The organism is Actinomadura decatromicini, from assembly GCF_008121305.1.
Classification (GTDB): Bacteria; Actinomycetota; Actinomycetes; order Streptosporangiales; family Streptosporangiaceae; genus Spirillospora; species Spirillospora syzygii.
In genome coordinates, this window is record NZ_VSRQ01000004.1 from 171,313 (window position 1) to 395,428 (window position 224,116).

The 224,116-nt window shown below is 74.0% G+C and carries 213 protein-coding genes, 2 pseudogenes and 3 riboswitches (2 of these 218 running past the window's edge); of the genes and pseudogenes, 69 read left to right on the forward strand and 146 right to left on the reverse strand.

Translation table 11 applies throughout. The features are described from left to right. From FXF68_RS19245 to FXF68_RS19320, 16 genes are all read right to left on the reverse strand, one after another. A protein-coding gene (locus FXF68_RS19245) for a hypothetical protein (RefSeq protein WP_148761173.1) crosses the window boundary here: on the reverse strand, nt 1-577 show its start. The gene continues 698 nt to the left of window position 1, outside the view; only the first 577 of its 1,275 coding nucleotides appear in the window; its start codon is at nt 575-577; its stop codon lies beyond the left edge, outside the window. 129 nt (nt 578-706) lie between these two features. Further along, the gene (locus FXF68_RS19250; RefSeq protein ID WP_148353210.1) at nt 707-1,633 is read right to left on the reverse strand and encodes a DivIVA domain-containing protein; all 927 of its coding nucleotides are present in this window, start codon (nt 1,631-1,633) and stop codon (nt 707-709) included. Nucleotides 1,634-1,682: 49 nt separating this feature from the next. Next, entirely contained in the window at nt 1,683-1,967 is a 285-nt protein-coding gene (locus tag FXF68_RS19255) for a YggT family protein (protein ID WP_148761175.1), read from the reverse strand. A 21-nt stretch (nt 1,968-1,988) separates the two neighbouring features. Next, nucleotides 1,989-2,525 (reverse strand): cell division protein SepF, encoded by a 537-nt coding sequence (locus FXF68_RS19260; protein ID WP_067885219.1) that lies wholly within the window; start codon nt 2,523-2,525, stop codon nt 1,989-1,991. 104 nt (nt 2,526-2,629) lie between these two features. Continuing rightward, nucleotides 2,630-3,355 carry a YggS family pyridoxal phosphate-dependent enzyme gene (locus FXF68_RS19265; protein WP_148761177.1) on the reverse strand — a complete coding sequence of 242 codons (726 nt, stop codon included), beginning with the start codon at nt 3,353-3,355 and terminating at the stop codon, nt 2,630-2,632. Next, nucleotides 3,352-4,074 carry a peptidoglycan editing factor PgeF gene (gene pgeF, locus FXF68_RS19270; protein WP_148761180.1) on the reverse strand — a complete coding sequence of 241 codons (723 nt, stop codon included), beginning with the start codon at nt 4,072-4,074 and terminating at the stop codon, nt 3,352-3,354. The genes FXF68_RS19265 and pgeF overlap by 4 nt, the downstream gene beginning before the upstream one ends. Further along, complete coding sequence (gene ftsZ, locus FXF68_RS19275) at nt 4,071-5,546, reverse strand: cell division protein FtsZ (RefSeq protein WP_148761182.1); 1,476 nt, start codon at nt 5,544-5,546, stop codon at nt 4,071-4,073. Before ftsZ ends, pgeF begins: the two co-directional genes overlap by 4 nt. A gap of 518 nt (nt 5,547-6,064) precedes the next feature. Further along, entirely contained in the window at nt 6,065-6,802 is a 738-nt protein-coding gene (locus FXF68_RS19280) for a cell division protein FtsQ/DivIB (RefSeq protein WP_148761184.1), read from the reverse strand. Nucleotides 6,803-6,887: 85 nt separating this feature from the next. Continuing rightward, a complete protein-coding gene (gene murC / locus FXF68_RS19285) occupies nt 6,888-8,372 on the reverse strand; it encodes a UDP-N-acetylmuramate--L-alanine ligase (protein ID WP_148761186.1) in 1,485 nt (494 codons plus the stop codon). After that, nucleotides 8,369-9,463: an undecaprenyldiphospho-muramoylpentapeptide beta-N-acetylglucosaminyltransferase gene (murG, locus tag FXF68_RS19290; protein ID WP_148761188.1), complete on the reverse strand. Its 1,095-nt coding sequence runs from the start codon at nt 9,461-9,463 to the stop codon at nt 8,369-8,371. The genes murC and murG overlap by 4 nt, the downstream gene beginning before the upstream one ends. 39 nt (nt 9,464-9,502) lie before the next feature. Continuing rightward, entirely contained in the window at nt 9,503-10,756 is a 1,254-nt protein-coding gene (ftsW, locus tag FXF68_RS19295; RefSeq protein ID WP_148353201.1) for a putative lipid II flippase FtsW, read from the reverse strand. A 2-nt stretch (nt 10,757-10,758) separates the two neighbouring features. Next, the gene (murD, locus tag FXF68_RS19300; RefSeq protein WP_148761190.1) at nt 10,759-12,345 is read right to left on the reverse strand and encodes a UDP-N-acetylmuramoyl-L-alanine--D-glutamate ligase; all 1,587 of its coding nucleotides are present in this window, start codon (nt 12,343-12,345) and stop codon (nt 10,759-10,761) included. Further along, entirely contained in the window at nt 12,327-13,388 is a 1,062-nt protein-coding gene (mraY, locus tag FXF68_RS19305; protein ID WP_067885203.1) for a phospho-N-acetylmuramoyl-pentapeptide-transferase, read from the reverse strand. The genes murD and mraY overlap by 19 nt, the downstream gene beginning before the upstream one ends. 151 nt (nt 13,389-13,539) lie before the next feature. Further along, entirely contained in the window at nt 13,540-14,922 is a 1,383-nt protein-coding gene (locus FXF68_RS19310; protein WP_148761192.1) for a UDP-N-acetylmuramoyl-tripeptide--D-alanyl-D-alanine ligase, read from the reverse strand. Beyond that, complete coding sequence (locus FXF68_RS19315; RefSeq protein ID WP_148761194.1) at nt 14,919-16,466, reverse strand: UDP-N-acetylmuramoyl-L-alanyl-D-glutamate--2,6-diaminopimelate ligase; 1,548 nt, start codon at nt 16,464-16,466, stop codon at nt 14,919-14,921. The genes FXF68_RS19310 and FXF68_RS19315 overlap by 4 nt, the downstream gene beginning before the upstream one ends. An 84-nt stretch (nt 16,467-16,550) precedes the next feature. Next, nucleotides 16,551-18,407 (reverse strand): peptidoglycan D,D-transpeptidase FtsI family protein, encoded by a 1,857-nt coding sequence (locus FXF68_RS19320; RefSeq protein ID WP_148762327.1) that lies wholly within the window; start codon nt 18,405-18,407, stop codon nt 16,551-16,553. Between FXF68_RS19320 and FXF68_RS44785 the strand changes: the two are divergent. Beyond that, nucleotides 18,406-18,621, forward strand: a pseudogene (locus FXF68_RS44785) (pentapeptide repeat-containing protein); the annotation flags it as partial. The gene FXF68_RS19320 and the pseudogene FXF68_RS44785 sit on opposite strands and share 2 nt — an antisense overlap. A 213-nt stretch (nt 18,622-18,834) precedes the next feature. Here FXF68_RS44785 and ftsL read toward each other — a convergent pair. The 3 genes from ftsL to mraZ all read right to left on the reverse strand — a co-directional run bounded on the left by ftsL (nt 18,835) and on the right by mraZ (nt 21,278). After that, nucleotides 18,835-19,524: a cell division protein FtsL gene (gene ftsL, locus FXF68_RS19325; RefSeq protein ID WP_148761196.1), complete on the reverse strand. Its 690-nt coding sequence runs from the start codon at nt 19,522-19,524 to the stop codon at nt 18,835-18,837. A gap of 72 nt (nt 19,525-19,596) precedes the next feature. Continuing rightward, nucleotides 19,597-20,592, reverse strand: coding sequence for a 16S rRNA (cytosine(1402)-N(4))-methyltransferase RsmH (rsmH, locus tag FXF68_RS19330; RefSeq protein ID WP_148761198.1), 996 nt, complete (start codon nt 20,590-20,592; stop codon nt 19,597-19,599). Nucleotides 20,593-20,846: 254 nt separating this feature from the next. Continuing rightward, nucleotides 20,847-21,278 (reverse strand): division/cell wall cluster transcriptional repressor MraZ, encoded by a 432-nt coding sequence (gene mraZ, locus FXF68_RS19335; protein ID WP_067885190.1) that lies wholly within the window; start codon nt 21,276-21,278, stop codon nt 20,847-20,849. Nucleotides 21,279-21,752: 474 nt separating this feature from the next. On the opposite strand from mraZ, the gene FXF68_RS19340 reads away from it, so the two are divergent. Genes FXF68_RS19340 through FXF68_RS19350 form a run of 3 tightly spaced genes read left to right on the forward strand, consistent with a single transcriptional unit; the run spans nt 21,753 to nt 26,545 of the window. Next, nucleotides 21,753-22,799 carry an AAA family ATPase gene (locus tag FXF68_RS19340; RefSeq protein WP_246178807.1) on the forward strand — a complete coding sequence of 349 codons (1,047 nt, stop codon included), beginning with the start codon at nt 21,753-21,755 and terminating at the stop codon, nt 22,797-22,799. 3 nt (nt 22,800-22,802) lie between these two features. After that, complete coding sequence (locus FXF68_RS19345; RefSeq protein ID WP_148761200.1) at nt 22,803-24,092, forward strand: DUF58 domain-containing protein; 1,290 nt, start codon at nt 22,803-22,805, stop codon at nt 24,090-24,092. Continuing rightward, the gene (locus FXF68_RS19350) at nt 24,089-26,545 is read left to right on the forward strand and encodes a transglutaminase TgpA family protein (RefSeq protein ID WP_246178808.1); all 2,457 of its coding nucleotides are present in this window, start codon (nt 24,089-24,091) and stop codon (nt 26,543-26,545) included. The genes FXF68_RS19345 and FXF68_RS19350 overlap by 4 nt, the downstream gene beginning before the upstream one ends. Before the next feature lie 142 nt (nt 26,546-26,687). Here FXF68_RS19350 and FXF68_RS19355 read toward each other — a convergent pair whose 3' ends face one another. From FXF68_RS19355 to FXF68_RS19390, 8 genes are all read right to left on the reverse strand, one after another. Continuing rightward, nucleotides 26,688-27,098: a DUF3040 domain-containing protein gene (locus FXF68_RS19355; RefSeq protein WP_148761202.1), complete on the reverse strand. Its 411-nt coding sequence runs from the start codon at nt 27,096-27,098 to the stop codon at nt 26,688-26,690. 147 nt (nt 27,099-27,245) lie between these two features. Then, entirely contained in the window at nt 27,246-28,511 is a 1,266-nt protein-coding gene (locus FXF68_RS19360) for a DNA polymerase IV (protein ID WP_148761204.1), read from the reverse strand. Between the two features lie 4 nt (nt 28,512-28,515). After that, nucleotides 28,516-29,301 (reverse strand): methyltransferase domain-containing protein, encoded by a 786-nt coding sequence (locus tag FXF68_RS19365; protein ID WP_148761206.1) that lies wholly within the window; start codon nt 29,299-29,301, stop codon nt 28,516-28,518. Nucleotides 29,302-29,406: 105 nt separating this feature from the next. Next, a complete protein-coding gene (nusB, locus tag FXF68_RS19370; protein ID WP_148761208.1) occupies nt 29,407-29,823 on the reverse strand; it encodes a transcription antitermination factor NusB in 417 nt (138 codons plus the stop codon). Beyond that, nucleotides 29,823-30,380, reverse strand: coding sequence for an elongation factor P (efp, locus tag FXF68_RS19375; protein ID WP_067885176.1), 558 nt, complete (start codon nt 30,378-30,380; stop codon nt 29,823-29,825). The genes nusB and efp overlap by 1 nt, the downstream gene beginning before the upstream one ends. Nucleotides 30,381-30,412: 32 nt before the next feature. Next, nucleotides 30,413-31,489, reverse strand: coding sequence for a M24 family metallopeptidase (locus tag FXF68_RS19380; RefSeq protein ID WP_148761210.1), 1,077 nt, complete (start codon nt 31,487-31,489; stop codon nt 30,413-30,415). 61 nt (nt 31,490-31,550) lie between these two features. After that, nucleotides 31,551-32,597 (reverse strand): LLM class F420-dependent oxidoreductase, encoded by a 1,047-nt coding sequence (locus FXF68_RS19385; RefSeq protein ID WP_148761212.1) that lies wholly within the window; start codon nt 32,595-32,597, stop codon nt 31,551-31,553. Nucleotides 32,598-32,696: 99 nt separating this feature from the next. Next, complete coding sequence (locus FXF68_RS19390) at nt 32,697-33,362, reverse strand: enoyl-CoA hydratase-related protein (protein WP_148762333.1); 666 nt, start codon at nt 33,360-33,362, stop codon at nt 32,697-32,699. A gap of 156 nt (nt 33,363-33,518) precedes the next feature. Between FXF68_RS19390 and FXF68_RS19395 the strand changes: the two genes are divergently transcribed. Continuing rightward, nucleotides 33,519-34,094, forward strand: coding sequence for a TetR/AcrR family transcriptional regulator (locus FXF68_RS19395; RefSeq protein ID WP_148761214.1), 576 nt, complete (start codon nt 33,519-33,521; stop codon nt 34,092-34,094). Here FXF68_RS19395 and aroQ read toward each other — a convergent pair. Genes aroQ through aroC form a run of 4 tightly spaced genes read right to left on the reverse strand, consistent with a single transcriptional unit; the run spans nt 34,091 to nt 37,325 of the window. Next, nucleotides 34,091-34,537, reverse strand: coding sequence for a type II 3-dehydroquinate dehydratase (aroQ, locus tag FXF68_RS19400; protein WP_148761216.1), 447 nt, complete (start codon nt 34,535-34,537; stop codon nt 34,091-34,093). The two genes, FXF68_RS19395 and aroQ, sit on opposite strands and share 4 nt — an antisense overlap. Next, nucleotides 34,534-35,607: a 3-dehydroquinate synthase gene (gene aroB, locus FXF68_RS19405; RefSeq protein ID WP_148761218.1), complete on the reverse strand. Its 1,074-nt coding sequence runs from the start codon at nt 35,605-35,607 to the stop codon at nt 34,534-34,536. The genes aroQ and aroB overlap by 4 nt, the downstream gene beginning before the upstream one ends. Continuing rightward, complete coding sequence (locus FXF68_RS19410; protein WP_148761220.1) at nt 35,604-36,113, reverse strand: shikimate kinase; 510 nt, start codon at nt 36,111-36,113, stop codon at nt 35,604-35,606. Before FXF68_RS19410 ends, aroB begins: the two co-directional genes overlap by 4 nt. A gap of 33 nt (nt 36,114-36,146) precedes the next feature. Beyond that, the gene (aroC, locus tag FXF68_RS19415) at nt 36,147-37,325 is read right to left on the reverse strand and encodes a chorismate synthase (RefSeq protein WP_148761222.1); all 1,179 of its coding nucleotides are present in this window, start codon (nt 37,323-37,325) and stop codon (nt 36,147-36,149) included. Nucleotides 37,326-37,446: 121 nt separating this feature from the next. Here aroC and FXF68_RS19420 point away from each other — a divergent pair, with 121 nt between their 5' ends. Further along, the gene (locus FXF68_RS19420) at nt 37,447-38,538 is read left to right on the forward strand and encodes a DUF2332 domain-containing protein (RefSeq protein WP_148761224.1); all 1,092 of its coding nucleotides are present in this window, start codon (nt 37,447-37,449) and stop codon (nt 38,536-38,538) included. A gap of 75 nt (nt 38,539-38,613) precedes the next feature. Here the strand turns inward: FXF68_RS19420 and FXF68_RS19425 are convergent, their stop codons facing one another. The 6 genes from FXF68_RS19425 to FXF68_RS19450 all read right to left on the reverse strand — a co-directional run bounded on the left by FXF68_RS19425 (nt 38,614) and on the right by FXF68_RS19450 (nt 44,347). After that, nucleotides 38,614-39,309: an SseB family protein gene (locus FXF68_RS19425; RefSeq protein WP_148761226.1), complete on the reverse strand. Its 696-nt coding sequence runs from the start codon at nt 39,307-39,309 to the stop codon at nt 38,614-38,616. A 67-nt stretch (nt 39,310-39,376) separates the two neighbouring features. After that, complete coding sequence (bar, locus tag FXF68_RS19430) at nt 39,377-40,483, reverse strand: barbiturase (protein ID WP_148761228.1); 1,107 nt, start codon at nt 40,481-40,483, stop codon at nt 39,377-39,379. Between the two features lie 47 nt (nt 40,484-40,530). After that, nucleotides 40,531-41,694, reverse strand: coding sequence for a pyridoxal phosphate-dependent aminotransferase (locus FXF68_RS19435; RefSeq protein WP_148761230.1), 1,164 nt, complete (start codon nt 41,692-41,694; stop codon nt 40,531-40,533). Nucleotides 41,695-41,716: 22 nt separating this feature from the next. Then, on the reverse strand, nt 41,717-42,322 hold the full coding sequence (locus FXF68_RS19440) for a response regulator transcription factor (protein ID WP_148761232.1): 606 nt from the start codon (nt 42,320-42,322) through the stop codon (nt 41,717-41,719). Next, nucleotides 42,319-43,587, reverse strand: a complete 1,269-nt coding sequence (locus FXF68_RS19445) for a sensor histidine kinase (protein ID WP_148761233.1) — start codon at nt 43,585-43,587, stop codon at nt 42,319-42,321. The genes FXF68_RS19440 and FXF68_RS19445 overlap by 4 nt, the downstream gene beginning before the upstream one ends. A 106-nt stretch (nt 43,588-43,693) precedes the next feature. Next, nucleotides 43,694-44,347 carry an NAD(P)-dependent oxidoreductase gene (locus tag FXF68_RS19450; protein ID WP_148761235.1) on the reverse strand — a complete coding sequence of 218 codons (654 nt, stop codon included), beginning with the start codon at nt 44,345-44,347 and terminating at the stop codon, nt 43,694-43,696. 90 nt (nt 44,348-44,437) lie between these two features. Between FXF68_RS19450 and FXF68_RS19455 the strand changes: the two genes are divergently transcribed. Then, nucleotides 44,438-45,013, forward strand: coding sequence for a TetR/AcrR family transcriptional regulator (locus FXF68_RS19455; protein WP_148761237.1), 576 nt, complete (start codon nt 44,438-44,440; stop codon nt 45,011-45,013). Here the strand turns inward: FXF68_RS19455 and FXF68_RS19460 are convergent. Together FXF68_RS19460 and FXF68_RS19465 are read right to left on the reverse strand one after the other, a co-directional pair. Continuing rightward, nucleotides 45,010-46,428: an acyl-CoA synthetase gene (locus FXF68_RS19460; RefSeq protein WP_148761239.1), complete on the reverse strand. Its 1,419-nt coding sequence runs from the start codon at nt 46,426-46,428 to the stop codon at nt 45,010-45,012. The genes FXF68_RS19455 and FXF68_RS19460 overlap by 4 nt on opposite strands. Beyond that, nucleotides 46,425-47,597: a CaiB/BaiF CoA transferase family protein gene (locus tag FXF68_RS19465; RefSeq protein ID WP_148761241.1), complete on the reverse strand. Its 1,173-nt coding sequence runs from the start codon at nt 47,595-47,597 to the stop codon at nt 46,425-46,427. The genes FXF68_RS19460 and FXF68_RS19465 overlap by 4 nt, the downstream gene beginning before the upstream one ends. A gap of 44 nt (nt 47,598-47,641) precedes the next feature. Here FXF68_RS19465 and FXF68_RS19470 point away from each other — a divergent pair, with 44 nt between their 5' ends. Genes FXF68_RS19470 through FXF68_RS19485 form a run of 4 tightly spaced genes read left to right on the forward strand, consistent with a single transcriptional unit; the run spans nt 47,642 to nt 50,566 of the window. Further along, a complete protein-coding gene (locus FXF68_RS19470; RefSeq protein ID WP_246178809.1) occupies nt 47,642-48,325 on the forward strand; it encodes a uridine kinase family protein in 684 nt (227 codons plus the stop codon). Nucleotides 48,326-48,383: 58 nt separating this feature from the next. Continuing rightward, nucleotides 48,384-49,106: a helix-turn-helix domain-containing protein gene (locus FXF68_RS19475; RefSeq protein ID WP_148761255.1), complete on the forward strand. Its 723-nt coding sequence runs from the start codon at nt 48,384-48,386 to the stop codon at nt 49,104-49,106. Between the two features lie 58 nt (nt 49,107-49,164). Continuing rightward, nucleotides 49,165-50,001 (forward strand): alpha/beta fold hydrolase, encoded by an 837-nt coding sequence (locus FXF68_RS19480; RefSeq protein ID WP_148761257.1) that lies wholly within the window; start codon nt 49,165-49,167, stop codon nt 49,999-50,001. Between the two features lies 1 nt (nt 50,002). Then, nucleotides 50,003-50,566 carry a dihydrofolate reductase family protein gene (locus FXF68_RS19485; RefSeq protein ID WP_148761259.1) on the forward strand — a complete coding sequence of 188 codons (564 nt, stop codon included), beginning with the start codon at nt 50,003-50,005 and terminating at the stop codon, nt 50,564-50,566. Here the strand turns inward: FXF68_RS19485 and FXF68_RS19490 are convergent. Together FXF68_RS19490 and FXF68_RS19495 are read right to left on the reverse strand one after the other, a co-directional pair. Then, complete coding sequence (locus FXF68_RS19490; RefSeq protein WP_148761261.1) at nt 50,541-52,409, reverse strand: hydantoinase B/oxoprolinase family protein; 1,869 nt, start codon at nt 52,407-52,409, stop codon at nt 50,541-50,543. The genes FXF68_RS19485 and FXF68_RS19490 overlap by 26 nt on opposite strands. Further along, nucleotides 52,406-54,439: a hydantoinase/oxoprolinase family protein gene (locus tag FXF68_RS19495; protein WP_148761263.1), complete on the reverse strand. Its 2,034-nt coding sequence runs from the start codon at nt 54,437-54,439 to the stop codon at nt 52,406-52,408. Before FXF68_RS19495 ends, FXF68_RS19490 begins: the two co-directional genes overlap by 4 nt. Before the next feature lie 134 nt (nt 54,440-54,573). Here FXF68_RS19495 and FXF68_RS19500 point away from each other — a divergent pair, with 134 nt between their 5' ends. After that, entirely contained in the window at nt 54,574-54,948 is a 375-nt protein-coding gene (locus FXF68_RS19500; protein WP_148761265.1) for an FKBP-type peptidyl-prolyl cis-trans isomerase, read from the forward strand. Here the strand turns inward: FXF68_RS19500 and FXF68_RS19505 are convergent. Further along, entirely contained in the window at nt 54,914-55,615 is a 702-nt protein-coding gene (locus tag FXF68_RS19505) for an SRPBCC family protein (protein WP_148761267.1), read from the reverse strand. The two genes, FXF68_RS19500 and FXF68_RS19505, sit on opposite strands and share 35 nt — an antisense overlap. 227 nt (nt 55,616-55,842) lie before the next feature. On the opposite strand from FXF68_RS19505, the gene FXF68_RS19510 reads away from it, so the two are divergent. Next, nucleotides 55,843-56,685 carry a polysaccharide deacetylase family protein gene (locus tag FXF68_RS19510; protein WP_148761269.1) on the forward strand — a complete coding sequence of 281 codons (843 nt, stop codon included), beginning with the start codon at nt 55,843-55,845 and terminating at the stop codon, nt 56,683-56,685. A 152-nt stretch (nt 56,686-56,837) separates the two neighbouring features. Here FXF68_RS19510 and cutA read toward each other — a convergent pair whose 3' ends face one another. From cutA to FXF68_RS19535, 5 genes are all read right to left on the reverse strand, one after another. Further along, complete coding sequence (gene cutA / locus FXF68_RS19515; RefSeq protein WP_148761271.1) at nt 56,838-59,252, reverse strand: aerobic carbon-monoxide dehydrogenase large subunit; 2,415 nt, start codon at nt 59,250-59,252, stop codon at nt 56,838-56,840. Nucleotides 59,253-59,256: 4 nt separating this feature from the next. Continuing rightward, nucleotides 59,257-59,754, reverse strand: a complete 498-nt coding sequence (locus FXF68_RS19520) for a (2Fe-2S)-binding protein (RefSeq protein WP_148761273.1) — start codon at nt 59,752-59,754, stop codon at nt 59,257-59,259. Continuing rightward, entirely contained in the window at nt 59,754-60,617 is an 864-nt protein-coding gene (locus tag FXF68_RS19525) for an FAD binding domain-containing protein (protein WP_148761275.1), read from the reverse strand. The genes FXF68_RS19520 and FXF68_RS19525 overlap by 1 nt, the downstream gene beginning before the upstream one ends. A 12-nt stretch (nt 60,618-60,629) precedes the next feature. After that, nucleotides 60,630-62,087, reverse strand: coding sequence for a uracil-xanthine permease family protein (locus tag FXF68_RS19530; RefSeq protein WP_148761277.1), 1,458 nt, complete (start codon nt 62,085-62,087; stop codon nt 60,630-60,632). A 215-nt stretch (nt 62,088-62,302) separates the two neighbouring features. Beyond that, nucleotides 62,303-64,069, reverse strand: coding sequence for a PucR family transcriptional regulator (locus FXF68_RS19535; protein ID WP_148761280.1), 1,767 nt, complete (start codon nt 64,067-64,069; stop codon nt 62,303-62,305). 212 nt (nt 64,070-64,281) lie between these two features. On the opposite strand from FXF68_RS19535, the gene FXF68_RS19540 reads away from it, so the two are divergent. The 5 genes from FXF68_RS19540 (at nt 64,282) to FXF68_RS19560 (ending at nt 70,449) form a co-directional block, all read left to right on the forward strand. Next, nucleotides 64,282-65,325, forward strand: coding sequence for an oxamate carbamoyltransferase subunit AllH family protein (locus tag FXF68_RS19540; RefSeq protein WP_246178810.1), 1,044 nt, complete (start codon nt 64,282-64,284; stop codon nt 65,323-65,325). After that, on the forward strand, nt 65,322-66,770 hold the full coding sequence (locus tag FXF68_RS19545; RefSeq protein ID WP_148761284.1) for an AllF/FdrA family protein: 1,449 nt from the start codon (nt 65,322-65,324) through the stop codon (nt 66,768-66,770). Before FXF68_RS19540 ends, FXF68_RS19545 begins: the two co-directional genes overlap by 4 nt. Further along, nucleotides 66,767-68,179, forward strand: a complete 1,413-nt coding sequence (locus FXF68_RS19550; RefSeq protein WP_148761286.1) for a YlbE family protein — start codon at nt 66,767-66,769, stop codon at nt 68,177-68,179. Before FXF68_RS19545 ends, FXF68_RS19550 begins: the two co-directional genes overlap by 4 nt. A gap of 83 nt (nt 68,180-68,262) precedes the next feature. Continuing rightward, nucleotides 68,263-69,168 (forward strand): aldose 1-epimerase family protein, encoded by a 906-nt coding sequence (locus FXF68_RS19555; protein WP_148761288.1) that lies wholly within the window; start codon nt 68,263-68,265, stop codon nt 69,166-69,168. Between the two features lie 63 nt (nt 69,169-69,231). Continuing rightward, nucleotides 69,232-70,449, forward strand: a complete 1,218-nt coding sequence (locus FXF68_RS19560; RefSeq protein ID WP_148761290.1) for a DUF6986 family protein — start codon at nt 69,232-69,234, stop codon at nt 70,447-70,449. Here FXF68_RS19560 and FXF68_RS19565 read toward each other — a convergent pair. Beyond that, nucleotides 70,446-71,312, reverse strand: a complete 867-nt coding sequence (locus FXF68_RS19565) for a nitroreductase/quinone reductase family protein (protein ID WP_148761292.1) — start codon at nt 71,310-71,312, stop codon at nt 70,446-70,448. The genes FXF68_RS19560 and FXF68_RS19565 overlap by 4 nt on opposite strands. Nucleotides 71,313-71,401: 89 nt before the next feature. Between FXF68_RS19565 and FXF68_RS19570 the strand changes: the two genes are divergently transcribed. Next, on the forward strand, nt 71,402-71,890 hold the full coding sequence (locus FXF68_RS19570) for a MarR family winged helix-turn-helix transcriptional regulator (RefSeq protein WP_148761294.1): 489 nt from the start codon (nt 71,402-71,404) through the stop codon (nt 71,888-71,890). Here FXF68_RS19570 and FXF68_RS19575 read toward each other — a convergent pair. From FXF68_RS19575 to FXF68_RS19590, 4 genes are read right to left on the reverse strand one after another with little or no spacing between them, the layout of a single operon-like run. Then, nucleotides 71,862-72,470 (reverse strand): nucleotidyltransferase family protein, encoded by a 609-nt coding sequence (locus FXF68_RS19575; protein WP_148761295.1) that lies wholly within the window; start codon nt 72,468-72,470, stop codon nt 71,862-71,864. The two genes, FXF68_RS19570 and FXF68_RS19575, sit on opposite strands and share 29 nt — an antisense overlap. A 19-nt stretch (nt 72,471-72,489) precedes the next feature. Next, on the reverse strand, nt 72,490-73,614 hold the full coding sequence (locus tag FXF68_RS19580) for an XdhC family protein (RefSeq protein WP_148761296.1): 1,125 nt from the start codon (nt 73,612-73,614) through the stop codon (nt 72,490-72,492). Continuing rightward, nucleotides 73,607-74,737 carry a vWA domain-containing protein gene (locus tag FXF68_RS19585; protein ID WP_148761298.1) on the reverse strand — a complete coding sequence of 377 codons (1,131 nt, stop codon included), beginning with the start codon at nt 74,735-74,737 and terminating at the stop codon, nt 73,607-73,609. The genes FXF68_RS19580 and FXF68_RS19585 overlap by 8 nt, the downstream gene beginning before the upstream one ends. Nucleotides 74,738-74,742: 5 nt before the next feature. Continuing rightward, nucleotides 74,743-75,645, reverse strand: a complete 903-nt coding sequence (locus FXF68_RS19590; protein WP_187438015.1) for an AAA family ATPase — start codon at nt 75,643-75,645, stop codon at nt 74,743-74,745. Between the two features lie 143 nt (nt 75,646-75,788). Here FXF68_RS19590 and FXF68_RS19595 point away from each other — a divergent pair, with 143 nt between their 5' ends. The 3 genes from FXF68_RS19595 to FXF68_RS19605 are packed head-to-tail and all read left to right on the forward strand — an operon-like array spanning nt 75,789 to nt 79,169. Next, on the forward strand, nt 75,789-77,111 hold the full coding sequence (locus tag FXF68_RS19595) for a sulfite oxidase (RefSeq protein WP_148761301.1): 1,323 nt from the start codon (nt 75,789-75,791) through the stop codon (nt 77,109-77,111). A gap of 22 nt (nt 77,112-77,133) precedes the next feature. Then, a complete protein-coding gene (locus FXF68_RS19600; protein ID WP_148761303.1) occupies nt 77,134-78,534 on the forward strand; it encodes a selenium-binding family protein in 1,401 nt (466 codons plus the stop codon). Continuing rightward, nucleotides 78,531-79,169 carry a hypothetical protein gene (locus tag FXF68_RS19605; protein ID WP_148761305.1) on the forward strand — a complete coding sequence of 213 codons (639 nt, stop codon included), beginning with the start codon at nt 78,531-78,533 and terminating at the stop codon, nt 79,167-79,169. Before FXF68_RS19600 ends, FXF68_RS19605 begins: the two co-directional genes overlap by 4 nt. Before the next feature lie 13 nt (nt 79,170-79,182). Here the strand turns inward: FXF68_RS19605 and FXF68_RS19610 are convergent, their stop codons facing one another. The 14 genes from FXF68_RS19610 to FXF68_RS19675 form a co-directional block, all read right to left on the reverse strand. Then, entirely contained in the window at nt 79,183-79,647 is a 465-nt protein-coding gene (locus FXF68_RS19610) for a PH domain-containing protein (protein ID WP_246178811.1), read from the reverse strand. A gap of 11 nt (nt 79,648-79,658) precedes the next feature. Then, nucleotides 79,659-80,534 carry an ATP phosphoribosyltransferase gene (hisG, locus tag FXF68_RS19615; RefSeq protein WP_148761307.1) on the reverse strand — a complete coding sequence of 292 codons (876 nt, stop codon included), beginning with the start codon at nt 80,532-80,534 and terminating at the stop codon, nt 79,659-79,661. Between the two features lie 81 nt (nt 80,535-80,615). Beyond that, entirely contained in the window at nt 80,616-81,122 is a 507-nt protein-coding gene (gene ribH, locus FXF68_RS19620; RefSeq protein WP_148761309.1) for a 6,7-dimethyl-8-ribityllumazine synthase, read from the reverse strand. After that, a complete protein-coding gene (locus tag FXF68_RS19625; protein WP_148761311.1) occupies nt 81,119-82,378 on the reverse strand; it encodes a bifunctional 3,4-dihydroxy-2-butanone-4-phosphate synthase/GTP cyclohydrolase II in 1,260 nt (419 codons plus the stop codon). The genes ribH and FXF68_RS19625 overlap by 4 nt, the downstream gene beginning before the upstream one ends. Then, the gene (gene pnuC, locus FXF68_RS19630) at nt 82,375-83,016 is read right to left on the reverse strand and encodes a nicotinamide riboside transporter PnuC (RefSeq protein WP_148761313.1); all 642 of its coding nucleotides are present in this window, start codon (nt 83,014-83,016) and stop codon (nt 82,375-82,377) included. The genes FXF68_RS19625 and pnuC overlap by 4 nt, the downstream gene beginning before the upstream one ends. After that, the gene (locus FXF68_RS19635; protein ID WP_148761315.1) at nt 83,013-83,606 is read right to left on the reverse strand and encodes a riboflavin synthase; all 594 of its coding nucleotides are present in this window, start codon (nt 83,604-83,606) and stop codon (nt 83,013-83,015) included. Before FXF68_RS19635 ends, pnuC begins: the two co-directional genes overlap by 4 nt. Before the next feature lie 73 nt (nt 83,607-83,679). Beyond that, a riboswitch (FMN riboswitch) is annotated at nt 83,680-83,810 on the reverse strand. Between the two features lie 81 nt (nt 83,811-83,891). Beyond that, nucleotides 83,892-84,539 carry an HAD-IA family hydrolase gene (locus FXF68_RS19640; RefSeq protein ID WP_148761317.1) on the reverse strand — a complete coding sequence of 216 codons (648 nt, stop codon included), beginning with the start codon at nt 84,537-84,539 and terminating at the stop codon, nt 83,892-83,894. Further along, a complete protein-coding gene (gene rpe, locus FXF68_RS19645; protein WP_148761319.1) occupies nt 84,536-85,213 on the reverse strand; it encodes a ribulose-phosphate 3-epimerase in 678 nt (225 codons plus the stop codon). The genes FXF68_RS19640 and rpe overlap by 4 nt, the downstream gene beginning before the upstream one ends. Nucleotides 85,214-85,225: 12 nt before the next feature. Next, a complete protein-coding gene (locus FXF68_RS19650) occupies nt 85,226-86,173 on the reverse strand; it encodes a phosphatase PAP2 family protein (protein WP_148761321.1) in 948 nt (315 codons plus the stop codon). A gap of 13 nt (nt 86,174-86,186) precedes the next feature. After that, nucleotides 86,187-87,593, reverse strand: a complete 1,407-nt coding sequence (locus FXF68_RS19655; RefSeq protein ID WP_148761323.1) for an RsmB/NOP family class I SAM-dependent RNA methyltransferase — start codon at nt 87,591-87,593, stop codon at nt 86,187-86,189. After that, on the reverse strand, nt 87,593-88,519 hold the full coding sequence (fmt, locus tag FXF68_RS19660; protein ID WP_148761325.1) for a methionyl-tRNA formyltransferase: 927 nt from the start codon (nt 88,517-88,519) through the stop codon (nt 87,593-87,595). Before fmt ends, FXF68_RS19655 begins: the two co-directional genes overlap by 1 nt. Next, entirely contained in the window at nt 88,520-89,065 is a 546-nt protein-coding gene (gene def, locus FXF68_RS19665; protein WP_148761327.1) for a peptide deformylase, read from the reverse strand. Between the two features lie 137 nt (nt 89,066-89,202). Then, on the reverse strand, nt 89,203-91,011 hold the full coding sequence (locus FXF68_RS19670) for a hypothetical protein (protein WP_148761329.1): 1,809 nt from the start codon (nt 91,009-91,011) through the stop codon (nt 89,203-89,205). 16 nt (nt 91,012-91,027) lie between these two features. Further along, nucleotides 91,028-93,112: a primosomal protein N' gene (locus tag FXF68_RS19675; protein ID WP_148761331.1), complete on the reverse strand. Its 2,085-nt coding sequence runs from the start codon at nt 93,110-93,112 to the stop codon at nt 91,028-91,030. 134 nt (nt 93,113-93,246) lie between these two features. Between FXF68_RS19675 and FXF68_RS19680 the strand changes: the two genes are divergently transcribed. Next, nucleotides 93,247-94,935 carry an MFS transporter gene (locus FXF68_RS19680; protein WP_246178812.1) on the forward strand — a complete coding sequence of 563 codons (1,689 nt, stop codon included), beginning with the start codon at nt 93,247-93,249 and terminating at the stop codon, nt 94,933-94,935. A 108-nt stretch (nt 94,936-95,043) separates the two neighbouring features. Here FXF68_RS19680 and metK read toward each other — a convergent pair whose 3' ends face one another. The 13 genes and pseudogenes from metK to pyrR form a co-directional block, all read right to left on the reverse strand. After that, complete coding sequence (gene metK / locus FXF68_RS19685) at nt 95,044-96,237, reverse strand: methionine adenosyltransferase (RefSeq protein WP_148761333.1); 1,194 nt, start codon at nt 96,235-96,237, stop codon at nt 95,044-95,046. A 202-nt stretch (nt 96,238-96,439) separates the two neighbouring features. Next, nucleotides 96,440-97,660 carry a bifunctional phosphopantothenoylcysteine decarboxylase/phosphopantothenate--cysteine ligase CoaBC gene (gene coaBC, locus FXF68_RS19690; protein WP_148761335.1) on the reverse strand — a complete coding sequence of 407 codons (1,221 nt, stop codon included), beginning with the start codon at nt 97,658-97,660 and terminating at the stop codon, nt 96,440-96,442. A 59-nt stretch (nt 97,661-97,719) separates the two neighbouring features. After that, the gene (gene rpoZ / locus FXF68_RS19695) at nt 97,720-97,974 is read right to left on the reverse strand and encodes a DNA-directed RNA polymerase subunit omega (RefSeq protein WP_067885052.1); all 255 of its coding nucleotides are present in this window, start codon (nt 97,972-97,974) and stop codon (nt 97,720-97,722) included. A gap of 38 nt (nt 97,975-98,012) precedes the next feature. Next, nucleotides 98,013-98,600: a guanylate kinase gene (gmk, locus tag FXF68_RS19700; RefSeq protein WP_148761337.1), complete on the reverse strand. Its 588-nt coding sequence runs from the start codon at nt 98,598-98,600 to the stop codon at nt 98,013-98,015. Nucleotides 98,601-98,694: 94 nt separating this feature from the next. Further along, nucleotides 98,695-99,021 carry an integration host factor, actinobacterial type gene (gene mihF, locus FXF68_RS19710; protein WP_067463056.1) on the reverse strand — a complete coding sequence of 109 codons (327 nt, stop codon included), beginning with the start codon at nt 99,019-99,021 and terminating at the stop codon, nt 98,695-98,697. 752 nt (nt 99,022-99,773) lie between these two features. Beyond that, a complete protein-coding gene (gene pyrF, locus FXF68_RS19715) occupies nt 99,774-100,463 on the reverse strand; it encodes an orotidine-5'-phosphate decarboxylase (RefSeq protein ID WP_148761339.1) in 690 nt (229 codons plus the stop codon). Further along, on the reverse strand, nt 100,460-101,440 hold the full coding sequence (locus FXF68_RS19720; protein ID WP_148761341.1) for a dihydroorotate dehydrogenase: 981 nt from the start codon (nt 101,438-101,440) through the stop codon (nt 100,460-100,462). The genes pyrF and FXF68_RS19720 overlap by 4 nt, the downstream gene beginning before the upstream one ends. Continuing rightward, on the reverse strand, nt 101,437-102,324 hold the full coding sequence (locus FXF68_RS19725) for an iron-sulfur cluster-binding protein (RefSeq protein WP_148761343.1): 888 nt from the start codon (nt 102,322-102,324) through the stop codon (nt 101,437-101,439). The genes FXF68_RS19720 and FXF68_RS19725 overlap by 4 nt, the downstream gene beginning before the upstream one ends. 158 nt (nt 102,325-102,482) lie before the next feature. Then, a pseudogene (gene carB / locus FXF68_RS19730) lies at nt 102,483-105,794 on the reverse strand (carbamoyl-phosphate synthase large subunit); the annotation flags it as partial. After that, nucleotides 105,794-106,912: a glutamine-hydrolyzing carbamoyl-phosphate synthase small subunit gene (gene carA, locus FXF68_RS19735; protein ID WP_148761346.1), complete on the reverse strand. Its 1,119-nt coding sequence runs from the start codon at nt 106,910-106,912 to the stop codon at nt 105,794-105,796. The pseudogene carB and the gene carA, both read right to left, overlap by 1 nt. After that, on the reverse strand, nt 106,909-108,198 hold the full coding sequence (locus FXF68_RS19740) for a dihydroorotase (protein ID WP_148761348.1): 1,290 nt from the start codon (nt 108,196-108,198) through the stop codon (nt 106,909-106,911). Before FXF68_RS19740 ends, carA begins: the two co-directional genes overlap by 4 nt. Further along, nucleotides 108,195-109,136, reverse strand: a complete 942-nt coding sequence (locus FXF68_RS19745; protein ID WP_148761350.1) for an aspartate carbamoyltransferase catalytic subunit — start codon at nt 109,134-109,136, stop codon at nt 108,195-108,197. Before FXF68_RS19745 ends, FXF68_RS19740 begins: the two co-directional genes overlap by 4 nt. Then, nucleotides 109,133-109,741, reverse strand: a complete 609-nt coding sequence (pyrR, locus tag FXF68_RS19750) for a bifunctional pyr operon transcriptional regulator/uracil phosphoribosyltransferase PyrR (RefSeq protein ID WP_148762339.1) — start codon at nt 109,739-109,741, stop codon at nt 109,133-109,135. The genes FXF68_RS19745 and pyrR overlap by 4 nt, the downstream gene beginning before the upstream one ends. Before the next feature lie 433 nt (nt 109,742-110,174). On the opposite strand from pyrR, the gene bldD reads away from it, so the two are divergent. Beyond that, nucleotides 110,175-110,669, forward strand: a complete 495-nt coding sequence (gene bldD / locus FXF68_RS19755; RefSeq protein ID WP_021597992.1) for a transcriptional regulator BldD — start codon at nt 110,175-110,177, stop codon at nt 110,667-110,669. A 226-nt stretch (nt 110,670-110,895) separates the two neighbouring features. Here bldD and FXF68_RS19760 read toward each other — a convergent pair whose 3' ends face one another. The 5 genes from FXF68_RS19760 to FXF68_RS19780 all read right to left on the reverse strand — a co-directional run bounded on the left by FXF68_RS19760 (nt 110,896) and on the right by FXF68_RS19780 (nt 116,507). Beyond that, nucleotides 110,896-112,089 carry a CoA transferase gene (locus FXF68_RS19760; protein ID WP_148761352.1) on the reverse strand — a complete coding sequence of 398 codons (1,194 nt, stop codon included), beginning with the start codon at nt 112,087-112,089 and terminating at the stop codon, nt 110,896-110,898. After that, complete coding sequence (locus FXF68_RS19765) at nt 112,086-113,171, reverse strand: Zn-dependent alcohol dehydrogenase (RefSeq protein WP_148761354.1); 1,086 nt, start codon at nt 113,169-113,171, stop codon at nt 112,086-112,088. Before FXF68_RS19765 ends, FXF68_RS19760 begins: the two co-directional genes overlap by 4 nt. A 22-nt stretch (nt 113,172-113,193) precedes the next feature. Next, nucleotides 113,194-114,612 (reverse strand): aldehyde dehydrogenase family protein, encoded by a 1,419-nt coding sequence (locus FXF68_RS19770; protein WP_148761356.1) that lies wholly within the window; start codon nt 114,610-114,612, stop codon nt 113,194-113,196. Nucleotides 114,613-114,933: 321 nt separating this feature from the next. Next, nucleotides 114,934-115,449, reverse strand: coding sequence for an SAV_6107 family HEPN domain-containing protein (locus FXF68_RS19775; RefSeq protein WP_148761358.1), 516 nt, complete (start codon nt 115,447-115,449; stop codon nt 114,934-114,936). Nucleotides 115,450-115,712: 263 nt separating this feature from the next. Then, entirely contained in the window at nt 115,713-116,507 is a 795-nt protein-coding gene (locus FXF68_RS19780; protein ID WP_148761360.1) for a L,D-transpeptidase family protein, read from the reverse strand. 23 nt (nt 116,508-116,530) lie between these two features. Here FXF68_RS19780 and FXF68_RS19785 point away from each other — a divergent pair, with 23 nt between their 5' ends. The 5 genes from FXF68_RS19785 to FXF68_RS19805 are packed head-to-tail and all read left to right on the forward strand — an operon-like array spanning nt 116,531 to nt 119,259. Next, on the forward strand, nt 116,531-116,995 hold the full coding sequence (locus FXF68_RS19785; protein ID WP_148761362.1) for a YbaK/EbsC family protein: 465 nt from the start codon (nt 116,531-116,533) through the stop codon (nt 116,993-116,995). A gap of 14 nt (nt 116,996-117,009) precedes the next feature. After that, nucleotides 117,010-117,360 carry an ArsC/Spx/MgsR family protein gene (locus FXF68_RS19790; protein ID WP_148761364.1) on the forward strand — a complete coding sequence of 117 codons (351 nt, stop codon included), beginning with the start codon at nt 117,010-117,012 and terminating at the stop codon, nt 117,358-117,360. Between the two features lie 57 nt (nt 117,361-117,417). Next, nucleotides 117,418-118,275, forward strand: coding sequence for a hypothetical protein (locus FXF68_RS19795; protein ID WP_148761366.1), 858 nt, complete (start codon nt 117,418-117,420; stop codon nt 118,273-118,275). A 38-nt stretch (nt 118,276-118,313) separates the two neighbouring features. After that, a complete protein-coding gene (locus FXF68_RS19800; protein WP_148761367.1) occupies nt 118,314-118,646 on the forward strand; it encodes a hypothetical protein in 333 nt (110 codons plus the stop codon). A gap of 10 nt (nt 118,647-118,656) precedes the next feature. Further along, nucleotides 118,657-119,259, forward strand: coding sequence for a GNAT family N-acetyltransferase (locus FXF68_RS19805; protein ID WP_148761370.1), 603 nt, complete (start codon nt 118,657-118,659; stop codon nt 119,257-119,259). Here the strand turns inward: FXF68_RS19805 and metF are convergent. Further along, nucleotides 119,196-120,131 carry a methylenetetrahydrofolate reductase [NAD(P)H] gene (gene metF / locus FXF68_RS19810; RefSeq protein ID WP_148761372.1) on the reverse strand — a complete coding sequence of 312 codons (936 nt, stop codon included), beginning with the start codon at nt 120,129-120,131 and terminating at the stop codon, nt 119,196-119,198. The genes FXF68_RS19805 and metF overlap by 64 nt on opposite strands. 160 nt (nt 120,132-120,291) lie before the next feature. Between metF and FXF68_RS19815 the strand changes: the two genes are divergently transcribed. Both FXF68_RS19815 and FXF68_RS19820 read left to right on the forward strand, forming a co-directional pair. Then, entirely contained in the window at nt 120,292-121,344 is a 1,053-nt protein-coding gene (locus FXF68_RS19815) for a polyprenyl synthetase family protein (RefSeq protein ID WP_148761374.1), read from the forward strand. Nucleotides 121,345-121,445: 101 nt separating this feature from the next. Beyond that, a complete protein-coding gene (locus tag FXF68_RS19820; RefSeq protein ID WP_148761376.1) occupies nt 121,446-122,213 on the forward strand; it encodes a protein kinase domain-containing protein in 768 nt (255 codons plus the stop codon). A 25-nt stretch (nt 122,214-122,238) separates the two neighbouring features. On the opposite strand, the gene FXF68_RS42455 is transcribed toward FXF68_RS19820, so the two are convergent. From FXF68_RS42455 to FXF68_RS19835, 4 genes are all read right to left on the reverse strand, one after another. Next, a complete protein-coding gene (locus tag FXF68_RS42455) occupies nt 122,239-122,400 on the reverse strand; it encodes a hypothetical protein (protein ID WP_169809194.1) in 162 nt (53 codons plus the stop codon). 64 nt (nt 122,401-122,464) lie between these two features. Beyond that, nucleotides 122,465-123,133 (reverse strand): thiamine phosphate synthase, encoded by a 669-nt coding sequence (gene thiE, locus FXF68_RS19825; RefSeq protein ID WP_148761378.1) that lies wholly within the window; start codon nt 123,131-123,133, stop codon nt 122,465-122,467. Nucleotides 123,134-123,249: 116 nt separating this feature from the next. Continuing rightward, nucleotides 123,250-123,624: an Rv2175c family DNA-binding protein gene (locus FXF68_RS19830; RefSeq protein ID WP_067885292.1), complete on the reverse strand. Its 375-nt coding sequence runs from the start codon at nt 123,622-123,624 to the stop codon at nt 123,250-123,252. A gap of 105 nt (nt 123,625-123,729) precedes the next feature. Continuing rightward, nucleotides 123,730-124,941 carry an NAD(P)/FAD-dependent oxidoreductase gene (locus tag FXF68_RS19835; protein WP_148761380.1) on the reverse strand — a complete coding sequence of 404 codons (1,212 nt, stop codon included), beginning with the start codon at nt 124,939-124,941 and terminating at the stop codon, nt 123,730-123,732. 92 nt (nt 124,942-125,033) lie between these two features. Beyond that, nucleotides 125,034-125,148, forward strand: a riboswitch (TPP riboswitch). On the opposite strand from FXF68_RS19835, the gene thiO reads away from it, so the two are divergent. The 6 genes from thiO to FXF68_RS19865 all read left to right on the forward strand — a co-directional run bounded on the left by thiO (nt 125,138) and on the right by FXF68_RS19865 (nt 131,323). Next, nucleotides 125,138-126,265 (forward strand): glycine oxidase ThiO, encoded by a 1,128-nt coding sequence (gene thiO / locus FXF68_RS19840; RefSeq protein ID WP_148761382.1) that lies wholly within the window; start codon nt 125,138-125,140, stop codon nt 126,263-126,265. (Overlaps the previous riboswitch by 11 nt.) Then, a complete protein-coding gene (gene thiS, locus FXF68_RS19845) occupies nt 126,262-126,462 on the forward strand; it encodes a sulfur carrier protein ThiS (RefSeq protein ID WP_148761384.1) in 201 nt (66 codons plus the stop codon). Before thiO ends, thiS begins: the two co-directional genes overlap by 4 nt. 102 nt (nt 126,463-126,564) lie before the next feature. After that, nucleotides 126,565-127,344, forward strand: a complete 780-nt coding sequence (locus tag FXF68_RS19850; RefSeq protein WP_281292221.1) for a thiazole synthase — start codon at nt 126,565-126,567, stop codon at nt 127,342-127,344. Between the two features lie 149 nt (nt 127,345-127,493). After that, nucleotides 127,494-128,462 (forward strand): DMT family transporter, encoded by a 969-nt coding sequence (locus tag FXF68_RS19855; protein WP_148761388.1) that lies wholly within the window; start codon nt 127,494-127,496, stop codon nt 128,460-128,462. 36 nt (nt 128,463-128,498) lie between these two features. After that, nucleotides 128,499-130,439, forward strand: a complete 1,941-nt coding sequence (pknB, locus tag FXF68_RS19860) for a Stk1 family PASTA domain-containing Ser/Thr kinase (protein ID WP_148761390.1) — start codon at nt 128,499-128,501, stop codon at nt 130,437-130,439. Between the two features lie 20 nt (nt 130,440-130,459). Next, nucleotides 130,460-131,323 (forward strand): deoxyribonuclease IV, encoded by an 864-nt coding sequence (locus tag FXF68_RS19865; RefSeq protein WP_148761392.1) that lies wholly within the window; start codon nt 130,460-130,462, stop codon nt 131,321-131,323. A gap of 469 nt (nt 131,324-131,792) precedes the next feature. Here the strand turns inward: FXF68_RS19865 and FXF68_RS19870 are convergent, their stop codons facing one another. From FXF68_RS19870 to FXF68_RS19890, 5 genes are all read right to left on the reverse strand, one after another. Further along, nucleotides 131,793-133,508 carry a sodium:solute symporter family transporter gene (locus FXF68_RS19870; RefSeq protein ID WP_222870013.1) on the reverse strand — a complete coding sequence of 572 codons (1,716 nt, stop codon included), beginning with the start codon at nt 133,506-133,508 and terminating at the stop codon, nt 131,793-131,795. Further along, nucleotides 133,505-134,065 carry a hypothetical protein gene (locus tag FXF68_RS19875; RefSeq protein ID WP_148761394.1) on the reverse strand — a complete coding sequence of 187 codons (561 nt, stop codon included), beginning with the start codon at nt 134,063-134,065 and terminating at the stop codon, nt 133,505-133,507. Before FXF68_RS19875 ends, FXF68_RS19870 begins: the two co-directional genes overlap by 4 nt. After that, nucleotides 134,062-134,868, reverse strand: a complete 807-nt coding sequence (locus FXF68_RS19880) for a LytR/AlgR family response regulator transcription factor (RefSeq protein WP_148761396.1) — start codon at nt 134,866-134,868, stop codon at nt 134,062-134,064. The genes FXF68_RS19875 and FXF68_RS19880 overlap by 4 nt, the downstream gene beginning before the upstream one ends. A 75-nt stretch (nt 134,869-134,943) precedes the next feature. Further along, nucleotides 134,944-136,431 (reverse strand): histidine kinase, encoded by a 1,488-nt coding sequence (locus FXF68_RS19885; RefSeq protein ID WP_148761398.1) that lies wholly within the window; start codon nt 136,429-136,431, stop codon nt 134,944-134,946. A 109-nt stretch (nt 136,432-136,540) separates the two neighbouring features. After that, nucleotides 136,541-137,164, reverse strand: coding sequence for a sulfite oxidase-like oxidoreductase (locus FXF68_RS19890; RefSeq protein ID WP_148761400.1), 624 nt, complete (start codon nt 137,162-137,164; stop codon nt 136,541-136,543). 282 nt (nt 137,165-137,446) lie between these two features. On the opposite strand from FXF68_RS19890, the gene aroF reads away from it, so the two are divergent. From aroF to FXF68_RS19905, 3 genes are all read left to right on the forward strand, one after another. After that, nucleotides 137,447-138,493, forward strand: coding sequence for a 3-deoxy-7-phosphoheptulonate synthase (gene aroF / locus FXF68_RS19895; protein ID WP_148761402.1), 1,047 nt, complete (start codon nt 137,447-137,449; stop codon nt 138,491-138,493). A 203-nt stretch (nt 138,494-138,696) separates the two neighbouring features. Beyond that, on the forward strand, nt 138,697-139,692 hold the full coding sequence (locus tag FXF68_RS19900) for an EamA family transporter (RefSeq protein WP_148761404.1): 996 nt from the start codon (nt 138,697-138,699) through the stop codon (nt 139,690-139,692). A 40-nt stretch (nt 139,693-139,732) separates the two neighbouring features. After that, nucleotides 139,733-140,632, forward strand: a complete 900-nt coding sequence (locus FXF68_RS19905) for a DUF5954 family protein (protein ID WP_148761406.1) — start codon at nt 139,733-139,735, stop codon at nt 140,630-140,632. Between the two features lie 13 nt (nt 140,633-140,645). Here the strand turns inward: FXF68_RS19905 and thiI are convergent, their stop codons facing one another. The 5 genes from thiI to FXF68_RS19930 form a co-directional block, all read right to left on the reverse strand. Further along, a complete protein-coding gene (gene thiI, locus FXF68_RS19910; RefSeq protein WP_148761408.1) occupies nt 140,646-141,872 on the reverse strand; it encodes a tRNA uracil 4-sulfurtransferase ThiI in 1,227 nt (408 codons plus the stop codon). A gap of 113 nt (nt 141,873-141,985) precedes the next feature. Beyond that, nucleotides 141,986-143,011: a 6-phosphofructokinase gene (locus tag FXF68_RS19915; protein ID WP_148761410.1), complete on the reverse strand. Its 1,026-nt coding sequence runs from the start codon at nt 143,009-143,011 to the stop codon at nt 141,986-141,988. A 105-nt stretch (nt 143,012-143,116) separates the two neighbouring features. Then, nucleotides 143,117-143,788 (reverse strand): response regulator, encoded by a 672-nt coding sequence (locus FXF68_RS19920; RefSeq protein WP_222870031.1) that lies wholly within the window; start codon nt 143,786-143,788, stop codon nt 143,117-143,119. 187 nt (nt 143,789-143,975) lie between these two features. Then, a complete protein-coding gene (macS, locus tag FXF68_RS19925; RefSeq protein WP_148761414.1) occupies nt 143,976-145,145 on the reverse strand; it encodes a MacS family sensor histidine kinase in 1,170 nt (389 codons plus the stop codon). Between the two features lie 36 nt (nt 145,146-145,181). Next, a complete protein-coding gene (locus tag FXF68_RS19930) occupies nt 145,182-145,916 on the reverse strand; it encodes a lysophospholipid acyltransferase family protein (RefSeq protein ID WP_148761416.1) in 735 nt (244 codons plus the stop codon). 340 nt (nt 145,917-146,256) lie between these two features. Here FXF68_RS19930 and FXF68_RS19935 point away from each other — a divergent pair, with 340 nt between their 5' ends. After that, the gene (locus FXF68_RS19935) at nt 146,257-147,093 is read left to right on the forward strand and encodes a hypothetical protein (protein ID WP_148761418.1); all 837 of its coding nucleotides are present in this window, start codon (nt 146,257-146,259) and stop codon (nt 147,091-147,093) included. On the opposite strand, the gene FXF68_RS19940 is transcribed toward FXF68_RS19935, so the two are convergent. The 6 genes from FXF68_RS19940 to FXF68_RS19965 form a co-directional block, all read right to left on the reverse strand. Continuing rightward, nucleotides 147,090-147,794 carry an endonuclease/exonuclease/phosphatase family protein gene (locus FXF68_RS19940; protein WP_148761420.1) on the reverse strand — a complete coding sequence of 235 codons (705 nt, stop codon included), beginning with the start codon at nt 147,792-147,794 and terminating at the stop codon, nt 147,090-147,092. The two genes, FXF68_RS19935 and FXF68_RS19940, sit on opposite strands and share 4 nt — an antisense overlap. Before the next feature lie 17 nt (nt 147,795-147,811). Beyond that, nucleotides 147,812-148,780 carry an ROK family glucokinase gene (locus FXF68_RS19945; RefSeq protein WP_148761422.1) on the reverse strand — a complete coding sequence of 323 codons (969 nt, stop codon included), beginning with the start codon at nt 148,778-148,780 and terminating at the stop codon, nt 147,812-147,814. A gap of 46 nt (nt 148,781-148,826) precedes the next feature. After that, nucleotides 148,827-149,159, reverse strand: coding sequence for a hypothetical protein (locus tag FXF68_RS19950; protein ID WP_148761424.1), 333 nt, complete (start codon nt 149,157-149,159; stop codon nt 148,827-148,829). A 53-nt stretch (nt 149,160-149,212) separates the two neighbouring features. After that, on the reverse strand, nt 149,213-149,647 hold the full coding sequence (locus FXF68_RS19955) for an SRPBCC family protein (protein ID WP_148761426.1): 435 nt from the start codon (nt 149,645-149,647) through the stop codon (nt 149,213-149,215). A gap of 60 nt (nt 149,648-149,707) precedes the next feature. Next, a complete protein-coding gene (locus FXF68_RS19960; protein ID WP_148761428.1) occupies nt 149,708-150,475 on the reverse strand; it encodes a metallophosphoesterase family protein in 768 nt (255 codons plus the stop codon). Nucleotides 150,476-150,581: 106 nt separating this feature from the next. Further along, the gene (locus FXF68_RS19965) at nt 150,582-151,277 is read right to left on the reverse strand and encodes a copper homeostasis protein CutC (protein WP_148761430.1); all 696 of its coding nucleotides are present in this window, start codon (nt 151,275-151,277) and stop codon (nt 150,582-150,584) included. Between the two features lie 152 nt (nt 151,278-151,429). Here FXF68_RS19965 and FXF68_RS19970 point away from each other — a divergent pair, with 152 nt between their 5' ends. Then, the gene (locus tag FXF68_RS19970; RefSeq protein WP_148761432.1) at nt 151,430-153,220 is read left to right on the forward strand and encodes an AMP-dependent synthetase/ligase; all 1,791 of its coding nucleotides are present in this window, start codon (nt 151,430-151,432) and stop codon (nt 153,218-153,220) included. Nucleotides 153,221-153,250: 30 nt separating this feature from the next. Here FXF68_RS19970 and FXF68_RS19975 read toward each other — a convergent pair whose 3' ends face one another. From FXF68_RS19975 to FXF68_RS20005, 7 genes are all read right to left on the reverse strand, one after another. Continuing rightward, nucleotides 153,251-153,925 (reverse strand): NAD(P)H-binding protein, encoded by a 675-nt coding sequence (locus FXF68_RS19975; RefSeq protein WP_148761434.1) that lies wholly within the window; start codon nt 153,923-153,925, stop codon nt 153,251-153,253. Nucleotides 153,926-154,059: 134 nt separating this feature from the next. Further along, nucleotides 154,060-155,253, reverse strand: a complete 1,194-nt coding sequence (locus FXF68_RS19980) for a DUF1996 domain-containing protein (RefSeq protein ID WP_148761436.1) — start codon at nt 155,251-155,253, stop codon at nt 154,060-154,062. A gap of 35 nt (nt 155,254-155,288) precedes the next feature. Next, nucleotides 155,289-155,924: a DUF4142 domain-containing protein gene (locus FXF68_RS19985; protein WP_246178814.1), complete on the reverse strand. Its 636-nt coding sequence runs from the start codon at nt 155,922-155,924 to the stop codon at nt 155,289-155,291. A gap of 105 nt (nt 155,925-156,029) precedes the next feature. Further along, nucleotides 156,030-157,520 carry an NADH-quinone oxidoreductase subunit NuoF family protein gene (locus FXF68_RS19990; RefSeq protein WP_148761438.1) on the reverse strand — a complete coding sequence of 497 codons (1,491 nt, stop codon included), beginning with the start codon at nt 157,518-157,520 and terminating at the stop codon, nt 156,030-156,032. Then, nucleotides 157,517-158,371: a ferric reductase-like transmembrane domain-containing protein gene (locus tag FXF68_RS19995; RefSeq protein WP_148761440.1), complete on the reverse strand. Its 855-nt coding sequence runs from the start codon at nt 158,369-158,371 to the stop codon at nt 157,517-157,519. Before FXF68_RS19995 ends, FXF68_RS19990 begins: the two co-directional genes overlap by 4 nt. Before the next feature lie 16 nt (nt 158,372-158,387). Then, nucleotides 158,388-160,262 carry a hypothetical protein gene (locus FXF68_RS20000; protein ID WP_148761442.1) on the reverse strand — a complete coding sequence of 625 codons (1,875 nt, stop codon included), beginning with the start codon at nt 160,260-160,262 and terminating at the stop codon, nt 158,388-158,390. A gap of 349 nt (nt 160,263-160,611) precedes the next feature. Continuing rightward, entirely contained in the window at nt 160,612-162,153 is a 1,542-nt protein-coding gene (locus FXF68_RS20005; protein ID WP_187438017.1) for a penicillin-binding transpeptidase domain-containing protein, read from the reverse strand. Nucleotides 162,154-162,317: 164 nt separating this feature from the next. Between FXF68_RS20005 and FXF68_RS20010 the strand changes: the two genes are divergently transcribed. Further along, nucleotides 162,318-162,926 (forward strand): YciI family protein, encoded by a 609-nt coding sequence (locus tag FXF68_RS20010; RefSeq protein WP_148761446.1) that lies wholly within the window; start codon nt 162,318-162,320, stop codon nt 162,924-162,926. Between the two features lie 18 nt (nt 162,927-162,944). Here FXF68_RS20010 and FXF68_RS20015 read toward each other — a convergent pair whose 3' ends face one another. From FXF68_RS20015 to ctaE, 5 genes are all read right to left on the reverse strand, one after another. After that, on the reverse strand, nt 162,945-164,066 hold the full coding sequence (locus tag FXF68_RS20015) for a glycosyltransferase family 4 protein (RefSeq protein ID WP_148761448.1): 1,122 nt from the start codon (nt 164,064-164,066) through the stop codon (nt 162,945-162,947). 82 nt (nt 164,067-164,148) lie between these two features. Beyond that, the gene (gene qcrB / locus FXF68_RS20020; RefSeq protein WP_148761451.1) at nt 164,149-165,777 is read right to left on the reverse strand and encodes a cytochrome bc1 complex cytochrome b subunit; all 1,629 of its coding nucleotides are present in this window, start codon (nt 165,775-165,777) and stop codon (nt 164,149-164,151) included. Continuing rightward, entirely contained in the window at nt 165,774-166,889 is a 1,116-nt protein-coding gene (gene qcrA / locus FXF68_RS20025) for a cytochrome bc1 complex Rieske iron-sulfur subunit (RefSeq protein ID WP_148761452.1), read from the reverse strand. The genes qcrB and qcrA overlap by 4 nt, the downstream gene beginning before the upstream one ends. Continuing rightward, nucleotides 166,886-167,797, reverse strand: a complete 912-nt coding sequence (gene qcrC / locus FXF68_RS20030) for a cytochrome bc1 complex diheme cytochrome c subunit (RefSeq protein WP_148761454.1) — start codon at nt 167,795-167,797, stop codon at nt 166,886-166,888. Before qcrC ends, qcrA begins: the two co-directional genes overlap by 4 nt. Nucleotides 167,798-167,848: 51 nt before the next feature. Further along, nucleotides 167,849-168,535, reverse strand: a complete 687-nt coding sequence (ctaE, locus tag FXF68_RS20035) for an aa3-type cytochrome oxidase subunit III (RefSeq protein WP_483902915.1) — start codon at nt 168,533-168,535, stop codon at nt 167,849-167,851. Between the two features lie 63 nt (nt 168,536-168,598). On the opposite strand from ctaE, the gene FXF68_RS20040 reads away from it, so the two are divergent. Together FXF68_RS20040 and trpD are read left to right on the forward strand one after the other, a co-directional pair. Next, nucleotides 168,599-169,024, forward strand: coding sequence for a response regulator transcription factor (locus FXF68_RS20040; RefSeq protein ID WP_148761456.1), 426 nt, complete (start codon nt 168,599-168,601; stop codon nt 169,022-169,024). Between the two features lie 23 nt (nt 169,025-169,047). Then, nucleotides 169,048-170,097 carry an anthranilate phosphoribosyltransferase gene (gene trpD, locus FXF68_RS20045; RefSeq protein WP_148761458.1) on the forward strand — a complete coding sequence of 350 codons (1,050 nt, stop codon included), beginning with the start codon at nt 169,048-169,050 and terminating at the stop codon, nt 170,095-170,097. 1 nt (nt 170,098) lies between these two features. Here the strand turns inward: trpD and FXF68_RS20050 are convergent, their stop codons facing one another. From FXF68_RS20050 to FXF68_RS20065, 4 genes are read right to left on the reverse strand one after another with little or no spacing between them, the layout of a single operon-like run. Further along, nucleotides 170,099-170,908, reverse strand: coding sequence for an ABC transporter permease (locus FXF68_RS20050; protein WP_148761460.1), 810 nt, complete (start codon nt 170,906-170,908; stop codon nt 170,099-170,101). Nucleotides 170,909-170,925: 17 nt separating this feature from the next. Continuing rightward, a complete protein-coding gene (locus FXF68_RS20055) occupies nt 170,926-171,831 on the reverse strand; it encodes an ABC transporter permease (protein ID WP_222870015.1) in 906 nt (301 codons plus the stop codon). Then, entirely contained in the window at nt 171,810-173,018 is a 1,209-nt protein-coding gene (locus FXF68_RS20060) for an ABC transporter substrate-binding protein (RefSeq protein ID WP_148761464.1), read from the reverse strand. The genes FXF68_RS20055 and FXF68_RS20060 overlap by 22 nt, the downstream gene beginning before the upstream one ends. A gap of 45 nt (nt 173,019-173,063) precedes the next feature. Further along, nucleotides 173,064-174,089, reverse strand: a complete 1,026-nt coding sequence (locus FXF68_RS20065; RefSeq protein ID WP_148761466.1) for an ABC transporter ATP-binding protein — start codon at nt 174,087-174,089, stop codon at nt 173,064-173,066. Between the two features lie 81 nt (nt 174,090-174,170). Between FXF68_RS20065 and FXF68_RS20070 the strand changes: the two genes are divergently transcribed. Together FXF68_RS20070 and FXF68_RS20075 are read left to right on the forward strand one after the other, a co-directional pair. Next, nucleotides 174,171-174,878 carry a FadR/GntR family transcriptional regulator gene (locus FXF68_RS20070; RefSeq protein ID WP_246178815.1) on the forward strand — a complete coding sequence of 236 codons (708 nt, stop codon included), beginning with the start codon at nt 174,171-174,173 and terminating at the stop codon, nt 174,876-174,878. Between the two features lie 17 nt (nt 174,879-174,895). Further along, complete coding sequence (locus FXF68_RS20075) at nt 174,896-175,612, forward strand: cache domain-containing protein (RefSeq protein WP_148761468.1); 717 nt, start codon at nt 174,896-174,898, stop codon at nt 175,610-175,612. 1 nt (nt 175,613) lies between these two features. On the opposite strand, the gene FXF68_RS20080 is transcribed toward FXF68_RS20075, so the two are convergent. The 3 genes from FXF68_RS20080 to FXF68_RS20090 all read right to left on the reverse strand — a co-directional run bounded on the left by FXF68_RS20080 (nt 175,614) and on the right by FXF68_RS20090 (nt 178,622). Beyond that, nucleotides 175,614-175,901, reverse strand: coding sequence for an Lrp/AsnC family transcriptional regulator (locus FXF68_RS20080; protein WP_067884916.1), 288 nt, complete (start codon nt 175,899-175,901; stop codon nt 175,614-175,616). Between the two features lie 39 nt (nt 175,902-175,940). Beyond that, nucleotides 175,941-176,690: a rhomboid family intramembrane serine protease gene (locus FXF68_RS20085; RefSeq protein WP_148761470.1), complete on the reverse strand. Its 750-nt coding sequence runs from the start codon at nt 176,688-176,690 to the stop codon at nt 175,941-175,943. Between the two features lie 138 nt (nt 176,691-176,828). After that, nucleotides 176,829-178,622 carry a DEDD exonuclease domain-containing protein gene (locus FXF68_RS20090; RefSeq protein WP_148761472.1) on the reverse strand — a complete coding sequence of 598 codons (1,794 nt, stop codon included), beginning with the start codon at nt 178,620-178,622 and terminating at the stop codon, nt 176,829-176,831. A 247-nt stretch (nt 178,623-178,869) separates the two neighbouring features. Between FXF68_RS20090 and FXF68_RS20095 the strand changes: the two genes are divergently transcribed. From FXF68_RS20095 to FXF68_RS20115, 5 genes are all read left to right on the forward strand, one after another. Continuing rightward, on the forward strand, nt 178,870-180,258 hold the full coding sequence (locus tag FXF68_RS20095) for an NYN domain-containing protein (RefSeq protein ID WP_148761474.1): 1,389 nt from the start codon (nt 178,870-178,872) through the stop codon (nt 180,256-180,258). 323 nt (nt 180,259-180,581) lie between these two features. After that, nucleotides 180,582-181,520, forward strand: a complete 939-nt coding sequence (locus FXF68_RS20100; RefSeq protein ID WP_246178816.1) for a C40 family peptidase — start codon at nt 180,582-180,584, stop codon at nt 181,518-181,520. Nucleotides 181,521-181,996: 476 nt separating this feature from the next. Beyond that, a riboswitch (cyclic di-AMP (ydaO/yuaA leader) is annotated at nt 181,997-182,194 on the forward strand. A 213-nt stretch (nt 182,195-182,407) separates the two neighbouring features. Next, nucleotides 182,408-183,250: a CHAP domain-containing protein gene (locus tag FXF68_RS20105; protein ID WP_246178817.1), complete on the forward strand. Its 843-nt coding sequence runs from the start codon at nt 182,408-182,410 to the stop codon at nt 183,248-183,250. A 39-nt stretch (nt 183,251-183,289) separates the two neighbouring features. Beyond that, on the forward strand, nt 183,290-184,561 hold the full coding sequence (locus FXF68_RS20110) for a hypothetical protein (RefSeq protein WP_148761476.1): 1,272 nt from the start codon (nt 183,290-183,292) through the stop codon (nt 184,559-184,561). Further along, nucleotides 184,558-185,958 (forward strand): M48 family metallopeptidase, encoded by a 1,401-nt coding sequence (locus FXF68_RS20115; RefSeq protein ID WP_148761478.1) that lies wholly within the window; start codon nt 184,558-184,560, stop codon nt 185,956-185,958. Before FXF68_RS20110 ends, FXF68_RS20115 begins: the two co-directional genes overlap by 4 nt. A gap of 51 nt (nt 185,959-186,009) precedes the next feature. Here the strand turns inward: FXF68_RS20115 and FXF68_RS20120 are convergent, their stop codons facing one another. From FXF68_RS20120 to ctaC, 4 genes are all read right to left on the reverse strand, one after another. After that, nucleotides 186,010-187,317, reverse strand: a complete 1,308-nt coding sequence (locus FXF68_RS20120) for a L,D-transpeptidase (RefSeq protein WP_246178818.1) — start codon at nt 187,315-187,317, stop codon at nt 186,010-186,012. Nucleotides 187,318-187,534: 217 nt separating this feature from the next. After that, nucleotides 187,535-187,945 (reverse strand): cytochrome c oxidase subunit 4, encoded by a 411-nt coding sequence (locus tag FXF68_RS20125; RefSeq protein WP_067884903.1) that lies wholly within the window; start codon nt 187,943-187,945, stop codon nt 187,535-187,537. Nucleotides 187,946-187,948: 3 nt separating this feature from the next. Then, on the reverse strand, nt 187,949-189,616 hold the full coding sequence (gene ctaD / locus FXF68_RS20130; RefSeq protein ID WP_148761480.1) for an aa3-type cytochrome oxidase subunit I: 1,668 nt from the start codon (nt 189,614-189,616) through the stop codon (nt 187,949-187,951). Then, nucleotides 189,613-190,386, reverse strand: a complete 774-nt coding sequence (gene ctaC / locus FXF68_RS20135) for an aa3-type cytochrome oxidase subunit II (protein ID WP_246178819.1) — start codon at nt 190,384-190,386, stop codon at nt 189,613-189,615. The genes ctaD and ctaC overlap by 4 nt, the downstream gene beginning before the upstream one ends. 181 nt (nt 190,387-190,567) lie before the next feature. On the opposite strand from ctaC, the gene FXF68_RS20140 reads away from it, so the two are divergent. Together FXF68_RS20140 and FXF68_RS20145 are read left to right on the forward strand one after the other, a co-directional pair. Continuing rightward, complete coding sequence (locus FXF68_RS20140) at nt 190,568-191,860, forward strand: cysteine desulfurase family protein (protein ID WP_148761484.1); 1,293 nt, start codon at nt 190,568-190,570, stop codon at nt 191,858-191,860. Further along, entirely contained in the window at nt 191,857-192,165 is a 309-nt protein-coding gene (locus FXF68_RS20145) for a sulfurtransferase TusA family protein (protein WP_148761487.1), read from the forward strand. The genes FXF68_RS20140 and FXF68_RS20145 overlap by 4 nt, the downstream gene beginning before the upstream one ends. Nucleotides 192,166-192,220: 55 nt before the next feature. On the opposite strand, the gene FXF68_RS20150 is transcribed toward FXF68_RS20145, so the two are convergent. Together FXF68_RS20150 and FXF68_RS20155 are read right to left on the reverse strand one after the other, a co-directional pair. Beyond that, nucleotides 192,221-193,207 carry a carbohydrate kinase family protein gene (locus tag FXF68_RS20150; protein WP_148761489.1) on the reverse strand — a complete coding sequence of 329 codons (987 nt, stop codon included), beginning with the start codon at nt 193,205-193,207 and terminating at the stop codon, nt 192,221-192,223. A gap of 145 nt (nt 193,208-193,352) precedes the next feature. Then, a complete protein-coding gene (locus tag FXF68_RS20155; RefSeq protein WP_148353050.1) occupies nt 193,353-193,715 on the reverse strand; it encodes a HesB/IscA family protein in 363 nt (120 codons plus the stop codon). A 239-nt stretch (nt 193,716-193,954) separates the two neighbouring features. On the opposite strand from FXF68_RS20155, the gene nadA reads away from it, so the two are divergent. Then, on the forward strand, nt 193,955-195,109 hold the full coding sequence (gene nadA, locus FXF68_RS20160; protein WP_148761491.1) for a quinolinate synthase NadA: 1,155 nt from the start codon (nt 193,955-193,957) through the stop codon (nt 195,107-195,109). A gap of 10 nt (nt 195,110-195,119) precedes the next feature. On the opposite strand, the gene pspAB (FXF68_RS20165) is transcribed toward nadA, so the two are convergent. The 6 genes from pspAB (FXF68_RS20165) to FXF68_RS20190 all read right to left on the reverse strand — a co-directional run bounded on the left by pspAB (FXF68_RS20165) (nt 195,120) and on the right by FXF68_RS20190 (nt 199,376). Next, on the reverse strand, nt 195,120-195,716 hold the full coding sequence (gene pspAB / locus FXF68_RS20165; protein WP_148761493.1) for a PspA-associated protein PspAB: 597 nt from the start codon (nt 195,714-195,716) through the stop codon (nt 195,120-195,122). A gap of 1 nt (nt 195,717) precedes the next feature. Continuing rightward, nucleotides 195,718-196,611 (reverse strand): M48 family metalloprotease, encoded by an 894-nt coding sequence (locus FXF68_RS20170; RefSeq protein ID WP_148761495.1) that lies wholly within the window; start codon nt 196,609-196,611, stop codon nt 195,718-195,720. 68 nt (nt 196,612-196,679) lie between these two features. Beyond that, complete coding sequence (gene pspAB, locus FXF68_RS20175) at nt 196,680-197,249, reverse strand: PspA-associated protein PspAB (RefSeq protein ID WP_148761497.1); 570 nt, start codon at nt 197,247-197,249, stop codon at nt 196,680-196,682. Nucleotides 197,250-197,252: 3 nt separating this feature from the next. Beyond that, nucleotides 197,253-198,170 carry a zinc metalloprotease HtpX gene (htpX, locus tag FXF68_RS20180; RefSeq protein WP_067884886.1) on the reverse strand — a complete coding sequence of 306 codons (918 nt, stop codon included), beginning with the start codon at nt 198,168-198,170 and terminating at the stop codon, nt 197,253-197,255. Between the two features lie 124 nt (nt 198,171-198,294). Then, nucleotides 198,295-198,573 (reverse strand): PspA-associated protein PspAA, encoded by a 279-nt coding sequence (gene pspAA / locus FXF68_RS20185; RefSeq protein WP_148761499.1) that lies wholly within the window; start codon nt 198,571-198,573, stop codon nt 198,295-198,297. Beyond that, nucleotides 198,570-199,376, reverse strand: a complete 807-nt coding sequence (locus FXF68_RS20190; RefSeq protein WP_246178820.1) for a PspA/IM30 family protein — start codon at nt 199,374-199,376, stop codon at nt 198,570-198,572. Before FXF68_RS20190 ends, pspAA begins: the two co-directional genes overlap by 4 nt. A 132-nt stretch (nt 199,377-199,508) precedes the next feature. On the opposite strand from FXF68_RS20190, the gene FXF68_RS20195 reads away from it, so the two are divergent. Further along, nucleotides 199,509-200,087 (forward strand): DUF3043 domain-containing protein, encoded by a 579-nt coding sequence (locus FXF68_RS20195; RefSeq protein ID WP_148761501.1) that lies wholly within the window; start codon nt 199,509-199,511, stop codon nt 200,085-200,087. A 90-nt stretch (nt 200,088-200,177) separates the two neighbouring features. Continuing rightward, nucleotides 200,178-201,179, forward strand: a complete 1,002-nt coding sequence (locus FXF68_RS20200; RefSeq protein WP_148761503.1) for an aldo/keto reductase family protein — start codon at nt 200,178-200,180, stop codon at nt 201,177-201,179. Between the two features lie 73 nt (nt 201,180-201,252). Here FXF68_RS20200 and FXF68_RS20205 read toward each other — a convergent pair whose 3' ends face one another. Then, the gene (locus FXF68_RS20205; protein WP_148353041.1) at nt 201,253-201,450 is read right to left on the reverse strand and encodes a hypothetical protein; all 198 of its coding nucleotides are present in this window, start codon (nt 201,448-201,450) and stop codon (nt 201,253-201,255) included. Nucleotides 201,451-201,505: 55 nt separating this feature from the next. Continuing rightward, nucleotides 201,506-202,369 carry a DsbA family protein gene (locus tag FXF68_RS20210; RefSeq protein WP_148761505.1) on the reverse strand — a complete coding sequence of 288 codons (864 nt, stop codon included), beginning with the start codon at nt 202,367-202,369 and terminating at the stop codon, nt 201,506-201,508. Nucleotides 202,370-202,434: 65 nt separating this feature from the next. On the opposite strand from FXF68_RS20210, the gene FXF68_RS20215 reads away from it, so the two are divergent. After that, nucleotides 202,435-203,379 (forward strand): bifunctional adenosylcobinamide kinase/adenosylcobinamide-phosphate guanylyltransferase, encoded by a 945-nt coding sequence (locus FXF68_RS20215; protein ID WP_148761507.1) that lies wholly within the window; start codon nt 202,435-202,437, stop codon nt 203,377-203,379. After that, on the forward strand, nt 203,376-204,158 hold the full coding sequence (locus tag FXF68_RS20220; RefSeq protein WP_148761509.1) for an adenosylcobinamide-GDP ribazoletransferase: 783 nt from the start codon (nt 203,376-203,378) through the stop codon (nt 204,156-204,158). The genes FXF68_RS20215 and FXF68_RS20220 overlap by 4 nt, the downstream gene beginning before the upstream one ends. On the opposite strand, the gene FXF68_RS20225 is transcribed toward FXF68_RS20220, so the two are convergent. From FXF68_RS20225 to FXF68_RS20250, 6 genes are all read right to left on the reverse strand, one after another. After that, nucleotides 204,147-206,876, reverse strand: coding sequence for a fumarate reductase/succinate dehydrogenase flavoprotein subunit (locus FXF68_RS20225; RefSeq protein ID WP_148761511.1), 2,730 nt, complete (start codon nt 206,874-206,876; stop codon nt 204,147-204,149). The genes FXF68_RS20220 and FXF68_RS20225 overlap by 12 nt on opposite strands. 76 nt (nt 206,877-206,952) lie before the next feature. After that, nucleotides 206,953-207,726: an ABC transporter ATP-binding protein gene (locus FXF68_RS20230; protein ID WP_148761513.1), complete on the reverse strand. Its 774-nt coding sequence runs from the start codon at nt 207,724-207,726 to the stop codon at nt 206,953-206,955. Continuing rightward, nucleotides 207,723-208,532, reverse strand: coding sequence for an ABC transporter permease (locus FXF68_RS20235; protein WP_148761515.1), 810 nt, complete (start codon nt 208,530-208,532; stop codon nt 207,723-207,725). Before FXF68_RS20235 ends, FXF68_RS20230 begins: the two co-directional genes overlap by 4 nt. Further along, nucleotides 208,529-209,941, reverse strand: a complete 1,413-nt coding sequence (locus FXF68_RS20240) for an ABC transporter substrate-binding protein (RefSeq protein ID WP_187438018.1) — start codon at nt 209,939-209,941, stop codon at nt 208,529-208,531. The genes FXF68_RS20235 and FXF68_RS20240 overlap by 4 nt, the downstream gene beginning before the upstream one ends. Nucleotides 209,942-209,999: 58 nt before the next feature. Next, entirely contained in the window at nt 210,000-210,227 is a 228-nt protein-coding gene (locus tag FXF68_RS20245; protein ID WP_131763497.1) for a 4Fe-4S dicluster domain-containing protein, read from the reverse strand. A gap of 39 nt (nt 210,228-210,266) precedes the next feature. Then, nucleotides 210,267-211,034 carry a GntR family transcriptional regulator gene (locus FXF68_RS20250; protein ID WP_148353033.1) on the reverse strand — a complete coding sequence of 256 codons (768 nt, stop codon included), beginning with the start codon at nt 211,032-211,034 and terminating at the stop codon, nt 210,267-210,269. A 201-nt stretch (nt 211,035-211,235) separates the two neighbouring features. Between FXF68_RS20250 and FXF68_RS20255 the strand changes: the two genes are divergently transcribed. The 6 genes from FXF68_RS20255 to lipB all read left to right on the forward strand — a co-directional run bounded on the left by FXF68_RS20255 (nt 211,236) and on the right by lipB (nt 218,549). Next, nucleotides 211,236-212,780, forward strand: coding sequence for a leucyl aminopeptidase (locus tag FXF68_RS20255; protein ID WP_148761519.1), 1,545 nt, complete (start codon nt 211,236-211,238; stop codon nt 212,778-212,780). A 142-nt stretch (nt 212,781-212,922) separates the two neighbouring features. Continuing rightward, nucleotides 212,923-214,365, forward strand: a complete 1,443-nt coding sequence (gene lpdA / locus FXF68_RS20260; protein ID WP_148761521.1) for a dihydrolipoyl dehydrogenase — start codon at nt 212,923-212,925, stop codon at nt 214,363-214,365. A 35-nt stretch (nt 214,366-214,400) separates the two neighbouring features. Further along, entirely contained in the window at nt 214,401-215,951 is a 1,551-nt protein-coding gene (sucB, locus tag FXF68_RS20265) for a 2-oxoglutarate dehydrogenase, E2 component, dihydrolipoamide succinyltransferase (RefSeq protein WP_148761523.1), read from the forward strand. Between the two features lie 117 nt (nt 215,952-216,068). Then, entirely contained in the window at nt 216,069-216,956 is an 888-nt protein-coding gene (locus tag FXF68_RS20270; RefSeq protein WP_148761525.1) for a TIGR01777 family oxidoreductase, read from the forward strand. A gap of 85 nt (nt 216,957-217,041) precedes the next feature. Beyond that, nucleotides 217,042-217,779, forward strand: coding sequence for a Type 1 glutamine amidotransferase-like domain-containing protein (locus FXF68_RS20275; protein WP_148761527.1), 738 nt, complete (start codon nt 217,042-217,044; stop codon nt 217,777-217,779). Nucleotides 217,780-217,841: 62 nt separating this feature from the next. Then, a complete protein-coding gene (gene lipB / locus FXF68_RS20280) occupies nt 217,842-218,549 on the forward strand; it encodes a lipoyl(octanoyl) transferase LipB (RefSeq protein WP_246178821.1) in 708 nt (235 codons plus the stop codon). 45 nt (nt 218,550-218,594) lie between these two features. On the opposite strand, the gene FXF68_RS20285 is transcribed toward lipB, so the two are convergent. Beyond that, nucleotides 218,595-219,107, reverse strand: a complete 513-nt coding sequence (locus tag FXF68_RS20285) for a YfbM family protein (protein WP_148761529.1) — start codon at nt 219,105-219,107, stop codon at nt 218,595-218,597. A gap of 271 nt (nt 219,108-219,378) precedes the next feature. Here FXF68_RS20285 and lipA point away from each other — a divergent pair, with 271 nt between their 5' ends. Together lipA and FXF68_RS20295 are read left to right on the forward strand one after the other, a co-directional pair. Then, on the forward strand, nt 219,379-220,305 hold the full coding sequence (lipA, locus tag FXF68_RS20290) for a lipoyl synthase (protein ID WP_148761531.1): 927 nt from the start codon (nt 219,379-219,381) through the stop codon (nt 220,303-220,305). A gap of 57 nt (nt 220,306-220,362) precedes the next feature. Beyond that, complete coding sequence (locus FXF68_RS20295; protein ID WP_148761533.1) at nt 220,363-221,058, forward strand: DUF4191 domain-containing protein; 696 nt, start codon at nt 220,363-220,365, stop codon at nt 221,056-221,058. Between the two features lie 141 nt (nt 221,059-221,199). Here FXF68_RS20295 and FXF68_RS20300 read toward each other — a convergent pair whose 3' ends face one another. After that, nucleotides 221,200-221,673, reverse strand: a complete 474-nt coding sequence (locus FXF68_RS20300; RefSeq protein ID WP_148761535.1) for an RDD family protein — start codon at nt 221,671-221,673, stop codon at nt 221,200-221,202. Between the two features lie 175 nt (nt 221,674-221,848). On the opposite strand from FXF68_RS20300, the gene glnA reads away from it, so the two are divergent. Then, the gene (gene glnA / locus FXF68_RS20305; RefSeq protein WP_148761537.1) at nt 221,849-223,273 is read left to right on the forward strand and encodes a type I glutamate--ammonia ligase; all 1,425 of its coding nucleotides are present in this window, start codon (nt 221,849-221,851) and stop codon (nt 223,271-223,273) included. Between the two features lie 769 nt (nt 223,274-224,042). Beyond that, a protein-coding gene (locus FXF68_RS44510; protein WP_281292222.1) for a hypothetical protein crosses the window boundary here: on the forward strand, nt 224,043-224,116 show its 5' portion. 52 nt of this gene lie beyond the right edge of the window; only the first 74 of its 126 coding nucleotides appear in the window; it begins with the start codon at nt 224,043-224,045; its stop codon lies off the right edge, out of view.

The following is a 224,116-nucleotide window of genomic DNA, read 5'->3' on the forward strand; positions in this document are numbered from 1 at the left end:
CGTCCGAAGACGCGGGTGCCGACGCCGCGGCGCGCGCCGCCAATGCGGTGTCGGGCAGGCAGGCGGTACAGGGGCTGAACCCCTCCTCCTTGGCCTCGGCGTAGGTGAGCTCCTCGGTCTCGCGTCCGGCGAGCTGGCGGCAGGTGTCGAGGTGGTAGCGCTTGCGCCCGCGTACGACGAACACCAGCGCGTCGTCGGGGACGTCGGCCGGCGGGGCGGGGATCTCCACCGCGTCGTCCGGGTCGGCCGCCGGGCCCCTGGCGTCGGGGACGCCCCGCGCGTTCGCCGCCGCGGCGGGCGGCACGGCCTTCCCGCCCTTGGCCCGCTTGGGCTTGTCGGCCTTGCGCGCCTTGCGGGAGGGCTGCGTGACCGCGCCCGTCCCGAAGAGCTCCTTGCGCCGCAGGAACACCCCGATGGTCAGGCACAGCGCGGACACGATGCTCACGGCGATCGATATGTAGATCACCACGAGCGCGTCGAGCCCGAACACCTGTGCGCTGTCTCCGTTGCCCGCGACGATCCCCGCCACCAGCAGGGCGATCGCCACGACCACTAGGACGCCACTCAGGATGATCACAGGGTCTCTCCCACTCGTTCAGGCCGCCCGGCCGCCCAGCCGACCGGCCCCGGCCGCCTTCCCGCGCCGCGCGGACGGCGGGCACGCCGTCCGCGGCGATCGGGACACACTACCGTCCGGACGCGGGCGTCAGCGCCTCTCGTGCGGCGGGTTGTCACCGCCGCCGCTGTGGAAGGCGCCGGTGGCCGAGTGCTGCACCTGCTGGGCGGCGTGCTCGGCCGGCGGCGGGAACGCGCCGGGCGCGGACGGGGCCGCCGCGCCCGCCGTGGCGGGACGGTTCTCGCCGTGCGGGAGGGCCTGCGGGCCGGTCTGCGGGGCGGTCTGCTGCGCCGGGGCGGGGGCCGCGCCGGGGACGGCGGCGAACGCGCCCGTCTCGGTGCTGCCCGCCTCCAGGTCGCGGAGCTGGCCCTCCAGGTAGACCTTCAGGCGGCTGCGGTACTCGCGCTCGAACGCGCGCAGGTTGTCGACCTCGCGTTCGAGCTCCTCGCGCTGCTGCACGAGCGAGCCCATCACCTGGCGGTGCCGCTCCTGCGCGTCGCGGTCGAGGGCCTCGGCGCGGGACCGGGCCTCGCTGACGATCTGGTCGGCCTGCCGGCGGGCCTTGCCGAGGATCTCCTCGGCCTCGCGGCGGGCGCGGCCGAGCGTCTCGTCGGCCTCCCGGCGGGCGTCCGCGATCGCCTGGTCGGCGGTCTGCTGCGCGAGCGCGAGGACGCGGGCCGCGGTGTCCATGTTGTCCTCGCCGGTGGGCGCGGAGGCCATGCCGAGGCCGCCGAGCACGGGCTCCGGCTCGGGCTGCGGCTGCGGCTCGGGGCGCGGCGGCTCGGGGATCTTCTGGACGTCCGGCTTCGGCTCGACGATCGGGGCGGCCATGGCGGGAACCTTGCCGCGCAGGCACTCGGCGAGCTTGGCCCGCAGTTCCTCGTTCTCCTGGATGAGGCGGTCCAGCTCGGCCTCGACCTCGTCGAGGAAGGCGTCCACCTCCTCCTCGTCGTACCCCGGCCTCAGTCGGGTGGTACTGAACTGCTTGTTCCGCACGTCGGCGGGTGTCAGCGGCATGTTCGTCTCCTTGGCGCGCTTGGAGTCTGTCCGGAAGGACGGTATCCGATCAGAGCCTCTGCACGAAGATGATCAAGACCCAGACCACAAGGATGAGCACGGTGAAGCTGAGGTCCAGCGCCACGTTACCCAGTCGTATGGGCGGGATGAAGCGCCTGAGGAATTTAAGCGGCGGATCGGTGACCGTATATGTCGCTTCCGCGATCACCAGCACCACGCCGCTCGGCTTCCACTGCCGGGCGAACGACTGCAGGACCTCCAGGATCAACCTCCCGATGAGGAACAGGAGGAAGAAGTACAGGATCACCTGCAGCACGGTTCCAACGATGTTCACGGGTACTCTCGCATGTGGCTCTCAGCTCTGGTTGAAGAACCCTCGTTCCGCCATCCGGGCCTTGTCCTCCGCGGTCACCTCCACGTTCGCGGGCGACAGCAGGAACACCTTGTTCGTAACACGCTCGATGCTCCCATGGAGCCCGAACACGAGACCCGCCGCGAAGTCGACCAGACGCTTGGCGTCGCTGTCGACCATCTCGGTCAGGTTCATGATCACGGGCGTGCCCTCCCGGAAGTGCTCGCCGATGGTCCTCGCCTCGTTGTAGGTCCTTGGATGCAGCGTAGTGATGCGCGCAAGGTCGGTGGTACCGGACTCGTACAGCGCGACGGAGCGTCGCTCGATGGTGGACGTGGAGTGATGGTCGCGATCGCGGTCCGCGGTCTCGTCCGCTCGGGTAAGCTGACCGCCGGATTCGTCCTCGCGACGACGGCCCTGACCGGTGTCGGGCTCTTCGTCGTAGACCTCGTACTCGTCGTAGTCGCCGTACTTCTCGTCGTACCGGTCGTCCTCCACAAGGCCGAGGTACACCGCCATCTTGCGCATCGCGCTGGCCATACGCCCCTCCAGGTCCTGTGGTGGCGGCTTCGGGCGCGTCCGGCGCCGCCGGTGGACTGTCCGTCGTGGCGGCCCGCGTCAGGGCAGGTACCACTCGGGGGACATTACCTGACGATTGCCCGTCGGCCGCCGAGCAACGCCGTACCGACCCGCAGGTGTGTCGCGCCGCACGCGATCGCCTGTTCCAGATCGCCGCTCATACCCGCAGAGACGATCCGGGCGTCCGGATGGTTCCGCCGGATCTCCGCCGCGACCTCGGCGAGCCGGGTGAAGGCGGGCCGCGGGTCGGCGCCGAGCGGGGCGACGGCCATCACGCCGCCGAGTTCCAGCGCGTCCGCGGCCGCGATCTCGTCGGCGAGGCCGGGCGCCGCGTCCGGCGCGGCGCCGCCGCGGCCCTCCGCCGCCTCGGCCGGATCGAGCGAGACCTGCACGAGGCACCGGATGGCGCGCCCGTCGCGGGCGGCGGCGTCGGACAGGGCGCGGACGAGCCTGGAGCGGTCCACCGAGTGGACCACGTCGGCGTACCCGGCGACGGCGCGCGCCTTGTTCGTCTGGAGCCGTCCGACGAAATGCCAGGTGAGCGGGAGGTCGGCGCATTCGGCGGCCTTCGGGCGGGCCTCCTGGTCGCGGTTCTCGCCGACCTCCGTCACGCCGAGCGCGGCGAGCAGCCGCACGTCGGACGCCGGGAACGTCTTGGTGACCGCGATCAGCGTGAGCTCGGCGGCGTCGCGGCCGGCAGCGGCGCAGGCGGCGCCGATCCGGGCGCGGAGGGCGGCGAGGGCGTCCGCCAGCTCCGCCCGGCGCTCGTCCGGGGTGCGGGGAGCGGTCATCCGTTGAGCCAGACGAATCCGGCGAAGCGGCCGGTGCGGCCCTCGCGACGGTAGGAGAAGAGGCCCCGGTCCTCGATGGTGCAGCGCGGGTCGACGCGCACCTCGGCCACGCCCCCGGCGGTGAGCTGCTCGGCGACGCCCGCGCGGATGTCGAGGCCCGGCGTGCCCTTGGACGTCGTCGAGTACGCGGCGGGGACGGCGGCGGCGACCTCGTCCCGCATCCCGGCGGGCACCTCGTAGCAGGCGCCGCACGCGGCGGGGCCGATCGCGGCGATGGTCCGCGCGGGGTCGGCGCCGTGCTCGACCATGGCCTTGAGCAGGGCGGGGACGACCCCGGCCGCCGTTCCAGGGCGGCCGGAGTGCGCGGCGCCGACGACCCCGGCGGCGGGGTCGGCGAGCAGGACGGGCGCGCAGTCGGCGACGAGGACGGCGAGGACGAGCCCCGGCACGGTCGTCACGACGGCGTCGACGGGGCCCGGAAGGTCGGGGGACGTCGCGAACGCGACGTCGGTGCCGTGCACCTGCCGCATGAAGACGGTGCGCAGGGGGTCGGCGCCGAGCAGCGCGGCGGCGCGGCGCCGGTTCTCCCGGACGGCCGCGGGGTCGTCGCCGACCGCGCCGCCCAGGTTGAGCGAGTCGTAGGGGGCGGTGCTCACGCCGCCGGCGCGGCCGGTGAAGGCGGCGCCGGCGCCGTCGCCCAGGGCGACGGCGGTGATCACTTCAGGAAGTCGGGGACGTCGAGGTCGTCGTCCTCGTCGAACACCACGGGACGGCGGCGCTGCCCGGAGGCGGCGGGCCCGCCGTCGTTCTCGCCCGCGTGCACGCGGGACGGGGACTGCTCGGACGCGGCGCGCGGCGCGGGGGCGCGCGAGCCGGAGTCGCCGCCGGGACCGGCGGAGTCGCCGGACGGGCCGGGCTGCGGCCCCGCGCCCTCCGGACGTGCGGATTCGTCGCGCCCGGCGGGCCGGTCGCCCTTGCCGTGCGCGGGGCCCGGCGCGGACGGCGGCGGCGCGCTCTCGGGACGCGGCGGCGGCGCGGGCGCGGTGGGCTGCGGCGCCGCGGCGGCCTGCGCGACCGACTGGTGCGGCGGCTGCTGCGAGACGGTCTGGTGCGCGCCGGAGTCGGACCGCCCGACCCGGCTCGGGATCGGGTTGGACGGCGCGCCCGTCCCGGCGGACGACGGCGCCGGGCGCGGTGGCGGCGGCAGCCGCTTGGCCTCCGGTTCGGGGGTGGGCTTGGCGGGGCGCCCCTCGTCGAACCCGGCCGCGATCACGGTGACCCGGACCTCGTCGCCGAGCGCGTCGTCGATGACCGCGCCGAAGATGATGTTGGCGTCCGGCGCCGCCGCGTTCGAGACGAGCTGCGCGGCCTCGTTGATCTCGAACAGGCCGAGGTCGGAGCCGCCGGAGATGGACAGCAGCACGCCGTGCGCGCCGTCGATGCTCGCCTCCAGCAGCGGGCTGGAGATCGCCATCTCGGCGGCGGCGACCGAGCGGTCGTCGCCGCGCGCGGAGCCGATGCCCATGAGGGCCGATCCGGCGCCGGACATGACGGACTTGACGTCGGCGAAGTCGAGGTTGATCAGGCCCGGCGTGGTGATCAGGTCGGTAATGCCCTGGACACCGGAGAGGAGCACCTGGTCGGCGGCCTTGAAGGCGTCCAGCACGCTGACCTGCCGGTCGGAGATCGACAGCAGCCGGTCGTTCGGGATGACGATGAGGGTGTCGACCTCGTCGCGCAGGGTCTCTATGCCGGCCTCGGCCTGCATGGCGCGGCGCTTGCCCTCGAAGCTGAACGGGCGGGTGACCACGCCGATCGTGAGGGCGCCGAGCGAGCGCGCGATGTTGGCGACCACGGGCGCGCCGCCGGTGCCGGTGCCGCCGCCCTCCCCCGCGGTGACGAAGACCATGTCGGCGCCCTTGAGCACCTCTTCGATCTCCTCGCGGTGGTCTTCGGCGGCCTTGCGGCCGACGTCGGGGTTCGCCCCCGCGCCGAGGCCGCGGGTGAGCTCGCGGCCCACGTCCAGTTTCACGTCGGCGTCACTCATCAGCAGCGCCTGGGCGTCCGTGTTGATCGCGATGAACTCGACGCCCTTGAGTCCCTCTTCGATCATCCGGTTGACGGCGTTGACGCCGCCGCCGCCGATGCCGACGACCTTGATGACCGCGAGGTAATTCTGCGGTGCTGCCACGACGAGGGGCCTTTCCGCTCTCTCCGACCGCCCTGCCCGGTCTGCCGACCGTGCCGCCGCGGTGTTTCCTGACCTGTGTGCACTTCTGGGCCGCGCCCGGAGCGTGACCCGGTCGCGACGACCGGTCCCTCCCCGAACCCTCACCCTCAACTTGAGGCTTACAGTTATGTCAACCTGAGGACTGATACGGACAGTAGGGCGGCCTTACCGCCAGGGTCAACTAACCTCCCCCGAACTCCACCGGCGTGTCGCACTGGACACGGGTTTGCCCTGGTTGTCGAACCCTGCCCGGGCGTTCCCGCACCGATCACGCCGCCGTCGCCTCCCCTCGTCCGCACCCTGCCAGCATCTCGTACGCGCCGGCCCGCCCGATCGGGGCCGTCGTTCCAGCGTGCCCCATCGGCCGCCCGGAATCGCCCCGACACACGGGACGGGACCCGAGGCGATCCGCGGGCCGCCGCCGGCGACGACGCGGCGCGTCCGGACGGCCGCCCACCGCGTCCCGCCGCGGCGTCCCGTCACCGCGTCTTGAGGATCTCGGGTGAGCTGACGTCCACCGTGCGGACGGCACGTCCCGCCGCGGTGCGCCACAGGGCGTCCAGCAGCCGGATCTTCTCTTCTGCCCGTTCCGCGCCGCCCCACACCACCGTCTGGCCGCCCGCCATCGTCAGCGTGACCGCGTCCGGGCCGGTCGCGGCGACCTCGCCGAGCCGCTCCCGCACGCGTTCCGGCAGGTCGGACAGTACGCTGAGGGCCGCGAGCGTCGCCCGGTCGGACGGTCCGGGCGACGCGACGGCCAGCACCGGAAGCCCGGACACCCGCGACTCGTCGTCGGCCACGACGACGCCGTGCCGGTCGATCCGGTAGTAGCGGCCGCCGCGCTCGTACACGGCGACGGGCACCCGTTCGCGGACGACGATGCGGACCGTCCCCGGCCACTGCCGCCGCACGTCCGCCGACTCGACCTCGCGGAGCCGCTCGACGCGCTCCGCGACCGCGCCGGTCTTGAGCCGCGCCATCGGCGTGCCGAGGTCGATCCCGGCCGCGCCGACGATCCGGTCGCGGGACGCGAGATGCTCCCCCGTCACCTCGACGTGCCGGACCACCAGCAGCCGCGAGCCGAGCAGCACCCACGCCACGAGGCCGAGCGCGCCGAGCACCAGCAGCGTGACGAAGATCGCCTTCCACCGGTTCGGGCGGGGGCGCCCGGCCGCCGGGGCGGCGGCGCCCGGTCGGCTCGTCCCGGTTTCGGTCATGGCCTCAGCTTGGCAGCCCCGCCGCCGGACGCCGCCGACCGCGCGAGACCCGGCGTGTCCCCCGGGTCAGGCGTTCGCGAGCCGGTCAGGCGTTCGCGAGCCGGTCGAGGATGAGCGGGCCGAGCTGCGTCACGTCCCCGGCGCCGAGCGTGATGACGACGTCGCCCGGCCGGGCGAGGGACGCGGCGACGGCCGGGACCTCGTCGCGGACCGGCGCGTACACCGCGCGGGTTCCGCCCGGGACGGCGTCGGCGACGAGCGCGCCGGTCACGCCGGGCTCCGGGTCCTCGCGGGCGCCGTACACGTCGAGGACGACGGCGGTGTCCGCGAGCCCGAGCGCCGCGCCGAACTCGGCGGCGAAGAAGCGGGTGCGGCTGTACAAGTGGGGCTGGAACACCGCGACGAGGCGGCCGCCGCCGTCCTTCCCGCGCAGGTAGTCGCGGGTGGCCTCCAGGTCGGCGGTCAGCTCGGTCGGGTGGTGGGCGTAGCTGTCGAAGACCTCGACGCCGCCCGCCTCGCCCTTGCGCTCCAGCCGCCGCATCGACCCGGTGAAGGACGCGAGGCCCGCGCGGACCGCGTCGAAGCCGTGGCCGAGCAGCCGCGCGACCGCGACGGCGGCGGTGGCGTTGTGGGCGTAGTGCCGTCCGGGGACCTCCAGGCGCACCTCGCCGAGGCCCTCGATCTCGAAGCGCGAGCCGAGGCCGCGCGGGGTGAACCCGGTGATCCGCAGGTCGGCGTCGGCCGCCTCGCCGTAGGTCAGCACGGTCAGGCCGCGCTCGCGGGCGGCGGCGGCGAGTTCGCGGGCGACGGGGTCGTCGGCCCCGGCCACCAGCGCGCCGCCCGGGACGACGCGCCCCACGAACGCCGCGAAGTTCTCCTTGACCTGCTCGAACGCGCCGTAGTTGTCGAGGTGGTCGGCCTCCACGTTGGTGACCACCGCGATCCGCGGGGAGTACCGCAGGAACGAGCCGTCGCTCTCGTCGGCCTCGGCGACGAACACGTCGTCGGAGCCCTCGTCGGCGCCGAGGCCGGTGGTGACGAGCTGCCCGCCGATGCAGTAGGACGGGTCGGCGCCCGCGTGCTGGAGCGCGACGGTGAGCATCGACGTCGTGGTCGTCTTGCCGTGGGTGCCCGCCACCGTCACCGCGCGCCGCCCGGCCATCAGCGCGGCCAGCGCCTCGGAACGGTGCAAAACGCGAAGCCCCCGCTCCCGCGCGGCGACCAGCTCCGGGTTCGAGTCGCGGATCGCGGTGGACACGACGACCGTGTCGGCGTCGCCGACGTGCGCGGCGTCGTGCCCGACGAAGACCTTCGCGCCGAGCTCGGCGAGCTGGGCGAGCAGCTCCGAGTCACGGGCGTCGCTGCCGGACACGGCGATGCCGCGGCGCAGCATGATCCGGGCGATCCCGGACATCCCCGCGCCCCCGATCGCGATGAAGTGGACCCGGCCGAGCTCGCCGGCGGGCACCGCGTCGCGGGGATCGGCGTCGCGGGGATCGGCGTCGCGGGGATCGGCGTCGCGGGGATCGGCGTCGCGGGGATCGGCGTCGCGGGGATCGATCAGGCTCATCGGGCGGCGCCCGCCGCGTGGACGACGTCGTACACCATCCGGGCGAGCGCGACGTCGGCGTCCCGGCGGCCCATCCGCCCGGCGGCCTCGGACATGGCCGCGACCCGGCCCGGGTCGGCGAGCACGGGCAGCAGGTTCCGCGCGATCCAGTCGGGCGACAGGTCGGCGTTGTCGACGAGCATCCCGCCGCCGCCCGCGACGATCGGCTCGGCGTTCAGCCGCTGCTCGCCGTTCCCGATCGGCAGCGGCACGTACACCGCGGGCAGCGCGACCGCGGCCAGCTCCGCGCAGGTCATCGCGCCCGCGCGGCACATGGCCATGTCGGCGGCGGCGTAGGCGAGGTCCATCCGGTCGCAGTACGGGATCGTGACGTACTGCGGGCCGCCGGACGCGGGCTCGGGCTCCTCGGTGTTCTTCGGCCCGACGATGTGCAGCACCTGGATGCCCGCCTGCCGGAAGTACGGCGCGGCGGCCACCGCGGCCTGGTTCAGCGACCGGGCGCCCTGCGAGCCGCCGAAGATCAGCAGGGTGGGCAGGTCGGGCAGCAGGCCGAAGTAGGACCGCGCCTTGTCGCCCGTCGCGAGCCGGTCGAGCGTGGCGATGTCGCGGCGCAGCGGGATGCCGACGAAGGTCGCGTTCGGCAGCGGGGAGTCGGCGTGCGAGACCGCGACGTGCTCGGTGAACCGGGCGCCGAGCTTGTTGGCGAGGCCCGGCTTCGGGTTCGCCTCGTGGACGATGATCGGCACCTTGCGCTTGCGCGCGGCGAGGTACCCGGGGGTCGCGACGTAGCCGCCGAACCCAACCAGCACGTCCGCCCGCGCCTGGTCGAGGACGGCCGCCGCCGCGTTGATCGCCCCGCGCAGCCGGCCGGGGACCGACAGCAGTTGCGGGGTCAGCGTGCGGGGCAGCGGCACCGGCGGGATGAGCGCGAGCTCGTAGCCCCGCTGCGGGACGAGCCGGGTCTCCAGCCCCCGTTCCGTGCCGAGGCAGACGATCCCGACGTTCGGGTCGTTGCGCCGCAGCGCGTCCGCGAGGGCCAGGGCGGGCTCGATGTGTCCGGCGGTGCCGCCGCCGGCCAGGACAACCCTCATGCTCGTTGACAACTCCTCAGCGTGTTCAGAAGGGGGGATTCAGCGCCGTGCCAGACCCAGCCAGCTTAGAGCCCTCACGACCGGTCCGGGGCCCCGTGCGGAGAGTGCCTGCCGCGCGCCGGGCTCGCGCTTCGCGAACGCGAGCAGCATCCCGAGCGCGAACAGGCTCGGGATGAGCGCCGAGCCGCCGTAGGACACGAGCGGGAGCGGGATCCCCGTGATGGGCAGCACGCCGATGACGGCGCCGATGTTCACGACCGCCTGCACGACCAGCCAGGCGGTGGCCCCGGCGGCGGCGAGGCGGGTGAACGGGTCCTTCACCCGGCGGGCGATCCGCAGGCCCGCGTAGGCGAGCAGGCCGAACAGGCCGAGGACGACGAGCGTCCCGACCAGGCCGAACTCCTCCCCGACGATGGCGAAGATGAAGTCGGTCTCGGCGTGCGGGAGGAAGTCCCACTTGGCGCGGCCCTCGCCGAGGCCCGTCCCGAACAGGCCGCCGGACGCGACCGCGTACAGCCCCTGCGTGCCCTGGTAGTTGGTCGTGAGCTGGTTCCCGGACGGGTCGAGGAACCCGGTGAGGCGCTGCATCCGGTACGGCTCGACGACGATGAGGATCGACACGAGCAGGCACACCAGCCCGGCGATGCCGACGAACAGGCGTCCCGGCGCGCCGACGACCCACAGCAGGCCGAGGAAGATGGTGAGCAGGACGAGGGTCGTCCCGAGGTCGCTGCCCAGCATCACCAGCAGGACCAGCGCGCCCGCGCCCGGCATCAGCGGGACGAGCAGCGGCCGCCACTCGGTGAGCTGCCCGAGCCGCTCCTTGCGGGCGAGCAGGTCGGCGCCCCACAGCACGAGCGCGAGCTTCGCCAGCTCCGACGGCTGGATCTGCACCGGGCCGAGGTCGACCCAGCGGGTCGCGCCGCCCGCGCTGCGCCCGAGCCCGGGGATCAGGACGAGCCCCAGCGCGACGACCGACAGCAGCAGCAGCGGGTAGGCCAGCGCGCGGAACGTCTTCACCGGCAGCCGGGACGCGACCCACATCGCGGGCAGCCCGATCGCCATCCACACGGCCTGCTTCTGGAACAGCGTGTACGCCGACCCGGTCTCCTGGAGCTGCTTGACGCTCGACGCCGACAGCACCATCGTCAGCCCCAGCGCGAGCAGCATCACCGAGCAGCCCAGCACCAGGTAGTAGGACGTGAGGGGACGGTCGAGCAGCCCGACGGCGGCGACCACCTGCTCCCGCGGCCCCGGACGTCCGCCGCTCCCCTCCCCGGTCGCGGCGGCCACGGCTAGTCCGCGTCCCGCGCCGCCGCGGCGCCGCCCGGCCCCGGCCGCACCGGGCCGCCGGCCGCGCGGCGCGCGTCGGCGAGCCGCCCGACGGCCGCGATGAACGCGTCGCCGCGCGCCGGGTAGTCGGTGAACATGTCGAAGGACGCCCCGACGGGCGCGAGCAGCACGGTGTCCCCGGGGCGGGCGAGCCCGGAGGCTTCGGTCACGACGCGGTCCATCGCCCCAGTGTCGGTGTCGGGGACGTCCACGACCGGGACATCCGGGGCGTGTCGCGCGAGAGCCTCGGCGAGCCGGTGCCGGTCGCGCCCCATCAGCACGGCGCCGCGCAGCCGCCCGGCGCACGAGCGGACGAGGTCGTCGACGTCCAGGCCCTTGAGCAGGCCGCCCGCGATCCACACGACGTTGCGGTAGGCGGCGAGGGACGCGGCGGCCGCGTGCGGCTGCGTCGCCTTGGAGTCGTTGACGTAGGCGACGCCCGCGACGTCCGCGACGTGCTGGATGCGGTGCGGGTCGGGGACGAACGCGCGCAGCCCGTCCCGGACCGCGTCGGCCGGCACCCCGAACGCGCGGGCGAGCGCGGCGGCGGCGAGCGCGTTCGCGACGTTGTGCGGCGCGAACGGGCGGACGTCGCCGAGCGCGGCCACCTCCACGGCCTGGGTGCCCGGGTCGCCGGTGAAGGCGCGGTCGACCAGCAGCTCCTCGACGACGCCGAACTCGCCGGGACGCGGCACCCGCAGGGTGAAGCCGACCCGCCGCGCCACGCCCTCGGCGCGCTCGGCGAGCGCCGTGGACGTGTCGTCGTCGGCGTTGAACACGGCGACGCAGCCCTCCGCGAAGATCGTGGACTTGGCGGCGACGTAGGCCTCCATCGAGCCGTGCCAGTCGAGGTGGTCGGGCGCGACGTTCAGCACCGCGGCGGCGAACGGGCGGATCGAGCTCGACCAGTGCAGCTGGTAGCTCGACAGCTCCACGGCGAGGACGTCGTACGGCTCGGAGACGGCCTCCACGATCGGCGTCCCGACGTTGCCGACCGCGAGGGCCTTGTACCCGGCGGCGGTGAGCATGGACGCGAGCATCCGGACGACGGTGGTCTTGCCGTCCGTCCCGGTGATGGCGAGCCAAGGCGCGGGCCCATCCCCTCCGGGGGGACGACCCCCCGGACCCCCCGGGCCGCCGTCGGCGGTGATCCTCGCTCCGCTGCGGTCACCGCCGTCGGGCCGCAGCCGCCACGCAAGCTCGACCTCGCCGATGATCTCGATCCCGGCGGCCGCGGCGGCGGCGAGCAGCGGGGTGTCGGGACGCCAGCCCGGCGACGTCACCACCAGCTCGGTGCCCGCGGGCAGGGTGTCGCCGTCGCCGAGCCGCACGTCGACCCCGAGGGCCTCCAGCTCGGCGGTGCGGCCGCGCTGCGCCGCGTCGTCGCGGGCGTCCACGGCGGTGACGCGGGCGCCGTGCGCGGCGAGCACGCGGGCGGCGGCCCGGCCGGACACGCCGAGCCCGGCGACGCAGACGGCGCGGCCCGCGAAGGCGCTCCCGGCGGACGCGCCGCCGGCGGAAGGGCGGTCGGTCACTTCTTCGGCATCCATTCCAGGTAGAACAGGCCGATGCCGATCGCGACGAACAGCGCGGACATCAGCCAGAAGCGCACCACGATCGTCGTCTCGGCCCAGCCGGACAGCTCGAAGTGGTGCTGCAGCGGGGCCATCTTGAACACGCGTTTCTTGGTCAGCTTGAACCCGCCGACCTGGATGATCACCGACAGCGTGATCATCACGATCAGCCCGCACAGGATGGCGAGCAAGAACTGCGTCCGGGTGAGGATCGCGAGGCCGACCAGGACGCCGCCGAGGGCCAGCGAGCCGGTGTCGCCCATGAAGATCTTCGCGGGCGGCGCGTTCCACCACAGGAAGCCGAACACGCCGCCGAGCACGCCCGCGGCGACGACCGCGAGGTCGAGGGGGTCGCGGACGCTGTAGCAGTTCGGCGCGAGGGCGAAGTCGGTGCAGCTGTTACGGAGCTGCCAGTTCCCGATGATGACGTAGGCGGCGAGCACCATCCCGGCCGGGCCCGCGGCGAGGCCGTCCAGCCCGTCGGTGAGGTTCACGCCGTTGGACATGGCCGCGATGAGCAGCAGCGCCCACACCACGAACAGGTACGGGCCGATCGAGGGGCCGAAGTCGCGCAGGAAGGACAGGTGGGGGTCGGCGGGGGTGATGTCGTAGCCGTTCGGGAAGTTCAGCGAGCCGACCGCGAACACCACCCCGACGAGGATGATGCCGATCATCTTGGCGCCGCTGCGCAGGCCGAGGCTGCGCTGCTTGAACACCTTGATGTAGTCGTCCACGAACCCGACGAGGCCGAGGCCGGTCATCAGGAACAGGACGAGGACGCCGGAGATCGTCGGCTCGGTCCCGGTGAACAGGTGCGCGGCGGCGTACCCGACGAGCGAGCCGACGATGAAGACCGTCCCGCCCATCGTGGGGGTGCCGCGCTTGTTGAGGTGCGCCTCCGGGCCCTCGTCGCGGATCATCTGCCCGTAGCCGAGCCGCTGGACGATCCGGATCCACACCGGCGTCCCGACCATCACGAAGATCAGCGCGACCCCTGCCGCGATGATGATGTTGGTCATCGGGCGCCGCCCTTCTGGGGGACGACCCCCAGACCCCCGGGCCGGGGGCCCGACGATCCTCGCTTCGCTGCGGTCATCGGGCTGTCCTTCTCTGGGGGACGCCCCCCAGACCCCCGAGACCGGCCGCCCGACGATCCTCGCTTCGCTGCGGTCATCGGGCGCCCTCCGCGAGGATCGCTTCGGCGACCCGTTCCAGTCCGGCCACCCGGGAGCCCTTGACCAGCACGACGTCCGGCGGCGCGAGCCGCCCGCCGATCGCGGTCACCGCCGCGCCGACGTCATCCACCTGCACGCACTCTCCCGTCCATGACCCCACCCGCGCCGCTCCGTCCGCGATCGGCGCGGCGTTCGCGCCGACGACGACGAGCCCGGCGAGCCCGCACCGCGCGGCGTGCTCACCGATCTTGGCATGCTCGGCCGGGGACGAGTCTCCCAGTTCGGCCATCTCGCCCAGGACGGCGAACGCGCGGCGGCCCCGGGCCATGTGCGCGAGGACGTCCAGCGCGGCGCGCGTCGAGTCGGGGTTCGCGTTGTAGGCGTCGTTCACCACGGTCACCCCGTCGGCCCGCTCGGTGACCTCCATCCGCCACCGGCTCACCGGCACGGCCTCCGCGAGGCCCGCGGCGATCTCCGCCGTGCCCATCCCGGTCGCGCGCGCGGCGGCCGCCGCGGCGAGCGCGTTCGGGACGGCGTGCGCGCCGTGCAGCCGCAGCGCCACCGGCGCGGACCCCTCCGGCGTGACCAGCGTGAACCGGGGCCGGCCCTGGTCGTCGAGGCTCTCGTCCTCCGCGCGGACGGTCGCGTCCGCCGACCGGCCGAACGTGACGACCGTCCCGGCGGTGCGGGACGCCATCGCGGCGACCAGGGGGTCGTCGGCGTTGAGCACGGCGGTGCCGCCCGGCGGCAGCGCCTCGACGATCTCGCCCTTGGCGCGGGCGATGTTCTCCCGGCCGCCGAACTCGCCGACGTGCGCGGTGCCGACGTTCAGCACCACCGCCACGTCCGGCCGCGCGATCCCGGTCAGGTAGGCGATGTGACCGATCCCACGCGCGCCCATCTCCAGGACGAGGCGCCGCGTCTCCGCGTCGGCGCGCAGCACGGTCAGCGGCAGCCCGATCTCGTTGTTGAACGACCCGGGCGGGAAGATCGTCGGCCCGGCCCGCTCCGCGAGCAGCCCGATGAGGTCCTTCGTGGACGTCTTGCCCGCCGACCCGGTGACCGCGACGACGGTCACGTCGGGCAGCCGGTCGAGGACGCCGCGGGCGAGCCGCCCGAGCGCCTCCTGGACGTCGTCGACGACCACGCACGGCCCGTCCACCGGGCGCTGCGCGAGCACCGCCGCCGCACCGGCGGCGAACGCGGCGGGCGCGAAGTCGTGCCCGTCCGCGCGCTCGCCCTTCAGCGCGACGAACAGCGCCCCCGGCCCGGCCGCGCGGGAGTCGATCACCACGGGACCGCGCACGACGGCGTCCGGGGGCCCGTGGCGCCCGCCCCCCGTGATCTCCGCGATCGCCGACAGCGGAAGTGGGATCACGCCTGCGTCCCGTCCCCTCTTGTCCCTCTCGGATGGCGGCTCGAACGGCGGCGGAGCGCATCCCGGACGACCTCGCGGTCGTCGAACGGGTGCACCACGCCCGCGACGTTCTGGCCCTGCTCGTGCCCCTTGCCCGCGACGACGAGAACGTCGCCGCGGCGCGCCCGGGCCACGGCCAGCTCGATCGCGGCGGCGCGGTCCGGCTCGACCACGATGTGCGCGCGGTCGGACCGCGGCACCTTGAGCCCGCCCTCGACCATAGCGGCGAGGATGGCGAGCGGGTCCTCCGACCTCGGGTTGTCGCTCGTGAAGTACGCCCTGTCAGCGAGCAGCGCCGCGGCCTCCCCCATCAGGGGGCGCTTGCCCCGGTCGCGGTCGCCGCCGCAGCCGAGCACGACGGTCAGCTCGCCCTCGGTGACGGGGCGCAGCGCGTTCAGCACGGCCTCGACGGCGCCCGGTTTGTGCGAGTAGTCGACGAGGGTGACGAACTCCTGGCCCTCGTCCACCCGCTCCAGCCGTCCCGGCACGCCCGGCAGGGACGCGACCCCGCGGACGGCGGTCTGCAGCGGGATGCCCGCCTCCACCAGCGCCACGATCGCGGCGAGCGCGTTCGCGACGTTGAACGGCCCGGCGAGCCCGACCGCCCCGTCCGCCTCGATGCCGCCGGGGCCGACGACGCGGAACACGCTGCCGTCCGCGCCGACCCGGACGTCCTCGGCGCGCCAGTCGGCCGCCGGGTCGCCGGACGCGGAGAACGTCGTCGTCGGCACGGTCGCGATCTCCAGCAGCTCGCGGCCGTGGTGGTCGTCGAGGTTCACGACGCCGACGCGCGAGTACTCCGGCGTGAACAGCTTCGCCTTCGCGTGGAAGTAGTGCTGCATCGTCGGGTGGTAGTCGAGGTGGTCCTGCGAGAGGTTCGTGAACACCGCGACCTCGTAGGTGGCTCCGCCGACCCGCCCCTGCGCCAGCGCGTGGCTGGACACCTCCATCGCGGCCGCGCCGACGCCCCGCTCCCGCATCATCGCGAGCAGCGCGTGCAGGTCGGTCGCCTCCGGCGTGGTCAGCGCGCTCGGCACCCGGTCGCCGCCGACGCGGATCTCGACGCCGCCGACCAGGCCCGTCTCGATCCCGGCGGCGCGCAGGCCCGCCTCCAGCAGGAAGACGGTGGTGGTCTTGCCGCTCGTCCCGGTGACGCCGATCAGCGTGAGGTCGTGTCCCGGCTCCCCGTACACCCAGGACGCGGCGGCGCCGAGCCGGGCCCGGACGTCCGCCACCGCCAGCACCGGCAGCCCGGTCGCCGCGGCCCGGTCGTAGCCGTCCGGGTCGGTGAGGACCGCGACCGCGCCCGCCTCCGCCGCCTGCGCCGCGAACTGGGCGCCGTGCGCGCGGGCGCCGGGCAGCGCCGCGTACACGTCGCCGGGGCGCACCGCCCGCGAGTCGTGGGTGATGCCCGTCGCGGACACGTCGTCCCAGCCGTCCGGCTCGATCCCGAGGAGCGCCGCGAGCCCGGTCAGCGGACGGGCCGGATTGGTGGTGGGACGCATGACGTCACTTTCGGTACGAGCGGAACGGGACGGTTTATGCACGGGTCGTGGTGGGCTCACAGGCGAGGAGAGTACTCGCTGCGGTCAGTCTCGGGCGTAGATCTCGACGGTAGGCGGCCTGCTCCCCGTCGGCGGGATCCGCTGGGACTGAAGCGCGAAGCTCATCACGTCCTTGAAGACGGGGGCCGCCGCATCGCCACCATAGTGGCTGCCCCGTTTCGGGTTCTGCAGGACGACCTGCACGACCAGGCGCGGATCGTCCGCCGGGGCGAACCCGGCGAAGGACGCGGTGTAGCCGCCGCCCTTGTAGCAGCCGCAGCGCGGGTTGACGATCTGGGCGGTGCCGGTCTTGCCCGCGACGCGGTAGCCCTCGATCTGCGCCTTCGGCGCGGTGCCCTCGACGGTCGGGACGCCCTCCAGCATGTCGCTGATCTGCCGGGCCGTCCGCGCGCTGATCACCTGGGCGCGGCGCGGCGCGGGCGCCGGGGTGAACCGGTCGTCGTCGCCCACGGTGCCCTCGACGAGGGTGGGCGCGACGCGGACGCCGCCGTTCGCGATCGTCGCGTACACGCTCGCCATCTGCACGGCGTTCACCGACATCGACTGCCCGAACGCGATCGGGTAGCGGTCGACGCCGGACCACTTCGCGGGCGCGCTCAGCAGGCCGGGCGTCTCCCCCGGCAGCGGCAGGCCGGTCTTCTGCCCGAACCCGAAGTCGCGCATCGTCTGGTAGAGCCGCTGCGCGGAGATGCTCTCGCTGGCGAGGATGGTGCCGACGTTGCTGGACTTGGCGAGCACCCCCGCGAACGTCAGCCGCTCCGGCGCGTGGCGGTGCGAGTCGTTGAACACGCGGTCGTACTTGCTGATCCGGTCGGGGACGGTGTAAGGCGTGTGCGGCGTGACGCCGCCGTGCTCCATGACGGCGGCGGCCGTGACGACCTTGCCGGTGCTGCCCGGCTCGTACGCCTCCTGCACCAGCGGGCTGCCCCACAGCCGCCGGTCGGACCGGCCGTAGCTGTTCGGGTCGAAGCCGGGCGCGGACGCCATGGCGAGGAGCCGCCCGGTGCGCGGGTCCATGACGACGACGCTGCCGCTCTGCGACCGCGTCGCCCGCACCTGCTTCTCGATCGCCTGCTGCGCCATGAACTGGAGGTCGCGCTGCAGGGTGAGCCGCACGCCGTGGCCGGGCTTGGACGGGACCTTCTGGTCCTCCCCCATCGGGATGTGCTGACCCTCCGGGCTGATCTCGACCCGCTGCCAGCCCCCGCGCCCGGCGAGCACGCCGTTCAGCGAGCTCTCCAGCCCGGCGGCGCCGTTCCCCGTGTCGTTCACGAAACCTATGACGCCCGCGGCCAGTGAATCGTTGGGGTATTCGCGGCGGTATTCCAGGCGCGTCCCGATACCGGGCAGGTCCCACGAGATGATCAGCCGGGCCTGGTCGGGCCGGACGCCGTGCGCCACGTACACGAACCGGGTGCGCGGCTTGCTGATCTGCTTCAGCACGGTCGCCGGGTTCAGCCCGAGCGTCGGCGCCAGCGCGTTGACGACCTGCTGCCGCCGCTCCGGCTTGATGAGGGTCGGGTCGGCGGTGATCGCCCGCGCCTCCACCGTCATGGCGAGGGGGTGGCCCTGCGCGTCGGTGATGTCGCCGCGGACGGCGGGCAGCTCGATCCGCTGGAGCCGCGTCAGCATCGCCTGCGCGGTGTACTTGCCGGACTCGATCGTCTGGAGCTGGACGAGCCGTCCCGCGAACAGCGACAGCACGAACGCGATGACGAGCAGGCCGACGTTCAGCCGCTTGAGCGGGTCGCGCCGGTGGAAGGGGACGCGGGGCTTCGGGGGGCGGCTCGGGGGCCGCCGTCCCGCTCCCGGACGCGGACCGCGCGGCCCGCCGCCCCCGCCCTTCGGCCGCGCGGGGGCGGCGCGCACCGTCCCGCCCATGCCGGACGCGGCCGCCTTCCGCTGCGGCGCCTTCTTGTCCCGCCCGGTCTGCGCGCTCTTACGCGCCGCCACCTTCTGCTTTTGCGCAGCGTCCTTCCGCGGAGTCTCTTTCCGCGCCGTTTCCTTCCGCGCTGTTTCCTTCCGCGGCGTCTCTTTCCGCGCGGTCTCATTGCGGGCGGTGTCCTTGCGCGTCGTCTCCTTGCGCGGCGCGTCCTTGCGGGGCCTTTCCTTGGGGGGCGTGTCCTTGCGCGGCGCGTCCTTGCGGGGCACGGGGATCATGCCGCTGCGCGCGGGACGGCGAGCGGCGCTGCCCTTCGCGCCCGGCCGTCCCGCGCCGTCCGAGCCGCGTCCGCGGCCGGGCGGAGGCCCGGGGGTCCCGCGTCCCGGCCGTTTTGTCACCGTGCCCCCCGCTCCTCGCCGCGCCCGCTCACGGCGCTCCGGTTCCGGCCCCGGCGAGCACGGACGGCGGCACGCCGTCGCCCGGCACCACGGTCCCGGGCACGCCGACGACGCCCGCCGCGCCCGCCGCCGCGGCGGCCTCGCGCGGGACGGGCTGGATCGTGCCGCCCCCCGCCCGCCCGGTGTCGGGGTTGAAGAAGGCCATCCCGCCGGGCTGCTTCATGCCGAGCGCCTTCGCCTTGTTCGACAGCCCCTCCGGCGAGCCGCCGCGGGCGATGTCCGCCTCGTACGCCTGCCGCTGCTGTTCGAGCTGCTTGTTGCTCTGCTGGAGCCGCGACAGCGTGAACGCGTCCTTCGCGAGGACGGTGTTCAGCAGCAGCAGGCTGACCAGGGCGCCGCCGAGCAGCCCGACGATGAGCAGCACGAACGGCGCGCGCGGCGCGGCCCGCCGCGCCGCCGCCGGCCGCGCCGCTCCCGTGGCCGGGGCCCGCTTCGCCGCGGGCTTGGTAGCGGGCTTGGTCGTGGTCTTGGGACCGGTCTTGGCGGCGGGTTTGGTCGTCGTCTTCGCGGGCTTGGTCGTGGCGGGCTTGGTCGTCGTGCCGGGCGTGGTCGTGGGGGCGCCGGCGGCGGCCCGGTTCCGCACGGCCGCGGGCTCGGCGGCCGTCCGCCGGACCCGCTTCGCCTTGCCCTTCGCGGGCCGCGTACTAATCGTCGTCATGTCGCCGTGCCTTTCTGGGGGCGACCCCCAGGCCCCCGGGGCGGGGCCCCGAAGCTCCTCGCTTCGCTGCGGTCATCGGGCCTCCCGGACGCGCTCGGCAGCGCGGAGCCGCACTGATCCGGCCCGTGGGTTGGTCGTGGTCTCCTCGTCGGACGGCAGTTCCGCCCCGCGTGTCAGAAGCCGGAACCTCGGTTCGTGTTCGGGCAGCGGGACGGGCAGGTCCGGCGGGGTGGTGTCGGCCGCCTGGGCGGCGAGGACGCGCTTGGTGAGGCGGTCCTCCAGGGAGTGGTAGCTGAGCACGGCGACCCGGCCGCCGACCGGGAGCGCGTCCAGCGCGGCGGGCAGCGCCCGGCTCCAGATCTCCAGCTCGCCGTTCACCTCGATGCGCAGCGCCTGGAACGTGCGCTTGGCCGGGTTGCCGCCGGTGCGGCGGGTCGCGGCCGGGATGGACGTGCGCACCAGGTCGGCGAGCCGCCGGGTGGACTCCAGCGGCGCCCGCTCGCGCTCGCGGACGATCGCCGCCGCGATGCGCTGGGCGAAGCGCTCCTCGCCGTACTCGCGCAGGATGCGGGCGAGCTCCGCGGGCGGGTACCCGTTGACGACCTCCGCCGCGGTGAGCCGCTGGGTGCGGTCCATCCGCATGTCGAGGGGCGCGTCGTAGGAGTAGGCGAAGCCCCGCTCGCCCTCGTCGAGCTGCGGGGAGGAGACGCCGAGGTCGAACAGGACGGCGTCCACCGCGGGGACGCCGAGCCGGCGGAGCACCGCCGGGATCTCGTCGTAGACGGCGTGCTCGAGCGTGACGCGGTCGCCGAACGGGGCGAGCCGCCGGGCCGATCGCTCCAGCGCCGTGGTGTCGCGGTCGAGGCCGATGAGCCGGAGCCGCGGGACCTCCCGCAGCATGGCCTCGGCGTGGCCGCCCATGCCGAGCGTGGCGTCGAGGTACACGGGGTCGCGGCCGGTGACGGCGAGCGCCGCGGGGGCGAGGATCGCGAGGACGCGGTCGAGCATGACCGGCACGTGGCCGCTCGCGGGCCCCCGGTTCTCGGGCGCGTGGTCTCCCACGTCCATGGTTCACCCCCAGTGCTGTTGCCACCTAGCTCGCGGACTGCGTGGCATCGCCGGCCGGACGACCGATTCCGAACCCCCCGGCGGCGGCCTCGCCCGGCCAGGTCCCCATCCGCTGCCCTGGAGGAAGTTTCACCGCGACGTTGCGCGGGGGTCGCCGCCTGGCGCCGGGGAAGCTGCGCCAGATGGCTAGGAGAGCGGCTGGAGACCTGGCCGAACGTGGGCCATTGCCGGTCATCGGACCGACGAGTCGTGTCTCAGAGGATCCCTGGCAACACCTCCTCCGAGACGTCGGAGAACGTCTCCTCCTCCTGCTCCAGGTAGGTCTCCCAGGCCTGGGCGTCCCAGATCTCCAAGCGCGTGTTGGCTCCGATGACGGCGCAGTCGCGGGTGAGCCCCGCGTACTTGCGCAGCGGCGGCGGGATCGTGACGCGGCCCTGTTTGTCGGGCACCTCGTCGGACGCGCTGGCGAAGAAGACCCGGCTGTAGCTCCGCACGGCCTTCTCGGTGACCGGTGCCGCACGCAGAGCCTCGGTAATCCGCTGGAACTCCGCCATGGGGAAGACGTACAGGCAGCGTTCCTGGCCCTTCGTGATCACCAATCCCCCCGACAGCTCCTCGCGGTACTTCGCCGGCAGGAACAGTCGTCCCTTGTCGTCGAGACGCGGTGAATGGGTGCCGAGGAACACCGGCCCCACCTCCCGCGCCGCATGGGTCGCTACCGCGCCCCACGGCGCCCCACTCTACTCCACTCTTCCCCACCGTCAACAAGAAAAACACGTTCCAGAGGCCGATTCTGCCGACGAATCCCCAGCTCAGAGGGGGTGGTGCCGGGTGGGGGCGCGGTGCGCGCCGTCCGCGCGCCGCGATCCGGGAAAACGGCCAGAAATGGTTCATCCGCCGTTCGCGCGGGGACCGGAACGGGGCCCGCGGCGGGAGCGCGCGAAGAGAACGTGGAGCGAAGTGGAGGGTTCACGAGGTTCGGCGGCCGATCCCGTGGAGCACAATGGGCTCGCGTTCACCATGAACATCGCGACGGGGCCGCCGACGACGTACTGTCGGTTGGACGAGCGCACGGAGCGCCGCACCGGCCGTGGGGCGGCCGGCCTTCGATTCGGGGGCCTTCGAGCAGACGTCCCGGCCGGACGGTTGAGGAGGGTTTGGTGGCAGTAGGCACGCACGGCGAGTCGTTCATGGAGACCGACCCCCCGTCCTCCCGCACTGCCAGGCGGGGCGGTCCGCCGCCCGCGGCGTCGGGGCCCGGCCTGGACGGCCTCGTCCAGGTCGCGAACAAGATCCGGGACGCGGTCGAGTCGGTGATCGAGGGCAAGCCCGCGGTCGTGCGGCTCGCGCTGACGGTGCTGCTGGCCGAGGGGCACCTGCTGATCGAGGACGTCCCCGGCGTCGGCAAGACGATGCTCGCCAAGGCGCTCGCGCGCTCGGTCGACTGCTCGGTGCGGCGCGTGCAGTTCACGCCCGACCTGCTGCCCAGCGACATCACCGGGGTCAGCGCCTACAACCAGGAGATGCGCGAGTTCGAGTTCAAGCCGGGCCCGGTGTTCGCCAACATCGTGGTCGGGGACGAGATCAACCGCGCGTCCCCGAAGACGCAGTCGGCGCTGCTGGAGTGCATGGAGGAGCGCCAGGTCACGGTGGACGGCACCACCTACGAGCTGGAGCCGCCGTTCATGGTGATCTCCACCCAGAACCCGGTCGAGATGGAGGGCACCTACCCGCTGCCGGAGGCGCAGCGCGACCGGTTCACCGCCCGCATCTCGATGGGCTACCCCGACCCGGCCGCCGAGATGGAGATGCTCGACACGCACGGGCAGGCGTCCCCGCTCGACCGGCTCAGCCCGGTGGCGCACGCGTCCGACGTCCGCGACCTGATCGAGGTGGTGCGCAGGCAGCACGTCTCGCAGGCCGTGCGGCAGTACGCGATCGACCTGGTCGGCGCCACCCGCGGGCATCCGGAGCTGCGGCTCGGCGCGTCGCCGCGGGCGACGCTGCACCTCGTGCGGGCCGCGCGGGCGTACGCGGCGCTCGACGACCGCGACTACGTCGTCCCCGACGACGTGCAGGACCTCGCCGTCCCCGTCCTCGCGCACCGGCTGCTGCCGACCGCGGAGGCGCAGGTCGACCGGCGCCGTCCCGAGCAGGTCGTGACCGACCTCGTGAAGCGCCTGCCGGTTCCGTCCCCTGGGAAGTGAGCGTTGAGACGAGCGCTGGGCGGCCTCACCACCCGCGGCCGGTCCTTCGTCGCGGCGGGCGCGACCGCCATCGTGTGCGCGTTCGTCCTCGGCGAGCGCGACCTGCTGCGCGCGGGCGTGCTGGTGCTGGCGCTCCCGCTGCTGTGCACGCTCGCCGTGTCGCGGACGCGGTACCGGCTGGCGTGCGCGCGGCGGCTCGACCCGCCGCGGCTGCCGGTCGGCCGCGAGTCCCGCGTCGACCTGCGGCTGGAGAACGTGTCCCGGCTGCCGAGCGGGCTGCTCATGGTGGAGGACCGGGTGCCCTACGCGCTCGGCGGGCGGGCCCGGTTCGTCCTCGACCGGATCGAGCCGCACGGCCGGCGTGAGCTCGGCTACCGCATCCGCTCCGACGTGCGCGGGCGCTACCGCGTCGGGCCGCTGACCGTCCGGCTCGCCGACCCGTTCGGGATGGTGGAGCTGGTCCGGTCGTTCAGCCTGTCCGACACGCTGACGGTGACGCCGGCGATCGTCGCGCTTCCCGCCGGGCGGCTGTCCGGCGCGTGGACGGGCGGCGGCGACAGCATCGCCCGCGCCGTGTCCGCCGCGGGCGAGGACGACGTGACCCCGCGCGAGTACCGGCACGGCGACGACCTGCGCCGCGTCCACTGGCGGTCGACGGCGCGGCACGGCGAGCTGATGGTCCGGCGGGAGGAGCAGCACTTCCAGAGCAGCGGGACGCTGTTCCTCGACACCCGCCGCAGCGCGCACTGGGGCGACGGGCAGGGCGGGTCGTTCGAGCAGGCGGTGTCGGCGACCGCGTCGGTCGGGGTGCACCTCGTCCGGACGGGGATGAACCTGCGCTACGTCACCGACATGGGCGAGGCGCTCCCGGCCACGCCGTCGGAGGGCGCGTTCGAGGGCCTGCTGCTGGACGCCCTCGCGGTGGCCCGGCGGTCGTCGTCGCGGTCGCTGTCGGCGGGCGTCACCGCGCTGCGCGCCGGGGCGGGCGGGGCGCGCGAGGGCGACGGGCTGGTCGTCGCGGTGTTCGGCGTCCTGTCCCGGGACGAGGCGCGGGCGGTCGCGGCGACGCGGCGCGGCGCCGGGACGTGCGTCGCCGTCCTCGTCGAGGGCCGGCAGGCGCGGGGCGCCGCGCCCGGCACCGGGACCGGCGACGAGCCGTCCGCGGAGTCGGCGGCGGGGCTGCTGCGCGCGGGCGGCTGGCGGGTGGTGACGGTCCGGACGGCGGCGGAGCTGGCCGGGGCGTGGGGACGGGCCGGACGGACCGGCGAGGACTTCGTCAAGGGCGGCGCATGAGATTCCGGATCACGGTGATGGCGGGCGTCGCGACGCTCGCCGGCTCCCTCGGCCTCTACCCGCTGTTCGAGCGGAGCGGCTGGTTCTGGGCCGGGTTCGGCGCGGTGCTCGCGGTCGGCGGCGCCGGGCTGCTGGCCCGGCGGCTGCGCCTGCCCGCCCTGGTCAACCTGCTGTTCGGGCTGGTCGGGCTGCTGCTCTATCTGAACCTCGCGTACGCGCCGGGCGAGTCGTGGTTCGTGCTGCCGTCGCCCGCGTCGGTGCGGCACCTCGTCGACCTCGGCGAGAACGGCTGGCTCGCGGCGAACCGGTACGCGGCGCCCGTCCCGCTGCTGCCCGGCATCGAGCTGCTGGTCGCGGCCGGGGTCGGGCTGGTCGCCGTGCTGGTCGACCTGCTCGCGGTGCGGCTGCGCCGCGCCGCGCCCGCCGGGCTGCCGCTGCTCGCGATGTACAGCGTGCCCGCCGCGGTCCGCGAGGACGGCGTGAACTGGCTGGCGTTCGGCGCGGGCGCGTTCGGCTTCCTCGCCCTGCTGATGGCGGACGCCCGCGAGCAGGTCGGCGGCTGGGGGCGCATGGTCACCTCCTACCACCGCCAGCGCGAGGTGCCGCTCGCGGGCGCGGCGCCGCCGGAGGAGCCGCCGGTCCGGCCGGACGCGGCGGCGCTCGCCGCGACCGGCCGCCGGATCGCGCTCGGCGCGGTCGCCGTGGCGGTGCTCGTGCCCGCGGCCGTGCCGGGGCTCCAGCCGCGCGGGATGCTCGGCATGGGCGGCGGCCCGGGCGGCGGCACGCAGACGGTCACCACGCCCGACCCGCTGGTCAGCCTGAAACGGGAGCTGACCCGGCTGGACGACTCGATCGTCCTCACCTATAAGACCGACGACCCGGACGGCCCCGACTATCTCCGCCTCTACGCCCTCGACAAGTTCGACGGCGACCGGTGGACCTACAGCCCCCTGCAGAGCAGCGCGAAGGACCGGCTCGACGGCAAGGACCTCCCCGCCCCGCCCGGGCTGTCGGTCGCGTCCGTGCGCGAGGTGACGACCAGGGTGCACGTGCGGTCCGCGGTGAAGGACATGACGTTCCTGCCGGTGCCGTACGCGCCGTCCCGCGTGTCGGTCAAAGGAGACTGGCGGGTGCACGGCCCGTCGCTGATGCTGTACTCGCTGCGCGACTCCGCGGGCGGCCGCGACTACACCGTGCGCAGCCTGCGGGCGCGGCCGACGTCCGCGCAGCTCGCCGCCGCGGGCACCTACCCGGCCGAGGTCGTCGCGCACTACACCGCGGTGCCGCGGAACGTCCCGCCGCAGGTGAGGCAGCTCGCGCAGCAGATCACCGCCGGGTCGTCGTCGGCGCTGGCGCAGGCGGTGCGGCTGCAGCGCTGGTTCACCCAGACCGGCGGGTTCAGCTACGACCTGAAGGCGCCCGCGCCGCAGCGCGGCGGCGACCTCGCCGACTTCCTGCTGCACAGCAGGCGCGGCTACTGCGAGCAGTTCGCCGCGTCGATGGCGCTGATGGCGCGGATCCTCGGCATCCCGTCCCGGGTCGCGATGGGCTACACGCCGGGCAGCGAGGTCCGGCCGGGCGAGTGGGTCGTCCGGTCGCGGGACGCGCACGCCTGGCCCGAGCTGTACTTCGAGGGCTCCGGATGGGTGCGGTTCGAGCCGACCCCGGCGGGCGCGGCGGGGCAGGGCACCGCGGTCGCGCCCGGCTACAGCCTCCCGGCGGTCAGCGCCGGCGGCGGGTCGGAGAGCAGCACCGCAGAGACGCCGGACACCTCGTCCCCGACCGACACCGACTCGCCGTCACCGTCACCGTCCGCACGGCACCGCAACGACGAGGGCGGCGAGGAGGCCGCAGCCGGACAGGACGGCGAGAAGGGCGGGTTCACCGCCGCGCCCTGGGTCGCGGGGACGGTGCTGGTCCTGCTCCTGCTGGCCGTCCCGATGGGGCTGCGGATGTTCACGCGCCGCCGCCGCTGGGCCGCGCTGACGTCGCCGCCGAAGCCGAGCCCCAGGGCGCCCGCCCGGGCGGCGGCGCCGGACCCGGCGGCGGGGGCGGCGCACGCGGCATGGCGGGAGATGCGCGCCGACGCTCTCGACCACGGGCTCGAATGGCGGGCGAGCGACTCGCCGCGCGCCACCGCGCGGCGGCTCGGCGAGCTGCTGGAGCTGGACGCGGCGGGCGCGCAGGCCCTCACCCGCATCGCCCGCGCCGAGGAGCTGGCCCGGTACTCGCTGTCGCGTCCCGCCGAGCCGCCGGAGCGGCTGCGCGCGGACGTCCGCACGGTCCGCGAGGCGTTCGCCGCGTCGGTCGGCCGCCGCGCCCGCTGGCGGGCCCGGCTGCTGCCGCCGTCGACGATGACGCAGACCGGGACGGCGCTGCGGACGGCGGGCAACCGGGTGCTGGACGTCACCGCCCGTCTCAACGACCTGCCCGCCCGCCTCCGCCGCCGGTAGCGCGGGGCCCGGGAAAGAAGCGGGAAAGAGCGGGAAAGAGTTCGTCCCGGCCCGCGCGGTGCGATCCGCGTACGGCCGGGACGGGAGAATGCCGTGGCCCCGTCGGCTCCGGGCTGTCGCCTCGGTGGTCTGCCGGCTTCGGTCAGTCGCCTTCGGTGCGGCGCCGCCAGCGCTCTTCCATGCGCTCCATGAATCCGGCCTTGGCGGGCCTGGACGACCGTCCGCCGCCGCCTCCCCCTCCGCCTCGGGCGGCGGGCTCGGTGCCGATTCCGGTCATCCGCTTCCAGCTCGTCAGCGCCCAGACGCAGCAGGCGACCATGAGCAGGAAGCCGGTCACGCTGACCGCGATGGTGACGGACCCCTGGTTGATCACGAGGCCGGCCATCAGGGCGCCGACGCCGACGACGAAGCCGAAGGCCGCCTTGACGATCCGCCGCTTGTAGTGGACCTGCGGGTTCGTCGAGCGGACCGCGTGAGCGAACTTGGGATCCTCGGCGTACAAGGCCGATTCGATCTGTTCGAGCATGCGCTGCTCGTGCTCAGAGAGCGGCACGGCACCTCCCAACGACAGCCCCGCGACGGGGTCTCCGATGCAGGACGCGAACGTCAACGGTGATATGCCCAGAATACGAGCACTGTCGAGCGTACGAAAGCGAACGGCCCGTCGAGGGCCCCGCGCCGGTCACCCCACAGCCATCTTTCATCGCGTCCCGTCCCTGCCGTCACGTCCGTCACCGGGCTCCGCGCGCCGGACCAGCGCGGCGGGGCGGACCGCGCCGCTGCCGAACCGGTGCGCGACCTGGTCCATGGCTCGCTCGGCCTCACGCCAGCCGTGTTCGGGCTCGTCAAAGGTGAGCTGACGGGGGGCCTCGCCGGCGGGGCGGAGGTTCTCGACCCGCACCCCGACCAACCTCAGTCGTACCCGTTCCAGGCCCGCCCCCTCATAGAGCTCGCGGGCTGTGACATAGATCACACGGGCGAGATCGGTGGGCTCGGCGAGCGTCCGCGCGCGGGTGATCGTCTTGAAGCTGGCCATCCGCAGTTTGACGCTGACCGTGCGGCCCGCGTTCCCGCCGGCGCGGAGCCGCGCGCCGACCTTCTCCGAGAGGCGCAGCAGCTCCCGGCGGATGACCTCCGGGTCGTCGACGTCGGTGTCGAACGTCTCCTCGGCGCCGATGCTCTTGTCGGGGGTGTGCGGGACGACCTCGCGCGGGTCGCGTCCCCACGCCAGCTCGTGCAGGTGCGCGCCGAGCGCGTTGCCCAGCTCCCGCTGCAACGTGGCGGGCGGGACCTCGGCGAGCTGGCCGACCGTCCGCAGGCCGAGCCGGGTGAGCGTCTGCTCCGTCCGCTCCCCCACGCCCCACAGCGCCGCGACGGGCAGCGGGTGCAGGAACCCGACGACGCCGTCCGCCGGGACGACGAGCAGCCCGTCCGGCTTGCACCGCGTGGACGCCAGCTTCGCGACGAACTTGGTGCTCGCGACGCCGACCGAGCAGGTGATGCCCTGCTGGTCGCGGACCTGCTCGCGGATCAGCCGGGCGATCTCGGCGGGCCGGCCGAGCCGCCGCCCGGCGCCCGCGACGTCGAGGAACGCCTCGTCCAGCGAAAGCCCCTCGACCAGCGGCGTGACCGACCGGAAGATCTCGAACACGGCCGCGGAGACCCGCGAGTACTTGCCGTGGCTCACCGGCAGGACCACCGCTTGCGGGCAGAGCCGCCGCGCCCGCGTCATCGGCATCGCCGAGTGCACGCCGAACGTCCGCGCCTCGTAGGACGCCGCCGACACCACACCGCGCGGCCCGGCCCCGCCGACGATGACGGGACGCCCGCGCAGCTCGGGACGCTCCAGCAGCTCGACGCTGACGAAGAAGGCGTCCATGTCGACGTGCAGGATGTGGCAGCCGGTGTCGTCGGCGGGCGGGCCGGGCTGCGGCCCCGGCCGGTGAAGCTGCTGCTTGCGGCTCACGGCGTCATTCTGCTGGCTTGTCGGCCACAAGATGGAGCTGGGTGGCGAGGTCGCGCAAGACGGGGTGGACGGCCGCGGCCGACTCCAGCGCGATCAGCGCCTCGGCCGAGCCGGCGTCGCCGTCCAGCATGCCGCTCGGCACCAGGTCGGCGAAGATCCGCACGCCGTGCAGCTCGGCGACCCGCAGGCCCGCGCCGCGCACCAGCTCCGACAGCGTCTCCCTGGTGAAGCGGCGGGGCATTCGGTCGCCGTCGCCCCAGCGCCCGGCCGGGTCGGCCAGGACCCGGCGGGCGTCGTCGAAGTGCCCGGCGAGGGCGCGGTGCAGCACGGCGGCGACCTGCCCGGCGACCAGCACGCTGACCGACCCGCCCGGACGGACGGTCGAGGTCAGCGCGGCCATCGCGGCGCTCGGATCGTCGACGTACTCGAGGACGCTGTGGCACAGCACGAGGTCGGCGGCGTCCGGGCCGAGGAGGTCGGGCAGGTCGACGGCGTCGCCCTGCACCGCGCGGACCCGCACCCCCGACTCGGCGGCGCGGCGCTCCAGCGCGGCGAGCGCGTCGGGGTTGGCGTCGACGACGGTGACCCGGTGCCCGAGCTCGGCGAGCGGGACGGCGAACCCGCCGGTGCCGCCGCCGACGTCGACGACCTCGCCGGGACCGTCCTCGGGGGCGATCCGGTCGAGGACGGTGCGCAGGGCGTCCCACAGCACGGCGCTCCGCACCCGGCTGCCGCCGCGCGCACGTTTCTGCTGCCGGCCGCTCACGGCCACTCCCCTGACGTCGCTCATCCCGGCCCAGCCTAGCCGCCCGCGCCGCCCGGCCGGGTCGCGGGCGACCGCGCCGTTATCCGACCGCGCCGTTACCGGACCGCCGCCGTCACCAGACCACGGCGGTCACAGCGTGAGGGACGGCTTGAGCCGCTGGAGGCGCGACAGCAGGCCGTTGACGAACCGCGGGGACTCGTCGGTGGACAGCTCGGTCGCGAGGCCGACCGCCTCGCTGATCGCGACGGCGTCCGGGACGTCGTCCACCCAGAGCAGCTCGTAGGCGCCCATCCGCAGGACGTTGCGGTCGACGGCGGGCATCCGCTCCAGCGTCCAGCCGGTCGCGTACTCGGCAATCAGCCCGTCGATGCGGTCGCGGTTCTCCTGGACGCCCTCGATCAGCCGGACCGCGTGCGGGTACTCGGCGAGCTCGTCCTGGTTCGGACGGCCCCGCGCGGCGAGCACCGCGGTCGGCTCCTCCTCCCGCAGCTCGGCCGCGAACAGGATGTCGAGCGCGAGTTTCCGTGCCTTGGTCCGCGCGGCCATCAGCCGCGGCCGAGGTACTCACCGGAGCGAGTGTCGACCTTGACCTTCTCGCCGGTGGTGATGAACAGCGGCACCTGGATCTGCGCGCCGGTCTCCAGCGTCGCGGGCTTGCTGCCGCCGGTGGAGCGGTCGCCCTGCAGCCCCGGCTCGGTCTGCGTGATCTCCAGGACGACGGCCGCGGGCAGCTCGATGTAGAGCGGGTTCTCGTTGTTGAAGGCGATCGTGGCGTTCTGCTCGGGGAGCAGGTAGTTCGCCGCGTCGCCGACGACGGTCGCGGGGATGTGCGGCTGGTCGTAGGTCTCGGTGTCCATGAAGACGAAGTCCTCGCCCTCGCGGTAGAGGTACTGCATCTCCCGCTTGTCCACGCTGGCCACGTCGACCTTGGTGCCGGCGTTGAAGGTCTTGTCGACGACCTTGCCGGACAGGACGTTCTTGAGCTTGGTGCGGACGAACGCGCCGCCCTTGCCTGGCTTGACGTGCTGGAACTCCAGGACGGTCCACAGCTGGCCGTCCAGGTTCAGCGTCATGCCGTTCTTCAGGTCGTTCGTCGTCGCCACTGCGCTGTTCTCCCGGTCGCGGATCCGCGCGCCTAGAGGACGAGCAGATCCTTGGTGGTCGTGGTGAGGAGCTCCGGGCCGTCCGCGCGGACAACGATCGTGTCCTCGATGCGGACCCCGCCCCGGCCCGGGAGGTAGACCCCCGGCTCCGCGGTGATCGGAACCCGGTCCATCAGCTTACCGGTCCCGTCGTACCCGAGGAGCGGAGCCTCGTGGATCTCCAGGCCGACGCCGTGCCCGAGCCCGTGGGTGAACTCGTCGCCGTGCCCGGCGTCCTTGACGACGTCGCGGGCGGCGGCGTCGACGGCCTTCGTCTCCGCGCCGGGGACGGCCGCGGCGATCCCGGCGAGCTGCGCCCGCAGGACGAGGTCGTACACGTCGCGCTGCCATCCGGCGGGCTCGCCGATGGCGACGGTGCGGGTCATGTCGGCGTGGTAGCCGCCGTACCGGGCGCCGAAGTCCATGGTGACGAGGTCGCCGGTCTCCAGCTCGCGCCCGCCGGGGCGGTGGTGCGGGACAGCGCCGTTCGGCCCGGACGCGACGATCGATTCGAACGCGGGCCCCTCGGCGCCGAAGTCCACCATCGCGCGCTCCAGCGCGATCGCGACGGCCCGCTCGGTGACCCCGGCGCGGATCTCCGGCAGGACGGCCTCGAACGCGCGATCGGTGACGGCGCACGCCTCCCGCAGCAGCCCGATCTCCTCCTCGTCCTTGACGCGGCGGAGCTCCTCGACGAGGTGCCCGAGCGGGACGAGCGGGACGTCGGCGTGCCCGGTCAGCGCGGTGTGCCGCTCGACGGTGAGGTCGTGGGCCTCGAAGCCGAGCGGGCCGAGGCCCCGCTCGGCGGCCCGCGCGGTCAGCACCTCCGCGACGTGCCGGTCGACGACGAGCGGCACGTCGGGGCAGACCCGCTCGGCCGTCCCGGCGTAGCGCGCGTCGGTGGCGAGGACGGCCTCGCCGTCGGCCGGGACGAGCAGCGCCGCCCGGGAGCTGGCGAGCCCGGTCAGGTAGCGGACGTTGACGAGCCTGGTCACGAGCAGGGCGCCGGCGCCCTGCTCGGCGGCGAGCGCGGCGAGCCGGCGGCGCCGCGCGAGGTGCGTCTCCCCCATGCCCAGGACTTTAGATCATCGTCCGGGCGGCGGGGAGGGCGGGCGCGGCGCCGTCCACCGGTCAGGCTTCGGCGGCCATCTCCTTGACCTTCTCGATCAGGGCGAGGCGGCTCTTGTGGTCGCCCGCGACCGGGGTCACGTTGAGCGTCGTCACGCCGGACTCGCGCATCGCTGCGAGCCGTTCCCGGACGTGCCCCTCCGGGCCGATCAGCGACATCTTCTCCAGCAGCTCGTACGGCACCTTGGCGGCGGCCTCGTCCTTCTTGCCGTCGAGGTAGAGGTCCTGGATCTCCTCGGCCTCCTTCTCGAAGCCGTACCGGCGGGCGAGGTCGTTGTAGAAGTTCTTGCCCTTGGCGCCCATGCCGCCGATGTAGAGCGCGGCCATGGGGCGTCCGAACTCCAGGAAGCCCTGCACGTCGTCGCCGATCGCGAGCGCGGCCTGGCCGACGACGTCCAGCTCGCCGAGCGCCGGGTCGCGCTTCGCGCGGCCCGCGGCGAGGGACGCGCCCCACACGTCGGCGGCCTTCTCCGGCAGGTAGAAGATCGGCTCCCAGGCGTCGGCGATCTCGGCGGTCAGCTCGACGTTCTTCGGGCCGATCGCGGCGACCATGATCGGGATGTCCGGGCGGACCGGATGGTTGATGATCTTCAGGGCCTTGCCGAGGCCGGTGCCCTCCCCGGCGGGCAGCGGCAGCTTGTAGTGCTTCCCGTCGTGTTCGAGCCGCTCCCGCCGCCACACCTTGCGGCAGATCTCGATGATCTCGCGGGTGCGGCCGAGCGGCGCGGTGTACGGGACGCCGTGGAAGCCCTCGATGACCTGCGGGCCGGACGCGCCGATGCCGAGCGTGAACCGCCCGTCCGAGACGTAGTCGAGCCCGGCGGCGGTCTGCGCCATCGCGGTCGGCGTCCGCGAGTAGATGTTCAGGATCCCGGACGCGATCTCCACACGCTCGGTCTTGGCGGCGATGTAGCCGAGCTGGCTCACCGCGTCGAAGCTGTACGCCTCCGCGACGTAGACGATGTCGAGCCCGGCCTTCTCGTAGTCGGCCAGCTCCTCGACGGTCTCCTTGAAACCGCCGGAGTAGCTGAGCGCCATCCCGATGCGCATCGGCGTCCCTCCCTAACCGAATCCGATTCCAGGCGACGGTAACCTACGCGGGCCGCGCCGCCCGGCGGCAGGGTCAGCCGAGCGGGTCAGCCGAGCGGGTCAGCCGAGCGGGGGGCCGTTCAGCGCGGCGAGGGCCGGGCCGTACATGCCGGTGCGGATCTCGCCGACGACCGCGCCGTTCTTGGCGGCGAGGGACGCGGCCAGCTCCACGGCGGCCGGGAGCACGTCGGCCTCGGCGGCGGTCCGCTGGACGATCCCCGCCGCCCGCGCCTCGTCCGCCGTGTACCGGCGTCCGGTGATCATCGCCTCGTGCGCCGTCGCGGCGGACAGCCGGGCCCTGATCAGCGCGCTCATCCCCGGCGTGAAGCTCATCCCGAGGTCGACCTCGGGGAGGCAGAAGTAGCCGCGGTCGGTCCGCATGACGGCGAAGTCGTGGGCGAGGGCGAGCATCGCGCCGCCCGCGAACGCGTGCCCGTTGACCGCCGCGACCGTGGGCATCGGCAGCGTCAGGAGCCGCGCGTACAGGGCGTGGACGCGGCTGAGGTAGGGCTCGAACTCGTCCCGGTGGGCGCCGAGCCAGTCCAGGTCGAGGCCGTTGGAGTAGAACTTGCCGGTCCCGGCGGTGACGAGCGCGCCGGGGCCGTCGTTCTTCGCGACGGTGTCGAGCGCGTCCTCGACGGCGCCGAGGAAGTCCGGCCCGAAGCGGTTCTCGCCCGCGTCGAACCGCAGGACGTACACGTCTCCGTCGCGCTGGAGGTCGATCACGAGGCTCTCCTTCGTCCGTGCCCGCCCCGACCCTACTCGCGGGTAGCGGACGGTGCCCAGCAGGGCCTCGGCATGACGTCCGTCATATCCGGCGATCGCTATGACGTCCGTCATGGGCAACGCGCAGACCATATGATGAATGTCATAATCGGGGCCATGGGCAGGGACAGCCGGGAACGCATGGTCCGCAGCGCCGCCTACCTGTTCCGCGAGCGCGGCTACAGCGGCACCGGGTTCCGCGACGTCATCGCGCACAGCGGCGCACCGCGCGGGTCGATCTACCACCACTTCCCGGACGGCAAGGCGCAGCTCGCGGAGGAGGCCGTCCGGTACGCGGGCGACTTCCTCAACGCGGGCATCCTCGCGGCCACCGAGGGCGGCGACGCCGCGTCCGCCGTGGACGCGTTCGTCGGCTGGTGGCGGCAGGTGCTGATCAAGAGCGGGTTCCGCGCGGGCTGCCCCGTCGTCGCCGTGACCGTCGAGTGCCACGACGACGCGCCGCAGCTCGCCGCCGCGGCGGCGGCCGCGTTCGGACGCTGGGAGGACACCCTCGCCACCGGGCTCGGCAACGCGGGCGTCCCGGACGACCGCGCCGCCCGCCTGGCCCGGCTGATCGTCGCCGCCGTCGAGGGCGCGACGATCCTGTGCCGCGCCCACCGCGACGTCGCCCCGCTGGACGACGTCGTCGCCGAGCTCAAGGACATGGCGCGCCGCGCCGCCGAGGAGACCTAGGCGGCGTTCTCGGCGACCAGCTCCGCGACGGCCTGCAGGGCGAGGACGTAGGACATCGTCCCGAACCCGGCGATCGTCCCGGTCGCGACGCCCGCGACGACGGACGTGTGCCGGAACTCCTCGCGCGTCGCCGGGTTGGTGATGTGCACCTCCACCAGCGGGGCCGTGAGCTGGGCGAGGGCGTCCCGCAGCGCGTAGGAGTAGTGGGTGAACGCGGCCGGGTTCAGCACGACCGGGATGCGCCCGTCCGCGGCCTCGTGCACCCAGCGCAGCATCTCGGCCTCGTCGTCGGTCTGCCTGACCTCGACGTTCAGGTCGAGGCGGCGGCCCGCGTCCCGGCACAGCGCGGCCAGCTCGTCGAAGGTCGTCGTCCCGTACTTGTCCGGCTCGCGGATCCCGAGGCGCCGCAGGTTGGGCCCGTTCAACACGAAGACCCGCGTCATCGGGAGACCTCCCTATAGGCCGCAGCGAGGAGTTCCTCGTCAGGGCCTTCCAGGCGGCCGGGCTCGGCGACGCCGTCCAGCACCACGAACCGCAGGGTCGTGCCGCGGGCCTTCTTGTCGACGGTCATCGTGGCGCGCAGGCCCGCCCAGTCGGCGGCGTAGGAGACGGGCAGCCCGACGGAGGCGAGGACGTCGCGGTGCCGCCGGACCACGTCCTCGGGCAGCCGTCCGGCGAGCCGGGCCAGCTCGGCGGCGTACACCATGCCGATGGCGACGGCGTGGCCGTGCCGGAACCGGTACTCCTCGGCCTTCTCGATCGCGTGCGCGAGCGTGTGCCCGTAGTTCAGGATCTCCCGGAGCCCGCTCTCCTTCAGATCCGCCGACACCACGTCGGCCTTGACCTTGACGGCGCGTTCGACCAGCTCGCGGGTGTGCGGGCCGTCCGGGGAGGCGGCGCCCTTCGGGTCGTCCTCGACGAGGTCGAGGATGGCCGGGTCCGCGATGAACCCGGCCTTGATGATCTCCGCGAGGCCGCTGACGTAGTCCTCGCGCGGCATCGTCATCAGCGTCGTCAGGTCGCACAGGACGCCCGCGGGCGGGTGGAACGCGCCCACGAGGTTCTTGCCCTCCGGCACGTTGATCCCGGTCTTGCCGCCGACCGCCGCGTCGACCATGCCGAGCAGCGTCGTCGGGACGAGCACCGCCCGCACCCCGCGCAGCCACGACGCCGCCGCGAACCCGGCGAGGTCGGTGGTGGCGCCGCCGCCGACGCCGACGACGACGTCCGTCCTGGTCATGCCGAGCCGGGCGAACGACGACCACAGCCCGGCGAGGACGCCGACCTCCTTCGCGGCCTCGCCGTCCGGGACAGGCAGCGCGTGCACCGCGTACCCGGCCTGTTCGAGCACCCGGCAGACGGGACGCGCGATCTGCGGCAGCCCCTCGGCGTGGACGACCGCCACGGCCCGCGCCCGGTCGCCGACCAGGCCGGGCAGCTCGCCGAGGACGCCCGTCCCGATCACGACGTCGTACGGCTCGGGGCCGCCCACGTGGACCCGCGACCGTGTCACGCCGTGCCCTCCAGGGCCTTCGCGATCTCCTCGACGATCTCGGCGGGCTCGCGCCCGTCGGTGTCGACCTCGATCGTGCCGAGCCGCTCGTAGATCGGGAGGCGCTCCTCCAGCAGCTTGCGCATCTGGCTGCGCGGGTTCAGCACGAGCAGCGGCCGCGCCGACGCGAGCCCCACCCGCTTGATCGCCTCGGCCAGCCCGACCCGCAGGTACACGACGGTCTGCCCGGCGAGCAGCTCCTGCGTCTCCGCCGCCAGCACCGCGCCGCCGCCGAGCGCGACGACGCCCGCGTGCTCGGCGAGCGCCGCCGCGACGGCCGCGGCCTCAAGCTCGCGGAACCGCTCCTCGCCGTCGTCGATGAAGATCTCGCCGATCGGCTTGCCCGCGGTCCGCTCGACGTCGGCGTCGGTGTCGCGCAGCGGGACGCCGAGCCGGTCCGCGAGCGCGCCGCCGATCGTGGTCTTGCCCGAGCCGGGCGGCCCGATGATCACTGCCTTCGGTCGCATGGGTCAGCGCGTCCCGTCCAGTTGGTCGTCAGCTCACTTGATGGTCAGCGAGGACAGGTATCCCCGCAGGTTGCGGGCGGTCTCCTCGGCGGAGTCGCCGCCGAACTTCTCCAGCGCCGCGTCGGCGAGGACGAGCGCGACCATCGCCTCGGCGACCACCCCGGCCGCGGGCACGGCGGTGACGTCGCTGCGCTGGTTGATCGCCTTTGCGGGCTCGCCGGTCTTCACGTCGACGGTGTCGAGGCGCCGCGGCACCGTCGAGATCGGCTTCATCGCGGCGCGGACGCGCAGCGGCTCGCCGGTCGTCATGCCGCCCTCGACGCCGCCCGCGCGGTTCGTGCGGCGGCGGATGCCGTCCGGGGTGGCGTCGATCTCGTCGTGCGCGCGGGACCCGGGGCGCCGCGCGGTGGTGAACCCGTCGCCGAGCTCCACGCCCTTGATCGCCTGGACGCCCATCAGCGCCCCGGCGAGCCGGGCGTCGAGCCGCCGGTCCCAGTGGACGTGGCTGCCGAGGCCGGGCGGCAGCCCGTAGGCGAGCACCTCCACGACGCCGCCGAGCGTGTCGCCCGCCCGCTTCATCTCGTCGACGTGCGCGACCATCCGCGCGGACGCCTCCGCGTCGAAGCAGCGCACCGGGCTCTCGTCGACCAGCGCGAGGTCGCCGGGCTCGGGCAGGGCGTCCGCGGGCGCCTCGACCTCGCCGAGCGCGATCACGTGGCTGAGGACGTCCACGCCGAGCGCCTGCTTGAGGAACGCCTTGGCGACCGTCCCGAGCGCGACCCGCGCGGCGGTCTCCCGCGCGCTCGCCCGCTCCAGCACCGGACGCGCGTCGTCGAACCCGTACTTCTGCATGCCGACGAGGTCGGCGTGGCCGGGGCGCGGCTGGGACAGCGGCGCGTTGCGCGCCTGCGCCTCCAGGACCGCGGCGTCGACGGGGTCGGCGGCCATGACCGTCTCCCACTTCGGCCACTCGGTGTTGCCGACCTCGATCGCGACGGGACCGCCGAGCGTCCTCCCGTGCCGGACGCCGCCGACGATCGTGACCTCGTCCCGCTCGAACTTCATCCGGGCGCCCCGCCCGTGCCCGAGCCGCCGGCGGCGCAGCTCCTCGGCGATGTCCGCCGAGGTCACGCGCACGCCGGCCGGAACCCCCTCCACGATCGCGGTGAGGGCCGGGCCGTGGGACTCTCCAGCGGTCAACCAGCGCAGCATGCCCCCGATCCTATTGAGTCCCACCGGGCGCCCGTGACGGCGTCCACCATCTGAGAGGCTCGCCGGGGGACGCGCCACGACTGCCGGGGTCTGGGGGTCGTCCTCGGAAAGGTGGGTCGCGATGACGGGGGCGCTGCGAAGGACACTGCTCGCGCAGGCGGAGGCGTGCGCCGAGCTGGGTTCGCCGATGTACGCGGAGCTGCTCACGCGGGCGGCGGACGATCCGGGCACGGCGGTCGCGGACGTGCTCGGCGACCGGACGGGCCCCGGGTTCGTCCTCGGGATGCTCGGGACGGTGCACCGCCTCGTCCTGGAGGGGCGTGCGCCCGACCTGGCCGCGCACTACCCGACGGCGGGCGGGACGAAGGACCCGCTCGCCGCCTGGCCCGCCTTCCGCGACGCGCTGGCCGAGCACGCCCCGGAGGTCCGCGCCGGGCTCGCCGACCCGCCGCAGACCAACGAGGTCGGCCGGGCCGCCCCGCTGGTCGGCGGCCTCCTCACGGTCGCCGCCGCCACCGGCCTCCCGGTCAGGCTCCTCGAACTCGGCGCGAGCGCAGGCCTCAACCTCCGCGCCGACCACTTCCGGATCACGTACGAGGGCGGCGCGTACGGCCCGGTTTCCGGAGCGGAGCGCCGGCGCAGTGGAGGCAACCGCCCTCCGGTCGTCCCTCCAGAAGACGCCGCGCCGGAAACGGGGGTCGTTCTGGCGGATGCTTGGCGGGGGCTTCCTCGGGTGGACGCGCGGCTCGTGATCGTGGAGCGGCGCGGCTGCGACCTCAACCCGCTGGACCCGGCGTCGCCGGAGGCGCGGCGGCGGCTCCTGTCGTACGTCTGGCCCGACCAGGCGGCACGGGTCGCGCGGCTGCGCGCGGCGTTCGCGGTGGCGGAGCGGGTCCCGGCGACGGTCGTGCGGGCGGGCGCCGCCGAGTTCCTGGACGGCGTCGCGCCCCGCGAGGGCGTGGCGACGGTCGTCTGGCACTCGACGATGCAGGCGTACCTGTCGCCGGACGAGTCCGCCCGCGTGCACGCCCGGCTGGAGCAGGCCGGGGCGGCGGCCACCGCCGACGCGCCGTTCGCGCACCTGTCGTTCGAGGGGCCGGACGCGTCCCGGCTCGACGCGGCGCACGTCCTGACCCTGCGGCTGTGGCCGGACGGCGGACCGGTGATCCTCGCCGAGGGGCCCTCGCACGGCCTCCCGACGACCTGGCGCTAGCCGGCCTCCCGCCGGTCGCGGACCGGCGCGGCCATGGCGCGGACGGCGGCGAGGAACCCGAGGGGCGAGCGGGTCTCAACCGCGGCGGACGACGCTCAGCTCGACGCCGCCGACGATGTGGCCGCGCAGCAGCTCGGCCAGCCGGTCGGACACCCGCTGCACGGTGCGGCGCTCGTCGTGCCCCTCGACCACCGCGAACCGGACGGCCAGCTCGGTCGAGGTGCCCTCGGTGACGCGGACCCCGCTGACCGCCTGGTCGGAGCCGAACGCGGCGTCGACGGCGGCGAGGACGTCCGGGTCCTCGTGCGGGGGCGGGACGGGACGCCCCTCGGCGAGCAGGTGCAGCCGCAGCCCGTCCACGGCGAACGGGACGGGCCCGGCGACGTCCACGACCAGGGCGTCGGCGCCCTCGTCCAGGGCGGCGCGGCAGGCGTCCCCGGCGCGCACCGCGACCGGCCTGGCGTCCGCCCGCCACGCCCGCATCGTCTCCGTGCAGGTGAACCCGAGGACGCCGCGCCGCCCGTCGTCGCCCGTCAGGGTGGGCACCGCCATGTCGCTCGACTTCTCGCGCCGCAGCCCGCCCGGCGCCTCCTCGGACTCGGTGAGGACGGCGACGACGGGCACGAGCAGCCGCGCGTTCCGCAGCCGCCGCAGCACCGTGTGCGCGCCGACGCGCCCGGCGGCGTACCCGGCGAGCGCCTCGCACAGCCGGGGGTCGGCGCTTCCGTCGTCGCCGGGGAACTGCGGTTCGGGAATCGTCAGTCCGGACACGCCAGGAAGGCTATATCCTCGGGCGAGCACGGTGGGCGACTATTCGGATACTATCCGTGCCCACGGGTCAGCCGAGGTCCGCGATCGCCGCGACGGTGCCGCCGCCGGACGGCCCCTGGTGCACGGCCGCGACCGACACGAACACGGCCGGGTCGCCGGTCACGGACGCCGCGACGCCGCCGACGCACGCCTTGATCTGCCGGTGCCAGTGCACGTCGGAGTCGTCCAGCATGATGTTGCGGCGGCCCCGGACCGAGCCGCTCGGGTCGGCCTCGCACTTGATGAACACGTTGACGAGCCGGTCGCCGAGGTCGGACGGGTGCGGACGCTCCGGCAGGTCGACGCCCGCCGACCTGACCGCGTCCCAGATGCCGTCGGCGTCGAGCGCGTCCTTCATCACACCGTGCCCGGCGCGGTACCGGCCGCCGATGCCGCGCACGTTCCCGACGACGACGATCTGCGCCCGGTCCAGCTCCACGCCGGACGAGCACGACGCCACCGACGAGAACAGCGACAGATCCTTGTGGATCTGCTCCGCGGACGGCGGCTCGATCTCCCCGAGCGCGACGGCGATGCCGAGCGCGGTGGTGGAGTTGGAGATGTCCATGGACTTGAGGGTGTCCTCGGTGACGACGCCGTGCCCGCGCGACTTGGCGTCGTTGATGGTGTCGAGGGTGAGCAGCGGCGTCTTGGTCTGCACGTAGTGGACGTCCGCCGGGTCGTCGATGCCCGCGGCCTTCATCGCGTCCCGGACCCCGGCCGCGACCGTCTCCACCATCGCGGGGCGTCCGATGTCCTCGGGGCGGATGACGTCGCTCATCGCGACTCCGACCGACAGGCGCGGCTCGTCCGAGCGCGGCGCGGACGCCGGGTCGACGGTGGCGAACACGGTGGCGTGCGGGCTGAGGACGCCGTCCGTGCCGCCCGACCACACCAGCGGGACGCGCGCGACCTCGTCGGGCGTCCGCGTCCCCTTGGCGACCAGCACCTCGCGGAACGCGCGGTCGGCCAGCAGCCGCGTGTAGTCGTTCACGCCGCCGTTGCCCTCGGTCTTGCCGACCACGGCGAGGACCCGGTCGGCGTCCAGGACGCCGTCGTCTATCAGCCGGGCCAGCCCGGACGCGTCGGTCACGCTCTCGATGGGGACCTTGCGGACTTCGATCGGATCCGGCACGGCACGCTCCTCAACCGCTGTTCGTCATCCCTATCCCGGCTCGCGGGTCAGCGCAGCCGGGCGAGGCGCTCGACGGCCTCGTCGATCACCTCGTCCCGCTTGCAGAACGCGAAGCGGACGAAGTGCGCCCCCGCCTCCGCGTCGTCGTAGAACACCTGGGTGGGGACGGCGACGACGCCCGCCTTCGCGGGGAGCGCGCGGGCCAGCTCCATGCCGTCGGTGAAGCCCAGCGGCCGGATGTCGGCCTGGACGAAGTACGTCCCCTGCGGCCGGTAGGTGACGAACCCGGCCGCCTCCAGCCCGGCGATCAGCCGGTCGCGCTTGCCCTGCAGCCCCTTGCGCAGCTCCTCGACCCACTGGGTCTCGCCGCCGAGCGCGTACGCGGCGGCCCGCTGGTAGGGGGCGCTGGCCGTGAAGGTGAGGAACTGCTTCACCGTCTGGACGGCCCGCACGTACGGCGCGGGCGCGGTCACCCATCCCGTCTTCCAGCCGGTGGCGGAGAACGTCTTGCCCGCGGACGACACGGACACCGTCCGCTCGCGCATCCCGTCGAGCGTCGCGAGCGGGACGTGCTCGGCGTCGTCGAACGTCAGGTACTCGTACACCTCGTCGGTGACCGCGACGAGGTCGTGCTCGCGGCAGACGTCCGCGATGACCTCGAGCTCCGCGCGGGTGAACACGGTGCCGGACGGGTTGTGCGGCGAGTTCACCAGGATCGCCCTGGTGGCCGGTCCGACGGCGGCGCGCAGCTCGTCGGGGTCGAAGGTGAAGCGCCCGTCCACCGGGCGGAGCGTGACGGCCCTGCGCCGCGCCCCGGCGAGCGCGATCACGGCGGCGTAGGAGTCGTAGTAGGGCTCGAACACGACGACCTCGTCGCCGGGCCCGGCGAGCGCCAGCACCGCCGAGGCGATCCCCTCGGTCGCGCCGACGGTCACGAACACCTCGGCGGCGGGGTCGTAGGACAGCCCGTACCGGTCGAGCCGCTGCGCGGCGACCGCCTCCCGAAGTTCCGGCAGTCCGGGGCCGGGCGGGTACTGGTTCAGGCCGGACCGGATCGCGTCGACCGCGACGTCCAGCATGGCCTGCGGGCCGTCCGTGTCCGGGAAGCCCTGGCCCAAGTTGATCGATTCCGTCGAGACCGCCAGCGCGGACATCTCCGCGAAGATCGTCTCGCCGAATCCCTGCATGCGCGCTACGAGAGGCTCACCCACGCCGACCAGAGTAGCGGCGGGGTCAGATCCAGCCCATGTCGTGGGCGGCGCGGGCGGCGGCGACGCGGGTCGGGGCGCCGAGCTTGGCCATGGCGGTGGACAGGTAGTTGCGGACGGTCCCCTCCGACAGGTGCAGCAGCGCGGCGATGCGGGCCGTCCCGGCGCCCGTGCCGGTGAGCCGCAGGACCTCGCGCTCGCGCTCGGAGAGCGGGTTGTCGCCCGCGGCCATCGCGCCCGCGGCGAGGTCGGCGTCCAGGTAGCGGCCGCCGCCGTGGACCCTGCGGATCGCGGCGGCCAGCTCCTGCGTCGGGGCGTCCTTCGCGACGAAGCCGCGGACCCCGGCGGCCATCGCGCGGCGCAGGTAGCCGGGACGGCCGAAGCTGGTCAGGATGCAGACCGCGCAGCGCGCCCCGGACGCGGCGAGGTCCTCGGCGACGGCGAGCCCGTCCGCGCCGGGCATCTCGATGTCGAGGACGGCGACGTCCGGGTCGTGCGCGGCGACGGCGGCGGCGACCTCGTCCCCGCGTCCGACCTCGGCGACGACCTCCAGGTCGGGTTCGAGGCCGAGCAGCGCGGCGACGGCGCCCCGGATGAGGTGCTCGTCGTCGGCCAGCAGGACGCGGATCACGCGGTCCTCCCGGCGGCGGGCTCGGGCACGCGTCCGGCGGCGCCGTCGTCGGGGACGGGAAGCGGGACGACGGCGCGCAGCAGGAACCCGTCGCGGCCGTCCGGGCCCGCGGCGACCTCGCCGCCGAGCACGGCGAGCCGCTCCGCCAGCCCGGTGAGGCCCGAGCCGGGCGTCCCGTCCGCGGCGCGGACGCCGTCGTTGCGCATCTCCAGCGCGACGGACCCGCCGCAGGAGCTGAGCGTGAGGACGCACCGCCGCGCCTCGCTGTGCTTGATCACGTTGGTGGCGCCCTCCCGGACCACCCAGGCCAGCACCGTCCGGACCTCCGGCGGCAGCCCGGCGGCGTCCTCGGACGCGGCGCGCCCCGCGAGGCCCTCGACCGTGCAGCGGATCCCGGCGGCGTCCAGCACGGCCCGGACGCCCGCCAGCTCGGCGTCCAGCTCGACGGCGCGGTACCCGTGGACGGCGGCCCGCACCTCGCGGAGCGCCTCCCGGGCGGCGCGCCGCACGTCGGCCATCTCCGCGCCCGCCCGCTCCGGGTCGGCGGCCGCGAGCCGCATCGCGAGCTCGCTCTTCACCGCGATCAGCGACAGGCTGTGGCCGAGGAGGTCGTGCAGGTCGCGGGAGAACCGGAGCCGCTCCTCGGTGACGGCGAGGCGGGCGAGCGCGTCGCGGGCGTCGTGGGTCTCCTGGTGCAGGTCCCACATGCGGCGCTGGTACCGGTTGACGAACGCGACGATCCCGCAGACCCCGCTGTAGATCACGGTCGTGAGCGGCAGGATCGCGTACCAGGGGGCGTCGCCGTCCGGGTAGAGGCGGCCGGAGGCGACGGCGGCGACCGCGCCGCAGACCGCCCCGGTGGCGACGCACAGGACGGCGATCCGCCGCCGGCTCATCGGGGACAGCACCACCGCCGACAGCCAGAACACCGGGCCCACGCTGAACAGCGGGTGGGCGAGGAGCAGCAGGCTCATCGCTGCCGCGACGGCGCCGCTGAGGACGAGGTCGCGCCGGGACGCGCCGTCGCCGAGGCCCGCCCGGACGAGCCGCGCGTAGCACCAGCAGAGCAGCCCGAGGCCCGCGGCCCCGACCGGGACGAGGGGCGCGGCGAGGTTCCCGTCCCTGTAGGCGATCTCCAGTCCGGCCAGGCTCGGCGCGACGAACCCGAGCGCGGCGAGCAGGAACGACCGGTACGTCACCCGCCGGTAGCGCTCCAGCCGCCGGGTGGCGCGCTCTTCGAGGTCGGCCGTGGTCGCGACCGTCATGTCCTGGCACCTCTCATGCCCCCATCCTCGCGAGCCGCGCGGGCGTCCGGTAGGGGCGGGTGTCAGCGGATCGGCGTGACAGCTGTCATACGCCCGGCCACCCGGCTCAGCCCGCGACGCTGACGACGTGCCCGGCGGCGTCCGGGTCGGCGGCGAGGTCGATCAGCGCGGCGGCGAGGTCGGCGCGCGCGATCGACAGGCCGCCGAGGACGTTGCGGTCGACGGCGCTGCGGTAACGGCCCTTCCCGGCCCCGTCGGTGAGCCTCGGCGGGCGGACGATCGTCCAGGCGAGCCCGGAGGCGCGGACGGCCTCCTCGGCGGCGCGCATGTCGTCGAACGCGTGCCGCAGGATCCGCTGCAGGACGAGCGGCTTCGCGACGAACCGGGTCAGCGGGTCGTCGCCCGGCCCGGCGTGCAGCCCGGCGGCGCTGGTCAGCAGGAACCGCTCGGTGCCCGTCGCGCGCATGGCGGCGAGGACGGCGCGGGTGCTGTCCGCGCAGACGGTGGTCGGGCGGCGTCCCTCGCGGGAGCCGATCGCGGTGATGACGGCGTCGCGGCCCTTGACCGTCCCCTCGATCGCGGCCGGGTCCATGACGTCGGCCTGGACGACGGCGAGGCCCCGGTTCGCGCCGTCCCCCAGGTCGGCGGGCAGCGCGGCCGGGTCGCGGACGACGGCGGTCACCTCGTGCCCGGCCGCCAGCGCGCGCCGGACGGCGTGCACGCCGGTCCGCCCGCTGGCGCCGAAGATCGTGAGCTTCATCGGAGGTCTTCCCTTCCCGAAGCGGGTGAGTGAATACTTACTAACCTCTAGAGTGGTAAGCGTTCACTCACCTGTCAAGGGGGCGGTCCATTGAGCGCGCGGGAGCGGATCCTGGACGCGGCGGCCGACATCATGCGGCGGCACGGCGTCGCCCGCGCCACCACGAAGGAGATCGCGAAGGCCGCGGGCTACTCGGAGGCGCTGCTCTACAAGCACTTCCGCGACAAGGAGGAGCTGATGCTGCGCGTCCTGCGTGAGCGGATGCCCGCCTTCGTGTCCAAGGGCGTCCCGGGCGAGGGCACCGTTGAGGAGAACCTCGTGGCGGTGGTGCTGGGCGGCGTGTACTTCTACCAGCAGAGCTTCCCGATGATGGCGTCGATGGCGGCGCAGCCGCGGCTGATGGCGGCGTCCCGGGAGGCGCTGCGCAAGTACGACGCGGGCCCGCACGAGCCGGTCGCCGCGCTGACCCGCTACCTGGACGCCGAGCGCGACCTCGGGCGGATCGCCGCCGCCGCGGACACGCGGGCGGTGGCGGCCCTGCTCATGGGCGCGTGCTTCCAGCAGGGGTTCCTGCGCTACTACTCGGTGGGCGCGGACGGCCCGCCCCCGCCGGAGCCGGACGCCCGCGACCTGGTCCGCCCGGTGCTGGCGGAGCTGCTCCCCTAGGGCGTGATCTCGGTGAGGCGGGTCTTCACGACCTTGCCCATCGCGTTGCGCGGCAGCGCCTCGACCAGGTGCACCACGCGCGGGCGCTTGTGGACCGACAGCCGTCCGGCGACGAAGTCGGTCAGCTCGCGCGCCGCGACGCCGTCCGCCACCACGTACGCGGTGACCTGCTCGCCGAGGTCGTCGTGCGGGGTGCCGACGACGGCCGCCTCCCGCACGCCGGGATGCGCGAGCAGCGCGTTCTCGATCTCGCCCGCGCCGATGCGGTAGCCGCCGCTCTTGATCAGGTCGGTGGACGCGCGGCCGACGATGCGGTGCCAGCCGTCCGGGCCCACGGCGGCGATGTCGCCGGTGCGGAACCAGCCGTCCTCGGTGAACGACTTCGCGGTCGCGTCGGGGCGGTTCAGGTACCCCTTGAACAGCAGCGGCGCGCGGACGTGCAGTTCCCCCGGCGTCTCGCCGTCGAGCGGGACCGGGGAGCCGTCCTCGGCGGCGAGCCGCGTCTCGACGCCGGGCAGGGGCGTGCCGACGTGGCCGGGACGCCGGTCGCCGTCGGCGCGCGCGCTGACCGTGATGAGGGTCTCCGTCATCCCGTAGCGCTCGACCGGGCGGTGCCCGGTCAGCTCCGCGAGCCGCTCGAAGACCGGGACGGGGAGCGGCGCGCTGCCCGAGACGAGCAGCCGGGCGGCGCGCAGGGCCCGCGCGGCGGACGGGTCGGCCGCCGTCCGCGACCAGACCGTGGGGACGCCGAAGAACAGGCTGCCGCCGTCGTCCCCGGCCGCCGCCGCGTACAGCTCCGGCCTCGGCCGCCCCGTGTGGACGAGCCGCGACCCGACGCGCAGCGCCCCGAGCACGCCGAGGACGAGCCCGTGCACGTGGAACAGCGGCAGCCCGTGGACGAGCACGTCGTCCGGCGTCCAGGCCCAGGCGCCCGCGAGCCCGTCCAGCCCGGCGGCGATCGCGCTCCGCGAGATCAGCACGCCCTTCGGGGCGCCGGTCGTCCCGCTGGTGTAGAGGATCAGCGCGGTCGCGTCGGCGGGGACGTCGGCCGCCGTCCCGCCGCCGCCGCGCGGCAGGGCGTCGACCGGGACCAGCGGCGGTTCGCCCTCGGCCCGCTCGGCGCCGGAGGCGGCGAGGAGCAGGCTCGCGGCGGAGTCGCCGAGGATGTGCGCGCGCTCGGCGGGCCCGGAGTCCGGCGGGACCGGGACGACGGGGACGCCCGCGAGCACCCCGCCGACGACCGCGACGACCGTCTCCGGCGACGCCGTGGCGTGCACGGCGACGGCGTCCGCGCCGCGGATCTCGGCGGCGACGGCCGACGCCCGGTCGAACAGCTCGTCGCGCGGCAGCTCGCGTCCGGCGACGCGCACCGGCCCGCCGCCCGCGTCCCCCGGGGTGCCGAGCAGGTCCATCATTCGCCCCTCTCCCGTTCGTTCGTGTCCTGTTCGTCCAGCCAGGCCAGGACGGCGTCGGTGTGCTCGCCGAGCAGCGGCGGCGCGGTGTGCCCGCGCGGCGGCGCGCCGTCGAACCGCAGCGGCGGGCCGGGCAGCTCGATCCGGCCGAGCTGCGGATGGTCGACCTCGACGACGAGGCCCTGCGAGCGCGTCTGCGGCGACTCGTACACCTCGTCGATCGTCCGGATCGCCCCGGCCGGGACGCCCGCCTCGGCGAACCGTTCGAGCCAGGCGTCGCGGGTGCCGCCCGCCAGGGCGCGCTCGATGTCGGCGGTCAGCTCGGCGCGCCCGGCCGTCCGGTCGGGGACGGTCGCGTAGCGCGGGTCGCCGGGGTCGAGCCCGACGAGCGGCGCGAACCTGCGCCAGAGCCCCTGGTTGGCGACGCCGATCTGGATCTGGCCGTCGGCGCAGCGGAACGTCCCGTACGGGGCGAGGGACGGATGGTCGTTGCCCACCGACTCGGGGACCTCGCCCGCGACCGTCCAGCGCGTCCCCTGGAACATGTGGGCGCCGACGACCGACGCCAGCAGCGACGTGCGGACGACCGCGCCGCGCCCGGTCCGGGTCCGCTCGTAGAGCGCGGCGAGCACCCCGGCGACGCCGTTGCCCGCCGCGAGCACGTCGGCGACCGACAGCCCGACCTTGCTCGGCGTGCCGGGCGGCCCGGTCACGCTCATGACGCCCGCCTCGCCCTGCATGATCGCGTCGTAGCCGGGGCGTCCGCCGTCCGGCCCGTCGTGCCCGAACCCGGTGATGGACAGCACGACGAGCCGCGGGTTCAGCCCGTGCAGCCGCTCCATCGGGAAGCCGAGCCGGTCGAGCACGCCCGGCCGGAAGTTCTCCACCAGCACGTCCGCGTGCCGGACGAGCCGCGCGAGCACGTCGCGCCCGCCGTCCGACTTCAGGTCGAGGACGATCGACTCCTTGTTCCGGTTGATCGACAGGTAGTACGTGCTGACCCGCGCGTCGCCCGCGAACGGCGGGCCCCAGCCGCGCGTCTCGTCGCCGCCGTCCGGCTGCTCGACCTTGATCACCCGGGCGCCGAGGTCGGCGAGCGCCATGGTGGCCTGCGGTCCGGCGACGACGCGGCTGAGGTCGACGACCACGACGCCGTCGAGCGGTCCGGGCAAGGGCGTCCTCCTTCGGGGGTCCGGCACCTGGAAGTATGCCGTCCGTGCCGGACGACGCGCCGAACCGCCCCGCGACGAGCTACGCCGCGCTCGCCGCGCGGCTGCTCGCGCTGCCGCCGTCCATCGGCCCGTCGCGCCTGGTCGCGGTGGACGGCCCGAGCGGCGCGGGCAAGTCCACCTTCACCGACCGTCTGGCAGAGGTCCTGGTCGGCGCCGGAGGCGCTCCGGAGGGCGTGGCGGGGCATCCCCCCTCAGAAGGCACTGTCGGCGCGCCGGTGGTGCGCTCGGACGACTTCCGCGTCCCGTGGGACGCCGACCCGCTGACCTGGTGGGAGCCGCTGCGGCGCGCCGTCCTGGACCCGGTGGGCGCGGGACGGCCCGGCACGCTGCGCCGCTACGACTGGCGGCGCGACGCCTACGGCCCGGCGGAGGAGGTCCCGGCCGCGCCCGTCCTGCTCGTGGAGGGCGTCGGAGCGGCGTGGGCGGGGTCGCCCGCCGCGTTCCGGATCTGGATCGACGCGCCGCTCGACCTGCGCCGGGCCCGCGCCGCCGACCGCGACGGCCCGGAGTACGCGGACGCCTGGGACCGCTGGTCCGCCCGCGAGACCGCGTTCTTCGCCGCGGACGGCACCCGCGCCCGCGCCGACCTCCACGTGGACGGCGCGCACCTCGGCCAGGACCGCTTCCGGACGGCGCCCCGCGAGGACGGCCCCGGCTCGCGTCCCTGAGAAGCGTCCGACCTGCTGGATAGCATCGGGAGTCCGGGCACCGGAGGGGAGGCGCCGCATGCCGATCGAGAGCGAGCACCGCGCGTCCGACTCGCCGTACGTCGCGCGGGTCTGGCGCGGCCGCGCCTCCGGGACGGGCAGCCTGACCTCGGTCGCGACGTCGAACTGGGAGCTCGTCTTCTGGACCGTCGACGGCGCCGTGCACGCCGCCGTCCGGGGGCCGGAGACGACCGCGTCGACCGCCGCGCTGGGCGGCGAGTCCGAGTCGTTCGGGATCACGTTCGCGCACGGCGCGTCGATGCCGCACCTGCCCCTCGCGCGGCTGGTCGACGGCATGGTGGAGAGCCCGCACGCCGACGCGCGCCGCTTCGTCCTGCTCGGCGAGGAGTGGGAGGTCCCGGGCTTCGACACGGCGGAGGACTTCGTCGGACGCCTCGTGCGCGCGGGCGCGCTGACCCGCGACCCGCTCGTGGACGAGGTCGTGTGGGGAGGCATCGCCAGGGTCGGGTCGCGGTCGGTGCAGCGGCGCGTCGTCACCGCGACGGGCCTGACCCAGGGCGCGATCCGGCAGATCGACCGCGCGCGGCACGCCGCCGTGCTGCTGGAGGAGGGCGTCCCGTCCCTGGACGTCGTGCACCGGCTCGGCTACTACGACCAGCCGCACATGGCGAGGTCGTTGAAGCGCTTCATCGGACGGACGGCGACCTGCCTCCAGCGCGGCGCGGACGCCGAAGCGCCGATGTCGCTTCTGTACAAGCTCCAGGACGAGGAGCGTTTCTAGGGTGGGGCCCGCCGCGCAGAACACGCGGCGAAATCCCACACCAGAAAGGGACGACCCGATGTCCGAGGGCACTGCCGCCTCCACCGAAGGCACCGTCACTTCCGCCGACGGCACGACCATCGCCTACACCGCGTGGGGCGAGGGCGACCCGATCGTCATCGTCGACGGCGCGACCGCGCACCGCGCCACGACCCCGGAGAACGCCCAGACCGCTGAACTGCTGGCGGCCGAGTTCCGCGTGATCAACTATGACCGGCGCGGGCGCGGCGGGAGCGGCGACACCGCGCCCTACGCCGTCGAGCGCGAGTTCGAGGACCTCGCCGCGATCATCGAGGGCGCGGGCGGCGGGCGCCCGGCGACGGTGTTCGGCTGGTCGTCCGGCGGGTTCCTCGCCCTCAACGCGGCGCAGGCCGGGGTCCCGGTCGCGCGGCTCGCGCTGTTCGAGCCGCCCGCCGTCGTCGACGACAGCCGTCCGCCGCTCCCCTCCGACTACGTCGAGCGGCTGGACGCCGCCGTTGCCGAGGGACGTCCCGGCGACGCGGTGGCGCTGTTCATGACCGCCGCCGCGATGATGCCCGAGGAGGCCGTCGAGGGGATGCGCGGCTCCGACTTCTGGCCCGCGCTGGAGGCGGTCGCCCCGACGATCGCCTACGACGGGCGCAACGTCGGGGACGCCATGTCCGGCAGGCCGCTGCGCGCCGACCGGTGGGACAAGGTCCGCGTGCCCGTTCTCGTCCTCCACGGCACGGACACGTGGCCCGCCCTCGCCGCCGGGGCGAAGGCGGTGGCCGACCACCTCCCGACCGCGACGCTGAAGGCGATCCCGGGCGAGAACCACGGCACCACGGCGCCCGCCCTCGCGCCCGTGCTGGCCGCCTTCGCGAAGGGCGCCTGACATGGGACGCATCGTCGTGACCGAGTTCATCTCCCTGGACGGCGTCGTCCAGTCCCCCGGCGGCGAGGACTTCAAGTACCCGAACTGGAGCTTCGACTTCGACCGGGGCCCGGAGGGCGAGCAGTTCAAGACCGACGAGGCGCTCGGATCGGCCGCGCTGCTGCTGGGCCGCGTCACCTACGAGGGGTTCGCGGCCGCGTGGCCGCAGTACGAGGGCGAACTCGCCGACAAGTACAACGAGATGCCGAAGTACGTCGTCTCCGGCACGCTCAAGGACCCCGAGTGGAACAACACGACGGTTCTCTCCGGCGGCCTCGCCGAGGAGGTCGCCCGCCTCAAGCGGGACGTGGACGGCGAGATCTCAGTGGCGGGCAGCATCCGGCTCGTCAAGGGGCTGCTCACGCTCGACCTGGTCGACGAGATCCACCTCATGTGGTTCCCCGTGATCCTCGGGCACGGCCTCAAGCTCTGGACGGAGACGCCCGACAAGAGCACGTGGACGCTCACCGAGTCGACGCGGTACGGGAAGGACGCCCTCGTCACGATCCATCGCCGGGCGCGGTGACATCGCCGGGCTCGCTGACATCGCCGGGCGCGACGACATCGACGTCGGCCGACGCGGCCCCGCCGGACAGCCTCGGGTAGCCGGGGCCCCGGTCGAAGAAGGGGGCGGGGCCGCGCTCGGCCCGCAGCCGGGTACGGAGGGCCGCCGTGGCGTCGCCGTCCACCCGCCCGCCGGACGCCAGGACGACGCCGTAGTCGTCGCGGGCGCCCGCGACCGACACCTTCCCGTCGCGGACGTCGTCCGCCACCCGCGCCGGGTCGCGGTCCAGGGGATCGCCCCAGCCGCCTCCCCCGGTCGTCCTGACGCGGATCACCTGACCGGCGCGGACGGGCTGGTCGTCGACGAGGCCGTCCATCTCCTCGCCGTCGATGTCGACGCGGAACGGGCGCCCGGCCCGGCCTCCGTTGACGCCCCAGCACGACAGGATCGACCGGTCGGCGATCGACATGTAGTGCGCGTCGCGCAGCATCCGGATGTGCTTGTCGTAGCCGAGCCCGCCCCGGAACTCCCCCGGCCCGCCCGAGTCGACGGCGAGGCCGAGCCGCTCCACGACGAACGGCCAGCGCGCCTCGGCGAACTCGGCGGGGATGTTGCGGGAGTCGGGGACGACGTGGATCGTGTCCTCGCCGTCCGCGTAGTAGCGGCCCCCGGAGCCGCCGCCGAGCACCTCGCGCATCAGGTAGGGGCCGCGGTCGTCCTCGCCGTAGACGCCGGTGTAGCGGATCGTCTCCTGGTCGGCGGGCATCCGCCCGCCGGTGGCCTTGGCGAGCACGCCCGCGAGGACGCCGAGCAGCCGCAGGATCACGAACGTCCGCGCGTTCGTCGGCGCCGGGAACACCGGGGTGAGCAGCGTGCCCTTCTCCGGGAACCGCATCTCGACGAGCGGCACGACGCCCTCGTTGACGTCCAGCTCGGCGGCCCGCTCGGGCGTGTCGGCGAGGTTCCGCAGAACGGGTGCCAGCCACTTCTTCAGGAATACCCCGTCCGCGTAGTCGCCCGCGTGGTTGATCGGCCCCTTGGCCTGCGGGGACGTGCCGGTGAAGTCGATGACGAGCGGGACGTCCGCCGCCTTGTCCACGGTCAGCGTGATCCGCTGCGCGTGCAGCCGGGGCGGGTCGACGCCGTCGTGCTCGGCGTAGTCCTCCCAGGCGAACACGCCGTCCGGGATCTTGGCGAGCAGCTCGCGGCGGAACGTCGCGGTCGTCCGGTCGATGATCGCGTCGAAGCACGCCTCGACGTCGGCGCGGCCGTAGCGGCCGAACAGCTCGCCGAGGCGGCGGGCGCCCATCAGGCAGGCGGAGCACTCGGCGTCCAGGTCCCCGGCGAGCGAGTCGGGCATCCGCGAGTTGCGGGTCATGATCGTCAGCGCCGCGCGGTTCGGGACGCCCTCGTCCCACAGCTTGATCGGCGGGACCATCAGGCCCTCCTCGAACGCGCTGCGGGCATGGCTCGGCATCGACCCCGGGACCGCGCCGCCGATGTCGTCGTGGTGCCCGAACGCCTGCACGAACGCGACGACCTCCCCGCCGTGGAACACCGGGACGGTGACGCACAGGTCGGGCAGGTGCCCGATGCCGCCCTCCGACAGGTACACGTCGTTGTGGAAGAACACGTCGCCGGGACGCATCTCCTCCAGCGGGAAGTCGCGGACGACGGGCTGGACGAGCGCGGAGTAGGAGCGCCCGGTCAGCTTGCGGAGCCGCCGGTCGTGGATGCCCGCGCGGAAGTCGTGCGCGTCCCGGATCATCGGCGACCGGGCCGTCCGCGCGATGGCCGTCTCGACCTCCCGCTCCACGGACGCCAGCGTGCCCTCGACGATCTCCAGCAGGATCGGGTCGATCATCGCGTCACCACCAGGTTGCCGTGGCCGTCGAGCTCCGCCGTGAAGCCGGGGTGCAGCGGCAGCGTCGAGCCGAACTCCTCGATGACGGCCGGGCCGGTCACGGCGTCGCCGGGGGCGAGCTTCTCGCGGCGGTAGACGGGCGCCTCCGTCCAGTCGTCGAAGTGGACGCGGCGCGCTCCGGTCAGCGCGCGCGACGGGTCGCCGTCGCCCGGCGGGCGTTCCGCGAGGCGCGGCCGGTCGATCGGGCCGATTCCGGAGACGCGCAGGTTGACCCACTCGACCGGATGCCGCGGATCGTCGCGGTGGCAGTAGCCGTAGAGGGCCTCGTGCGCGTCGTGGAACCGGCGGACGACCTCGGCGCGGAACGCCCCGTCCGGCGGGCCCGCCGGGGCCGCGACCCGCACCTCGAACGCCTGCCCGTAGTAGCGCAGGTCGGCGGAGCGGGCGAAGCGCCGCCGGTCCGGCGGAAAGCCCTCGCGGGCGAGCGCCTCGGCCGCCTCCGCTTCGAGCTCCGCGTAGATCGCGGCGGGCAGGGCCGGGTCGAGCTCGGCGTCGCGGACGACGCGCGTCCGCACGCAGTCGTTCCTCACGTCCACGGTGAGCAGCCCGAACGCCGACAGGTTCCCGGGGTTCTCCGGGACGACCGCGACCGGCAGCCCGAGCACGTCGAGCAGCCGGCACACGAGCAGCGGCCCGGACCCGCCGAACGCGACGAGCGGGTAGTCGCGGACGTCCAGGCCCCGCTTCACCGTGATCCGCCGGATCGCGTTGGCCTGGTTCCACGCGGAGATCTCCAGGATCCCGGCGGCGGCGCGCTCGACCGTCAGCCCGAGATCGCCGGCGAGGGCGGCGAGCCCGGCGCGGGCGGCGGCCACGTCGAGCGGGACCTCGCCGCCGAGCAGGTGCGGCGGGATGCGGCCGAGGACGGCGTGCGCGTCCGTCACCGTCGCCTCCGTCCCGCCGCGCCCGTAGCAGAGCGGGCCCGGGTCCGCGCCCGCGCTGCGCGGGCCCACCTTCAGCGCGCCGTCCGGCGACCGCCACGCGACCGACCCGCCGCCCGCCCCGACCGTCACGATGTCGATCATCGGGATCTTGACGGGATGGCGGCCGATCGACCCCTCCGTGGTGAGGGTCGGCTCGCCGTCCAGGACGACCGCGACGTCGGTGGACGTCCCGCCGCCGTCCAGCGTCACGACCGAGCCGCGCCCGGCGCGCGAGGCGACGTGGGCGGCGCCGAGCGCGCCCGCCGCCGGGCCGGACAGCACCGTCGTGATCGGCTGCCGGGCGACCTCCTCCGCCGACAGCACGCCGCCGTTGCTCTTCATCACGAGCAGGCGCGCCGCCGCGCGCTCCGCGATCCGCGCGAGGTAGCCGTTCATCGCGGGCTTGACGGCGGCGTCCACCAGCGTCGTCACCGACCGCTCGTACTCGCGGTACTCGCGCAGCACCTCGCACGACAGCGACACGACCGCGTCCGGGTGCTCGCGGGCGAGGACGTCCCGCATCGCCAGCTCGTGCGACGGGTCGGCGTAGGAGTGCAGGAAGCACACCCCGATCGCGCGGATCCCCGCGTCGCGGAAGAAGCGGGCCGCGGCGACCGCCGAGTCCTCGTCGAACGGGCGCAGCTCGGCGCCGGTGTGGTCGAGCCGCCCGCCGACCGTCCGCACCCGGTGCGCCGGGACGATCCGCGGCGGCTTCACCCAGAAGTAGCTGTTGCCGTACCCGTCCGGGACGCTCTGCCGCGCGATCTCCAGAATCGACCCGAAGCCCTCGGTCGTGACGAACCCGAGGTCGTCGACGCGGTCCTCAAGCAGCCGGTTCGTCGCGACCGTCGTGCCGTGGCAAAGGGCCGCGACGTCGTCCGGGCCGGCGCCGAGCAGGGCCAGGATCTTCGTCACACCGGCCGCGAAACCGGCGGCCGGGTCGGCGGGCGTCGACGGGGTCTTCGTGGTGACGAGCGCGCCGTCCGCGTCCAGCGCCACGACGTCGGTGAACGTGCCGCCCGTGTCGATCCCGATCCGCAGCCTCATGGACACGGGTCTACCGGACGCCGCCCACCTGCGGAACCGTCGCAACCTGCCAACGCGCCCGGCGTACTTTCGTGCGCGGCCGCTGGGGCTAGGCTGAGCACTTCCCAATCCGACCCGAACGCTGGAGCCCGTCCATGGCGCTGGAACGCCCCGAGATCGACTTCCCCGAGGGACAGCCCCCCTCGAACCTCGACATCACCGACATCACCAAGGGCGACGGGCCCGAGGCGACCAAGGGCGCGAACGTCTCGATGCACTACGTCGGCGTGTCCTGGTCGACCGGCGAGGAGTTCGACGCGTCCTGGAACCGCGGCTCGACGTTCGACTTCCCGCTCGGCGGCGGCCGCGTCATCAAGGGCTGGGACATGGGCATCGTCGGCATGAAGGTCGGCGGGCGGCGCAAGCTCGTCATCCCGCCGCACCTCGCCTACGGCGACCGCAGCCCGAGCCCGGCGATCAAGCCCGGCGAGACGCTCATCTTCGTCGTGGACCTCGTCGCGGTGAACTGAGCCTCGGTGAACTGCGTCGCGGTGAACTGACCGCGCGGCGGCCGAGCAGGTAGCCGAGCGCCACGCCGGCGAGCGCGACCGCGCCGCCCGTCCCGAACGCGACCGCCATCGGCCACGCCGGAGCGACCCGCTCCGGCGTGGCCGATGCGCGTCCGGCGTACACCGGACCTGGTTCCGCCCGCTCGGGAGCGGCGGACACGGGTTCGGGCGGGGCGGCGTTTTCGGGCGGGGCGGCGATGTCGCGTTCGACGGCGGCGAAGAACTCGCCCGCCGTCCGCTTCGCGACGGTGCCGAGCATCCGCTGGCCGACGCCGCCGACCATCCCGCCGACGACCGCGTCCGCGTCGTAGTCGATCCGGGTCGCGGCGTCGCCGTCGCCGGAGAGCCGGACGCGGACCGTCGCGTCCACCGTCCCCGGCGCGCCCTGCCCCCGCGCGCGCAGGACGAACGAGCGCGGCGGGTCCGGGTCGGCGAGTTCGACGCGGCCCGCGTAGGTGCCGCGGATCGAGGCGACGCCCGCCGAGACGGTCATGCGGTAGGCGCCGGGGCCGGTCTCCTCCAGGGACCGGCAGCCGGGGATCGTCCGCGCCAGGACGGCCGGGTCCTGGAGCGCGTCCCAGACTCGGGCGAGCGGCGCGGCGACGGTGGCACTGCCGGTGAGCTGCATGTCCCGACTGTAGGGAACGGCGGTGCGGGGCCGAACGGCAACATCTGCCGAGTACACGCCGAGGATTGGGCAGATGCGCTCGCTTTCGTGCGGGAAATGGTCAGATATGTCGGGCGAGTCGCGCCGTCCCGCGAACCCTCCCGGTGAACGGCGCGTCAACCGATGACGACCCCTCTGAACGACGGAACGACCGAACGAACCCCTCGACCGAACGGAGCACGCGGCCGATGCCCGGGAAAGCGCCCCTGATCACCATCATCGCCGCCGCGCTCGTCGGCGTGGTCGCGGGCGGCTGGCCCATCGTCACCGCGCAGGCGGGGAGCTCGGGGCCGTCGACGAGGACGCGGCTCGCGTCCGTCCTCGATGACCAGCAGTGGGCGACGCCGAAGCCCGGCTCGTGGACGATGCCGAAGCCGTCCAGCGACGGCCTCCCCCCGGTCATCGACCACATCGAGACGCAGGAGCGCGTCGTCTTCCTCACCATCGACGACGGCTACGAGTACGACTCGCAGTTCGTGAACCTGGTGCGCACGCAGAAGGTCCCCATCATGACCTTCCTGACCTCGACGTACATCAAGGGGCAGGGGCAGTACTTCTGGGCGATGCGCAACGCCGGGTCGGCCATGGAGAACCACACCGTCAGCCACCCGAACATGCCCACGCTCAGCCCGGAGGCGCAGAAGAAGCAGATCTGCGACGCGTCCGACGAGATCGCGAAGCAGTACGGGCGGCGCCCCGAGGTTTTCCGGCCGCCGTTCGGCGCCTTCAACCCGACGACCCGGCAGGTCGCCAAGGAGTGCGGCATCAAGTCGATCCTGATCTGGTCGGCGGAGTTCTACAACGGGACGTCCGGACCGGGCGTCGGGTTCAACGGCTTCGCGCGCGGCGACGGCGGCAAGGGGTTCAAGCCCGGCGACATCATCCTCATGCACTACCGCAAGGGCCTCGCGGGGGAGCTGGAGATGATCCTCGGCTGGATCAAGCAGGCCGGGTTCCGTCCGGCGGCCGTGCAGAACTACCTGCCGAAGTCGCTCGGCGGCAACGCCCCGGAGACGCCCGCGCACGGCTGAACGGGCGGGGCAGGTGACCGAAAACCGACCTTCCCGGAGGAATCCCGGTTAGCGCGGACCCCCTCGGCGGCCTTGACTAGGGTCAACACGCTGGCGGGGTTGAGGTCCCCCGCAAACCCGAGCCGACCCCGCCAGCCTCTCCCCACCGCCCCTCACCTCACCCGGGCGCCTTCGCGGACGCGGAGCGACGGGTCGCCGGCCGCCCGCAGCCGCAGCGTGTGGAGGTCGTCCGGGGAGATCGGCATCGCGTCCACGCGGACGCCCTCCGCGTCCTCCACCGCCGACGCGATCACCGCCGACACCGGGATGACGCCCGCCTCCCCCGCCCCCTTGATTCCGAGCGGGTTCAGCGGCGACGGCGTCTCCAGGTGCCCCGTCTCGATCCGCGGGACCTCCGTCGCGTACGGCATGAGGAAGTCCATGAACGAGGCGTTGAGGAGCTGGCCGGACTCGTCGTAGGCCATCCGCTCGTACAGCGCGCCGCCGACGCCCTGCGCGACGCCGCCGTGGATCTGCCCCTCCACGACCATCGGGTTGATGAGCCGCCCGCAGTCGTGCACGACCGCGTACCGCAGGATCGCGATCTCCGCCGTGTCCGGGTCGACCTCCACGATCGCGGCGTGCGCGCCGGACGCGAACGTCGACCGGACGGGCGAGTAGTACTCGCGTCCCTCCAGGCCCGGCTCGTCCCCGGACGGGACGGGCGGCTCGGTCGCCGGGCGCCCCACCGCGAACTGCGTCGCCGCCGCGGCCTCCTCGTCGAACGCGTACCGCAGCGGGTTGGACAGCACCGCCACCGTCCGCAGCGGGACGGACGCCGACATGTCGCCCCGCACGTGCACGACCCCGTCGGTGACGTCGAGGTCGCGCGGGTCGGCCTCCAGCGCGTCCGCCGCGATCCGCAGCGCCTTCTCGCGCACCTTCCGGCAGGCCAGCGCGATCGCGTTGCCGCTCATCACGGCGGCGCGGGACGCGAACGTCCCGACCGCGTACCCGAACCGGCGCGTGTCGCCCGTCGTGACGTGGACGTCCGTCAGCGGGACGCCCAGCTCGGCGGCGGCGATCTGCGCGAACGCCGTCTCGTGGCCCTGGCCCTGCGAGGTCAGCCCGGTCGAGACGTGCACCCGCCCGGCCGTGTCGATCTCGACGTGCCCGCCCTCGTACGGGCCGACGCCGGTGCCCTCCACGTACAGGCCGAGGCCGATGCCGAGCCGCCGTCCCCGGGCCGCGGCGGCGGCGCGCTCGGCGGCGAAGCCGTCCCAGCCGATCAGCTCGCGCGCCTTGCGGAGCAGCTCCGGGTAGTCGCCCGAGTCGTAGATGAGCGGGCGCCCGTCCTGGAAGAGGAGGCCCTGGTCGTAGGGGAACTCGTCGGGCTGGATGAGGTTCGCGGCGCGGACGTCGGCGCGGTCGAGGCCGAGGCGGCGGGCGATGCGGTCCATCGTCCGCTCCATGCAGTAGACGCCCTGGGGGCGTCCCGCGCCCCGGTACGGCGTGACGATCAGCGTGTTCGTGTAGAGGCTCGTCACCTCCGCCCGGTACGCGCCGATCTTGTAGGGGCCGAGGAGCTGGGTGGACGTGACGATCGGGATGATGATCCCGTACGGGGTGTACGCGCCGTGGTCGTGCAGGATCCTCACGTCGAGGCCGAGGACGCGGCCCGCGTCGTCGAACCCGACCCGCACGTCCTGGACCTGGCCGCGCTCGTGCGCGGCGGACACGAAGTGCTCGCGGCGGTCCTCGGTCCACTTGAGCTCGCGGCCGAGCAGCCGCGCCGCCCACGGGACGAGCACCTCCTCCGGCCACGGGTGGACGATCTTCACGCCGAACCCGCCGCCGACGTCCGGCGCGACGACCTCGACCTTGCCGTTCGGCAGCCCGAGCCGCGCCGCGATCGCCGCCCGCACGCTGGTCGACGTCTGCGTGGACGAGTACACGCGCAGCGACCCGTCGTCGGCGTCCCAGCGCGCGTAGACGCCGCGCCCCTCCAGCGGCGTGGACGCGCTCCGCTCGATCGACAGCCGGAACTCCAGCGCGTGCGGCGCGGCGTCGATCGCGGCGGCCGCGTCCCCGGTCTCCTGGACGAGCACCGCCCCGACGTTGCCCGGCACGTCGTCGTGGACGAGGCGCTCGGCCCGCGCCGCCGCCTCGATCCCGACGACGGGCGGCAGCGGCTCGTACTCGACGACGACGCGCTCGGCGGCGTCCTCGGCGAGGTAGCGGTCGCGGGCGACGACCATCGCGACGGGCTCGCCGACGTGCCGGACGACGTCCCGCGCCAGCGGGTGCCCGGTCCGGCCGTGCGTCAGCGCCGGATGCGGGATGAGCAGCGGCAACGGGTCGCCGACCCGGTCCGGAAGGTCTTCCCACGTGTAGATGGCGACGAGCCCCTCGACGTCGAGGGCGCCGGACACGTCGATGTCGGTGATCCGGGCGTGCGCGTGCGGCGACCGGACGAACGCGGCGGCGAGCGCGTCCCGGCCGAGGTCGTCGAGGAAGCGGCCCCGGCCGGTGAGGAACCGGCCGTCCTCGCGGCGCCGGACCGGCTCGCCGAACACGCGCGTCCCCATCCGGTCACTCCCCTGGTTCGGCCGACTCGCTGAGCAGGTCGGCGGCGCGGTGCACCGACGTCACGATGTTCTGGTACCCGGTGCAGCGGCACAGGTTCCCGGAGATCCCTTCGAGCACCTGGTCGCGGGACGGCCGCGGGTTGTCCCGCAGCAGCGCCGTGACCGTGCAGAGGAACCCCGGCGTGCAGAACCCGCACTGGAGGCCGTGGCACTCGCGGAACGCGCGCTGCACCGGGGACGGCGTGCCGTCCGGCGCGGCGAGGCCCTCGACGGTGGTGACCTCGTGCCCGGCGGCGGTGACGGCGAACATCAGGCAGGAGCGCACCGGGTCGCCGTCCAGCAGGACGGTGCAGCATCCGCACACGCCGTGCTCGCAGCCGACGTGCGTGCCGGTCAGCCCGAGGTCGTGCCGGAGGAAGTCCGACAGGAGCCGCCGGGCCGGGACGCTCGCCGTCCGGGGTGTCCCGTTGACGGTCAGCTCGACCTCGAACCGCTCCTCCATCACTCCCCCGCCCTCCGCCGCGCCTCGGCGGTCGCCGCCGCGCAGGCGCGCTCGGTGAGCACGCCGGTCAGGTGCCGCCGGTAGACGGCGCCCGCGTGGATGTCGGACTCGGGGTCGACGCGCTCGCGGACGTGCGCGGCAGCGGCGGCCCAGTCGCCGCGCGGGCCTGCGGGCCCGGCCAGGTCGAGCACGAGCGGTGTCGCGGACACGCCCAGGTATCCGGCGCGGGCCGCGGAGACGCGCAGGTCCTCGTCGAGGGTGACGACGGCGGCGACGCCCGCGAGCGCGTAGTCGCCGTGCCGCCGCGCCGTCTCGGCGAACGCGGTCCCGGTGCGGGGCGGCAGGGCGGGGAAGAACGCGGAGACGGCCAGCTCGCCGGGTTCGAGCGACGACTCCAGCGGCCCGGCGAACAGCTCCGCCGCCGGGACCGTGCGCCGCCCCCGGGTGGACGCGGCCTCGACCGTCCCGTCGAGGACGGCCAGCACGGCGGGCAGCTCGGCGGCCGGGTCGGCGTGCGCGAGGCTCCCGACGACCGTGCCCCGGTTGCGGATCACCGGGTGCGCGACGTGCCGGAGCGCCTGCCCGAGCAGCGGCTGCACGGCCGCCGCCCGCGCCGACCGCTCGACCCGCGCGTGCCGGGCGAGCGCGCCGACGCGGACGCCGTCAGGTCCGGCGCGCAGCGTGTCGAGCTCGGCGATCCGGTTGACGTCGACCAGGTCGGACGGCGCGGCGAGCCGCATGTTCAGCAGCGGGACGAGGCTCTGCCCGCCCGCGAGCACCTTCCCGGACGGCGCCGCGGCGAGCGCGGCGAGCGCCTCGGCCACGGTGCGCGGGGCGTGGTAGCCGAACGGCGGCGGCTTCATCGCGTCCTCCCGTCAGCCCGCGCCGGTCTCGGGCGCGCCCGAGGGGCGGACCGGTCCACCGATCTCCCGCTCGCCGGGCGCGATGACGCCGCCGCCCGCGCCGTCCGGCCCGCGGACCGCGTTCAGCACGTGGTACCCGAGAAGGACGGCGATGGTGCCGAGCGCGATGCCCTGCAGCGGGAAATCGTCGGTGATCTTCAGGGTGACGTCCCCGATCGCGAGGATGATCCCGGCCGCGACCGGGACGAGGTTGACCGGGTCGGCGAAGTCGACCCGGTTCTCGATCCAGATCTTCGCGCCGAGCAGCCCGATCATCCCGTACAGGACGACGGTGATCCCGCCGAGCACCCCGCCCGGCGTCGCCGCGACGAGCGCGCCGAACTTCGGGCACAGCCCGAACAGGATCGCGACGACGGCGGCGACCAGGTAGGCGGCCGTGGAGTAGATCCGGGTGGCGGCCATGACGCCGATGTTCTCGGCGTAGGTGGTGGTGGGCGAGCCGCCGACGGCGGCGGCGAGCGCGGTGCCGACGCCGTCCGCGGCGACGGCGCGGCCGAGGACGGGGTCGAGGTCCGCGCCGGTCATCGCGGCGACCGCCTTCACGTGCCCGGTGTTCTCCGCGATCAGCGCGATGACCGGGGGCAGCGCGAGCAGGATCGCCGAGGTCTTGAAGTCGGGCGCGTGCAGGCTCGGGAACCCGAACCAGTCGGCGGCCTTCACGCCGTCGACGTTGATGCGGTCGTGCGGGAACGCCGTCGCGACGCAGTACGGGCCCTCGGCCTGGCAGGCCTTGCCGGACGCGTCCAGCAGGTTCTGCCCCGGCAGCACGGAGGTGATCTTGCCCGCCGTGCTGTCGAGGAGCCACGAGAGCAGGTAGCCGAAGACCAGGGCGAGCAAGACCGCGATCCGGGCCCAGAAGCCGCGCAGCAGCACCGCGCAGAACACGGCGAACCCGAGCGTCGCGAGCGCGACCCACTGGTCCTGCGGCCAGTACACGTTCGCGACGACCGGCGCCAGGTTGAAGCCGATCAGCATCACGACCGCGCCGGTCACGACCGGCGGGAACACCCGGTGGACGACGTCCCCGCCCGCGAAGTGGATCAGCACGCCGACCAGCGCGAGCACGACGCCCGCGACGAGGATCGCGCCGGTCACGGTGGCGCTGTCGCCGCCCGCCGCGCGGATCGCCGCGACCGCGCCGACGAACGACGCGCTCGTCCCGAGGTAGCTCGGCACCCGGCCGCCGACGATCAGCAGGAACAGCAGCGTCGCGACCCCGGACATCATGATCGCGAGGTTCGGGTCGAGGCCCATCACGACCGGGAACACGAAGGTCGCGCCGAACATCGCCACCACGTGCTGCGCGCCGATGCCCGCGGTGCGCGGCCACGACAGCCGCTCGTCCGGCCGCACCACCTCGCCCGGCGGCGGGGTGCGCCCGTCGCCGTGCAGCTTCCAGCCGATCATCATCGGGCCCTCCCGCCCAGCCGCCCTGCTCACCCGGCCCGCCCCACCCGGCGCGGGCCTGCGGGCAAGGTAGATCTACCCAGGTGGACGGGCATCGGCGACTGTTGCCAAAGCCCGCCGCCCGGATTGGGAGGACCGGCCCGTGTGAGACGCGGGAGGCGCGACCGGCGCGCCACCCTGGGAGCGTCGCGACGATGACACTACCCTCGGTACCACCCTCAGATACCGCGCATGCGCAGCACGTGAAGGGCGAGGGTGAGGTTGAGCCGGAGATGCGCGTCCTCGGTGAACGCGCCGAGCATCCGTTCCAGCTTCCCGATGCGGTAGCGGAGCGTGTTGTAGTGGAAGTGGAGCCTGCGGGCCGTCTCGGCGACGTTGAGGTTGGTCTCCAGCAGCACCTGGAGGGTGCGGCGCAGGTCGACCAGCTCCGGCTCGTCGTCGGCGGCGAGGTCGCCGAGCGTCTCCCGGACGAAGGCGTGCAGCTCCTCCGGGTCGGACACGAGGCTCAGCAGCCGGTACACGCCGAGCTGGTCGAAGTGCGCCCGCGCGCCGGTGCCGTTGAGCTGCCGGCCGACCCGCACGGCCTTCACGGCCTGCTCGTACGCCTCGGGGAGCGCGGCCGGGGACGTCACCGTCCGGCTGACGCCGGTGGAGAACGTCCGCCGCACCGGCAGGTGCTCGGCGAAGATCGACGACGCCTCCTTCAGCATCGCCTGCACCGGCCCCGCGGTCAGCTCGGCGGGATCGTCGCCCTCCGCGCCGACCACCGCGACGACCTCGTGCGCGAAGCTCGCGACGGCCGCGCCCCGGTCGTGCCGGCGGACGGCCGTCGTCCAGGCGGCGGCGAGCCGCTCCTGCGCGGAGCGCTCCTCGGCGCCGCGCCCGCCGCGCGCCGCCGCGTCGGCGTCGGGCGGCTTCGCGCGGCCCTTCGCGTCCGGCTCGGCGGCCGGGCCGCCGCCGCGCGGGCGGCCGTCCAGCTCGGCGACGATCACCATCACGGGACGGTCGAGGTCCCAGCCGAACCCGTCGCAGTGCGCGACGACGCGGTCGTCGTCGCCCGCCCGCCCGGCGAGGATGTCGCGCAGGAAGTCGGCGCGGTACTTGCTCTCGACGGCCGCGACGGCCTGCTGCTTCGTCACCACGAGAGCGGCGACGGTCGCCGCCCGCTCCAGGATGCCGAGGTCGGAGCCGCGCAGCGTGCCGCCGGGGCTGAACGCGATGATCCGGCCGTGGTCGAAGCCGCCCGCCATCACGGGCACGACCAGGTGGTCGCCGGTGCCGTGCGCGCCGATGATGCCGCAGCCGCCGCGGCCGCACGCTGCGTGCCGCCCGGCGTCGAACGCGCGCATCGCCTGGACGTGCTCGTCCGGGCCCGCGCCCGCGAGGACGCGCTGCTCGCCGTCCAGGACGACGACGGCGACGTCGAGGAGGGTCGCGACCTCGTCCACGACCTCCTGGAGCCCGCCGCCGCACAGGACGATCTGCACCAGCGCGCGGTGCACCTCCTCCGTGCGGGCGAGCACGGACGCCTGCCGGTTCAGGATGTCGGTCAGGACCTGGTTCAGGATGTCGTCGAAGCCGACGTCGTTCGGGAGCAGGATCAGGGGGAAGCCGCGGCGGTCGGCCTGCGCGATCATCTCGGCGGGGAGCGAGTCGAGGTAGCGGCCGAGCTTGATGGCGAGGGCCGCGAGCCCGCGCTCGTCCAGGTCGGCGACCAGGTTGTCGAGCGACTGGGGGGTGTTGCGGAGGGGGTAGCCGGTCGTCAGGAGCAGTTCGTTCGGCTTCACCCACGACAGGATGTCGGGGACCTCCATCACGTTGAGCCGCTGGACGACGCGCTCCAGCCCGGCCCGGCCGGCGATGAGGCGGGCGCCGTTCAGGGTGCTGACGCCGAGGACCTCCCCGACCGAGAGGCCGTAGGTCAGTGTTCCGGTGCTTGCGAGCCTGAGGGCCGGTGGGCCCGGGTCCGCGGTTGTGTAACTCATGCCAGGGGTCACCTCGCCTTTTGGTGCGTACATCGCCCGTTTTGGCGTGATCGCTACCGGTTCCTGATCAACAGTGACAACAAAGACGAACGATGACAACCAGTCTTGGCAGCTTTCCCCATACGTCCGGTGCGAGGGCCGTTCTAACGTCTCCGCAGAGGCCGGGCCGCCCGTGCGCCGGACGGCAGCCGACACCGGTCTCGGGAGGATCCGTGACTGCCGTCGTCCGCGACCCGATCCCGCTCCCGGTCCGTTCCGGGGGGCGCGGGGGGACGTCCCCGCACCAGAGTCCGGCCAGGTCAGGCGGTGGGCGGCCGCCTGCGGCGGGGGCCGCGAGCCTCGCGCTGCGCCCGCTGCTCGACCCGCCGCGCCGCGCCGCGCGGGTCATCGCCGTGTTCCCGTCCGCGCTGTACGTGGAGATGCGGGGCGGGCCCGAGCCGCGCGTGCTCGCCGTCGTCGCGTCGGACGCGCACCGCCTCCCGAACTCGGTGGTCGTCGCCGCGACGCGCCGCGAGCAGCCGTTCCGGTCGGTCCGGGAGGGCGCCGACGCGTGGGTGGGCGACGGGCGGGTGGAGGCCGGTCCGCTGCACGTCCGGGTCCGCCGCTGGTGGGACCCGGCGCCGGTGCTCGGGACCATGCGGCCCGCCGCGCTCGGGCACGGCGTCCGGACGCTGGAGGCCGCGTTCGCCGCCGCGGGCATGACCGGCGGCGGCCTCTCCGGCCATCCCGACCCGGACGTCCTCGCCGCGTGCTGCGCCGCGGGCGACCTCGCGGGCGCGGTGGAGGCGGCGGAGCGGATCGTCGGCCTCGGCCCCGGCCTCACCCCGAGCGGCGACGACATCCTCTGCGGCCTGCTCGTGTCGCTGCGCCTGGTCGGCGGCGCCGTCAGACATGGCAGGACGGGCCTCGGGTGGGGGGACGACCCCTCACACTCCCCGGTTCGCTCCGCTCATAAGGCGGTGTGGCTGGCCGACTGGCTCGGCGCGGCCGTCACCGCCGACGCGGGCACCCGCACGACCGCGCTCGCCGCGACGCTGCTGCACTGCGCGGCGGCGGGCGGCGCGGGCGCGGAGGTCGCGGCGGTGCTGCGCTGCGTCGCCGGGCACGAGCCGCCGGGGGCGGCCGTCCGGCGGCTGCTCGCGGTCGGGCACACGTCCGGCACGGACCTCGCGCACGGCGTCCTCGCAGGCTGCCGCGCCGCCCTGGCTCTCGTCTCCCCTGTGGTGGTGCAGGACGCCCCCAGGGTGACTGCATGAGCGACGACTGGGTCGAGGTCCGGCGGGGGAGCTACCACGACTCGGTGACGCTGATGCGGGTGAGCCGGACGCTGTCCGAGCGGCCGGATGTGGCCGCCGCGATGGTCGCGATGGGCACCGGGCTCAACCGGGAGATGTTCGGCCGGATGGGCTTCGACGTCCCGGACGAGGCGGGCCCCGACGACCTGGTGGTGGCCGTCCGCGTGACGGGCGGCGACGCGGCCGGGGCGCGCGAGGCGCTGGACGGCCTGCTGCGCGCGGCGCACGCGGCCCCCGCCGCGCCCGGGGCGGCGACCCCGCCCCGGACGACCGGCGCCGCCGCCGCCCGCGCGGACGCGACCGTCGCGCTGCTGTCGGTGCCGGGGCCGCACGTGTTCCCCGAGGCCATGGACGCGCTCGACGCGGGCCTCAACGTGATGATCTTCAGTGACAACGTGCCGCTCGCGCAGGAGATCGCGCTCAAGGAGGCGGCGGCCCGGCGCGGTCTGATCGTGATGGGCCCGGACTGCGGGACGGCGGTGATCGGCGGCGCGGGCCTCGGCTTCGCGAACGCGGTGCGCCCCGGCCCGGTCGGGGTCGTCGCCGCGTCCGGGACGGGCGCGCAGCAGCTCATGTGCCTGCTCGACGCGGCCGGCGTCGGCGTGAGCCACGTGCTCGGCGTCGGCGGCCGGGACCTGTCGCCGGAGGTGAGCGGGCGGTCCGCGCTGGCGGCGCTCGCGGCGCTCGACGCCGACCCCGGCACCGAGCTGATCGTCCTCGTGTCCAAGCCGCCCGCCCCGCAGGTCGCGGACCTGATCCGAGAGGCGGCGCGGCGGCTCGACACGCCGGTGTCGTTCGCGCTGCCCGTCCCCGGCGAGGACGACCTGACCCGCGCGGCGGAGAAGGTGCTGAAGGCGCTCGGCCGGAAGGTCCCCGAGTGGCCGCGCTGGCTCGGGGCCCGGCGCCCGAGGCCCGCGCGGGGACGGGCGCTGCGCGGCCTGTTCGCGGGCGGGACGCTCCGCGACGAGGCGGAGGCGATCGCCCGGGACGCCCTCGGCTGGGACCTCGCGTCCCGCGGCCACCGGTTCACCGACTTCGGCGACGACGCGTTCACCCGCGGCCGCGCCCACCCGATGATCGACCCGTCGCTGCGGCTCGCGGCCGTGCGGGAGGAGGCGGCCGACGCCGAGGTCGGCGTCCTGCTGCTGGACGTGGTGCTCGGCCACGGCGCCGAGCCCGACCCGGCCGCCGCGCTCGCCCCGGTCGTCGCGGCGGCGGTCGCGGACCGTGCCGACCTGGCCTTCGTGGTGTCGCTGTGCGGGACGCCCGCCGACCCGCAGGGCCGCGACCGGCAGGCGGCGGCGCTGTGCGAGGCGGGCGCGGACGTGTTCGCCTCCAACGCCGGGGCCGCCCGGCACGCCCTCGCCCTGCTCGACGGCGCGCCGGTGGAGGGGAGGGCCGGATGACCGACCAGCGGCACAGGCTGGGCGGCCTGCTCACCCGCGACCCGGCGGTGGTGACCGCCGGGGTGGAGGTGCTCGCGGACGCCCTCTCCGACCAGGCCGTCCCGGTGGAGCGGGTCGACTGGCGCCCGCCGCCCGCCGGGACGGAGGCCGCGCTCGCCGCGGTGCTCGGCGACCCCCGGCACGCCGACGCCAACGCCCGCGCGGTGGAGCGGATGGTGACGGCCCGCCCGCACCTCGTGGACGTCCGCCCGGCGCGGGACGTCCTCGGCCTCGACACCGGCACGTTCCTGCACGCGGGCCCGCCGCTGGAGTGGGAGCGGGCGTCCGGCCCGATGCGCGGCGCGCTGATCGGCGCGATGCTGCTCGAAGGCATCGCCGAGACGCCGCGCGGAGCGGAGCGCGAGCTCGGGCGCGGCGCGGCCGTGCTGGAGCCGTGCCACCGGCACGCGGCGGTGGGGCCGATGGCGGGGGTGGTCAGCCCGTCCATGTGGATGCTGGTGGTCGAGGACGCCGAGCACGGCGGCACCGCGTACTGCTCGCTGAACGAGGGCCTCGGCAAGGTCCTGCGGTACGGGGCGTTCGGCCCCGAGGTGATCGAGCGGCTGACCTGGATGGGCGAGGTGCTCGGCCCGGCGCTCCGGGCGGCGGTCCGGCGGCGCGGCCCGCTCGACCTGATGTCCGTCGCCGCGCAGGCCCTCCAGATGGGCGACGAGCTGCACAACCGGAACCGCGCGGCGACCTCTCTGCTGCTGCGTGAGCTGGCGCCCGCGCTGCTCGCCGCCGAGGACGTCCCGCGCGCCCGCGCCGCCGAGGCGCTCGGGTTCGCGGCGGGCAACGACCACTTCTTCCTGAACGCGGGCATGGCGGCGGCGAAGGCGTGCGCGGACGCGGCCCGGAACGTGCCCGGCTCCAGCCTCGTCGTGGCGATGGCGCGGAACGGGACCGACTTCGGCGTCCAGGTGTCCGGGACGGGCGACCGCTGGTTCACCGGCCCGGCGGGCGTCCCGGACGGCCTCTACCTCGGCGGCTACGGCCCGGACGACGCCAACCCCGACATCGGCGACTCGGCGATCACCGAGACGGCCGGGATGGGCGGGTTCGCGCTGGCCGCCGCGCCCGCGATCGTCCGGTTCGTCGGCGGCGAGGTGCCGGACGCGCTCGCCGCCACCCAGCGGATGTACGAGATCACCCTCGCCGAGCACCCGGTGCTGCAGATCCCGCTGCTGTCGTTCCGCGGCACCCCGGTGGGCGTGGACGTGACGCGCGTCGTCCGCACCGGGATCCTGCCCGTCATCGACACCGGCATCGCGGGACGCGAGCCCGGCACGGGCCAGGTCGGCGCCGGTCTGGTCGAACCTCCGGCGAACGTGTTCACCGACGCCCTGCACGCGCTGGCGGAGACCGCGTAACCGCGTTTTCCCCGGGTAGCGCCCCCATCATGAGCGGAGCGAACCGGGGGGTGTGGGGGGTCGTCCCCCCACAAGAGCAGGGCATGAGCGGAGCGATCACCGGGGAGCAGTTCGCGCTGAGCGCGGGGCCGTACCAGGCCGTCGTGACCGAGGCGGGCGCGGCGCTGCGGGAGCTGACGTACGAGGGGCGGCCGGTGGTTCTGCCGCACGGCGCGGACGAGCCCGCCCCGGCCGCGTACGGACAGCTCCTGATCCCGTGGCCGAATCGGGTGGACCGGGGCAGGTACAAGTTCGCGGGCGAGGCGCACCAGCTCGACGTGTCCGAGCCGGAGCGGGACTGCGCGCTGCACGGGCTCGTCCGCTGGGCGCCGTGGCGGGCGGCGGAGCACGAGCCGGGCCGGGTGCGGCTCGCGTACCGGCTGCTCGGGGCGGCCGGGTACCCGTTCCGGCTGGACCTGGAGGCGGAGTACGCGCTGGACGCGGCGGACGGCCTGGCCGTCCGGGTCACCGCCCGCAACACCGGCCCGGTGACCGCGCCGTACGGGCACGGCGCGCACCCGTACCTCACGGTCGGCGAGCCGATCGACGAGTGCGCGGTGACGCTCCGCGCCGACCGGTACCTCCCGGTGGACGACCGGAAGCTTCCGTCCGGGCCGTCCGAGGACGTCACCGGCACCTTCTACGACCTGCGCACCGGTCCGCTGCTCGACGGCCGCCGGATCGACAACGCGTACACCGAGCTGAACCGCGACGGCGAGGGCCGCGCGTGGGTGGTCCTGTCCGGCGGCGGGCGGACGGCCCGGCTCTGGGCCGACGAGGCGCATCCCTGGATCGAGGTCTACACCGGCGACGACGCCCCCGACCCGCGGCACGGCCTCGGCGTCGAGCCGATGACGTGCCCGCCGAACGCGTTCGCGACCGGCGAGGGCGTGCGGAGCCTCCGGCCGGGCGACGAGTTCACCGGCGCCTGGGGGATCCAGGCCGCCTAGGACGGGCGGGGAGGCGCGCCGAACAGGTTCCCTAGCAGGCACGGGGTGGGGGATCATATCGGGGTGAACTTCAGCGTCTCCTCGTTCGACGACCTGTCCGCGCGCATCGCCGCCGTCCGCGACGAGCACGGCGAGCGCTTCCCCGGCGGCGCCGAGGGACGGCAGCCGGTGCACACGGTGTACGTCCCGGCCGACCGGTTCTCCCGGTCGACGCCCGCCGACTTCGGCGCGGAGGCGCTGCGGCTGCTGAACACCCACACGCCGGGCGCGGGGTCGTTCGGCGCGGCGTTCGGGCTGGACCCGGAGATCGCCGGGCCGGTCCGCGAGCGGGTCGCGGCGAAGCTCGCGTCCGAGCCGGTCGAGGACGTGCGGATCGACTTCGAGGACGGCTACGGCGTCCGCGCCGACGCCGAGGAGGACGGCCACGTCGCGCAGGTCGTCGAGGCCGTCGCCGCCGCGTACCAGGTGAAGGGCCTTCCCCACTACTGGGGCGTGCGGGTCAAGTCGTTCGCGGACGGCGGCCACGAGCGCGCGATGCGGACGCTCGACGGCTTCCTCACCGCGCTGCGCGACCGGCTCGGGCGGCTGCCCGGCGGGTTCACGATCACGTTCCCGAAGGTGGTCGCGGCCGAGCACGTCGCGCTGTTCACCGAGTACCTCGACCGGCTGGAGACCGCGCTCGGGCTGCCGTCCGGGATCCTGCGGTTCGAGATCCAGGTCGAGACGCCGCAGGCGCTGTTCGACGGCGACGGCCGCGTCGCCCTGCGCGCCATCGCCGAGTCCGCCGCGGGCCGCCTCACCGCCGCGCACTTCGGCGTGTTCGACTACACGGCCGCGCTCGGGCTGCCGCCGCACGAGCAGCGGCTCGACCACCCGGCCTGCGACTTCGCCCGGCACGTCATGCAGGTGTCGTTCGCGGGCACCGGCGTCCGGCTGTCGGACGGCTCCACCAACGTCATCCCGCGCAACGACGGCCCCGACGAGGTCAACGCGGCCTGGGCGACGCACGCCGCGCACGTCAGGCACTCGCTGCGGCACGGCTTCTACCAGGGCTGGGACCTGCATCCCGCGCACCTGCCGAGCCGGTACGCCGCCGTGTACGCGTTCCACCTGTCCGGGGTGGACGACGTGATCGGACGGGTCCGGGCGTGGCACGAGCAGGCGGCGGGCGGCGCGGGCGGCGTCCTGGACGAGCCCGCCACCATCCGGGCGCTGACGTCCCGGCTCCGCCGCGCGGTCGACTGCGGCGCGCTGGACGAGAGCGTCCTGCCCGCGACCTAACCGTCCGCGGGGCCGTTCCCGGAGCCGTCCGCGGGGCCGTTCCCGGGGCCGTGGCCCGGCCGCCAGCGCGGGCCGACCGCGTTGAGCAGGGCGCGGAGCTGCTCCTCCTCGTACGCGAAGTGCGCGTCCAGCTCGTCCGCCATGCGGTCCAGCTCCGCCCCGACGTGGGCGAGGTCGCGCGAGGCCGGGTCGGCGATGAGTTTCTCCAGCCTGCGCCGGTTCTCGGTCACGGCGACGTGCTCGCGCCGCAGCCTGCCGAGCACGGGCGCGAGGCCGGGGAACTCGCGCTCCAGCCGGGGGAACGCGCGCCCCTCCTCGTTGTCGTGATGCCGCCCGAGGACGTCGCACACCGAGACGCAGTGCTCCCTCAGCTGGGCGGCGAGGTCGGGCGCCGCCCCGCGCCGGAAGCCCCGGACGCCGGCGCGGAGCGCGGCGAGGTCCGCGCGGAGGCCGTCATGGATCTTCACCAGCTCGTCGCCGAGGGCCCACGCGCGCCCGTCGAGGAACCCGCGATGGATCTCCACGACCGGGATGACGCGGTCGGTCATCCGCTGGTACTCGGCGTACGCAGGGTGGCGGGCGGACTGGCGGGCGAACAGCTCGTCCCGCTCTGCTCCCTCGACGGGGAACGCGACGCCGTCGAAGGTCTCGCCGCCGGACTGCCCGTCCATCTCCACGACCACGCGCGGGTCGGCGCGCACGTTGCGGTACCAGTCGGGGTCGTGCGGGCTCCCCGCGTTGGACGCGAAGACGTGCAGGCGGTCCCCGTCCGCCAGGTACGCGAGCTCCGTGCGGTGCCGCCGTCCGCTCCTGCGGCCGGTGCTGACGAGGACGAGCAGGTCCGACTCGCCGGACTCGGTCATGCGCGGTCTCCTATCCTGGACGCGATCGGATCACTTTGCTTTGCGAGCAAAGCCTTTAGTAAAACAAAGCTATTTGGGACGCGGAGCGCATGTCAACCGAGGAGAGCGCCGGACCGGACGCCGGACTTGACGTCGACGACGGCATCCGCACGATGCTGCTGCTGATGCCGCGCCTGGTGTCGGCCGCCAAGCGGATCAGGGTCCCGGCTGAGCTGTCGTCCTTCGACCTCGCGCCGCGCCACCTGTCGCTGCTCGCCTACCTGCTGTTCGACGGCCCGATGACCGTGAACGCGCTGGCCGGACGGCTGGAGGTGGCGCCCGCGACGGTGTCCCTGATGGTCGGCGACCTCAGCCGCCAGGGCATCCTGGAGCGCCACGAGGACCCGGCCGACCGGCGCCGCACGATCGTCAGCGTCGCCGCCGGGCACCTGCCCGCGATCAACGGGTGGCTCGGTCAGGGCGCCGGGGCCTGGCGCACCGCCCTGGAGCCGCTGACCCCGGCGCAGCGGAAGACGTTCGTCGACACGCTGCTCGCCTACGAGCGCGCCGTCACCGCCGCCCGTTCGGGCGGCGGGTGAACGCGGCGTCGAAGGCGGCGAGGTCCTCGGGCGTGTCGATGTCGTCGGGCGCGGCGACGTCGTCGCACGGGACGGCCGTGACCAGCTCCGGGTGCGCGCGCAGGAAGCCCCGCGCCCCGACGTCCCCGACCGCCGCCTCCGCCACCGGCCCGAAGTGCTCGGCCGCCAGCACGACGGGGTTGCGCGGCGCTCCGCCGTAGGACGCGACCGCGATCGACGCGCCCGCCGCGCGCGCCGCGAGCAGCCGCCGCACCGCCTCGGCGGTGACGAGGGGCTGGTCGACCAGCGCGATCGCGACGGCGGGGCAGCCCGGCGGCAGCGCGGCGAGCCCGGCGCGCAGCGAGGAGCCCATGCCGTCCCGCCAGTCCGCGTTCGGGACGACGACCGCGCCGATCACCTCGATCGGCTCCGCCCCGGTCACCACGAGGACCGGGGAGCAGCCCGCGTCCCGCAGCATCCGGACGCCGCGGTCGACGAGCCGCTCGCCGTCCAGTTCGAGCGTGGCCTTGGGACGTCCGAGCCGGCTGCCCTCGCCCGCCGCGAGCAGCAGGCCCGCCGGGGAGTCCGTGCGCACCGTCATCCCCGCGAGGGTAGTCCCCTCAGGGAGCGTCGGCGTGGATGCGGCCGCTGGTGTCGGTGAGCGGGCGTCCCGAGCCGCCCCAGCGGAGCTGGACGAGCTCCGCCGCGATCGACACGGCGGTCTCCTCCGGCGTCCGGGCGCCGAGGTCCAGCCCGATCGGCGAGCGCAGCCGGGACAGCTCCGCCTCGGACAGCCCCGCCTCGCGGAGCCGGGCGAGCCGGTCGTCGTGGGTGCGCCGCGACCCCATCGCGCCGACGTATCCGGCGCCGGTGCGGAGCGCCACCTCCAGCAGCGGGACGTCGAACTTCGGGTCGTGGGTCAGGACGCAGATCGCCGTCCGCTCGTCGACGCCGCCGCCCGTCTCCTCCAGGAACTTGTGCGGCCACTTGACCACGACCTCGTCGGCGTCCGGGAACCGCTTCGGCGTCGCGAACACCGGGCGCGCGTCGCACACCGTCACGTGGTAGCCGAGGAACTTGCCGATCCGGGCGACGGCGGCGGCGAAGTCGATCGCGCCGAACACGAGCAGCCGGGGCGGCGGGGCGAACGAGTGGACGAAGACGGTCAGCTCGTCCAGCCGCCGCTCCCCCTCCCGGCCGTAGTGCCGCTGGCCGGTGAGGCCCTGGGCGAGCATGCCGCGCGCGTCGTCGTCGACGGCGGCGTCGAGCCGGGCGGCGTGCGGCTCGCCGGGCGCGAGCGACCCGGACGCGCGGTCGGCCCAGACCACCCGGCGGGCGCCGACCGTGCCCGGCCCGGCGACGACGGTCGCGACGGCGACCGGCTCGTGCGCGGCGATCGCGGCGGCGACCTCGGCGAACTCCGGGAACGTCGCGGGGCCGACCGGCTCGACCAGCACGTCGAGGATGCCGCCGCAGGTCAGGCCGACGGCGAACGCGTCGTCGTCGCTCACCCCGTACCGCTGGACGACCGGCCGCCCGCTCGCCAGCACCTCCTGCGCCAGGTCGTAGACGGCGCCCTCCACGCAGCCGCCGGACACGCTGCCCGCCACCTCGCCGCCCGGCGACACCGCCATCGCCGCGCCCGGCGGGCGCGGCGCGCTGCGGAAGGTGTTCACGACGGTCGCGAGCCCGAACGTCTCCCCCGCCGCGTACCAGGCGGCGATGTCGTCCAGCACGTCACGCATCTGCGCTCCTCCCCTTCCGGGCGCCGCGGCCGCCGGCGACGATGCGGGCCAGTTCCTCCAGCGCGGCGAGGCTGTGCCCGGACGTGAAATCGTCCACGTGCGGCAGCGCCGCCGCCATGCCCGCCGTGAGCGGCTCGTAACCGGGCCGCGCCTTGTGCGGGTTCGCCCACACCACCCGGTGCGCGAGCCGCCGCAGCCGGGCCGTCTGCTCGCCGAGCAGGGCCGCGTCGCCGCGCTCCCAGCCGTCCGAGGCGATCACGACGACCGCGCCGCGGGCGAGGCCGCGCTGCCCGAACCGGTCGAGGAACTCCTTCAGCTCCTCGCCGAGCCGGGTGCCGCCGCTCCAGTCCGGGACGGCCGCCGACGCCGCCGCCATCGCCGCGTCCGGGTCGCGGTGCCGCAGCTCGCGGGTCAGCCGGGTCAGCCGCGTGCCGACGCTGAACACCTCCACGCCGCGCCCGCCGGAGCGGGCGGCGGCGTGCGCGAACCGCAACAGCGCGTCGGCGTAGGGGCTCATCGAGCCGCTGACGTCGACGATCAGCACGACGCGGCGCGGGCGCGTGCGGTGCGCGCGGCGCCGCAGCAGGGACGTCTCGCCGCCGCGCCGCAGCGTCTCCCGGACGGTCCGGGCCGGGTCGAGCCGTCCGGTGGACGCGGGCGCGAACCGGCGGGACCTGCGGCGCTCGGCGCCCGCGTCCAGCACCGCGATCAGCCGCGCGACCTCGGCGCGCTCGGCCGCCGTCAGCCGCGCGACGTCGCGGTCGCGGAGGACCTCCACCGTGCTGGCGGTGGCCGCCCTGACCTCGCCGTCGCCGTCCCCGCCGGCCTCCGCGCCGGGGTCGGGCAGCGCCGTCCGCCGGACGACCACGGGCGGCGGGCGCCTTCCCGGCCGGACGGTCGCGCCGGAGAAGTAGGCGGCGAAGCAGCGGTCGTAGCGGGCGAGGTCGTCGGGGTCGGCGCACAGCGTCAGCCGCCCGGCCCAGTACACGTCGTTCGGGTCGAGGACGTCGAGGTGGTCGAGCGCGGCCAGCATCGCCTGGACCCGCTCGGGATCGGCGGCGCCGCCCGCGGCGCGGACCGTCCGGGCGAACCCGACCATCGTCTCGGTGACGTCCCGCCGCATCGGGCTCACCCGCCGCCGAGCAGCGCGTCGAGGCCGCCGCCGAGCACGCGCTGCTGGTCCTCGCGGTACTTGAGCACGGCGCCGAGCGTCACGGCGGCGGACGCCGGGTCGAGTTCGCGGACGCCGAGCGCGACGAGCGCCTCCGTCCAGTCGAGGGTCTCGGCGACGCCGGGCGGCTTCAGCAGGCCGGCCTCGCGCATCCGCTGCGCGGCGCGGGCGACCTGCCCGGCGAGCCGCTCCGCCGCGCCGGGCAGCCGCCGCCTGATGATCGCGACCTCGCGGTCGAACGACGGGTGCTCCAGCCAGTGGTACAGGCAGCGGCGCTTCAGCGCGTCATGGACCTCGCGGGTCCGGTTGGACGTGACCACCACGACCGGCGGGCGCTCGGCCCGGATCGTGCCCAGCTCGGGGACGGTGATCGTGAAGTCGCTCAGCACTTCGAGCAGGAACGCCTCGAACTCGTCGTCGGCGCGGTCCAGCTCGTCGACGAGCAGGACGCTCGGCGACGTCTCCAGCGCCTGGAGCAGCGGGCGGGCCAGCAGGAACCGGCGGTCGTACAGCTCGCCCTCCAGCCGCGCCACGTCGGCGACGCCCGCGGCCTCGGCGGCGCGCAGGTGCAGGAGCTGGCGGGGGAAGTCCCAGTCGTAGAGGGCCTGGGAGGCGTCGAGACCCTCGTAGCACTGCAGCCGGATCAGCGGTGCGCCGAGCCCGCGCGCGAGTGTTTTGGCCAGTTCGGTCTTGCCGACCCCGGCCTCGCCCTCCAGGAAGAGCGGACGCCCCATGCGCAGGGCGAGGAAGCACGCCGTGGCGAGCCCGTCGTCGCACAGGTAGGCGTGCCTGTCGAGCAGTCCCGCGAGCGCCGCGGGCGATCCGGCCGGGTCCGCGGCCGGTGGCGCCGTCTCCCCCACGGCTCTCAGGCTACTCAGCCCGGCATGGCACGGAAACGCCGCCGGGCCTTGCGTTTTCGCGGCCGGTTCCCTCCTCCGGCAAAAGCATGGCAAAGAAGTAGGGAAAGTTGACTTTACCCGTCGCGACGCAGAGCATTGGAGCCATGCGAACCGGTGACGGGAACGATCCCGACCTGACCGACGAGGCGACCTACGAGCGGGTGCGCGACCCGTCCCGGCGCGGGCTGCTGCGCCTGTCGGCGGGCGCCGGACTGACCGCGGGGCTCGGCGGGGCCCTGCCCGCCGCGCTGCGTCCCGCCGCGGCGGCGGCCGCCCCGGTCGCGGCCCCTTTCACGACCCCGTTCACAGCGCCGTTCGCGACGGCGGCCGCGACCGGGATCGTCAAGCCGCTGCCGCCGGAGCTGTTCATCGAGCACGGGACGAACGCCGAGACCCGCTGGGAGGCCATGCGCGGGATCGGCGACCTCACGCCCGTCGACCGCTTCTTCGTCCGCAACCACGTGTCCACGCCGCTGATCGACGCGCGGACGTGGCGGCTGAAACTGTGGGGCACCGGACTGGCCGGATCGCCGGGCGAGGACCGTCCGCTTGAGTTCACCTACGACGACCTCCTCGGATTCCCCTCCGAGACCATCACGTCGTTCATCGAATGTACGGGCAACGGGCGCGGCTTCTACACGTCCCAGCAGGGGCAGCAGGTCACCGGGACGCCGTGGAAGCTCGGCGCGGTGGGCGTCGCCCGGTGGCGCGGCGTCCGGCTGTCGGCGGTGCTGAGGCGCGCAGGTATCACCCGCGCGGCCGTGGACATCATGCCCCGCGGGTTGGACGCTGACTACGTGGACAAGGGCGAGAACCTCGGCCGCGTGCGGCGCCCCCTTCCCGTCGCGAAGGCGATGAAGGACGTGCTGCTCGCCTACGAGATGAACGGCGCCCCGCTGCCGCCCGACCACGGCCACCCCGTCCGCCTGGTGGTGCCGTCGTGGGTGGGCATCGCGTCCATCAAGTGGCTCGGCGACATCCAGGTGTCGGACGAACCGCTCTACTCGCCGTGGAACACGCGCTACTACCGGCTGTTCGGCCCGACCTACCCCGAGGGCGGGACGGCTCCGCTGACCCGCATGAACGTCAAGTCCGCGTTCGAGCTGCCCTGGGACGCGACGCTCCAGGCGGCGCGCCGGCACGTCCTGCACGGCCGGTCCTGGTCGGGCAACGGCCGGGTGCGGCGGGTGGACGTCAGCGACGACGGCGGCCGGACGTGGCGCCCCGCGCGGGCCCGCGACCGGCACCCGAACCCGCGCGGCTGGGTCCGCTGGGAGTACCCGTGGCATCCGCGGCGCCCCGGGCGGTACGAGCTGCTCGCGCGGGCCACCGACGAGACCGGCGCGGCGCAGCCCGCGACCGCCCCCTTCAACACGCTCGGCTACCTGTTCGGCGCCGTCGTACGGCACCCGGTCACGCTCATCTGAAACCCCGTCTGGAAGGACCCCAATGGCACTGTGGAAGCCGGACCCGACCTTCTACGCCTCGCCGCGCGACGCCGCGTCCGCGCCCGCCGAGAAGCTGGCGTACGTCGCCGCCTTCGACCGGGCGGCCGAGAAACCGGACGCGATCGCCGTGCTGGACGTCGATCCGGGCTCCGGCTCCTACGGCTCCGTCGTGGGCTGGACCGACCTGCCCTACCTCGGTGACGAGCTGCACCACTTCGGCTGGAACGCGTGCAGCAGCGCGCTCTGCCCGGGCTCGCCGCACCCGCACGTGGAGCGGCGGTACCTGATCGTCCCGGGGCTGCGGTCGTCCAGGGTGTACGTGATCGACACGAAGGACGACCCCGCCGCGCCCACGATCGTCAAGATCCTGGAACCGGACGAGCTGGCCAAGCGCGCCGGGTACTCGCGCCCGCACACCGTCCACTGCGGGCCCGAGGGCCTGTACCTGACGGCGCTCGGCGGCGCGAACGGCGAGGAGGGGCCGGGCGGCATCGCCCTCCTCGACCACTCCTCGTTCGAGGTGCTCGGGCGCTGGGAGGTCGACCGCGGCCCGCAGTACTACGCCTACGACGCCTGGTGGCACATCGCGCACGACGTGCTCGTGTCGTCGGAGTGGGGCACGCCGTCGATGGTCGAGGACGGCGTCGTCGGCGAGCTGCTGCTCGGCCGCAAGTACGGGCACTCGCTGAACTTCTTCGACCTGCGCAAGCGCAAGCACGTCCAGACCGTGGACCTCGGCGACGAGCACCAGATGGTCCTCGAACTCCGCCCGGCGCACGACCCGACCAAGCAGTACGGGTTCGTGGGCGTGGTCGTCAGCGTCGAGGACCTGTCGGCCTCGGTGTGGGTGTGGCACCGCGACGGCGACGCCTGGGCGGCGAAGAAGGTCATCACCATCCCGGCCGAGCCCGCCGACGCCGCCGACCTGCCGCCGGTGATCCAGCCGTTCGGGGCGGTGCCGCCGCTCGTCACCGACATCGACCTGTCCGTGGACGACCAGTGGCTGTACGTCTCCTGCTGGGGCACGGGCGAGCTGAAGCGCTACGACGTCAGCGACCCGTTCAACCCCGTCGAGGCGGGCTCGGTGCGGATCGGCGGCATCGTGAACCGCACGCCGCACCCGGCCGCGCCCGATCAGCGCCTCGCCGGAGGCCCGCAGATGGTCGAGGTCAGCCGCGACGGCAAGCGCGTCTACGTCACCAACTCGCTGTACGGCTCCTGGGACGACCAGTTCTACCCGGACGGCGTCGGCGCGTGGATGGCGAAGCTCGACTCCACGGCCGAGGGGTTCGCGTTCGACGAGCGGTTCTTCCCCAACGGGGACGACTTCCGGGGCCTGCGCCCGCACCAGACGAGGTTGCAGGGCGGGGACGCGTCCTCGGACTCGTACTGCTACCCGTGACCGACGGATCGCTCGCCGCCCTCGTGGCGCTCGGCGCGTTCCACGGGCTGAACCCCGCCATGGGCTGGCTGTTCGCGGTGGCCCGCGGCTTCCAGGAGCGGAGCCGCTCGCTCGTCCTGCAGTCGCTTCCCGCGATCGCCGCGGGCCACGCCGCGTCCGTCGGGGCAGTCGCCGTCCTCATCGCGCTGACCAGCTCGGTCGTCGCGACGCAGGGCGTCGCGATCGGCGGCGGCGCGGTCCTCGTCGGGTTCGGCCTGTGGCGGCTGCTGTCCAAGCGCCACTTCCGCTGGGTCGGCATGCGGATCTCGCTGTGGCAGCTCGCCGGATGGTCGTTCCTGATGTCGTCGGTGCACGGCGCCGGGCTGATGCTGCTGCCCGTGCTCGCCTCGACGGGGACGGCCCCGGCGGGCCACGACCACGGGCTGGCGGCGTCGTCCGGCAGCGCGCTGTCCACCGGGGTGTTCGTCACCGCCGTGCACACCCTGGCGATGTTCACCGTCGCGGGCGTCATCGCCGTCGTCGTCTACGAGGTCGTCGGGCTGGCGATCCTGCGCCGGGCCTGGTTCAACCTCGACCGGCTGTGGGCCGCCGCCCTCATCACCGCCGGGACCGTCACGCTCCTGACCGCCCTCTGAGGGTTTGGACGGGTCAGGCCGGGTCGGGCGCCTCGCCGCGGGCGTGCAGGAGGGCGCGCAGCTCGGCGAGCTGGCGGGCGGCGAGGGTCTTCTCGGCGCCGTTGATGCCCATCGCGCCGAGGGACGTGCCGTCCGCCAGGTCGAGCGTCGGCCACGGGTCGCCGACGGTCATGGTCACGCCGAGCACCTCGGCCCATTCGAGGCGGCGGGTGCGGAACGCGTTCACCACCGTCAGGCCCGCCTCGTCGGCCGCGACCCGGCACCGGGCGAGCATGTGCAGCACCCACCCGATCAGCACCCCGAACCCGACCATCAGGACCCGGTCGAACAGCTTGAACTGCGGCGCCACCAGCACGGCGAGCGCGATCATGCCCAGCATGATCACGCCCGCCGTGAGGTAGGCGACGAGCCGCGTGGTGCGGGGCCGCCAGACGGCCGGCAGCGCCGGCGGCCCGCTCGACGATCTCTGTTCGGTCAACGCGCCCCGGCTCAGTCGACGATCTTGGCGATGGGGATCTCGAGGATGTCGTGCGCGCCCGCCGCCTTCAGCGCCGGGATCAGCGTGTTGACGCCGCGCTTGGCGACCACGGACTCCACCGCGTTCGACTCCCCGCCCGCCAGTGACGTCACCGTCGGCGACGACATCGACGGCATGATGTCCAGCACGTTCTTCAGGTCGGCCTGGGCGACGTTCAGCTTCAGCAGGACGTTGCCCCGCGCGCGGATCACGCCCTGCAGCAGGAGGGCGATGTCCTCCATCGCGGCGCGCTTCTCGGTGTCCTCGTACGCCTCGCGGTTGGCGACCAGCTCGGTGTAGCTCGTCAGGAGCGTGTCGAGGATGCGCAGGCCGTTCTTGCGCAGCGACGAGCCCGTCTCGGTGAGGTCGACGATCGCGTCGACGATGTCGGGCACCTTCGCCTCGGTCGCGCCGTAGGACGGGACGACCGTCGCCTTCACGCCGTGCTGCTCGAGGAACCGCTTCGTCATCGCCGGGAACTCGGTGGAGATCCGCACGCCCTCCGGCAGGTCGGACACCCGCTGCCAGGGCGCGCCGTCCGGCACCGCCATGATCACGCGGACCGGGTTGGACGTCGCCTTGGAGTACTTGAGCTCGCCGAGGCTCACCACGTCCGAGTCGGTCTCGGTGATCCAGTCGCGGCCGGTGATGCCGAGGTCGAACAGGCCCTGTTCGAGGTAGGTCGGGATCTCCTGCGGGCGCAGCACCCGGACGCGGTCGATCCGCGGGTCGTCGATGGACGCGCGGTAGTCGCGGTCCGACGCCCGCTGGACGGTGAGGTCCGCCGCGTCGAACAACTGCATGGTCGCCTTCTCCAGCGACCCCTTGGGCAGGACGAGTGACAGCACGGAAACGCCTTTCGATGAGGATTGGTACGGGATTCCATCCGGAGGAACCGGAGCATCAGGTAGAGCCAGGGCTCTGGACCCCTACATATGCTCCAGGCCGTGCCCGGCGTGACCGTGATGCCGCAGACCTCGCAGGGTCAGTGCCGTGTCGAGTGCGGCCACAGTCGCCTCCCATCCCTTGTCCTCGGAGCTGCCCGGCAGCCCGCTGCGTTCGATCGCCTGTTCAATGGTGTCACATGTGAGGACCCCGTTGCCCACCGGAGTCGACTCGTCCAGCGCGATGCGCGTCACGCCCGAGGTGACGGAGTCGCACACGTAGTCGAAATGGGCGGTCGCCCCCCGGATCACGGCGCCGAGGCAGACGACCGCGTCAAGATCGCGGGCGAGCTGCTGGGCCACCACGGGCAGCTCCAGGGCGCCCGCGACGCGGGCGACGACCGGCTGGTCGACGCCGCACGCCTTCGCCGCCGCCACGGACCGCTCCAGCAACACGTCGGTGATCTTCCCGTGCCAGCGGGTGCAGACGATCCCGAGCGTGACGCCGGACGCGTCGACCGTGGTGTCCTCGGGGCGTCCCGCGCCGCTCATGAGAGTCCCTCGATCTGGTGTCCGAGACGGTCGCGCTTGACCGTCAGGTAGCGCCGGTTGTGCTCGGTGACGACGACGGGCATGGCCTCGCGTCCGCGCACCTCCAGGCCGAACCCGTCCAGGCCCCGGAGCTTCTCGGGGTTGTTGGTGAGCACCCGGATGGAGCGTACGCCGAGCTCACGCAGCATATGCGCGGCGTTGGAGTACTCGCGCGCGTCGGCGGGGAGCCCGAGCTCCAGGTTGGCGTCGACGGTGTCGGACCCGTTGTCCTGGAGGGCGTACGCCTGGAGCTTGGCGAGCAGGCCGATGCCGCGTCCCTCGTGCCCGCGCAGGTACAGGACGATCCCGCGTCCCTCTTCGGCGATGCGTTCCATGGCGGCGTCGAGCTGGGTGCCGCAGTCGCAGCGCTCGGAGTGGAGCACGTCCCCGGTGAGGCACTCGGAGTGAGCGCGGACCAGGACGTTCTCGCCGTCGCCGACGTCCCCGAGGACGAGCGCGACGTGCTCGCCGCCGTCGACCGCGCTGGAGAACCCGACCGCGCGCCACATCCCGTACCGGTTCGGCAGGCGCGTCTCGACGACGCGGGTGACCATCGGCTCCGTGCGCCTGCGGTACTCGGCGAGCTGCTCGATGGAGATGAGCTTGAGCCGGTGCTCCTTGGCGAAGACCTGGAGTTCGGGGAGGCGCGCCATGGTGCCGTCCTCGTTGACCACCTCGGCGAGGACGCCCGCCGGGGCGAGCCCGGCGAGCCGGGCGAGGTCGACGGCCGCCTCGGTGTGCCCCCGGCGGCGCAGCACCCCGCCCTCGTGGTAGCGGAGCGGGAAGATGTGCCCCGGCCGGACGAGGTCGCGCGGCTCGGACGCGGAGTCGCACAAGGTGCGGATCGTCCGGGCCCGGTCGGCGGCGGAGATGCCGGTGGTGACGCCGAGCCGGGCGTCCACGCTGACCGTGTACGCGGTGCGCATGCGCTCGCCGTTCTGCGCCGTCATCAGCGGGATCTGCAGCCGGTCGAGGTCGGCGCCCTCCATGGGGACGCAGATCACGCCGCTCGTGTAGCGGATCGTGAACGTCAGCAGTTCGGGGGTCGCCTTCGCGGCGGCGAAGATGATGTCGCCCTCGTTCTCGCGGTCCTCGTCGTCCACGACCACGACGGGCCTGCCCGCCGCGATGTCGGCGACCGCCGACTCGATGGAGTCGAAGATCCCCGTGTCGGGGACCCCCGTGTCGAGGATCCCCGTGTCGTCGCCGCCGTTCATGCGGTCACCGCCTTCTGCCTTGGGCCGTGCGAGCCCCGGGCCTCCCGGAGCCAGTTCCTGAACCCGGCCATCACCATCACGAAGAAGATCCCGTAGACCGCGCCGGAGACGTACAGCCCCGACTTGAGCGCCAGCGGCACCCCGACCAGGTCGACGAGGACCCAGACCACCCAGAAGTCGACCAGCGCGCGGCTCTGCGCGAACGTCGCGACCGCGCTGCCGACGAAGATGTAGGCGTTCGCCCACGGCGACCACGCGACCTTGAGCCATTCCAGGTGGATGAACAGCTCGGCCACCGCGGCCGTGCCGACCAGCAGCGCCCCCACGAGCACGGCGCGTTCCTTGGGCGTCGCCTGCCGGACGACCAGCCCGTGGGCCTGCCGCCGTCCGCGGGTCCACATGACCCACCCGTACAGGGCGAGGCCGCAGAACAGCACCTGTTTGAGCGCGTTTCCCGGGACGTGCGCGTGCAGCGACGCGGCGAGCAGGAGGAGGGCGCCCGCGAACTGGACGGGCCACGTCCACAGCGTCTTGCGCATCGCGAGCCAGACGACGGCGAGCGAGAGGATGTTCCCGACGAGGTCCGTCCAGAGGACGTGCTCGCCGAAGACCTCGAACCCGGCGCCGAGCCAGTTCACGACCGATCACCCAGCATGCGTTCGACGTACTTGGCGACGACGTCCACTTCGAGGTTCACGGGGTCGCCCGGCTGCTTGAGGCCGAGCGTGGTGAGCGCGAGCGTCGTCGGGATGAGCGCGACGCTGAACCGGTCCGCCCCGGCCTCCACCACGGTGAGGCTGACGCCGTCCACGGTGATCGAGCCCTTGTCGACCAGGTAGCGGCTCAGCTCCGGGGGCATCGACACGGTGACGACGTCCCACCGCTCCCCCGGCTCCCGGGACACGATGCGGCCGACGCCGTCGACATGGCCCTGGACGAGGTGCCCGCCGAGGCGGTCGGAGAGCCGCACGGGACGTTCGAGGTTCACCTTCGCCCCGGGTTCCAGCGCGCCGAGGCTCGACTTGTCGAGGGTCTCCTTGATGACGTCGGCGGCGAAGACCTCGCCCTTGACTTCGACGACGGTGAGACAGACGCCGTTGACGGCGATCGACGCGCCGTGCACTGCGTCCTGGACGACGAGCGGGCCGCGGACCGCGAGCCTGACCGAGTCGCCCGCGGTCTCGATCGCCACGATCTCGCCGAGCTCCTCGACGATGCCGGTGAACATCTCCCGGGCCTCCTATCCAAGGCTCCGGGGAACGCACAAATGCACCGACACCACGCCCCTGGCCAGGGACGTGCCGCGCGCTGCCTCCCATCCGGACTTTGACCGTCGGTCCCGGAGTTCCACCGGGTCAACCGGCCGATGGAATCGGCCGGGTCGCGGACTATCACCGCCGGTTCGGAATTTCACCGACCCCGGAGCACGCTTTCATGCTTGCCAACCAGTGTGCCATGCGATGCATTCCCGCCCGGTGTGACCATCGCCACGAAACGTGGCGGGGCGTCCGCTCTATGCCGGTTCCGCCGGGACGACGCGCAGGCCGGACGGGGTGGCGGTCACGCGGGTGAGGTCGTCCACGATGTGGTGGGCGGCGGTCAAGACCTCGCGGGGGTGGCTGGTGAGGACCGCGACGACCGTGGCACCGGCGGCGCGGCCGGCGGCCACACCCGCGGGGGCGTCCTCGATCACGATGCAGGCGGACGGGTCGACGCCCAGGTGCCGCGCGGCCTGGAGGTATCCGGACGGGTCCGGTTTCCCTGCCAGGACGTCCTCGGCGGTCACCACCACCTGCGGGAGGGGCACCCCGGCCACACCCGAGCGCACTTTCAGTTGGGCCCTGTCCATGGACGTGACGAACGCGTAGGGCAGCCCGTTCATGTTCGCCAGGAGGTCGACGGCTCCCGGCAGGGCGGTGATGCCTTCGCTGCCCTTCGCCTCCAGTTCCTCCAGGCGGGCGGTGGCGTCGGCGACCTGGCCGGCCGGGAGGAAGTCGGCCACGCGGTCGGCGGTGCGGCGGCCGTGGGCGTCGGAGAGGAACTCGTCCGGGTCGATGCCGTACTCGGCGCCCCATTCCCGGGCCGCGCGTTCGATGAGGGGCGTGGAGTCGACGAGGGTGCCGTCCACGTCGAACAGGACGGCGGCGCAGGAGAGGATCACCAGCCCGCCTTCGCGGTCGCGTCCTCGGCCTGGCCGCGCAGGCGGCGGACGGCCTCGGCCGGGTCGTCCGCGCCGTAGACGGCGCTGCCCGCGACGAACACGTCCGCGCCCGCCTCGGCGCACCGCTCGATCGTCTCGGCGCTGACGCCGCCGTCCACCTGGAGCCAGACGGGGAGGTCGCGGCCCTTGATCAGCTCGCGGGCGCGGCGGACCTTCGGGAGGACGACGTCCAGGAACCTCTGCCCGCCGAACCCCGGCTCGACGGTCATGAGGAGCAGCATGTCGATCTCGCCGAGGAGGTCGGCGAAGCCGTCCACGGGGGTGGCCGGGTTGACGCCGAGGCCCGCGCGCGCGCCGGCGGCGCGGATGGCGCGCAGGGTGCGGATCGGGGCCTTCGCCGCCTCGGCGTGGATGGTGACGCTCTTCGCCCCGGCCTCGGCGTACTCGGGGGCCCAGCGGTCCGGGTCCTCGATCATCAGATGGCAGTCGAGCGGCAGCGGGCTGTGCTTCAGCAGCGCCTGGACGACGGGCAGCCCCAGGGTGAGGTTCGGGACGAAGTGGTTGTCCATGACGTCGACGTGGACCCAGTCGGCGGAGTCGGCGACGCGCTCGACGTCCTCGGCCAGTCGGGCGAAGTCGGCGGACAGGATGCTGGGTGCGATCTGAGGTGCCATGATGCCCCGAGTCTATTGGGGCCTATCGGCGCGTTCCTCCCGCCCTTCGCCCGGCCGCGTGAGCGCGGGGGCGGACCTGGAGGCCAGTCCCAGCCGGACGAACGCCTCCGGCGCCCCTGCCGTGACCCAGAGTCCGAGCACCGCCTGGACGATGAACGCCTGGACGAGGTGGGTCCCGCCGAACAGGCTCACGATGGCGGCCCCGGCGACGCCCACGGGAACGCGCGCGAACCGTCGCCACAGGTCTCCGCCGGGGTCGAACCAGCCTCGGGCGGCGAGCAGGGAGAGTCCTGCCAGGACGCCGAAGAGGCCGCCCGCGGCCTTGGCCGATTCGACCAGGTCGAGGGGTTCGATGTGGCCTCCGGCCGCGTGGATGGCATGGACCCAGGCGCCCGGCCAGTGCCAGCCCTGGAGCGGCCGCAGCGCGCCCCAGGCCGCTGCCAGCAGCACCAGCGAGATCGCCAGGGCGAGCATGGCCTGCACGGCGAGATGACGCCGCGTCCACCACGGGACGACGATCGGCTCCAATCCCAGTGCGGCCACCAGGATGGCGATACCGATGGCCCATCCGCCGAGGACCTGCCCGACCGAGTGGACCCCGAGGTAGACCCGCGACACCCCGACCAGGAAGACGATGGCGGCCGCACCCGTCCAGACGTACCAGCGCCGGGTCTGGACGGCGAAGAAGCCCCAGAACACGGGTGCGTTCTGGGAGTGGCCGGACGGCATCCCGAACGACGACAGGGACTCCCTGCCCTTGACCGAGGGGTCCGTCCAGTAGGGGCGCGGGTCGTGGAAGACGAGTTTGAGCAGCCCGTTGAGGAATCCGCCGAACAGCAAGATGACCGCGACCCGCGCCGCGAGGCGCGGGGCCACGCACCAGAAGAGGACCACCAGCACCGGGAGGTAGAACGCCGCACTGCCCAGGAACGACATGAAATGCATGAAGTCGGTCAGCACGGATCCCCCGGAGTCAGGTGCGACGTAGGAGCGCCAGGAACATCGCGTCAGTTCCGTGGCGGTGCGGCCAGAACTGCGCGTACGGGCCGTCGCCCAGGCCGGTGAGGTCCGGGGCGATGGACGTCAGCACGGCCGGTGCGTCCAGCCGCTCGACGTCGTCGCGGTCGCGGAGGACGTCGTCCACCACGACGCGGGTCTCGGCCAGGTGGGGCGAACAGGTGACGTAGGCGACGACGCCGCCGGGACGCACGGCCTCAAGGGCGGCGCCGAGCAGCCCGCGTTGCAGGACGCCGAGTTCGGCGATCGCCTCCGGGCCGCGCCGCCAGCGCGCCTCCGGGCGGCGGCGGAGCGCGCCGAGCCCGGTGCAGGGCGCGTCGATCATGACCCGGTCGAACGACGCGGGCCGCCAGGCGGGCGCGGTCCCGTCGGCCGCGACCACCCCGGCGCGGTCGTCGACGGCGCGCCGGACGAGCCCCGCGCGGTGCGGCTGGACGTCGGCCGCCAGCAGCCGCGCGTCGCGCCGCGTCGCGAGGGCCGAGAGCAGCCCGGCCTTGCCGCCCGGCCCGGCGCAGAGATCGGCCCAGCGGGCGTCGGGTCCGTCCAGGGGCGCCTCGGTGAGGGCCAGAGCGACCATCTGGCTGGCCTCGTCCTGGACGGCGGCGCGTCCGTCGCGGACGGCGGCGATCCCGGCCGGGTCGCCCTCGCGCAGGAGGGCGGCGTAGGGCGAGTACTGGGCGGGCTCCGCGCCCGCGTCGCGCAGCTCTTCGACGGTGGCCCGCCCGGGACGCGCGACCAGGGTGACGCGCGGACGGGCGTTGTCGGCGGCCAGCAGCTCGTCGATCTCGCCTTCGCCGACCGCGTCCCGCAGGGCGGAGACGATCCACTTCGGATGGCTGTGCCGGATGGACAGGCGGGACGTCGGGTCGGCGTCGGCGGGCGCGACGATCTCCAGCCAGGAGTCCATGTCGCGGGTGGCGACCTTGCGGAGCACCGCGTTGGCGAACTTGGCCTGGCCCGGTCCGGAGACGGAGCGGGCCAGCTCGACCGCCGTCCCCACCGCGGCGTGCGGCGGGATGCGGGTGCCGAGGAGCTGGTGCGCGCCGAGGCGGAGGACGTCCAGGAGCGGGGCGTCGATGCGGCGCAGCTCGCGGTCGCTGCACAGGGCGAGCACCGCGTCGTAGGTGCCGCGGCCGCGCAGCGTGCCGTAGGTGAGCTCGGTGGCGAGGGCGGCGTCGCGTCCGGTCAGGTTCCGGTCGCGCAGCCGCGCGGGCAGCAGGAGGTTGGCGTAGGCGTCGCGGGTCTCGACGGCGCGGATCACGTCGAACGCGGTGCGGCGGACGAGGTCCTGCGGGCGCCCGGTCTTGCGGGGGCCGCCCGGCCTGCGGTTCTGGGTGTGTCGGCGGTTCCGGCTGGGCGGCATCAGTGCAGCGCGTCCTTGCCGATGAGGTTGACGCCGCGGATCCAGTCGGCGGCGGCCATGCTGCGCTTGCCCTGCGGCTGGACCTCGCCGAGCGCGACGGGATGCGTGGCCGTGCCTACCAGCACCTCGTTCTTGCCTGGGAGCAGCGCCCCCGGCGACAGGGTTTCGGCGTCCGGCACCGGTCGGACCGGTCCCAGCTTGACGCGGGTGTCACGGAAGTTGGTCCACGCGCCCGGCGCGGGCGTGCAGGCCCGGACGAGGCGGTCGATGTGCAGGGCGGGACTGTTCCAGTCGACGTGCCCGTCCTCCGGCGTCAGCTTGGCCGCGTGGGACACGCCCTCCGTCGGCTGGGGACGCGGTTCCAGGACGCCCGCCTCGATCCCGTTCATCGTGTCGAGCAGCAGGCTCGCCCCGGCCTCGGCCAGGCGGCCCAGCAGCTCGCCCGTGGTGTCGGTCGGTTTGATCGGCTCGGTGAGGACGCCGTAGACCGGGCCCGTGTCGAGCCCCTCCTCGATCTGGAAGGTGGCCGCGCCGGTGACGTCGTCGCCGTGCAGGATCGCGCGCTGCACGGGGGCGGCGCCGCGCCAGGCGGGCAGCAGCGAGAAGTGGAGGTTCACCCAGCCGTGCCGGGGGATGTCGAGCGCCTCGCGGGGCAGCAGGGCCCCGTAGGCGACGACCGGGCAGCAGTCGGGAGCGATCTCGCGGAGCCGGTCGAGGAACTCCGGGTCGCGCGCCTTGGCGGGCTTGAGCACCTCGACGCCCGCCTCGGCGGCCAGGGACGCGACCGGGCTGGCGCTGAGACGGCGCCCACGGCCCGCGCGGCCGTCCGGGCGGGTCACGACCGCCGCCACCTCGTGCGAGGACTCCAGGAGCGCTCTGAGGGCCGGGAGGGCGGTCTCGGGCGTGCCCGCGAAGACGAGGCGCATCTAGATCGCCTTCCCGAAGGTGCGGTGCGGCGACTCCTTGACGACCGGCGTCGTGTCGCCGAACCACTCGGCCTGCCGGATCGCCTTCATGGCGGCCTTGCGCTGCTCCGGGTCCATCCGGTCGATGAAGATGACGCCGTCGAGGTGGTCGGTCTCGTGCTGGACGCACCGGGCCAGCAGGTGCGTGCCCTCCAGCGTGATCGGCTCGCCGTGCATGTTGAAGCCCTTCGCCACGGCGCGGACGGCCCGCGCGGTGGGGAACGACAGGCCCGGCAGGGACAGGCAGCCCTCGTCGTCGGTCTCCTGCTCGTCCGACAGGTCCAGGGTGGGGTTGACCACGTGCCCCAGCCGGTCGTCGACGTAGTAGGTGAACACCCGCAGGCCCACGCCGAGCTGCGGTGCGGCCAGGCCGACCCCGGGAGCGTCGATCATCGTGTCGGTGAGGTCCTTGACGAGCTGGCGCAGCTCCTTGTCGAAGTCCTTCACCGGCTCCGCGGGCGTGCGCAGCACGGGGTCGCCGAAGAGGCGGATGGGCTTGACGGCCAACGAGGACTCCGTTTCGTACGAGGTTTCCTGAGGGTTCGTTTCCTGAGGGGTTCCCGGACGGTCTCCAGGGGACGGGACGATCCCTCCAGTTTACGGAGACGTCCCAGAAAGCTTGACACTCCGCGAACCGGGATGCATCACACTCCGCGGCGCGCCGTCTGATGCGCGGACCGCGCCTTGTAGGCGGCGGTGCGCGCGGCCTTGGCGGTCGCCCTGTCCGGATGGTGCGCGCCTAGAGCCTCAAGCACATCGGCCACGCCGGGATGGTCGGTGCGCCACAGCTCGTCGACCATCTCCTCCATCTCCGCTCCCGGCGGCGCGTCGGCGAGGGCGGCCTCCACCGCCTCGTCCGGTTCGGCGGTCTCCAGCATCCCGGCGACGGTGTCGACGAACACCCAGAGGTACTCCTCCCGGGCGAGCTCCCGCCCGGACGGGTCGCCGGTGGCGTTCAGCCAGAGCGCCGCGTAGGGCGAGACGAGCGGATGCTCCTGCGCGGACCGGACGACCGGGGCCGCCTCCGGGCCGATGCGGTGCAGGACGGCGGCGGCGAGGTTGCGCGCGCCGGGCCCGCCGGTCCGCATGACGTCCAGGAGGTCGGCGGCGGCGTCCTTCGGGTCGTGCCGGGACAGCCAGCCGTCGATCTCCTCGTCGGCGGCGTCCGGCCGGTACCAGGTGAGCCCGGCGATGAGGTCGGACGCGCGGGCCTTGGCCAGCTCGCCGATGACGGGGGCGGTGAACCCGTCCGCCAGCAGGAGTTCGCGCACCGCCCACACGCCGAGCGGCGTCAGGGCCCGGCCCTCTCCGGCCTCCTCGACCACGCCCCATTCCCCGAGCGTGGCCAGTTCGAGGTGGAAGGCGTCCGTCACCAGGGCGGTCATGGCCTCCGAGTCGCCCAGGTCGTACGCCTCGTCGACGTGTTCGAGCAGAGCGTCGACGAGCGTCTCGGGGGCGGTCGGGTCCTCCTGCTCGTACAGGTGGATGAGCACGCCGGTCATCTCGTTCTGGACGAGTTCCACCGCGTCCAGGCCGTCCGCGTAGTCGTGCCCTGGGACGACCAGCGCCTCGAACAGGGGCAGCCAGGCGGCGAGGAGGGTCGAGTCGTCGCCGGAGCGGAGACCGTCCAAGGACGGCCCTGGGGCGGCCCTGCCCTGCTCCGCGGCGATGACCTTCGCCTCGACGGCGGCCCACCAGAGCCTTTCCAGCTCGCCCGCGTCCTCAAGCCCGCCGTGGCGGCGCGGGGTCCGCAGGCCCACGGCGACGGCGGCGGCGTCGGCGTCGGACTCCGTGAGCGTGTCGTGCTCGGTGAGGGCTCGCTCGCCCGTCCATTCGGCCAGGGCGAGGACGTTCTCGGTCAGCCGCGAGTGGCGCACGGCCTCGGCCAGGTCCGCCACGGGCGCGAGCCGGACGGGCGGGACGACCAGTTCTTCCGCCTGCCGGAGATACCCCTCCGTGCGGGCGTAGCGCTCCTCCTCCGGCAGGGCCTCGAACTCGCGAACCCATGCGTCGACCGCGTCCTGGTCGTCGAGGGAGACGCCGTCCGCCTGCATCAGCCCGCCGATGACCTCCGCGGCCGCCTGGCGCTCCTCTGAGTCGACCTCCGCGACGAGGTCGGCGAACTCGGGGCCGGTACGGTCGAGCTCCGCCTTCAGGGCGGCGGCGTCCTCCGCGGTGACGGCCCCGGTGTCGTCGAGGTAGGCGACGATCCGGCGGAGCGCCTCCAGGACCGTGGGGACGTCCTCGCGGCCGGCCACCACCGACTCGGGGAACACGCCGAGCAGAAGCTCGCGCAGGTGCTCGGGGGTCAGCGCCTCCGGGCCCGGCAGGCCCATCTCGTCCCGCACGAGTTCCAGCAGGATGCGGGTCCCCTGCTCGTCCAGCGCCTCGTCGCGCTCGTCCGCCCATCGCCGCAGGTCGCCCGCGATGGTCTCCACCCAGTTGTCGGCCACGCGAGAACCCTATTGGTCAGATCAACTCCAGGGGGTCGATCTGGACTCGTACCGTCTCCGCCGCCTTCCGCGCGCTGCGAACGCCCTGCGCCTCCTTCAGGGCGCGCGCGAGAGCGGGCCCGGTCGCGCGCGGAACGCGGATCAGCGCGCGCTCCTTCTCAGGCGCGCCGCCCCCGGCCTGCGGCGCCGACGGAACGGGCACCGGCCCCAGCACCTCCGCGCCGTCGGGCAGCCTCGCGAGGGCCAGGAGTTCGCGTATGGCGGACGGCGTCGCGGTCAGCGAGGCCATCCGCGCGGCGGGCGGGAACCCCACCTGCCTGCGCTCGTCCAACTCCCGCTCCGCGTAGGTCACCGGATCCCACCGGACGAGGGCCTGCACGGTGGGCAGCGACCCCTCCGCCGCCACCACCACCGGCCCCTGCGGACGGACGAGCGACGCCGCGTTCATCCACCGCCGCAGCGTCTCCTCCCCCGCGCGCAGATCCGGGCGCCCGAGCAGGACCCACCCGTCGAGGAGCAGCGCCGCGCTGTACCCGCCTTCGGCGGGCGGCTCCGCGCCTGGCGTCGACACCACGAGAGCCCGTTCCGGACCCACCCGCTCAAGGATCGACTCCCGTCCGGACGTGCGCACCGGCACGCCCGGGAACGCCCTGCCCAGTTCCTCGGCCGTCCGCTTGGCGCCGACCACCACGGCCCGCAACTGGAAGAACCCGCACTCGGGGCAGTGCCAGTCGCCCGCGATCCGCCCGCACCAGCGGCAGTGCGGGGCCGCGTGGGACGACGTCAGCGCCAGGGGCCCCTGGCATGCCACGCATTGCGCGTGCGTACGGCAGCGTCCGCACGCGACGCCCGGGACGTACCCGCGCCTGGGAACCTGGACGAGGACGGGCCCCTCCTCCAGCGCCCCCCTGGCCGCCTCGAACGCGACGTTGGGCAGGCGAGCCGTACGGGCGGCGGCGTCCCTCGCGAGCTGGGCGTCCTCCCCCACGTACCGGACGCGGGGCATGGCCGTGCGGATACGCGTCCTGTCCGCGCTCAGCGCGTGCGCCCATCCGGACTCGACGAGCAGGGTGGCGTCCGTGGTCCGGGTGAAGCCGCCTATGAGCGCCCCCGCGGCGGCCCGGTGCGCACGCAGGGCCAGGACGTCGCGCGGGTGCGGATACGGGGCGTGCGGCTCGGCGTGGACGTCGTCGCCGTCGTCCCACAGCACGACGAGCCCGAGATCGGCGACGGGCGCGAACATCGCGGCGCGCGTCCCGACCACCGCCCGCGCCGTGCCGCGCAGGACGGCGAGCCACCTCCGGTACCGCTCAGCGGGCCCCAGCTCGGCCGTGAGCGCCACGTGGCGGCCCTCCCCCATCTCGGCCCGCAGGGCGGCGTCGACGCGCGCCACGTCGCGTCCGTCCGCGACGACGACCAGCGCGCCGCGCCCCCCGCGCAGGGTCGTCGCGACGGCCCGCGCCACGGCGGCCGTCCAGTCCGGGCCGGGCAGGGCCGTCCAGACGGCGCGCGGCGCCCTGCCCTCGGCCAGGGCGCCGAGGAACGACGCTCCTGCCGGATATTCGCGCCACACGCCGATGTCGTCGTCTCCGGGTGGCTCGACCCCATCCCCCTCAGGCTCGGCCGCGGTCTCCGCCTCGACCCGCGCGTGCCTCGGCGGGACGGCCAGCCGGAGCACGTCGGCGAACGTCCCCGCGTACCGGTCGGCCACCTCCCGGACCAGCGCCGCCACCTCCGGCGTCAGGACGGGCTCGGACGACGTCACCCGCTCCAGGAACAGCAGCTTGCCGTCGTGGTCGCTCTCGGCCGCCCGCTCCAGGACGAACCCGTCCACGAGCTGCCCCGCGAACCGGACCCGCACCCGGCACCCCGGGACGACCTTGGCGTCCATCTCGGCGGGCACCAGGTAGTCGAACGGACGGTCCAGGTGCGGGAGGGACATGTCGACCGCGATCCGCGCGACCGGCGACTCCTCGGCGGGACGCCGCGCCCCCTTCTTCGGCGGCCGGCCCTTCGCCGCCGCGCGCGGCTTCGCGGAGGGCGCGCCCGGCAGCTCGTCCAGCCCCGGGATCAGGTCCGTTCCGCCGCCGTCCTTGGTCACGCCCCCGTCCTACCAGATCAACCCGACAGTCGACCGCGCGCGCTAGTGTTGGTCCGATCAACAGGGCGCGCGTCCCGTTGGCCCATTGCCCGATCCCCTTCGCGCCCGCTCCGTCCCACGAGCCCGTGCAGGCGATGACCACAGCTCATACTCCAGACACCGCGCGCACTCAGGAGCGGACGGACGCCCAGGCCAAGCGGGGGCGGCCCCGCTCCTCCCCGCCGTTCTCCTGGAGGAACTGGCGGAAGTGGGCCAATCCGCGCCACCCCGTGGTGGCGGCCACGGTGGCCGCGGGCGTGCTGCACCTGGTGTGGGCGCTCTACCTCGCGACCGAGGGCGGCGACCTCGCCGCGCAGGCCGCCTGGACGGACTTCGCCTGGGAGCACCCCACCTCGGCCTACAGCTTCGCCTGGTACGGGGGGATGCACCCCGCGTCCTACAGCGTCATGTCGCCGTACCTCATGGCCGTGTTCGGGATACGCACGGTCGCCGTCGTCTGCGGCACGCTCTCCGCCGCGCTGACCGGGGCCCTGCTCAAGCGGTTCCGTGCGCCCGTCGCGCTGCCCGCGTCCCTGTGGGCGGCGTTCGCGCTCTCCTGCAACTCCGCGTCCGGACGGGTCACGTTCGGCCTCGGCCTGACGTTCGCGCTGATGGCGACGATCATGGCTTTCACCCCGCGCGGCACGCCCGCCCTGCGCGCGGCGGGGATGGTCGGCCTCGGCCTGCTCGCCACGCTCGCCAGCCCGGTCGCGGGCCTGTTCCTGATGGTGCTCGCCGCCGCGCTGTTCCTCACCGGGCGCCGCCGCGCCGGGATCTGCATCGCCGCCGGGCCGCCCATCGTCGTCGGGACGACGAGCCTGCTGTTCCCGTTCAGCGGCGTCCAGCCGATCTCGCTGACCGCGATCGTCCTGCCGTGCCTCGCCAGCGTGGTGGCCATGCTGCTCTGCGCGCCGAAGGAATGGCGGCTCGTCCGCGTCGGCGCCGGGGTCTACCTGGCGGGCATCGCGCTGACCTGGCTGATCCCGTCACCGGTCGGCAGCAACGTCGAGCGCCTCTCGCTGCTGTTCGGCGGGATGTTCCTGCTGTCCGCCGTCGCGCGCGCGCAGGGACTGATCCGCATCGGCGTGCTGTCGCTGGCGTTCATCGTCACCGCGTCCTGGCAGGTCGTGAAACCGGTCGACGACCTGATCCACACCGAGCCCGCGGCCACCGCGGCCCGGCACGGCAGCGGCCTGTCCACCGAACTGGTCGCGCTCGGCGCCGGCGACTCGCGCATCGAGGTCGTCCCGCTGCGCTCCCACTGGGAGGCGTCCGGCCTGGGACGCGACTTCATCCTCGCCCGCGGCTGGAACCGCCAGGTCGACGCCGAACGCCACGAGCTCTTCTACGAGGAGGGCGCGCTGACGGCCGAGTCCTACCGCCAGTGGCTGGACAAGTGGGCCGTGCAGTACGTCGTCCTGCCCGAGCAGGAGGTCGACTGGTCCGCCCGGGACGAGGCCGCCCTCGTGGAGAAGGGCCAGCCGTACCTGACGGAGATCTGGAGGGACGAGCACTGGCGGCTGTTCCGCGTCCTGCGCGCGACCCCGCTTGTGGACTCCCCCGCGTCCGTCGCCAAGCTGAACGCGGGCAAGCTCGTCGTGGACATGCCGTCCAGCGGGTCCGTCCTCATGCGGGTCTCCTGGTCGCCGTGGCTCAGGGTCACGGGCGGCGAGGCGTGCCTGGAGCGCGCGGGCGACTTCGTCCGGCTGAAGGCCGACCGCCCCGGCCGCTACACGATCGCGGCCCGCTACGCCCTCCACCGCGGCAACCACTGCGAGCCCTGACCGGCCCAACCGCACGACCGGACCCACGCGCACGACCGGACCCACCCACGCACGCGAAGGGCCCCGGGGACTCGGTCCCCGGGGCCCTTCGGCGATGCGTTCAGGCCGTCACAGGCCCGCGGCGGAGGCGAGGGCCTTGGCGCGGTCCGTCGACTCCCACGAGAAGTCGGGCTCGGCGCGGCCGAAGTGCCCGTACGCGGCGGTCTGCTGGTAGATCGGGCGGAGCAGGTCGAGGTCGCGGACGATCGCGGCCGGACGCAGGTCGAACACGTCCGCGATGGCCTTCTCGATCTTCTCCGGGGCGACGTTCTCGGTGCCGAACGTCTCCACGAACACGCCCACCGGGTGGGCCTTGCCGATCGCGTAGGCGACCTGGACCTCGGCGCGCCGGGCGAGCTGCGCGGCGACGATGTTCTTCGCGACCCACCGCATCGCGTACGCGGCGGACCGGTCGACCTTGGACGGGTCCTTGCCGGAGAACGCGCCGCCGCCGTGCCGCGCCATCCCGCCGTAGGTGTCGACGATGATCTTGCGGCCGGTGAGCCCGGCGTCGCCCATCGGCCCGCCGATCTCGAACCGGCCGGTCGGGTTGACGAGCAGCCGGTAGCCCTCGGTGTCGAGGTCGAACTCGCCGAGCACCGGGTCGACGACGTGCTCCTTGACGTCCGGGGTCAGCAGCTCGCGGAGGTCGATGTCCGGGGCGTGCTGGCTGGACACGACGACGGTGTCGAGGCGGACGCCGCGGTCGCCGTCGTACTCGATCGTGACCTGCGTCTTGCCGTCCGGCCGCAGGTAGGGGACGTCGCCGCTCTTGCGCACCGCCGACAGCCGCTGGGCGAGCCGGTGCGCCAGCGTGATCGGCAGCGGCATCAGCTCGGGCGTCTCGTCGGTGGCGTAGCCGAACATCAGGCCCTGGTCGCCCGCGCCCTGCCGGTCGAGGTCGTCGACGCCCTCGCCCTCGCGGGTCTCGTAGGCGTCGTCGACGCCCTGCGCGATGTCGGGCGACTGCGCGCCGATGGACACCGACACGCCGCAGGAGTGCCCGTCGAAGCCCTTCTTGGACGAGTCGTAGCCGATCTCCAGGATCTTCTCCCGGATCACGCCCGGGATGTCCACATAGGTCTCGGTGGTGACCTCACCGGCCACATGCACCTGACCGGTCGTGATCATCGTCTCGACGGCGACCCGGCTCTTCGGGTCGTCCTTGAGCATCGAGTCGAGGATCGCGTCGCTGATCTGGTCCGCGATCTTGTCCGGGTGTCCTTCGGTGACGGACTCGGAGGTGAACAGGCGGCGTGACACGTACGCGCACTCCTTGCAGCGGCTGCTGACTGACGTCGCAGGACGGATACTTGTTCGAGTTTCGGCCCGGAGACGCCCCCGCGCCGGTCTTCCCCACGCATGCTAGGGCCGCAAGTCTAGCGGGATCATCCCCGGCCGCAGGCATGACCGGCCTCTTCCCCGGAACCGGCGGCCCTCCCGGCGCCCGCCCGCCAGCCGATGATCAGTCGCGCGGCGGGGCCGGCAGGCGTTCGGCGACGAGATCCCAGACGGCGTCGGCCAGCGCCTCCTTCGCGCCCCGCGGAACATCGGTCCGCGAGCCGTCCGCGCCGAGGACCACCGCCGCGTTGTCGGGCCGCCCGAAGGTCAGGTCCTCGCCGACCTGGTTGACGACGAGCAGGTCGCTGCCCTTGCGGGCGAGCTTGGCGCGGCCGTTCGCGAGCACGTCGTCGGTCTCGGCCGCGAACCCGACGACCACCTGCCCGGGGCGCCGCTCCCGGCCCAGCTCGGCGAGGATGTCGGGGTTCTTGACGAGCCGGATCGGCTCCGGCTCCGCGCCGTCCGTCTTCTTGATCTTCGAGCCCCGGTACCCGGCCGGGCGGAAGTCGGCGACGGCCGCCGCCATCACGACCGCGTCGGCGTCCGCCGCGGCCTCCAGCACCGCCGCGCGCATCTCCTCCGCCGAGGTCACGGCCGCGACGTCCGCCCCGGCCGGGTCCGGCAGGGCGACGTTGGCGGCGACGAGCGTGACGCGGGCGCCGCGGGCCACCGCCGTCCGGGCGAGGGCGTACCCCTGGAGGCCGGACGACCGGTTCCCGATGAACCGGACGGGGTCGATCGCCTCCCGGGTGCCGCCCGCCGAGACGACGACGTGCCGTCCGGCGAGGTCGCGGGGCGCGGCGCCGCGGGCGAGGACGCGCCGGGCGACCTCGAACAGCTCCGCCGGGTCGGGCAGCCGGCCGGGGCCGGTGTCCCTGCCGGTGAGGCGGCCGGACGCGGGCTCGACCACGACCGCGCCGCGGGCCCGGAGCGTCGCCACGTTCTCCCGGGTCGCCGGGTGCTCCCACATCTCGGTGTGCATCGCGGGCGCGAACACGACCGGGCACCGCGCGGTGAGCAGGGTGTTGGTGAGCAGGTCGTCCGCCAGCCCGTGCGCCGCGCGGGCGAGCAGGTCGGCGGTCGCCGGGGCGACGAACACGAGGTCGGCGCTCTGCCCCAGCCGGACGTGCGGAACGTCGGCGACGCCGTCCCACACCCGCGCCGAGACGGGGTTGCCGGACAGGGCCGCCCAGGTGGGCTCGCCGACGAAGCGGAGCGCGTCCTCGGTGGGGACGACGGTGACGTCGTGCCCCGACTCGGTGAGCCGCCGGAGCAGCTCGCACACCTTGTACGCGGCGATACCGGCGCTCACGCCGAGGACGACGCGCGGCTTACGGGAGGTCATGCCGACACTGTTCCACCAGGCGTCGCGCGCGCACGCGCCGGGGTCGCCCGGGCCGGTGCTCAGCCCTCGATGGGCTCGGCGTTCAGGAGGCCCTCGCGCGTCTCGCGCAGCGCGATCGACAGCGGCTTCTCCTGGACCTGGGTCTCGACGAGCGGGCCGACGTACTCGAGCAGGCCCTCGCCCAGCTGGGCGTAGTAGGCGTTGATCTGCCGGGCGCGCTTGGCCGCGATGCTCACGAGACCGTACTTGGTGTCGACGACCTCAAGGAGCTCGTCGACCGACGGGTTGGTGATGCCCTCACTGCTGGTTGCCACTCGGTGGCCTTCCGATAGGTCTCGCCGAGGGATCTCGGCTATTGGACAGCCATCAAGGTTAGCAGCTCGTCGCACACGTCCCGCACGGACGTGTTGACCAGCGTGACGTCGAACTCCTTCTCGGCGGCCAGCTCGACGCGGGCCGCGTCCAGCCGCCGCTCGATGACGTCGGGGGGCTCGGTGCCGCGCCCGGTGAGGCGGCGGACGAGCTCCTCCCAGCTCGGCGGGGCGAGGAAGACGAGCCGCGCCTCGGGCATCGTGCCGCGGATCTGCCGGGCGCCCTGGAGGTCGATCTCCAGGAGCACGGGTTCACCGCGGCCGAGCCGCTCCTCGACGGGCCGGCGCGGGGTCCCGTAGCGGTTCCCCGCGAACTCGGCCCATTCGAGGAGCTCGCCTCCGGCGACGAGCCGGTCGAAACCGGCGTCGTCGACGAAGTGGTACTGCACACCCTCGGTCTCACCCGGGCGGGGGGCCCGGGTTGTCACCGAGACCGACAGCCACACCCGGGGGTGTGAGCGCCGGATCTCGGCGACGACCGTGCTCTTGCCGACGCCCGACGGTCCGGACAGGACCGTCAGCCGTCGTGCGAGCGGGCCTTGGGCGCTGGAGCCTTCCGGCGCGGCCATGGGCGCGCCGGAGTCGGGCGGGATGGAGCCGGGCTCGGGTCGACCCGAGCCGGCCGCGGCGGCCTGGCCGCCGCGCCCGCCCGTGAGTCGCGCGTCAGCGGTTCGCACTTCCGCCGAACTCACGCTCCAGGGATGCGCGCTGGTTGGCGCCGAGGCCCCGCACACGGCGGGACTCGGCGATGCCCAGACGCTCCATGATCTGCTTCGCACGGACCTTGCCCACACCGGGCAGCGATTCAAGGAGGGCCGACACCTTCATCTTTCCGATGACGTCGTCGGCCTGTCCCTCTTTGAGAACCTCGGCGAGCGAGGTTCCCCCGTGCTTGAGCTTGTTCTTAACCTCGGCCCGCTCCTTGCGAGCCTTGGCAGCCTTCTCCAAGGCTGCGGCGCGCTGTTCGGGGGTTAGGGGCGGAAGAGCCACGCCGGGTCACCTCAGGTTTCCACTCGACGGAGTCGGACGGGTTGGGAAACTAGCGAGTTCACCACCCATAAGGCAACGTGAAGTGCCGTTTAGCCCGCCACAAATTCATGAAAATCACTCCCTGGAGTGTCCTCAATACCGAGTGTACACATCTCGGCCGTCGCGGCGGCCCATCCCCCCGCCTTGCTGGGACTTTCGCATGATCGTGAAAATCCCCCCTATCTAACCCCATATGCGGCACTGGCTACCCTTCGCCCGTTACGCTTCGCGCCCGGCGGGGGCCGTTCCGCCGCGATCCCGCCGGTTCGCCCGACCGGCCCGGGGCGCGGCCCCGGGGCGGGCCTGTGAGGTCTCCCACAACTGATCCCGACCGAGTGACGCTCGTCACGCCGTGCCGTTCCGCACGTCGCGACGCACCCTCAACTGTCATCCTCGACAACACGCCACCCGCCAAGATCGACTCCCACCCCGGAGGCCACCGCCGCCGCAGCAGCTCCCCCGCCCGCGCGCAGGGCACCACACGAACGCGGAACGAACGGCGTCCCGCCGGCCGGCGTCCCCGGCGCGAATCGCCGCACCGCGTGAACGACTTCACCGTTCGGTGCGTAAGTCAATGCGGATGAGTCAGATCTCCGCGCGATCTCGGTATTCGCATGCGACTAAAACCACAATGGGCGGTCCGACGTGTCTCGGAACGCCCCCGTGAAAAGGGTGTCCACTGCGTTAATTGGGCCGCCGGGTTCGGCGACGGGCTACACCTTCCGGAGCCTGGCGGCGATGGCGGCGGCGGCCGCCCCCGGGTCCGGCGCGCCGGTGATCGGACGGCCGATGACGAGCAGGTCCGCGCCCGCGGCCAGGGCGGCCTCGGGGGTGGCGACCCGGGCCTGGTCCTGGGTCGCGGACCCCGCCGGGCGCACGCCCGGGGTGATGAGCGCGATGTCAGGGCCGACCTCCGCGCGGACGGCCGCGGCCTCCCGCGGCGAGCAGACCAGCGCCCGCGCGCCCGCCCCGACGGCGAGGGCGGCGAGCCGCCGGACGGCGTCCGGCGCCGGCCCGGCGAGGCCGAGCGCGGCGAGGTCGGCGTCGCCCAGCGAGGTCAGCACGGTCACCGCGGCGATCTTCGTGGCCGGGACCGCCGCCACCGCCTCGCGGATCATGGCGGGGCCCCCGGCGGCGTGCACGGTCAGGTAGTCGGGCTTCAGCCGGGCGACGGCGCGCGCGGCACCCCGCACGGTCGCGGGGATGTCGTGCAGCTTCAGGTCGAGGAAGACCTGGACGCGGCTCGCGCCCCGGACGCTCGCGACGACGTCCGGCCCGTACCGCAGGTACAGCTCCAGGCCGACCTTGACGGTGCTGACGTGCGGCGTGACCAGGGTGGCCCAGCGGGCGGCCGTCTCCAGGTCGGGGGCGTCCAGCGCGACGGCGATGGGAGCTGCGGTCACGTTCTCTCCTTCTCGGGCTCCTGGGGGCGCACCTGGGGCGGGACGTACCCGGCGGGCTTGTGCGCGAGGCCCACGGCGTCGGCGAGGCGGTCGATGCGGCGGGCGGCGAGGGCCTCGTCCAGCTCGCGCAGGACGCGCGGGACGGCCCCCGGGTCGTGGAACAGGGCCGTGCCGACGGCGACCGCGGACGCCCCGGCCAGGACGAACTCCAGCGCGTCCAGGCCGGTGGCGATGCCGCCGACGCCGATGATGGGCGTCCGCGGCAGCGCGGCGTGCACCTGGTAGACGCAGCGGACGGCGAGCGGCCGCACGGCGGGCCCGGACAGCCCGCCCGACACCCCGGTGAGGGCCGGCCGCAGCGTGTCGGTGTCGATCGCCATGGCCTCCATGGTGTTGATCAGGGTGAGGCCGTCCGCGCCCGCGTCGACGCAGGCCAGCGCGATGGTGACGATGTCGGTGACGTCCGGGGCGAGCTTGGCGAAGACCGGGACGCCGGGCCGGGCGTGGTCGCGGACGGCCCGCACCACCGACGCGGCGGCGGACGGGTGCCAGGCGAACATGCGGCCGCGGTCCTCGGCGTTGGGGCAGGCGATGTTGACCTCGATCGCCGCGACGCCCGGCACGTTGCGCAGGCGGCGCGCGAGCTCGCCGTACTCCTCGACGCTGTTGCCCGCGACGGAGACGATCGTGCGGACGTCCTGCTCGATGAGCCACGGCAGGTCGCGTTCGAGGAAAGTTTCGATCCCGGGGCCCGGCAACCCCATTGCGGTCAGAAGTCCGCTGGGGGTTTCGGTCACCCGCGGAGTGGGCCGTCCGGCGCGCGCCTGGGGCATCACGGACGTCGTGACGAACGCCCCGAGACGGGTCAGATCGAAGAACTGGGCGAGTTCGCGTCCCGTCCCGCCGCACCCGGAGGCCGTCATGACGGCGTTGGACAGCTCCAGGGGGCCGAGCGTGGTCCGGACCCGGTCGCTCACTGCGCGCCCCCTTCGGAGAGGTTCAGGACCCGCGGAGCGCCGAGCGCGTCGAACGGGATGGTCCCGAGGTCGCCCCAGCGGACGCGGTCGCCGCGCAGGACGGGCCCGTCCGCGCAGGCGCGGACCATGCGGGTCACGCCGTCGTCGCCGTGGACGGGCAGCATGCACGTCATGCAGACGCCGATGCCGCAGGCGCCCGTCCGCTGCAGGAACTCCTCGACGGACACCTGCGACGGGAGGCCGAACTCGGAGGCGGCCTGGGTGACGGACCGGAGCAGCCCGGTGGGCCCGCAGCCGTAGACGACGTCCGTGCCGGTCTCCTCGATGACGCGGGGCAGGACGTCGCGGACCGTGCCCCGCTCCCCCATCGAGCCGTCCTCGGTGGCGACGGTCGCGGAGTCGCCGATGCGCTGCGCCATCCGCGAGCCGAACACCTGCTTCGCCGACGCCCCGCCGAGCACGAAGTGCACCTGGCAGCCGCGCCGCAGCAGCGTGTCGGCGAGCGCGAACACGGCCGCGCCGCCGGGCCCGCCGCCGACGAGCAGGCAGCTCACCGGGTCGCGGGGCAGCCGGAAGGGGCGGCCGAGCGGGCCGACGAGGTCGATCTGGTCGCGGGAGCGGCGCCCGGCGAGCCACGCCGTGCCGGGCTCGGTGTCGGCGAACACGAGCTCGACGGTGCCGCCGTAGTCGGACTTGACCTCGTGCACCCCGAAGCACCGCCGGACCAGCCGGGACGTGTGCTCCCCGCCGACGGCGAGCGCCACGAACTGGCCGGGCCTGAACCGCTCGGCGATCGCCGGGGCCACCAGCGTCATCGCGTGGTAGTCCTGCACCTGGCGGACCGTCAGCACCGTCGCCGACGTCTGCACCGGCGTGTCGGACACCCGTCACCCTCTCCTCGTCGCGTTGCGCCGGGCGGGCCGGGGGGACGGAGAAGCCCGTCCCCCCGGCCCGCCCGCTCGTCTCACCCCTCCGCCGGGCCTCCGACCGGGTCTGCGTCCGGGGCTCCGTCCGGGGCGGGCGCGCCCGTGCGGCCGTGCGCGCCGCTCAGCCGCTCGGCGTGCTCCTGGAGGGAGCGCACGCCGACCTGCCCGCCCGCGACGGCCTCGATGCCCTGCACCGCGGCCGCGAGGCCCTGCACGGTCGTCACGCACGGTACGCCCCGCAGCACGGCCGCGGTACGGATCTCGTAGCCGTCGAGCCGCGGCCCGGACTGGCCGGGGCTGCCGAAGGGAGTGTTGACGATGAGGTCGACCTCGCCGTCGAGGACGCGCCGCACGATCGTGGGCTCGCCGTCCGGGCCCGGACCTTCGCTGTGCTTGCGCACGATCTTGGCACGCACGCCGTTGCGGCGCAGGACCTCCGCGGTCCCTTCCGTGGCAAGAATCTCAAAGCCCAGGTCAGCGAGCCGCTTGACGGGGAAGATCATGTGCCGTTTGTCGCGGTTGGCGACGGACACGAACACCCGCCCCTTGGTCGGCAGGGAGCCGCCGTAGGCGGCCTGCTGCGACTTGGCGAACGCGGTGCCGAACACCTCGTCGATGCCCATGACCTCGCCGGTGGAGCGCATCTCGGGCCCGAGGACGATGTCGACGCCCTGCCCGCGCTCGTTGCGGAACCGGTCGAACGGCAGGACGGCCTCCTTCACCGCGATGGGCGCGTCCAGCGGGAGGCTCCCGCCGTCGCCCGCCGCCGGGAGCATGCCCTCGGCGCGCAGCTCCGCGACGGACGCGCCCATCATGACGCGGGCGGCGGCCTTCGCGAGCGGCACGGCCGTCGCCTTCGACACGAACGGGATCGTGCGGGACGCCCGCGGATTCGCCTCCAGCACGTACAGGACGCCCGCCGACAGCGCGTACTGGACGTTCATCAGCCCGCGCACCCCGACGCCCCGCGCGAGCGCCTCCGTCGCCTCCCGGATCCGGCGGATGTCGTCGTGCCCCAGCGTGATGGGCGGCAGGGCGCACGCCGAGTCGCCGGAGTGGATGCCGGCCTCCTCGATGTGCTCCATGACGCCGCCGAGGTACAGCTCCTCGCCGTCGAAGAGGGCGTCGACGTCGATCTCGATGGCCTCGTCCAGGAAGCGGTCGACCAGGACGGGGTGCTCGGGGCTCGCCTCCGTCGCGCGGGCCATGTACGACTCCAGCGTGACGTCGTCGTACACGATCTCCATGCCGCGCCCGCCGAGCACGTACGACGGCCGGACGAGCACCGGGTACCCGATCTCGGCGGCGATCTCGCGGGCCTCCTCGTAGGACGAGGCCGTCCCGTGCTTCGGCGCGAGCAGCCCGGCGCGGTGCAGGACGCGCCCGAACGCGCCCCGCTCCTCGGCGAGGTGGATGCTCTCCGGCGAGGTGCCGACGATCGGGACGCCGGCGTCCTTGAGCTTCTGCGCGAGGCCCAGCGGCGTCTGCCCGCCGAGCTGGACGATCACGCCCGCGACCTCGCCGGACTGCTGCTCGGCGTGGACGACCTCCAGGACGTCCTCCAGGGTGAGCGGCTCGAAGTAGAGCCGGTCGGAGGTGTCGTAGTCGGTGGAGACGGTCTCGGGGTTGCAGTTGACCATCACGGTCTCGTAGCCCGCCTCGGCGAGCGTGAACGAGGCGTGGACGCAGGAGTAGTCGAACTCGACGCCCTGCCCGATCCGGTTGGGCCCGCTGCCGAGGATGATGACCTTCGGCTTGGCCCCGGGCGGGACCTCCGTCTCCTCGTCGTAGGCCGAGTACAGGTACGGTGTCCGCGCCTCGAACTCGGCGGCGCACGTGTCGACGGTCAGGTACACGGGACGCACGCCCAGCGCGTGCCGGACCTCCCGCACGACCTCCTCCGACAGCCCGCGCAGCTCGCCGAGCTGGGCGTCGGAGAACCCGTGCCGCTTGGCGCGGACCAGCTTCTCCCTGGTGAGCGCGTCGTCGGAGGTGCGGATCTCCTCGGCGACCTCGTTGATCGCGGAGATCTGGTCGAGGAACCACGGGTCGATGCCGGTCGCCTCGTACAGTTCCTCAAGGCTCGCCCCGGCCCAGAGGGCGCGCTGGACGTCCCGGAGCCGCCCGTCGTGCGGGCGCCGGGCGGACTCGATCAGCTCGGCCGCGTCCGCCTCGCCGGCCCAGCTGAACGACGAGCCCTTCCGCTCGAGCGACCGCAGCGCCTTCTGCAGCGCCTCGGTGAAGCAGCGCCCGATGGCCATGGCCTCGCCCACGGACTTCATGTGCGTGGTGAGCGTCCCGTCCGCGCCGGGGAACTTCTCGAACGCGAACCGGGGCACCTTCACCACGACGTAGTCGAGGGTGGGCTCGAACGAGGCGGGCGTCTCGCGGGTGATGTCGTTCGGGATCTCGTCCAGCGTGTAGCCGATGGCGAGCTTCGCCGCGATCTTCGCGATGGGGAAGCCGGTCGCCTTGGACGCGAGCGCCGACGACCGCGACACCCGCGGGTTCATCTCGATGACGATCATCCGGCCGGTGCCCGGGTGGACGGCGAACTGGATGTTGCAGCCGCCGGTGTCGACGCCGACCTCGCGGATCACGGCGATCGCGACGTCCCGCATGTTCTGGTACTCGCGGTCGGTCAGCGTCATCGCGGGCGCGACCGTGATCGAGTCGCCGGTGTGGACGCCCATCGGGTCGAGGTTCTCGATGGAGCACACGATCACCACGTTGTCGTGGCGGTCGCGCATGACCTCCAGCTCGTACTCCTTCCAGCCGAGGATCGACTCCTCCAGGAGCACCTCGGTGGTCGGGGACGCGTCGAGACCGGCGCCGGCGATGCGGCGCAGGTCGTCCTCGTCGTGCGCGAAGCCGGACCCGGCGCCGCCCATCGTGAACGACGGGCGCACGACGACCGGGTAGCCGAGCGTTCCGGCGGCGGCGAGGCACTCGTCCATCGTGTGGCAGATGACCGACCGGGCGGACTCGGCGTTCAGGCCCCGCTCGCGCGCGACCTTGGCGACGACCTCCTTGAACTTCTCGCGGTTCTCCCCGGCCTGGATCGCGTCCACGTCGGCGCCGATCAGCTCGACCCCGTACTCGGCGAGCACGCCCGCCTCGTAGAGCGCGATGGCGGTGTTCAGGGCCGTCTGGCCGCCGAGCGTCGGCAGCAGCGCGTCCGGCCGCTCCCGCGCGATGATCTTCTCGACGGCCTCCGGGGTGATCGGCTCGACGTAGGTGGCGTCGGCGAACTCCGGGTCCGTCATGATCGTCGCGGGGTTGCTGTTGACCAGCGTCACCCGCAGGCCCTCGGCCTTCAGCACCCGGCACGCCTGGGTGCCGGAGTAGTCGAACTCGCACGCCTGGCCGATGACGATCGGCCCGGAGCCGATGACCAGGACGGAGTTCAGGTCTTCGCGGCGCGGCATTACCTCGGCCCCTCCATCAGCTCGCGGAACCGGTCGAACAGGCCCGACGCGTCGTGCGGGCCCGCCGCGGCCTCCGGGTGGTACTGGACGCTGAACGCCGGGCGTTCGAGGAGCCGCAGCCCCTCCACGCACCCGTCGTTCAGGTTGACGTGGCTGACCTCGGCCGGCCCGTAGGGCGTGTCGAACGGGCCGTCCGTCGGCGCGTCCACGGCGAAGCCGTGGTTGTGCGCGGACACGTCGACCCGGCCGGTCGTCCGGTCCTGGACGGGCTGGTTGATGCCCCGGTGGCCGAACCTCAGCTTGTAGGTGCCGAGGCCGAGGGCGCGTCCGAAGATCTGGTTGCCGAAGCAGATGCCGAAGAACGGCGTCCCGGCGTCGAGGACGCCCCTGAGCGCGTCCACCGCGTACCCGGCGGCGGCCGGGTCGCCCGGGCCGTTGGAGAAGAACACGCCGTCCGGGTCGAGCGCGAGGATGTCCTCGGCCGTGCTCGTCGCGGGCAGGACGTGCACCTCGCAGCCCCGCTCGGACATCCGGTACGGCGTCATCGCCTTGATGCCCAGGTCGACGGCCGCGACCGTGAAGCGCTTCTCGCCCTGCGCGCGGACGACGTACGGCTCGCTGGTGGAGACGTCCCGCGCGAGGTCGGCGCCCTCCATCGAGGGGCTCTGCCTCACCCGTTCGAGCAGCGCGTCCTCGCCGGGCGCGACGGCCGCCGACCCGCTGAAGATGGCGGCGCGCATCGCGCCCTTGTCGCGCAGGTGCCGCGTCAGCGCGCGGGTGCCGGGGATCGCGATGCCCACGACGCCCTGGTCGCGCAGCGCCGAGCCCAGCGAGCCGGTGGCCCGCCAGTTGGACGCCACCCGCGCGGGCTCGCGCACCACGTACCCGGCGACCTGGATGCGGGCCGACTCGGGGTCCTCGCCGTTCATGCCGGTGTTGCCGATGTGCGGGGACGTCATCGCGACGATCTGGCGCGCGTACGACGGGTCGGTGAGCGTCTCCTGGTAGCCGGTCATCCCGGTGTTGAAGACCATCTCGCCGAAGGTCTCCCCCACGGCCCCGTACGGCGTCCCGCGGAACACCCTGCCGTCTTCCAGTACGAGCAGAGCAACGCTCATTGGAGCTTCCCCTCCAGGACGGTCGGCTTGCCTCGCAGGAACGTCGCGACGACCCGTCCGGGCAGCTCCAGCCCCGCGAACGGGGTGTTGCGGCTCTTGGACGCCAGGGCCGACGGGTCCACCGCGCGGCGCGGCGACGGGTCGTACAGCGTGATGTTGGCGGGCGACCCGGTCTCCAGCGGTCGGCCCTGCCCGGAGAGGCGCCCGATGCGCGCCGGCTGGACCGACATCCGGTCGGCGACCCCGGCCCAGTCGAGCAGCCCCGTCTCGACCATGGCCTCCTGGACGACCGGCAGCGCGGTCTCCAGGCCGACCATGCCCATCGCGGCGACGGCCCACTCGGTCTCCTTCGCCTCCACCGGGTGGGGGGCGTGGTCGGTGGCGACGCAGTCGATCGTCCCGTCGGCGAGGGCGCGGCGGAGCGCGTCGACGTCGGCGGCGGTGCGCAGCGGCGGGTTCACCTTGAAGATCGGATCGTAGGTCCCGGCCCGCGTGTCGTCCAGCAGCAGGTGGTGCGGGGTGACCTCGGCGGTCACCGGGCAGCCCTTGCTCTTCGCCCAGCGGAGGATCTCCACCGAGCCCGCCGTGGACACGTGGCAGACGTGCAGCCGCGACCCGACGTGCTGGGCGAGCAGGACGTCCCGCGCGATGATCGCCTCCTCGGCGACGGCGGGCCAGCCGCGCAGCCCGAGCGCGGCGGACATCTCGCCCTCGTTCATCTGCGCGCCCTCGGTGAGCCGCGGCTCCTGCGCGTGCTGCGCGACGACGCCGTCGAACGCCTTCACGTACTCCAGCGCCCGGCGCATGATGACCGCGTCCGACACGCAGTGCCCGTCGTCGGAGAAGACCCGGACGCGGGCGGCGGAGTCGGCCATCGCGCCGAGCTCGGCGAGCTGCTCCCCGGCGATGCCCCGGGTGACGGCCCCGACCGGGTGGACGTCGCAGTACCCGGCCTCGCGGCCGAGCCGCCAGACCTGCTCGACCACGCCCGCCGTGTCGGCGACGGGGTCGGTGTTGGCCATCGCGTGGACGGCCGTGTACCCGCCGACGGCGGCGGCCCTCGTCCCGGACTCGACGGTCTCGGCGTCCTCGCGGCCGGGCTCGCGCAGGTGGGTGTGCAGGTCGACCAGGCCGGGCAGGGCGACCAGCCCGGCGGCGTCGACGACCTGCGCCCCCGACCCGTCCAGGCCCTGGCCGACCTCGGCGATCGCGCCGTCGCGGACGAGGATGTCGGCGGCCTCGCCGCCGAGGATCCGCGCGCCCCTGATGAGGTACGTCTCGCTCACTGGGAGACCTCCTTGCCGATGGCGGGCTCGGACCCGCCGAGCAGCAGGTACAGGACGGCCATGCGCGCGCTGACGCCGTTCGCGACCTGCTCGACGATCGTCGAGCGGACCGAGTCGGCGACCTCCGCGGCGATCTCCACGCCCCGGTTCATCGGGCCGGGGTGCATGACGATGGCGTGGTCGGGCAGTTGCGCCATGCGCTCGGCATCCAGCCCGTAGCGGCGGCTGTACTCGCGGACGGACGGGAAGTACGCCGCGTTCATCCGCTCCTGCTGGACGCGCAGCATCATGATGACGTCGCTCTTCGGGATCACGCCGTCCAGGTCGTAGGAGACCGAGCACGGCCAGGACCCGATCGCGACCGGCAGCAGCGTGGGCGGCGCGACGACGGTGACGTCCGCGCCGAGCGTGTCGAGCAGCAGGACGTTGGATCGTGCCACCCGGCTGTGCAGGACGTCGCCGACGATCGTGACCCTGCGGCCCTCCAGGTCGCCGAGCCGCTTGCGCATCGTGAACGCGTCGAGGAGCGCCTGGGTGGGGTGCTCGTGGGTGCCGTCCCCGGCGTTGACCACGCTGCCCTGGACCCAGCCCGCCAGCCGGTGCGGCGCGCCGGACGCGCCGTGCCGGACGACGACGCCGTCCGCGCCCATCGCCTCCAGGGTGAGCGCGGTGTCCTTCAGGCTCTCGCCCTTGGACACGCTCGACCCCTTGGCGGAGAAGTTGATCACGTCGGCGGACAGCCGCTTGGCGGCCGCCTCGAACGAGATGCGGGTGCGGGTCGAGTCCTCGAAGAAGAGGTTCACGACCGTCCGGCCGCGCAGCGTCGGCAGCTTCTTGATGGACCGGCCCGCGATCTGCGCGAGCTCCTCGGCCGTGTCGAGGACGAGGAGGGCGTCGTCGCGGGTCAGGTCGGCGGCGGAGATCAGATGGCGGTTCACCGGGCGCCTCCCGTCCGTGCGGCGGTGCTTGCCGGAGTGTCGGCCGGAGGCACCGGGCCGAGCAGCACCTCGTCGCGGCCGTCGTTCTCGTCCAGCAGGACCTTCACGGTCTCCCGCATCGAGGTGGGCAGGTTCTTGCCGACGTAGTCGGCGCGGATCGGCAGCTGCCGGTGGCCCCGGTCGACCAGCACGGCGAGCTGGACGGCGCGCGGCCTGCCGAGGTCGTTGAGGGCGTCCAGCGCGGCGCGGACCGTCCGGCCGGAGAACAGGACGTCGTCGACGAGGACGACGACCCGGTCGTCGATCCCCTCCGGCGGCACCTCGGTGCGGCCGAGCGCGCGGGCCGGGCGCATCCGCAGGTCGTCCCGGTACATGGTCACGTCGAGCGAGCCCCAGGGCACCGGGCGGCCCTCGACCTCGCGCAGCGCCCCGGCGAGGCGCTCGGCGAGCGTCACCCCGCGGGTCTGGATTCCGAGCAGGAGGACGTCGTGGCCGCCCTTGGTCCGCTCGAGGATCTCGTGTGCGATCCGGGTCAGCGCGCGTCTGATGTCGGGACCTTCCAGAACGGCCTTGGGCCGGGGGTCACCGTCCGCCACGCGCGCCACCGCCCGCCGTTCCGGGCTGGAGGCAGCATTCACCGCCTGAACCTCCTTTCCCGCCTCACGGGACGGGTCTTAAAGGACGTCATGTCCCTGACACGGTAGCAGCCGGCCCGCCCTGCCCCGTACCCGGACCGCCTCACGTCTTCGCAGGTGAGAGGGGTCACATCGGAGAACTTCCGAAACCGGGGAACGGGCCCGCGAACGGCCCGGACCGCCTGACCCGCCGGGCTTGCGGGCGATCCGTGCTCCCAGGTCGAAGTCCTGCGGATTCGACCGCTTTTTTCCAATCGGCTTGACCTGTGGGCTTCCCCGTTTTACCGTCACTGTCCGTAACCATCCCCGGGGGCCACTCCTGAGGCCGAGGCTTCGAGAATCGGCTCCCCTCCGGCGCCAGCCGGAGTCCGACGACGATGAAAGTGAGCCTGGGGGCCGCGAAATGCCGTCTGAATACGCTAAGGCTCTCGGCGCGCGCCTGCGCGCCATCCGCACCCAGCAGGGCCTGTCCCTGCACGGTGTGGAGGAGAAGTCACGTGGCCGCTGGAAGGCCGTCGTCGTGGGTTCGTACGAGCGGGGCGACCGCGCCGTCACCGTTCAGAAGCTGGCCGAGCTCGCCGATTTCTACGGCGTGCCGGTTTCCGAGTTGCTGCCCGGCGGAGCCGCGCCGAGCCCGCTCGGGCCTACACCCAAGCTCGTGATCGATCTAGAGCGGTTGCAGCAGCTTCCGAAAGACAAGGCCGGTCCTCTCGCCCGCTACGCCGCGACGATTCAGAGCCAGCGGGGCGACTACAACGGAAAGGTCCTGTCCATTCGTCAGGAAGACCTGCGTTCACTCGCGGTCATCTATGACAAGTCCCCGACCGAGCTGACCGAAGAGCTGATCGGCTGGGGCGTCCTCGACCCGGAGGCGCGCCGCGCCGTCGAGTCGTTCTGATCCGCACGCACCATCGGGACGGGGTCCGGCGTCGTGCCGGGCCCCGTTTCGCGTCCGGGCCCGGCGCCCGAGGCGCGGGGAGCCCGATCGCCGAGGCCGTCCTCGCGGGCGGGACGACGTCCCGGATGATCGTGTACGCGAGTACGCCATCACGCCGAGGAACGCGAGCGGCGGCACGAGCCCGCGAACGCCGCCCGCCGCCCAGCCCCTCCCTTAGTTCGCCTACCTAACTATCTGGCAGGGCGGCGATCGTCCCGGCGGCGCGTAGGGCCTCGACGCGCCGCGGGGACAGGGAGAGGACGTCGCGGAGGACGTCCTCGGTGTGTTCGCCCAGCGTGGGGGCAGGACTCGGTGGAGCGGACGCGCCGCCGAACAGCAGCGGCGAGCCCGGCGCGAAGTGCTCGCCTATGCCGGGCTGGTCGAGCACGGCCATCAGGGGCTCGCCGCCGAGTCCGTCTTTGACTTCCGCGAGATCCCTGTAGCGGGACCACAGGACGGACGTCCCGCGCAGGCCGTCCTCGACCTCCGCGCACGTCCGGGACGCGAACCAGGGCGCGAGGACGCCGCCGAGCGCCTCCCGGTAGGCGAAGCGGTCCCCCGCGCGGCCGAAGTCGGCGTCCAGGGCCCGCTCCAGCGCGGCCGCCACCTCGCCGAGCCCGGTCGCCGCCACCAGGTCGCGCCAGTGGCGGGGCGTCAGCGTGACGACCATGACCCGCCCGTCGGCGGTGGCGAAGTCGCGGCCGAAGTCGCCGAACAGGTCGTTGCCCAGCCGAGGGCGCGGCGCGCCGAGCTGCGCCTCCGCGAGGTAGCCGAGGTTCCCGGCCGTGGCGAGCGCGACGTCGTGCAGCGCGACGCGGACGCTCCGCCCCTCGCCCGTGCGCAGCCGGTGCCGCTCGGCGGCCAGCAGCCCGACGGCCGTGTAGAGGCCGCAGGCGACGTCCCAGATGGGCAGGACGTGGTTGACCGGTGCGTCGTGGTCGGCCGGGCCCGTGATGGACGGGAAGCCCATGGCTGCGTTGACGGTGTAGTCGACCGCGTTGGCGCCGTCCCTGCGTCCTTGCAACTGGACGTGGATCAGGTCCGGCCGCTTCTCTTGGAGCGCCTCGTAGGTGAGGCCGTCGCGGGGCGGCGCGTTGGTCAGGACGACACCCGCCTCGACGGCGAGGGCGGCGGCGAGGTCGCGCCCGTCCGGGGAGCGGAGGTCGAGCGCGACGGACCGCTTCCCCTTGTTGAGCCCCGCCCAGTACAGGCTGCGGCCGGACGGGGCCAGCGGGTGGCGGTCGATGTCGGGGCCGCCGCCCACCTGGTCGACGCGGATCACGTCGGCGCCGAGCTGGGCGAGCGTCATCCCGCCGAGCGGCGCGGCGACGAAGCTGGACAGCTCGACCACGCGCAGCCCCGCGAGCGGGCCCGCCGTCATGGGCCGATCTCGATGAGGGAGCGCGCGCCGCGGCCGTCCCGCATCCGGTCGAACGCGGCGGGGACGCCGTCCAGGCCGATGCGGTGCGTGACCAGGGTGGACAGGTCGAGCCGTCCCGCCTCGATCTCGCGGACGAGCAGGGGCACGTCCCTGTCCGGGACGGACGACCCGTACACCGAACTCGTCAGCCGCCGGTTGAAGTGGAACAGCTCCAGGGCGTTGAACCTGACGGAGTCGTCGCGGGAGCCCACGCCGACGACCGTGCACTGGCCGCCCCTGCGCACCGACTGCCAGGCCGTCCGGATCAGGTCGGCCTTGCCCACGCACTCGAAGGCGTGGTCGGCGCCGCGCCCCCCGGTCAGCGCGCGGACCTGTTTCGCCAGTTTCGGGTCGCCCTCCAGATAGTGCGTCGCGCCCGCCGCCTTGGCGAGCCCCTCCTTCTCCGTGCCCCGGTCGACGGCGATGATCGTCGCGGCCCCGGCGAGGCGGGCGCCCATGACGGCCGAGAGCCCGATCCCGCCAAGCCCTATGACCAGCACCGACTGCCCTGCGCGGACGCCCGCCGTGCCGCGCACGGCGCCGATGCCCGTCAGCACCGCGCACCCGAGCAGCGCGCTCAGGTCGAGCGGGGCGGACGCGGGCAGCGGCACCACGGACCGCTCGGCGACGACCAGCTCCTCGGCGAACCCGCCGACGCCCATGCAGGCGTGGAGCGCGGCGCCGTCCAGCGTGGCGCCGGACGGCGGGCTCACCGCCCCCTCCGCCGCGCCGCACAGCCACGGCTCGCCCTCGCCGCAGAACCAGCACTCGCCGCACGCGGCGGCCCAGTTCAGCACGACGTGGTCGCCGGGGCGGACCCGCGTGACGTCCGCGCCGGCCTCCGCGACCGTCCCGGCCGCCTCGTGCCCGAGGACGAGCGGGAACGCGGGCGCCAGCGTCCCGTTCACCATCGACAGGTCGGAGTGGCACACCCCGGCCGCCGCCACCCGCACCCTGACGTCCCCGGGCCCGACCGGGGGCAGTTCGATGTCGCGGACCCGCGGTGGGACGTCCGGCCCGGTGGCGACGACGGCCTTGACCATGGATGCCTCTCCTCGGCCGGGGTCAGAGCTGGATGGACTTGGTCTCGAGGAACTCGTCCAGGCCGTACCGGCCCAGCTCGCGCCCGAGCCCGGACTGCTTGTACCCGCCGAACGGGGCCAGCGGGTTGTAGGCGCCGCCGTTCACGTCGATGGAGCCCGTCTTGACCTGGCGGGCGAACGCGAGCGCCCGGTCCTGGTCGGCGGACCACACGCCGCCCGCGAGGCCGTAGCGCGAGTTGTTCGCGATCCGGAGGGCCCCGTCGTCGTCGCGGAACGGGATGACCGACAGCACCGGGCCGAAGATCTCCTCCTGCGCGACCGTGGCGTCCTGGTCGACGTCGGCGAGCACGGTCGGCGCGATGTAGTGGCCGCGGTCGAAGCCGTCGGGCGTGGCCGTCCCGCCGGTGACGACGCGCGCGCCCTCGGCGACGCCGACGTCGATGAAGCCCCGCACCCGTTCGAGCTGGGTCTTGGACACGAGCGGCCCGAGCCGGGTGGACGGGTCGAGCGGGTCGCCCGGCGCGTACCCCTCGGCGGCGCCCTTCACGAGGTCGAGGGCCTCCTCGTAGAGGTCCTGGTGGACGAGCATCCGCGTCCAGGCGGTGCAGGTCTGGCCGCCGTTCAGGTAGGCGTTGGCGACGCCGACCTTCACCGCGGTCTTCAGGTCGGCGTCGTCCAGGATCACGTTGGCGGACTTGCCGCCGAGCTCCAGCGCGACCTTCTTGATCGTCCCGGCGGCCAGCTCGGCGACCCGGGACCCGGCCCGCACCGAGCCGGTGAACGACACCATGTCCACCTCGGGATGGGCGGCGAGCGCCTCCCCGACGACCGGCCCGTACCCGGGGACGAGGTTGACGACGCCCGCCGGGATCCCCGCCTCGTGGACGGCGTCCATCAGCAGGTAGGAGACCAGCGGCGCGACCTCGCTCGGCTTGATCACGATCGTGCAGCCGGCCGCGAGCGCGGGCGCCAGCTTGCAGGTGATCTGGTGCAGCGGGTAGTTCCACGGCGTGATCGCGGCGACGACCCCGGCCGGTTCCCGGACCACCAGCGAGTTGCCGATCCGCTCCTCCGGCAGGCCGCCCGCGATCAGCTCGGCGTACGACCCGACCACCGTCTGCGGCAGCCCCGCCTGGACGCGGGACGCGAGGCGCATCGGGGTGCCGACCTCGCCCGCGATCGTCCGGGCGATGGCGTCCGCGCGGGACGCGAGGGCGTCGCGGAGCCGTCCGAGGCACTCGGCGCGCTCGGCGTAGGACGTCGCCGACCAGGCGGGCAGCGCGGCGCGGGCGGCGCGGACGGCCCGGTCGGCGTCGTCGGCCGTCCCCTCCGGCACGGTGCCGAGCGTCTCCTCGGTGGCGGGGTTCTCGACGGCGATGACGCCGCCGCCCTGCGGGCTCGTCCAGGCTCCATCGATGTAGAGGGCGTCTCGATCGTGCACGGCGTCTCCTCGGGGCTCGGAGGATTCTACGGAGTGGCCCACCGCTCCGGCGGCCCTACCGCCCCTGACGCTATGCTCCCGCCCCCCGCCGCCCGGGACCGGGGTCCCACCCGCACCCGTCCACCCCCAGACGAGAGCCCGCCCGCTGGAGGGCGGGTGGGACCGCACCGGCGGGGTCGGCTCGGGGGGTGCGACCGCGCCGGCGCGATCGGTCTGTCGGTGGGGGCCGGGGCGGGGCCGCCGCCGGTGGTGAGGCCGGGCGGACGGGCGCCCCGGCCCCCGGTGCGGCCGCCCCGGGGAGGGGGACGGCCTCCGGTGAGGTCAGCCGGCCTCGGGGACGGGCAGCGTCGGCTGGCTGGTGACGCCGAGGGTGTCCTCGACGAGGGTGACGAAGACCTCGGCGTCGTGCAGCAGCTCCTCGGCCTCGCGCGCGGTGGCGGCGCGCGGCAGGCCCGCCTCGGCGGCGGCGCGCTTGTCGGCGCCGGCGGCGAAGAAGGCGGCCCATTCGCGCAGCGCGGGCTCCGCCTCGGGCAGCAGCACCCACACGCTGCGCGGACGCCCGCGCCGGTGGGTCTCCAGCGGGTCCTTGGACGCCAGCACCGCGGCGGCGGCGCGCAGCGCGGCCAGGTGGGCGCAGACATAGCGGACGGCGGGCGAGGTGGCCTCGGCCGCCTCCGCGAGGCCCATGCGGGCGGCGTGCAACTGGCCGGCGGCGGTGTGCGCCGGGCGGGGGGCGGGCAGCGGACGGTGGCGCGGGCTCGGCGGCGGCGCGGACGCCGCGGCCGAGTGGATCTGCGCGGCCGGGTGGGCCCCGCGCGCGGTCATCGTTCCGGACATGGTCTGCCTCCTTCCGGGGCTCGGGCCGGCCGGGCGGAGAGCTTCCCCTCACTCCGCCCGGCCGTCCGTCCCGCCGGAGCACCGCATGCCCCGGCGGGGACGTCGCCCTGGCGCGGGCCGCGAGTCCCGCACCACGTCGAACATAAGTTCGACGCATTCACAGTAAACCGCCCAGTCGGCGATTCGTCAACGTGTTCGAACGTGTGTCGTGTCCCGCAGGTCAGCGGGCTTGACACCAGTGCAACAGGCGGGTCGGACAGTTTTCAGGAAAGCCGTCTGACGTGCACCGGAACGTTCGTTCCGAGGATGCCGGGGAGGTACTCGGCGATGTGCATCGGCATCCGGACGCACCCGTGCGAGGCGGGGTAGTCGGGCACGTCCAGGGCGCCGTGGAAGGCGATGCCGCCGTTGAAGTAGATGGGGTTGTAGAGCTGCCCGAGGGGCGAGGTCTCCCAGCCGGAGGCGCGGCGTCCGGTCCGGAAGTCGCCGGTGCTAGTCGTGGCGTAGCGGCAGCGCGGGACCTCGGCGCCCCGGTCCTTCGCGCAGTAGTACTCCCCCGAGCCGGAGGAGATGTGCGAGATGAGGCGGGGCGCGCCGTCCTCGTAGAGGACGAGGTACTGCCGCCGGAGGTCGACGTCCACCCGGTTCTTCTCGCGCTTCTTGGCCACCGGACGCGGTTCCTTGGGCGCGTCCAGGGCCTTCCAGAAGGAGGCGGTCAGCGTGCTCTTCTGCTTGAGCCGGTTGACGCCCTGGAACGCCCACACGGCCATCTGCGTGGACACCCCGTACTTCCCGTCCACTTTCCCCGGGTCGTAGTGCAGTTCCTTGAGGCGGCGCTGGAGCGCCTCGACGTCGGCCCCCTTCGCACCCGGTTTCAGCTTGCGATGCGTAGGCGTGGGCGTCGGGGTGGGCGTCTGGACGGGTCCCGCGGGCTTCGAGGACGGTGAGACCTTCGGCGGCGGGGGCCCCGCCTCGTCCGTCCCGTTGCAGGCCGTCAGCAGGACGGCCCCGGCCACCAATACCGCGGTCTTCCGCACGTCGATCGGTCTCCCTCGCATGAGGCGACCTTAAAGTGCTACCCATGCATCCGAATGCCGAAATCGTCGCAAAGGCCCTGCTGGACCAGGGCGCGACCGGAGCCGTCGTCGAACTGCCCGACTCCGCGCGGACGGCGCAGGCCGCCGCCGAGCAGCTGGGCTGCGAGGTGGGCGCGATCGCCAACAGCCTGGTGTTCGACGCGGACGGGGCGCCCCTGCTCGTCATGACGAGCGGCGCGCACCGGGTCGACACGGCGAAGGTCGCGGCGCTGGTGGGGGCGGCGAAGGTGAGGCGGGCGTCGCCGGAGTTCGTCCGGGAGGCGACCGGGCAGCCGATCGGCGGCGTGGCCCCGCTCGGCCACCCCGCGCCGATCCGTACCCTCGTGGACGTCTGGCTGGAGAGGTACGACCGGGTCTGGGCGGCGGGCGGGCACCCCCACACCGTCTTCCCGACCTCGTACGAGGAACTGCTGCGGATAACCGGGGGCACCGCGGCCGAGGTGGAGTGACGAGAATGTCTGACATGGAGATCTGGCACAATCCGCGCTGCTCGAAGAGCCGCGCCGCGAAGGCCGCGCTGGACGCGGCGGGCGTCGAGTACACCGAGCGCCGGTACCTGGACGACCCGCCCACGGCGGAGGAGTTCGACGCCGTCCTCACCCGGATCGGCGCCGAGCCGTGGGACGTGGCGCGCCTGAACGAGCCGGTCGCCAAGGTGCTCGGGCTCAAGGACCTCGACCGCGACCGGGCCCGGTGGATCGAGGTCATGGTGGCGAACCCGGTGCTGATCCAGCGGCCGATCGTCCTGTCCGGGAAGGCCGCCGTCGTTGCGCGCGACGAGGCGTCCGTGCGCGAAGCACTCGACAGCCGCTGAGCAGGGTGTGATTCTGGGGAGTCGAACAACGCCGAACGGTGACCTCCGGGAGGGTCGATGGGCGCGCAGATGGGCGGCGGGCAGATGCGCACCGGTCCGGGCGCCCGCGACCCGCAGTTCAGGGGGATCGACCCGCCCGCGCTCGACCGGGTGATCAGGCAGCTCCAGGACGCGCAGAACGCGATCCAGGGCTGGCTGAACGGGCACCGCCCGCCGCCGGGGGTCTCGACCGCCGGGTACCGGCAGGCGGACGAGGTCGCGCGGTGGGCCGCCGAGCAGCTCGAGATGCTGACGCGGCGGTACAACTACGCGGTCACGCACCCGTCGCCGGGCGGCGGGGTGGACGCGCCGCCCGCGCCCGCCCCCGCGCCGACGCCGGGGACCCGGACGCCGCAGCCGACGAGGCCGCCGAAGTCCGCCGAGCCGCCGCGCGGGCCGTCCCAGCACCCGCCGTCCCCGCGGACGACGCCGCACGGCGCCGGGGACATCGGCAACTTCCCCGACCGCAAGGCCGCGACCAGGGCCGCCAGGACCGACGCGCTGGCCGTGGTCGCGTCGATCCGGGACGGGCGGCCCGTCCCCGACCCGGTGTGGCGGCACCTGAAGGCCAACGCCGACGACCCCGACTACACCGGGGCGCTGTACGAGCGCCTCGGCCCGGCGGGCGCGGCGGCCCTGCTGAAGGCGGCGCACGGCGACGAGGCGAAGGTCGAGGCCGTGCGGGAGGCGCTCGGCGTGTCCAGCCACCACATGACCATGGACGCGCGCTGGCTGCGCGCGTTCCTCGCCGAGGCCGACCGGGCGGGGGTGCGCCCGGTCGCCGTCCAGGTGCTGGCCGGGGCCGAGCTGAGCCCCCGGGCGCGGGAGGCGCTCGCCCGGATCGGCCCGCGCCCGCACGCCGCCGACGTCGCCTGAAACCCAGCCTCGCCCGAGCCCTGGAAGGGTAGGTCGCCATGGCCGCTCCGCCGCCCCCCGGAAGCCTTCCGCCGCCGCTCACCGGCGCGGCCGCCGCGCGGCTGTCGCCGGACGAGCGCCCGAACCCGGACTACGAGCGCCTCTACCGCGCGTACGCCGACGCCTACGGCAGCATCGACCGCCTCCGCGGCGCCCTCGACCCGCCCGTGCGGACCCTCGGCGGGACGGACGCCTGGCTGGGCCCGGAGGCGCGCGAGTGGGGCGGGCGGCTCGACACCGAGCGCGGCACGCTGAAGAAGGCCGCCGACCGCATCCTCTGGGACATCTACGACCGGCTCTCCGCGACGCAGCGGACGGTCGCCCGGGTCTAGTCTCTGTCGGGTGAGGGACCTGAAGCTGCGCGAGATCGACGAACGCGCCTTCCTACGCAGGCTCGGCCCCATGCTGGACGTGTACGCCGCCGCGATGGCCCCGCCGAGGGAGCAGCTTCCGGGACGCCACACCATCATGGAGCGGCACGCCGCCCATCCGGGGTTCCGCGCGTTCGTGGTCGAGCGGCGCGGCGCGCTGCCCGTGCTCGCGGGCGGCGTCCACGGGTTCGCGTACGGGTTCCGCGGGGCGCCCGGCCAGTGGTGGCACGACGTCGTGTACCGCGCGCTCGCCGACCGCGGCGGCCCGGACCACGCGGAGTCCTGGCTGGAGGACGCCTTCGAGGTCGCGGAGCTGCACGTCCATCCGGACGCCCAGGGCCGGGGCTTCGGCCGGGCGCTGCTGAACGCGCTGTGCGAGGGACGGCCGGAACGGACGGTCGTGCTGTCGACGCTGGAGCGGCGGCCGGACACGCCCGCCCGCACCCTGTACCGTTCCGTCGGCATGGTCGACCTGCTGACGGACTTCGAGTTCCCCGGCGGCGGGCCCCGCTACGCGGTCATGGGCGGGACGCTGCCCCTCGCGCCGTACCCGGCCCCGTCGACCAGCGAGTAGACCTCACGCGTCGCCGTCGACTTGTTGAACGTGATGAAGTGGATGCCGGGCGCGTCCTGGTCGAGCAGTTCCCGGCACAGCTCGGCGGCGTGCTCGATGCCGAGGCGGCGGACCGCCTCCGGGTCGTCGCCGACGGCCTCGAACCGGGCCCGCACCTCCGCCGGGAACGGCGCGCCGGACAGCTGCTCGGACCGCTCGATCGTGCTGAGCTGCGTGACCGGCATGATGCCCGGCAGGATCGGCACGTCGCAGCCCGCCGCCGCGACGCGGTCGCGGAGCCGGAAGTAGTCGTCGGCGCGGAAGAACATCTGCGTGATCGCGTAGTCGGCGCCCGCGCGGCACTTCTCGACGAAGTAGCGGGTGTCGCTCTCGATGTCGGCCGAGCGCGGGTGCTTGTAGGGGAACGCGGCGACGCCGACGCAGAAGTCGCCGTAGGACCGGATCATCCGGACGAGGTCGGCGGCGTACTCGACGCCCTCCGGGTGCCTGACCCACTCCCCCATCGGGTCGCCGGGCGGGTCGCCGCGCAGCGCGAGGACGTTCCGGACGCCGGCGGCGGCGAACCGTCCGATGAGGTTGCGCAGCTCGGCCTGGGAGTGGTTCACGGCGGTGAAGTGCGCGACGGGGGTGAGCGTGGTGTCGGTCGCGATCCGCTCGACGATGTCGACGGTCTTGTCGCGGGTGCCGCCGCCCGCGCCGTAGGTCACGGACACGAACGTCGGGTGCAGCGACTCCAGCTCGCGGATCGCGCGCCACAGGTTCCGCGCGCCCTTGTCGGTCTTCGGCGGGAAGAACTCGAACGAGAACGACCGGCCGCCCGAGGCCAGCAGCTCGCGTACGGTCGGCGGACGTTCCGGGCGCAGACGTGGCATTCCCCAAGCCTACCGAAGGCGCCGCGAGGGGCTCGCGCCCTTCCGATACGGGTGACCCTCCACACACCGCACGGGCGTTATGTCCACATTTCCGAAGATTTAGTGACATCTCACGTTTTCGGCGGACGGTTGGATCCGCCCACGTGGATACGATCTCGGCATGTCGACCAGCCGCATCCGCCGCGAGGTCGACGAGGCGCTCCTGGCCTTCGTCGACCGGCAGCGCCCCGCCCTGCTCCGCATCAGCGGCGACCTCGCGCCCCTGATGTCCGCGCTCGACGCCCTCCTCGGCGGGGGCAAGCGGCTCCGCCCGGCGTTCTGCTACTGGGGGTGGCGCGCGGCGGGCGGCGCGGACGGCCCGGACATCGTCACCGCCGCGGCCTCACTGGAGCTGCTGCAGGCGAGCGCCCTGATCCACGACGACGTGATGGACTCCAGCGACACGCGGCGGGGGCAGCCGTCCGTCCACCGCCGGTTCGAGGCGCTGCACCGCGCGCAGTCCTGGCCGGGCGACGGGGAGGCGTTCGGCGGCGGCGCCGCGATCCTGCTCGGCGACCTGTGCCTCGCCTGGTCGAGCGAGATGTTCGAGACCTGCGGCCTGGCCGAGGCGGTCCGCGGCCGGGGCCGGGCCGTCTACGACCTGATGCGCACCGAGGTCATGTGCGGCCAGTACCTCGACATGCTGGAGGGGACGCGCGGCGAGGCGAGCGTCAGCACGGCGCTCCGCGTGGTCGAGTACAAGAGCGCCAAGTACACGATCGAGCGTCCGCTGCACCTCGGCGCGGCCCTCGCCGGGGCCCGCCCCGACGTGATCGCCGCGCTCGCGTCCTACGGCCTGCCGCTCGGCATCGCGTTCCAGCTCCGCGACGACGTCCTCGGCGTGTTCGGCGACCCCGCCGAGACCGGCAAGCCCGCGGGCGACGACCTGCGCGAGGGCAAGCGGACCGTGCTGATCGCCCTCACCCTGGAACGCGCCTCCGCGACGCAGGCTGCGGCGCTGCGGCGCCGCCTCGGCGACCCCGCCCTCGACCGCCCCGGCGTGGACGAACTCCGCGCGATCATCCAGGACACCGGCGGCCTCACCGCCTGCGAGGCGATGATCGAACGCTACCTGGGCGAAGCCGAGAAGGCCCTGGAGTCGGCCCCCATCGCGACGGAGGCCCACGAGGCCCTCTCCGCCCTCGCGGTGGCCGCGACCACCCGCGTTATGTGACAAAGGGCTCCGGAAGATTGGGGTTCGGCACTCGAACGTTCCATTGACGCGGTACAAATTAGGGAGATCTTCGTCCGTCCCCGCCGAGTCGGAGTCCCCCAGTGCCGCACGACACCTCCCGCGGGAGGACGAACCCCGGGCGTCCGCGCGACGCCCGTCCGGCGCGCCCCGGCGGCGCGGCCCGGTCCCCGCATCCCGGCCGCGCGGCCAAGGCGGCCCGTCCGCCGCAGGCCCGTCCCGCGAGCGGCGGCTACGTCGTCGGGCGGGACGCCAAGGGCCCCCGGCTGCAGCAGGCCGTCGAGGACCGCGGTCCCCTGCCCGCGCCGCAGCTCCGCAAGGTCGCGGCGCGGACGGCGGCGGCGCTCAACGCGCTGCACCGCGCCGGGATCGCGCACGGCGACCTCCGTCCCGCGAACGTCCTGCTGAGCCCGGACGGCGCCAAGGTCGTCGCCGCCCGCGACCCGGACGCGCCGGGCGGGTCGCCCGCCTACCTGGCCCCGGAGCAGATCGAGGACGAGCCGGTCGGCCCGCCCGCCGACGTGTTCGCCTGGGGCGCGACCATGGTGTTCGCCGCGACGGGACGCCCGCCGTTCGGCACCGGGCCGAGCGCGGCGGTGATGCGGCGCGTCACGTCCAGGAGGCCCGACCTCGGCGGACTGGACGGCCCGCTGCGCGACCTCGTCGCCCGCTGCCTCGACAAGAACCCCGCCGCGCGGCCGACCGCCGCGCAGCTCGTCCGCGCGCTGCGCGAGGGGCACGGGCCCGCGCCGAAGCCGCGCCCGACCCGCATCCCGCGCTACCGCTGGCGGATGATGGTCGCGCTCGCGGCCGTCGTCGTGTCCGGCTTCGCGCTCGGCATGCTCTTCTGAAACCGGCCGCCCTGACGGCCGAGGCTCACCAGTGGGGCGGGCGGTCCTCCAGGAGGCGGTCGTCGTCGCCTCCGCCGGAGCGCCACTCGCCCCAGCCCGTGTCGGTGTCGTCGGAGGTCTGGTCGGGCAGGATCTCCAGGTCGTCGTCCAGCTCGACCGGCCGCTCGTCGTCGGGTCCCACGCTCATGATCTCCATTGTGGGCGATGGCGCACCGGGGCGCACTGTGATCCGGGTCAAACCATGACAAGGGTCAGGACGCGAGGCGGCGGGCGAACTCCGCGGCGGCCGCGCCCGGATCGTCCGCCTCGGTGATCGCCCGGACGACCACGACGCGGCTCGCGCCCGCCGCGCGGACCTCGTCCAGGTTGCCGAGGTCGATCCCGCCGATCGCGAACCACGGCCGGGCCGGACGGCGTTCCGCGACGTGCTTCAGCAGCGGCAGGCCCGGCGCCGGGCGGCCCGGCTTGGTCGGCGTCGGCCACACCGGGCCCGCGCAGAGGTAGTCGACGCCCGGCTCGGCGGCGGCCGCGGACGCCTGCCCGTCCGAGTGCGTGGACCGGCCGATCAGCGGGTCGCCGCCGACGATCTCGCGGGCGGCGGGGACGGGCAGGTCGTCCTGGCCGAGGTGCAGCACGTCGGCGCGGACGGCGTGCGCGACGTCCGCCCGGTCGTTGACGGCGAGCAGCGCGCCGTGCCGGTCGCAGGCGTCCCGGAAGACCTCCAGGTGCGCGATCTCCTGCCGGGCCTCCAGGCCCTTCTGCCGGAGCTGGACGATGTCGACGCCGCCCGCGAGGACGGCGTCGAGGAAGCCGGGCAGGTCACCCTGGCGCTCGCGGGCGTCGGTGCAGAGGTAGAGGCGGGCCCTGCCGAGGCGGGCGCGGAGCGCGACGGCGCGTTCGCCGGGGAGATGCCTGGACACGTCGGCCCTTCCGTGAGGTCGCGGGGCCGCGCGAAGGTTCCGCGCGACCCCGCGATCGTGTCACGTGCGTGGTGTTCGGCCTGCCGCGGGTGCCGCCCTGGCGGCCCTCGGCCGGTCTAGAAGGCCATCGCCTGGGCGCGGCGGCGGACCTCGGTCCCCCGGTTCTCGGTGAGCGCGTCCACGGGCGTGCCGGGCAGGGTGTCGTCGGCGGTGAACAGCCAGCGGATCGTCTCGACGTCGTCGAACCCCGCGTCCGACAGGAGCGTCAGCGTGCCGGGCAGGCCCTTGATCACCTGGCCGTCCTTGATGAACGCGGCGGGCACCTGCGGCTCGCCCTCCCGGCGGACGGCGAGCAGGCGGTGCTCGCTGATGAGCTGCTTGATCCGGTTGGGCTTGATCCCGAGTCGCGCGGCGGCCTCCTTGAGGGAGAGCCACTCGCCCGCGAGGGCGTCGGTCCGGGGGTCCAGTGCGCTGTCAACGGTTGCGTGCATCTGCGTCACGCCCCCTTGCTACCACGCCTTCGGAAGAATCAAACCCCCTGAACAGCCGTAACGTCTGCGCGGGACGCGCGATGCGCGCGCCGCTCAGCCGCCCGCCTATCCGCGTGCCGCCTGCCGGACGGGGACGTCCGGATCGGCGAGCGCGCCGGGGTCGACGGGCGTCCCGGCGGCGATCACGCGCCGCGCCTGGACGAGGTCGCGCGGCCGGTCCACGGTGAGGACGGCGTCGAGCCGGTCGCCGGTGAGCCACGCCAGCGTCCACTTCCGGCCGGACGGGTCGCCGCGCAGCACCATCCGCTCGGACGCGGCATGGCTGCCCGCGTACTGCACCATGCGCCCGAACTGCTCGGACCAGAAGTAGGGGGCGGCGTCGTACACGGCGTCCTGGCCGAGGAGGGCCGCGGCGGCCACGTCCGGGGCGTTGAGGGCGACGTCCCAGTGCTCGACGAGGAGCCGCCGCCCGTACCGGGCCGACCACCAGGCGGCGCAGTCGCCGACCGCCACGACGTCGGGCCGGAGCGAGCCGGGCTCCTCCGTCCCCGCGTAGGCGCGGAACGAGCCGTCCGTGACGACGCCGCGCTCCAGCAGCAGGCCGGAGCCGTCCAGCCAGGACAGGTCGGGACGGACGCCGACCCCGGTGACGACCTCGTCCGCGTCGATCCGGCCGCCGCCCGCGAGGACCAGCCCGCCGTCCCTGACCTCCGCGACCTTGACGCCGGTGCGCAGCTCGACGCCCGCCCCGGCGTACCAGGGGGCGGTGTGCGCGCCCGCCTCGGGGCCGAGCGCGCCCGCGAGCGGGGCGTCCGCCGCCTCGACGACGGTGACCGCGCAGCCCTTCCCGGCGGCGGCGGTGGCGACCTCCGCGCCGATCCAGCCCGCGCCGACGATCACGATGCGGGCGCCCTCGACGAGCCGGGAGCGCAGGTCGCGGGCCTGGTCGATGGTGCGCAGGACGTGCTGCGGGCCGTCCCCCGGCAGCGTGATCGGGACGGCCCCGGTCGCGATCACGAGGCCGTCGAACGGCAGGTCGCCCGCCGTGGACGCCACGACGCCGCCGCGCCCGTCCAGCCGCAGGCCGGTGGCGCGCTCGCCGAGCAGCAGGTCGGCGCGCAGGGCGTCCCAGTCGGCGTCGACGGTCGTGTCGTCGGAGTCACCCGCGAGGACGGCCTTGGACAGCGGGGGCCGGTCGTAGGGCAGGTGCCGCTCCGCCGAGACGAGCGTCAGCCCGCCTTCGTACCCCTTGCCGCGCAGCGACTCCACTGCGCGCACCCCGGCGAGCCCGCCGCCGACGACGATGACCCTGTCCATGAAGGTCACCCTAACGGGCGCCACCCGGGCCTGGACGCCTGTCCGGACAGGCGCACACGACCCGGGGGACTAAGGTGTGAACCAGCTAAAACGGCACAGAGCGCGGGAGTCCGGTACGACCGGGCTGAGAGGGCGGCTGGAACGGGCCGCCGACCGCCACGACCTGATCCGGATCATGCCGGCGAAGGGAGCGCGCATGGAGATCGTGATCGTCGGCGCCGGGGTCATCGGCCTCGCCACCGCCTGGCGGGCCGCCGCGGGCGGCGCGGCCGTCACGCTGGTCGACCCCGAGCCCGCGAGCGGCGCGTCGGCGGTCGCCGCGGGGATGCTCACCCCGGTCAGCGAGCTGACCTACGGCGAGGAGCCGCTGCTGCGGCTCGGCCTCGCGTCCCGCGACCGGTACGGCGGGTTCGTCGCCGAGCTGGAGGACCTGACCGGCCTCGACACCGGGTACCGCACGGACGGGATCATCGAGGTCGCGTTCGACTCCGACGACCTCGGCCACCTGGACGACCTGCGCCACTTCCAGGAGAGCCTCGGCATCCCCGTCGAGGCGCTGACCGGCCGCGAGTGCCGCCGCGCGGAGCCGATGCTCGCGCCCGGCGTGCGCGGCGGGCTGCTCGCCCCCGAGGACGGCTCGATCGACCCGCGCCGGCTGACGCCCGCGCTGCTCGCGGCGGGCGAGCGGACCGGTGTCCGGCTCGTCCGGCGGCGCGCGGCCGGGCTCCTCGTCGAGCGCGACGCCGCCGTCGGCGTCCGGCTCGACGACGGGACGGAGCTGCGCGCCGACCGCGTCCTGCTGGCGGCGGGCCCCTGGTCCGGCGACCTCGAAGGACTGCCGTCCGGGACCGTTCCACCCGTCCGGCCGGTGAAGGGGCAGGTGATCCGGCTCCGCGCGCGGACGCCGTTCATCGCCCGCTCCACCCGCGGCATCGTGCAGGGCTCGTCGGTCTACCTGGTGCCCCGCGCGGACGGCGAGGTCGTCGTCGGCGCCACCCAGGAGGAGCTGGGCTTCGACACCCGCGTCACGGCGGGCGGGCTGTGGGAGCTGCTGCGGGACGCCCGCGAACTGCTCCCCGGCATCACCGAGCTGGAGTTCGCCGAGGTGTCGGCGGGGCTGCGCCCCGGCTCCCCGGACAACGCGCCGGTGATGGGCCCGACCGCGCTGCCCGGCCTGTACGTCGGCACCGGGCACTTCCGCAACGGCGTGCTGCTCACCCCGGTCAGCGCCGACATCCTGGCCGCGACGCTGCTGGACGCCCCCGTCCCGGACGTCGCCGCCCCGTTCGCGCCCGACCGCTTCTCTCCCGAGGTGACCTCATGAAGGTGATCGTCAACGGCGAGCCGCGCGACCTGCCGGACGGCGCGACCGTGGCCGAGGCCGTCGCGTCCGTGACGGCCGCCGGGGCCGGCGTCGCCGCCGCGCTGAACGACGAGGTCGTCCGCCGCTCGGGATGGGAGACGACGCGGCTGAGCGACGGGGACCGGCTCGAAGTGCTCACAGCGGTACAGGGAGGTTGACCGGCGCATGGAACGGAGCGCTAGCGGAGTGAAATGCGCCGGTCGGCCCCCTGGCGGGGGGCGTGGGGGGTCGTCCCCCCACAAGAACGCGGTACAGGGAGGTTGACGGTGAGCGACGACAGGCTGGTCATCGCGGGCGAGGAGCTGGGGTCCCGGCTGATCATGGGGACCGGGGGCGCGCCGAGCATGAGCGTGCTGCGCGCGGCGCTCGCCGCGTCCGGGACGGCGCTGACCACGGTCGCGATGCGGCGCGTCGACCCGTCCGCGCGGGGCTCGGTGCTGGACGTCCTGTCCGAGTGCGGGATCCGGGTGCTGCCGAACACGGCGGGCTGCTTCACGGCGGGCGAGGCCGTCCTCACCGCGAAGCTCGCCCGTGAGGCGCTCGGCACGTCCTGGGTGAAGCTGGAGGTGATCGCCGACGAGCGCACCCTGCTGCCCGACCCGATCGAGCTGGTCGAGGCCGCCGAGCAGCTGGTCGCGGACGGGTTCGTCGTCCTGCCGTACACCAACGACGACCCCGTCCTCGCGCGGCGGCTGGAGCAGATCGGGTGCGCGGCGGTGATGCCGCTCGGCTCGCCGATCGGGTCCGGCCTCGGCATCCGCAACCCGCACAACATCGAGCTGATCGTCGAGCGGGCGGGCGTCCCGGTGATCCTGGACGCGGGGCTCGGCACGGCGTCCGACGCGGCGCTCGCGATGGAGCTCGGCTGCGACGCGGTGCTGCTCGCGACGGCCGTCACCCGCGCGCGGCATCCAGAGCGGATGGCGACGGCGATGCGGCACGCGGTGGAGGCCGGACGGCTCGCGCGGCTGGCCGGGCGCATCCCGAAGCGCCGCTACGCGCAGGCGTCCTCGCCGTTCGAGGGCCTCGCGACGTCTTAGCAGCGCTAAAGACTCGGTTACAGCAATATTCGCTGGACCTGAACAGTGGACGGACGGAGACTGGGGCCGTCCACCCCCGGGCCCGCGTGCCGCAACCTGGCGCGTCCCTTCGGTGTTCATGGAAACGTCCCATACCTAAGGTGCGTGACATGCAGCACGAGAACCCCACCTCGGGCAAGCTCGCGATCGCCGCGGCCTCGGTCACGGTGGTCCTCTGGGCCTCGGCGTTCGTCTCGATCCGCAGCGCGGGCGCCGAATACAGCCCCGGCGCCCTCGCCCTCGGCCGCCTCCTCTCCGGGACGGTCGTCCTCGGCGCGCTGCTCCTCGTCCGCCGGGAGGGACTCCCGCCCAGGCAGGCGTGGCCCGGCATCGTCACGGCGGGCGTCCTGTGGTTCGGCGCCTACATGGTCGCGCTGAACTGGGGCGAGCAGCTCGTGGACGCCGGGACCGCCGCGCTCGTCGTCAACATCGGCCCGATCCTGATCGCCCTGCTCGGCGGCTGGCTGCTGAAGGAGGGCCTGTCGTCCCGGCTGCTGGCGGGCCTCGCGGTGTCGTTCGCGGGCGCCGCCGTCGTCGGGCTGTCGATGTCCGGGGACGGGGGCTCGTCCGTCGGCGGCGTCCTGCTCTGCGTCGCCGCCGCCGTCACGTATGCGGCGGGCGTCGTCAGCCAGAAGCCCTCGCTGCGGCACGCCTCGTCGCTCCAGTTCACCACGTTCGCCTGCGCGATCGGCACGGCGGCCACGCTGCCGTTCGCCGGGCAGCTCGTCTCGCAGGCCGCCGACGCCCCGGCGAGCGCCACCCTCAACGTCGTCTACCTGGGCGTCTTCCCCACCGCGATCGCGTTCACCACCTGGGGGTACGCGCTGGCCCGGACGTCCGCCGGGAAGATGGGCGCCACCACCTACGCCGTCCCCGCGATCGTCGTGTTCATGTCGTGGCTGTTCCTCGGCGAGGTCCCCGGGCTCCTCACGCTCGGCGGCGGGCTGCTGTGCCTCGGCGGGGTGGCCGTGTCGCGGAGCACCCGGCCGCTGCGGCGGCGCGCCCCGGTGGACCCGTCCGCCCCGCCCGTCCCACCGGGGACGGACCCGGGGCTCGTCGATGCTCATACTCGCGACTGATGAGACCACGTCTGACCGGGCCGTAAACTCGCACCGATGGACGCGACGGGTGCCGATCCCCTCGTCGGGCGGGTGCTCGACGGGCGCTACCGCATTGAGTCCCGCGTCGCGCGGGGCGGCATGGCGACGGTCTACGTGGCCCGCGACATCCGGCTCGACCGGGTGGTCGCGATCAAGATCATGCACGCCGGGCTCGCCGCCGACGAGGACTTCGTCGCCCGCTTCATCGGCGAGGCCAAGGCCGCCGCCGCGCTGTCCCACCCGAACGTCGTCGCCGTCTACGACCAGCGCACCGACGGCGAGCACGTCTTCCTCGTGATGGAGTACGTCGCCGGGCACACGCTCCGCGACGCGCTCGGCGCGCTCGGCCGGCTCGGACCGCGCGCCGCGCTGGAGATCATGCAGCCGGTGCTCGCCGCGCTCGGCGCCGCGCACCGGGCCGGGCTCGTGCACCGCGACGTCAAGCCCGAGAACGTCCTGATCACCGAGGACGGGCAGGTCAAGGTCGCCGACTTCGGGCTCGCCCGGGCCGAGACCGCGAGCAAGATGACCAAGACCGGCGTGCTCATCGGGACGGTCGGCTACCTCGCCCCCGAGCAGGTCATGACCGGCGACGCCGACGTCCGCTCCGACGTGTACGCGGCCGGGGTGATGCTGTTCGAGCTGCTCACCGGGCGGCTCCCGCACCAGGGCGACACGCCGCTCGCCGTCGCGTACAAGCACGTCAACGAGACCGTCCCGGCGCCGTCGAGCGTCGTCCCCGGCATCCCGCTCCGGGTCGACGAGCTGGTCACGGACGCGACGAGCCACGACCCCGACCGCCGCCCGCGGGACGCGAACCAGTACCTCGCCGAGGTCGCGGAGGTGTTCGGCGGCCTGCCGCGCGACATCGACCGGCGGATCGAGGAGGCGTCCCGCACCGAGACCAGCGTGCTGGAGACCCCGCCGATGGGCCCGCCGCCGGGCGGGCGCACGGCCGTCCTCGACGCCGCCACGCTGCCGCGCGAGTACGCCCCCGCCCCCGAGCGGACCCGCGCCGACCGCGCGATCGGCGCGCTGACCGGCCGGTACGTCCTGGTCGTGCTCGGCACGGTCGCGGCGATCACGCTGGGCTGGGCGGTGTGGTACCAGACGTCCGGGCAGTACGAGCACGTCCCGAAGTCCATCGTCGGGATGAAGCTCACCGACGCCCGCGACCGGCTGGAGAGCTCCGGCCTGAGGGTCCGCACCGCGAAGGCCGTGTACGACGACCGCGTCCACAAGGGCGACGTGGTGAAGACCGACCCGCCCGCCGGGTCCCGCATCGCCGGTGGCGAGACGGTGACGCTGACGCCGTCCAGGGGCATCACGCCCCGCAAGGTCCCGGACGTGTCGGGCAAGTCCCTGCCCGAGGCGAAGCAGACCCTGGAGGACGAGGGCTTCAAGGTCGGGCGGACGACCAGCACGCCGTCCCAGACCGTCGAACGGGACAGGGTCATCGGCACCGACCCCGACGCGGGCGAGCGCCGCTCCCCCGACGAGCCGGTCGGCATCATCCTGTCCACCGGCATGTCGATGCCCGGCCTGATCGGCCAGGACGGCGACACCGCCGCCAACCGGCTCCGCTCGATGGGCCTGAACGTCAAGGTCGAGAAGAAGAAGGTCGACGGCAAGCCGTCGAACAGCGTGGTCGAGCAGAACCCGGCCGAAGGCGAGGGCGTGTCCCGGGGCGACGAGGTCACGCTCGTCGTCAACAAGCGCGACTGCCTCGTCGACGCGGGCCCGATCCAGTGGGGCTGCGACGACGACGAGGGCGAGCAGGACATCCCCGTCCCCGACCTGACCGGCCGCCGCGTCGACGACGCCAAGAAGGCCCTTGAGGACTCCGGCTTCCGCGTCAACGTGACGGGCTTCGGCGGCGACAACGTCCGCTTCCAGTCGCCGCGCGGCGGCGAGGCCCCGCGCGGGTCCACCGTCACGATCGTGCGGGGGCCGTGAGCGGATAGGCTGAACCCGCCATGACCTCACCCATCGCCCCTCCCACCAGCCCCGTCGGGGCCCACGTGCCCGTGGCGGGCGGCCTCGCGACCGGCGGCCTGAAGTACGCGGCCGACATCGGCGCCGAGGCGATCCAGGTGTTCGTCGCCAACCCGCGCGGCTGGGCGCAGCCCGTGGGCAAGGCCGCCGAGGACGAGAGGCTCCGCGCCCGCGCCGACGTCCCCGTGTACATCCACACGCCGTACCTGGTCAACGTCGGCTCGCCGAACCCGGAGACGCTGGCGAAGTCGCTCGCGAGCATCCGGCACTCGCTCGTCCGGGGGCGGGCGATCGGCGCGCGCGGCGTCGTCGTCCACACCGGCTCCTCGGTGACGCAGACCTACGACGCGGCCATGGCCCAGGTGCGCGAGCACGTCCTCCCGCTGCTGGACGAGATCCCCGACGACGGCCCCGACCTGCTCCTCGAACCGATGGCGGGCCAGAACAACATGCTCTGCGCCAAGGTCCAGGAGCTCGGCCCGTTCTTCGAGCGGCTGGAGCACCATCCGAAGCTCGGCGTGTGCTTCGACACCTGCCACGCCTTCGCGGCGGGCCACGACCTGGCCGCGCCCGGCGGCGTCAAGGACACGATCGACGCGCTGGTCGCCACCGTGGGCGAGGGGCGCCTCAAGCTGATCCACGCCAACGACTCGAAGGACCCCTGCGCCTCGGGCCGGGACCGCCACGAGAACATCGGCGCCGGTCACATCGGCGAGGCCCCGTTCGGGGAGCTGTTCCGCCATCCGGCGACGGCGGGCGTCCCGTTCCTGATCGAGACGCCGGGCCGGGCGCCGGAGCCCCACGGCAAGGACGTCGCGACCCTGAAACGCCTCCGCGACCAGTGATCCGCCCCGTCCGGGGCGTTGGGTCGGTTTGGGGACGTGGGGGCTTGGGCGGAAGCGGACTCAGGCGCCGCCGGACAACCCCCCGACTGTCCGACGACGCCCGAGCCACAGGTCGCCGGATCCCACCCCCCCGGTACGGGATCCAGCGACGCACGATCCGGCGTTTCGACTGGCGTTGGCCGGATCTCCGGGTTTGCTCTTGTGGGAGGTTCGCGCCGGGAGCGGCGGCCTTCCGGCCCTTCGTCCCGCCGCCCGCCCCTCCGGAGGCGGTGCGCTTGTGGCGCCACTGAGAACTCTAGAGGTGTGGTGCCACCGGTCCGTACTGCGAAAACCCTGCCCTCGGTAAGCGGTCGGTAGTCGGAGATATGCGTAGCGTAGTCGTGCGACGAGCGGTCGGCGGGACGGGACGAACGGTCGTTGGGAACGGTCCACCACGGGCCTCGCGCGATGTTCGAGGACTGCCGGACGGTCAGCGGGCGAGCGCGTCCTCGGGCAGGTGGAGCCGCATCATCGCCCGTCCGGCGCGGCGCGGGACGCGGCCCCGGGTCAGCAGCGAGACGCCGACCATGACGGCGAAGGCGAGCGGCGCGGCGACGACCGCCGGTTCGCCGAGGACGGCGCCCGCCCAGCCCGGCCAGCTGCCGCCGAGCACCCGGGCGAGCCCGGCGGCGACGGCCGTCCCGCCGCCCGCGAGGAGCCCGGCGGCGGCCCCGGCGGCGGTGAGCCCGCGCCACCAGATGCCGAGGACGAGCAGCGGGCACAGCGAGCACGCCGACACGCAGAGCGCGATGGTGACCAGCGTGGCGGCGCCCTGCGTCCCGGCGAGCGGCAGCAGCGCGAGCGGCACGGCGAGCGCCGCGACCACCCCGCCCCGGAACGCCGCGATGCCGCTGCGGCGGCGGGAGCACTGCGAGATCGTCCCGGCGAGGGCGACGACGATCCCGCAGGACGTGGAGATGAACGCGGCGAACGCCCCGGCGGCGATGACTCCGGTGAGCAGCGCGCCCGCGGGTCCGGGCAGCATGCTCCGGGGCAGCGTGAGGAGGGTCGCGTCGGTGTCGCCGGTCATCAGCAGCTCGGGCGCGTAGAGGCGGCCGAGCGCCGCGTACAGGACGGGGAACACGGAGAACAGCGTGAGCAGGACGGGCACGAACGCGGCGGTGCGCCGGGCGGCGGCCCCGCAGGTGCTCGTGTAGAAGCGCATCAGGATGTGCGGCAGCCCCATCGTGCCGAGGAGGATGCCGAGCAGCGCCGAGTAGGTGCGGAAGAGGCCGTGCTCCTCGCCGCGCGCGAACGGGGTGGACCAGGTGGCGCCGTCCTGGACGGGCAGCCGCTCCGCGTGCGGGGCCGCCGCGCCCGCCGGGAAGACGATCACGGTGCCGCCGCCGAGGCGGTGCCGTCCCGGCGCGAGCGGGACCGGGCCGCCGCGGGGGACGCCGTCGACGCTTCCGCGCGCGGTGACGGTGACGGCGGCGGGCACGGTGACGGCGGCGTCGGCGGCGACGCGCACCCGCGTGACGTGCGCGAAGCGCGGCGGCGCGCCGTCGAGCGGGTCGGGGGCGCCGTCCAGCCGCCACATCGCGGCGAGCGCCACGGCGGGCACCGCGACCGCGACGATCTTCACCCAGAACTGGACGGCCTGGACGGCGGTGATGCTCCGCATCCCGCCCGAGGCGACGAGGACCAGCGCGACCGCGACGACGACGGCGGGGCCCGCCCAGCCGGGCGCGCCGGTCAGCACCCGCAGCGTGAGGGCCGCGCCCTGGAACTGCGGCAGCAGGTAGAACCAGCCGACGCAGCAGACGCAGCCGGTGACGATCCGCCGGACGGCCCGGGACCCGAGCCGCCATTCCGCGAAGTCCGACACGGTGTAGGCGCCCGACCGGCGCAGCGGCGCCGTGACGAACGCGAGCAGCAGCACGTACGCGGCGGTCGCGGCGATGGGCAGCCACAGCATGTCGGCGCCGTAGGCGAGGACGAGCCCGGCGGCGCCGAGGTAGGCGGCGGCGGACAGGTACTCCCCGCTCACCGCCGACGCGTTCCACCACGGGGTGACGCCGCGGGACGCGACGAGGAAGTCGGCGGCGGTGCGGGCCCGGCGGCGGCCCCGCGCGCCGAGCGCGGCGGTCAGCCCGAGCGCCGCGAGCAGCGCGACCGGCGCCGCCGCGGCGGCGACCCCGGTCACCGGCCCCCCGCCGCCCCATGCCCGGCCGCCCCGCGCTCCGCCGCCCCCTGCTCGGCGGCCCCGTGTTCGGTTGCCCCGTGCTTGGCAGACCAGCGCTTGGACGACCGGCGCTTCGACGCGCCGCGCGGGGGTGTGCCGGTCGGGGTGACGGTGGCGCGTTCGGCGCGTTCGGCGCGCTTCAACTGCCAGAGGGCGGTGGCGACCCAGAGGGGCTGGAGGCCCGCCGCGAGGACGGTCCACCACACCGGCACGCCGTCCGCCCGGATCCGCGCCACCGCCGGGACCAGCGCGAGCAGCGCGGGCAGCCCCGCCACCGCGGCGAGGACGACCGCGCCGGTCCGCAGCGCGATGCCGAGCTGGACGCGGATCAGCGCCCGCGCCTCGGCGGGGCCCGGGACGGGATGGGGCGGGTCGGGATCCGGCGGCTCGCCCCCGGAGTCGTCCGGGTCGGCGCCGGACCGGTCGGCGCCGGAGGGACCGGGGCCGGGCCCGCCGGGCGGCCTGCGCTCGCGCGGCGCGGCCGTCGCGGCGCGCGCCGCCTTCTGGTCGCCGGTCATCGCCGCTCACCGCTCCCGTTGTCGCCGCCGCGGGCCTCACCGCCGGCGGCGTCCGGATGGTGGAACTTGCGGACGAGCCGGTCCCGCACCTCGCGGGTGTGCCGGCGGCTGACCTGGAGCAGCTCGTCCCCGATCTGGACGGCGGCGCGGCCCCCGTCGAACCGCACCTCCGTGATGTGCGCGGACGCGACCAGCGTGCTCCGGTGGATGCGGATGAACCCGGCCGCCTCCCACCGCTTGGTCAGCGCCGACAGCGGCATCCGGACGAGGTACCCGCCGTCCGCCGTGTGCAGGCGGACGTAGTCGCCCTGCGCCTCGACGTGGGTGACCGCGCGCCGGGACACGAGCCGGGTGCGGCCGCCCAGCTCGACGGGGATCATCTCGTCCTCAGGGTCGCGCGCGTCCTCGCCGCGCGGACCGGCCCGTTCGACGGCCCCCGCCACCCGCCGGACGGACTCGGCGAGCCGCTCGGGCCGGACGGGCTTCAGCAGGTAGTCGAGCGCCCCCAGCTCGAACGCGGTGACGGCGCAGTCGTCGTGCGCGGTCACGAAGACGACGTGCGGCGGCGCGGCGAAGCCGGTGAGCAGGCGGGTGAAGTCGAGCCCGTCGAGGCCGGGCATGCGGATGTCCATGAAGACGGCGTCGAGGCGCTCGCCGTCGACCAGCATCCGGCTCAGGTCGCGCAGCGCGGACGAGGCGTCCCCCGCGCAGCCGACCCGTCCGACCCGCGGATCCCGGCGGAGCAGGTAGGTCAGTTCCTCCAGCGCGGGGCGTTCGTCGTCGACGGCCAGGACGTGCAGCATGAGGGCGACTTTGCCGCGATTACCGTCTGTCCGCAATCGGTTCCGAAAAGTGAGTGCCGTGCGGTGGGGCGCTCATCAGTCCGGAAACACTCCTGGGCGGTACTTCGGGACGCGTAAATTTACCTTCGTCCCGGCGCCGAGCGCGGTCTCGACGGTGAGCCCGTACTCGTCCCCGTAGACCTGTCGCAGCCGCTCGTCGACGTTGGCGAGCCCGATGCCCGCGCCGCCCCCGTCGCGCCGCCGCGCGCGGGTCGCGACGCTCCCCCAGCCGGTCGGCCCGGGGCCGCCGAGCGGCGCGGAAAGGATCTCCTGGAGGCGCTCGGGGTCCATGCCGACGCCGTCGTCCTCGACGCTGATCGCGGCCTCCGCGCCGGAGTCGCGCGCGATGATCGAGACGTGGAACGCGTCGGCGCGGCCCGCCATGCCGTGCCGGACGGCGTTCTCGACCAGCGGCTGGAGCGCGAGGAACGGCACCGCGACGGGCAGCACCTCGGGCGCGACGTCCACCCGGAACCGCAGCCGGTCGCCGAACCTCGCCCGCTCCAGCAGCAGGTAGCGGTCGATGGAGCGCAGCTCGTCGGCGAGCGTGGTGAAGTCGCGCGGGTCGCGGAACGAGTAGCGGGCGAAGTCGGCGAAGTCGAGCAGCAGCTCGCGGGCGCGCCCCGGGTCGGTGCGGACGAACGAGGCGATCGTGGTCAGCGAGTTGTAGACGAAGTGCGGGGAGATCTGCGCGCGCAGCGCCCGCATCTCGGCCTCGGCGAGCCGGAGCCGGGCGCCGTCCAGCCCGGCGAGCTCCAGCTGGCCGGTGACCAGCCGGGCCGCCTCGCCGACCGCCCGGACCCGCGCGGTCGACGCGTTCCGCCAGTACGCGGTGAGCGCGCCCTCGACCCGTCCCTCGACGGTGAGCGGGGCGACCATCGCGACCCGGGCCGGGCAGCGCGGGTTCGGGCAGCCGAGCAGCTCCGGGGCGATCACCCGCGGGCGGCCGGTGGCGAGCACCGGCAGGGCGTGCCGGACGGCGTCCGCCGCGTGCGCGCCGCGGGCCGCGCCGTCCCAGGCGAGCAGCCGGGGCGCGGCGTGCACCCGGCCCGGCTCGGCGTCCTCGTCGAGATCGTCGGGATCGTCGGGGTCGTCCGCGTCGTCGGGGGGCAGGAGGCCGACCAGCGCGACGGCCTCGGCGCCGAGCAGGGCGCGCAGCGGGCGGGCGGCCTTGCGGGCCGCGTCCTCGGTCAGCCCGGCGCGCAGGGCCGGGGACGCGCGCGACAGCAGGTGCAGGCTCGCGAACGCGGCGGGCTCGGCCCGGCCGGAAGGGACGCCGGACGGGACGCCGGGCAGCGCTCCGAGCGGCGGCAGGCGCCGCGCGGTCGGCAGCGGCGGCCGGGCCCGGCGGCGCGGGAGGCGCGCCCGGAACGGCCCCCGGCGCGGCCACGGGACCGGCGACCACCGCGCCGGCCGGGACGGCCGCACCCGCCGGGACAGCCGCCCGCGCAGCGCGCACGCTCCCGCGGTGGCGCCGGAGGCGGCGGCGCAGGCCACGACGTCCGCGACGGACGGTAGGAACATGACAACGTACGGTAACGCCTGTCGTCCGCGCGGGCCCGCGTGTTGGCCATTTACGAAGGTCTCGGATGTGTCGCATACGCCCAGGGCGCGCGCGATCCGGGACGGGCCGTCACAGCGGCGGCGACTCGCCCTCGTCCTCCTGGTAGGAGTAGCGCTGCTCCCGCCACGGGTCGGCCACGTTGTGGTAGCCGCGCTCCTCCCAGAAGCCGCGCCGGTCCCTGACCAGGTACTCGACGCCTCGCACCCACTTCACGCTCTTCCACGCGTACAGGTGCGGGACGACGACGCGCAGCGGGAACCCGTGGTCGGGGCTGAGCCGCTCGCCGTCGCGGTGGGTGGCGAACATCGTCCCGTCGGCGAGGAAGTCGATCATCCGGATGTTGGCGCTGTAGCCGTACTCGGCCCAGACCATCACGTGCGTCACGTCCGGGGCGGGCGGGGCCAGCTCGACGACCGCCGAGCACGGGACGCCCTCCCACTCGTTGTCCGGGATGGTGAACTTCGTGACGCAGTGGAAGTCGGCGACGGCGGACGCCTTCGGGAGGGCGTCGAACTCGTCCCACGTCCAGCGGTGCTGCTCGCCGGACTCCGTCGCGCCGAAGACGCGGAAGTCCCAGTCCTTGGGCCGGAACTTCGGCACCGGCCCGTAGTGCAGGACGGGCCAGCCCCGGGGGACGTACTGGCCGGGCGGCAGCTCGCGTGGCGTCGGCGTGGGCCGATCGGGGTGGGACATGACGCGGCCATCCTGCCATCCGGCGTGAGCTGAGCCATATTCGGGGTGGGCTCCCGACGCACGCCGCGACTTCGGCTACGCTGGGCCCGTGCGCAGCATCGTCTATTTCTTTTGGTACGACCGGCCCGGGAGGCTGGTCTGCCAGACGCTGCGCTGACAGACCACAGAAGGCGAGAGCCCCGGGCCGCATCGGCCCGGGGCTCTCGTCGTCCCAGGGGCCGTTCGCGTGGCCCGCCAGGGCACCGGGCGCGCAACCCGGCGAATAAGGAGAGGCAGCACACCATGGTCGTCGTCATGGCCCCGGAGGCCAGCCAAGCGGATGTCAACGCCGTCGTCTCGCTCGTCGAGACGGCGGGCGGGGAGGCGTTCGTCAGCCGCGGCGTGGAGCGGACCATCGTCGGGCTCGTGGGCGACGTCCAGCAGTTCGGCACGCTGAACCTGCGCGGGATGCGCGGCGTCAGCGACGTCATCCGGATCTCGGCCCCGTACAAGCTGGTCAGCCGGGAGAACCACGCCGAGCGGTCGGTCGTGCGGGTCGGCGGGGTGCCGATCGGCCCCGGCACGGTGACGCTGATCGCCGGGCCGTGCGCGGTGGAGACGCCCGAGCAGACCCTCGGCGCCGCGCAGATGGCGCGGGCGGCCGGGGCGACGCTGCTGCGCGGCGGCGCGTTCAAGCCGCGGACGTCCCCGTACGCCTTCCAGGGCCTCGGCGAGGCGGGCCTGCGGATCCTCGCGGACGTGCGGGAGGAGACGGGCATGCCGATCGTCACCGAGGTGGTGGACGCGGCCGACGTCGAGCTGGTGGCGTCCTACGCGGACATGCTGCAGATCGGCACCCGCAACGCGCAGAACTTCGCGCTGCTGCAGGCGGCGGGCGAGGCGGGCAAGCCGGTGATGCTCAAGCGCGGCATGAACGGGACGATCGAGGAGTGGCTGATGGCCGCCGAGTACGTCGCCCAGCGCGGCAACCTCGACATCGTGCTGTGCGAGCGCGGCATCCGCACCTTCGAGAAGGCGACCCGCAACACGCTCGACATCTCCGCGGTGCCGGTGGCGCAGCGCCTCTCCCACCTGCCGGTGATCGTGGACCCGTCGCACTCGGGCGGCAGCCGCGACCTCGTCCTGCCGCTGACCCGGGCCGCGATCGCGGTCGGCGCGGACGGCGTGATCATCGACGTCCACCCGCACCCGGAGACCGCGCTCTGCGACGGCCCGCAGGCGCTGGTCGACGGCGACCTGCGCGAGCTGGCGAAGCTCGTCCGCGACCTGCCGCCGATCGTCGGCCGGACGCTCACCGAGGCCGCGGACCCGGACGCCGTCCCGGCCTGACCCTCGGGCGCGCCGATCGGCTATCGTGCGGCGCGTGGAGTACTGGACCCCGAACTGCGGACCGCCCCGCCCCTGACGGGGCGCGGCGAACGCACTCGCGCGTACCGAGACCCGGCCCGGCGCCGCTCGCGCCCGGCCGCGTCCTTCCGTGCCCCGAATCCGGATGATCTTCTCCGTCCGATTCGAGCTCGGGAGCCTTCCTCGTGTCCCAGCGCACGTCCGTATCCACATCCACGTCCGCGTCTGACCGCCGCCGTTCCGGAACCCGCCCGTCCGCCCGCCTACGCGCGGGCGGGCGGGCCGACATCCTGGTCGCGGCCTCCCTCTGGGGGACGACCGGGACCGTCCGCACCTTCGCGGACGGGTCGTCCGCCCTCTCCGTCGCGGCCGTCCGCATCGTCATCGGCGGGCTGATCCTGCTCGCCGCCGCCGCGCTCACCCGGCGCGGGGCCGGGCTGGTGCGGCTGCTGCGCGACCGCCGGAACCTGCCGCTCATCGGCGCCGGCGCCGTCGCGATCGCCGTCTACCAGACGGCGTTCTTCGCTGCCGCCGGGCGGACCGGCGTCGCGGTCGCCACGGTCGTCACGATCGGGAGCGCGCCCGCGTTCACCGGCGTGCTCGGCGTCGCGGCCCGGCGGTCCGCGCCGACCGGCCGCTGGGCGCTCGCCACGGCCGGGGCCGTCGCCGGCTGCGCGCTGCTCGTCGGCGGCGGGCAGGACGCGGGCGCCGAGCCGGCCGGCATCGGGCTGTCGCTGCTGTCCGGGCTGTCGTACGCGGTGTACGCGACGATCGCGTCCGTCCTGATCACCCGGGGCGAGGACGACCGGGCCGTCGCCGGTGCGCTGTTCGGGACGGCGGCCGTCCCGCTCGTCCCGGTGCTGGCCGTCGCGCCCGCGGGCTGGGCGCTCACCGTGCCCGGCGGCCTCATCGCCCTCTACCTCGGCGTGGTCACCACCGGCGGCGGGTACCTGCTGTTCGCGCGCGGCCTGCGGACGACGCCCGCCACGACCGCGACGACGCTGACGCTGGCGGAGCCGGCGGTCGCCGCGGTGCTCGGCACGGCGCTGCTCGGCGAGCGGCTCGGCGGCCCCGCGCTCGGCGGGCTCGCGCTGCTGGCGGCGAGCCTCGTGGCGCTCGTCGCGCCGGTCCGGCGGCGGACGAGGGGCGGTCGCGCACAGGGCGGTAACGAATTGGTCTGAACCATTGGCCGCCGAGGGCGCGGCGAGGATGATGTCCGGCATGACTACGGGCGATGGTGACGCCGGGGGGCGGCTGTTCCCGGAGGATCTGGACGGCGTCGACCCCGTCGCGGCGGTCGTGCTGGCGGACGCCCGCCGCGCCCTCTCCGCCTACCCGGAGCTGGTCGTCGTCGGCGCGCTGTTCACGGCCGCCGAACAGGTCCGGGACGGCTGGCAGGTGGTGTGCCAGTGCGATCCGCTGCCGCAGGGCGCGCGCGAGCTGCTGGCCGTCCACCTGGAGGAACGGGCCGCGGACGGCGCGCCGGACCGGGCCGGGCTGCTCGCCGCCGCGCGAAGGCTGCAGGACGAGCCGGTCGACGAGGTGACGGCGGGCGGGCGGCGGTTCCGGATCGTGCGGATCGAGCAGCTCGTCCGCACCGGACCGGACGGCCCCGAGCCGCCCCGTCCGACCGACCTCGACGAGCCGCCCGCCGGGGGGCGCGGGACGCCGTCCCGGCCCTACGACCTGCTGGCCGAGGACGGCCCCGCCGCCGACTTCGCGATGACCGAGCTGCTGTGCCAGGTGCTGGACGCCGCGGCGGCGGCGGGCGGCGAGCCGTCCGGCGCGTACCTCACCCCGGTCGCGCTGGCGCCCGCGTTCACGGTCGCCGAGCGGACCGAGCGGCGGTGGCGCCCGGTCGGGCGGCTGCACGACGCCCCGCGGCAGGCCCGCGACGCGCTGGTCACCTACTTCCGGCACGTGGTGCCGGCGGTGGAGAGCCCGGGCGCGACGGACGTGGCGCAGTTCGCCGAGGCGGCGGAGCTGATGGCCGACGACACGCGCCGCAACGGCATCGCCGTCGCCGGGCGCCGGTTCCGGATCGTCCGCGTCGAGCGGATCACGCTGCTCGACCCGGACGGCCCCGAGCCGCCGCGCCCCACCGACTTCGACGCCCGCTGACCCCCGGGCCGTCCTAGGCGTCGCCGTAGACCGGGCGGTGCTCCTGCACCGAGTCGGCGAGCTGGTCGGCGAGCTCCCCCACGTCGAGGCGCTTCTCGATCTGGCGCAGGTCGTCGATCTTGGCCTTGGTCTCGGCGCGGCGCGGCGCGAGCATGGTGCAGCAGTCCTCGTCCGGCAGCTCGGAGATCGACAGGGTGCTGATCCGGCGGGCCTGGTCCATGATCTCGACCTTGTCCATGCCGACGAGCGGGCGCAGGATCGGCATCTCGACGGCGTCGTCCAGCGCGGTGAGGTTCGCGAGCGTCTGGCTGGACACCTGGCCGAGCGCGTCGCCGGTGATCAGCGCCGCGCCGCGCAGCCGCTTCGCGAGCACCTCGCCGGTGCGCAGCATCAGCCGGCGCTGCGCGATCACGGCGAGCCGGTCGGCGCCGGACGACTTGATCTGCTGCTGCGCCTTGCCGAACGGGACGACGAACAGCCGCGACCCGCCCTGGAACCGGTCCAGCTCGCGGACCAGCGCGTACGCCTTGTAGATCGACTCGGGGCCGGTGAACGGCATGCCGGAGAAGTGCAGGTAGTCGACGCGCAGGCCGCGCCGCATCATCCGGTACGCGGCGACGGGCGAGTCGATCCCGCCGGACATCAGCACGAGCGCCCGGCCGCTCATCCCGACGGGCAGCCCGCCCTGGCCGGGCAGGCCGCCGGAGTAGACGAAGACCTCGTCGCGGTCGACCTCGATCGACAGCGTGTGGTCGGGGTCCTTGAGCTTGACGGGCTGGCCGTACTTGTCGGCGACGAGCCCGCCGATGTGCCGGTCGAGCTCGGTGGACGTCATCGGGAACCGCTTGTCGCGGCGCCGGGACCGGACGGCGAACGTGCCGGTGCGGCCGTCCATCAGCTCCAGGGCGGCGCGCTCGACGCTGGCGAGGTCCTTGCCGACGAGCCAGGCGCGGTGCGCCCAGACGATGCCCATCACGTCGGTGATCCGCTGCGCGACCCGGCCCATGGTGGCGAGGTCGGCATCGTGCTTGCGGACGATGAAGACGCCGTGGCGGCGGATGACGTCCACCCGGGCGATCGGGCGGACCGCCTGCCGCACGTTGTCGGCGAGGCGGCGCTCGAACCTCTCGCGGTTCTTGCCCTTGAGGACGACCTCGCCCAGTTTGAGCAGCACGCACGGCTCGCCGTCGACCGGCGACTGCTCCCGGACGTCCGCGGGCGCGGTGTCGAGCGTGGTCATGCGTGATCCTCCCGGCGGGAACAGGTCAAGGACGGGTCTCCAGTGTGGCCCAGAGAGACCAACATCGCGACCGCGTACGACTGTTCCCGCCAAGGGACGGTCAGCCGGAACGGTCAGCCGAAGAAGACCTCGGCCTCGGAGTAGCGCTCCAGCGGGACGGTCTTCAGCTCCTTGGTCGCCTCGTCCAGCCCGACCCGGACGATGTCGGTGCCCTGGAGCGCGACCATCTTGCCGTAGTCGCCGTCCTTGACCGCGTCGATCGCCTGGAGGCCGAAGCGGGTGGCGAGGACGCGGTCGAACGCGGTCGGGGTGCCGCCGCGCTGGATGTGCCCGAGCACGGTGGCGCGGGCCTCCTTGCCGGTGCGCTTCTCGATCTCGTCGGCGAGGGCCTGGCCGATGCCGCCGAGCCGAACGTGCCCGAACGCGTCCCGCTCCTTGGCCTGGAGCGCCATCTGCCCGTCGACCGGGTGCGCGCCCTCGGACACGACGATGATCGGCGCGTAGCGGGTCTTGAACCGGCTCTCGACGTACTGGCAGACCTTGTCGATGTCGAAGGGCCGCTCGGGGATGAGGATGACGTTGGCGCCCGCGGCCATCCCGACGTGCAGCGCGATCCAGCCCGCGTGCCGTCCCATGACCTCGCAGATCAGCGCGCGGTGGTGGCTCTCGGCGGTGGTGTGCAGCCGGTCGACGGCCTCCATGCCGATGTTCACCGCGGTGTCGAACCCGAAGGTGTAGTCGGTGGCGTTGAGGTCGTTGTCGATCGTCTTCGGGACGCCGACGACGTTGACGCCGTTCGCGTACAGCTCGCGGGCGACGCCGAGGGTGTCCTCGCCGCCGATGGCGATCAGCGCGTCCACGCCGAGCCCGGCGAGGTTGTCCTTGATCCGCTCGATGCCGCCCTCGACCTTGACCGGGTTGGTCCGGGACGAGCCGAGGATGGTCCCGCCGCGGGGCAGGATGCCGCGCACGGCCTGGACGTCGAGCGCCACGGTGTCGCCTTCGAGGGGGCCGCGCCAGCCCGCCCGGAAGCCCACGAACTCGTAGCCGTAGACCTGGACGCCCTTGCGCACGACCGCGCGGATCACCGCGTTCAGGCCGGGGCAGTCGCCGCCCCCGGTCAGCACTCCGACGCGCATGCCGTCTCCTTGTCCCGCCACCGGGCTCCTCCCTCGGTCCACATGGTCAGACTAGCCGTCCGCGCACGGCGGAACGCGGCATTCGCCGGGTCGCCCGGCGTGCCGTCATTGGTCTAGACCATAGCCGTTCGGCGGGCGCCCGGCGTCCCGATCGAGCCCTTTCTCGATGGCGTACCGGACGAGCTCGACGCGGTTGTGGAGCTGGAGCTTGCGCAAGGTGTTCTGCACGTGGTTCTGCACCGTCCGATGGGACAGGACGAGCCGCTCCGCGATCTGCCGGTAGGTCAGCCCCTTCGCGACGAGGCGCAGCACCTCGGTCTCGCGGTCGGTGAGGCGGGGCGCGTCGTCGGCGGCGGGCGCGGGCCCGGCGGCGAGGCGGCGGTACTCACCGAGGACGAGCCCGGCGAGCCCCGGCGTGAACACGGCGTCGCCCTCGCCGGTGCGGCGGACGGCGTCCAGGAACTCCTCGCGCGCGGCGGACTTGAGCAGGTAGCCGGTCGCGCCCGCTTTCACGGCGTCCAGGACGTCCTGCTGCTCCCCGCTCGCCGACAGCACCAGCACCCGGACGGGCGGGTCCGCGGCGGCCAGGTGACGGGTGACCTCGACGCCGCTGATGTCGGGGAGTTGGAGGTCGACGACGGCGACCTGCGGGCGCGCGGCGGCGGCGACGCGGACGGCGGCGCGCCCCTCCCCGGCGGTCGCGACGACGTCGTGCCCGGCCTCGGCGAGGTCGCGGGCGACGGCCTCGCGCCACATGGGGTGGTCGTCCACGACCATGACCCGCAGGGAAACCTCGCTCACGCCGCCGTCCCCTTCCGGGGTGCGCCCCCCAGACCCCCGCATGGGAGGCGCCATGATCCTCGCTTCGCTGCGGTCATGGCGCCGTCCCTTTCTGGGGGACGCCCCCCAGACCCCCGGAGGGGTGGCGCCATGATCCTCGCTTCGCTGCGGTCATGGCGCCACCCTAGCCGCGGGGCACGGTCATCTCGATCTCGGTGCCCTCGCCCTCCGCGGACGTGATCGAGACCGTCCCGCCGAGGTCGCGGACCCGGCCGCGGATGGACTGGGCGACGCCGAGCCGCCCGCCCGCCGCGGCCTCGTCGAGGCGCCCGGCGGGGATGCCGGGGCCGTCGTCGCGGACGCTCACCGTCACCTCGCCGGGGCCGTCCTCCAGCAGGACCCAGGCGCGGGCGCCGGGGCCGCAGTGCCGGCGGACGTTGTCCAGCGCCGCCGCGACCGCCGCCGCCACCTCCCGCGCGGCGTGCGCGGGCAGCCGGACGTCCGTCGCGGGCGTGGACACCGTGACGGACGGCGACCCGTGCGCGGTCAGCAGCGGACGCAGGTCGACCTCCCCGCCCGTTTTCCCACCCGCCTCCCGGACCGGGCTCGCGCCGATCAGGGACCGCAGCGCCGCCTCCTGCTCGCCCGCCAGCCGTCCGAGCTCGGCCGCCTCGCCGCCGAGCTCCCCGCCGCGCCGCCGCACCATCGCCAGCACCTGGAGCACCGAGTCGTGGATGCCGCGGGCGAGCCGCTCCCGCTCCCGCGTCGCCGACTCCAGCTCGACGGCCCGCGCGAGCCGCGCCTCCGCCTCCAGGGCCAGCCGGACGACGTGCCCCACCACGAGGCCCGCGAAGACCAGCAGGACGATGCCGTTGAACGTCCGCGAGCCCATCCCGCCCGTCGTCCCGGCGAGCGCGTGGACCAGCAGGTTCGCGGCGGCGAGGACCAGCGCGGCGAGCACGCCGACCCGGCGTCCGCCCGCCACCGCCCACGCCAGCACCGGAGCCGCCACCCACGACACCGGCAGCGTCGGACGTCCCGCCTGGATGTTCTGTACCGACTCCACCCACGCGGTCGCGAGCAGGCACCCGGCCGCCACCGCCAGATCGGCGGCCAGCAGTGGCCAGCCCCGCCGGTCCCACCTCCGCCGCCCCGGGTCGGCGTAGGCGTGGACGGCGTACGCCGTCCACGCGGCCATGGCGCCGAGCACCGCCCAGCCCGCCGCCGGGTGGGCATAGCCGCCGAAGTTCATGGCGATCACCACGGCCGCGTACCCCAGCGCCAGGACGCGGTAGACCGCCACGGCCCGCCACAGCGCCGCCTCCAGCCCCAGCCCCGGCTCGCCGCCGTTCATCCCCGCCCGCTCAACTCGGCCCGCTCAACTCGGTCGCTAGCCGCGGTCGCTGAGGCCGCCGTCGTCGTCGTCCGGCACGACGGTCCTCCCGCCCAGCTCCGCCTTCACCTCGGCGGCGTACCGGTCGACGTACTCCTGCCCGGACAGCTCCCGGATCGCCTGCATGATCTCGTCGGTGATCTGCCGCAGGACGTCCCGGTCGTCCTCCCGGCCGTAGTAGCGGGAGAAGTCCATCGGCTCGCCGAACCGCACCCCGGGGCGCACCCCGAGCCGCGGCAGGGTCCGGCCGGGCGGCATCAGCCGGTGCGTGTTGATCATCGCCATCGGGATCACCGGGACCCGCGACTTCAGCGCCAGCCGCGCCACCCCCGTCTTGCCCCGGTACAGCCGCTCGTCGGGGGCGCGGGTGCCCTCGGGGTAGATGCCGAGCAGCTTGCCCTCCGCGAGGATGCGCAGCCCCGTCTGCAGCGCGGCCTCGGAGGCGGAGCCGCCGGTCCGGTCCACCGGCACGACGCCGACCCCGGTGAAGAAGCCCTTGCTGATCAGCCCCTTCAGCCCCTTGCCGGTGAAGTACTCGCCCTTGCCGATGAAGAAGATCGGGCGCATCAGCGGCAGCGGCCCGAAGAAGTGGTCCGCGAACGACAGGTGGTTGCTGACGAGCAGTGCCGGGCCCCGCTTCGGGACGTTCCGGATCCCCCGGTTCCGCGGCCACCATCCCAGGTAGAGGATGGGCGAGAGGACGACCCTGAGCAGGATCCAGAACCAGAGCATGCGGGGACCTTCCTCGGGCCGGGCGCCTCCGGGGCGCGCGTCCGGCCCCTGGCAGACGGGATGATGGGACATCCTCCCACTCCGCGTCCCGCCCTTCTACCGGCCGGTACGCGGGCGTCGCCGGGTCCCGGGAATGAACGTAGGGTTTGATGCGTCAATCTCAATCGGGTGCGCCGCGGGGCTTGTCCCGGGCCGCGCAGCGAATACCGTGGGACACACGTTTCAGGGTGTCCGGACGGGCCGCCGCGGGCGGCGCGGCCGGACGCACATGTCGATGGGGAGCGGAGGCCGTCATGCCGAGGCTGTCGGTCACGCCGGAGTGCCCGAAGGAGCCGGCCCCGTGAATCGCCGTGGCAATGGACTGTCAGCGGACGCCTACGCCCCACTCGTCGACCTCGCCCCGCACCTCGCCGACGCGATGCTCGCGGCACTGGGCGAGGCCGGGGTGGCGGCGTACGCGTCCTCGCCGTCCGACCTCGCCGAACTGGCCGAGCTCGCCGAGCCCGCCGGGGAGCAGCTCGCCGGCGACCTGCTCGACCGGCTCTACGTCGACGTCGAGATGAAGCCCGCCGCCGAGGGCATCCTGCGCGCCCACCTCGCCCGGCTGCGCGACGCGTCCGCCCGCGGCTCGGACGAGCCGTCCGAGCGCCCCGAGGCCGACGTCGACGTCGCCGGGCCCCGCGACGCCGAGGGCGGCGCCGCCCCCGCCAAGGACGCGGGCGACGTCGCCGAGCGCGACGAGGACGCCATCTGGGCCGAGATCGTCGCGGGCTTCGACTCCACCCCCGACGGCGACGACGTCCCCTGGCCGGACGAGGAGAACGTCCGCGAGCCCGCCGAGCCGCCCCGGGAGGGCGACGACCGCACCGGCCGCCTCCCCCGCGCCCGCGTCATCAAGGCCGCCGAGCCCCCGGACTTCCCGCCGGACGCCGACGACGACGCCCACTACGTCCCACCGCCTCCCCCGCCGCTGCCGAGCGCCGACCCGCTGACCAAGGGCGCCTGGATCGCCCTCATCGGCGGCCCGCTCTACCTCCTCGTCACCGTCGTCCTCGACTGGGAGGTCCCCGGCTGGGCCGCCTTCCTCGCCGTCGCCGCCTTCATCGGCGGCTTCGTCACCCTCGTCCTCCGCATGGGCGACGAACCCCGAGACCCCGACGACGGAGCCGTTGTCTAGGAAAGCTCCAGGTCCGCCAGTAGGGGGCGGTGGTCGGTGGCCTCTGGGTAGAGGGCCGTCAGGGCTTCGTCGGTCGTGGGGACGCCGCAGCCGTTGATCCGGACTTCCGGGTCGGTGAAGACGGCGTCTATGCGGCGGGTCGGATCGCGGGACGAGAAGGTCGGTTCTTCGCCGGACGGCGCGGTCGCGTAGGCGTCCTGGAAACGGTCGGTGAGGAGCGTCCAGGACGGGCCGCCCGGCTCCTCGTTGACATCGCCTGCCAGGATCACCGGGGCGCGGTGGCGGGCGCGGGCGCGGTCCAGGTGGGCGAGGATCTCGCGGACGTGGCGCAGCCGGGGCCCGTCCCGCAGGTCCAGGTGCGTGCTGGCGGCGATCAAACGGGCGCCGTCCACTTCCAGGACGGCGATCGCCAGGGCGCGGCGGTGCAGGTCCGGGTCCGGGGTGAGCAGGTGGAACTCGCGGGCCACGCGGCGGACGCGCGGCGCGGCGAGGACGGCGAGCCCGCAGGCCCGCCGTCCCGCCGCGACGCCCATGTCCGAGTCGCGGGCCAGGCGGCGGCGCTTCAACCACCAGGCGCCGAAGCGCGGGACCTCCTGGAGGCACATGACGTCCGGGGCGAGCCCGCGGACGACCCGCGCCAGCGCGACCGGGTCGTCGCGCAGCGACCGGATGTTGTAGCTGAGCAGGCGGAGCGCGGCCATGGTCGGGCGGGCCCCGTTCAGACGGTGACGTCCTCGCGGGAGCGGGCGCGGGCCAGGTCGGCGGCGCCGACGATGCCCGCGGCCGAGCCCAGCTCGGCGATGCGGATGTCCGGCAGCGGGCGGTGGCCGCGGCCGGTCAGCGCGTCCTCGAACGCGGCGCGTATCGGGTCGAGGAGGAGGTCGCCCGCGTCGGAGAGGCCGCCGCCGATGATGAACGCGCCCGGGTCGAGGATCGCGCTGAGGTCGGCGAGCCCCTGGCCCGCCCAGTGCGCGATGGTGCGGAAGCACTCCAGCGCGGCCTTGTCGCCCTCGCGGGCCGCCTGCGACACCTCGGGGCCGCTGATGCCCTCCGGGCGGCCGTCGCCGAGTTCGAGGAGGCGACCGGCCATCGCGGGCGCGACCCGGGCGAGGTCGCGGGCCTCGTGGACGAGGGCGTTGCCGCTGGCGTACTGCTCCCAGCAGCCGCGGTTGCCGCAGCCGCAGCGGCGGCCGTCCGGGACGACCCGGAAGTGCCCCATCTCGGCGCCGATGCCGAAGCGGCCCCGGTACAGCTCGCCGTTGATGATGATGCCGCCGCCGATGCCGGTGCCGAGCGCGACCAGGACGAGGAAGTTCTCGCCGCGTCCCGCGCCGAACCTGGCCTCGCCCCACGCGGTGGCGTTGCCGTCGTTCTCGACGACGACGGGCAGCCCGACCAGGCTCTCCACCTTCTCCTTGATCGGCTCCTCCCGCCAGGCGAGGTTCGGCGCGAACAGGACGGTGGAGCGGGACTCGTCGACGAAGCCGGCGGTGCCGAGCCCGACCGCCGTCACCTCCTCGAACTTGCCCTTGAGAAGGTCGACGACCTCGGCGATGGTCTCGGCGGTCTCCTTGGGGTTCGTCGACGGAGTCGGCCGGCGGACCTTCTCCAGGATGGTCCCCCGGTGGTCGACGACCCCGGCGGCGACCTTCGTGCCGCCCACATCAACGCCGATGGTCAGGGCCATGTACGCTTCCTCCTCCTCGCGCGCCCCGGATGGAGCCCGTACCGCACTACCCGATGTCGATGGGTCCGCCGCCGGTGGCGGCGGACCACGGCTCGCCCGTCTCGGGACGTCCCGACCGCTCGGACGTACCCGCCCGTGCGCTCTCCGACGCCTCCGCGGGGCCGTCCCGGCCGCCCGGGGAGGGGCGGTCGAACGCCGCCGCCACGTCCAGCGCGGCGGCGAGCAGCGACCGCCCGGCGTCCCGCAGGTGCCCGGCGGCGTCGCGCCACGGGTCGGCGCCCGGGTCCTCGGCGGTGTCCGGGCCGCCGCCGACCCGCTTGATCAGCGCGTCGACCAGTCTGGCGGCCTCGGTGAGGACGTCGCCCGGATGCTCGTTCATGGGTCCATCTTCCATCCGTCGTCGGCGTGAACGGTATCGCCTCCGTGACGTGCTCAGCTTTCGACGTGGCGCTTGAGGCCCTTGAGCGCGGAGTCGATGATGCGCTTCTCACCCTTGCGCTTGACCATGCCGATCAAGGGGATGCGGACGTCGACCGCGAGCTCGTAGGTCACCTCGGTCGCGCCGTCCTCCTCGGCGAGGCTGTAGGAGCCGCGCAGGCCGGTGACGACCGAGCCGGGCTCGACCAGCGTCCAGGTGACGCGGTCGTCGTCCTCCCAGGCGTACGCGAGGCCGACGGTGTCGCTGAACGGGCCGCCGTCGAAGGTGAGGCGGGCGCGGGACGCGCGGCCGTCGGCGCCGGTCTCCTGGACGGCGAACCCGCGGATCCCGCTCGCCCACCGCGGGTACTCCTCCAGGTCGGCGATCACCGCCATGATCTCGGCCTTGCCGGCCTTGATCGTGATGGAGGAGCTGGTGCGGTCGGCCATCTGCGTCTCCCTCCGGGTCGCTGGGCCCTCCCGGGCCCGTCTGGTAGAGCAAAGTATCTTTCACACCGTGAGGACGTACGGCACGCCGCGAGCCCGGAAGTGCCCGACGTTCACGCATTCGGTCCGGCCGATACGCGTCCGGGCGGCGAGGGGCTGGTGGACGTGCCCGAACAGCGCGTAGCGCGGCTGCGTCCGGCGGATCGCGTCGAGGATCGCCTCGCTGCCCCGCTCGAACCGGCGCGCCACCGTGTCGTACAGCAGCTCCGGGACGGCGGGCGGGATGTGGCTGCACAGCACGTCCACGGCGCCGACTGCCTCGACCTTGGCGGCGTAGGCGTCGTCGTCCAGCTCGTAGGGGGTGCGGTACTCGGTGCGCAGGCCGCCGCCGACGAACCCGAACCGCAGGCCGCCGATCTCGGCGGTCTCGCCGTCGAGGACGCGGTGCCCGGCCCGCAGGTGCGGCGCCCACATGCGCGGGACGTCGACGTTCCCGTACGTGAGGTAGGCCGGGGACGGCATCGCCGCGAACAGCTCGGCGTACTGCCGGTCGACGGCGCGCTCGATGTGCGGCCACGGCTCGCCGTCGAGCGACGCCCACAGGCCGCGGGAGAACTCGCGGGCCTCGGCGAAGCGCTTCGCCGTGCGCAGCGCGATGAACCGGTCGGCGTTCTCCTGCCCGAACAGCTCGGCGAAGATCCCCTGCCCGTGGTCCTGGTAGTCGACGAAGAGGATCAGGTCGCCGAGGCAGACGAGCGCGTCGGCGCCGTCCGCGGCGCGCGCCAGCGCGTCCGCGCGGCCGTGCACGTCGCTCACCACATGGATCCTCATGAACCGACTCTAATGGCGCGGTTCGCCCGTGTTGACGGACGGGTCCGCACCGTATGTCCGCACTATGTCCGCGCTATGTCCACACCGCGTCCGCGCCGGGCGCGGGTCAGCCCGCGGCGGCCGACACCAGGGCTCGCCACTCCCCCACCAGGGCGGGGTCGACCGGAGCGTCCCAGGCGCCGTCCGGGCGGACGGCGGTGCCGACGTGGAACGCGGTGACGCCCGCGGCGGCGAGGGCCGCGACGTGCTTGCGGCGCAGCCCGCCCCCGGCCATGATCATCCCGGCCGCGTCCGGATCGTCGGCGGCGCGCCGGACGAGGACGTCTATCCCCGCGTCCACGCCGCGCGGGGACCCGGCGGTGAGCACGGTGTCGAGCGCGCCGCCGAGGCCGCGGACGACGTCCCAGGCATGCGCCGGGTCGGTGGCGTGGTCGATCGCGCGGTGGAACGTCCAGGGCAGCGGCGCGGCGTCGGCGGCGAGCTTGCCGGTGGCGCCCGCGTCGACGTGCCCGGACGGGTCGAGGAAGCCGAGGACGAACCCGTCCGCGCCCTGCTCGGCGAGGCCCGCCGCGGCGAGCCGGAGCCGGTCGAGCTCGCGGCCGGACGTGCGGAACCCGGCGTTGGCGCGCAGCATCACCCGCATCGGCAGCGTGGTGACGGCGCGGATCGCGGCGACGACGTCGGGGTCGGGGGTCAGCCCGTCCGCGGCCATGTCGGCGACGACCTCGATCCGGTCGGCGCCGCCGTCCTGCGCGGCGCGCGCGTCGTCGGCGGTCAGCGCGATCACTTCGAGCAGCGACACGGTTGCTCCCCCCGGAACCCATGGCCGGTGTGCGTCCCGCCCAGCGTAGACGGCCCGGCCGGGCTACCCGTGGGTATCATTCGACTTCGGAGAAGGCGCCGACGCCGCCGCCGCCTTCCCGCCGCCCCGTACGCCGACAACAGGAGCAGGCAGTGCGCGAGTTCAGCGTCCCCGCGATGGTGCAGGTCCCCGACTCCGCCACCCTGACCGACACGCCCTTCGACCGGGCGGCGAAGGAGCCCGGCACGATCGTCGCGCGCCGCCGGAGCGGGGACGCCTGGCGCGCCGTCACCGCCGCCGAGTTCGCGGCGGAGGCGTCCGGCATCGCGAAGGGCCTCGTCGCGGCGGGGATCGAGCCGGGCGACCGGGTCGCGCTGCTCTCCCGGACCCGCTACGAGTGGACGATCCTCGACTACGCGGTCTGGACGGCCGGCGCGGTCTCCGTGCCGATCTACGAGACGTCGTCCGCCGAGCAGATCGAGTGGATCGCGGGCGATTCCGGCGCGAAGGCCGTGTTCGCCGAGACCGACGCGCACGTCGCGCTGGTGGAGGAGGTCCGCGGCCGGCTGCCCGGCCTCGCGCACGTGTGGTGCATCGACGCGGGCGGCGTCGACGAGGTCGTCGCGCTCGGCGCGGAGGTCGGCGACGGGGTCGTCGAGGACCGCTGCCGCTCCCGCGCGGCCGCCGACGTCGCCACGCTCGTCTACACGTCCGGGACGACCGGGCGCCCGAAGGGCTGCGAGATCACCCACGGGAACCTCGTCTCGACGGCCCGCAACGCGGTGCGCGGCGCGATCGCGGAGGTCGCCGTCGACGGCAGCTCCACGCTGCTGTTCCTGCCGCTGGCGCACGTGTTCGCGCGGCTGATCCAGGTCGCGACGGTCGAGGGCGGGATCGTCCTCGGGCACAGCGACGTCCCGAATCTGCTGCCCGACCTCGCCTCGTTCCGGCCGACGTTCCTGCTGGCCGTCCCGCGCGTGTTCGAGAAGGTCTACAACGGCGCCGAGCAGAAGGCCGCCGCCGAGGGCAAGGAGAAGATCTTCAAGGCGGCGGCGGAGACGGCGATCGCCTACAGCCGGGCGCTCCAGGCGGGGCGTCCCGGCCTGGCGCTCAAGGCGAAGCACAAGCTGTTCGACGCGCTCGTCTACGGCAAGCTGCGGGCGGCGGTCGGCGGGAACGTGAAGTACGCGGTGTCGGGGGGCGCGGCGCTCGGCGAGCGGCTCGGGCACTTCTTCCGCGGCGTCGGCATCACGATCCTGGAAGGCTACGGCCTCACCGAGACGACCGCCCCGGCCAGCGTCAACCGGCCCACCGCAATCAAGATCGGGACGGTCGGCCGGCCCATCCCCGGCGTGGACGTCCGCATCGCCGACGACGGGGAGGTCCTCGTCCGCGGCGTCAACGTCATGCGCGGCTACTGGAACAACGAGGACGCCACCAAGGAGGCCTTGGAGGACGGCTGGTTCCACACCGGCGACCTCGGCTCCCTCGACGCGGACGGCTTCCTCAAGATCACCGGCCGGAAGAAGGAGATCCTCGTGACCGCGGCGGGCAAGAACGTCGCGCCCGCCCCGCTGGAGGACAGGCTCCGCGCCCACCCCCTGGTCAGCCAGTGCGTCGTGGTCGGGGACGGCCGCAAGTTCGTCGGCGCGCTCGTCACGCTCGACGAGGAGGCGCTCGGCCCGTGGAAGGAGCGGCACGGCAAGCCCGCGTCGATGACGGTGGACGAGCTGCGCGCCGACCCCGACGTGATCGCCGAGATCGACGGCGCGGTCGCGGCGGCCAACAGGTCCGTCAGCCACGCCGAGGCGATCAAGAAGTACGCGGTCCTCGGCGTCGACTTCACCGAGGAGGCCGGGCACCTCACGCCGAGCCTCAAGGTCAAGCGCAACGTCGTCATGAAGGACTTCGCCGCGGACATCGAGGGCCTCTACACCTCGTAGCCCCCCTGCAGCCCCCGGTGCGGCCCCCGGTCAGGCGCCGAGGGCGGGACGGAGCGCGGCGACCGCGTCCTCGATCCGGGTCGGGCCGTTCAGCAGGTCGAGCGTCCGGCGGCGGACGTCGTCCGCGTCGAGCAGCGCCACGATCACCGCCGCCACGTCGTCGCGGGTCACCACGTCGTGCCCGACGGGCGGCTCCGCGAGCGTGACGAGCCCGGTGGGCGGGTCGTCGGTGAGCCGCCCGGGGCGCAGGATCAGCCAGTCGAGCGCGTCGCGGCGGCGCAGGTCGTCCTCGGCCTCGCCCTTGGCGCGCAGGTAGGCGGCCCAGACGTCGTCGCGGCCCGGCGCGGGCGCCTCGCCCGCGCCCATCGCGGAGATCTGCACGAAGCCGCGCACCCCGGCCCGCTCGGCGGCGTCGGCCATCAGCACCGACGCGCCGCGGTCGACGGTGTCCTTGCGGGCCGCGCCGCTGCCGGGGCCCGCGCCCGCGGCGAACACGACCGCGTCCGCGCCGGTCGCGTGCTCGGCGACCTCGCCGGCGTCCGCCGCCTCCAGGTCGCACACGACCGGGACGGCGCCCGCGTCCCGCACGTCCCCCGCGTGGGCGGGGTTGCGGACGATGCTCCGCACCGCGTCCCCGCGCGCCGCCAGCAGCCTGGAGAGCCGTAGCGCGATCTTGCCGTGCCCGCCCGCGATCACGATGTCCATACCGCGATCGTACGGACCCGGGCGGCCCCGGGTCGCGTCGACGCGGCCGGTGCGGGCGCCGTCCTGTCCAGCGGCGCCCGCCCCGGCCGCGCACACCGGGTCGCCCCCGGACGGCCCGGGACCTCCGGACGCCCTCAGCGGCGGCGTCCGGAGTTGATCGCGGTGACGGCCTGCCGCATCAGCCGCTGGCCCATCACGTTGATGAAGTCTCCGTGGTCGGTCACCGGGTCGTGCCCCTGCTCGGGGAACGAGTCGAGCGCGAACGCCAGCGCCCGCGCGGGCACCCGGTAGCTGAGCGTCATCCGCAGCTGCGGGATGGCGACGGTGCCCTGCGGGCACTGGCCGGTCCGCTTGTCGGCGAAGGAGACGTGCGTGCGGTGGTTGGCGCTGTCGGTGTTCTGGCCGTCCCAGCAGCCCGCGAAGTTCAGCACGCGCAGCACCTGGCTGCCGCGCGGGCAGAGCGGGTACTTGTCGGTGAAGCCCCGGCTCTGGAACCCGCTGCACGACCACAGCGCGTTCGCGTTCGTCAGCCCGTTCGTCGCCGACTTCGCGTCGCCCGTCGCCATCCGCAGGAACTGCGGCATCGCCCGCACCTTGCCGCGCGCGTTCCCGAGGAACTGGAGCTTCACCGACGACGGCTCGACGACGCTGCCGACGTTCCCGTCGATCCTGCTCTGCCCGGCGCGCTCGGAGTCGTCCTGGCCCGAGCGCAGCCGCAGCACCGGCCAGAAGTACGCCGACTTGTCGCCGTTGGCGCAGGTCGTCCCGGCGGCGGTGAGGGTCTCGTCGGTCGAGAACGCGTCGGTGTCGAGGTTGCCGACGTAGTCGTGGATGTGGTGCGCGCCGTTCACGACGCCGGGCGCGGCGACGACGTTGTCCGGGTTGCTGTGCGCCTGTCCCTCGTTCGTCCCGCAGTTGACGGAGAACACGCCGGTCGACCCGCCCCGGGAGGCGCGCGGCGTCTGCACGCGCGGGGCCCGCCGGATGTCGACGAACTGGTCGCGGCGCGGCCCCTGCTTCACCTGGCTCTGCGGAGGAGGCGGCGAGCCGCCCGTCCGCCCGCCGCCGCCGGGGTCCTGCGGCGGCGCGGACGGGTCCGCCGACGGATCGGCGGGCGGATTGGCCGACGGGTCCGCCGACGGGTCGGCGGACGGGTCGGCCGACGGGTCGGCGGGCGGCTCCGCGGACGGGTCGGCCGTCGGCCGCCCGTGTCCCTGGACCGTCCGGCCCTGCTGCGCGACCGCGGTCCCGGCCGCCGCCTGGCTCACCGCCGTGGCGAGGGCGACCGCCGGGATGAGCGCGGCGAATACCTTTTTCTTATGTCCCATGGAAAGGTGCTCCCTTTTGCGGGGTGGGAAATACGTCAGTGCAGGGCACTCCTGGGCACCAGGCCCGTGCTCTCCAGCAGCGACATATGCGTGTTGACGAATTTGAGGCACCGCTCGGCGAACGCGCGGATCTCGGTGTTCTCGCTCTGCGCGCGGACCTTCGCGATGACCGTGAAGACCTGCCCGTGCGCGGCGCGCAGCCGCAGCACGAACGTCTTGTCGAAATCGATCCCGTATTTGCCGGACATCTCGCGCAGCCAGCTCTTCTGGCTCCCGTTCGGCTCGCTCGGGAGAAGGACGCCGAGCCGCTGCGCGGTGGCGCGGGTGTCGGCGTCCAGTTGCAGGTGCTGCTGGTTGATGATCTCGCCGACCTCCCGCACGCGGGGCGTCGCGGCCCGCTGCTGTGCCTGCTGGCCTGCGGGCATCTCCCACAGGCCGGCCTGCCGCACCTTGACGAGCAACTGCCGGTCCAGGGTGCTCAGCGGTCCCCAGCGGGTGTGCACGGTGCCGCCGAGGTTGTTCGCCGCGCTGCTCGCCGGCACGCCGTTCGGGTTCATGACGACCGCGAACGCCGCCGCGACGGCGGCCGCCGCGAGCACCACCAAGACCACGCGCCCCCGGCCGACGCGCCGCCGCGGGCGCGTTTCGGCGATTCCGTAGGATTTCCTCAAGAGAATCTCTTCCTCCTTCCGAGGATCTCTCGACGGACACGGCGCGGGTTCGGCGTCCAATACGCACCGCGCCGGTCCCGGGGTTCAATCTCCCCGCACCTTTTTTCAGATTCCTCCGACGACGCGCAGCGCCAAGGCCGGGCACATCGCGACGGCCTTCTGCACGTCCTTCTCCATCCACGCCGGAACGTCCGTGCCGAGCACCACGGGAAACCCGTGCCGGTCGAGCTGGATCAGCTCGGGCACGAGGTAGGCGCACAGCCCGTGCCCGTCGCAGCGGCTCCAGTCGATCGCGACCCGCACCTCCGTGCCGTCCGGCACCGGCAGCGGCAGCACCCCGTAGGTCGACAGGCCGCAGCCGCCGCCCCAGCGGTGCGCGTCGATGTCCGCGCCGAACGCCTCCATCGCCGACAGGACGAACCGGGCCGTCCCGTCCGGGTGGGTGCAGGCGCCCCGGCCGCGTCCGACGCCCGCGGCGCGGCGGACGTCCTCGACCGTCCCGGCTCCCTCGGTGAGCGCGTTCAGCGACCGGACGACGTCGGGCAGCCCGAGCCGGCACGGCCCGCACTGCCCGGCGGACTGCGCGGCCATGTACGCGGCGATCCGCGTGACCTCGCCGAGCGGGCAGGTGCCCCGGGTGAGCGGCAGGATGATGCCCGCGCCGACCGTTCCGCCGACGCGGCGCATCCCCGCGCGCGACAGGACGGCGCGCGACACCCCGCCCGCGTCGAGCCACATCCCGTGGTAGCCGCCGACGAGGACGCTGGGCGACGGGTCGGCCCCGCACCGGTCGAGGACGGCGGGCAGCGGCGTGCCGAGCGGCGCCTCCACGACCTGCGTGCCGCCGACGGTGAGCAGCGTGGTGCCGGGCTCGTCCTCGGTCCCGGCCGACGCGTACAGGTCGGGGCCGAGCGACACCAGCACGGCGAGCTGCGCGAACGTCTCGGTGTTGGACAGCAGCGTCGGGCAGCCGTCCACCCCGGACTCGGACGCGCGGACCTTCACCCCCGGCGGGATCGGCGTCTCCCCGTTGATCGCGCGGACCACCGCGCCGCTCTCCCCGGAGATGAACCGCTCGGTCAGCCGGACGATCCGGGCGGGCATCCGCCGCTCGCTGATCGCCGCGCGGACCGAGCGGGCGGCCTCGTCGTCCTCGACCGCGACCACGATCCGCTGCGTGCCGAGCGCGGACGCCGCGATCTGCGCCCCGTCGAGGACGAGGTGCGGCGCCCGGCCGAGCAGCACCTTGTCCTTGGCGCTGCCGGGCTCGCCCTCGGCGCCGTTCACCACGACGACGACGTCCTCGGCGGAGCCGCGCGAGTCGCTCTTCTCGCCGGGCAGCAGCGGCGGCGGGTCGGTCGTCGGGTACTTCACCCGCGCCGCCACGGCCATCAGCTTGCGGGCGAACGGGAACCCGGCGCCGCCGCGCCCGCGCAGGTCGACCTGCTCCGCCATGCGGACGAGGTCGTCCAGGTCGGGGGCGCGGAGCCGGCCGTGCACGGCGAGGTGCCGGTCGAGGTCCAGCCGGTCGAACCGGTCGAACCCGAGCGTCAGCCGGGGCCCGCCGATCCCGGAGACCGTGACGGCCCGGCTCATCGCAGCACCTCGGTGTCACCGCCGCCCGTCAGGGGCGTCCCGCGCGGATCGGAGACCGTGCCGCGCGGGTCGGCGAAGTCGCCCGCCGCGCGGGCGCGGGCCATCGCGGCGGCGCGTCCCTCCTCGTGGTCGCGGGCGGCCATGGCGCGCCGGTCCCGGGCGCGGCCCGCGCCGTCCGGGCGGCCGTACGCGCCGAACTCCTCGCCCAGGACCCGCACGTCCCGCGGCTTGACCACCACGATCAGCCGGGTGATCAGCGCGAGCACGACGAACACCACGCTCATCACGTAGGAGAGCACGACCCACGGCGCGGCGGGCCGCCCGGTGATCAGCCCGTGCACGATCGCCATCGGCCACGCGGCGTAGGCGAGGACGTGCGTCGACCGCCACACCCACGCCTTGCCGCGGAACGCGAACCGCGCCCGCAGCATCCCGGTGACCACGACGAGCAGCAGCAGGTCCGCGGCGACCGTGCCGATCCCGATCGGCCCCGCCGACGGGACGACGGCCTGCGCGGGCACCGCGAGCCCGGCCATGACCTTCACCGTCACGTGCGCGACCAGCATCGCCGTCGCGACCACGGCGGACGCCCGGTGCAGCGCCTGCGCGAGCACCCGGTGCCGGATCTTCAGGATCAGCCGATCGGTCGCCAGCAGCCCGCTCATCACGGCGGTCGTGTAGGCGACGAGCGCGAACACGCCCGCGTAGAAGTTGAGGAAGTACTGCACGTTCGCGACCGCGACGGCGCCCTGCGGGGTCGCCGAACCGGCCAGCACCAGCACGGCGCCGACGAGCACCACGCGCAGCACCCAGCCGGGCACCGCGGGATCATCACTGTTGCGGATACGCACCGCTCTGGCTCCTCTTCTAGTTGGCGCCGGTCGCCGGGTCGGCGGCCGGTCCCGCGCCGCCCTTCGGCTCGGCGCCGGGGGACGGCGGGGACGGCGGCGGGTCGTCCTCGGCCGGGGGGACCGGTCCGAGGTTGGCGAGCAGCGCCCCCGGCAGCACCTGGAGGACGCCGCGCTCGGCGAACCCGAGGAGGGGCTTCGCCCGCTCCCGGAACGTCCAGCCGCCGAGTCGCGCGCCGTCCAGGGGGACCGAGCCGAGCGCGCGGCGCACGCCGAACGCGACGTCGGCGTCGGGCGCGGCGGCCCCGCCGCAGGGCCGGTCGGTGCCGGTGCGGCCGAGCGGCGCGCCCTGCTTCACGACGGCGCCGTCGCCGGGCTTCGGCCCGGTCCGAAGGTGGTAGTAGGTGGTGGCGACGCCGCTCGGGTGGATCACGACGGCCATGGCGCGTCCGGCGGAGTCGGCGCAGAACCGATAGAGGTGTCCGGCGCCCGCGGCGAGGACGCGGCCGTCGCCGCCCGCGAACGCCAGCGACCCGAGCGGGCGCGCGGACTCGGCGTCGTCGGCGGTCGTCATCGACCACGAGTCGCCGACCTTCCACGGCAGCATCAGCCTGTCGCCGCTCCGCGTCCCGTTGACGAGTGCGGTGGCCTGCTGCGCGGTGAGCGCGGCGTACCGGCGCAGGGTCTGCGTCTCGGCCGCGGGCATGACGCCGGACGGGGCCGTCCTGAGCAGGCCGTCGAAGACGCGGGCGCCGGAGAGGCCGACCTGCCACTCGCGTCCCGTCCAGCGGGCCGCGTAGAAGGCGACCTCGGGGTTCGCGGTGCTCGCGTCGGGCACGGGGATCGCGGTCGTCCCGAGCACCCAGGTCTTGTCCGCGCTCATGTGGGTGGCGCCGACGACCGGCGCGGCGGTGGGCGCCGCGCCGTACGCCTGCCGGGCGGCGGTGCCGCGCTGCGCCAGCGTCAGCTCGCGGACCCGCGCGGCGAGGACCTTCAGGTCGGGCGCGGCGGGCGTCGCGGGCGTCCCGTTCTGCCCGGGGCGCGGCGACTGCCGGGGCTGCTGCGCCGGGACGCCGCCGCGCTGCGCCGGGGGGATCGCGCGCTGGGAGCCGACCGTGTCGGACGCGCCGCCGACCGGGCCGCCGTCCAGCAGCGCGCGTTCGGCGATGCCGAGCAGGGCCAGGCCGACGGCGGTGGACAGCACGATCGCGCCGACCCCCATCCGGTCGGCGGGCCGCTTCCCGCGCCGCGGCCTCGCCTTCGGGCCGGGACGCGCGGTCGCCGTCCGGCGGCCCGGCCGTCCCGGGGCGGGCTGGGCGGAGCGGGTCCGCCGCTCCTCCGTCCGGCGTGCCGGCCGCTGCCGGGACCGGCCGCGCTGGGGGAACTCGCGGGAACGGTCCGGCCGGGCGCCCGCGCCGGCGGTGCGCGCGTCGAACGCGGCGGCGGGCCGCGCCTTGGGCGCGGGCGGGGCGGGAGGCGGTGGGGGTGTTCGGGCGTCGAACCGCCGGGTCTCGGCGTCGCGGCCGGACGGCGGGCGGTTGCGCGCCCCGAACCGGTCGTCGCGGGCGTCCGGCTGCCCGCCCGGCGCCGGAGCGCCGGGCGTCGGGCCGGGCCAGGGTGTGCGCGGCCGGTCCTCGTTACGCGCCTGCCGGACGCGCCTGCGCTGCTCGTGCCGTTTGATGTCGCGCCGGGACGGCTCGCGGCGCGCCGACCTGCGGCCGCGCTCGGACCAGTCCGGCTGCTCGGACCACCAGGACCCCTCGGGCCACTGCGGCTCCTCCGACCGCGGCCCCCGCGGGGGCTCGGGTCTCGACGAGGGGCGCGCGGGCGTCTCCGCCCACGGTGAAGCATGCGTGTTCCGCCGGGACGCATGCCCGAAATCGCGTCGCGCCATGCCCTCTCCTGTGGAGGAGGCGGAGGGCTCGGCGAACGCCGGTAGGCTCCGGGCCGCCCGGCTCGTCGCCTGGCGGCCGTCCCGCTGAGACATCGGGGGCGGCGGCTCGGGAGCCCGCTCGCTCCCACCGCTTTCCCCAGGGCGGATTCCGGGGAACCCGCCCGATCACTCCGGGAGCATACGCCCCCGGAGCCACTCGGGTGCCGGTTGGAGCGAAAAACCGTGTGGACGCCGTCCCGCGGCCGTTCGGCCCTCATCAGCGGTACGCGCGGGCGCCACGGCGGGTTCACCGACCCGGGCGGCGAATTCCGGCCGGGTCGGCGGAGGGGCGGGTCGGCGGAGGGGCGGGTCAGCGCAGGGCGGTCAGGAAGCGGGCGGCGAGCGGCGCGGCGACCTTCGGGCCGGAGCCGCCCGTCTCGACGAAGACCGCGAAGGCGAGGCCGGCGCGGTAGCCGATGAACCAGGCGTGCGGGGGCCCGCTCGCGATCTCGGCCGTGCCGGTCTTGCCGGACGTCCCGGCCGGGAGCCCCGCGCCCGCCGCCGTGCCGCCGGTGACGACCGCCCGCATCATCGCGCGGAGCGCGGCCGTCCCCGGCACCGGGCGCGGCGCGGGCACCGCTCCCCCGCCCTCGCGGACGAGGTCCGGCGGCAGCAGCCGGGGCGGGCGCCACGAGCCGTCCGCCACGGCGGCGGCGACCGACGCCATCAGCAGCGGGCTCGCGAGGACGCGGCCCTGCCCGATCGCCGCCTCCGCCAGCTCCGCACCACTGCGCGGCTCGGGGAAGCCGCCGTCCGCGGCGTCGGCGCCGGGCGTGATCCGCGTGCCGAACCCGAAGCGGCGCGCGGACGCCGCGAGCTTCGCCGGGCCGAGCCGCTCGACCGCGAGCTGCGCGAACGTGGTGTTGCAGGACGCGGCGAACGCGTCACGCAGGGTCGTCCGGCCGAGCGCATGGCCCTCGTCGTTGCGGATCGTGCGCTGCGCCGTGACCGTCGAGGCGGGGCAGTCGGCGCCCGTCCCGGCGTCCGCGCCGTCCGCGACGAGCGCGCCCGCCGTCACCACCTTGAACGTCGAGCCGGGCGGGTAGCCGCCGACGAAGGCGCCGAGCCCGCCGAGGCCGTCCGCCACCGCGGCGACCTCGCCGCTGGACGGCCGGACGGCCACGATCGCCGCCCGTCCCGGCGCGGCCTCCAGCGCCTTCTCCGCCGCCGCCTGCACCCGCCGGTCCAGCGTCGTCCGGACCCTGCGGCCCTTCACCGTCCCGAACAGCTTCACGCGCTGCGGCGGGCCGCCGTCGTCGCGCAGGACGACCGCCGGGACGATCCGCTCCTCCTCGTCGCCCAGCCGGGACGCGATCCCGGCCAGGTAGGGGGCGAGCGGGCCCTCGTTCGCGAGGGGGCGCCCGGCGCGGTCGGCCAGGGTCACGGCGGGGACGCGCACCTGGCCCACCGTCCACTGGCCGCCGCCCTTCAGCCCCGGGTAGAGCGTCGCGGGCGTCCACAGGACGCGCCACCGCCCGTCGACCCGGCCGAGGCGCAGGTCCGAGGCGAACGTCCAGGTCCCGTGTCCGGCGAGCGACCGGCTGACGGTGAACGCCGCGTGCGCGGCGTCCGGCCCCGACCGGACGACCGGGCGCGGGTCCAGCGCGATCGACGTGACCGCCAGCCCGATCGACAGCGCCCGGTGCTGCGCGGCGAAGTCGGCGGGCGGGTCGGCGGCGAGGCCCCGCATCCGGTCCAGGTCGCCGTCGCTCCACGCCGCGAAGTAGCGCGCCGCGACGCGCTCCGCCGTGTCGTGGTCGCGCCGCCGCCGTAACGCCCAGCCCGCGACGACGCCCGCCGTCACCACCACCGCCAGCACGACGGCCAGCATCTTCACACCCCGAGACCGCACTCGCCCGCCTCCGCTCGTACGCCGCCGCCCGCCCGTCCGGATGTTGATCATCTCAGTGCCCGAACGTTCCACGCATGCGCCGGAAGCCCGATTTCGTGGCCGAACCTGGAAGGCGGGGGCCGTCGCCCCGCACCCGGACCGGGCCTCGCTAAGATCCTTGCGACGTGGAGTACTTCTTCTACTGCCGGGACAGGCCGGGCACGTTCCCGCTGCGCATGGAGCTCGCCGAGGCCCACTGGGCGTTCATGGACCGCTACGACGACGAGCTGATCGCGCGCGGCCCGACGTTCGGCGCCGACGGCGAGACGGTGACGGGCAGCATGCACATCGCCGACCTCCCCGGCCCGGCCGCCGCCCGCGAGTTCGCGTTCGAGGAGCCGAACTACAAGGCGGGCGTCTACGGCGACGTCCTCATCCGCCGCTGGACGAACGTCCTCGGCCGGACGATGTGGCAGTTCGCCACGGCGGTCCCCGGCTACGAGCGCTTCCTGGTCATCGCGCACGGCAAGGCGGCGGCCCCCGGCGACGAGAAGCTCGCGGAGTCCCTCGCAGAGGCGCAGCACCGCTACCTCGACGGCCTCTACGGCGACCGGCTGATCGCCTACGGCCCGCTGCTGTCCGACGACGGCGCCGACCGGACGGGCACCGTCCTCCTCGTCGAACTCCCGGACCGCGCCGCCGCCGAGACCCTGATGGACGGCGACCCGTACACCCGCGACGGCCGCTACGAGGACGTCGAGATCCACGCCTGGGAGTTCGGCGGCCGCCGCTAGCGGGCCGCGGGACGCGCGTCAGTCGAGCAACTTCGCGAGCCGGGCCGCCTGGGTCTCCCAGCGCCAGTCGCGCTCGACCCAGGCCCGGCCCCGCTCCCCCATCCGGCGGGCGCGCCCGGCGTCGGCGAGCAGGCCGCCGACCGCCTCCGCGATGCGGGACGCCGACCGCCCCGGCACGACCAGGCCCGTCTCCCCGTCCAGGACGGCGTCGGGCGCGCCTCCCGAGTCGCCCGCCACCACCGGCAGCCCGGACGCCGACGCCTCCAGGTAGACGATGCCGAGGCCCTCGACGTCCAGGCCCCGGCGGCGGGTCCGGCACGGCATCGCGAACACGTCGCCCGCGTCGTAGTGGGCGGGCAGCTCCTCCCACGGGACGCCGCCGGTGAACACGACGGAGCGGTCGACGCCGCACGACGCGGCGAGACGTTCCAGGTCGGCGCGGTACGGGCCGCCGCCGACGAGCAGCAGGGCCGCGTCCGGAACCATCCGCTGGACGCGCGGCCAGGCGCGGATCAGCGCGTCCTGCCCCTTGCGCGGCACCAGCCGGGACACGCACACCGCCACCGGACGTCCGGCCAGCCCGTGCCGCGCGCGGATCTCGTCGCCGCCCGCGCCGGGGCGGAACGCCTTCTCGTCGACGCCGGGCGCGAGCCGGGCCATCCGGGCCGCCGCGTCCGGCGACAGCACCCGCGCCATCCGGGACCGTGTGTACTCGCCCAGGTAGGTGAGGACGTCCGTGTCGTCCCCGATGCGGGCGAGGAGGCGGCGCGCCACCGGCAGCGACGCCCAGCCCGCCTCGTGCCCGTGCGTGATCCCGACGAGCCGCTCGGCGCCGTGCCGCCGCAGCGCCGGGGCCAGCAGGCCGAGCGGCGCCGCCGCGCCGAACACCACCGAGTCGCAGCCCTCCGCGCGCATGATCTCCGCCGCGCGGCGCCGCACCCCCGGCTCCGGCAGCATCAGCGAGCCCGGATGCCGGACGACCGGGAACGGCTGCGCCGCGTCGAACGCGGCGTCGCCCTTCCACGCCGGGGCGTACACGACCACCGAGCCGGGCGGCCGCCGCACGGCGAGCCCGTGCACGAACGCCTGGATCCCGCCCGGCCGGGGCGGGAAGTCATTGGTGACGAACAGCGTCCTCATCGCGGGCCAGCATACGTACGCCGGCGCGTACGCCGAAGGCCCGGCGCCGCCATCGCGTCGCCGGGCCTCCGTGAGCGCGGGATCAGTGCTTGACCTGCTCCGACCCGCTCTCGATCGCCTGCTGGTCGCCGTGGCCGTGCTCGTGCTCCTCGACGGGGACGTCGTCGAAGGTCCACGCGCGGTTCAGCCGCGAGCGCAGATGCCCGATGGGGCCCTTGCTGCCGGGCGCCGGGATACCCTTGGCGTCCCGCGCGGGAGCCTCGGGACGGGCGTTCTCCTTGGAGAGGATGACGGTCTTCTCCTCCTCGCGCGGCGCCTCGTGCCGCTCGGAGAACCGCCCCTCCGGCGACATGAGGATGACGCCGGACTCCACGCCGTGCCCGATCGTGTCGGCGTCCTTGCGCTGGAGGCCCAGGCAGATCCGCTTCGTCACGATGAACGCGATCAGCGGCCCGAGGAAGACCGTCACCCGGAAGAACCAGGTCGTCGCGAACAGCGAGACGTGGAACCGCTCCGCGATGACGTCGTTCGCGCCCGCGAGCCACAGCAGCCCGTAGAACGTGACGGCCGCCATGCCGGTCGCGGTGCGGACCGGGGCGTTGCGCGGCCGCGTGTTCACGTGGTGCTGCCGCTTGTCGCCGGTCACCCACGCCTCGACGAACGGCCACGCCGCCGCGCCGCCGAACACGATGCCGAGCGGCACCGCCGCCGGGATCAGCACGTTCAGGCTGAGCGTGTGGCCCCAGGCGGTGATCTCCCAGTTCGGCATGATGCGCAGCGCGCCCTCGAGCGGGCCCATGTACCAGTCCGGCTGGGACCCGGACGAGATCGCGCCCGGGTCGTAGGGGCCGAACAGCCAGATCGGGTTGATCTGCGCGAACGCGCCGAGCAGGGCCACCACGCCGAACGTGAACAGGAAGTACGCGCCGGTCTTCGCCATGAACACCGGGTAGAACGGGTAGCCGTACACCTGCTGCTCGGTCTGGTTCTTGACCGGCATCGCCGTGTGCTTCTGGTGCCACATGATCATCATGTGCGCGGTGACCATGCCGAGGATCAGCGCCGGGATCAGCAGGATGTGCAGCATGTACAGGCGGGGCACGATGTCCTGGCCGGGGAACTCGCCGCCGAACAGGAACATGTAGATGTAGGTGCCGACCAGCGGGATCGACTCCGCCACGCCCTGCGTGATGCGCAGCCCGGTGCCGGAGAGCAGGTCGTCCGGCAGCGAGTAGCCGAACAGGCCCTCCAGCATGCCGAGGGTGAACATGCCGATGCCGATCAGCCAGTTCAGCTCGCGCGGCTTGCGGTACGCGCCGGTGAAGAACACCCGCAGCATGTGCGCCAGGATCGACGCCATGAACAGGATCGCGGCCCAGTGGTGGATCTGCCGCATGAGCAGTCCGCCGCGGACGTCGAAGCTGATGTGCAGCGTCGAGTCGTAGGCCTCGGACATCTTCACGCCCTGCAGCTTCGTGTACGACCCGTCGTACACGACCTCCGCCATGCTCGGCTTGAACCAGAGCGTCAGGAACGTCCCGGTCAGCAGCAGGATGATGAAGGAGTACAGGGCGATCTCGCCCAGCATGAACGACCAGTGGTCCGGGAAGACCTTCTTGACGTTCCGCCTGAAGAAGCTCGTGGAGCCGAGGCGCTCGTCGATGAAGCCGAGCGTCCCCTCGATGGCCTTCGGAGGTGTCGCCTGGCTCATCCGCGCTCCCAGAAGCTCGGGCCGATCGGCTCGTGATAGTCGCTGGTCGCGACGATGTACCCGTCCTCCACGGAGAGCGGGAGCTGCGGCAGCGGGCGCGCCGCCGGGCCGAAGATGACCTTGGCGGCGTCGGTGGCGTCGAACGTGGACTGGTGGCACGGGCACAGGATGTGGTGCGTCGTCTGCTCGTACAGCGCGGCCGGGCAGCCGACGTGCGTGCAGACCTTCGAGTACGCCACGATGCCGTTGACGTGCCAGTTCTCACGTCCCTTGGCGGGCTTGAACTTGTCCGCCGGGACGTTGATGAGGATGGTGACCGCCTTGGCGTTCTGCGTGAGCACCTGCTCCTCGGGGACCTCCTCCTCGATGCCCTCCGGCAGGACGGTGATCATCCCGCCGGGCGAGGAGAAGTCGCTGACCCGCAGCGGCTTGTTGGTGCCGTCCACCACCAGGCGGACGCCCTTCTTGCCCTCGGCCTGCGCCTTCTTGACCGCCTCGCCCCAGTAGGTGTGGCGGAGCCGCTTCTCCGGCAGCGGGCCGAGGTCGCGCAGCAGGACGAGCGGCGCCAGCCCGAGCGGGGCGGCGGCGAGCAGCAGCGTGCGGCGCAGCAGCGGCCGCTTGGTGATGCCGCTGTCCTCGGCGCCCTCCATGAAGTCCTGCGCGAACGCGGCCCTGGACTCCTCGTCGGCGGCCAGCTCGTGCCGCTCCTGGACGATCGGCTTGCTTGTCATCAGCCGGCGGACCCAGATCGTCACGCCGACGGCCATCGCGAGGAACGACAGCGCCATCGTCCCGCCGAGCCAGAAGTTGGACTCGCGGGCGCGCAGCACGCCGTGCATGCCGCCGTCGCGGCCGCTCCAGCCGATGAAGTAGGCGATGAACGTCACGCTGGCCGCGAACGCGACCAGGAAGAACGTCGCGACGATCCGCTCCGCCCGCTTCATCGACGCCTCGTCGAGCTGCTCGCCCACGCCGGCGGGCGCCGAGATGTCGTCCTCGGCGAGCAGCGCCTTCTCCCGCGCGGGGGAGGGCGTGCCGATGACCCGCTCGCGGCGGCGGCCGTCCTCGCCGGGGCCCTGCGCGCCCTCGGTCTCGTTCTTGTCGTCGCTCATGACTTCTTCAGCTTCTTCGGCTTCTTCGCGGTGATCCACATGGCGGCCAGCACCAGCAGGCCGATCCCGATCAGCCAGCCGGCGAGGCCCTCGCTCACCGGGCCGATGCGGCCGAGGCCGTTCCCGCCCGGGTTCGGCTCCTCGCGGGTCTTGACCAGGTAGGAGATGATCGCCTGCTTGTCCTGCGGCGTGAGCGTCGTGTCGTTGAAGACCGGCATCGCCTGCGGGCCGGTCAGCATCGCCTCGTACATCTGGGTGGGCGTGACGTCGCTCTCGGACAGCGGGGGCGCGTACTTGCCGCCGGTGAGCGCGCCGCCCTGACCGGTGAAGTTGTGGCACTGGGCGCAGTTGGTGCGGAACAGCTTGCCGCCGAGCGCGACGTCGCCCTTGTCGGGGTCGACCGCGGAGGCCGGGGGGACCTCGGGCCCGCCGCCGAGCGAGGCGATCCAGGCGCGCAGGTCGGCCAGGTTCTTCTCGGCCTGGGCCTTCTGCTTCTCCGCCGCCTCGCGCTTCTCCGGCTCCTCGTAGTCGGTCTTGATCGAGGTGTTGAAGTCGGGGACCGGCTCCTTGCGCGGAACCTGCGCGCCAGGGTTCATCGCGGGCATGCGGCCCGTGCTGACCTGGAAGTCGACGGATGCCGCGCCGACGCCGATGAGGCTCGGCGCGATGGGCTTGCCCTTGGCGTCCTTCGTGCCCTCGGCGTTCAGCCCGTGGCAGCTCGCGCAGTTCTTGTTGAACAGCTCCTGGCCGTGCTTCAGGTCCTGCGCGGCCTGGGCGCTGCTCTGCGCCTCGGCCCGGTCACTCCGCGGCGAGAAGCCTGCGTAGACCACGCCGATCGCCGCCAGGGCCGCCAGCACGACGGCGTAGCCCGCCCACGGGCGCCGTCGCCATGCGGTGATCCTTTTCACGGATATCCCCGTTCGGGTCATGTCTTGGGTGGGTCAAGGGTGGTCGGGCTGTCACATGTCGAGCAGGTAGACGGCCGAGAACAGGCCGATCCAGACAATGTCGACGAAGTGCCAGTAATAGGACACGACGATCGCGCTCGTCGCCTGTTCGTGCGTCCACCGTTTCGCCGCGTAGGTGCGGCCGAGGATGAACAGGAAGGCGATGAGGCCGCCGGTGACGTGCAGGCCGTGGAAGCCGGTCGCCAGGTAGAAGATCGAGCCGTAGGCCGAGGAGGAGAGGGTCAGCCCGTCCTTGGTCACGAGGTTGTAGTACTCGTATCCCTGCCCCGCGACGAAGTACGCGCCCATGAGGAACGAGAGGACGTACCACTCGCGCAGTCCCCAGCGGCGGAAGTTCAGCAGGCCGCCGTCGCGCCCGACCTTGCCCGCCTCGGCCTTGAACACGCCCATCTGGCAGGTCACGGAGGACAGCACCAGGACCGTCGTGTTGACCGACGACAGCGGCAGGTCGAGCGGGGCGCCCGGCCACGCGTCGTGCCCGGACTGGCCGATCGTCACAGAGCGGATCGTGAAGAACATCGCGAACAGCGCCGCGAAGAACATCAGCTCGGACGACAGCCAAACGATCGTCCCCACGCTGACCAAATTGGGACGGTTCGCCCGTGCGTGAGGTGTTGTCTCTATCGCGGAAGCTGTCACGGGCAGCATTATTGCGCCCCCATCCAGTGAGTGACGCATGACCCCCCTACTAGGGTTCCCGCGCGTGTCCCGCGCGCCCGTGACCCGGTACCCTTCACGTCCATGAGCAGCACCGCCCCGGAGAGCCCGATGAAGGTCCTCGTCTACAGCGACGACGCGAGCACCCGCGCCCAGATCCGGCTGGCGATCGGCCGCCGCCCGGCCGCCGACCTGCCCAAGGTCGAGTTCGTCGAGCGGGCGACCCAGCCCGCCGTGGTGGAGACGCTCGACAAGGGCGGGATCGACGTCCTCGTGGTCGACGGCGAGGCCCAGCCCGCGGGCGGCCTCGGCGTGTGCCGGCAGGCCAAGGACGAGGTGTACGACTGCCCGCCGGTCCTCGCGATCATCGGCCGCCGCGACGACGGCTGGCTCGCGACCTGGTCCCGGGCGGACGCCGTGGTGAGCCTCCCGCTCGACCCGATGGCCGTCGCGAACGCGCTCGCCGGGCTGCTGCGGCAGCGCCTGGAGACCCGCCTCCCCGCCCTGTAGGGCGCCCGAGAGAACGGCACGACATGGACGCGCGCACCACCTGGCCGGCGCTGCTCAACGCGCTGGTCTCCGGAGACTCGCTGACCAGCGAGGAGACCTCCTGGGCGATGAACGCCATCATGTCCGGGGAGGCCACGGACGTGCAGATCGCGGGCTTCGCGATCGGGCTGCGCGCCAAGGGCGAGACGGTCGAGGAGGTCACCGGCCTCGCCGAGGGCATGATGGACAACGCCACGCCCATCGACGTCCCCGGCCCCATCGCCGACCTCGTCGGGACGGGCGGCGACCGCGCCCACACCGTCAACGTGTCCACGATGGCCGCCGTGGTGGCCGCGGCGGCGGGCGTCCGGGTGGTGAAGCACGGCAACCGGGCCGCCTCGTCCTCCTGCGGCGCGGCCGACCTGCTGGAGCACCTCGGCGTCGCGATCGACCTGCCGCCGGAGTCCACCGCGCGGATCGCCGCGGAGATCGGCATCACCTTCTGCTTCGCGCCGTTGTACCACCCGGCGCTCAAGTACGCGTCCCGGACGCGCAGCGAGCTCGGCACTCCCACGGTGTTCAACTTCCTCGGCCCGCTGACGAACCCGGCGCGTCCCGGGGCGCAGGCGGTCGGGGTGTTCCACCCGCGGATGGCGGGCGTCATGGCGGGCGTGTTCGCCGCGCGCGGCTGCTCGTCGCTGGTGTTCCGCGGCGACGACGGCCTGGACGAGCTGACGACGACCGGCACGTCCACGGTGTGGGTGGTCCGCGACGGGACGGCGACAGAGACCACCTTCGACCCGTCCGACCTCGGGATCCCCCCGGCGCGCCCGGACGACCTGCGCGGCGCCGACGCGACGTTCAACGGCCGCGTCGCTCGCGAGACGTTCGCGGGGCGGCCGGGGCCCGTCCGCGACATGGTCCTGCTGAACGCCGCCGCGCTGATCGTCGCCTACGAGGGCGCCCCGGCCCCCGCCGACCTGACCGGCGCCCTCCGCGCCGCCAGCACCCGCGCCGCCGAGGCCGTCGACTCCGGCGCCGCCACCACCCTCCTCGACCGCTGGGTGGAGATCTCCCAACGCCTGCGCGGCTGACTCACGTCACGCCGCGGGAGGCGGACGAGAGCCGCTGGGCCAGGTAGATCGGGATGATCGACAGCACGATCAACGCTGCGGCCAGGACGTTCACGACCGGGGCCTGGTTGGGGCGGAACAGGTTGTTGAAGATCCAGATGGGGAGGGTCTCGGCGCCGGGGCCCGCGGTGAACGTGGTCACGATGATCTCGTCGAAGGACAGCGCGAAGGACAGCAGCGCGCCCGCGAACAGGGCCGAGCGCAGGGCCGGGAACGTCACGTACCAGAACGTCTGGAAGGTGTCGGCGCCCAGGTCGGCGGACGCCTCCTCCAGGTCGGTGCCGGTCCGCCGCAGCCGGGCGAGGACGTTGTTGTAGATCGTGACGACGCAGAACGTGGCGTGCCCGACGATGACCGTGAACAGGCCGAGCCCGACGCCGAGCGGTTTCAGCACGACCTGGAAGGCGTTGCTGAGCGCGATCCCGGTGACGATGCCGGGCAGCGCGATCGGCAGCACGACGACGAGCGACACGGCCTCGCGTCCGAAGAACCGGTGCCGGGCCACGGCGAACGCGGCGAGGGTGCCGAGGACGAGCGCGGCTGCGGTGGCCCCGACGCCCGCCTTGACGCTGGTGAGGACGGCCCGCCGGGCGCCCTCGTTGTCCATCGCCTGCGTCCACCAGTGCCCGGTGAACCCGGACGGCGGCCACCCGAACGCCCGGTCGGCGTTGACGGAGTTGATCAGCACGACCAGCAGCGGCACGTAGATCACGGCGAGGCCGAGGCCCATGAGGACGCGCAGCGCGATCCGCGCGGCGGGCGAGAAGGTCATCTAGAGCTCCCTGTCATCTAGAGCTCCCTGAGCGCGCCGGTGCGGCGGGCCGCGGCGAGGTAGCCGAGCATCACCACGACCGGGACCGTGGCGACGGCGGCGGCGAACGGCAGGTTGTTGGCGGCGCCGATGTTGTCGTAGACGACGTTGCCGAGCAGCTGCCGCCGCCCGCCGACGATCCTCACGGTGATGTAGTCGCCGAGCGACAGCGAGAACGTGAAGATCGAGCCCGCCACCAGCGCCGGGAACGCCAGCGGCAGGACGACGGAGCGGAGCGTGCGCAGCGGCCGGGCGCCGAGGTCGCCGGACGCGTCCAGCAGCGAGTCCGGGAGCCGCTCCAGGCCCGTGTAGACGGGCAGGATCATGTACGGCAGCCACAGGTAGGCCAGGACGATCACGGTGGCGGTGAGCCCGTAGCCGGGCCCGGACAGCCCGAACGGCTTGAGCGCCTCGTCCACCAGCCCGCCCTCCGCCAGCATGACCCGCCACGCGTACGCCTTGACGAGGTAGGCGGCCCACAGCGGCGCCAGGATCGCGATCACCAGGTACGGCCGGTGCCGGGGCTTCGCGACCTTGGCCATGTAGAGCGCCATCGGGACGCCGACCAGCGCGTCGATCACGGTGACGGCGGCGGCGACGCCGAGGCTGCGGAGCGCGACCGCCCTGTAGACGGGCTCGTCCACGAGGGTCTGGAAGTTGGCGAGGGTGAACCGCCGGACGACCTCGCCGGTGAAGACGTCCGTCGTCCAGAACGCGGTCACGAAGATCGCGGCGAGCGCGCCGAGGTACCCCGCGACCAGCCAGGCGAGCGGCGCGGACAGCAGCAGCGACAGCCGCAGCCGGGGACGGCGGTGCAGCAGGGCCGCCGCCCGGCGCCGGAGCGCCGGGCGGCGGCCGCGGGTCAGCCCTTGATCGTCGTCCACGCCTGGGTCCACTTGGAGTAGTCGACGCACTTGACGTCCTTGCGGCCGTCGAGGCACTGCGCGATCGGGGTCGTCCAGAAATGCACCTTCGAGAAGTACGTCTCGTCGGTGGCGTGGAAGGTGTCGCAGAACTTCCTGTCCGAGGTCTCCCCGCACGCCTTGGCGTTGGCGGGCGCCTCACCGAACCACTCGGCGACCTGCGCGTTCGCCTTGGGCGACACGATCCAGTCCATCCACTTGTAGGCGCAGTCCGGGTGCTTGGCCTTCGCCCCGACCATCCACGTGTCGGACCAGCCGGTCGCGCCCTCCTTCGGCAGCGCCACCTTCACCGGCGCCTTCTCCGACTCGGCGAGGTTCGCGATGACCTGCCACGTCGTCCCGAGGACGGAGTCGCCGCTCTTGAACGCCTGGACCTCCTTCGTGTAGTCGGACCAGTACTCCCCCACCAGCCCGCGCTGCGTCTTGAGCAGCCCGACCGCCGCGTCGAACTGCTTCTGGTCGAGCGCGTACGGGTTCTTGATGCCGAGCTCCGGACGCGCCGACATCAGGTACAGCGCGGCGTCCGCGATGTAGATCGGCGAGTCGTAGGCGGTGATCTTGCCCTTGTACGGGGAGTTCCCGTCGAACACCGCGGCCCACGAGTCGGGCGCGGTCCTCACCTTGTCGGTGCGCCACATGAGCAGGTTCGCGCCGCGCCCGTGCGGGATGCCGTAGGGGACGCCGTTCACCGAGTTCCACGGCTTCGTCTTCAGCCCGGCGAACACGTCGGCGTAGTTCGGGACGAGCTTCGTGTTGACGGGCGCGACCGTCCCGGACGCGATCAGCCGCAGCGAGGCGTCGCCGGAGGCGGAGACCGCGTCGTACTCGCCGGTCCGCATCAGCGTCACCATCTCGTCGGACGTCCCGGCGACCTTGGTGTTGACCTTGCAGCTGGTCTGCTTCTCGAACGGGGTGACCCAGTCGACCTTGGGGTCGTTGGAGCCGTCCTCGGCGTACCCGGCCCAGGCGACCAGGTTGACCTGGCCCTCGCCCTGCCCGAGCGACTGCCGCATGGGCACCTTCGGGACGGTGAAGCCGCCCTGCCCGGCGCCCGTCGCCTTGTCGCCCGAGTCGCCGCCGCAGGCGGCGGCGGTCAGCCCGATCGCGAGCGTCGCCGCGGCGGCGATCGCCGTGCGCGTGGACCACATTGGGGGGTCTCCTTATGTTTCGGGGGTTGGGAGTCGTGCGGGTGCTCAGGAAGCGGGCGAAGCGGGCGCGGCGTCGGACGGGACGCGGAACTCGTGCGCCGCCTCCCAGCCGATCCGGACGCGGGCGCCGCGGTGGCGCGTCACGTCCATGGACGAGGTCCGCAGGTTCTGCTGGAGCGCCACGACCCGGTCCCCCGAGTCCAGGTCGATGACGAACCGGGTGACCGCGCCCGCGTAGACGACCTCGGCCACCGTGCCGAGCGCGTGCCGGTCCCCGCCGCGCGCGCCGGGGAGGTCGTCCCCGAGCTCGACGCGGAGCTTCTCCGGGCGGACGCAGACGTCCCCGACGCGGTTGGACGTCCCGACGAAGCCCGCGACGAACCCGGTGGCCGGCCGCTCGTACACCTCGGCGGGCGTCCCGACCTGCTGCACCCGGCCCCGGTCGAGGACGGCGACCCGGTCGCTCAGGGTCAGCGCCTCCTCCTGGTCGTGGGTCACGAACACGAAGGTGATCCCGGCCCGGCGCTGGATGCTCTTCAGCTCGACCTGCATCTCCTCGCGCAGCTTCAGGTCGAGCGCGCCGAGCGGCTCGTCGAGCAGCAGCACCCGCGGCTCGTTGACCAGCGCACGGGCCAGCGCGACCCGCTGCCGCTGCCCGCCGGACAGCTCGCCCGGACGGCGCCGCTCCATGCCGTCCAGGCGGACGCTGCGCAGCGCCTCGAGCGCCCGCTCCCGGCGCGCCGCCCGCGGCACCCGCCGCACCTTGAGGCCGTACTCGACGTTGCGGAGCACGTCGAGGTGCGGGAAGAGCGCGTAGTCCTGGAAGACGGTGTTGACGTCGCGGTCGAACGGGGCGAGGCCCGTCACGTCCGCGCCGCCGAGCTCCACCGTCCCGGCCGTCGGCCGCTCGAAGCCCGCGATCAGCCGCAGGATGGTCGTCTTGCCCGACCCGGACGGGCCGAGCATGGAGAAGAACTCGCCGTCCCCGATGTCGAGGTCGACGCCGGCCACCGCCTCGACGGCGCCGAAGGTCTTGCGCAGATCGCGGATCCTGACCGCTGCTTCCGGCATGAACAGAAAACATATGGATTCATAGGTTTCAGTTCAAGTGATGTTCCGGTATCACTGTGTGAACACCGGGAAGGGGGCCCATTGGAGAACGCGCACCTCGTCGTGTTCGCCCCGGTCGACAACACGGCGCGGGTGCACGCGGTCGTGCGGCGGCTCGGCGACGCGATCGCGCTCGGGCTCCTCGCCGACGGCGAGCAACTGCCGAGCGAGACCGATTTGGCCGCACATCTCGGTGTATCAACGGTCACACTACGCGAAGCGCTGATGGCCTTGCGTCAGCAGGGGCTCATCGAGACCCGGCGGGGGCGCGGCGGCGGGAGCTTCGTCCGGGCCCCGGCCAGGCCGTTCGACCTCGACGAGCGGCTGCGCCCGCTCAGCGCGGAGGAGCTGCGCGACCTCGGCGACCACTACGCCGCGATCGCCGGCGCCGCCGCGCGGCTCGCCGCCGCCCGGTCGCTGCCCGACGACGTCCGCAGGCTGCGCCGCTCGCTGGACGAGATGGCCGCCGGGGCCCCGATGTGCCGCCTGGACGGGCGGCTCCACCTCGACGTCGCGGCGGCGTCCCAGTCCGTCCGGCTGACCCGCGAGGAGATCCGGCTCCAGGCCGAGATCGGGCCGCTGGTCTGGGCCGTGCACGACCTGCCCGACCGGCGCGCCGCGGTGGACGCCGAGCACGCCGGGATCGTCGACGCCATCGAGCGCGCCGACGACGCCGCCGCCCGCGATGTAGCTGAAAGTCACGTCCTGAATGCGGTACAACGTCTGATTGAACGACGGCTCGAACTCTGACTCCCGAGGGGGACCCCATGCCCGCCGAGCCCCCCGCCGCCGTGGACGGTCCCCCCGCCGCCCGCGCGGCGGCCGCCCGCGTGCGCGCCACCCTGGACGGCGTCTTCGAGGCGGTGGCGCAGGTCCGCGACGCGGCGGGCCGCTGCCTGGACGACGTCCGCCGCGCCGGCCGCGACCCCGTCCGCGCCGACCTCGCCGCGCTGCGCCCGCTGCTGTTCGCCCGGCTCGGCCCGCTGATCTGCGGCCTCGGCTTCATCGCCGCGCCCGAGCTGCTCGCCGACGCCGCCTGGTACCTGGAGTGGTGGCAGACGGGGCCCGCCGGGCGGCCGTCCCAGCTCCTGCGCGACCTCGACCCGGAGAGCAGCGTCCTCGCCGACTACACGCGCTGGGAGTGGTTCACCGGCCCGGCGGACGGCGCCGAGCGGACCGTCTGCGGCCCCTACGTCGACTACCTGTGCAGCGACGAGTACGTCCTCACGCTGTCGGCGCCGGTCCTCGTCGGCGGGACGTTCGCCGGCGTCGCCGCCGCCGACGTGTACGCGCGGACGTTCGAGCACGAGATCGTCCCTGCGCTGCGCGAGATCCCCGCGCCCGCCTTCGTCGTGAACGCGCCCGGCCGGGTGATGGCGTCCAACACGGCCACCTGGCCGCCCGGCGCCGTCTATCGCGGCGCCCCCGGCTTCGCGTCCCGCCCCTGCGGCGACCTCTCCCTGTCCGTGGTGACCGCGAGCTAGGTCAGTCGGCGTCCGGCAGGCCGAGCGCGAACGCCTGCTCCAGGTCGTGTTGGGAGTAGGTGCGGAAAGCTATGTGCGTCTCCGTCCCGACGATGCCGGGGATCTTGTTGATACGGCCCGGGATGATGTCGTTCAGGTCCTCGTTGCGGCGCACCCGGACCATCGCCATGAGGTCGTGGTCGCCGGTGATGGAGTAGACCTCGCTGACGCCGTCCAGGGCGGCTATCGTCTCGGCCACCTCGTGGATGCGCGCGACGTCGGCCTTCACGAACACGATCGCAGTGACCACTGCACCCCTCCCCTGAAGCTCCGGACGTCCCGACCCTATCTAGCCGCGGCTCAGCGCGGCGACGCGGCGGGCGGGTCCCGCGCGGCGCGCGAGCAGCGCGAACGCCACGCCCGCGAGGAAGCCGTAGATGTGCGCCGTGTAGGCCACGTTGCTCTTGTCGTCGCCGAGCGACAGCCACTGCAGGACGAACCAGTACCCGAGCACCACCCACACCGGCAGCCGCACCACGATGACCGGCGGCACCCAGCTCACGATCCGCCCGCGCGGGTTGAGGATGACGTAGGCGCCCATCACCCCCGCGATCGCGCCGGACGCGCCGATCAGCGGGACGCCGGAGTCCGGCGACGTCCAGGCGAACCCGTAGACGGCGACGAGCCCGAAGAACAGGTAGCCGAGCAGGTAGCGCAGGCGCCCGAGCCGGTCCTCGACGCCCATCCCGACGACGAACAGCGCGACCAGGTTGCCGAGCAGGTGCAGCGCGCCGGAGTGCAGGAACATCGAGGTGAACGCGGACGTCCAGGGCGCCTTGTGGAAGCCCGCGGGCCCGCACTGGCGGACGATGTCGGCGGGCAGCGCCTGCTGGTCGCCGGTCGTCAGCTCCTTCGGGACGGCGCCGTACTCGTAGGTGAAGTGCGCCGCCTTGCACTCGCGGACGTGGTCGCGCCCGTACCAGGCGGCGAAGTTCGACATCGGGGTGAGCAGGAACACCACCACGTTGGCCGCCACCAGCAGGTACGTGACCCACGGGACGCGCCGGGCCGGCTGGCTGTCGTAGAGAGGCAGGGCCATGCGGGGTCGTCGTCCTCTCCGAGCGCCGGGATTCCATGGTCACCCTAGCGGCGCGAGCCACGGCCCCGTGGCTCCTCCCATCTGGGGGACGCCGCCCAGACCCCCGCGGGAGGCGTCATGGTCCTCGCTTCGCTCCGGTCATGACGTCCCCTGAGGCTCATATCCCCGGTCGTAGGCGCGGTCGATCCATTCGCGGAGGCCCTCGGCGCCGTGCGCGGGGCACGTCCAGGCGCCGTCGACCTCGACGAGCCGGACGCCGGGCAGGTCGAGCCAGCGCAGCACGCACTCCATCTCCTCGGCGGTGGCCCCGGCGGACGGCGGCGCGCCGAGCGCGACCCCGCCGGGGGCCTCGCCGGACGGCGGGAACACCGTCTCGGCGGTGGCGATGAGCGCGTCGACGTAGGGCCTGGGCTGGGCGTTGGGCGGAACGGTCCCGGCGGCGGCGAGCCGCCCGTAGCGGACCACCGACAGCTCCCAGCCGCCGTCGAACGCGGGCCGCGCCGCGACCAGCTCGGGCAGCCGGGCCAGCGCGGCGAGCCGCTGCCCGCGCGCGGCGGCGCGGACGAACGCGGCCAGCCGGTCGCGCTGCGCGGCGGCCTCCTCGTAGCGCTGCTCGGCCGCCAGCCGGTCGATGCGCACCCGCGCGGCGGCGACGACGGGGCGGACGTCGCCCGCCATGACGGCGCGGGCCGTCCCGACGTGGACGGCGTAGGCGTCGGCGGACTCGCGCCCGTCGCAGGGCGCGCCGCACCGGCCGAGGTCGGCGAGGGCGCACGCCCGCCCCTTGCCGCTCTCGATCACCCGCAGCGTCAGCCGCTGGGTGCACTGCCGCAGCGGGACGGCCTCGTGCAGCGCCGCCCGCGCCTCCTCGGCCTGCCGCCGCGACGAGATCGGCCCGAGGTAGCGCGCCCCGTCGGCGCGGCACTCCCGGACGATCGACAGCCGCGGGAACGGCTCGACGGTGAGCTTCAGCCAGATCGCCCGCTCGGGGAACTTGGACCGGCGGTTGTAGCGCGGCTTGTGCGCGGCGATCAGCCGCAGCTCGCGGACCTCGGCCTCCAGGCCGGTGGCGCACACGATCGTCCGGACGTTCTCGGCGATGCCGACCATCTCCCGGACGCGCCAGCGCGTCTCGGACCCGGTGAAGTAGCTGCGCACCCGCGACCGCAGGTCGCCGCTCTTGCCGACGTAGAGGGCCTCGCCGGAGGCGTCCTCGAACAGGTACACGCCGGGCGCGCTCGGGACGTCGTCGGCGAGGTGCCGCTTGCGGCGCTGCTCGGGCGTCGGCGCCTTGGCGAAGCCGCGCATCTCCTCCAGCGAGGTGACGCCGAACGAGCCGATCCGCTCGATCAGCCCGTGCAGGACGTCGACGGTGGCGCGGGCGTCGGCGAGCGCGCGGTGCGTCGGCTCGTTCGGCGTGCGGAAGAACCGGGCGAGCGTGCCGAGCTTGCAGTTGGGGACCTCGTCCTTGGACAGGACGCGGCGCGCGAGGTCGACCGTGTCGACGACGGGGAACGCGGGCCAGGCGTACCCGTGCTCGGCGCACGCGGCCTTGAGGAAGCCGATGTCGAACGGAGCGTTGTGCGCGACGAGCACGCAGCCCCGCGCGAACTCGAGGAACGCGGGCAGCACCGCCTCGATCCGCGGCGCGGCCGTCACCATCGCGGTGGTGATGCCGGTCAGCGCGGTGATGAACGGCGGGACGGGCCCGCCCGGGTCGACCAGGGTGCCGAGCTCGCCGAGCTCCTCGCCCGCGCGCACCTTCACCGCGCCGATCTCGGTGATGGCCGAGTCGGCGACCGACCCGCCGGTGGTCTCCAGGTCGACCACCACGAAGGTGACGCCGGAAAGGGGGGTGCCGAGGTCGTCCAGCGTTCCCTGGACGCCGCCCGCGGGGACTCCGGCGCCCTGGACACCGTGCGCAGCCGTCATGTGCGCGACCGTAGAGGACCCCACCGACAGAAGCCGCGACCGCTAGGGTTGTGGGGCGCCGGAGGGTCCCGCCGGGCCGGGGGGTCGCGGGACCGGCACGGGGGGCCGCGCGCGCTCGTCCGTTGACGCGTCCGCCCTGGTTAGTGCGCGGACGGCACGGGAAGACACAGCCCACCGGCGGCGAAAGCCCGGAAGGAGCGGGATCATCGACAGCGGCCCCGAAGCGACCCCCGGCGGCGAGGCCCCCGTGCGGCGCGCCGAGCACGAGCGAGCCCCGGCGGAGGCGCGGCCGACCGGACGGGCGGACGATTCGCGCGCCCCGGGCGGCGAACGCCTCGGCGGGCCGCTGCCCGAGGCCGTCCGGCAGTCGGTGGTGGAGGTCGCCGCCGACGTGATCGGCGGGCTCCCGGCCGACGACGTCCCCGCGCCGCTGCGCCCGTTCGCGCGGTTCGAGCGGCGCAAGCGCGCGAAGCTCGCGGGCCAGCACATCGCGGCGGCCCTGGAGAAGGACGCGGCGTTCCGCGGCCGCGTCGCCGAGCCGCTGCGCCGGTCGCAGGCCGCGCTGGTGGAGGCCGTCGAGGGCGGGGACGTGCCGCCCGCCGCCGACCCGGTCCGGGTCGCCGCGCTCGCCTACCTGCTGCGCCCCAGCGGCTGGACGGGGCTCGTCGAATCCGCGCGGGCCGAGCTGGAACGCTCCGCCTCGGCCTCCGAGGAGGAGGCCGCCGAGCGCCGCGTCGCCGCGCTGAAGGAGGAGCTCGCCGCCGCCCGCGCGGGCCGCTCCGCCGACGCCGACCGGCTGCGCGCCGAGCTGCGCGACGCGAAGGCCGAGGTGGCCGAGCTGCGCCGCAAGCTGCACGACGCGCGCACCCGGTTCCGGGCGGCCGAGGAGCGCGCGGCCGCGGTCGCCGCGGAGGCCGAGCGCAAGCTCGCCGAGGCGCGCGAGTCGACCGCGGCGGCCGAGAAGGAGCTGCGCAAGCTGCGCGCCCGCGCCGCGCAGGCCGAGGCCGCCGCCGAGGCGGCGAAGCGGGCGGCGCGGGAGGGCCGCAACGTCGACGACGTCCGGCTGAGGATGCTACTCGACACGCTGGTGGACGCGGCCCAGGGCGTCCGGCGGGAGCTGGCGCTGCCGTCCACGATCGACCGTCCGGCCGACGTGGTCGGCGGCCTCGAACCGGACCGGCAGGCCCACCGCGCGCTGCCGGGCCGCGCGCTGTCCGACGGCGACCCCCAGTTGCTCGACCGCCTGCTGACCCTCCCCCGGGTGCACCTCGTCGTGGACGGCTACAACGTCACCAAGACCGGGTACGGGGAGCTGCCGCTGGCCGACCAGCGGTCCCGGCTGCTGTCCGGGCTCGGCGGCCTCGCCGCGCAGACCCGCGCCGAGGTGACGTGCGTGTTCGACGGCGCCGAGCTGGACGCGCCGGTCGCGATCGCGGCGCCGCGCGGCGTCCGGGTGCTGTTCAGCCGCCCGGGCCAGACCGCGGACGAGCTGATCGGCGACCTCGTGCGGGCGGAGCCGCCGGGACGGGCCGTGGTGGTGGTGTCGTCCGACCGGGAGGTCGCGGACGCCGCCCGCCGGGCCGGGGCGCGGCCGTGCCCGTCCACGTTGCTGCTGCGCCGCCTCGGCCGCTCCTAGGGCCGCCGCGCCGCGACACGGGACGAGCCGCACCGGACCGTCCATAAGGTGCCCATAAGGCTGTGATAAGGGATGCTTCGCCCTTCGTGATCATGAGGTCACAAATAGTGGACGATCTGCGCAAATGTCAATTGAACTGCGACGAATCGGTTGTGACGGTTGTTGCCCCTCGCTAATGTCGTCCGCTGACGTCGTGGACGAGAGGGGCGAAACCGATCGTGGCCAATGAACTCATCGGGGCACCGGCGCACCGGCGTGACCGGAGCGGGGGCACGGCGAGCAGGAGCACATCCCGCCGCTTGGCGGCGGTGGTCTGCCTGACCGTGACCGCCTCCCTGGCCTACCCCCCGGTGCTGGCGCACGCCGAGCCCAAGCCGACCAGGGCGCAGGTGCAGAAGAAGCTCGACCGGCTCAACGAGCAGATGGACCACAAGGTCGAGCAGTACAACCAGCTCAACGAGAAGCTGAAGATCGCCAAGAAGAAGTACGACGGCGCGAGGAAGTCGAGCGCGCAGGAGCAGGCGGCGTTCGAGGAGCAGCGCTCCAAGATCGCCCAGATGGCGGCCACCGCCTACAAGAACGGCGACTCGGCCGACGTGACCGGCTTCGTCGGGAGCAAGGACCCGCAGGCCATCCTCGACCAGGCGGCCGTCTTCTCGCACCTGTCGCACGAGCGCAACTCGCAGCTCACCCAGTTCCTCGCCACCGCGCAGCGGCTCCGCCGCGAGGAGGCGCAGGCCAAGACCGCGTACGACGACGTGAAGGCCAAGAACAAGGAGCTGCAGGACCAGAAGCGCAAGCTCCAGCTCGAGGTCGACAAGCAGAAGAAGCTGCTGGCGAAGCTCGGCGGCGGGTCGTCGTCCGGCGGAGGCGGCGGCGTCGGCGGCACCTACACCGGCCCGGCCAGCGGCCCGGCGCGGCTGGCGCTCCAGTTCGCCTACGCGCAGCAGCGCAAGCCGTACGCCTGGGGCGCGACGGGGCCGAACTCCTACGACTGCTCCGGCCTCACCATGAAGGCGTGGGCGGCGGCGGGCGTCAACATCACCCGCACCACCAACTCCCAGTGGGCCGCCACGAAGCGGGTCGCGAAGTCCGACCTCCAGCCGGGCGACCTCGTGTTCTTCAGCGGGCTCAGCCACGTCGGCATGTACGTCGGCAACGGCCAGATGATCCACGCCCCGAGCACCGGCAAGGTCGTGACGGTCGTGAGCATCAACTCCAGCTACTACGCGAGCAACTACTACGGCGCCGGGCGCCCCTGACGCGCGCGCGACGCCCTTCGCAGGGCGACTTCCACAACGGACCAGGTCTGACCTGGTCCGTTGTTGATTTTGTGGGGGTTTGCCTTCTCTTGGGGCTTTGGTACCTTGTACCCCATTCACGGCGCCCGCCAGGCGCCATGGACCCGCGACGCCCACCAGGCGCCGCGGCCGCACGCGGCGCTTCCGGCCGCGTGCCGGCGGTGCGAGCCACGCGCCGCCTCCCCCCGGCGGCGCGCTCCACGCGCCGTCCGCGCGGCGCCCGCACGGCGCCGCACCGGTCTGCACAGACCGCGCCCCCCACCCGCCGCACGCGCGCCTCACGCGAGCATGGCGCTGAGCGCGCCGCCCGCGGCGGACCCGAGGGGTCGGGCGAGGACGGTCCCCGGCGACGGGCCGCCGTCCGCCCACCATCAGGCGCCGCTCGTTCGCACGCGGGAGACAGGTCCCGCGCCGGGCCCCATCTCGCCCCCAGGATCGCAGCGGCAGCGCCGAGTCCGCCCAGCGCGGAACCGGGGACCCACGTCCGCCGGAGTCCGGGACACCCTCCCGGACGGGCATTCCGGCACCGGGGTGAATCGGCGGCCCTCTCCCGCACGTCGGTGAGAGTCCGCCGTAGGGCCACTTCCACGCCCGAACCCGTCAGCTAACCCGGTAGGCGTCTTGGAAGAAGAGGAGTGAGACCCGCAGCGTCACCTGGGGCGTGGCCGCCTCCGCGCGGCCGCGCCCTCCCTTTCCCCTGCCCTCCTTTTTTTCTGCCCTCTCGCTGTGACCATCCCCGTGCTCCGCGCTGGCGCCCCCGCTCGCCCGGAGTCCCCCGTCCGCGCCCGCGCGCCGCCGATCCGGGCGGCCGACCAGGCGGACGGACCGGAAGCCGAGGAGATCCCCCCGTGCCAGGCGCGCACCGCAAGAAGACCTCCGGACGGCACCGCAAGCCGTCCCCCCTCTCCCTGACCTGGCGGACGACCGGCGGCGTGATCGCCGGCGCCGCCGTGCTCGGCGCCGCCGCGGCGACCGCGCAGGCGTCCGTCCTGACGTCCGGCGACGCGGCCCCGGCGAGCGCCACCGCCGCCGCCGTGAGCGGCCGGAAGGACGTGCGGACGGCGTCGTCCGAGACGTCCCGGCCGTCGTCCAGGGCCACCAAGAAGGAACGTTCCAAGACGCAGCCCGAAGCGTCGTCGAGCAACCGTCCGCGGCTGGACGAGCCGGAGCCGCAGGCATCCGAGAAGACGCCGGAGCCGGAGCGGCCGACGGCGGCCGAGGCCATCGCGCTCGCCCGCTCGCAGGTCGGCGTCGCCGAGGACGCGGGCGGCGAGACCAAGTTCCAGAAGTGGTACATGGGCACGTCCCGCGCGCAGGAGACGCTCGCCCGCGACGGCGGCTCCCTCGACGGCTACGGCGACGCGAACTGGTGCGACATGTTCATCTCCTGGGTCGGCGAGCGGCTCGGCTTCACCGCCGGGATGGGCAGCGACGCCTGGACCGTCGCCCACGCCCGCTGGTTCCAGCAGAACGGCCGGTGGGGCACCACGCCCCGGCCGGGCGCGATCGTCTTCTACGCCTGGAGCGGCGGCAAGGACAGCTCCGACATCCGGCACGTCGGCATGGTGATCAAGAAGGTGGACGACACCACGATCGAGGCCGTCGAGGGGAACACCGGCAACGCCGTCCGGGTGAAGACGCGCTCGGCCGACGACATCGTCGGCTACGGATACCCCGACTACCGGTCATGACCGCGCCCTCCCGGCCCGCCGCTGCATAGGATCTCGCGCATGGAGGACGGACCCGGCCCCGGCGGCGGCCCCGTGCCGCGCCGCCGGGCGCTCGCGCTGGGCGCGGGCGGGGCCGCCGCGCTGCTCGCGGGCGGCGGGGGCGTGCTCGGCTTCCGCTCCGGCCGGCACGCGGCGCCGCGCGCCCACGCCGACGGCGCGGCCCGCTCGTTCGCCCCGGCCGACGCGGCGGCCGTCCTCGCGGGCCGCGCCGCCGCCGTGCGGAGCGGCGACCGGACGGCCTTCATGGCGACGGTCGCGTCCGCGCCCGCCGCGTTCCAGGACGTCCAGTCCCGCATGTACGGCAACCTGCGCAAGCTCCCCCTGGACGGCTGGCGCGAGCGCGTCGCCGGCGTCGAGGCGGTGGACGACGCGGCGGGCGTCGCGGTCGTCCGCGTCGAGGTCCGGTACCGGCTGCGCGGCTTCGACCGCGGCGACGTCGCCCGCACCCGCCACCTGTCGCTCGCCCCGCGCCCCGGCGGCTGGACGGTCGTCGGCGACGGCTCGTCCCGCGGGTTCCGCGACGACGCCGAGATCTGGGACGGCGGCCCCCTCACGGTCGTCAGGGGCCGCGCGTCGCTCGTGGTGGGCGACGCGACCGGGCTCGCCGACATCGCCCGCCGCCTCGACGCCGCCGTCCCGGTGGTGAGCGACGTCGTCGGCAAGGACTGGGCGCAGCGGGTCGTCGCGCTGGCCCCGGCGGACGCGGCGCTCGCGTCCGCGCTGGCCGGGCCCGGGCAGAGCCTCGGCCAGATCGCGGCGCTCGCGACGGCCGCGCCGTCCCCGGACGGCGGGCGCGGCGAGGACCGGGTCGTCATCTCCCCCGGCACGTTCGCCCGCCTCAACAAGCTCGGCCGCGGCGTCGTGCTCACCCACGAGCTGACCCACGTCGCCACCGGCGGCGCCAGCGACCGCACGACCCCGCTGTGGCTGATCGAGGGCTTCGCCGACTACGTCGGCTACCGGGACGCGAAGATCGGCGTCCGCGCGGCGGCGGGCGAGCTGCGCCGCGACGTCGCCGCCGGGCGCGTCCCGGCGGCGCTGCCCGCCGCCGCCGCGTTCGCCGGGGGCTCCGCGCGCCTCTCCCAGGCGTACCAGGAGTCCTGGCTCGCCTGCCGGATGATCGCGGACCGGTACGGTGAGGGCACGCTCGCACAGCTCTACCGGACGGCCGGGCGCGTCCCGGAGGCGACCGCGCTGCGCGACGTGCTGGGCCTCGACCGGGCCCGGTTCACCGCCCTGTGGCGCGACTATCTGAAGAGGGAGCTCACATGAGCGAGGAGGTGGACGAGGGGCGGGCCGTCGCCGCCGACCCGGACCGCTCCGGCGGCACGCGGACCCCCCGGCTCGCCGCCGCGATCGCCGCGGCCGTGCTGTTCGCCGCGCTCGCGACCGTCCTCGCGCTGACCACGCCGTGGCACCCGCTGCCGGGCGGTGTCCCCGGCGGGCATGCGCGGCCGGACCCGGCGCTCGACTTCTCCCCCGCCGAGATCGCCCGCTCCAGGTCGTTCGACTCGGCCCTCAACCCGCCCGCCTACGCGGGGCTCGCCGCCGGGCTCGTGCTGGTCCTCGTGCTCGGCCTCACCCCGCTCGGCGCGCGCTTCATCGGCTGGGTCACCGCCCGCACCCGCCGATGGCCCCTCCGCGTCGCCGTCGCCGCCGTCGCGCTGACGACGCTGCTGCGCGTGGCCGGGCTCCCGTTCCACATCTGGAGCGAGTCGGTGCTGCGCCGGTACGGGCTGTCCACGCAGAGCTGGCCCTCGTGGCTCGTCGACCAGCTCAAGTCCCTCGCCGTCACGTGGGTCATCTACACGATCGTCCTGCTCCTGCTGTACGCGGTGACGCGCCGCTTCCCCCGCTACTGGTGGACAGGCGCCGCCGCGGGCGCCTTCCTGCTGGTCGTCCTCGTGTCGTTCATCTACCCGATCGCCGTCGAGCCGGTGTTCAACAAGTTCCACCCGCTGCCGCGGGGGCAGCTGCGCACCGACCTGCTCGCGATGGCGAAGCGGGACGGCGTGCCCGTCGAGGACGTCCTCGTCGCCGACGCCTCCCGCCGGACGACGTCGCTGAACGCCTACGTGTCCGGGTTCGGGTCGACGCGCCGGATCGTCCTGTACGACACGCTGCTGAAGTCGCCGCGCCCGCAGATCGAGTCGATCGTCGGGCACGAGCTCGGCCACGCCAAGCGCGACGACGTCCTGTGGGGGACGCTCGTCGGCGCGCTCGGCGTGTCCGGGGCCGTGTGCCTGCTCTACCTCCTGACGACCTCTCCGCGCCTCCTGAGGCGCGCCGGGGTCGCCCCGGAGCCGGGCCCCGGCCCGCGCACCGGCGCGCGCGCCGGCGGGGCGGCCGACCCGCGGTCCATCGCGCTCGTCCTCGCGCTGGTGGCGGCGGGGACGCAGCTCGGCGCGCCCGTCCAGAACCTCGTCAGCCGGCGGATCGAGGCGCGGGCGGACGCGCACGCCCTCGGCCTCACCCGCGACCCGTCGACGTTCGTGTCGATGCAGCACGCGCTGTCGGTGCGCAACATCTCCGACCTCAGCCCGGACGCCATGGAGTACCTGCTGTGGATGACCCATCCCTCGGGCCCCGACAGGATCGCCATGGCCCGCGACTGGGCGCGCATGCACCGCGTCCCGGAACCGGCGCCACTGCGCCCGCCGCCGGGCTAGGCCGGGCCGCTCGACGGGCCGCTCGACGGGCCGCCCGGCGGCCCTGGGACGTCAGTTGCCCTCGGCCCGCTGCTTCTCGGCCTGCTTCGTCGCGTCCCGCTCCCGCTGCTGCTTCTGCGCGGACAGGGTCGCGGCGTCCAGATGCGGGGCCGTGGAGACCGAGCGTCCCATGGCGCTGCCCTTCACCCACTCGTTCCAGCCGATCTGCCAGTAGCCCCAGCCGTTCTCCGGTTCGAGCTCGCGGCTCGTCCCCGTCACCGTCACCGGGTCGCCGCGCTGGGACATCTTGTAGAACCACGCGGCGTTGGACGGGCTGATGTTGATGCACCCGTGGCTGACGTTCTCGCTGCCCTGGGCCCCCACCGACCACGGCGCGCTGTGCACGTACTCGCCGCTGTCGGAGATCTGCACCGCCTTGTACACGGTCAGGCTGTAGTACCCGGCGCTCCCCGGCCCGACGCCCATCCAGCCGGACGTCATGACGGTCGGGTCCTGCTTGTCCATCGTCAGGTGGACGCCGTTGGTGGTGGTGAACATCCGGGCCCCGCCCCGGCCCATGCTCGTCGGAATGGTGCGGGCCTTCCTTCCGTTGATCTTCACCACCATCTTGTGGCTGTCCTCGCCCGCCGTGGAGACGTGCGAGTCGCCGATCTTGAACCCGAGCGCGGTGTTCTTTCCGCCGTACACGTCCCCGCCGGTCCTGACGCCGCTGAGATGGGCCTGGAACGTCACGTTGGTCTGCGCGGGCCAGTACTGCCTCGGCCGGAACACGACCTCCTTGTCGCCGAACCAGCGCCAGGCGCCCTCGACGGTCTTGTCCGAGCGCACCTCCAGCGCCTGCTCGACGGCCCTGCGGTCCTGCACCGCGCGGTTGAAGTGCACGATGATCGGCATGCCGACCCCGACGGTCTCCCTGCTGAACGGCGCCTCGATCTTCACGGCGTTCGTCTGCGCCACCTTCGCGGTGGTGAAGCGGTCGGTGACGGTCCTGGTCCGGCCGTCCTTGCCGATCGCCGTGGCGTCGACCGTGTAGGTCGCGCCCGGCTCCAGCGTCCAGCGGGAACGCCACCGCGTCCGGTCGGCGTTCAGGTCGCCCTCCATGGGCGCCGCGCCGCCCGACACGGTCACGTTCTCGATCGTCCCCTGGTGCGCGTGGACGGCGATGGGGCTGTCCGGCCGCAGCGCCGCCCCGCCCCCGCCGCCCGCGGGCGACAACGTCAACTGCACGGCGTCCGCGCCGTCCGGCCCGCCCGAGCAGGCCGCCGCCCCGGCCGCCAGCACCGCCATCGCGCTCGCCCCGGCGAGCACCGCGACGGCCCGCCGTCCCCGGTCTCCCGGTCCTGAGCCACTCACCCGCATGTGGTCCCCCCGGTCGTCCACCTGGGCGATCGGTCCGCCTGCCAGCCCGGTCGCTGGGAACGGCGCCCAGTATGTGAAAAGGCCGGTACCCGCTAAAAAGCGGACACCGGCCCTCGATGGGGTTCTTTTACCGATCAGTGAACCATTCTCATCCGGCCGCCCCCAAACCCGGTCATCTCCGGGCCTTACACGGGGGAATGGGAAGGACGAAATGGACTCAGTGCGCGAAATGGCCCCGGTAGTACTCGAAGACGAGACCGATCGTCGACAGCAGCGCCGCGGCGACTCCGAGGATCACCAGCCACCAGCCGAACACGATGCCGAGCGCCACCGCCGCCGCCGACAGCCCGACGAACAGCGGCCACCAGCTGTGCGGGCTGAAGAAGCCCAGCTCGCCCGCCGCGTCCGCGATGTCGCCCTCGGGGTCGTCCTCGTAGAGGGGGCCGCCGTTGGCGCGTTCGAGCCGCCGGACGGTGAAGTGCACGTAGAACCCGATGAGCCCGGCGAGCCCGACCGCGAGGGCCAGCGCCGTCGTGCCCGTCCAGTCCTTCGACCAGAGCCAGTACACGACGTCGGTGGCGAGGAAGAACAGCGCGGACCCGTAGAACATGAACGCCTGGACGCGCATCGCCTACTCCCCCTTCGTCCCGGCCAGCTCGCCCTGCGCGCCCACGTGCGGGTGGTGCAGGTCGAACGCGGGCCGCTCGGAACGGATCTTCGGAATCGAGTTGAAGTTGTGCCGCGGCGGCGGGCACGACGTCGCCCACTCCAGCGAGGCGCCGTAGCCCCACGGGTCGTCGACCTCGACCCGCTTGCCGCGCTTCCACGTGATGTACACGTTGTAGAAGAACGGCAGCAGGGACGCGCCGAGGATGAACGAGAAGATGCTCGACACCTCGTTCAGCCCGTGGAACTCGCTGGCGTAGTCGGCGTACCGGCGCGGCATGCCCGCCGCGCCCAGCCAGTGCTGGACGAGGAACGTGCCGTGGAAGCCGATGAACAGCAGCCAGAAGTGGACCTTGCCGAGGGTGTCGTTCAGCATCTTGCCGGTCCACTTCGGCCACCAGAAGTAGAAGCCCGCGAACATCGCGAACACCACGGTGCCGAACACGACGTAGTGGAAGTGCGCCACCACGAAGTAGGAGTCGGAGAGCTGGAAGTCCATCGGCGGCGAGGCCAGGATGACGCCGGTGAGGCCGCCGAACAGGAACGTCACCAGGAAGCCCAGCGACCACAGCATCGGCGACTCGAAGGTCAACTGCCCTCGCCAGATCGTCCCCACCCAGTTGAAGAACTTCACCCCCGTGGGCACGGCGATGAGGAACGTCATGAAGGAGAAGAACGGCAGCAGCACCTGGCCGGTGACGAACATGTGGTGCGCCCACACCGTGATGGACAGGCCCGCGATGCTGATGGTCGCGAACACCAGGCCGATGTAGCCGAACACGGGCTTGCGGCTGAACACCGGGAGGATCTCGGTCACGATGCCGAAGAAGGGCAACGCGATGATGTAGACCTCCGGATGCCCGAAGAACCAGAACAGGTGCTGCCAGAGCAGCGCGCCTCCGTGCGCGGAGTCGAAGATGTGCGCGCCGAGCTTGCGGTCGGCCTCCAGCGCCAGCAGCGCGGCGGCGAGGACCGGGAACGCGATCAGCACGAGGATGGACGTCAGCAGGACGTTCCACGTGAAGATCGGCATCCGGAACATCGTCATGCCCGGCGCCCGCATGCACAGGATCGTGGTGATGAAGTTGACGGCGCCCATGATGGTGCCGAACCCGGACATCGCGAGGCCCATGACCCACATGTCGCCGCCGATGCCCGGCGAGCGGACCGCGTCCGACAGCGGGGCGTAGGCGAACCAGCCGAAGCTGGCCGCGCCGCCCGGCGTCAGGAAGCCCGCGATGACGATGAGGCTGCCGAACAGGAACAGCCAGTACGCCAGCATGTTCAGCCGCGGGAACGCCACGTCGGGCGCGCCGATCTGCAGCGGCATGATGACGTTGGTGAAGCCCGCGAACAGCGGCGTCGCGAACATCAGCAGCATGATCGTGCCGTGCATGGTGAACAGCTGGTTGAACTGCTCGTTGCTGACGACCTGCAGCCCCGGCTTGAACAGCTCGGCGCGCATCACGAGCGCGAGGACGCCGCCGAACAGGAACATGACGAACGACGTGATCAGGTAGAGGTAGCCGATCACCTTGTGGTCGGTGGACGAGAGCCAGGACGCGAGGATCCGGCCCTTGCTCGTCCGCGGCGCGGCGACCGACGCGCTCGGTGCGTGACCGATGGCCGTCACTGGGCACCTCCCGCGGCCAGAGCGGCCTTCGAATCGGCGATGAACTTGGCGTACTGGTCGGGGGTCACGACCTTGAGCTGGAACAGCATCCGGCTGTGGTCGACGCCGCAGAGCTCGGCGCAGCGGCCCTCATAGACGCCGGTCTTGTTCGCGGTGAACTCGAACTCGTTGGTGTAGCCCGGCATGACGTCCTTCTTGTAGATCAGCGCCGGGACCCAGAACGAGTGGATGACGTCGTTGGAGTGGAGGCGCACGCGGACCGTCTTGCCCGTGGGGATCGTCATCACCGGCTTGGCGGGGGCCGGGCCGTTCGGCGCGACCGGCTGCCCGACGACGCGCGCGGCGAGCTTCTCCTGACCCGCGGCGTCCTTCTCCTTGTAGTCGAACTGCCAGCTCCACTGGAAGCCCGTCACGTCGACGGTCACCGCGGGGTTGTCGGTGGTCTTCTCGACGAAGTTCTCGTCCCGCGCGGTGAAGTAGAACAGGACCGCGATGATGACGAACGGGACCGCCGTGTACAGGATCTCGATCGGCATGTTGTAGCGGACCTGCGGCGGCAGGTCGTTGGAGCGCTTGCGGTGGAACAGCACCGCCCAGATGATCAGGCCCCAGACGACGGCTCCGACCGCGAACGCCGCGATCCAGGAGCCCTGCCACAGGTGGAGCATGCGCTCGCCCTGCACGCTGATCGGCTCGGGCAGGCCGAGGCGGCTGCCGCTGCACGCGGTCGCGGACGACGCCAGCAGGGCCAGCGCGCCGGCGCTCTTCAATGCGCGGCGACTGCGCACAGGCGTACGCCGCTCCCTAGAGCGGGTCGGACTCACGGAATGCCTTCCCCACGGATGAAAGCCCGGGCTGCCGGGCGGAGAGATCAGTTGTCACACGTGTGGTGGACACACTAGCGCGAGGGTCGCCGCAACCCCCGATCGGGTGCCCGGTTAGTGTTTCCGCGTGGCCGAACCGAGCACGCCCGGCGCCCACCGCGACGCCGACCATCCGGGCAGCGCCCGTTTCGGCGCCTATTTCGACGCCGCCTCGACCGAGCCGCCGCACCCGGCGGCCCGCGCGGCGCTGCTGGAGGCGCTCGACGCGGGCTGGGCCGACCCGGCCCGGCTGTACGGGACGGCCCGCGGCGCCCGCGTCCTCCTCGACCGGGCCCGCGCGCGGGCGGCCGGGGTCCTCGGCGCGCGGGCGGACGAGGTGTCGTTCACCTCGTCCGGCACCCAGGCGGTGCACCTGGCGGTCCTCGGGGGGCTCCGGGCGCGCCGCCGGACCGGGCGGCATCTGGTCGTGTCGGCGGTGGAGCACTCCAGTGTCCTGCACGCGGCGGAGGCGCACGAGCGCGAGGGCGGCGAGGTGACGGTCGTCGGCGTCGACGAGACCGGCCGGGCCGACCCGGCGGAGTTCACCGCCGCGCTGCGTCCGGACACCGCGCTCGCCTGCCTCCAGTCCGCCAACCACGAGGTCGGGACCGTCCAGCCGGTCGCGGAGGTCGCGGAGGCGTGCCGCGCCGCCGGGGTCCCGCTGTTCGTGGACGCCGCGCAGTCCCTCGGCCGGGCGGACGTCCCGGACGGCTGGTCGCTGCTCGCGGGCAGCGCCCACAAGTGGGGCGGGCCCGCGGGGGTCGGGGTGCTCGCCGTCCGCAAGGGCGTCCGGTGGCGGTCGCCGCTGCCGGACGACGAGCGGGAGCGGCGCCGCGTCCCCGGGTTCGAGAACGTCCCCGCCGTCGTCGCGGCGGCCGCCGCGCTGGAGGCGTACCGGGCGGAGATGGAGGCGGAGGCGCCGCGCCTGTCCGCGCTCGTCGACCGCGTTCGCGCCGAGGTGCCCCGGACGGTCCCCGACGTCCAGGTGGTGGGAGACCCGGTGCGGAGGCTGCCGCACCTGGTCACGTTCTCGTGCCTCTACGTGGAGGGCGAGGCTCTGCTGACCGAACTGGACAGGCTGGGTTTCGCCGTTTCGTCCGGAAGCTCGTGCACGGCGGATACGCTGCGTCCCAGTCACGTGCTGGAGGCGATGGGAGTGATTACCCATGGGAACGTGCGGGTATCGCTGCCGCGTGACGTCCGCGCGGACGACGTGGACCGGTTCCTCGCCGTCCTTCCGGAGGTCGTCGCCCGGCTCCGCCGGACGACACCGAACGACCCGACGCCGAACGGCCCGACGCTGAACCCGAAGCCGGACGACCCGGCGGCGGACGGCTCGGACCCGGGCACCTTCGAGACAGGGAGGCGGTCGCGCCCATGAGGTTCAGAGGCCGCGCCAAGAACGGGGCGGCGCCCGCCGCTCCGCCGCCGCCCGTCGAAGCGTCGCCCGGCCCGCCGCCGGTGCTCGTCATCGACGCGCTGGGCCGCAAGTGCCCGATCCCGATCATCATGCTGGCGGAGCGGATCCGGGAGGTGCCGGTCGGGCAGGTCGTGGCCGTCCTCGCCGACGACGCCGCCGCCCGCACCGACGTCCCGGCCTGGTGCCGGATGAAGTCGCAGGACTTCGTCTGGGAGGAGACGCTCCAGCAGGGCGGCTGGGGCTTCCACATCCGCCGCACGTACTGAGACCCGAAGAGGAAGGGCCGCGCCGTCCGGCGCGGCCCTTCCTCATGTCACGTGGCTACGGGTTGGGGCAGGCGATGTGCGGCTCGACCTCCGCGGCGGCGGACGCGCCGTAGGCGGCGGTGAACCGGTCGAGGAACGCCCGGCGGCTCAGCGAGTACTCCTGCGGCCCGGCGGCTTCGAGCGCGTGCGCGGCGATGGCGTTGCCGACCTGGGCGGCGCGTTCGAGCGGCAGCCCCCACGCGGTGGCCGACAGGAACCCGGCGCGGAACGCGTCGCCGACGCCGGTCGGGTCGGCGACGTCGGTGACCGGGACGCAGGGGACGTGCAGCCCCGGCTCGCCCTCGCGGTCGATGACGACGCCCTTCGCGCCGAGCGTGGTGACCCGGACGCCGACGCGGGACAGGATCTCCTCGCTCGTCCAGCCGGTCTTCTCCTCGGCGAGGGCCTTCTCGTACTCGTTGCTGAACAGGTACGCGGCGCCGTCGATGAGGCGGCGGACGTCCGCGCCCTCCATCCGGGCGAGCTGCTGGGACGGGTCGGCCGCGAACGCCAGCCCGCGGCCGCGGCACTCGTCGGTGTGTCGCAGCATCGCCTCGGGGTCGTTCGGGCTGACGACGACGAGGTCGAGCCCGCCGACGCGGTCGGCGACCGGCTGCAGCTCGATCGAGCGGGCCTCGCTCATCGCGCCCGCGTAGAACGTGGCGATCTGGTTCTGGTCCTGGTCGGTGGTGCACAGGAACCGGGCGGTGTGGTGGATGTCCGACACGTGCACGGACGCCGTGTCGACCGCGTGCCGTTCGAGCCAGGAACGGTAGTCGGCGAAGTCGTCCCCGACGGAGCCGACGAGGATCGACTCCTTGCCGAGGCTCCCCATCCCGAAGCAGATGTTGGCGGCGATCCCGCCGCGGCGGATCTCCAGCTCGTCCACCAGGAAGGACAGCGACACCCGGTCCAACTGGTCGGGGAGGAACTGGTCGGTGAACTTCCCGGGGAAGGTCATCAGATGGTCGGTCGCGATGGAACCGGTCACGGCGATGCGCACGGCGTCGCTCTCCTCGTGGTGGGTCGTCGAACAGTACTGCCCATCGCACCACACGTCCCGCCCGGTGCGCAGCCCGGCACCGGAACGGGGCGGCCCGGACCCGTGGTCCGCCGCCGCCCCTCCCGAGGCCCGCCTGGTCGCCCGCCTAGTTGAAGGAGTCGCCGCAGGCGCAGGAACCCGACGCGTTCGGGTTGTCGATCGTGAAGCCCTGCTTCTCGATCGAGTCGACGAAGTCGATGGTGGCGCCGGTCAGGTACGGGGCGCTCATCCGGTCGACGCGCACGTCGAGGCCGTTGAAGTCCTGGACGACGTCGCCGTCCATCTCCCGCTCGTCGAAGAAGAGCTGGTAGATCAGGCCGGAGCAGCCGCCCGGCTGCACGGCGACACGCAGCGCAAGGTCGTCGCGGCCCTCCTGCGCGAGCAGGCCCCTGGCCTTCTCGGCGGCGGCGTCGGTGAGGACGACGCCCTGCTGCGTGGTCTCCTGCGTGGTCTCGCCTGAAACCGTCATGTGTTCAGCTCCCGGGTCTCGCTGCGCCGCACGCTGCGGCGGACTGTCGCTTGTCCTCCAGGACGTCGTCGCACGCCCCTTCCCGTAGGACAACGTACCTCGCTACAAGCCCATTCCGCTTATCGCCCGCGTCTAACGCCCTGGAACGGTGCGGTCTACGTCACACGCCGGTACGTCCGGGGATGTGCCATCATTAGTCGTCAAAGCGACGATAAGTCCTCGCCGCGAAGGGAGAGGCCGTGACCACCCCAGTGCGTGACCTTCCTCTGCTGCTGCTCGGCAGCGGATCCGACCCGGCCAGCGAGCGCGGCGTGGACTGTCCCGGCGAGCTGCCGCCCGCCTCCGACCCGGCGCTGGTGGAGCGCGCCCGCGCCGCCAAGGCGGCCCTCGGCGACCGGGTGTTCGTGCTCGGCCACCACTACCAGCGCGACGAGGTCATCCAGTTCGCGGACGTCACCGGCGACTCGTTCAAGCTCGCGCAGAAGGCAGCGGCGCGTCCCGAGGCCGACTACGTCGTGTTCTGCGGCGTGCACTTCATGGCCGAGTCCGCCGACATCCTGACCGCCGCCCACCAGCGGGTGATCCTGCCCGACCTCGGCGCGGGCTGCTCGATGGCCGACATGGCGACGTTCGACCAGGTCGAGGAGTGCTGGGACGTCCTGGAGGACGCGGGCGTCGCGGACGACGTCGTCCCCGTGACGTACATGAACTCCTCCGCCGACATCAAGGGCTTCGTCGGACGGCACGGCGGCGTGGTGTGCACCTCGTCCAACGCCAAGCGCGCTCTGGACTGGGCCTACTCCAAGGGCAAGAAGGTCCTGTTCCTGCCCGACCAGCACCTCGGGCGCAACACCGCCGTCCTGGAGATGGGCTTCTCGCTGGACGACTGCGTCGTCTACAGCCCGCACCGCCGCGACGGCGGCCTGGCGCCCGGCCAGATCCGGGACGCGAAGATGATCCTCTGGCGGGGGCACTGCTCGGTGCACGGCCGGTTCACCAAGGAGTCGGTGGACGACGTGCGGGCCCGCGTGCCCGGCGTGAACGTCCTGGTGCACCCCGAGTGCAGGCACGAGGTCGTCACGGCGGCCGACCAGATCGGATCGACCGAGTACATCATCAGGGCGATCGAGGCCGCCGAGCCCGGCTCGTCCTGGGCGATCGGGACGGAGCTGAACCTCGTCCGGCGGCTCGCCGACGCCCACCCGGACAAGAACGTGATGTTCCTCGACAAGACCGTCTGCTACTGCTCGACGATGAACCGCATCGACCTGCCGCACCTGGTCCTGTCGCTGGAGTCGCTCGCCGCCGGACGGGTCGAGAACGTCATCGAGGTGGACCCGGACACCGCCCGCCACGCCCGCGCCGCCCTCGACCAGATGCTCGCCCTCCCCTAGCCCACGGGAGTCAGAGGCCGGGGGCGTCCCAGACGGGGAACCAGCGGGCCCGGTCGGGCTCGATCGGCAGCTCGGCCTCCAGCGCGTCCCGGACGCGCGTCTCGACCGTGTTGTTGCGGCGGACCGTCCCCGGCTCGCCGGACGGGCGCGGCGCGAACGGGTAGAACGTCCCCCGGCCCGGCGTGTGGACGAGGGCGCAGCGCTGCCGGTCGCCGTCCCGCCGGAACGCGACCGCCGAGCACAGCAGGTAGGCGCCGTACCCGGCGGCGGTGAGCGTGGCGCAGACGACGTGCAGGTCGGCGACCAGGCGGTCGAGGTCGTCCGGCGGGCGGGTGACGCGCACCCAGCCCCAGCCGTGCGGGTCGGCGGTCAGGCCCGTGGCGCGGACCCCGTCCCCGGCGAGCAGCCGGGCGACGTCGCGCTGCGCGCGGCCGAAAGCGCCGAACGGACCGCCCTCCACGAGGCGGTGGCAGACGCCCGCCTCCCCGGACGGGACGAGCCCCGTCGCCGCCGCCAGCGCCGGCGCGGCGGACGGGACGCCGAACAGCCGGTCGAGGTCGGGCGGCGCGGGCGCGGGACGGCCGCGGAGCCCGGCCGGGATCCGCACGTCAGCCGCCGCTCTCGAACCGGAAGGACAGGGCCGCGAGCCGCTCCGTCCGCCGCTCCAGCGTCGGATGGCTGGACAGCAGGCCGAGCGCCCCGCCGCCGGCCGCCGCCACGCAGCGGGCGCTGACCGGGCGCAGCGCCCGCCGGTCGCCGCGGGACGCGTCCCGCATCCCCGCGTGGACCTTGCCGAGCGCGGACGCGAGGTCGGCGGGGCGCCCGGTCAGCAGCGCCCCCGTCGAGTCGGCGCACAGCTCCCGGTGCCGGGACAGCGCGAGCCCGGTCAGCGTGCCCGCGACGCCCAGCGCGGTCGCGGCGACGCCGAGCGGCAGCAGGAGAACCCCGAGGAACAGGGCGGCGGCGCGGTCGGCGCCGCGCCTGCCGCGTCCGGTGAGGAGGCCCGTCCACCAGCGCAGGAACAGGCCCGCGCACATGCCGGGGAAGGACGCGACGGCCGTGACGAGCACGTCCCGGTTGGCGACGTGCGCGGTCTCGTGGGCGAGGACGGCGGCGACCTCGGCCGGTTCCAGCCGGGCCCGCAGCCCCTCGGTCACGCACACGACGGCCGAGCCGGGCCCCGACCCGGCGGCGAACGCGTTGGGCAGGTCCCGGCCGGAGACGGCGAGCCGCGGCTTCGGCAGCCCGGACGACATGCACAGCCGGTCGAGCACGGCGTGCAGCTCCGGCTCCTGCTGGGCCGTGACGAGCCGCGCGTCCATGGCGTACAGGGCGAGCCGGTCGGCGGCGCGCACCGAGCAGACCGCGACGGCCAGCGCCGCCGCCACCGCGACCGCGCCCCAGACCGGCCCGGCGAGGAACGCGGGCAGGACGGCGGCGGCGTACACGAGCGCGACAAGACCCACCGTGGCCAGCATCCGCCAGCCCAGACCCTTGTCCATGACAGGACGTTAGAACGTTCCGGGTAGGCGGTCAGCGTCTCATGACACAGACGGCCGTGACGGGATGATCACAGGCCGGGAGCGCCCCAGACGGGGAACCAGCGGCCGAGGTCGTCCTCGAAGGGCAGGTCGGCGCCGACCGCGCCGCGCACCTGCAGTTCGAGCGCGTTGTCGCGCTTCTCCCCCGGCAGCGGCGCGAACGGGTAGAACGTGCCGCGCTTGTAGAGGTAGACGAGCGCGAGCCGCTGCCCGTCGGGCCCGCGGAACCCGGCGAGCGAGCAGAGCAGGTGCGGGCCGAACCCGCCGGACTCCAGCGTCGAGTTCACCGCGTGCAGGTCGGTGACGAGGTCGGGCAGCTCCTCCGGGCTGTGCGTCGCGAGCAGCCACGTGTAGCCGTACTTGTCGTTGCTGATCTCGACCTTGGGGCCCTCGTCGGCGTCCAGCAGCTCCTGGACGTCGCGCTGCAGCCGCGCGAACGCGCCGCCCTCCGCCGCGCGGAAGCACACCGAGCCCTGCCCGGTGGGCTTGAAGCCCGTCCCGGCCTCCAGCGTGATCGCGGCCGACGACAGCCCGAACAACCGGTCGAGGTCGGGCTTGGCGGGCTTGGACCGGCCGAGGAGGGTGTCGAGGAAACCCACGGGTCAGACTCCCCTGCTGAGCTCGGCGGAGATCTTCGAGAGCTGCGCGAGCCGCTTGTCGAGCGTCGGGTGCGTGGAGAACAGCGACGAGACGCTGAAGCCCCTGCCGAGCGCCGGAGTGAAGAAGAAGGCGTTGAACGCCTGCGCGGACCGCAGGTCGTTGGTCGGGATCCGGGCGATCTCGCCGGTGACCTTCGTCAGCGCGCTGGCGAGCGCGGACGGGCGTCCGGTGAGCAGCGCGGCGGCCCGGTCGGCGGACAGCTCGCGGTACCGCGACAGCGCGCGGGTGAGCAGGAAGCTGACCGCGTAGGCGAGCGCGCTCGCCGCGACCACGGCGAGCAGGATCAGCCCGGTGTTCTGGTCGTTGCTGCGGCGGCTGAACCCGCCCCACAGCCCCATCTGCAGGCCGAACCGGGTGATGAGGCCCGCGCAGATGCCGAGGAACGACGCGATCGTCATGACCGCGACGTCCTTGTGCGCGACGTGCGCCATCTCGTGCGCGAGGACGCCCTCCAGCTCGACGGGGTCGAGCCTGCGAAGCAGCCCCGTGGTGACGCAGACGACGGCCTTCTTCTGGTTGCGCCCGGTGGCGAACGCGTTCGGCACGTCGGTGTCGGCGATCGCGACCCGCGGCTTCGGGGCGTCCGACATCGCGCAGATGCGGTCGATGACGCCGTGCAGCTCGGGCGCCTCGTCCGGGGTGACGACCCGGCCGTGCATGGCGAAGAGCGTCATCCGGTCGGAGAAGAAGTACTGGGCCAGAAGGAAGACGACCGCGATGGCCAACGCGACGAAGGCCCACTGCGGCACGAAGACGAAGAACGCCCCCACGAAGACGACGTAGACCAGCCCCAGCAGGAACATTGTCACGAGCATCCGCGAGGTCAGCCCCCGGTCGGAGGCATAGCGCGTCCTGGCCATGCGGCCACCCCCTGTACTTGCCCGACACCGTGTTCACCTGTCATAACGACCTGGACCCGGTTTTTGTGCCTGGCCGTCCGGTCGCGGCCCTGCCGCCGGGTCGGGTGGGTCCGGTCGGCGGCGCTCAGTCGGGGATCAGCCCTTCGTCGCCCAGCATGGCGCGGACCTCGTCGATGTGCGCGTCGGCGGGCGGCAGGATCAGCTCCGACGGCGCCAGGCTGTCGGCCGGCAGCGGCCTGCCCACCTTGCGGACGTTCTCCAGCAGCGCGTGCAGGGCCGCGCGGAAGGCGGTCTCGTCGCCCGACTCGATCGCCGACTCCAGCTCGGCGTCGAGCGTGTTGAGGGAGGACAGGTCGGCGTCGGCGACGTCGAGCTGCCCCTCGCCCATCAGGCGGACGATCACTGCGCACCCCCGGGGTTCTGCGGCCACTGGGCCTGCTGGGGGGAGTCCTGCTGCTGCGGGTGGGCCGTCGGCGCGCCGCCCTGGTTCAGCTCCTTCGGCGCGGGGCCCTGGCCGAGCTCGGCCTTCAAACGCTCCAGTTCCAGGTCGACGCCGGGGCCGGAGCCCATCCGGTCGAGCTCGGCCTGGATGTCGTCCTTCGGGCCGGAGAAGTCCTCAAGGGCGCCGGACGCCAGCAGCTCGTCGATCGCCCCGGCGCGGGCCTTCATCGTGTCGGTCTTCTCCTCGGCGCGCTGGATCGCGAGGCCGACGTCGCCCATCTCCTCGGAGATGCCGGAGAACGCCTCGTTGATCTTCGTCTGCGCCTCGGCGGCCGTGTAGGTCGCCTTGATCGTCTCCTTGCGGGTGCGGAAGGAGTCGACCTTGGCCTGCAGCCGCTGGGAGGCGAGCGTGAGCTTCTCCTCCTCGCCCTGGAGCTGCTGGTACTGGCCGCGCAGGTCGTTCAGCTGGCTCTCCAGCCCGGACCGCCGGGTCAGCGCCTCGCGGGCGAGGTCCTCGCGGCCCACCTGCAGCGCCTTCTTGCCCTGGTCGGTCAGCTTGGTCTGCTGCTGCTCCAGCTGGTTGATCTGGAGTTCGAGACGCTTGCGCGAGGTGGCGACGTCGGCGACACCCCGACGGACCTTCTGCAGCATCTCCAGCTGTCGCTGGTAGGAGTAATCCAACGTCTCGCGAGGATCCTCCATGCGGTCCAGGGCTTTGTTGGCCTTGGACTTGAAGATCATCGACATTCGCTTCATCACGCTCATCGCGCGGCGCCGGTCCCTTCGTGCTGTCGCCTCAGTCGTGAACTGGGCTCAATGACCACTGCTGGGGTTCTTATCACCCTACGCGTTAACGCGCGAGGCAGCCACGATGTTCGCAGCCGGTAGTCTGATCCCGTGTTCAAGCGTCGTACCCCGGAAGCCCCGGCGAATCCTCCTGAGGTAGTAAAGACGGGAGGCAAGGGACGTCCCACGCCGAAGCGTCGGGACGCCGAGAAGCTGCGCCGGCAGCCGATCACCGCGCCCCCGGCCAACCGCAAGGAGGCGTACCGGAAGGTGCGCGAGCGGCAGGCCGCCGAACGCGCCAAGACCCGCGCGGGGATGGCGAAGGGCGACGAGAAGCACCTGCTCAAGCGCGACCGGGGCCCGGTCCGCAAGCTCGCCCGCGACTACGTGGACGCGCGCCGCACGATCGGCTCGTACCTGATGTACGCGATGTTCGCGATCGTCCTGCTGAGCCTGCTGCCGATCCCGGTGGCCCGGCTGCTGGTCCTGTTCGTGCCGCCGTTCCTGCTGGTCGCGGTGTTCGTGGAGGGCATCCTGATCAGCCGGGGGATCAAGAGGCTGGCGGCCGAGCGCCACCCGGACGAGGACGCGCGCGGCGTCGGGTTGTACGCGGCGATGCGCGCCATGCAGATCAGGCGGCTCCGCGTGCCGAACCCGCAGGTCCGGGTCGGCGAGAAGGAGAAGGTCTGACCCGGCCTGCGCGCTCCCGGACGCTCGTCCGGGTGCCTGCCGCACGGGCGGCGCGGAACGCCCGGTGCGCGGCGGGCTAGGGTCGTGACCATGGAGTTCCGAAACCTGGGCCGGAGCGGTCTGAAGGTCAGCGAGATCGCGTACGGCAACTGGCTCACCCACGGCTCCCAGGTCGAGGAGGACGCGGCGCGCGCGTGCGTGCGGGCGGCCCTCGACGAGGGGATCACCACCTTCGACACCGCGGACGTGTACGCCGGCACGCGCGCCGAGGCGGTGCTCGGCCGCGCGCTGAAGGGGCAGCGCCGCGAGGGACTGGAGATCTGCACGAAGGTCTACTGGCCCACCGGTCCCGGCATGAACGACCGGGGCCTGTCGCGCAAGCACATCCTGGAGTCGATCCACGGGTCGCTGCGCCGCCTGGAGACCGACTACGTCGACCTCTACCAGGCGCACCGGTTCGACTACGAGACCCCGCTCGAAGAGACGCTGCGGGCGTTCGACGACCTCGTCCGGCAGGGCAAGGTCCTCTACATCGGCGTGTCGGAGTGGCGGGCCGAGGAGATCGAGCGCGCCCTCAAGATCGCCGACGAGCTGGGCCTCGACCGGATCGTGTCGAGCCAGCCGCAGTACTCGATGCTGTGGCGGGTGATCGAGGAGGAGGTCGTCCCGCTGTGCGAGCGGGAGGGCGTCGGGCAGATCGTCTGGTCCCCGATCGGGCAGGGCGTGCTGACCGGCAAGTACCTGCCGGGGCGGCCGCTGCCGGAGGGGTCGCGCGCCACCGACGACAAGGGCGGCGCCGACATGATCAAGCGCTACCTGAACGACGACGTGCTGACCCGGGTGCAGCGGCTCCGGCCGATCGCGGACGAGCTCGGGCTGTCGATGGCGCAGCTCGCGATCGCGTGGACGCTGCAGAACCCGAACGTGTCGGCGGCGATCGTGGGGGCGTCCCGTCCGGAGCAGGTCGCCGACAACGTCAAGGCGGCCGGGGTCAAGCTGGACGAGGACGTGCTGAAGCGCATCGACGACGTGCTCGGCGAGGTCGTCATCCGCGACCCGGCCAAGACCGGCAGCCCGCCGCGGCGCCCCTGAGCGCCCGCGCGAACGAAGACGGGGACGGGCCGCTCGGCTCGTCCCCGTCGTCGCGTACGGGCCCGTGTACGGGTCATTCAGGGTCGTGCAGGCTCATCCCGTACACGACCGACTCGCCGTCCAGCAGGGTCACCGTGTCGACGTCGTCGGCGCGCAGGCCCCGCCAGTTCTCTCCCAGCCAGCTCTCCGCGTCCGCCTGGGTGGAGAACGTCTCCTCCGACATGCCGACCGTCCGCCCGTCGGCCTTCTCCAGCCGCCAGCTCCACGCCATCGTGTTCGTCCTCCCTCGTCGCGGTGAGATTAGCCCGTCCCGCCCGGCGCGGGGATCAGGACGCGGCCTCGATGGCGCGGCGGAGGGCGTCCGCGCTCTCGGTGTCGGACGTGCTCAAGGCCCGTCCGTTCACCCGCACGCTCGGGGTGGCTTGCACGCCGGACGATATGTAGCCCTGGCTGACCGTCTTGACACTCTCCGCGTAGCGCTGGTTCTCGACGCACGCCGTGAACCCGGCGTCGGTGAGCCCGAACGGCCGGGCGTAGGCGACCAGGTCGGACGTCGCGTACCCCTGGGTCTCCAGGCTCGCCGGCTGGCGGGCGTAGAGGGCGTCCTGGTAGGAGAGCCAGCGGGCGCCGTCGCCGACGCAGCGCAGCGCCGACGCCGCCCGCAGGGAGTTGTCGTGCGCGGGCTGGTTGCCCTCGCCGAAGATGACCATCGGGTGGAAGACGACCTTGGCCCGTCCCGCCACGGCCAGCTCCTTGAGCATCGGGTCGTGCATGCGGTCGAACGCGCCGCAGTGCGGGCAGGCGAAGTCCTCGTAGATGTCGACGACGGGGGACGTCACGCCGGGCCTCGCCATGACGAGGCTCCCGTCGGCGAGCGGGGTGGCCTCCGCGCCCCCGGCGATCTGCCCGACCTGGAGCCGGACGTCGCCGCCCCCTCCGCCCCCGCCGCCCTTGTCGTCGCCGCCCTGCGCGACCAGCACCACGACTCCGACCAGGACCAGCAGCAGGACGAGCCCGCCGCCGACCAGCAGGAGCGCAAGCCCGCCGCCGCCCTTTCGCGGGGGCGGAGGGGGGCCGAACGGTCCGGGCTGCCAGCCTCCGGGCGGCGGCGGGCCGTAGGGCGGCTGCGCGCCGGGACCCGGGCCCGGAGCCGGACCGCCCGGCCACGGCGCGTTCGGGGGGTTGCCCACCGGGGCCTCCTCGGGGGGACGTCGTGAGCCTTCCAGCCGAGCGTAACCGTAGAGTTCCGGTCGAGATGGACATCGAGCTTCGCGGCGCGGCCGCGCCCGGCGGGTGGCCGGAGCCGGGGTGCCGGTGCGCGTCCTGCGGGCGGCTGCGCGCCGCCGGGACCCGGCACGGGCCGTTCGCCGCGGTCGTCGACGGCGTCCCGCTGGACGACCTGCCGCGCACGGACGTCCACGGCGGCTACGAGGTGTGCGCTCCGCGCGGCGGACGGGCCCTTGTCGCGGCCGCTCCGGGGGCGAGGCCGGAGCCGGTCAGGGGCGTCGCGTACGAGGCCGTCCTGCTGGATCTGGTGGGCTCGCCCGAGCATCTCGGCTATCTGCGCCATGTCGGAGCGGTGACGTCCAGGACGGAGATCCTGGCGGTCCACGTCGACCACCGCGTCTCCTCTCCGGCGGAGCTGGAACGCAGGACGGCCTTCTGGCGCCGTCCTGATCATGGCCCGTTCCGGACACTCCTGCTCGGCGGCACCCGGTCGGGCAAGTCGGCGGAGGCGGAACTGCGCCTGGCCGCGTGCGCGGACGTCCTCTACGTCGCCACCGGCCCGTCCGGCGACGGCGACCCGGAGTGGGCGGATCGCGTCACCGCGCACCGGCTCCGCCGTCCCGCATGGTGGCGCACCGTCGAGACGACCGATCTCGCAGGGGTGCTGGAGTCGGCGACCGGCGCGGTCTTGGTGGACGGCATCGGCACCTGGCTCGCCGCCGCGATGGACGAGGCCGGGGCATGGGAGCGCCCGTCCCTGGCCGGACCCCTCTTGGACGACCTCGTGTCCGCCTGGCGCGCGACTGAGGCGCGGGTGGTCGCGGTCAGCGAGGAGGTGGGGCTGTCGCTCGTCCCCGCGACGGCGTCCGGACGGGCGTTCGGCGACCTGCTGGGCGGGCTCAACCAGCGGCTCGCGGCCGAGTCCGAGGAGGCGGCGCTCGTCGTGGCGGGCCGCGTGCTGGAGCTCGAATGATCGCCGGGCTGCGGCTGGCGGTCACGCTCCTCACGATCGTGCCGGTCGGGCCGGGGCGGTCGGAGCCGGGCGGGGCGGGGCGGGTCGACCGGGGCGCCGCGCGCTCGGCCATGCTGCTCGCGCCCGCCGTCGGGCTGATCACCGGCGGCGCCGCCGCGCTGGTGCTCATCGCGGGCGACCTGCTGGATCTCAACGGCCTGCTCGCGGCCGCGCTGGCGGTCGCGGTGGGCGCGGCCGTGACGCGGGCCCTGCACCTGGACGGCCTGGCCGACCTCGCCGACGGCCTCGGCAGCGCCCGTCCCGCCGCCGACGCGCTGGCCATCATGAAGCGGTCCGACATCGGGCCGTTCGGCGTCGTCACGCTGCTGCTGACGCTGCTCGTCCAGGTGACGGCGCTGGCGGCGGCCCCGCATCCGGCCCTCGCCGCGATCGTCGCGGCCGTGACCGGACGCCTCGCGTTGCCGTGGGCGTGCCGCGCCGGGGTCCCGTCCGCGCGTCCCGGCGGGCTCGGCTCGCTGGTGGCGGGCACCGTGCCGGCGCGCGCGGCGGTCGCCGCCACGGCCGTCGTGCTGGCGGCGGCGGTCGCCGCCGGGACGGCCGCCGGAGGGCTGGGCGGCGCCCTGCACAGCGCGGCGGCCGTCGGCTGCGGCACGGCCGCCGCGCTGCTCCTGCTCCGCCGGGCCGTGCGCAGGCTCGGCGGCGTGACGGGCGACGTCCTCGGCGCGCTGGTCGAGGTCGCCGCCACCGCCGCGCTCATCACCCTGGCGTCACTGCCCTGACGACGCTGCCCTGACCTCGGCCGCCGCCCCGGCGTCGGCGAGCGCGTGCCGGGCGTGGGCGCGGACGTCGGCGTCCGGGTCGCTGCGGGCCCGGTCCAGCGCGGACGCCACCTCGGGGACGTCCCGGAACGCGGCGAGCGACAGCACGGCCGCCTTCCGGACGTCCAGGTGCGGGTCGTCCAGGGCCTTGGCGAGCGCGCCCGACGCGACGTCGGCGGGCGCGGCGGCGAGGCCCCGCGCGGCGCCCGCGCGGACCTGCCAGGCCGGGTCGTGCAGGGCGGCGAGGGCGGCGTCGTCCAGCGGCGGCGGGCAGCCGATCCCCGCGGCCGCCTCCAGCGCCGCCGCCCGCACCAGCGCGTCGCCGTCGGCGAGGAGGCGGCCGAGCGTCCCGGCCGCCGCCGGGTCGCCGACCGTGCCGAGGCCGTGCGCGACCGCCACCCGCACCTCCCTGGACGGGTCGTCGGCGGCCCGTCCGAGCGCGTCCGCCGCGTCGTGCGCGACGAGCCCCCGGACGGCCTGGATCCGCACCCGGTGGTCGGCGTCGTGCAGGGCGCCGCCGAAGACGTCCGGCGAGCCGAGCCGCAGGGCGCGCAGGACGTCCAGGACGGCGGCCCTGACCAGCGCGTCCCGGCTGCCGAGCGCGGGCGCGAGGCCGGCCCGCAGCGCGTCGGTCGCGGGCAGCACCTCGACCAGCTCGCGCAGCGCGGTCGCGGCGGCCCGGCGGACCGAGCCGTGCGCGTCGCCGAGCGCGGCCGCGAGGGCCCCGCCGACGCCGTCCGGCGCGACCTCGGTGAGCGTCGCGACGGCCGCGCGCCGCACCTTGGGGTCGGGATCGTCGAGGTAGGGGGCGATCGCGGCGACGCCGGGCCCGGTCTCGGCGAGCCGCTGGAGTTCGAGGAGGCGCGGCGACCGCCCGATCGGCCGCGCCTCCCCGACCGGACGCGCCGGGCCGCCCGCGCGAGCGGCGGCGGGGGCCGCGGACGGCTCCGGCGCGAGCACCACCGGTTCCCCCGGCTCGGGGACGGCGAACCCGTCGACCGGCACCAGGTACGGGGCGACCGGACGCTTGACGAACTCCATCGCCCCGTCGTCCCGGCGCCGCAGGTTCAGGTGGTACATCCAGGACGCATCGTCCCGCTCGGGCAGGTCGGCGCGGTCGTGGTAGAGCCCCCAGCGGCTCTCGGTACGGGTCAGCGACGAGCGGGCGGCCATCTCGGCGCAGTCGCGGATGAACGTGACCTCCGCGCAGCGCATCAGCTCGTGCGGAGTCCGCGCGCCCATCGCCGCGATCTCCGCCTCCATCCGCGTGAACGTCTCGACGGCGATGTCGAGCTTGGCCCGCGTCTTCGGCGGCGCGACGTAGTCGTTGACGAAGCGGCGGAGCTTGTACTCGACCTGCGGCTGCGGCGGCCCGCCCGGGTTGCGCAGCGGACGGTAGATCAGCTCGTGCGCGGCCCGGATCTGGTCCTCCGGCAGCGCCGCCCGCTCGCCCAGGTTCGCGGAGGCGTCCGCCCCCGCGAGGTCGCCGAACACGAACGCGCCGATCATGTAGTTGTGCGGGACGCACGCCAGGTCGCCCGCCGCGTACAGGCCGGGGACGGTCGTGCGCGCGTTCTCGTCCACCCACACCCCGGACGCGGAGTGCCCGCCGCACAGCCCGATCTCTGAGATGTGCATCTCCACGTCGTGGGTGCGGTAGTCGTGGCCCCGGCCCGCGTGGAACGTGCCCCTGGTCGGGCGCTCGGTGGTGTGCAGGATGCCTTCGAGGGACGTCAGCGTCTCGTCCGGCAGGTGCGTGAGCTTGAGGTAGATGGGGCCGCGCGCGGAGTCGATCTCCCGCTTGACCTCCGCCATCATCTGCCCGGACCAGTAGTCGCAGTCGACGAACCGCGTCCCCTCCGCGTTGACCTGGTAGCCGCCGAACGGGTTCGCGACGTAGGCGCAGGCGGGCCCGTTGTAGTCCTTGATGAGCGGGTTGATCTGGAAGCACTCGATGCCGCTCAGCTCGGCGCCCGCGTGGTAGGCCATGGCGTGGCCGTCGCCCGCGTTGGTGGGGTTCTCGTACGTCCCGTACAGGTAGCCGGACGCGGGCAGCCCGAGACGCCCCGACGCGCCCGTCGCGAGGATCACGGCCTTGGCCGAGACGGTCACGAACTCGCCGCTGCGGGTGTCGAAGCCGACCGCCCCTACGGCGCGTCCACCGGACGTCAGGACGCGCACCGGCATGACCCTGTTCTCGATCTGCACCTTCTCCCGGATGGACCGCTGCCGCAGCACCCGGTAGAGCACCTTTTTGACGTCCTTGCCCTCCGGCATGGGCAGGACGTACGAACCCGACCGGTGCACCCTGCGGACGGCGTACTCGCCGTGCTCGTCCTTCTCGAACTTCACGCCGTACCGTTCGAGCCGCTTCACCATCGCGAACCCGCGCGTGGCGGTCTGGTGGACGGTCCGCTGGTTCACGACGCCGTCGTTGGCGCGGGTGATCTCGGCGACGTAGTCCTCGGGCGTGGCCTTGCCGGGGATGACCGCGTTGTTCACGCCGTCCATGCCCATCGCGAGGGCCCCCGAGTGCCGGACGTGCGCCTTCTCCAGCAGCAGCACGGACGCGCCGTGCTCGGCGGCGGTGATGGCGGCCATCGTCCCGGCCGTGCCGCCGCCGACCACCAGGACGTCGCAGCTCAGCTCGCGCCGCTCCGCCACGGGCGGGATCTCCATCAGACGGCCCTGCCTTTCCGGTGGCCGCCCCCCGGACCCCCGGAGGGGCGGCGCCATGATCCTCGCTTCGCTCCGGTCATACCGCCTCCTTCAACCTGGACGCGCCGGCGCCGAGCGCGGCGAGGACCGCGTCGCGGGACGCCGGGACGGGGAACTCGGCCGCGACCCCGTCGGGGCCGAGGACGACGACGCGGTGGCCGAGCAGCAGCGCCTCGTCCACGTCGTGGGTGACGAACACGACCGTCGCGGGCGCGCCGTCGAGCACGTCCAGCAGGAGCCGCTGCATGGACGCGCGGGTCTGCGCGTCGAGGGCGCCGAACGGCTCGTCCATGAGCACGGCGCGGGGCCCGGCGGCGAGCGTCCGGGCGAGCTGGACGCGCTGCCGCATCCCGCCGGACAGCTCGCGCGGCAGCCGCCCGGCCGCGTCCGCGAGCCCGACCCGGCCGAGCCAGCTCAGCGCGGCCCGGCTGCGCTCCCTGCGCGGGACGCCGCGCAGGGCGAGCGCCAGCTCGACGTTGCGGCGCGCCGTCCGCCACGGCAGCAGGGCGTCGTCCTGGAACATCAGCGCGCGGTCGGCGGACGGCCCGGCGACCTCCGCGCCGTCCGCGAGGACGCGCCCGGACACCGGCCGCAGCAGCCCCGCGAACGCGCGCAGCAGCGTCGACTTGCCGCACCCGGACGGCCCGAGCACGACGAGGATCTCCCCCGGCGCGACGTCCAGGTCGAGCCCGGCGACGACCGACCGCCCGCCGTACCCGAGCGTGAGCCGCTCGGCCCGCAGCGTCAGCCCGCGCCGTGTTCCCTGCGAGGGGGCGACCCCCCGCGCCCTCCGGCGCGCTTCGCGACTCATGAGCGCTCCCCCTCCCGCGGCAGCCATCGGGTGAGGCGGCGGCCCGCCAGCTCCACGGACGCGGAGGTGAGCCAGCCGAGCAGCCCGATGGTCGCCATCCCGACGAGCACGCCGGGGTAGTCGACGATCGTGTACGCCTGCCAGGTCCGGTAGCCGACGCCGAAGTCGCCGGAGATCATCTCGGCGGAGATCACGCAGATCCACGCGACGCCCATCCCGATGGACAGGCCGCCGAACACGCCCGGCAGCACCCCCGGCAGGACGACCCGGGCGAGCACCCGCCACCGTCCGCCGCCGAGGGTGCGGACCGCGTCCTCCCAGACGACCGGGAGCGCCTTGACCGCGTGCCTGGTGCTGACCAGGACGGGGAAGAACGCCGCCGCGAACGTGATGAACACGATCCCCTGCTCGTTCGCGGGGAACAGCAGGATCGCGACCGGGACGAGCGCGATCGCCGGGATCGGGCGCGCCACCTCGAACAGCGGCTGCAGGACGTCCCCCACCCAGCGGGAGCGCCCGGTGGCGACGCCGAGCGCGACGCCGAGGACGGCCGCCAGCACGAACCCGGTGAGGATCCGCACGAGGCTCTGCGTGACGTCCTGCCAGTACTGCCCGTGCTCGACCTGCCTACCGAACTCGCGGACCACCTCCACCGGGCCGGGGAACCGGTCGAAGCGCACCCAGACCCGGAGGTTCGCGGCGGTCACGAGCTGCCACACGCCGAGCGCGGCCAGCAGCGACGCCGCCCGGACGGGCCACCGGTAGAGCCCGTCGCGGCGGGGGCTGGTGCGGTGCAGTCCGCTCATGCGCGCCGCACCGCCTCGGCGTACGGGACGACCTTCGCCCCCGAGTGCGCGGCCACGTACTTCTGCGCGCCCTCCGGCGTCGCGAACGGCTTGAACCGTTGCCCGCCCTTCGCGGACGGGTCCTCCACCCAGACGTCCTTGTCGGCGAACCAGCGCGTCCCGGCGGCGGCGTCGGGGATGTAGACGGCCCTGATCTGCTTGCCCTCGCCCTGCAACGCCCTGACGTTCTTCAAAAGGCACACGGGGTCGGCCACGGGACGGGTCGTGGGCTCGCCCTTCACCCACACCTCACCGGCGGTCTTGGGGTCGTCCACCTTCTTCTTGCAGACGGCGTCGTCGCCGGTGATGGCGGCCGGGTTCGCGGTGGAGGCGGACTGCTGGTCGTAGGACGGTCCGACCACTTTCCTGATGTAGGCGTCGTTGACGAAGGGGTCCACCTTGAGCGGCGTCTGGATGACACCGAGCGACTTGAGGAACGGCACGTCCTGGACGAACGCGGCCCGCAGTTCCTTCTTGATGGTGGGATCGAACGTCGCCACGCCGCCCGCGCCGTTGTAGAGGTACACGGTCTCGACGGGCAGGCCGGTCGTCGCCGCCACCGATTCCGCCGCCTGCAACGGGTGGGCGTGCAGGTAGTTCGTCGCGTCGACCTGTGCCTGCAGGAACGCCCGCAATATCTCGGGCTTCTCCTTCGCGTAGCCCTTGCGGACGACCACGCCGTGGAACGTCGGGACGTTCAGGTCGCCGCCGTCGTAGAGCAACCTGGCCTGCCCCTTGTTCACCAGGACTCCGGGCCAGGCGACGAACTGGGCGAAGGCGTCCGCGCTGCCCGCCTGGAGCGCGGACGCCCCAACGGACGGCTGCTGGTTCTCCACCTTCACGTCCTTGGACGGGTCGAGCCCGTACTTGCGGGCCGCCCGGACGAACGTCCCGTGCCCCGCCGACCCGACGCTCGCGGAGACCGTCCCGCCCTTGAGGTCGCGGAGCGTCTTCGCCTTCGAGCCGGGCGCGACGACCACGCCGTTCAGCGAGCCGCGCAGGTTGTAGCCGGTCACCGACACCCACTCGGTCTCGGCGTCGCCGCCCTGCGCCTGCGCCCGCGACCCGTTGATCAGCAGCGGGTAGTCGCCCATCGAGCCGATCTCGATCTTCCCGGCGAGCATCTGCGCGGTGATCGGCGCGCCGGTGTCGTAGTCGCGCCAGACGACGGAGTGCTTCCCGCCCGCCTCCTTCAGGCGCTTCTCGAAGTAGCCGAGCGAGCGCAGGAGGGTCCCGGCGGTGACGGTGTTGATGGTCTTGGACTGGTAGCCCACGACGATCTCCCCGGACCCGCCCCCGCCGGACGCGTTGCCCGCGACGGTGCAGCCGGCGAGCAGGGGGACGAGCGCGAGGACAAGCGGCCTTCTCATAGGGCTCATAGGGCTCATAGGGCTCATGGGGCTCATAGGGCGTCTCATCGGGGGTCCTTCAGCGCAGGAGGTACGGCATGTTCACGGTCACGGCCCCGGTCGGACAGCGGTCCGCGCACGGGCCGCAGTACCAGCACTCGTCGACGTGCATGTACGCCTTGCCGGTCTCGGGGTGGACGGCCAGCGCGTCCAGCGGGCAGACGTCGATGCACAGCGTGCAGCCGTCGATACAGAGGGCCTCGTCCACCGTCACCGGGACGTCGGCACGGTTCTCCACCAGGGACATGGGGTGCTCCAGTCAGGAAGGAGGGCGCGTCAGGGCGCGTCAGGGAAGGGGGCGGCGCAGGGTGCCGCTCATCGCGATGCGGTCGCCGCGGAACCGGATGAACTCCAGGTCGACGGGACGGCCGTCCGCGAGATGGGTGAGCCGTTCGAGCATCAGCAGGGCCGCGCCGCGCGGGGCGTCCAGGGTCGCGGCCGAGTGCGGGTCGGCGTTGACGGCCTCCAGCGTGACCTCGGCCAGCCCGAGGCGCTGCCCGGCGATCCGTTCGAGCAGGACGAAGATGTCGTTGCGCGCGAGGTCCTCGCCGAGCAGCGGTTCGCCGAGGTCGCGCGCGATGTAGGTGAGGTCGAGCGACAGGGGCAGCCCGTTCAGCCGCCGGATCCGCTCGATGTAGACGACCGGCTCGCGCGGCGGCGTCCGCAGCCGGTCCGAGATCTCCGTCGACGGCGTGATCAGCCCCGTCGTGCGGACCTCGTTCTCGACCTCGCCGTGCTCGCGCAGCGTCTCGGCGAGGCCGAGCAGCCGCTCCAGCCCGTGCGGGTACTTCGCGGCGACGGCGAGCGTGCCGACGCCGGGGCACCGCTCGACGAGGCCCTCGGCGCGCAGCAGGTCCAGCGCCTCCCGCACCGTGTTGCGGGACGTGCCGAACTCGCGGACGAGGTCGGCCTCGGCGGGCAGCGCGCCGCCCTCGAACCGGCCGTCCAGAACCTGGCGGCGGAGCACGTCCGCGACCTGCCGGGCGCGGTCCGCGCGCAGCCGCCGCGCGTCCGCCAGCGTGAGCCGCCCGGCGGCGGAGTTCGTCCTGGTCACGGCGTTAACCTACTAAATCCATCGGAATAGGTGAATAGAGTGCGCGCTCCGCCAGGGAAAACGTCCGCGGCACCCCTCGCGACCTGCGGCGGGACGCCGCGCCCCGGCCGTTCCGCCACCCCCCGGGCGCCGCCGCGCCGTCCGCCGGGCCCGCGAAGGGGCTTCGGCACGCCTTGCCGTACCCCGGGTCCAGGACGGGCAATGCTTGATCCAAAAGGGCGAAACCGGTCAACGGGAGGACTAACATCGTGCTACGTGACGAGCATCAGCCTTGACGGCGCATCCCTTGCCAGCATTGACGTCGACGCGGTAGTGATCGGGGTGGCCCCGGCCGAGCAGGGGGTCGCGCCGGCCGCGGGCGCCGCCGACCTCGACGCCGCGCTGGGCGGACGCCTCGCCGAGGCCCTCGCCGCGCTGGGCGCCGCAGGCAAGCCGGGCGAGGTCGTGAAGCTGCCCGCGCTGGGCGCCGTCGCCGCCAGGTTGATCGTCGCCGTCGGGCTGGGCGAGGACCCGTCCGCCGAGGACGTCCGCCGCGCCGCGGGCGCCGCCGTCCGCGCGCTCGCGGGCACCGGCCGGGTCGCCGTCGCGCTGCCCGCCGACTCCGCCGACGGCGTCGCGGCCGTCGCGCTCGGCGCGCTGCTCGGCGCGTACTCCTTCGACGCCTACCGCACCGGCGACAAGCACAAGAGCCCGGTCGAGGAGATCCGCCTCGCCGGTCCCGGGGCGTCCGCGTCCGGCGCCGAGGACGCCGTCGAGCGGGCCCGGGTGCTCGCCGAGTCCATCAAGCTCGTCCGCGACCTCGTCAACACGCCGCCGTCGCACCTGTCCCCCGAGGACCTCGCCGGCGAGGCCGAGCGCGTCGCCGGGGAGACCGGGCTGTCCATCGAGGTGCTGGACGAGAAGGCCCTCGTCGAGGGCGGCTACGGCGGCATCGTGGGCGTCGGGCAGGGCTCGGTCAACCCGCCGCGGCTCGTCCGGCTCGCCTACTCCCACCCGGAGGCGACGAAGACGCTCGCCCTGGTCGGCAAGGGCATCACGTTCGACTCCGGCGGCCTGTCCCTCAAGCCCGCCGACTCCATGGACTGGATGAAGTCCGACATGGGCGGCGCCGCCGCGGTGCTCGGCGCGCTCGCCGCCATCGCCCGGCTCGCGCCGAAGGTCGACGTCGTCGGCTACCTCGCGATCGCCGAGAACATGCCGAGCGGCACCGCGCAGCGCCCGTCCGACGTGCTGCGCATCTACGGCGGCAAGACCGTCGAGGTCCTCAACACCGACGCCGAGGGGCGGCTCGTCATGGCCGACGCCATCGTCCGCGCCGGCGAGGACTCCCCCGACCTGATCGTCGACGTCGCGACCCTCACCGGCGCGCAGCTCGTCGCGCTCGGCACCCGCACCGCGGGCGTGATGGCCAACGACGACGACGTCCGCGAGAGGGTCGTCGCGGCGGCGGGCCGGGCCGGGGAGGCCGCCTGGGGCATGCCGCTGCCCGCCGAGCTGCGCAAGGGCCTCGACTCCGCGGTCGCCGACATCGCGAACATGAGCGGCGAGCGCTGGGGCGGCATGCTCGTCGCCGGGACGTTCCTCAAGGAGTTCGTGCCGGACGGCGTCCGCTGGGTCCACCTCGACATCGCGGGCCCTGCGTTCAACAAGGGCGAGCCCTACGGCTACACCCCGAAGGGCGGCACCGGCGCGGCGGCCCGCACGCTCGTCGCCATCGCCGAGGACCTTGCAGAGGGCGTCCTCTAACCAGGCCGGGACGCACCGGAGGGGGCCCGCCGGAAAAGGACGGACCGGAATTCCACGGGGGGCCGCCCACCGGCCCGGACGGAGAGCAGAATAGATTTCTCATGGCGGCGGGGGCCCGGAGACGGCGCGCCCCGCCGCGCCCATGGCGCCTCGACCCACGCGGCGCCACCACCGGGAAAGGGAGCGTCCAGTGGCCAACAGCGGCCCCTTCGACATCGTCGTCCTGGGAGCCGGCAGCGGCGGATACGCGTGCGCGCTGCGCGCCGCCGAGCTCGGCAAGTCCGTCGCGCTGATCGAGCGGGACGAGTCCCTCGGCGGCACCTGCCTCAACCGCGGCTGCATCCCGACCAAGGCCCTGCTGCACGCGGCGGAGATCGCCGACCAGGCCCGCGAGGCCGCCAAGTTCGGGATCAGGGCCACGTTCGAGGGCATCGACGTGGCGGGCGTGAACGCCTACAAGGACAAGGTCGTCTCCACGACCGTCAAGGGCCTCACCGGGCTGATCAAGACCCGGGGCATCGAGGTCGTGCACGGCACCGGGCGGCTCACCGGCCCCACCACGGTCGAGGTCGTCACCGCCGACGGGCAGGCCCGCACCCTTGAGGGCGCGCACATCGTCCTCGGCACCGGCTCGCAGCCGAAGACGCTGCCCGGCCTGGAGATCGACGGCGAGCGCGTCATCTCCAGCGACCACGCGCTGCGGCTCGACCGCGTCCCCGGCTCGGTCGTGATCCTCGGCGGCGGCGTGATCGGCGTCGAGTTCGCCAGCGTGTGGCGCTCGTTCGGCGCGGACGTCACGATCGTCGAGGCGCTGCCGCACCTGCTGCCGCTGGAGGAGGAGTCCAGCTCCAAGCGGTTGGAGCGCGCCTTCCGCAAGCGCGGCATCAAGTTCGAGGTCGGCACCCGCTTCGAGGGGGCCAAGCCGACGCAGGGCGGCGTGTCCGTCACCCTCGAAGGCGGCAAGAACATCGACGCCGAGCTGCTGCTCGTCGCGGTCGGCCGCGGGCCGGTCTCCGACGGCATCGGCCTCGCCGAGGCCGGCGTCGAGACCGAGCGCGGGTTCGTCAAGGTCGACGAGTACTGCCGGACGAGCGTCCCCACGATCTCCGCCGTCGGCGACCTGATCCCGTCGCCGCAGCTCGCGCACGTCGGCTTCGCCGAGGGGATCCTCGTCGCCGAGCGGCTCGCCGGGCTCGGCCCGGCCCCGATCGACTACGACGGCGTCCCCCGCATCACCTACTCCGACCCCGAGGTGGCCTCGGTCGGCATCACGTCGGCCACGGCCCGCGAGCGCGGGTACGAGATCAAGGAGTTCACCTACGACCTCGCGGGCAACCCCAAGAGCAAGATCCTGGGGACGCAGGGCGAGGTCAAGGTGATCGCGGCCGTGGACGGCCCCGTCCTCGGCCTGCACATGGTCGGGGCGCGCGTCGGCGAGCTGATCGCCGAGGGGCAGCTCATCTACAACTGGGAGGCGCTGCCCGGCGAGGTCGCGCAGCTCATCCACCCCCACCCGACCCAGTCCGAGGCGGTCGGCGAGGCGCATCTCGCCCTCGCCGGCAAACCACTGCACGTACACGGCTGACAAGCCGCCAAGTATCTCGAAGGAGTCGCTGAGACATGCCGGTCTCCGTCACCATGCCCCAGCTCGGCGAGAGCGTCACCGAGGGCACCGTCACCCGCTGGCTCAAGAAGGAGGGCGAGCGCGTCGAGACCGACGAGCCGCTCCTCGAAGTGTCGACCGACAAGGTCGACACCGAGATCCCCTCCCCCGCCTCGGGCATCCTGACCAGCATCACCGTCGCCGAGGACGAGACCGTCGAGGTCGGCGCGGAGCTGGCCGTCATCGGCGACGAGGGCGACGCGCCGTCCGGCGGCGGCGCCCCGGCGGCGGAGGAGCAGCAGGAGGAGGAGCCCGCGCAGCAGGACCCGGCGCGGCAGGAGCAGGCCGCCGCGCCGCAGGCCGAGGCCCCGCAGGGCCCGCCGCCCGCCGCGTGGCCGCCGCCCGCCCAGCAGCAGCCGCCCGCGCCGCCGTCCCCGGCGCCCGCTCCGGCCCAGCAGGCCCAGCAGGCACCGCAGCAGGCCCAGCAGCAGGCACCGCAGCAGCCGCCCGCGGCGCCCGAGCCGGCGCCCGCGGCGCGGCAGCCCGCCGCGCCCGCGCAGCCGGAGGCGCCGTCCGGCGAGGGCCCGTACGTCACGCCGCTGGTCCGCAAGCTCGCCGCCGAGCACGACGTCGACCTGTCGTCGGTGAAGGGCACCGGCGTCGGCGGGCGGATCCGCAAGCAGGACGTCCTGGAGGCGGCCCGCGCCGCCGAGGAGGCCGCCCGGCAGCGGGCCGCCGCGCCCGCCCCCGCCCCGGCCGCGCCGGCTCCGGCGGCGGCCGCGCCGCAGGCGCCGGTCGGGCGGCACGCCGCGCCCGCCGGGGCCCCGGCCGAGCAGCTCGCGCTGCGCGGCCGGACCGAGAAGATGTCCCGGATGCGGCAGACGATCGCCCGCCGCATGGTGGAGTCGCTGCAGGTGTCCGCGCAGCTCACCACCGTCGTCGAGGCCGACATCACCAAGATCGCGCGGCTGCGGCGGCAGGCGAAGGACGACTTCGAGGCCCGCGAGGGCGTCAAGCTGTCGTTCCTGCCGTTCTTCGCGCTGGCGACCGTCGAGGCCCTCAAGGCGCACCCGAAGCTGAACGCGGTCATCAACGGCGAGACGAACGAGGTCACCTACCACGAGGTGGAGAACCTCTCCATCGCGGTGGACGTCCCCGAGCGCGGCCTGATGGTCCCCGTCGTGCACAACGCCGGGCAGCTCAACCTGGGCGGCCTCGCGCAGCGGATCGCCGACATCGCCGAGCGCACCCGCACCAACAAGGTGAGCCCGGACGAGCTCGCGGGCGGCACGTTCACGCTGACCAACACCGGCAGCCGGGGCGCGCTGTTCGACACCCCGATCCTGAACCAGCCGCAGGTCGGGATGCTCGGCACCGGCGCGGTCGTGAAGCGCCCCGCCGTCATCGACGACCCGGAGCTCGGCGAGGTCGTCGCCGTCCGGTCGATGGTGTACCTGGCGCTGACCTACGACCACCGCCTGATCGACGGCGCGGACGCGGCCCGCTTCCTCGGCACGATCAAGCACCGCCTGGAGGAGGGCAACTTCGAGGCCGAGCTCGGCCTCTGACGGCCGGGCCGACCGCTCCGGCGTCCGGCCCCGTCCGCGTCCGCGCGGGCGGGGCCGCGCCATGCCCGGCTGAGATTCTCATCGGCGGGCGGCGGCCCGCCGCCTAGGGTGGGGGGCATGAGGGTCACTGTCACGGGCTCGTCGGGTCTGCTCGGCTCGGCGCTGACGCGGTCGCTGCGCGCCGACGGCCACGAGGTCGTCCGGCTGATCCGGCGCGAGCCGGCCCGGCCGGACGAGGCGCGCTGGTCGCCAGCCGACGGCTGCGTCGAGGCGGCGGCCCTGGACGGCGCGGACGCGGTGGTGCACCTCGCGGGCGCCGGGGTCGGCGACCGCCCCTGGACGAGGGCGTACCGCCGCAAGATCAGGGAGAGCAGGCTCGACGGCACCCGCACCATCGCCGAGGCGATCGCCGCGGCGAGCGGCCGGCCGCCCGTGCTCGTCTGCGGCTCCGCGATCGGTTACTACGGCGACACCGGCGGCCGGGAGGCCGACGAGAAGTCCCCGGCCGGGCGCGGGTTCCTCGCCGCGCTCGTCCGCGACTGGGAGGCGGCGGCCGCGCCCGCGCGCGACGCGGGCGTCCGGGTCGTCCACCCGCGGACCGGCGTCGTGCTGGCCCGCGAGGGCGGCTACCTCGGCCGCACGCTCCCGCTGTTCCGGCTCGGCCTCGGCGGGCGGCTCGGCGACGGCCGCCAGTGGACGAGCTGGATCTCCCTGCCCGACCAGGTCGCGGCGCTGCGCTTCCTCATCGACACCGAGATCGCCGGGCCCGTCAACCTGACCGCGCCGAACCCCGTCACCAACGCCGAGTACACCCGCACGCTCGCCGCGCTCCTGCGCAGGCCCGCGCGGCTGCCCGTCCCGAAGGCGGCGCTGCGGGCGGCGCTGCTCGGCTTCGCCGACGAGGGCCCGCTGATCAGCCAGCGGGTGCTGCCGCGCCGCCTGCTGGACGCCGGGTTCCGGTTCGCCCATGAGGACGTCGACTCGGCCCTGCGCGCCGTCCTCTGAGTCCCAAGAATCGTCAAAGTACGGGCCGGCTCCGTTCGGTAGCCATACGGTGACAATGAGACAGATCCGCCCCCGAGGAGGATGCATGAGCACCGACGGACAGCCGCACATCCTCGCGATCGGCGGGGGGAGCTTCGTCCCGGACGGCCGGGACGGGCTCACCCCGAGTCCGCTGATCCGCTACGCCTTCGACCTCACCGGCCAGGACAGGCCGCGCGTCTGCTTCGTGACCACGGCGGTCGGCGACGGCGCCGAGTACGTCGCCCGCCTCTACGCCGGGTTCTCCTCGCTGGACGCCGAGGTCAGCCATCTCGCGCTGTTCCCGATGCCGAACGTCCCGGACGTCCGGGCGCACCTCCTCAACCAGGACCTCGTGCACGTGTCCGGCGGCAGCGTCGCGAACCTGCTCGCCCTGTGGCGGCTGCACGGGCTGGACGAGATCATGCGCGAGGCGTGGCAGGAGGGCGTCGTGCTGTCCGGGCAGAGCGCGGGCGCGCTGTGCTGGCACGCGGGCGGCACCACCGACTCGTTCGGGCCGGAGCTGCGCCCGCTGACCGACGGCCTCGCGTTCCTGCCGTACTCGTGCGGCGTGCACTACGACAGCGACCCGCAGCGGCGCCCGCTGCTCCAGCAGCTCGTGGGCGAGGGGACGCTCCCCGGCGGCTACGCGGCCGACGAGGGCGTGGCGCTGCACTACGTCGGGACCGAGTTCGTCCAGGCCGTGTCCTACCGCAAGGACGCGGGCGCCTACCGCGTCGAGCCGGACGGCCCCGGCACCGCGAAGGAGTCCCGCCTGGAGCCCCGCCTGCTCGCCTCGCTGTAGCGGGATCCGGCCGCGAGGGGCGCGGGGTCCGCCTGTAAGGCGCAAGGCTTAAGCTGGCTCATGTGAGCGATGTGGACGTACGCGAGCTGGTGGTGGTGCACGCGGGGTTCGGCGACGCCGCCGTCCCCTACGAGGACGGATGGGAGCTGCAGAGACGCACGCACGCGCTGCGCTCGGACGACGCGATCCCCGACACCGTCCTCCTGCTGGAGCACCTGCCGGTGTACACGGCGGGCAAGCGCACCGCGGCGCTGGACCGGCCGCTCAGCGACCCTGGCGCGCCCGTCGTCGACGTCGACCGCGGCGGCAAGATCACCTGGCACGGCCCGGGGCAGCTCACCGGCTACCCGATCCTGCGCCTGCCCGACCCGGTGGACGTCGTCGGCTACGTCCGGCTGCTGGAGCAGATGATGATGGACGTCTGCGCCGACCTCGGCCTGGAGACGGTCACGGTGGAGGGGCGCAGCGGCCTGTGGGTGCCCGGCTCCCCCGACCGCAAGATCGGCTCCATCGGGGTCCGGGTGTCGCGCGGCGTCACGATGCACGGGTTCATGCTGAACTGCGACAACGACATGGGCTGGTTCGACAGGATCATCCCCTGCGGGATCCGGGACGTCGGCTCCACGAACCTCAGCCTTGAACTCGGCCGGAACGTGACCGTCGCCGAGATCGTCCCGCTGGTCGAGCGCCATCTGGCCGCCGCGCTCGGCGCGGACGGCACGCTGCACCGCACCACCGCGCAGCTCGGAGCCGTCGCGGCCCCGGCCTGAGCGGGGCGCGCCCCGCCACCTGGCGCTGCGTCACCTGGCGCTGTGTCACCTGGCTTCGGGGGCCATCACCTTGTAGACGGCCTGGCCCTCGGTGGCGGCGGCCCTGAAGAAGTCCGCGAGCCCCTGGTAGGCGGGTTTGAAGTACCCGTCGCGGGCGCCGCCGTCGAGGCGGCGCGCGTCCTGGACGCCCGCCGCGTCCATCGCCGCCGGGTCGAACCGGGCGGCGAGCTCGGCGAACGGCGTCGCGGCCAGGTGGTCGGCGGCGGGCTTCACCCGGTCCGGGGCGAGGAAGATCACGTCCATGCCGAGCTCGTCGGCGCCGTCCTCGGTGAGCAGCCGGCCGCCGCACACGACGTCCGCCTCGGGCTGCCGTCCGTCCCACGGGTCGCCGGTGACGAGGTAGTGCATCGCCTGCCACGTCCAGCCGAGTTCGAACAGCGCGCCCGCGCCGCGCCGGCGCCAGTCCGCGGCGCCGAAGATGTGCCGGGCGATCCGGCCGGGTTCAGTCTCCCCCTCCAGCACCGGCGGCACCCTGAGGTACGACATTGCCAGACCCACTGGTCCTCCTGCTGCTGAACGCTGCTTGCGTGACGACAGGGAGTCACCCTAGAGAGATCCACTGTGGGAGATGACCGAAACACGCGAATCTGTCAACCGGACGGGGTACCGTCATACGTTCGATATCGCTCCGAGACGCCTTTGAGCCCCACCCAGGGCGAATGGGCGATCGGAGGGACATGCGGCGGGACGGAGCGGGCACCAGGCCAGGCGGCAGGGCGGGCACCGGGCCGGTGTGCCGGCGGCGGAGATCGCGACGTACCCTGAACGGGTGACGACGGTGACACCAGACGGCCGCAGGCTGCTGCGGGTCGAGGCCCGCAACAGCCAGACCCCGATCGAGCGCAAGCCCGAGTGGATCAAGACACGGCTGAAGATGGGCCCGCAGTACCGCGAGCTCGTCGGCCTCGTGAAGTCCGAGGGCCTGCACACGGTCTGCCAGGAGGCGGGCTGTCCCAACATCTTCGAGTGCTGGGAAGACCGCGAGGCGACGTTCCTCATCGGCGGCGACCAGTGCACCCGGCGCTGCGACTTCTGCCAGATCGACACCGGCAAGCCCGCCGAGCTCGACCGGGACGAGCCGCGCCGCGTCGCCGAGTCCGTCGCCACGATGGGCCTCAAGTACGCGACCGTCACCGGCGTCGCCCGCGACGACCTCGACGACGGCGGCGCCTGGCTGTACGCCGAGACCGTCCGGCGGATCCACGACGCCGTCCCCGGCTGCGGCGTCGAGCTGCTGATCCCCGACTTCAACGCCGTTCCGGAGCAGCTCGCCGAGGTGTTCTCGTCCCGGCCCGAGGTGCTGGCGCACAACGTGGAGACCGTCCCGCGGATCTTCAAGCGGATCCGGCCCGGGTTCCGCTATGACCGCTCCCTCGACGTCATCACCCGCGCCCGGGAGGACGGCCTCGTCACCAAGTCCAACCTGATCCTCGGCATGGGCGAGACCCGCGAGGAGGTCTCGCAGGCGCTCCGCGACCTCCACGACGCGGGCTGCGAACTGATCACGATCACGCAGTACCTGCGGCCGAGCCCGCGCCACCACCCGGTCGAGCGGTGGGTGAAGCCGGAGGAGTTCGTGGAGCTGTCCGCCGAGGCGGAGGAGATCGGCTTCGCGGGCGTCATGTCCGGGCCGCTGGTGCGGTCCAGCTACCGCGCCGGCCGCCTCTACCGGCAGGCCGTCGAGGCCCGGGGCTAGTCCGGGTCCCGCCGGGGGCTGTCGGGACGGGGGTCCGTCCGGACTATCCTGGGACTCATGTCTAAAACGCCCACGGACGGGGCCCAGGAGCGTCCGGGCCGCCTCAAGCAGATCCGCATGGTCGCGCAGGTGCTGCGGCAGGCCGACCCGAAGGCCCTGCCGATCGTGTTCGCCTCCGCGGTCGGGACGCTGGTCGTCGTCGTCCTCATCGGGCTGCTGCTCGGCCAGCTGTGGTTCTTCATCCCGCTGGGGATCCTCGCGGCCGCCGCCGTCGGCATGATCGTGTTCGGCCAGTTGGCGCAGCGGGCGCAGTACAAGGTGATCGCCGGGCAGCCGGGCGCGGCCGCCGCGATCCTGAAGAACATGCGCGGCAACTGGACGGTGACCGAGGCCGTCAGCGGCAACCGCAACCTCGACATGGTGCACCGCGCGGTGGGACGCGCCGGGGTGGTGCTCGTCTCCGAGGGCCCGCGCGGACGCGTCGGCCCGCTCCTCGGCGCGGAGAAGAAGCGCATCTCCCGCGCCGCGCAGCAGGTGCCGATCTACGACGTGCAGGTCGGGACGGACGAGGGCCAGATCCCCGTCGACAAGCTCCAGCGCCACCTGATGAAGCTGCCCCGCAACCTCACGAAGGCGCAGGTCTCCGACCTGAACGACCGGTTGCAGGCGCTGCCCAGATCGATGCAGATGCCGAAGGGCCCGATCCCCAAGGGCGCGAAGATGCCCAAGGGCCCGAAGCCCAAGATGCGCTGACGCGCACACTCCAGACAGGACGCTCGAGAAAGGCGCCCCCGGCTCGGCCGGAAGGCGCCTTTCTCGCGTTTCCTTCTCGGCGTTATGCGCGCTACAGGTTCTCGCCGTTCGGCGCGCTACAGGCTCTCGCCGTTCGCCGCGCTACAGGTTGACGACGGCGGTGTTGCTGGCGCGGTCGTGCAGGCCGCGGTAGTCGCGGTCCCAGATCAGCGCGGGGACGACGAGGACGAGCAGGAACGTCCGGGCGAGGGCCCAGCCGAGGCCGACCGGGCGCCCGTCCAGCCGGGCGACGCGGATGCCGCACAGCCGCTTGCCGATCGTCACGCCGAGGAACGCCGTCAGCAGCCACGCCTGAACGGCGAAGACGACCAGCGTCCACGTGCTGCGCTCGGCCGGATCCCAGCCGAGGGGGCGCGCCAGCAGGCTCGCCACCAGCATCGACAGGCCCCAGTCGACGAACAGCGCGACGAGCCGCCGCCCGTAGGGCGCGACGGCGCCGCTGCCGCTCTCCGGGAAGCCGATCCGCGCGCCGGGCTTGCCGAGGTCGACGCCCGCCGAGCGCACGCCGCCGAGCCACGTCTGCGTCCAGCGCGGACCGCCCTTGCCACCGCTCATGCCCCTACGCTATCCGGTCCCCCCGCGAGCCCCGACCCGGCTCCCGGACGGGGCTCGCGGGGGGTGGAACGGTCGCGGGAGTGACCCGTAACACAGCGGAAACATATGGGACACGGCCGGGAAACGGCTCCGGCGTAGCCTGCCGAGGAGCCAAGGCCGCGCCCAAGGAGGCTTGATGTTCAGCAACGCCGAAGAGGTCCTGAGCTATATCAGGAACGAAGGTGTGCGATTCGTCGACTGTCGGTTCGTGGACCTGCCGGGCAAGATGCAGCATTTCACGTTCCCCGTCGAGAGCTTCGGCGAGAGCGTCTTCACCGAGGGACTGATGTTCGACGGCTCGTCGGTCCGCGGGTTCCAGGAGATCCACGAGTCGGACATGCTCCTGCTCCCGGACCCGTCCACCGCCGTCGTCGACCCGTTCCGGCAGCACAAGACCCTGAACCTGAACTTCTTCGTCCACGACCCGCTGACCGGCGAGCCCTACAGCCGCGACCCGCGCAACGTGGCGAAGAAGGCGCAGGACTACCTCCGCGGCACCGGCATCGCCGACACCTGCTATTTCGGGCCCGAGGCCGAGTTCTACATCTTCGACGACGTCCGTTTCGAGACGAAGGCGAACGCCGGCTACTACTACCTCGACTCGGTCGAGGGCGCGTGGAACACCGGCCGTGAGGAGCCCGGCGGGAACCTCGGCGCGAAGCCCCCGTACAAGGGCGGATATTTCCCCGTCCCGCCGATGGACCATTACACCGACCTGCGCTCGGAAATGGTCGCGCAGCTCCTCGACGTCGGCATCCACGTCGAGATGCAGCACCACGAGGTCGGCACCGCGGGCCAGGCCGAGATCGACTTCCGCTTCGACACGCTGCTGAAGACCGCCGACCAGCTCCAGCTCTACAAGTACATCGTCAAGAACGTCGCGCGCGCCGCCGGGAAGACCGTCACGTTCATGCCGAAGCCCATCTTCGGCGACAACGGCTCCGGCATGCACTGCCACCAGTCCCTCTGGAAGGACGGCGCGCCCCTCTTCTACGACGAGGTCGGCTACGCGGGCCTGTCCGACAACGCGCGCTACTACATCGGCGGCCTGCTCAAGCACGCCCCGTCGCTGCTGGCGTTCACGAACCCGACGGTGAACAGCTACCACCGGCTCGTCCCCGGCTACGAGGCCCCGGTCAACCTGGTCTACTCCCAGCGCAACCGCTCCGCCTGCATCCGGATCCCGATCACCGGCTCGAACCCGAAGGCCAAGCGCGTCGAGTTCCGCGTCCCGGACCCGTCCTGCAACCCGTACCTGGCCTTCTCCGCCATGCTCATGGCCGGGCTCGACGGCATCAAGAACAAGATCGAGCCCGCCGAGCCGGTGGACAAGGACCTCTACGAGCTGCCGCCCGAGGAGGCCCGCGCGATCCCGCAGGTCCCCGGCTCGCTGCCCGAGGTCCTCGCGGCCCTGGAGTCCGACCACGACTACCTCCTCGAAGGCGGCGTGTTCACCCCGGACCTCATCGAGACCTGGATCGCGATGAAGACCGAGTTCGAGATCGACCCGATCCGCCTCCGCCCCCACCCGCACGAGTTCGAGTTGTATTACGACATCTAGCCGCCGATCACCCGACCGGCAGCCCACAGAGGCCGTCGTCCGCTCGCCCGTCCAGGGCCCGGACGACGGCCTTCCTGTTACGGACATCGCTTCCAGATGAGGTGGTAATCCGTCCGGATGCTGTTGTTGCCTTCGTCCATCGAGATGAAGCTGACCATCGACGGGTCGGAGGTCAGCGGGGCGACTCGCAGCTCGGTGCTGAGGACTGATCGGCAGGGCGCCTCCGTGCGCCGAGCATCCTTGCCTGACCGGGACACACCTCGCCGCTCGCGGGCTGGTTACCCGCACGCATCGGCGGCGGCAGGAGGCCCTCGTCGGGCGAGCGTCGCCGAGGGCCTTTGGCGTCCGCTCCGGTTCCGGCACGCCGCAGGCAACCGTTTCCATGGCTCTGACGTGCGGGAAAAGCCGCCGTGCGGGCGTTGCCCGGGACGTGGCGAAATAGGCGCTAGTCCTATTGGTCGCCGAAACTGGGCAAGGCGGGCTGATTCTGGCTAGTCCTTGGCGGCTAGCCCCCGGCACGTCGAGTCATCCCGTGGTCACAAGCTGGAATGGCCGTAAAGAGCGCTGTTCACGGATGGGTGAAGCGGAAAGACTTGTGCAAGAGACGGCTCATGGGCTCGTACCGAAGACGGCCCCCTGCGCCAACAGGGAGCCGTCCGCACGGAACCCGATCCCTTGCTGCGAGGTCGAGCCCAACATGAGCGTACGGCGGGACGAACAGGAACCGCACCCTCCATCCGATCGAAATCGGTCCCGCACAGGCGGCCGGGTGCTGCCGATCGTCGCCGTCGGTGTCCTCGCGGGCGTCGCGGTGGCGGTCATGCCGGAGCTGGCGGTGCCGAT

Excerpts from the sequence above, each read along its gene's own strand:
- gmk (WP_148761337.1), bottom strand. The coding sequence starts at position 98,600 with ATGGCCGCGCCGGAAGGCTCCAGCGCCCAAGGCCCGCTCGCACGACGG.
- aroQ (WP_148761216.1), bottom strand. The coding sequence starts at position 34,537 with ATGACGCGGGTCTTCGTGTTGAACGGGCCCAACCTGCGGCGCCTCGGG.
- FXF68_RS19955 (WP_148761426.1), bottom strand. The coding sequence starts at position 149,647 with ATGGCCGACCGCACCAGCTCCTCCATCACGATCAAGGCCGGCAAGGCC.
- ftsL (WP_148761196.1), bottom strand. The coding sequence starts at position 19,524 with ATGACGACGATTAGTACGCGGCCCGCGAAGGGCAAGGCGAAGCGGGTC.
- FXF68_RS19960 (WP_148761428.1), bottom strand. The coding sequence starts at position 150,475 with ATGAGGATCCATGTGGTGAGCGACGTGCACGGCCGCGCGGACGCGCTG.
- FXF68_RS19525 (WP_148761275.1), bottom strand. The coding sequence starts at position 60,617 with ATGAAGCCGCCGCCGTTCGGCTACCACGCCCCGCGCACCGTGGCCGAG.
- FXF68_RS19395 (WP_148761214.1), top strand. The coding sequence starts at position 33,519 with ATGGGCAGGGACAGCCGGGAACGCATGGTCCGCAGCGCCGCCTACCTG.
- FXF68_RS19500 (WP_148761265.1), top strand. The coding sequence starts at position 54,574 with ATGGCGCTGGAACGCCCCGAGATCGACTTCCCCGAGGGACAGCCCCCC.
- FXF68_RS20155 (WP_148353050.1), bottom strand. The coding sequence starts at position 193,715 with ATGACGGTTTCAGGCGAGACCACGCAGGAGACCACGCAGCAGGGCGTC.
- FXF68_RS20225 (WP_148761511.1), bottom strand. The coding sequence starts at position 206,876 with ATGGAGATCCCGCCCGTGGCGGAGCGGCGCGAGCTGAGCTGCGACGTC.
- FXF68_RS19905 (WP_148761406.1), top strand. The coding sequence starts at position 139,733 with ATGACTACGGGCGATGGTGACGCCGGGGGGCGGCTGTTCCCGGAGGAT.
- pknB (WP_148761390.1), top strand. The coding sequence starts at position 128,499 with ATGGACGCGACGGGTGCCGATCCCCTCGTCGGGCGGGTGCTCGACGGG.
- FXF68_RS19410 (WP_148761220.1), bottom strand. The coding sequence starts at position 36,113 with ATGCGACCGAAGGCAGTGATCATCGGGCCGCCCGGCTCGGGCAAGACC.
- FXF68_RS19680 (WP_246178812.1), top strand. The coding sequence starts at position 93,247 with ATGACCACAGCTCATACTCCAGACACCGCGCGCACTCAGGAGCGGACG.
- FXF68_RS19485 (WP_148761259.1), top strand. The coding sequence starts at position 50,003 with ATGGGACGCATCGTCGTGACCGAGTTCATCTCCCTGGACGGCGTCGTC.
- FXF68_RS19580 (WP_148761296.1), bottom strand. The coding sequence starts at position 73,614 with ATGCGTGACGTGCTGGACGACATCGCCGCCTGGTACGCGGCGGGGGAG.
- FXF68_RS19785 (WP_148761362.1), top strand. The coding sequence starts at position 116,531 with ATGCATCCGAATGCCGAAATCGTCGCAAAGGCCCTGCTGGACCAGGGC.
- murC (WP_148761186.1), bottom strand. The coding sequence starts at position 8,372 with ATGAGCCTGATCGATCCCCGCGACGCCGATCCCCGCGACGCCGATCCC.
- FXF68_RS19450 (WP_148761235.1), bottom strand. The coding sequence starts at position 44,347 with ATGAAGCTCACGATCTTCGGCGCCAGCGGGCGGACCGGCGTGCACGCC.
- FXF68_RS42455 (WP_169809194.1), bottom strand. The coding sequence starts at position 122,400 with ATGAGCGTGGGACCCGACGACGAGCGGCCGGTCGAGCTGGACGACGAC.
- FXF68_RS19855 (WP_148761388.1), top strand. The coding sequence starts at position 127,494 with ATGCAGCACGAGAACCCCACCTCGGGCAAGCTCGCGATCGCCGCGGCC.
- FXF68_RS19545 (WP_148761284.1), top strand. The coding sequence starts at position 65,322 with ATGAGCGACGACTGGGTCGAGGTCCGGCGGGGGAGCTACCACGACTCG.
- FXF68_RS19315 (WP_148761194.1), bottom strand. The coding sequence starts at position 16,466 with ATGCGTCCCACCACCAATCCGGCCCGTCCGCTGACCGGGCTCGCGGCG.
- FXF68_RS20060 (WP_148761464.1), bottom strand. The coding sequence starts at position 173,018 with ATGTGGTCCACGCGCACGGCGATCGCCGCCGCGGCGACGCTCGCGATC.
- FXF68_RS19510 (WP_148761269.1), top strand. The coding sequence starts at position 55,843 with ATGCCCGGGAAAGCGCCCCTGATCACCATCATCGCCGCCGCGCTCGTC.
- ctaE (WP_483902915.1), bottom strand. The coding sequence starts at position 168,535 with ATGCGTCACTCACTGGATGGGGGCGCAATAATGCTGCCCGTGACAGCT.
- ribH (WP_148761309.1), bottom strand. The coding sequence starts at position 81,122 with ATGAGCGGCGCGGGACGCCCCGAGGACACCACGGTCGACGCGTCCGGC.
- FXF68_RS19475 (WP_148761255.1), top strand. The coding sequence starts at position 48,384 with ATGCCGATCGAGAGCGAGCACCGCGCGTCCGACTCGCCGTACGTCGCG.
- thiI (WP_148761408.1), bottom strand. The coding sequence starts at position 141,872 with ATGACCACGCTCGACACCGCGCCCGCGGACGTCCGGGAGCAGTCGCCG.
- FXF68_RS19940 (WP_148761420.1), bottom strand. The coding sequence starts at position 147,794 with ATGGCCGCGCTCCGCCTGCTCAGCTACAACATCCGGTCGCTGCGCGAC.
- FXF68_RS19875 (WP_148761394.1), bottom strand. The coding sequence starts at position 134,065 with ATGACCGGCGACCAGAAGGCGGCGCGCGCCGCGACGGCCGCGCCGCGC.
- FXF68_RS20270 (WP_148761525.1), top strand. The coding sequence starts at position 216,069 with ATGAGGGTCACTGTCACGGGCTCGTCGGGTCTGCTCGGCTCGGCGCTG.
- FXF68_RS20015 (WP_148761448.1), bottom strand. The coding sequence starts at position 164,066 with ATGAGGACGCTGTTCGTCACCAATGACTTCCCGCCCCGGCCGGGCGGG.
- FXF68_RS20085 (WP_148761470.1), bottom strand. The coding sequence starts at position 176,690 with ATGGCCCTGCCTCTCTACGACAGCCAGCCGGCCCGGCGCGTCCCGTGG.
- fmt (WP_148761325.1), bottom strand. The coding sequence starts at position 88,519 with ATGCGCCTCGTCTTCGCGGGCACGCCCGAGACCGCCCTCCCGGCCCTC.
- htpX (WP_067884886.1), bottom strand. The coding sequence starts at position 198,170 with ATGGCCAGGACGCGCTATGCCTCCGACCGGGGGCTGACCTCGCGGATG.
- metF (WP_148761372.1), bottom strand. The coding sequence starts at position 120,131 with ATGCCACGTCTGCGCCCGGAACGTCCGCCGACCGTACGCGAGCTGCTG.
- FXF68_RS20230 (WP_148761513.1), bottom strand. The coding sequence starts at position 207,726 with ATGAGTCGCGAAGCGCGCCGGAGGGCGCGGGGGGTCGCCCCCTCGCAG.
- FXF68_RS19535 (WP_148761280.1), bottom strand. The coding sequence starts at position 64,069 with ATGAGTTACACAACCGCGGACCCGGGCCCACCGGCCCTCAGGCTCGCA.
- FXF68_RS19915 (WP_148761410.1), bottom strand. The coding sequence starts at position 143,011 with ATGCGCGTCGGAGTGCTGACCGGGGGCGGCGACTGCCCCGGCCTGAAC.
- FXF68_RS19595 (WP_148761301.1), top strand. The coding sequence starts at position 75,789 with ATGCGAACCGGTGACGGGAACGATCCCGACCTGACCGACGAGGCGACC.
- FXF68_RS19635 (WP_148761315.1), bottom strand. The coding sequence starts at position 83,606 with ATGTTCACCGGCATCGTCGAGGAGCTCGGCGAGATCGTGGCGATCGAG.
- rsmH (WP_148761198.1), bottom strand. The coding sequence starts at position 20,592 with ATGGACGTGGGAGACCACGCGCCCGAGAACCGGGGGCCCGCGAGCGGC.
- FXF68_RS19380 (WP_148761210.1), bottom strand. The coding sequence starts at position 31,489 with ATGGGGGAGACGCACCTCGCGCGGCGCCGCCGGCTCGCCGCGCTCGCC.
- FXF68_RS19930 (WP_148761416.1), bottom strand. The coding sequence starts at position 145,916 with ATGCTCTGGTTCTGGATCCTGCTCAGGGTCGTCCTCTCGCCCATCCTC.
- FXF68_RS19835 (WP_148761380.1), bottom strand. The coding sequence starts at position 124,941 with ATGGACAGGGTCATCGTCGTCGGCGGCGGGCTCGCCGGGGTGCGCGCA.
- FXF68_RS20125 (WP_067884903.1), bottom strand. The coding sequence starts at position 187,945 with ATGCGCGTCCAGGCGTTCATGTTCTACGGGTCCGCGCTGTTCTTCCTC.
- FXF68_RS19760 (WP_148761352.1), bottom strand. The coding sequence starts at position 112,089 with ATGACGGCGGGCCCGCTCGCGGGGCTGCGCGTGGTCGAGCTGTCCAGC.
- FXF68_RS19490 (WP_148761261.1), bottom strand. The coding sequence starts at position 52,409 with ATGATCGACCCGATCCTGCTGGAGATCGTCGAGGGCACGCTGGCGTCC.
- FXF68_RS20110 (WP_148761476.1), top strand. The coding sequence starts at position 183,290 with ATGGAGGACGGACCCGGCCCCGGCGGCGGCCCCGTGCCGCGCCGCCGG.
- FXF68_RS20200 (WP_148761503.1), top strand. The coding sequence starts at position 200,178 with ATGGAGTTCCGAAACCTGGGCCGGAGCGGTCTGAAGGTCAGCGAGATC.
- FXF68_RS19350 (WP_246178808.1), top strand. The coding sequence starts at position 24,089 with ATGAGATTCCGGATCACGGTGATGGCGGGCGTCGCGACGCTCGCCGGC.
- FXF68_RS20255 (WP_148761519.1), top strand. The coding sequence starts at position 211,236 with ATGCTTGATCCAAAAGGGCGAAACCGGTCAACGGGAGGACTAACATCG.
- FXF68_RS20000 (WP_148761442.1), bottom strand. The coding sequence starts at position 160,262 with ATGGCGCGACGCGATTTCGGGCATGCGTCCCGGCGGAACACGCATGCT.
- FXF68_RS20075 (WP_148761468.1), top strand. The coding sequence starts at position 174,896 with ATGCCCGCCGAGCCCCCCGCCGCCGTGGACGGTCCCCCCGCCGCCCGC.
- FXF68_RS19555 (WP_148761288.1), top strand. The coding sequence starts at position 68,263 with ATGAGCGGAGCGATCACCGGGGAGCAGTTCGCGCTGAGCGCGGGGCCG.
- FXF68_RS20040 (WP_148761456.1), top strand. The coding sequence starts at position 168,599 with ATGAGCAGCACCGCCCCGGAGAGCCCGATGAAGGTCCTCGTCTACAGC.
- thiS (WP_148761384.1), top strand. The coding sequence starts at position 126,262 with ATGAAGGTGATCGTCAACGGCGAGCCGCGCGACCTGCCGGACGGCGCG.
- FXF68_RS19980 (WP_148761436.1), bottom strand. The coding sequence starts at position 155,253 with ATGGGACATAAGAAAAAGGTATTCGCCGCGCTCATCCCGGCGGTCGCC.
- FXF68_RS19920 (WP_222870031.1), bottom strand. The coding sequence starts at position 143,788 with ATGGTCGTGGACGACCACCCCATGTGGCGCGAGGCCGTCGCCCGCGAC.
- FXF68_RS19795 (WP_148761366.1), top strand. The coding sequence starts at position 117,418 with ATGGGCGCGCAGATGGGCGGCGGGCAGATGCGCACCGGTCCGGGCGCC.
- glnA (WP_148761537.1), top strand. The coding sequence starts at position 221,849 with ATGTTCAGCAACGCCGAAGAGGTCCTGAGCTATATCAGGAACGAAGGT.
- nusB (WP_148761208.1), bottom strand. The coding sequence starts at position 29,823 with ATGGCCGCGCGGACCAAGGCACGGAAACTCGCGCTCGACATCCTGTTC.
- FXF68_RS19830 (WP_067885292.1), bottom strand. The coding sequence starts at position 123,624 with ATGCACGCAACCGTTGACAGCGCACTGGACCCCCGGACCGACGCCCTC.
- FXF68_RS19420 (WP_148761224.1), top strand. The coding sequence starts at position 37,447 with ATGACGGGGGCGCTGCGAAGGACACTGCTCGCGCAGGCGGAGGCGTGC.
- FXF68_RS19790 (WP_148761364.1), top strand. The coding sequence starts at position 117,010 with ATGGAGATCTGGCACAATCCGCGCTGCTCGAAGAGCCGCGCCGCGAAG.
- FXF68_RS19575 (WP_148761295.1), bottom strand. The coding sequence starts at position 72,470 with ATGACGGTGCGCACGGACTCCCCGGCGGGCCTGCTGCTCGCGGCGGGC.
- FXF68_RS20190 (WP_246178820.1), bottom strand. The coding sequence starts at position 199,376 with ATGAGCGTGATGAAGCGAATGTCGATGATCTTCAAGTCCAAGGCCAAC.
- FXF68_RS19945 (WP_148761422.1), bottom strand. The coding sequence starts at position 148,780 with ATGGCCCTGACCATCGGCGTTGATGTGGGCGGCACGAAGGTCGCCGCC.
- FXF68_RS19265 (WP_148761177.1), bottom strand. The coding sequence starts at position 3,355 with ATGACCGCTCCCCGCACCCCGGACGAGCGCCGGGCGGAGCTGGCGGAC.
- FXF68_RS19570 (WP_148761294.1), top strand. The coding sequence starts at position 71,402 with ATGTCAACCGAGGAGAGCGCCGGACCGGACGCCGGACTTGACGTCGAC.
- FXF68_RS19480 (WP_148761257.1), top strand. The coding sequence starts at position 49,165 with ATGTCCGAGGGCACTGCCGCCTCCACCGAAGGCACCGTCACTTCCGCC.
- rpe (WP_148761319.1), bottom strand. The coding sequence starts at position 85,213 with ATGGCACCTCAGATCGCACCCAGCATCCTGTCCGCCGACTTCGCCCGA.
- FXF68_RS19865 (WP_148761392.1), top strand. The coding sequence starts at position 130,460 with ATGACCTCACCCATCGCCCCTCCCACCAGCCCCGTCGGGGCCCACGTG.
- FXF68_RS20170 (WP_148761495.1), bottom strand. The coding sequence starts at position 196,611 with ATGGACAAGGGTCTGGGCTGGCGGATGCTGGCCACGGTGGGTCTTGTC.
- FXF68_RS19885 (WP_148761398.1), bottom strand. The coding sequence starts at position 136,431 with ATGTTCCTACCGTCCGTCGCGGACGTCGTGGCCTGCGCCGCCGCCTCC.
- FXF68_RS20050 (WP_148761460.1), bottom strand. The coding sequence starts at position 170,908 with ATGACCTTCTCGCCCGCCGCGCGGATCGCGCTGCGCGTCCTCATGGGC.
- FXF68_RS20245 (WP_131763497.1), bottom strand. The coding sequence starts at position 210,227 with ATGTCCCTGGTGGAGAACCGTGCCGACGTCCCGGTGACGGTGGACGAG.
- FXF68_RS19260 (WP_067885219.1), bottom strand. The coding sequence starts at position 2,525 with ATGGCCAGCGCGATGCGCAAGATGGCGGTGTACCTCGGCCTTGTGGAG.
- FXF68_RS19280 (WP_148761184.1), bottom strand. The coding sequence starts at position 6,802 with ATGACCGAAACCGGGACGAGCCGACCGGGCGCCGCCGCCCCGGCGGCC.
- FXF68_RS19880 (WP_148761396.1), bottom strand. The coding sequence starts at position 134,868 with ATGCTGCACGTCCTGGCCGTCGACGACGAACGCCCCGCGCTGGAGGAA.
- cutA (WP_148761271.1), bottom strand. The coding sequence starts at position 59,252 with ATGGGGACGCGCGTGTTCGGCGAGCCGGTCCGGCGCCGCGAGGACGGC.
- aroC (WP_148761222.1), bottom strand. The coding sequence starts at position 37,325 with ATGCTGCGCTGGTTGACCGCTGGAGAGTCCCACGGCCCGGCCCTCACC.
- FXF68_RS19585 (WP_148761298.1), bottom strand. The coding sequence starts at position 74,737 with ATGCGGCGGGACGTCACCGAGACGATGGTCGGGTTCGCCCGGACGGTC.
- FXF68_RS20295 (WP_148761533.1), top strand. The coding sequence starts at position 220,363 with ATGTCTAAAACGCCCACGGACGGGGCCCAGGAGCGTCCGGGCCGCCTC.
- FXF68_RS19320 (WP_148762327.1), bottom strand. The coding sequence starts at position 18,407 with ATGGGCGGGACGGTGCGCGCCGCCCCCGCGCGGCCGAAGGGCGGGGGC.
- qcrA (WP_148761452.1), bottom strand. The coding sequence starts at position 166,889 with ATGAGCGACGACAAGAACGAGACCGAGGGCGCGCAGGGCCCCGGCGAG.
- FXF68_RS20205 (WP_148353041.1), bottom strand. The coding sequence starts at position 201,450 with ATGGCGTGGAGCTGGCGGCTGGAGAAGGCCGACGGGCGGACGGTCGGC.
- FXF68_RS19975 (WP_148761434.1), bottom strand. The coding sequence starts at position 153,925 with ATGGACATCGTGATCGCGGGCGGGCACGGCAAGATCGCGCTACGGCTC.
- FXF68_RS20065 (WP_148761466.1), bottom strand. The coding sequence starts at position 174,089 with ATGCCGGAAGCAGCGGTCAGGATCCGCGATCTGCGCAAGACCTTCGGC.
- FXF68_RS19565 (WP_148761292.1), bottom strand. The coding sequence starts at position 71,312 with ATGACCGAGTCCGGCGAGTCGGACCTGCTCGTCCTCGTCAGCACCGGC.
- FXF68_RS19625 (WP_148761311.1), bottom strand. The coding sequence starts at position 82,378 with ATGAACGGCGGCGACGACACGGGGATCCTCGACACGGGGGTCCCCGAC.
- FXF68_RS20090 (WP_148761472.1), bottom strand. The coding sequence starts at position 178,622 with ATGACGGCTGCGCACGGTGTCCAGGGCGCCGGAGTCCCCGCGGGCGGC.
- lpdA (WP_148761521.1), top strand. The coding sequence starts at position 212,923 with ATGGCGCCTCGACCCACGCGGCGCCACCACCGGGAAAGGGAGCGTCCA.
- macS (WP_148761414.1), bottom strand. The coding sequence starts at position 145,145 with ATGAACGGCGGCGAGCCGGGGCTGGGGCTGGAGGCGGCGCTGTGGCGG.
- FXF68_RS19780 (WP_148761360.1), bottom strand. The coding sequence starts at position 116,507 with ATGCGAGGGAGACCGATCGACGTGCGGAAGACCGCGGTATTGGTGGCC.
- FXF68_RS20145 (WP_148761487.1), top strand. The coding sequence starts at position 191,857 with ATGAGGTTCAGAGGCCGCGCCAAGAACGGGGCGGCGCCCGCCGCTCCG.
- carA (WP_148761346.1), bottom strand. The coding sequence starts at position 106,912 with ATGAGCGTTGCTCTGCTCGTACTGGAAGACGGCAGGGTGTTCCGCGGG.
- murG (WP_148761188.1), bottom strand. The coding sequence starts at position 9,463 with ATGAGGGTTGTCCTGGCCGGCGGCGGCACCGCCGGACACATCGAGCCC.
- qcrB (WP_148761451.1), bottom strand. The coding sequence starts at position 165,777 with ATGAGCCAGGCGACACCTCCGAAGGCCATCGAGGGGACGCTCGGCTTC.
- coaBC (WP_148761335.1), bottom strand. The coding sequence starts at position 97,660 with ATGACCTCCCGTAAGCCGCGCGTCGTCCTCGGCGTGAGCGCCGGTATC.
- bldD (WP_021597992.1), top strand. The coding sequence starts at position 110,175 with ATGCCGTCTGAATACGCTAAGGCTCTCGGCGCGCGCCTGCGCGCCATC.
- FXF68_RS19815 (WP_148761374.1), top strand. The coding sequence starts at position 120,292 with ATGTCGACCAGCCGCATCCGCCGCGAGGTCGACGAGGCGCTCCTGGCC.
- FXF68_RS20220 (WP_148761509.1), top strand. The coding sequence starts at position 203,376 with ATGATCGCCGGGCTGCGGCTGGCGGTCACGCTCCTCACGATCGTGCCG.
- FXF68_RS19365 (WP_148761206.1), bottom strand. The coding sequence starts at position 29,301 with ATGAGCGACGTCAGGGGAGTGGCCGTGAGCGGCCGGCAGCAGAAACGT.
- FXF68_RS19775 (WP_148761358.1), bottom strand. The coding sequence starts at position 115,449 with ATGTCCGGAACGATGACCGCGCGCGGGGCCCACCCGGCCGCGCAGATC.
- FXF68_RS19460 (WP_148761239.1), bottom strand. The coding sequence starts at position 46,428 with ATGATGGACCTGCTCGGCACCCCGGGGGACGCGGGCGGCGGGCCGGTG.
- FXF68_RS19800 (WP_148761367.1), top strand. The coding sequence starts at position 118,314 with ATGGCCGCTCCGCCGCCCCCCGGAAGCCTTCCGCCGCCGCTCACCGGC.
- FXF68_RS20115 (WP_148761478.1), top strand. The coding sequence starts at position 184,558 with ATGAGCGAGGAGGTGGACGAGGGGCGGGCCGTCGCCGCCGACCCGGAC.
- aroF (WP_148761402.1), top strand. The coding sequence starts at position 137,447 with ATGGTCGTCGTCATGGCCCCGGAGGCCAGCCAAGCGGATGTCAACGCC.
- FXF68_RS19600 (WP_148761303.1), top strand. The coding sequence starts at position 77,134 with ATGGCACTGTGGAAGCCGGACCCGACCTTCTACGCCTCGCCGCGCGAC.
- sucB (WP_148761523.1), top strand. The coding sequence starts at position 214,401 with ATGCCGGTCTCCGTCACCATGCCCCAGCTCGGCGAGAGCGTCACCGAG.
- FXF68_RS20120 (WP_246178818.1), bottom strand. The coding sequence starts at position 187,317 with ATGCGGGTGAGTGGCTCAGGACCGGGAGACCGGGGACGGCGGGCCGTC.
- trpD (WP_148761458.1), top strand. The coding sequence starts at position 169,048 with ATGGACGCGCGCACCACCTGGCCGGCGCTGCTCAACGCGCTGGTCTCC.
- FXF68_RS20235 (WP_148761515.1), bottom strand. The coding sequence starts at position 208,532 with ATGAGCGGACTGCACCGCACCAGCCCCCGCCGCGACGGGCTCTACCGG.
- FXF68_RS19990 (WP_148761438.1), bottom strand. The coding sequence starts at position 157,520 with ATGAGCCGGGCCGTCACGGTCTCCGGGATCGGCGGGCCCCGGCTGACG.
- mraY (WP_067885203.1), bottom strand. The coding sequence starts at position 13,388 with ATGACCAACATCATCATCGCGGCAGGGGTCGCGCTGATCTTCGTGATG.
- FXF68_RS19495 (WP_148761263.1), bottom strand. The coding sequence starts at position 54,439 with ATGAGGCTGCGGATCGGGATCGACACGGGCGGCACGTTCACCGACGTC.
- FXF68_RS19950 (WP_148761424.1), bottom strand. The coding sequence starts at position 149,159 with ATGAACGAGCATCCGGGCGACGTCCTCACCGAGGCCGCCAGACTGGTC.
- FXF68_RS19520 (WP_148761273.1), bottom strand. The coding sequence starts at position 59,754 with ATGGAGGAGCGGTTCGAGGTCGAGCTGACCGTCAACGGGACACCCCGG.
- FXF68_RS19445 (WP_148761233.1), bottom strand. The coding sequence starts at position 43,587 with ATGACGGTCGCGACCACGGCCGACCTCGAAGAGCGCGCCACCCGGCGG.
- FXF68_RS19655 (WP_148761323.1), bottom strand. The coding sequence starts at position 87,593 with ATGCCGCCCAGCCGGAACCGCCGACACACCCAGAACCGCAGGCCGGGC.
- FXF68_RS19530 (WP_148761277.1), bottom strand. The coding sequence starts at position 62,087 with ATGATGATCGGCTGGAAGCTGCACGGCGACGGGCGCACCCCGCCGCCG.
- FXF68_RS20215 (WP_148761507.1), top strand. The coding sequence starts at position 202,435 with ATGGACATCGAGCTTCGCGGCGCGGCCGCGCCCGGCGGGTGGCCGGAG.
- FXF68_RS19550 (WP_148761286.1), top strand. The coding sequence starts at position 66,767 with ATGACCGACCAGCGGCACAGGCTGGGCGGCCTGCTCACCCGCGACCCG.
- murD (WP_148761190.1), bottom strand. The coding sequence starts at position 12,345 with ATGGATGCCGAAGAAGTGACCGACCGCCCTTCCGCCGGCGGCGCGTCC.
- FXF68_RS20300 (WP_148761535.1), bottom strand. The coding sequence starts at position 221,673 with ATGAGCGGTGGCAAGGGCGGTCCGCGCTGGACGCAGACGTGGCTCGGC.
- FXF68_RS19890 (WP_148761400.1), bottom strand. The coding sequence starts at position 137,164 with ATGTCCCACCCCGATCGGCCCACGCCGACGCCACGCGAGCTGCCGCCC.
- thiO (WP_148761382.1), top strand. The coding sequence starts at position 125,138 with ATGGAGATCGTGATCGTCGGCGCCGGGGTCATCGGCCTCGCCACCGCC.
- FXF68_RS19765 (WP_148761354.1), bottom strand. The coding sequence starts at position 113,171 with ATGGTCAAGGCCGTCGTCGCCACCGGGCCGGACGTCCCACCGCGGGTC.
- FXF68_RS19250 (WP_148353210.1), bottom strand. The coding sequence starts at position 1,633 with ATGCCGCTGACACCCGCCGACGTGCGGAACAAGCAGTTCAGTACCACC.
- FXF68_RS20240 (WP_187438018.1), bottom strand. The coding sequence starts at position 209,941 with ATGAGAAGGCCGCTTGTCCTCGCGCTCGTCCCCCTGCTCGCCGGCTGC.
- FXF68_RS20275 (WP_148761527.1), top strand. The coding sequence starts at position 217,042 with ATGAGCACCGACGGACAGCCGCACATCCTCGCGATCGGCGGGGGGAGC.
- FXF68_RS19505 (WP_148761267.1), bottom strand. The coding sequence starts at position 55,615 with ATGCAGCTCACCGGCAGTGCCACCGTCGCCGCGCCGCTCGCCCGAGTC.
- FXF68_RS19385 (WP_148761212.1), bottom strand. The coding sequence starts at position 32,597 with ATGCGCATCGGGATGGCGCTCAGCTACTCCGGCGGTTTCAAGGAGACC.